Annotated in this window: 209 protein-coding genes, 1 tRNA gene and 1 other RNA gene (2 of these 211 only partly in view); 108 read left to right on the top strand and 103 right to left on the bottom strand. The window is 66.5% G+C overall.

Features of this window, described 5'->3' with window-relative positions; genetic code table 11:
- Nucleotides 1–705 carry the end of a glycosyltransferase family 39 protein gene (locus CFB24_RS08140; protein ID WP_088520055.1) on the top strand. Its footprint begins 795 nt before the window's first position, so 705 of the gene's 1500 nt are visible here — the last part of the coding sequence; the start codon falls outside the window, past its left edge; its stop codon occupies nucleotides 703–705.
- On the opposite strand, the gene CFB24_RS08135 is transcribed toward CFB24_RS08140, so the two are convergent.
- Nucleotides 689–1759, bottom strand: a complete 1071-nt coding sequence (locus CFB24_RS08135) for a quinone-dependent dihydroorotate dehydrogenase (RefSeq protein WP_088520054.1) — start codon at nucleotides 1757–1759, stop codon at nucleotides 689–691. The two genes, CFB24_RS08140 and CFB24_RS08135, sit on opposite strands and share 17 nt — an antisense overlap.
- Complete coding sequence (locus CFB24_RS08130) at nucleotides 1756–2097, bottom strand: DUF952 domain-containing protein (RefSeq protein WP_088520053.1); 342 nt, start codon at nucleotides 2095–2097, stop codon at nucleotides 1756–1758. The genes CFB24_RS08135 and CFB24_RS08130 overlap by 4 nt, the downstream gene beginning before the upstream one ends.
- Before the next feature lie 136 nt (nucleotides 2098–2233).
- Here CFB24_RS08130 and CFB24_RS08125 point away from each other — a divergent pair, with 136 nt between their 5' ends.
- A complete protein-coding gene (locus CFB24_RS08125) occupies nucleotides 2234–3913 on the top strand; it encodes a lysine--tRNA ligase (protein ID WP_088520052.1) in 1680 nt (559 codons plus the stop codon).
- A gap of 74 nt (nucleotides 3914–3987) precedes the next feature.
- Nucleotides 3988–4215: a methionyl-tRNA formyltransferase gene (locus CFB24_RS08120; RefSeq protein WP_088520142.1), complete on the top strand. Its 228-nt coding sequence runs from the start codon at nucleotides 3988–3990 to the stop codon at nucleotides 4213–4215.
- Nucleotides 4216–4333: 118 nt separating this feature from the next.
- Here the strand turns inward: CFB24_RS08120 and CFB24_RS08115 are convergent, their stop codons facing one another.
- From CFB24_RS08115 to CFB24_RS08090, 6 genes are all read right to left on the bottom strand, one after another.
- Nucleotides 4334–4789, bottom strand: coding sequence for a DMT family transporter (locus CFB24_RS08115; RefSeq protein WP_088520051.1), 456 nt, complete (start codon nucleotides 4787–4789; stop codon nucleotides 4334–4336).
- A gap of 9 nt (nucleotides 4790–4798) precedes the next feature.
- The gene (locus CFB24_RS08110; protein WP_275936886.1) at nucleotides 4799–6037 is read right to left on the bottom strand and encodes an arsenic transporter; all 1239 of its coding nucleotides are present in this window, start codon (nucleotides 6035–6037) and stop codon (nucleotides 4799–4801) included.
- A gap of 13 nt (nucleotides 6038–6050) precedes the next feature.
- Entirely contained in the window at nucleotides 6051–7703 is a 1653-nt protein-coding gene (locus tag CFB24_RS08105; RefSeq protein WP_088520141.1) for a GMC family oxidoreductase, read from the bottom strand.
- A gap of 34 nt (nucleotides 7704–7737) precedes the next feature.
- Nucleotides 7738–8433: a DUF8198 family protein gene (locus tag CFB24_RS08100; protein WP_088520049.1), complete on the bottom strand. Its 696-nt coding sequence runs from the start codon at nucleotides 8431–8433 to the stop codon at nucleotides 7738–7740.
- A gap of 84 nt (nucleotides 8434–8517) precedes the next feature.
- Nucleotides 8518–10161 carry an alpha-D-glucose phosphate-specific phosphoglucomutase gene (locus CFB24_RS08095; protein ID WP_088520048.1) on the bottom strand — a complete coding sequence of 548 codons (1644 nt, stop codon included), beginning with the start codon at nucleotides 10159–10161 and terminating at the stop codon, nucleotides 8518–8520.
- A gap of 28 nt (nucleotides 10162–10189) precedes the next feature.
- Nucleotides 10190–11479: an AmpG family muropeptide MFS transporter gene (locus CFB24_RS08090; protein ID WP_088520047.1), complete on the bottom strand. Its 1290-nt coding sequence runs from the start codon at nucleotides 11477–11479 to the stop codon at nucleotides 10190–10192.
- Between the two features lie 123 nt (nucleotides 11480–11602).
- On the opposite strand from CFB24_RS08090, the gene CFB24_RS08085 reads away from it, so the two are divergent.
- On the top strand, nucleotides 11603–12052 hold the full coding sequence (locus CFB24_RS08085) for an RrF2 family transcriptional regulator (RefSeq protein WP_088520046.1): 450 nt from the start codon (nucleotides 11603–11605) through the stop codon (nucleotides 12050–12052).
- 6 nt (nucleotides 12053–12058) lie between these two features.
- On the opposite strand, the gene CFB24_RS08080 is transcribed toward CFB24_RS08085, so the two are convergent.
- Nucleotides 12059–13081, bottom strand: coding sequence for an enoyl-CoA hydratase/isomerase family protein (locus CFB24_RS08080; protein ID WP_088520045.1), 1023 nt, complete (start codon nucleotides 13079–13081; stop codon nucleotides 12059–12061).
- 104 nt (nucleotides 13082–13185) lie between these two features.
- Here CFB24_RS08080 and CFB24_RS08075 point away from each other — a divergent pair, with 104 nt between their 5' ends.
- Together CFB24_RS08075 and CFB24_RS08070 are read left to right on the top strand one after the other, a co-directional pair.
- Nucleotides 13186–14085 carry a LysR family transcriptional regulator gene (locus tag CFB24_RS08075; RefSeq protein ID WP_088520044.1) on the top strand — a complete coding sequence of 300 codons (900 nt, stop codon included), beginning with the start codon at nucleotides 13186–13188 and terminating at the stop codon, nucleotides 14083–14085.
- Nucleotides 14082–14429 (top strand): cupin domain-containing protein, encoded by a 348-nt coding sequence (locus tag CFB24_RS08070; RefSeq protein ID WP_088520043.1) that lies wholly within the window; start codon nucleotides 14082–14084, stop codon nucleotides 14427–14429. The genes CFB24_RS08075 and CFB24_RS08070 overlap by 4 nt, the downstream gene beginning before the upstream one ends.
- 9 nt (nucleotides 14430–14438) lie before the next feature.
- Here the strand turns inward: CFB24_RS08070 and CFB24_RS08065 are convergent, their stop codons facing one another.
- On the bottom strand, nucleotides 14439–15314 hold the full coding sequence (locus CFB24_RS08065; protein ID WP_244593291.1) for a LysR family transcriptional regulator: 876 nt from the start codon (nucleotides 15312–15314) through the stop codon (nucleotides 14439–14441).
- Nucleotides 15315–15731: 417 nt separating this feature from the next.
- Nucleotides 15732–17228 (bottom strand): CoA-acylating methylmalonate-semialdehyde dehydrogenase, encoded by a 1497-nt coding sequence (locus tag CFB24_RS08060; RefSeq protein ID WP_088520041.1) that lies wholly within the window; start codon nucleotides 17226–17228, stop codon nucleotides 15732–15734.
- A 372-nt stretch (nucleotides 17229–17600) separates the two neighbouring features.
- Between CFB24_RS08060 and CFB24_RS08055 the strand changes: the two genes are divergently transcribed.
- The 5 genes from CFB24_RS08055 to CFB24_RS08035 all read left to right on the top strand — a co-directional run bounded on the left by CFB24_RS08055 (nucleotide 17601) and on the right by CFB24_RS08035 (nucleotide 22572).
- On the top strand, nucleotides 17601–18752 hold the full coding sequence (locus tag CFB24_RS08055; RefSeq protein WP_088520040.1) for an isobutyryl-CoA dehydrogenase: 1152 nt from the start codon (nucleotides 17601–17603) through the stop codon (nucleotides 18750–18752).
- A 10-nt stretch (nucleotides 18753–18762) separates the two neighbouring features.
- Nucleotides 18763–19656, top strand: coding sequence for a 3-hydroxyisobutyrate dehydrogenase (mmsB, locus tag CFB24_RS08050; RefSeq protein ID WP_088520039.1), 894 nt, complete (start codon nucleotides 18763–18765; stop codon nucleotides 19654–19656).
- 1 nt (nucleotide 19657) lies between these two features.
- Nucleotides 19658–20431 (top strand): enoyl-CoA hydratase, encoded by a 774-nt coding sequence (locus tag CFB24_RS08045; RefSeq protein ID WP_088520038.1) that lies wholly within the window; start codon nucleotides 19658–19660, stop codon nucleotides 20429–20431.
- Nucleotides 20424–21521, top strand: coding sequence for an NAD(P)/FAD-dependent oxidoreductase (locus CFB24_RS08040; RefSeq protein WP_088520037.1), 1098 nt, complete (start codon nucleotides 20424–20426; stop codon nucleotides 21519–21521). Before CFB24_RS08045 ends, CFB24_RS08040 begins: the two co-directional genes overlap by 8 nt.
- Before the next feature lie 241 nt (nucleotides 21522–21762).
- Complete coding sequence (locus CFB24_RS08035) at nucleotides 21763–22572, top strand: hypothetical protein (RefSeq protein WP_088520036.1); 810 nt, start codon at nucleotides 21763–21765, stop codon at nucleotides 22570–22572.
- On the opposite strand, the gene CFB24_RS08030 is transcribed toward CFB24_RS08035, so the two are convergent.
- From CFB24_RS08030 to CFB24_RS08015, 4 genes are all read right to left on the bottom strand, one after another.
- Complete coding sequence (locus tag CFB24_RS08030; protein WP_088520035.1) at nucleotides 22525–23073, bottom strand: phosphate-starvation-inducible PsiE family protein; 549 nt, start codon at nucleotides 23071–23073, stop codon at nucleotides 22525–22527. The two genes, CFB24_RS08035 and CFB24_RS08030, sit on opposite strands and share 48 nt — an antisense overlap.
- A gap of 51 nt (nucleotides 23074–23124) precedes the next feature.
- A complete protein-coding gene (locus CFB24_RS08025) occupies nucleotides 23125–24159 on the bottom strand; it encodes an aspartate-semialdehyde dehydrogenase (protein WP_088520034.1) in 1035 nt (344 codons plus the stop codon).
- An 80-nt stretch (nucleotides 24160–24239) separates the two neighbouring features.
- On the bottom strand, nucleotides 24240–25310 hold the full coding sequence (locus tag CFB24_RS08020; protein ID WP_088520033.1) for an AI-2E family transporter: 1071 nt from the start codon (nucleotides 25308–25310) through the stop codon (nucleotides 24240–24242).
- Nucleotides 25311–25441: 131 nt separating this feature from the next.
- Entirely contained in the window at nucleotides 25442–26194 is a 753-nt protein-coding gene (locus CFB24_RS08015; protein WP_088520032.1) for an RluA family pseudouridine synthase, read from the bottom strand.
- Nucleotides 26195–26286: 92 nt separating this feature from the next.
- Between CFB24_RS08015 and ftsY the strand changes: the two genes are divergently transcribed.
- Nucleotides 26287–27528 (top strand): signal recognition particle-docking protein FtsY, encoded by a 1242-nt coding sequence (gene ftsY / locus CFB24_RS08010; protein WP_088520031.1) that lies wholly within the window; start codon nucleotides 26287–26289, stop codon nucleotides 27526–27528.
- Nucleotides 27529–27533: 5 nt separating this feature from the next.
- Nucleotides 27534–28178 carry a septation protein A gene (locus CFB24_RS08005; protein ID WP_088520030.1) on the top strand — a complete coding sequence of 215 codons (645 nt, stop codon included), beginning with the start codon at nucleotides 27534–27536 and terminating at the stop codon, nucleotides 28176–28178.
- A 19-nt stretch (nucleotides 28179–28197) separates the two neighbouring features.
- On the opposite strand, the gene CFB24_RS08000 is transcribed toward CFB24_RS08005, so the two are convergent.
- Complete coding sequence (locus CFB24_RS08000) at nucleotides 28198–28554, bottom strand: DUF2794 domain-containing protein (RefSeq protein WP_088520029.1); 357 nt, start codon at nucleotides 28552–28554, stop codon at nucleotides 28198–28200.
- Between the two features lie 127 nt (nucleotides 28555–28681).
- Between CFB24_RS08000 and htpG the strand changes: the two genes are divergently transcribed.
- The 4 genes from htpG (at nucleotide 28682) to clpB (ending at nucleotide 35783) form a co-directional block, all read left to right on the top strand.
- Entirely contained in the window at nucleotides 28682–30580 is a 1899-nt protein-coding gene (htpG, locus tag CFB24_RS07995; protein ID WP_088520028.1) for a molecular chaperone HtpG, read from the top strand.
- Nucleotides 30466–31449, top strand: coding sequence for a peptide chain release factor N(5)-glutamine methyltransferase (gene prmC, locus CFB24_RS07990; RefSeq protein WP_338066164.1), 984 nt, complete (start codon nucleotides 30466–30468; stop codon nucleotides 31447–31449). Before htpG ends, prmC begins: the two co-directional genes overlap by 115 nt.
- Before the next feature lie 505 nt (nucleotides 31450–31954).
- Complete coding sequence (locus CFB24_RS07980; protein ID WP_088520025.1) at nucleotides 31955–32980, top strand: DUF4167 domain-containing protein; 1026 nt, start codon at nucleotides 31955–31957, stop codon at nucleotides 32978–32980.
- Between the two features lie 172 nt (nucleotides 32981–33152).
- Nucleotides 33153–35783: an ATP-dependent chaperone ClpB gene (clpB, locus tag CFB24_RS07975; protein ID WP_088520024.1), complete on the top strand. Its 2631-nt coding sequence runs from the start codon at nucleotides 33153–33155 to the stop codon at nucleotides 35781–35783.
- A gap of 75 nt (nucleotides 35784–35858) precedes the next feature.
- On the opposite strand, the gene CFB24_RS07970 is transcribed toward clpB, so the two are convergent.
- The gene (locus CFB24_RS07970) at nucleotides 35859–36227 is read right to left on the bottom strand and encodes a TIGR02300 family protein (protein WP_088520023.1); all 369 of its coding nucleotides are present in this window, start codon (nucleotides 36225–36227) and stop codon (nucleotides 35859–35861) included.
- Between the two features lie 175 nt (nucleotides 36228–36402).
- On the opposite strand from CFB24_RS07970, the gene CFB24_RS07965 reads away from it, so the two are divergent.
- The 5 genes from CFB24_RS07965 (at nucleotide 36403) to CFB24_RS07940 (ending at nucleotide 42103) form a co-directional block, all read left to right on the top strand.
- Complete coding sequence (locus CFB24_RS07965; RefSeq protein ID WP_088520022.1) at nucleotides 36403–38085, top strand: tetratricopeptide repeat protein; 1683 nt, start codon at nucleotides 36403–36405, stop codon at nucleotides 38083–38085.
- Between the two features lie 147 nt (nucleotides 38086–38232).
- On the top strand, nucleotides 38233–39423 hold the full coding sequence (locus CFB24_RS07960) for a cell wall hydrolase (protein ID WP_244593060.1): 1191 nt from the start codon (nucleotides 38233–38235) through the stop codon (nucleotides 39421–39423).
- A 116-nt stretch (nucleotides 39424–39539) separates the two neighbouring features.
- Nucleotides 39540–40094 (top strand): SPFH domain-containing protein, encoded by a 555-nt coding sequence (locus CFB24_RS07955; RefSeq protein WP_088520021.1) that lies wholly within the window; start codon nucleotides 39540–39542, stop codon nucleotides 40092–40094.
- Nucleotides 40095–40394: 300 nt separating this feature from the next.
- The gene (locus CFB24_RS23585) at nucleotides 40395–41615 is read left to right on the top strand and encodes a TerC family protein (protein WP_104469605.1); all 1221 of its coding nucleotides are present in this window, start codon (nucleotides 40395–40397) and stop codon (nucleotides 41613–41615) included.
- Between the two features lie 14 nt (nucleotides 41616–41629).
- Complete coding sequence (locus CFB24_RS07940) at nucleotides 41630–42103, top strand: TerC family protein (protein ID WP_088520019.1); 474 nt, start codon at nucleotides 41630–41632, stop codon at nucleotides 42101–42103.
- Nucleotides 42104–42113: 10 nt separating this feature from the next.
- Here the strand turns inward: CFB24_RS07940 and CFB24_RS07935 are convergent, their stop codons facing one another.
- From CFB24_RS07935 to CFB24_RS07890, 10 genes are all read right to left on the bottom strand, one after another.
- Nucleotides 42114–42923 (bottom strand): L,D-transpeptidase, encoded by an 810-nt coding sequence (locus CFB24_RS07935; protein WP_088520018.1) that lies wholly within the window; start codon nucleotides 42921–42923, stop codon nucleotides 42114–42116.
- 87 nt (nucleotides 42924–43010) lie between these two features.
- On the bottom strand, nucleotides 43011–43790 hold the full coding sequence (locus tag CFB24_RS07930; RefSeq protein ID WP_088520139.1) for a lytic transglycosylase domain-containing protein: 780 nt from the start codon (nucleotides 43788–43790) through the stop codon (nucleotides 43011–43013).
- Nucleotides 43791–43949: 159 nt separating this feature from the next.
- Nucleotides 43950–45320: an MBL fold metallo-hydrolase gene (locus tag CFB24_RS07925; RefSeq protein WP_088520017.1), complete on the bottom strand. Its 1371-nt coding sequence runs from the start codon at nucleotides 45318–45320 to the stop codon at nucleotides 43950–43952.
- The gene (locus CFB24_RS07920) at nucleotides 45317–46246 is read right to left on the bottom strand and encodes an LOG family protein (protein WP_088520016.1); all 930 of its coding nucleotides are present in this window, start codon (nucleotides 46244–46246) and stop codon (nucleotides 45317–45319) included. Before CFB24_RS07920 ends, CFB24_RS07925 begins: the two co-directional genes overlap by 4 nt.
- Before the next feature lie 34 nt (nucleotides 46247–46280).
- Entirely contained in the window at nucleotides 46281–46895 is a 615-nt protein-coding gene (gene pth, locus CFB24_RS07915) for an aminoacyl-tRNA hydrolase (RefSeq protein WP_088520015.1), read from the bottom strand.
- A gap of 71 nt (nucleotides 46896–46966) precedes the next feature.
- Entirely contained in the window at nucleotides 46967–47623 is a 657-nt protein-coding gene (locus CFB24_RS07910; protein ID WP_088520014.1) for a 50S ribosomal protein L25/general stress protein Ctc, read from the bottom strand.
- A gap of 181 nt (nucleotides 47624–47804) precedes the next feature.
- The gene (locus CFB24_RS07905; protein ID WP_088520013.1) at nucleotides 47805–48686 is read right to left on the bottom strand and encodes an S-methyl-5'-thioadenosine phosphorylase; all 882 of its coding nucleotides are present in this window, start codon (nucleotides 48684–48686) and stop codon (nucleotides 47805–47807) included.
- A 298-nt stretch (nucleotides 48687–48984) separates the two neighbouring features.
- Complete coding sequence (locus CFB24_RS07900; protein WP_244593061.1) at nucleotides 48985–49335, bottom strand: DUF6460 domain-containing protein; 351 nt, start codon at nucleotides 49333–49335, stop codon at nucleotides 48985–48987.
- Between the two features lie 19 nt (nucleotides 49336–49354).
- Complete coding sequence (locus CFB24_RS07895; RefSeq protein WP_244593062.1) at nucleotides 49355–49789, bottom strand: hypothetical protein; 435 nt, start codon at nucleotides 49787–49789, stop codon at nucleotides 49355–49357.
- Between the two features lie 142 nt (nucleotides 49790–49931).
- On the bottom strand, nucleotides 49932–50624 hold the full coding sequence (locus tag CFB24_RS07890; RefSeq protein ID WP_088520011.1) for a LuxR C-terminal-related transcriptional regulator: 693 nt from the start codon (nucleotides 50622–50624) through the stop codon (nucleotides 49932–49934).
- 678 nt (nucleotides 50625–51302) lie between these two features.
- On the opposite strand from CFB24_RS07890, the gene hemA reads away from it, so the two are divergent.
- Together hemA and CFB24_RS07875 are read left to right on the top strand one after the other, a co-directional pair.
- Nucleotides 51303–52613, top strand: a complete 1311-nt coding sequence (gene hemA / locus CFB24_RS07880) for a 5-aminolevulinate synthase (protein WP_088520009.1) — start codon at nucleotides 51303–51305, stop codon at nucleotides 52611–52613.
- A gap of 212 nt (nucleotides 52614–52825) precedes the next feature.
- On the top strand, nucleotides 52826–56311 hold the full coding sequence (locus CFB24_RS07875; protein ID WP_088520008.1) for a PAS domain-containing hybrid sensor histidine kinase/response regulator: 3486 nt from the start codon (nucleotides 52826–52828) through the stop codon (nucleotides 56309–56311).
- Nucleotides 56312–56317: 6 nt separating this feature from the next.
- Here the strand turns inward: CFB24_RS07875 and CFB24_RS07870 are convergent, their stop codons facing one another.
- A complete protein-coding gene (locus tag CFB24_RS07870; protein ID WP_088520007.1) occupies nucleotides 56318–58171 on the bottom strand; it encodes a glycosyltransferase in 1854 nt (617 codons plus the stop codon).
- Nucleotides 58172–58708: 537 nt separating this feature from the next.
- On the opposite strand from CFB24_RS07870, the gene CFB24_RS22500 reads away from it, so the two are divergent.
- Nucleotides 58709–59338 (top strand): C40 family peptidase, encoded by a 630-nt coding sequence (locus CFB24_RS22500; RefSeq protein ID WP_141098388.1) that lies wholly within the window; start codon nucleotides 58709–58711, stop codon nucleotides 59336–59338.
- On the opposite strand, the gene CFB24_RS07860 is transcribed toward CFB24_RS22500, so the two are convergent.
- A complete protein-coding gene (locus tag CFB24_RS07860) occupies nucleotides 59339–60607 on the bottom strand; it encodes a polyhydroxyalkanoate depolymerase (protein ID WP_088520005.1) in 1269 nt (422 codons plus the stop codon).
- A gap of 265 nt (nucleotides 60608–60872) precedes the next feature.
- On the opposite strand from CFB24_RS07860, the gene CFB24_RS07855 reads away from it, so the two are divergent.
- On the top strand, nucleotides 60873–61535 hold the full coding sequence (locus tag CFB24_RS07855; RefSeq protein WP_088520004.1) for an MBL fold metallo-hydrolase: 663 nt from the start codon (nucleotides 60873–60875) through the stop codon (nucleotides 61533–61535).
- Nucleotides 61536–61539: 4 nt separating this feature from the next.
- Nucleotides 61540–62361 carry a universal stress protein gene (locus CFB24_RS07850; RefSeq protein WP_088520003.1) on the top strand — a complete coding sequence of 274 codons (822 nt, stop codon included), beginning with the start codon at nucleotides 61540–61542 and terminating at the stop codon, nucleotides 62359–62361.
- Nucleotides 62362–62370: 9 nt separating this feature from the next.
- Here CFB24_RS07850 and CFB24_RS07845 read toward each other — a convergent pair whose 3' ends face one another.
- Complete coding sequence (locus CFB24_RS07845) at nucleotides 62371–63162, bottom strand: response regulator (protein WP_088520002.1); 792 nt, start codon at nucleotides 63160–63162, stop codon at nucleotides 62371–62373.
- Between the two features lie 162 nt (nucleotides 63163–63324).
- On the opposite strand from CFB24_RS07845, the gene CFB24_RS07840 reads away from it, so the two are divergent.
- From CFB24_RS07840 to CFB24_RS07795, 10 genes are all read left to right on the top strand, one after another.
- Entirely contained in the window at nucleotides 63325–63543 is a 219-nt protein-coding gene (locus CFB24_RS07840; protein ID WP_141098387.1) for a NepR family anti-sigma factor, read from the top strand.
- Nucleotides 63540–64088, top strand: coding sequence for a sigma-70 family RNA polymerase sigma factor (locus CFB24_RS07835; RefSeq protein WP_176440418.1), 549 nt, complete (start codon nucleotides 63540–63542; stop codon nucleotides 64086–64088). The genes CFB24_RS07840 and CFB24_RS07835 overlap by 4 nt, the downstream gene beginning before the upstream one ends.
- Before the next feature lie 79 nt (nucleotides 64089–64167).
- Nucleotides 64168–69426 carry an alpha-2-macroglobulin gene (locus tag CFB24_RS07830; protein ID WP_088520000.1) on the top strand — a complete coding sequence of 1753 codons (5259 nt, stop codon included), beginning with the start codon at nucleotides 64168–64170 and terminating at the stop codon, nucleotides 69424–69426.
- The gene (pbpC, locus tag CFB24_RS07825; RefSeq protein ID WP_088519999.1) at nucleotides 69423–71501 is read left to right on the top strand and encodes a penicillin-binding protein 1C; all 2079 of its coding nucleotides are present in this window, start codon (nucleotides 69423–69425) and stop codon (nucleotides 71499–71501) included. The genes CFB24_RS07830 and pbpC overlap by 4 nt, the downstream gene beginning before the upstream one ends.
- 103 nt (nucleotides 71502–71604) lie before the next feature.
- Nucleotides 71605–74106 (top strand): glycogen/starch/alpha-glucan phosphorylase, encoded by a 2502-nt coding sequence (locus CFB24_RS07820; RefSeq protein WP_088519998.1) that lies wholly within the window; start codon nucleotides 71605–71607, stop codon nucleotides 74104–74106.
- 4 nt (nucleotides 74107–74110) lie between these two features.
- The gene (gene glgB / locus CFB24_RS07815; RefSeq protein WP_088519997.1) at nucleotides 74111–76315 is read left to right on the top strand and encodes a 1,4-alpha-glucan branching protein GlgB; all 2205 of its coding nucleotides are present in this window, start codon (nucleotides 74111–74113) and stop codon (nucleotides 76313–76315) included.
- Nucleotides 76316–76379: 64 nt separating this feature from the next.
- On the top strand, nucleotides 76380–77642 hold the full coding sequence (glgC, locus tag CFB24_RS07810) for a glucose-1-phosphate adenylyltransferase (protein ID WP_088519996.1): 1263 nt from the start codon (nucleotides 76380–76382) through the stop codon (nucleotides 77640–77642).
- A gap of 1 nt (nucleotide 77643) precedes the next feature.
- On the top strand, nucleotides 77644–79098 hold the full coding sequence (glgA, locus tag CFB24_RS07805) for a glycogen synthase GlgA (RefSeq protein WP_088519995.1): 1455 nt from the start codon (nucleotides 77644–77646) through the stop codon (nucleotides 79096–79098).
- Nucleotides 79095–81134 (top strand): glycogen debranching protein GlgX, encoded by a 2040-nt coding sequence (gene glgX / locus CFB24_RS07800; RefSeq protein ID WP_088519994.1) that lies wholly within the window; start codon nucleotides 79095–79097, stop codon nucleotides 81132–81134. Before glgA ends, glgX begins: the two co-directional genes overlap by 4 nt.
- Before the next feature lie 132 nt (nucleotides 81135–81266).
- Nucleotides 81267–81776 carry a hypothetical protein gene (locus tag CFB24_RS07795; RefSeq protein WP_088519993.1) on the top strand — a complete coding sequence of 170 codons (510 nt, stop codon included), beginning with the start codon at nucleotides 81267–81269 and terminating at the stop codon, nucleotides 81774–81776.
- A 103-nt stretch (nucleotides 81777–81879) separates the two neighbouring features.
- Here the strand turns inward: CFB24_RS07795 and CFB24_RS22495 are convergent, their stop codons facing one another.
- The gene (locus tag CFB24_RS22495; protein ID WP_141098386.1) at nucleotides 81880–82113 is read right to left on the bottom strand and encodes a hypothetical protein; all 234 of its coding nucleotides are present in this window, start codon (nucleotides 82111–82113) and stop codon (nucleotides 81880–81882) included.
- Between the two features lie 102 nt (nucleotides 82114–82215).
- Here CFB24_RS22495 and CFB24_RS07790 point away from each other — a divergent pair, with 102 nt between their 5' ends.
- The 3 genes from CFB24_RS07790 (at nucleotide 82216) to CFB24_RS07780 (ending at nucleotide 86112) form a co-directional block, all read left to right on the top strand.
- On the top strand, nucleotides 82216–82590 hold the full coding sequence (locus CFB24_RS07790; protein WP_141098385.1) for a hypothetical protein: 375 nt from the start codon (nucleotides 82216–82218) through the stop codon (nucleotides 82588–82590).
- A 110-nt stretch (nucleotides 82591–82700) separates the two neighbouring features.
- Entirely contained in the window at nucleotides 82701–83795 is a 1095-nt protein-coding gene (ribA, locus tag CFB24_RS07785; RefSeq protein ID WP_088519991.1) for a GTP cyclohydrolase II RibA, read from the top strand.
- A complete protein-coding gene (locus CFB24_RS07780) occupies nucleotides 83767–86112 on the top strand; it encodes a glycosyltransferase family protein (protein WP_244593063.1) in 2346 nt (781 codons plus the stop codon). Before ribA ends, CFB24_RS07780 begins: the two co-directional genes overlap by 29 nt.
- On the opposite strand, the gene panB (CFB24_RS07775) is transcribed toward CFB24_RS07780, so the two are convergent.
- Entirely contained in the window at nucleotides 86109–86918 is an 810-nt protein-coding gene (panB, locus tag CFB24_RS07775; RefSeq protein ID WP_088519989.1) for a 3-methyl-2-oxobutanoate hydroxymethyltransferase, read from the bottom strand. The two genes, CFB24_RS07780 and panB (CFB24_RS07775), sit on opposite strands and share 4 nt — an antisense overlap.
- 285 nt (nucleotides 86919–87203) lie before the next feature.
- On the opposite strand from panB (CFB24_RS07775), the gene dnaG reads away from it, so the two are divergent.
- The 6 genes from dnaG to CFB24_RS07745 all read left to right on the top strand — a co-directional run bounded on the left by dnaG (nucleotide 87204) and on the right by CFB24_RS07745 (nucleotide 93924).
- The gene (gene dnaG / locus CFB24_RS07770; RefSeq protein ID WP_088519988.1) at nucleotides 87204–89099 is read left to right on the top strand and encodes a DNA primase; all 1896 of its coding nucleotides are present in this window, start codon (nucleotides 87204–87206) and stop codon (nucleotides 89097–89099) included.
- Nucleotides 89100–89343: 244 nt separating this feature from the next.
- Nucleotides 89344–91353 (top strand): RNA polymerase sigma factor RpoD, encoded by a 2010-nt coding sequence (rpoD, locus tag CFB24_RS07765; RefSeq protein WP_088520136.1) that lies wholly within the window; start codon nucleotides 89344–89346, stop codon nucleotides 91351–91353.
- Nucleotides 91354–91461: 108 nt separating this feature from the next.
- Nucleotides 91462–91609: non-coding RNA, 6S RNA (ssrS, locus tag CFB24_RS07760), on the top strand.
- Complete coding sequence (locus tag CFB24_RS07755; RefSeq protein WP_088520135.1) at nucleotides 91598–92296, top strand: 5-formyltetrahydrofolate cyclo-ligase; 699 nt, start codon at nucleotides 91598–91600, stop codon at nucleotides 92294–92296. The genes ssrS and CFB24_RS07755 overlap by 12 nt, the downstream gene beginning before the upstream one ends.
- Nucleotides 92269–93078 carry a TIGR00282 family metallophosphoesterase gene (locus CFB24_RS07750; protein ID WP_088519987.1) on the top strand — a complete coding sequence of 270 codons (810 nt, stop codon included), beginning with the start codon at nucleotides 92269–92271 and terminating at the stop codon, nucleotides 93076–93078. Before CFB24_RS07755 ends, CFB24_RS07750 begins: the two co-directional genes overlap by 28 nt.
- Nucleotides 93079–93177: 99 nt before the next feature.
- Nucleotides 93178–93924 carry a YebC/PmpR family DNA-binding transcriptional regulator gene (locus CFB24_RS07745; RefSeq protein ID WP_088519986.1) on the top strand — a complete coding sequence of 249 codons (747 nt, stop codon included), beginning with the start codon at nucleotides 93178–93180 and terminating at the stop codon, nucleotides 93922–93924.
- A gap of 49 nt (nucleotides 93925–93973) precedes the next feature.
- Here the strand turns inward: CFB24_RS07745 and CFB24_RS22490 are convergent, their stop codons facing one another.
- Together CFB24_RS22490 and CFB24_RS07740 are read right to left on the bottom strand one after the other, a co-directional pair.
- Nucleotides 93974–94186: a hypothetical protein gene (locus CFB24_RS22490; RefSeq protein ID WP_111390719.1), complete on the bottom strand. Its 213-nt coding sequence runs from the start codon at nucleotides 94184–94186 to the stop codon at nucleotides 93974–93976.
- A 51-nt stretch (nucleotides 94187–94237) separates the two neighbouring features.
- Nucleotides 94238–95620 (bottom strand): cation diffusion facilitator family transporter, encoded by a 1383-nt coding sequence (locus CFB24_RS07740; protein ID WP_244593064.1) that lies wholly within the window; start codon nucleotides 95618–95620, stop codon nucleotides 94238–94240.
- A gap of 168 nt (nucleotides 95621–95788) precedes the next feature.
- On the opposite strand from CFB24_RS07740, the gene CFB24_RS07735 reads away from it, so the two are divergent.
- From CFB24_RS07735 to CFB24_RS07715, 5 genes are all read left to right on the top strand, one after another.
- Nucleotides 95789–96226 (top strand): VOC family protein, encoded by a 438-nt coding sequence (locus tag CFB24_RS07735; protein WP_088519985.1) that lies wholly within the window; start codon nucleotides 95789–95791, stop codon nucleotides 96224–96226.
- Entirely contained in the window at nucleotides 96226–96885 is a 660-nt protein-coding gene (locus CFB24_RS07730) for a class II aldolase/adducin family protein (protein WP_088519984.1), read from the top strand. Before CFB24_RS07735 ends, CFB24_RS07730 begins: the two co-directional genes overlap by 1 nt.
- A gap of 146 nt (nucleotides 96886–97031) precedes the next feature.
- Nucleotides 97032–97421 (top strand): hypothetical protein, encoded by a 390-nt coding sequence (locus CFB24_RS07725; RefSeq protein WP_088519983.1) that lies wholly within the window; start codon nucleotides 97032–97034, stop codon nucleotides 97419–97421.
- A 68-nt stretch (nucleotides 97422–97489) separates the two neighbouring features.
- Complete coding sequence (locus tag CFB24_RS07720; RefSeq protein WP_244593065.1) at nucleotides 97490–98143, top strand: DedA family protein; 654 nt, start codon at nucleotides 97490–97492, stop codon at nucleotides 98141–98143.
- An 80-nt stretch (nucleotides 98144–98223) separates the two neighbouring features.
- Nucleotides 98224–98877, top strand: coding sequence for a DedA family protein (locus CFB24_RS07715; protein WP_088519982.1), 654 nt, complete (start codon nucleotides 98224–98226; stop codon nucleotides 98875–98877).
- Nucleotides 98878–98882: 5 nt separating this feature from the next.
- Here CFB24_RS07715 and CFB24_RS07710 read toward each other — a convergent pair whose 3' ends face one another.
- Genes CFB24_RS07710 through CFB24_RS07695 form a run of 5 tightly spaced genes read right to left on the bottom strand, consistent with a single transcriptional unit; the run spans nucleotide 98883 to nucleotide 104944 of the window.
- Nucleotides 98883–99506 (bottom strand): SCO family protein, encoded by a 624-nt coding sequence (locus CFB24_RS07710; protein WP_088519981.1) that lies wholly within the window; start codon nucleotides 99504–99506, stop codon nucleotides 98883–98885.
- Complete coding sequence (locus CFB24_RS23910) at nucleotides 99506–99634, bottom strand: hypothetical protein (RefSeq protein WP_275936862.1); 129 nt, start codon at nucleotides 99632–99634, stop codon at nucleotides 99506–99508. The genes CFB24_RS07710 and CFB24_RS23910 overlap by 1 nt, the downstream gene beginning before the upstream one ends.
- Nucleotides 99635–99672: 38 nt before the next feature.
- Nucleotides 99673–102783 (bottom strand): efflux RND transporter permease subunit, encoded by a 3111-nt coding sequence (locus CFB24_RS07705; RefSeq protein ID WP_088519980.1) that lies wholly within the window; start codon nucleotides 102781–102783, stop codon nucleotides 99673–99675.
- Nucleotides 102780–103850: an efflux RND transporter periplasmic adaptor subunit gene (locus tag CFB24_RS07700; protein WP_088519979.1), complete on the bottom strand. Its 1071-nt coding sequence runs from the start codon at nucleotides 103848–103850 to the stop codon at nucleotides 102780–102782. The genes CFB24_RS07705 and CFB24_RS07700 overlap by 4 nt, the downstream gene beginning before the upstream one ends.
- Entirely contained in the window at nucleotides 103847–104944 is a 1098-nt protein-coding gene (locus CFB24_RS07695; RefSeq protein ID WP_088519978.1) for an efflux RND transporter periplasmic adaptor subunit, read from the bottom strand. Before CFB24_RS07695 ends, CFB24_RS07700 begins: the two co-directional genes overlap by 4 nt.
- 91 nt (nucleotides 104945–105035) lie before the next feature.
- Between CFB24_RS07695 and CFB24_RS07690 the strand changes: the two genes are divergently transcribed.
- Nucleotides 105036–105665, top strand: coding sequence for a TetR/AcrR family transcriptional regulator (locus CFB24_RS07690; RefSeq protein ID WP_088519977.1), 630 nt, complete (start codon nucleotides 105036–105038; stop codon nucleotides 105663–105665).
- 4 nt (nucleotides 105666–105669) lie between these two features.
- On the opposite strand, the gene CFB24_RS07685 is transcribed toward CFB24_RS07690, so the two are convergent.
- Nucleotides 105670–106002: a copper-binding protein gene (locus CFB24_RS07685; protein WP_158255108.1), complete on the bottom strand. Its 333-nt coding sequence runs from the start codon at nucleotides 106000–106002 to the stop codon at nucleotides 105670–105672.
- Between the two features lie 147 nt (nucleotides 106003–106149).
- Here CFB24_RS07685 and CFB24_RS07680 point away from each other — a divergent pair, with 147 nt between their 5' ends.
- Together CFB24_RS07680 and CFB24_RS07675 are read left to right on the top strand one after the other, a co-directional pair.
- Nucleotides 106150–106443, top strand: coding sequence for a hypothetical protein (locus CFB24_RS07680; RefSeq protein WP_146090237.1), 294 nt, complete (start codon nucleotides 106150–106152; stop codon nucleotides 106441–106443).
- A gap of 154 nt (nucleotides 106444–106597) precedes the next feature.
- Nucleotides 106598–107938, top strand: a complete 1341-nt coding sequence (locus CFB24_RS07675) for a class I adenylate-forming enzyme family protein (RefSeq protein ID WP_158255109.1) — start codon at nucleotides 106598–106600, stop codon at nucleotides 107936–107938.
- On the opposite strand, the gene menC is transcribed toward CFB24_RS07675, so the two are convergent.
- Genes menC through CFB24_RS07655 form a run of 4 tightly spaced genes read right to left on the bottom strand, consistent with a single transcriptional unit; the run spans nucleotide 107861 to nucleotide 112794 of the window.
- On the bottom strand, nucleotides 107861–108916 hold the full coding sequence (menC, locus tag CFB24_RS07670) for an o-succinylbenzoate synthase (RefSeq protein ID WP_088519973.1): 1056 nt from the start codon (nucleotides 108914–108916) through the stop codon (nucleotides 107861–107863). The genes CFB24_RS07675 and menC overlap by 78 nt on opposite strands.
- On the bottom strand, nucleotides 108913–109749 hold the full coding sequence (gene menB / locus CFB24_RS07665; protein WP_088519972.1) for a 1,4-dihydroxy-2-naphthoyl-CoA synthase: 837 nt from the start codon (nucleotides 109747–109749) through the stop codon (nucleotides 108913–108915). The genes menC and menB overlap by 4 nt, the downstream gene beginning before the upstream one ends.
- Entirely contained in the window at nucleotides 109746–111416 is a 1671-nt protein-coding gene (gene menD, locus CFB24_RS07660) for a 2-succinyl-5-enolpyruvyl-6-hydroxy-3-cyclohexene-1-carboxylic-acid synthase (RefSeq protein WP_088519971.1), read from the bottom strand. The genes menB and menD overlap by 4 nt, the downstream gene beginning before the upstream one ends.
- A complete protein-coding gene (locus CFB24_RS07655; protein WP_088519970.1) occupies nucleotides 111409–112794 on the bottom strand; it encodes an isochorismate synthase in 1386 nt (461 codons plus the stop codon). Before CFB24_RS07655 ends, menD begins: the two co-directional genes overlap by 8 nt.
- A gap of 149 nt (nucleotides 112795–112943) precedes the next feature.
- On the opposite strand from CFB24_RS07655, the gene CFB24_RS07650 reads away from it, so the two are divergent.
- Together CFB24_RS07650 and CFB24_RS07645 are read left to right on the top strand one after the other, a co-directional pair.
- On the top strand, nucleotides 112944–113666 hold the full coding sequence (locus CFB24_RS07650; RefSeq protein WP_088519969.1) for a class I SAM-dependent methyltransferase: 723 nt from the start codon (nucleotides 112944–112946) through the stop codon (nucleotides 113664–113666).
- Nucleotides 113667–113688: 22 nt separating this feature from the next.
- Nucleotides 113689–114747, top strand: a complete 1059-nt coding sequence (locus CFB24_RS07645; protein WP_088519968.1) for a DMT family transporter — start codon at nucleotides 113689–113691, stop codon at nucleotides 114745–114747.
- On the opposite strand, the gene CFB24_RS07640 is transcribed toward CFB24_RS07645, so the two are convergent.
- The 4 genes from CFB24_RS07640 to chpT form a co-directional block, all read right to left on the bottom strand.
- Nucleotides 114744–115646 (bottom strand): 1,4-dihydroxy-2-naphthoate polyprenyltransferase, encoded by a 903-nt coding sequence (locus CFB24_RS07640; RefSeq protein ID WP_088519967.1) that lies wholly within the window; start codon nucleotides 115644–115646, stop codon nucleotides 114744–114746. The genes CFB24_RS07645 and CFB24_RS07640 overlap by 4 nt on opposite strands.
- 25 nt (nucleotides 115647–115671) lie before the next feature.
- Nucleotides 115672–116109 (bottom strand): type II toxin-antitoxin system RatA family toxin, encoded by a 438-nt coding sequence (locus tag CFB24_RS07635; protein WP_088519966.1) that lies wholly within the window; start codon nucleotides 116107–116109, stop codon nucleotides 115672–115674.
- 46 nt (nucleotides 116110–116155) lie between these two features.
- Nucleotides 116156–116245, bottom strand: a tRNA-Ser gene (locus tag CFB24_RS07630).
- An 86-nt stretch (nucleotides 116246–116331) separates the two neighbouring features.
- A complete protein-coding gene (chpT, locus tag CFB24_RS07625) occupies nucleotides 116332–117009 on the bottom strand; it encodes a histidine phosphotransferase ChpT (protein ID WP_088519965.1) in 678 nt (225 codons plus the stop codon).
- A gap of 133 nt (nucleotides 117010–117142) precedes the next feature.
- Here chpT and CFB24_RS07620 point away from each other — a divergent pair, with 133 nt between their 5' ends.
- Together CFB24_RS07620 and CFB24_RS07615 are read left to right on the top strand one after the other, a co-directional pair.
- The gene (locus CFB24_RS07620; protein WP_244593066.1) at nucleotides 117143–117733 is read left to right on the top strand and encodes a DUF1134 domain-containing protein; all 591 of its coding nucleotides are present in this window, start codon (nucleotides 117143–117145) and stop codon (nucleotides 117731–117733) included.
- Between the two features lie 102 nt (nucleotides 117734–117835).
- Nucleotides 117836–118630 (top strand): coiled-coil domain-containing protein, encoded by a 795-nt coding sequence (locus CFB24_RS07615; protein WP_088519964.1) that lies wholly within the window; start codon nucleotides 117836–117838, stop codon nucleotides 118628–118630.
- A gap of 46 nt (nucleotides 118631–118676) precedes the next feature.
- Here CFB24_RS07615 and CFB24_RS07610 read toward each other — a convergent pair whose 3' ends face one another.
- A complete protein-coding gene (locus tag CFB24_RS07610; protein WP_244593067.1) occupies nucleotides 118677–118955 on the bottom strand; it encodes a hypothetical protein in 279 nt (92 codons plus the stop codon).
- A 190-nt stretch (nucleotides 118956–119145) separates the two neighbouring features.
- Here CFB24_RS07610 and CFB24_RS07605 point away from each other — a divergent pair, with 190 nt between their 5' ends.
- The 5 genes from CFB24_RS07605 to CFB24_RS07585 all read left to right on the top strand — a co-directional run bounded on the left by CFB24_RS07605 (nucleotide 119146) and on the right by CFB24_RS07585 (nucleotide 123563).
- On the top strand, nucleotides 119146–120030 hold the full coding sequence (locus tag CFB24_RS07605; protein ID WP_244593068.1) for a class I SAM-dependent DNA methyltransferase: 885 nt from the start codon (nucleotides 119146–119148) through the stop codon (nucleotides 120028–120030).
- Nucleotides 120031–120113: 83 nt separating this feature from the next.
- Nucleotides 120114–120845: a CoA transferase subunit A gene (locus tag CFB24_RS07600; protein WP_088519962.1), complete on the top strand. Its 732-nt coding sequence runs from the start codon at nucleotides 120114–120116 to the stop codon at nucleotides 120843–120845.
- On the top strand, nucleotides 120845–121486 hold the full coding sequence (locus CFB24_RS07595; protein ID WP_088519961.1) for a CoA transferase subunit B: 642 nt from the start codon (nucleotides 120845–120847) through the stop codon (nucleotides 121484–121486). Before CFB24_RS07600 ends, CFB24_RS07595 begins: the two co-directional genes overlap by 1 nt.
- Nucleotides 121487–121547: 61 nt before the next feature.
- On the top strand, nucleotides 121548–122177 hold the full coding sequence (locus tag CFB24_RS07590; protein ID WP_088519960.1) for a hypothetical protein: 630 nt from the start codon (nucleotides 121548–121550) through the stop codon (nucleotides 122175–122177).
- A 90-nt stretch (nucleotides 122178–122267) separates the two neighbouring features.
- A complete protein-coding gene (locus CFB24_RS07585; RefSeq protein ID WP_088519959.1) occupies nucleotides 122268–123563 on the top strand; it encodes an O-acetylhomoserine aminocarboxypropyltransferase/cysteine synthase family protein in 1296 nt (431 codons plus the stop codon).
- Nucleotides 123564–123758: 195 nt separating this feature from the next.
- On the opposite strand, the gene CFB24_RS07580 is transcribed toward CFB24_RS07585, so the two are convergent.
- On the bottom strand, nucleotides 123759–124232 hold the full coding sequence (locus CFB24_RS07580; RefSeq protein WP_088520130.1) for an Lrp/AsnC family transcriptional regulator: 474 nt from the start codon (nucleotides 124230–124232) through the stop codon (nucleotides 123759–123761).
- Nucleotides 124233–124520: 288 nt separating this feature from the next.
- On the opposite strand from CFB24_RS07580, the gene CFB24_RS07575 reads away from it, so the two are divergent.
- From CFB24_RS07575 to panB (CFB24_RS07565), 3 genes are read left to right on the top strand one after another with little or no spacing between them, the layout of a single operon-like run.
- Nucleotides 124521–125132, top strand: coding sequence for a LysE family translocator (locus CFB24_RS07575; protein WP_088519958.1), 612 nt, complete (start codon nucleotides 124521–124523; stop codon nucleotides 125130–125132).
- Nucleotides 125133–125148: 16 nt separating this feature from the next.
- Nucleotides 125149–125592, top strand: a complete 444-nt coding sequence (locus CFB24_RS07570) for a PaaI family thioesterase (protein ID WP_088519957.1) — start codon at nucleotides 125149–125151, stop codon at nucleotides 125590–125592.
- A 2-nt stretch (nucleotides 125593–125594) separates the two neighbouring features.
- Complete coding sequence (gene panB / locus CFB24_RS07565; RefSeq protein ID WP_088519956.1) at nucleotides 125595–126422, top strand: 3-methyl-2-oxobutanoate hydroxymethyltransferase; 828 nt, start codon at nucleotides 125595–125597, stop codon at nucleotides 126420–126422.
- A 445-nt stretch (nucleotides 126423–126867) separates the two neighbouring features.
- Here panB (CFB24_RS07565) and CFB24_RS07560 read toward each other — a convergent pair whose 3' ends face one another.
- From CFB24_RS07560 to CFB24_RS07510, 11 genes are all read right to left on the bottom strand, one after another.
- Nucleotides 126868–128052 carry an efflux RND transporter periplasmic adaptor subunit gene (locus CFB24_RS07560; RefSeq protein WP_088519955.1) on the bottom strand — a complete coding sequence of 395 codons (1185 nt, stop codon included), beginning with the start codon at nucleotides 128050–128052 and terminating at the stop codon, nucleotides 126868–126870.
- Nucleotides 128049–131195: an efflux RND transporter permease subunit gene (locus tag CFB24_RS07555; RefSeq protein ID WP_088519954.1), complete on the bottom strand. Its 3147-nt coding sequence runs from the start codon at nucleotides 131193–131195 to the stop codon at nucleotides 128049–128051. Before CFB24_RS07555 ends, CFB24_RS07560 begins: the two co-directional genes overlap by 4 nt.
- 81 nt (nucleotides 131196–131276) lie before the next feature.
- Nucleotides 131277–132695 carry a coniferyl aldehyde dehydrogenase gene (locus CFB24_RS07550; protein WP_088519953.1) on the bottom strand — a complete coding sequence of 473 codons (1419 nt, stop codon included), beginning with the start codon at nucleotides 132693–132695 and terminating at the stop codon, nucleotides 131277–131279.
- Nucleotides 132696–132759: 64 nt separating this feature from the next.
- Nucleotides 132760–133059: a ferredoxin family protein gene (locus CFB24_RS07545; protein ID WP_088519952.1), complete on the bottom strand. Its 300-nt coding sequence runs from the start codon at nucleotides 133057–133059 to the stop codon at nucleotides 132760–132762.
- Nucleotides 133060–133163: 104 nt separating this feature from the next.
- Complete coding sequence (locus tag CFB24_RS07540) at nucleotides 133164–134471, bottom strand: FAD-dependent oxidoreductase (protein WP_088519951.1); 1308 nt, start codon at nucleotides 134469–134471, stop codon at nucleotides 133164–133166.
- A gap of 13 nt (nucleotides 134472–134484) precedes the next feature.
- A complete protein-coding gene (locus CFB24_RS07535; RefSeq protein ID WP_088519950.1) occupies nucleotides 134485–135594 on the bottom strand; it encodes an electron transfer flavoprotein subunit alpha/FixB family protein in 1110 nt (369 codons plus the stop codon).
- Nucleotides 135595–135711: 117 nt separating this feature from the next.
- Nucleotides 135712–136563 carry an electron transfer flavoprotein subunit beta/FixA family protein gene (locus CFB24_RS07530; protein ID WP_088519949.1) on the bottom strand — a complete coding sequence of 284 codons (852 nt, stop codon included), beginning with the start codon at nucleotides 136561–136563 and terminating at the stop codon, nucleotides 135712–135714.
- A 387-nt stretch (nucleotides 136564–136950) separates the two neighbouring features.
- On the bottom strand, nucleotides 136951–137703 hold the full coding sequence (locus tag CFB24_RS07525; protein ID WP_088519948.1) for a 4Fe4S-binding leucine-rich repeat protein: 753 nt from the start codon (nucleotides 137701–137703) through the stop codon (nucleotides 136951–136953).
- 156 nt (nucleotides 137704–137859) lie between these two features.
- Nucleotides 137860–139668 carry a nif-specific transcriptional activator NifA gene (gene nifA / locus CFB24_RS07520; RefSeq protein ID WP_088519947.1) on the bottom strand — a complete coding sequence of 603 codons (1809 nt, stop codon included), beginning with the start codon at nucleotides 139666–139668 and terminating at the stop codon, nucleotides 137860–137862.
- A gap of 246 nt (nucleotides 139669–139914) precedes the next feature.
- Nucleotides 139915–140781: a ModD protein gene (gene modD / locus CFB24_RS07515; RefSeq protein WP_088519946.1), complete on the bottom strand. Its 867-nt coding sequence runs from the start codon at nucleotides 140779–140781 to the stop codon at nucleotides 139915–139917.
- A gap of 7 nt (nucleotides 140782–140788) precedes the next feature.
- The gene (locus CFB24_RS07510) at nucleotides 140789–141616 is read right to left on the bottom strand and encodes a xanthine dehydrogenase (protein ID WP_088519945.1); all 828 of its coding nucleotides are present in this window, start codon (nucleotides 141614–141616) and stop codon (nucleotides 140789–140791) included.
- A gap of 248 nt (nucleotides 141617–141864) precedes the next feature.
- On the opposite strand from CFB24_RS07510, the gene CFB24_RS07505 reads away from it, so the two are divergent.
- Nucleotides 141865–143724, top strand: a complete 1860-nt coding sequence (locus CFB24_RS07505) for a sensor histidine kinase (RefSeq protein ID WP_141098384.1) — start codon at nucleotides 141865–141867, stop codon at nucleotides 143722–143724.
- Between the two features lie 283 nt (nucleotides 143725–144007).
- On the opposite strand, the gene hmuQ is transcribed toward CFB24_RS07505, so the two are convergent.
- The 9 genes from hmuQ to CFB24_RS07460 form a co-directional block, all read right to left on the bottom strand.
- The gene (gene hmuQ / locus CFB24_RS07500; protein ID WP_088519943.1) at nucleotides 144008–144328 is read right to left on the bottom strand and encodes a heme-degrading protein HmuQ; all 321 of its coding nucleotides are present in this window, start codon (nucleotides 144326–144328) and stop codon (nucleotides 144008–144010) included.
- Nucleotides 144329–144340: 12 nt separating this feature from the next.
- The gene (locus CFB24_RS07495) at nucleotides 144341–145093 is read right to left on the bottom strand and encodes a hypothetical protein (protein ID WP_088519942.1); all 753 of its coding nucleotides are present in this window, start codon (nucleotides 145091–145093) and stop codon (nucleotides 144341–144343) included.
- Between the two features lie 98 nt (nucleotides 145094–145191).
- Entirely contained in the window at nucleotides 145192–145620 is a 429-nt protein-coding gene (locus tag CFB24_RS07490) for a Rieske (2Fe-2S) protein (RefSeq protein WP_088519941.1), read from the bottom strand.
- A 38-nt stretch (nucleotides 145621–145658) separates the two neighbouring features.
- Nucleotides 145659–146015: an iron-sulfur cluster assembly protein gene (locus CFB24_RS07485; RefSeq protein WP_088519940.1), complete on the bottom strand. Its 357-nt coding sequence runs from the start codon at nucleotides 146013–146015 to the stop codon at nucleotides 145659–145661.
- Nucleotides 146012–147259, bottom strand: coding sequence for a SufS family cysteine desulfurase (locus CFB24_RS07480; RefSeq protein ID WP_088520129.1), 1248 nt, complete (start codon nucleotides 147257–147259; stop codon nucleotides 146012–146014). The genes CFB24_RS07485 and CFB24_RS07480 overlap by 4 nt, the downstream gene beginning before the upstream one ends.
- Nucleotides 147249–148523 carry a Fe-S cluster assembly protein SufD gene (gene sufD, locus CFB24_RS07475; RefSeq protein ID WP_088519939.1) on the bottom strand — a complete coding sequence of 425 codons (1275 nt, stop codon included), beginning with the start codon at nucleotides 148521–148523 and terminating at the stop codon, nucleotides 147249–147251. The genes CFB24_RS07480 and sufD overlap by 11 nt, the downstream gene beginning before the upstream one ends.
- Nucleotides 148524–148530: 7 nt before the next feature.
- Nucleotides 148531–149280: a Fe-S cluster assembly ATPase SufC gene (gene sufC / locus CFB24_RS07470; protein WP_088519938.1), complete on the bottom strand. Its 750-nt coding sequence runs from the start codon at nucleotides 149278–149280 to the stop codon at nucleotides 148531–148533.
- Complete coding sequence (gene sufB / locus CFB24_RS07465) at nucleotides 149280–150740, bottom strand: Fe-S cluster assembly protein SufB (RefSeq protein WP_088519937.1); 1461 nt, start codon at nucleotides 150738–150740, stop codon at nucleotides 149280–149282. The genes sufC and sufB overlap by 1 nt, the downstream gene beginning before the upstream one ends.
- 70 nt (nucleotides 150741–150810) lie before the next feature.
- On the bottom strand, nucleotides 150811–151293 hold the full coding sequence (locus tag CFB24_RS07460; protein WP_088519936.1) for a hypothetical protein: 483 nt from the start codon (nucleotides 151291–151293) through the stop codon (nucleotides 150811–150813).
- 226 nt (nucleotides 151294–151519) lie between these two features.
- Between CFB24_RS07460 and grxD the strand changes: the two genes are divergently transcribed.
- Nucleotides 151520–151855, top strand: coding sequence for a Grx4 family monothiol glutaredoxin (gene grxD / locus CFB24_RS07455; RefSeq protein ID WP_088520128.1), 336 nt, complete (start codon nucleotides 151520–151522; stop codon nucleotides 151853–151855).
- The gene (locus CFB24_RS07450) at nucleotides 151852–152205 is read left to right on the top strand and encodes a (2Fe-2S) ferredoxin domain-containing protein (RefSeq protein ID WP_088519935.1); all 354 of its coding nucleotides are present in this window, start codon (nucleotides 151852–151854) and stop codon (nucleotides 152203–152205) included. The genes grxD and CFB24_RS07450 overlap by 4 nt, the downstream gene beginning before the upstream one ends.
- On the opposite strand, the gene CFB24_RS07445 is transcribed toward CFB24_RS07450, so the two are convergent.
- Genes CFB24_RS07445 through gltB form a run of 4 tightly spaced genes read right to left on the bottom strand, consistent with a single transcriptional unit; the run spans nucleotide 152206 to nucleotide 160346 of the window.
- Nucleotides 152206–152649: an ankyrin repeat domain-containing protein gene (locus CFB24_RS07445; protein ID WP_088519934.1), complete on the bottom strand. Its 444-nt coding sequence runs from the start codon at nucleotides 152647–152649 to the stop codon at nucleotides 152206–152208.
- Nucleotides 152646–154169, bottom strand: coding sequence for a nitroreductase family protein (locus CFB24_RS07440; protein WP_088519933.1), 1524 nt, complete (start codon nucleotides 154167–154169; stop codon nucleotides 152646–152648). Before CFB24_RS07440 ends, CFB24_RS07445 begins: the two co-directional genes overlap by 4 nt.
- Nucleotides 154166–155578, bottom strand: coding sequence for a glutamate synthase subunit beta (locus CFB24_RS07435; protein ID WP_088519932.1), 1413 nt, complete (start codon nucleotides 155576–155578; stop codon nucleotides 154166–154168). Before CFB24_RS07435 ends, CFB24_RS07440 begins: the two co-directional genes overlap by 4 nt.
- A 1-nt stretch (nucleotide 155579) precedes the next feature.
- Nucleotides 155580–160346: a glutamate synthase large subunit gene (gene gltB / locus CFB24_RS07430; protein WP_170068137.1), complete on the bottom strand. Its 4767-nt coding sequence runs from the start codon at nucleotides 160344–160346 to the stop codon at nucleotides 155580–155582.
- Nucleotides 160347–160648: 302 nt separating this feature from the next.
- Here gltB and CFB24_RS07425 point away from each other — a divergent pair, with 302 nt between their 5' ends.
- Entirely contained in the window at nucleotides 160649–161299 is a 651-nt protein-coding gene (locus tag CFB24_RS07425; RefSeq protein ID WP_141098383.1) for a hypothetical protein, read from the top strand.
- A gap of 89 nt (nucleotides 161300–161388) precedes the next feature.
- Here the strand turns inward: CFB24_RS07425 and CFB24_RS07420 are convergent, their stop codons facing one another.
- Nucleotides 161389–161850: an Hsp20 family protein gene (locus CFB24_RS07420; protein WP_088520126.1), complete on the bottom strand. Its 462-nt coding sequence runs from the start codon at nucleotides 161848–161850 to the stop codon at nucleotides 161389–161391.
- A gap of 170 nt (nucleotides 161851–162020) precedes the next feature.
- On the opposite strand from CFB24_RS07420, the gene CFB24_RS07415 reads away from it, so the two are divergent.
- The 4 genes from CFB24_RS07415 to CFB24_RS07400 all read left to right on the top strand — a co-directional run bounded on the left by CFB24_RS07415 (nucleotide 162021) and on the right by CFB24_RS07400 (nucleotide 167915).
- Nucleotides 162021–162977 carry an alpha/beta fold hydrolase gene (locus tag CFB24_RS07415; RefSeq protein ID WP_088519930.1) on the top strand — a complete coding sequence of 319 codons (957 nt, stop codon included), beginning with the start codon at nucleotides 162021–162023 and terminating at the stop codon, nucleotides 162975–162977.
- A 41-nt stretch (nucleotides 162978–163018) separates the two neighbouring features.
- Nucleotides 163019–164788, top strand: coding sequence for a glucan ABC transporter ATP-binding protein/ permease (locus CFB24_RS07410; protein ID WP_088520125.1), 1770 nt, complete (start codon nucleotides 163019–163021; stop codon nucleotides 164786–164788).
- Between the two features lie 71 nt (nucleotides 164789–164859).
- On the top strand, nucleotides 164860–166416 hold the full coding sequence (locus CFB24_RS07405; RefSeq protein ID WP_088519929.1) for a hypothetical protein: 1557 nt from the start codon (nucleotides 164860–164862) through the stop codon (nucleotides 166414–166416).
- Nucleotides 166413–167915, top strand: coding sequence for a hypothetical protein (locus CFB24_RS07400; RefSeq protein ID WP_088519928.1), 1503 nt, complete (start codon nucleotides 166413–166415; stop codon nucleotides 167913–167915). The genes CFB24_RS07405 and CFB24_RS07400 overlap by 4 nt, the downstream gene beginning before the upstream one ends.
- 1 nt (nucleotide 167916) lies before the next feature.
- Here CFB24_RS07400 and CFB24_RS07395 read toward each other — a convergent pair whose 3' ends face one another.
- From CFB24_RS07395 to aroB, 3 genes are read right to left on the bottom strand one after another with little or no spacing between them, the layout of a single operon-like run.
- The gene (locus CFB24_RS07395; RefSeq protein WP_088519927.1) at nucleotides 167917–168447 is read right to left on the bottom strand and encodes an isochorismatase family protein; all 531 of its coding nucleotides are present in this window, start codon (nucleotides 168445–168447) and stop codon (nucleotides 167917–167919) included.
- Nucleotides 168448–168483: 36 nt separating this feature from the next.
- A complete protein-coding gene (locus tag CFB24_RS07390) occupies nucleotides 168484–169788 on the bottom strand; it encodes an HlyC/CorC family transporter (protein ID WP_088519926.1) in 1305 nt (434 codons plus the stop codon).
- A gap of 6 nt (nucleotides 169789–169794) precedes the next feature.
- Nucleotides 169795–171549: a 3-dehydroquinate synthase gene (aroB, locus tag CFB24_RS07385; protein ID WP_088519925.1), complete on the bottom strand. Its 1755-nt coding sequence runs from the start codon at nucleotides 171547–171549 to the stop codon at nucleotides 169795–169797.
- A gap of 78 nt (nucleotides 171550–171627) precedes the next feature.
- Between aroB and CFB24_RS07380 the strand changes: the two genes are divergently transcribed.
- From CFB24_RS07380 to CFB24_RS07370, 3 genes are all read left to right on the top strand, one after another.
- Nucleotides 171628–171771, top strand: a complete 144-nt coding sequence (locus CFB24_RS07380; protein WP_088520124.1) for a histidine kinase — start codon at nucleotides 171628–171630, stop codon at nucleotides 171769–171771.
- The gene (locus CFB24_RS07375) at nucleotides 171768–172757 is read left to right on the top strand and encodes a tyrosine recombinase (RefSeq protein WP_088519924.1); all 990 of its coding nucleotides are present in this window, start codon (nucleotides 171768–171770) and stop codon (nucleotides 172755–172757) included. The genes CFB24_RS07380 and CFB24_RS07375 overlap by 4 nt, the downstream gene beginning before the upstream one ends.
- 273 nt (nucleotides 172758–173030) lie before the next feature.
- On the top strand, nucleotides 173031–174728 hold the full coding sequence (locus tag CFB24_RS07370; protein ID WP_088519923.1) for a methyl-accepting chemotaxis protein: 1698 nt from the start codon (nucleotides 173031–173033) through the stop codon (nucleotides 174726–174728).
- A 14-nt stretch (nucleotides 174729–174742) separates the two neighbouring features.
- On the opposite strand, the gene metW is transcribed toward CFB24_RS07370, so the two are convergent.
- Together metW and metX are read right to left on the bottom strand one after the other, a co-directional pair.
- Nucleotides 174743–175366 carry a methionine biosynthesis protein MetW gene (metW, locus tag CFB24_RS07365; RefSeq protein ID WP_088519922.1) on the bottom strand — a complete coding sequence of 208 codons (624 nt, stop codon included), beginning with the start codon at nucleotides 175364–175366 and terminating at the stop codon, nucleotides 174743–174745.
- Nucleotides 175363–176532 carry a homoserine O-acetyltransferase MetX gene (metX, locus tag CFB24_RS07360; RefSeq protein WP_244593069.1) on the bottom strand — a complete coding sequence of 390 codons (1170 nt, stop codon included), beginning with the start codon at nucleotides 176530–176532 and terminating at the stop codon, nucleotides 175363–175365. Before metX ends, metW begins: the two co-directional genes overlap by 4 nt.
- Before the next feature lie 166 nt (nucleotides 176533–176698).
- Between metX and CFB24_RS07355 the strand changes: the two genes are divergently transcribed.
- A complete protein-coding gene (locus CFB24_RS07355) occupies nucleotides 176699–177541 on the top strand; it encodes a chorismate mutase (protein WP_088519921.1) in 843 nt (280 codons plus the stop codon).
- On the opposite strand, the gene CFB24_RS07350 is transcribed toward CFB24_RS07355, so the two are convergent.
- From CFB24_RS07350 to ftsE, 5 genes are read right to left on the bottom strand one after another with little or no spacing between them, the layout of a single operon-like run.
- Nucleotides 177535–178557, bottom strand: a complete 1023-nt coding sequence (locus CFB24_RS07350) for a DUF2125 domain-containing protein (RefSeq protein WP_088519920.1) — start codon at nucleotides 178555–178557, stop codon at nucleotides 177535–177537. The genes CFB24_RS07355 and CFB24_RS07350 overlap by 7 nt on opposite strands.
- Nucleotides 178558–178617: 60 nt before the next feature.
- Nucleotides 178618–178983: a hypothetical protein gene (locus tag CFB24_RS07345; protein WP_088519919.1), complete on the bottom strand. Its 366-nt coding sequence runs from the start codon at nucleotides 178981–178983 to the stop codon at nucleotides 178618–178620.
- A 57-nt stretch (nucleotides 178984–179040) separates the two neighbouring features.
- On the bottom strand, nucleotides 179041–179817 hold the full coding sequence (locus CFB24_RS07340; protein WP_088519918.1) for a lysophospholipid acyltransferase family protein: 777 nt from the start codon (nucleotides 179815–179817) through the stop codon (nucleotides 179041–179043).
- Nucleotides 179818–179855: 38 nt separating this feature from the next.
- Entirely contained in the window at nucleotides 179856–180818 is a 963-nt protein-coding gene (locus tag CFB24_RS07335; RefSeq protein WP_088519917.1) for a cell division protein FtsX, read from the bottom strand.
- An 8-nt stretch (nucleotides 180819–180826) separates the two neighbouring features.
- Nucleotides 180827–181489, bottom strand: coding sequence for a cell division ATP-binding protein FtsE (gene ftsE / locus CFB24_RS07330; protein WP_088519916.1), 663 nt, complete (start codon nucleotides 181487–181489; stop codon nucleotides 180827–180829).
- Nucleotides 181490–181610: 121 nt separating this feature from the next.
- Between ftsE and CFB24_RS07325 the strand changes: the two genes are divergently transcribed.
- The 4 genes from CFB24_RS07325 to CFB24_RS22480 all read left to right on the top strand — a co-directional run bounded on the left by CFB24_RS07325 (nucleotide 181611) and on the right by CFB24_RS22480 (nucleotide 184353).
- A complete protein-coding gene (locus tag CFB24_RS07325; protein ID WP_088519915.1) occupies nucleotides 181611–182138 on the top strand; it encodes a DUF3426 domain-containing protein in 528 nt (175 codons plus the stop codon).
- Entirely contained in the window at nucleotides 182135–182659 is a 525-nt protein-coding gene (hpt, locus tag CFB24_RS07320; protein ID WP_088519914.1) for a hypoxanthine phosphoribosyltransferase, read from the top strand. The genes CFB24_RS07325 and hpt overlap by 4 nt, the downstream gene beginning before the upstream one ends.
- A 275-nt stretch (nucleotides 182660–182934) precedes the next feature.
- Complete coding sequence (locus tag CFB24_RS22485) at nucleotides 182935–184032, top strand: polymorphic toxin type 37 domain-containing protein (RefSeq protein ID WP_206605430.1); 1098 nt, start codon at nucleotides 182935–182937, stop codon at nucleotides 184030–184032.
- Between the two features lie 12 nt (nucleotides 184033–184044).
- Nucleotides 184045–184353, top strand: coding sequence for a hypothetical protein (locus CFB24_RS22480; RefSeq protein ID WP_141098382.1), 309 nt, complete (start codon nucleotides 184045–184047; stop codon nucleotides 184351–184353).
- Between the two features lie 203 nt (nucleotides 184354–184556).
- Here CFB24_RS22480 and thpR read toward each other — a convergent pair whose 3' ends face one another.
- Nucleotides 184557–185105: an RNA 2',3'-cyclic phosphodiesterase gene (thpR, locus tag CFB24_RS07315; protein WP_088519913.1), complete on the bottom strand. Its 549-nt coding sequence runs from the start codon at nucleotides 185103–185105 to the stop codon at nucleotides 184557–184559.
- 18 nt (nucleotides 185106–185123) lie between these two features.
- Nucleotides 185124–185696: an arylesterase gene (locus CFB24_RS07310; protein ID WP_088520122.1), complete on the bottom strand. Its 573-nt coding sequence runs from the start codon at nucleotides 185694–185696 to the stop codon at nucleotides 185124–185126.
- 117 nt (nucleotides 185697–185813) lie between these two features.
- Between CFB24_RS07310 and CFB24_RS07305 the strand changes: the two genes are divergently transcribed.
- The 6 genes from CFB24_RS07305 to CFB24_RS07280 all read left to right on the top strand — a co-directional run bounded on the left by CFB24_RS07305 (nucleotide 185814) and on the right by CFB24_RS07280 (nucleotide 192667).
- The gene (locus tag CFB24_RS07305; protein WP_088519912.1) at nucleotides 185814–186545 is read left to right on the top strand and encodes an ABC transporter ATP-binding protein; all 732 of its coding nucleotides are present in this window, start codon (nucleotides 185814–185816) and stop codon (nucleotides 186543–186545) included.
- Nucleotides 186546–186578: 33 nt separating this feature from the next.
- Nucleotides 186579–189113 carry an ABC transporter permease gene (locus tag CFB24_RS07300; RefSeq protein WP_088519911.1) on the top strand — a complete coding sequence of 845 codons (2535 nt, stop codon included), beginning with the start codon at nucleotides 186579–186581 and terminating at the stop codon, nucleotides 189111–189113.
- Between the two features lie 146 nt (nucleotides 189114–189259).
- On the top strand, nucleotides 189260–190033 hold the full coding sequence (locus CFB24_RS07295; protein ID WP_088519910.1) for a Bax inhibitor-1/YccA family protein: 774 nt from the start codon (nucleotides 189260–189262) through the stop codon (nucleotides 190031–190033).
- 259 nt (nucleotides 190034–190292) lie between these two features.
- Nucleotides 190293–190838, top strand: coding sequence for an iron transporter (locus CFB24_RS07290; protein ID WP_088519909.1), 546 nt, complete (start codon nucleotides 190293–190295; stop codon nucleotides 190836–190838).
- Between the two features lie 52 nt (nucleotides 190839–190890).
- A complete protein-coding gene (locus CFB24_RS07285; RefSeq protein WP_088519908.1) occupies nucleotides 190891–191226 on the top strand; it encodes a cupredoxin domain-containing protein in 336 nt (111 codons plus the stop codon).
- 16 nt (nucleotides 191227–191242) lie between these two features.
- Entirely contained in the window at nucleotides 191243–192667 is a 1425-nt protein-coding gene (locus CFB24_RS07280) for a 4Fe-4S binding protein (RefSeq protein WP_244593102.1), read from the top strand.
- Nucleotide 192668: 1 nt separating this feature from the next.
- Here CFB24_RS07280 and CFB24_RS07275 read toward each other — a convergent pair whose 3' ends face one another.
- The 5 genes from CFB24_RS07275 to ffh all read right to left on the bottom strand — a co-directional run bounded on the left by CFB24_RS07275 (nucleotide 192669) and on the right by ffh (nucleotide 197124).
- Nucleotides 192669–193787, bottom strand: a complete 1119-nt coding sequence (locus CFB24_RS07275) for a glycosyltransferase family 2 protein (protein ID WP_088519907.1) — start codon at nucleotides 193785–193787, stop codon at nucleotides 192669–192671.
- 33 nt (nucleotides 193788–193820) lie between these two features.
- On the bottom strand, nucleotides 193821–194513 hold the full coding sequence (trmD, locus tag CFB24_RS07270; protein ID WP_088519906.1) for a tRNA (guanosine(37)-N1)-methyltransferase TrmD: 693 nt from the start codon (nucleotides 194511–194513) through the stop codon (nucleotides 193821–193823).
- The gene (gene rimM / locus CFB24_RS07265; RefSeq protein ID WP_088519905.1) at nucleotides 194513–195013 is read right to left on the bottom strand and encodes a ribosome maturation factor RimM; all 501 of its coding nucleotides are present in this window, start codon (nucleotides 195011–195013) and stop codon (nucleotides 194513–194515) included. The genes trmD and rimM overlap by 1 nt, the downstream gene beginning before the upstream one ends.
- 87 nt (nucleotides 195014–195100) lie before the next feature.
- Complete coding sequence (rpsP, locus tag CFB24_RS07260) at nucleotides 195101–195457, bottom strand: 30S ribosomal protein S16 (RefSeq protein ID WP_088519904.1); 357 nt, start codon at nucleotides 195455–195457, stop codon at nucleotides 195101–195103.
- A gap of 113 nt (nucleotides 195458–195570) precedes the next feature.
- A complete protein-coding gene (gene ffh / locus CFB24_RS07255; RefSeq protein WP_088520120.1) occupies nucleotides 195571–197124 on the bottom strand; it encodes a signal recognition particle protein in 1554 nt (517 codons plus the stop codon).
- 402 nt (nucleotides 197125–197526) lie between these two features.
- Between ffh and CFB24_RS07250 the strand changes: the two genes are divergently transcribed.
- The 5 genes from CFB24_RS07250 to CFB24_RS07230 are packed head-to-tail and all read left to right on the top strand — an operon-like array spanning nucleotide 197527 to nucleotide 201183.
- The gene (locus tag CFB24_RS07250; protein WP_088519903.1) at nucleotides 197527–199080 is read left to right on the top strand and encodes an acyl-CoA carboxylase subunit beta; all 1554 of its coding nucleotides are present in this window, start codon (nucleotides 197527–197529) and stop codon (nucleotides 199078–199080) included.
- Nucleotides 199081–199098: 18 nt separating this feature from the next.
- A complete protein-coding gene (locus CFB24_RS23375) occupies nucleotides 199099–199452 on the top strand; it encodes a hypothetical protein (RefSeq protein ID WP_088519902.1) in 354 nt (117 codons plus the stop codon).
- Nucleotides 199453–199464: 12 nt separating this feature from the next.
- Nucleotides 199465–199848 carry a biotin/lipoyl-containing protein gene (locus CFB24_RS07240; protein WP_088519901.1) on the top strand — a complete coding sequence of 128 codons (384 nt, stop codon included), beginning with the start codon at nucleotides 199465–199467 and terminating at the stop codon, nucleotides 199846–199848.
- A 13-nt stretch (nucleotides 199849–199861) separates the two neighbouring features.
- Complete coding sequence (locus CFB24_RS23015; RefSeq protein WP_088519900.1) at nucleotides 199862–200026, top strand: hypothetical protein; 165 nt, start codon at nucleotides 199862–199864, stop codon at nucleotides 200024–200026.
- 26 nt (nucleotides 200027–200052) lie between these two features.
- Nucleotides 200053–201183: a sodium ion-translocating decarboxylase subunit beta gene (locus CFB24_RS07230; protein ID WP_088519899.1), complete on the top strand. Its 1131-nt coding sequence runs from the start codon at nucleotides 200053–200055 to the stop codon at nucleotides 201181–201183.
- Between the two features lie 7 nt (nucleotides 201184–201190).
- Here CFB24_RS07230 and CFB24_RS07225 read toward each other — a convergent pair whose 3' ends face one another.
- The gene (locus CFB24_RS07225; protein WP_088519898.1) at nucleotides 201191–201586 is read right to left on the bottom strand and encodes an MAPEG family protein; all 396 of its coding nucleotides are present in this window, start codon (nucleotides 201584–201586) and stop codon (nucleotides 201191–201193) included.
- Between the two features lie 175 nt (nucleotides 201587–201761).
- Between CFB24_RS07225 and CFB24_RS07220 the strand changes: the two genes are divergently transcribed.
- Genes CFB24_RS07220 through CFB24_RS07210 form a run of 3 tightly spaced genes read left to right on the top strand, consistent with a single transcriptional unit; the run spans nucleotide 201762 to nucleotide 205300 of the window.
- Nucleotides 201762–203444, top strand: coding sequence for an AMP-binding protein (locus CFB24_RS07220; RefSeq protein ID WP_088519897.1), 1683 nt, complete (start codon nucleotides 201762–201764; stop codon nucleotides 203442–203444).
- Nucleotides 203441–204094 (top strand): class I SAM-dependent methyltransferase, encoded by a 654-nt coding sequence (locus CFB24_RS07215; RefSeq protein ID WP_088519896.1) that lies wholly within the window; start codon nucleotides 203441–203443, stop codon nucleotides 204092–204094. The genes CFB24_RS07220 and CFB24_RS07215 overlap by 4 nt, the downstream gene beginning before the upstream one ends.
- Before the next feature lie 60 nt (nucleotides 204095–204154).
- Nucleotides 204155–205300 (top strand): acyltransferase family protein, encoded by a 1146-nt coding sequence (locus CFB24_RS07210; RefSeq protein ID WP_088519895.1) that lies wholly within the window; start codon nucleotides 204155–204157, stop codon nucleotides 205298–205300.
- Here the strand turns inward: CFB24_RS07210 and CFB24_RS07205 are convergent.
- The 9 genes from CFB24_RS07205 to CFB24_RS07165 all read right to left on the bottom strand — a co-directional run bounded on the left by CFB24_RS07205 (nucleotide 205285) and on the right by CFB24_RS07165 (nucleotide 213763).
- Nucleotides 205285–206352, bottom strand: coding sequence for a lipocalin-like domain-containing protein (locus CFB24_RS07205; protein WP_088519894.1), 1068 nt, complete (start codon nucleotides 206350–206352; stop codon nucleotides 205285–205287). The genes CFB24_RS07210 and CFB24_RS07205 overlap by 16 nt on opposite strands.
- On the bottom strand, nucleotides 206342–208822 hold the full coding sequence (locus CFB24_RS07200) for an ABC transporter permease (protein WP_088519893.1): 2481 nt from the start codon (nucleotides 208820–208822) through the stop codon (nucleotides 206342–206344). Before CFB24_RS07200 ends, CFB24_RS07205 begins: the two co-directional genes overlap by 11 nt.
- Nucleotides 208819–209535 (bottom strand): ABC transporter ATP-binding protein, encoded by a 717-nt coding sequence (locus CFB24_RS07195; RefSeq protein WP_088519892.1) that lies wholly within the window; start codon nucleotides 209533–209535, stop codon nucleotides 208819–208821. Before CFB24_RS07195 ends, CFB24_RS07200 begins: the two co-directional genes overlap by 4 nt.
- A 74-nt stretch (nucleotides 209536–209609) precedes the next feature.
- Nucleotides 209610–210785, bottom strand: coding sequence for an acetylornithine deacetylase (gene argE, locus CFB24_RS07190; RefSeq protein ID WP_088519891.1), 1176 nt, complete (start codon nucleotides 210783–210785; stop codon nucleotides 209610–209612).
- 96 nt (nucleotides 210786–210881) lie between these two features.
- On the bottom strand, nucleotides 210882–211274 hold the full coding sequence (gene apaG, locus CFB24_RS07185) for a Co2+/Mg2+ efflux protein ApaG (RefSeq protein ID WP_088519890.1): 393 nt from the start codon (nucleotides 211272–211274) through the stop codon (nucleotides 210882–210884).
- Between the two features lie 52 nt (nucleotides 211275–211326).
- Nucleotides 211327–211548: a hypothetical protein gene (locus tag CFB24_RS07180; protein WP_088519889.1), complete on the bottom strand. Its 222-nt coding sequence runs from the start codon at nucleotides 211546–211548 to the stop codon at nucleotides 211327–211329.
- A 177-nt stretch (nucleotides 211549–211725) separates the two neighbouring features.
- Nucleotides 211726–212505 carry a TadE/TadG family type IV pilus assembly protein gene (locus CFB24_RS07175; protein WP_158255110.1) on the bottom strand — a complete coding sequence of 260 codons (780 nt, stop codon included), beginning with the start codon at nucleotides 212503–212505 and terminating at the stop codon, nucleotides 211726–211728.
- Entirely contained in the window at nucleotides 212502–213149 is a 648-nt protein-coding gene (locus CFB24_RS07170) for a TadE/TadG family type IV pilus assembly protein (protein WP_088519887.1), read from the bottom strand. Before CFB24_RS07170 ends, CFB24_RS07175 begins: the two co-directional genes overlap by 4 nt.
- A 128-nt stretch (nucleotides 213150–213277) precedes the next feature.
- Nucleotides 213278–213763: a pilus assembly protein N-terminal domain-containing protein gene (locus tag CFB24_RS07165; protein WP_244593070.1), complete on the bottom strand. Its 486-nt coding sequence runs from the start codon at nucleotides 213761–213763 to the stop codon at nucleotides 213278–213280.
- 330 nt (nucleotides 213764–214093) lie between these two features.
- Here CFB24_RS07165 and CFB24_RS07160 point away from each other — a divergent pair, with 330 nt between their 5' ends.
- From CFB24_RS07160 to CFB24_RS07115, 10 genes are all read left to right on the top strand, one after another.
- Nucleotides 214094–214258: a Flp family type IVb pilin gene (locus CFB24_RS07160; RefSeq protein WP_088519886.1), complete on the top strand. Its 165-nt coding sequence runs from the start codon at nucleotides 214094–214096 to the stop codon at nucleotides 214256–214258.
- Between the two features lie 290 nt (nucleotides 214259–214548).
- On the top strand, nucleotides 214549–214713 hold the full coding sequence (locus CFB24_RS07155; protein WP_088519885.1) for a Flp family type IVb pilin: 165 nt from the start codon (nucleotides 214549–214551) through the stop codon (nucleotides 214711–214713).
- 112 nt (nucleotides 214714–214825) lie between these two features.
- Nucleotides 214826–215332, top strand: a complete 507-nt coding sequence (locus CFB24_RS07150; RefSeq protein WP_088519884.1) for an A24 family peptidase — start codon at nucleotides 214826–214828, stop codon at nucleotides 215330–215332.
- A gap of 344 nt (nucleotides 215333–215676) precedes the next feature.
- Nucleotides 215677–216492, top strand: coding sequence for a Flp pilus assembly protein CpaB (cpaB, locus tag CFB24_RS07145; protein WP_088519883.1), 816 nt, complete (start codon nucleotides 215677–215679; stop codon nucleotides 216490–216492).
- 52 nt (nucleotides 216493–216544) lie between these two features.
- A complete protein-coding gene (locus CFB24_RS07140) occupies nucleotides 216545–217999 on the top strand; it encodes a type II and III secretion system protein family protein (protein WP_088519882.1) in 1455 nt (484 codons plus the stop codon).
- 36 nt (nucleotides 218000–218035) lie between these two features.
- Complete coding sequence (locus CFB24_RS07135; protein ID WP_158255112.1) at nucleotides 218036–218785, top strand: CpaD family pilus assembly protein; 750 nt, start codon at nucleotides 218036–218038, stop codon at nucleotides 218783–218785.
- A 3-nt stretch (nucleotides 218786–218788) separates the two neighbouring features.
- Nucleotides 218789–220036 (top strand): cellulose synthase operon protein YhjQ/BcsQ, encoded by a 1248-nt coding sequence (locus tag CFB24_RS07130; protein WP_088519880.1) that lies wholly within the window; start codon nucleotides 218789–218791, stop codon nucleotides 220034–220036.
- Nucleotides 220037–220106: 70 nt separating this feature from the next.
- A complete protein-coding gene (locus CFB24_RS07125) occupies nucleotides 220107–221534 on the top strand; it encodes a TadA family conjugal transfer-associated ATPase (protein WP_088519879.1) in 1428 nt (475 codons plus the stop codon).
- Between the two features lie 12 nt (nucleotides 221535–221546).
- Complete coding sequence (locus tag CFB24_RS07120) at nucleotides 221547–222521, top strand: type II secretion system F family protein (protein WP_088519878.1); 975 nt, start codon at nucleotides 221547–221549, stop codon at nucleotides 222519–222521.
- A gap of 60 nt (nucleotides 222522–222581) precedes the next feature.
- Entirely contained in the window at nucleotides 222582–223562 is a 981-nt protein-coding gene (locus tag CFB24_RS07115) for a type II secretion system F family protein (RefSeq protein WP_088519877.1), read from the top strand.
- An 81-nt stretch (nucleotides 223563–223643) separates the two neighbouring features.
- On the opposite strand, the gene CFB24_RS07110 is transcribed toward CFB24_RS07115, so the two are convergent.
- Complete coding sequence (locus CFB24_RS07110; protein WP_244593071.1) at nucleotides 223644–224462, bottom strand: tetratricopeptide repeat protein; 819 nt, start codon at nucleotides 224460–224462, stop codon at nucleotides 223644–223646.
- 128 nt (nucleotides 224463–224590) lie between these two features.
- Between CFB24_RS07110 and CFB24_RS07105 the strand changes: the two genes are divergently transcribed.
- A complete protein-coding gene (locus CFB24_RS07105; RefSeq protein WP_088519875.1) occupies nucleotides 224591–225982 on the top strand; it encodes a leucyl aminopeptidase family protein in 1392 nt (463 codons plus the stop codon).
- A 42-nt stretch (nucleotides 225983–226024) separates the two neighbouring features.
- Nucleotides 226025–226280: the start of a C40 family peptidase gene (locus tag CFB24_RS07100; protein ID WP_088519874.1), read on the top strand. The gene runs 593 nt beyond the window's last position; only the first 256 of its 849 coding nucleotides appear in the window; its start codon is at nucleotides 226025–226027; its stop codon lies off the right edge, out of view.

Genomic DNA, 226280 nt, shown 5'->3' with positions numbered 1-226280 from the left:
GTTTATGGCGTCGCGCTGCATCGGATCGCTTGGCGCGACGAGACGGCGGTCATCGCAGCGATCCTCGCCTTTGGCCCTTCCGTGACCATGGCGGCGGCGGTCATCGCCACGCATCAGGTCGCGCAACCGCTGTGGGCCTTGCCGTTGGCCTCATCCTGCGCGGTTGGGTTGAGCCTGCTGTTTCCCGGCGCGCCCGCCGCCCCGCGTGGGGAAAGCCTGATCGCCGGCAAGATCGTGCTGTTCTCCGGCGTCGCGGCCGCCGCCTTCGTGGCCTATCTCTATATCGCCGACGCCGTCGGGGCCGCGATCGGCCGTCCGCTGACGTTTTACGCCGCCGACTCGCGCCGGCTGGCCGCCGCCGTCACGGAGTTTTGGGACTCGCACGCGCGCGGGCCGGTCAAGTGCGTGGTGATTGCGGAGGCCGCGCTGGGGGCTTCGACCGTTTTGTGGCTCCGCAGCCGTCCGCGTTACGTCGATTTCGACCACGCGGAATGGTCGAGGCCAGTGGATGTCAGCCAATGCGCGGGGACGGGCGGGGTGGCGATCTTGACCCACACCCGACGCGACGAGCTGATTTTCAAAGCTTATCCCGCGCTGCGAACGGCGCCGCGGCGCGCGTTCGCAGCGCCCGGCGTGTTCGGCTTCAGCCATTATCAATGGCGCGCGGATCTGCTGTTGCTTCCGCCGGTCACAGCCAGTCGCTGACGGCCGAGCCCACAGCCGGACCGACGCCGTCGAGCTTGCGGGCGCGCAGCCGTTCGATCAGGCCCTGCTTGATCCGCCCGACCAGCCCCAACCCCTCGAACACCAGCGCCGAATAGAGCTGGATCAGGCTGGCGCCGGCCTCGATCTTGGCCCAGGCCGCCTCCGGCGAGTCTACGCCGCCGACGCCGATCAGCGGAAACTGCCCCTCGACGCGCGTAAAAGTCTGGGCCAGCATCCGGGTGGCCAGCGTGAACAGCGGCGCGCCGGACAGACCGCCGGTTTCGCCCTGCGCCTCGCCGCGCAGCGAATCCGGCCGGGCCAAAGTGGTGTTGGAGACGATCATGCCATCGACGCCTCTTTCGCGCGCGACGCGCACCACGTCGTCGAGATCGTGCAGGGTCAGGTCCGGCGCGATTTTCAGCAAGACCGGGCGGCGCGGCAGATCGTCCGCCGCCTCGTCGCGCGCCGCGATCACCCGGGCCAACAGGTCGTCGAGCGCGCCGGCCTGTTGCAGGTCGCGCAGGCCCGGCGTGTTGGGCGAGGAAATGTTGACGGTGAAATAGCTGGCCAGATCCGCGAAAGTTTTCACGCCCGCCACATAATCGGCGGCGCGGTCGGTCGAATCCTTGTTGGCGCCGATATTGACGCCGACCACGCCGCCCCGCGCCGCCCGTCTCAGCAAACGCTCTCTCGCGCGTAAATGGCCGGCGTTGTTGAAGCCGAAGCGGTTGATGACGCCGCGATCCTCGGGCAGGCGGAACAGGCGCGGCTTGGCGTTGCCCGGCTGCGGGCGCGGCGTGAGCGTGCCGACTTCCGTGAAGCCGAAGCCGAGCTTGAGCAGCGCGTCCGGGACCTTGGCTTCCTTGTCGAAGCCGGCGGCCATGCCGACCGGATTGGGAAAATCCAGGCCGAACACGTTTTGCGCGAGCAGCGGATCGTCCTCCAGGGCCGGCGGCAGCGGCAGGTTCGCCAGGCCGAAGATGGTGAGATTATGCGCGCGCTCAGGGTCCAGGCCCCGCAGCAGCGGCAGGAGGGAATCGAACATAGCCGTCATGCCAGCAATCCGCAAAAGTCGTGGGCGCCATCGCGCAGGGGGAGGGGGTGGACCGAACGCGCCAGCGCGGTCTTGAGCGGCGCGTAGAGATGCGGGAACAAAGCGCCCCCGCGCGAGGGCTCGAAGATCAGCTTGTCCCCGAGCTCGGCCTCGTCGAAGGCGATCAGCAGCAGGCCCGTTTGGCCGGCGAAATGTTTGGCGGCGGTTTCCTCGACCTGCCCGGCGGTGGAGAAATGGATGAATCCGTCCTGCAGATCGACCGGCGATCCCGCGAAGACGCCGGTCTGTTCGGCGGCGGCCCAGTCGGAGGCCGGAATGATTTTGTAGATGAGGGCCAAATCCGCTCCCCACGGCTGAGATTGAGGTGTTTTTTCGACGATCTTGCGGCGCGGCGCAAGATGCGGGTTTTCACGGGCGCGTCGCCGTTCTAAGAAGCGGGCTTCACTTTCAGTCTGCGTGCGGAAAATCTTGCAAATGACCGATCCTGCGTCCGAACTCGCCCAGTTCGCCAAAACCTCGAACGCCTGGCCGTTCGAGGAGGCGAAGAAACTCGTGGCCCGGGTCGAGCGCACCGGTCAGAAACAGGTGTTGTTCGAGACGGGCTACGGCCCGTCGGGACTTCCGCACATCGGCACGTTCGGCGAGGTCGCGCGCACGACCATGGTGCGCCACGCGTTTGAAACCTTGACCGGCGGCCAGATCGCCACCCGCCTGCTGGCGTTTTCCGACGATCTCGACGGCCTGCGCAAAGTGCCGGACAATATTCCCAACAAGGAGCTGGTGGCGGCGCATCTCGGCAAGCCCTTGACGGAAGTGCCGGACCCGTTCGGCAAATATCCAAGCTTTGGCGAGCATAATAACGCGCGCCTGCGCTCGTTCCTCGACCATTTCGGGTTTAAATACGAGTTCGGCTCCTCGACCGAATATTACACCTCCGGCCGGTTCGACGCGACGTTGTTGAAAATGTTGGCGCGCTACGACGCCGTGCAGAAGATCATGCTGCCGTCGCTGCGCGCCGAGCGCGCCTCGACCTATTCGCCGTTCCTGCCGATCCATCCGCGCACCCGCATCGTGATGCAGGTGGCGCTCGACGAAGTGGATGTGGCGCGCGGACTGATCGCCTGGCGCGATCCCGACACCGGCGAGCGGTTCGAAACCCCGGTCACCGGCGGCGCCTGCAAGCTGCAATGGAAGCCCGACTGGGCGATGCGCTGGTGCGCGCTCGGCGTCGATTACGAGATGGCCGGCAAGGATTTGATCGATTCCGTCAAGCTTTCCGGCGCAATCGTCCGCGCGCTCGACGGCGCGCCGCCGGAAGGTTTCAATTACGAGCTGTTCCTCGACGAGAACAGCCAGAAGATTTCGAAATCCAAGGGCAATGGCATCACCATCGAGCAATGGCTGACCTACGCCAGCCCGGAAAGCCTCGCCTTTTTCATGTATTGGAAGCCGCGCGAGGCCAAAAAGCTCTATTTCGACGTGATCCCGCGCGCGGTGGACGAATATCTGGCGTTTCTCGACGCCTATCCGCGCCAGGACGCCAAGAACCGGCTCGGCAACGCCGTGTGGCACATTCATTCCGGCGAGCCGCCGGCGCCGGAATTCATCGCGCATGAGGCGGGCGGCAAGGGAACGGCGATCAGCTTCGCCATGCTGCTCAATCTCGCGGCGGTGGCCAACAGCGAAGACCCGGCGGTGCTGTGGGGCTTCGTGCGCCGCTACGCGCCCGCCGCCAGCCCGGAAAAATATCCGCGCCTCGACAAGATGATCGGCTATGCGGTGCTGTATTTCCGCGATTTCGTGAAGCCGAAGAAGGTTTATCGGGCCGCCGACGAGGTCGAGCGCGCGGCGCTGGAGCAGCTTTCCGACGCTTTGGCCGCGCTGCCGGCGGAGGCCAGCGCCGAAGACATCCAGACGCTGCTGTACGACATCGCCCGCCCGATCCCGCGTTACCAGAATTTTTCGGCCAAGGGGGCGACGCCCGAGCGTCCCGGCGTGTCGAACGACTGGTTCAACATGCTGTATCAGGTGCTGCTGGGCGAGGATCGCGGCCCGCGCTTCGGCTCGTTCGCCGCGCTCTACGGCCTCGACAACACGCGGGCGCTGATAGCGGACGCGCTGGCGGGGAAATTTTTGAAGACCGACGCCGCCTAAACTGGAGTTCAAGAATCCCATTGTTCCGTCCCGCGCCAAACGATTAAGATCGTTTGGCGTTGCGGGAGACGAAAATGGTTTTGATTAAGACATTCGTACGCGAGGATTTGACGACCAGGGCTCAAGACGCCGTTGACGCCAGCTACACGGTGTTTGATCGAGATGGCGCAATGTTTGTTCAGTTCAACACATGTGGGAGTCTGTCGCGCAAAATTCCTGGAAAGACAAGCCAGACGTTTCAGCTGGATGAAAGCTCTGCGCGCGAACTGTTCGACATTTTGAAGAACACGTTCAAACTTTAAGTGTTCGCTGCGAGCGGAGCGACACACCCAGTTCTGTACAAGCGGGCCATTGGCGTGTCGTCCATCCGCCGCGGGCTGACAATGGCGAGCGGCGGTCCGTCCCGGCGGGCCGCCGCGTTCAAGACCGCGTGATCAGCGCGATGCCGCCGACCATCAGCGCCGCGCCGAGCACGCGTCCGCCGGTCAGTTCATGCACGGGCATGCCGAACCAGCCGAAGCGGTCGATGGCCAGCGACATCAGGAAGTTGGCGGTGATCAGCAGGCCCGCGAAGGCGCCGGCGCCGACCTTGTCCACGAACATCAGGCCGGCGACCACCGCGAAAGCGCCGATCACCCCGCCGAGCGGCGCCCACCAGGGCATGGCGGCGATGTCTTTTCCGCCGGGCAGCGGGTGCGGCAGGCAGATGAAGACACAGGCGAGCAGCGCGACGATGGGCAGGAACGACACCAGGCTGGCGAGCCAGGGATTGACCAGCGCGACGCGCAGCGCGCCGTTCATCGGCGGCCCCCAGGCCTGCAACAGGCCGGAAACGATGATCAGCGCGTAAATCCAGATCGCGTTGTCGTTCTGCATGGAAACTCCCTAAATCAGCGCCGCCGCCAGCGCCGCGATCAGGGCCGGGGGCATGGCCGCAAGCCCCAGCAGAAAGAAATCCCGGTCGCGCACGCTTTGGTTCTCCCGCCGCAACACCGCGAGCCAGAGAATGGTTGCGAGCGATCCCGTGACCGAAAGATTCGGTCCGAGATCGACGCCGATCAGCAGCGCGGCGGTGACGTCCGGCGGGCTGGCGGCCTGCTGCGCCGCGCTCGCCGCGACCAGCCCGGCCGGCAGGTTGTTGACGAGGTTCGCGGCCAGCGCGAGCGTCGCGCCGCTGGCCCAGTCTGGCGCCTGCCGCAGCGCGCGCGACAGGGCGGCGGTCACGCCGGTGCGGTCGAGCGCCTCGACCAGCACGAACAGGCCGGCCACCAGCGGCAGCACGCCCCATTGAATATCGCGCAGCATCGGCAGCGGGTTGGCGCGGCGCGCCAGCAGCACCAGCAGGGTGGTGGCGGCGCCCGCGCCAAGGGTGGGCGCGCCGAGGTCGGCCCCGCGCGCCGAGGCGGCGAGCAGGACCAGGGCGGTCGCCGCGACGCCGCAGGCGGCGAGTTTGCCGCAGCCGGTCAGCTCCGGCGAGGCGGCGGGCGCGGCGATGGGCGTCCTGAGTTCATGGCGCAGGGCGAAGCGCAAGGCGGCGTAGGTGACCGCGATGGCGGCCAGCGAGGGCAGGCCGAACATGCGCAGCCAGTCGAGCAACGGCGGCAGGCCGCCGCCATAGACCACCAGATTGGCCGGGTTGGAGATTGGCAGCACGAAGCTCGCCGCATTGGCCACGAAGGCGCAGAGATAGAGATAGGGCAGGGGCTTTTCGATCCGCGCCGCCTGCGTCGCCGCGAACACAGCCGGGGTCAGGACCACGGCGGTCGCATCGTTGGAGAGAAAGACGGTGACGAGGACCCCGACCAGATAGACCAGCAGGAACAGTTTTTTGGCCGATCCGTTGGCGAGCTTGGCCGCTTCGGCGGCGAGGAAGTCGAACAGACCCTCGCGCCGCGCGACTTCCGACAGCAGCATCATGCCGGTCAGGAACATGGCGACATCGGCGCTTTTGGAAATTCCGCTCCAGGCCGCCGCCACCGGCAGCAGGCCGGCGAGCACCAGCACAGCGGCTCCCGCCACAGCCCAGATCGCCTCGTTCCAGCGGAACGGCCGCAAGATGACGCCGGCGGTCGCGACCCCGGCTATGCTCCAGATTGCCCAATTCATGTCGCCAAATTCGCGGATTCGCGCGGGGCGATCAACCGTCCGCCAAGGCGTAATGCGCGGCGCCGGACGACGTTCCGCTGGCGCTTTGGCGGATCATGTCCGCCGCCTTTTCCGCGATCATGATCGTCGGCGCGTTGGTGTTGCCGCCGATCAGCGTCGGCATGATCGAGGCGTCCACCACGCGCAGGGCCTCGACGCCGCGCACGCGCAGTTCGGGATCGACCACGGCTTCGGCGTCCGCGCCCATGCGGCAGGTTCCGACGGGGTGATAAATGGTGTCGGCGCGGGCGCGGATGTGGGTTTCCCATTCGTCGTCGGTCATGCCGCCGCGCACCCCGAACAGTTCTTCGCCGCAAAAAAGCTGTAGCGGCGGGGTCATCACGATGTCGCGCGCCATTTTCGCGCCGCGAATGAGCGTTTCGAGGTCGCGCCGGTCGGAGAGAAAGGCCGGGTCGATGCCGGGCGCGGCGAGCGGGTTGGCGTTTTTGGGAAACACCCGCCCGCGCGAAAACGGGTGCAGCGCGCAAACGTGCAGGCAGAAGCCATGGCCGAGATGCAGGCGCCGGGCGTGATTGTCGACGATGCCGATCACGAAATGCAGTTGCGCGTCGGGACGGTCGAGGTCGGGGCGCGTCTTGAGGAAGCCGGCGCCCTCGGAGAAGGGCGTGGCGAGCATGCCGCCGCGCTCGCGCCGCCAGCTTTTTATATGGCCGACGAGATTGCGCGCGGCGGCGAGGCTGATGCCGAAATTGTTGGCGTCGGCGGTCGTCCAGGACAGGATGAAATCGAGATGGTCCTGCAGGTTCTGGCCGACGCCGGGCGATTCGTGGACCATGGCGAGGCCGTGCGGGCGAATGTCCTCGGAGCGGCCGACGCCGGACAATTGCAGCAGATGGGGCGAGCCGAAGGCGCCGGCGCTGAGGATGACTTCGCGGCTCGCCATCACCTGCCGCTCGACCCCGCCCTGCACGCAGGCGACGCCGACGGCCCGCTTGCCCTCGAACAGGATTTTGGTGGCGCGCGTTTCGGTCAGCACCGCCAGATTGGGGCGGTTTTTCAGGGGATGGAGATAGGCGGCGGCGGCCGAACAACGCTCGCCCCGCCGCTGCGCGTCGTGGAATTGGGTGACCTGATAGAGGCCGACGCCTTCGGTCTCGCCCCGGTTGAAATCGTCGCGGACGCGGTGGCCGCAGGCCGCGGCGGCGGCGACGAAAGCCTTGGAGATCGGGCGGGGCGCGCGCTGGTCGGACACATGCAGCGGGCCGGCGCCGCCGTGCAGCGCGTCCGGGCGGATGTTTTTTTCGGCCTTGAGGAAATAGGGCAGCACGTCGTCCCAGCCCCAGCCGGGGCAGCCGTTGCGCGCCCAGCCGTCGTAATCGGCGCGGTGGCCGCGAATGTACAGCATGGCGTTGATCGCCGAGGAGCCGCCCAGCGCCTTGCCGCGCGGCTGAAAACCTTTGCGCCGGTTGAGGCCGGCTTGCCGCGTGGTCCACAGCGCCCAGTTGTTGAGCTTCGGGCGTCCCGAAATCATGGCCACGGTGGCGGCGGGCAGGCGCACCAGCAGACTGTCGCCGCGCCCGCCCGCCTCCAGCAGGCAGACGGAGACGTCGGGGTCCTCGCTCAATCGCGCCGCCAGCGCCGCGCCCGCCGAGCCGCCGCCGACGATGCAATAGTCGAAATTCATGGCCGCGTCCTTTCGCGCCAAGGGCCGTGTCTGGTCACGCCATCAGAGGGCTGTCGTCGCCGGAAAACAAGCCCGAACTGATCTCTTCTTCGCGCCTTGCGACGATTTCAACAAAGGCGCGGGCGTCGCCCGCCTGCCGGAAGGCGGAATAGCCGCGCTCCAGAAAATCGTGCATGTCGCCGAAGCCGCCGACCTGCGCGGGCGTGCGCAGCGCCTTGAGCGCGAGGCCGATCAGCGGCGCCTTGGTGAGCGCGTGCAGCTTGACGCCGAGATGGCGCATCAGTTCGATCTGCCGGAGGCGGTCGTCGCGCCGGCCGGTCTGGCGGTACGCCTCGCCATAGGGCGCGCCGCCCTCCACCCGCAGGGCCATGTCGGCGTCGAGCGATTCCGAAAGCGCGTCGAGTTCGATGGCGTCGGCGATGGAGTCGAGGCCCGAGGCCGGAAGGCCTTTTTTCATCAAAGGCAGCACGCGCAGGATCGCCTCCTCGTTCATGACGTGATCCTGCGGGCCATAGAGATCGACGAGAAAGAAGCGGGCGGCGGCGGCGTATTTCGGGTCCGCTAGCAAATCCGCATGGGTGCGCGCCAACCGCGCCGCCTGCCATGTGCGCAGCCGCAGCCGCGCCCCTCGCGCCGCGCCGGTGCGCGAGCGCTTGCGAATGTCGGCGGCGCGCGCCAGCTGCGTTTCCAGGCGCTGCGCCGCCAGGTTCTTGGCCAGTTCCGTATCCATTGCGACCTCCCGGGATGCGGGTGCAGGCATAACGCAAGGATAGCAGAAACGGCGAAAGCCGGCGCGGGGTTTACCCCCGCGCGCTCAGGTGATCACGCTCGGCTTGTCGCGCCCGGTGTGCTGGTTGATGCCGGCGAGCTGTTCCGCCAGCGCGATCAGATCCGCCAGCGCCGCCTGGGTTTCCAGATCGTGGCGGGCCGGATCGGGCTCGAACCGTTCGATATAGACGCGCAGGGTCGCCCCGGACGTGCCGGTGCCGGACAGGCGATAGACGATGCGCGAGCCGTCGGCGAACAGCACGCGCACGCCCTGCTGTTTGGACATCGAACCGTCGATCGGGTCGTGATAGGCGAAATCGTCGGCGGCCTCGACTTTTAGCGCGCCAAAACTCTGGCCCGGCAGGCTCGTCAGTTTTGCGCGCAAACCCGCCACCAGGGCGTTGGCGCCTTCGGTCGCCACCTCCTCGTAATCGTGGCGGGAATAATAATGCCGGCCGAATTCGGCCCAATGGGCGCGAACGATCTCCTTCACGCTCTGCTGGCGCGCCGCCAGAATGTTGAGCCACATCAGAATGGCCCACAGGCCGTCCTTCTCGCGGACGTGGTTGGAGCCGGCGCCGGCGCTTTCCTCGCCGCACACCGTCACCTTGCCGGCGTCGAGCAGATTGCCGAAGAATTTCCAGCCGGTGGGGGTTTCGTACATGCCGACGCCGAGCTTGGCCGCCACCCGGTCTGCGGCGCGGCTGGTCGGCATGGAGCGGGCCACCCCGGCGATTCCCTGCCGATAGCCCGGCGCCAGATGGGCGTTGGCGGCGATGATCGCCAGCGAGTCAGAGGGCGTGACGAACTGGCCGCGCCCGATCACCAGATTGCGGTCGCCGTCGCCGTCCGAAGCCGCGCACATGTCCGGCGCCGCGTCCGACATCGCCAGGTCATAGAGATGTCTGGCGTGGACCAGATTGGGGTCGGGATGGTGATGGCCGAAATCCGGCAGCGGCTCGCCATTGAGCACGCTTCCCGGCGCGGCGCCGAGATCGCCTTCCAGAATCGCCTTGGCGTAGGGGCCGGTGACCGCGCTCATCGCGTCGAACTTCATGGTGAAGCCCGAGGCGAACAGTTTCTTGATCGCGTCGAAATCGAACAGGCTGGCCATCAGGTCGCGATAGATCGCCACGGGATCGATCACCCGCACCTTTGTCCCGACGAGCCAGGAATGGCCGATTTCGTCAATATTGACGTCGGGGCCTTCGAGGGTGCGATAGCTCTCGATGACCTTGCTATGGGCGAAAATCGCCTCGGTGATCTTTTCGGGGGCGGGGCCGCCGTTGGAAATATTGTATTTGATGCCGAAATCGGCGTCGGGGCCGCCGGGATTGTGGCTGGCCGACAGCACGATGCCGCCGAACGCCTGTTCATGACGGATCACGGCGGAGGCGGCGGGCGTGGACAGGATGCCGCCGCGCCCGACGATGATTTCGCCAAAGCCGGCGGCGGCGGCCATTTTCAGGATGATCTGGATGGCTTCGCGGTTGAAGAAGCGGCCGTCGCCGCCCAGCACCAGCGCCTTGCCTTCAAACCCCTCCAGCGACGCGAAAATCGACTGGACGAAATTGGCGAGATAGTGCGGCTGCTGAAACATCCTGGTTTTTTTGCGCAGGCCCGACGTGCCCGGGCGCTGGTCGGCGAAAGGTTTGGTTGCAACGGTCTTGATCGGCAGCGGCGCGGTCATCGGCTCACCTGTTTTTCCAAATGTCATTTCATGCCAGAGAGTTTTCCTCGGCGCCAGCGCCTTGGGCCGCATGGGCGCGCCACACGGCGACGCACAGCGCCACGACCGGCACTCCGATGCAGCTGGTGCCGACGAAAAAGGCGGAATAGCCGAATTTGGCGGCGGCGAAGCCCGAGAAGCCGCCGAGAATCTTGCCCGGCAGCGCGTAAAGCGACGACAGCAGCGCATATTGCGCGGCGGCGTGCAGCGGCGACACCAGCGACGACATGAAGGCGACCAGCGCGGTTCCGGCGAAGCCGCCGGCGAAATTCTCGACGCAGATCGCCACGGTCAGCATGTGCAGGTTCTGCCCGATATGCGCCAGCAGGGCGAGGCTCAGATGCGAGGCCGAGGCCGCGATCCCGCCGACCAGCAGCGTCGGCATCAGGCCGAAGCGCGACGCGCTCCAGCCGCCGACGAATATGCCGGCCAGCCCCACGCCAAACCCGAAAATCTTGGTGATGTTGGCGATGTCGGTCTTGGAAAAGCCGAGGTCGATGTAAAGCGGGTTGGCCATCACGCCCGAGACGAAATCCGGCAGCCGGTAAAGCGCCAGCAGCAGCAGGAACAGCAGGGTGGACCGCCCATTTCGCGCGAAAAACTCTTTTAATGGCTCGGCGTAGGTCTCGATCAGCGATTTGCGCGCGCCGGGCGCGGTCTCGATGTGGGCGTTTGGTTCGGGCGCGAACAGATTGGCGATAAAGCCCACGACCATCAGGCAGGCCATCGCCAGATAGGCCGCCCGCCACGATTGATATTGCGCGATATAGAGCGCCCCGGCGCCGGCGCAGAGCAGCGCGATCTTGTAGCCGACCTGGCTGGCGGCGGACAGCGCGCCCTGCCGCTCGGGCGGGGCCACGGCGATGCGCCAGCCGTCGATGGTGATGTCCTGGGTCGAGCCGCAGAACCCCAGCAGGAAGCTGAAACAGATGGTCCAGAGCAGCCCCTCGCCGGGATGGCCGAAGGACAGGCCCGCCAGACACAGCGCCACGCCGATCTGGATCAGCGCCATCCAGCCGCGCCGCCGCCCCAGCGCTTTGCCGAAGATCGGCGCGTCAAACCGGTCGAGCAGCGGCGCCCATAAAAATTTCAGCGAATAGGCCAGCGCCACCCAGGAGATCATGCCGATGGCCTCCTTGGAGACCCCGACTTCGCGCAGCCAGGTCGATTGGGTGGAGAACACCAGCAGGAACGGCAGGCCCGAGGAAAAGCCCAGGGCGAGCATCAGCGGCAGGGTTCGGTCGGCGAAAATCTTGCCGCGCGGCGATTCGGTCGTCATGGGAGACGACTATCGCATGAAACGCATGAAAGTTAGACAAACACGCTGTTCTCAGCTTTTCCATTCATTTACTGGATTGTTCCGGCCCAATGCTGATAGGATCGCCGGCGAAGGAAGTGCGGAATGCTCACCAACAAGGGAAAATACGGCCTCAAGGCCATGGTCCATCTCGCCGGGGTCGAGCCGGGCGCGCTCGCCCAGGTGCAGGACATCGCGGACCGCAACGCAATTCCGAAGAAATTTCTCGACCAGATCCTGTCGGAATTGCGCAACGCCGGTCTGGTGTTTTCCAAAAAGGGCAAGGGCGGCGGCTACGCCCTGGCGCAGCCGGCGCACAAGATCAGCGTCGGCCAGATCGTGCGCGTGCTCGACGGCCCGCTGGCGCCGATCCAATGCGCCAGCGTCACCGCCTATCGCCCCTGCGACGATTGCGGCGACGAGAAAGGCTGCGCCGTCCGGCTGATGATGGTCAAGGCGCGCAACGCCATCGCCGAGGTGCTCGACAGCCACACGCTCGCCGACATGCGGGCGCTGAGCGATCCGCCGGAACTGGCGATGAGCTACCATATCTAGCCGGGGTCAGGCGAAATAGCGGGCCACCTGGTCCTCGCCGACGTCTTCCAGCCGCGCCGGCGCCCATTTCGGCGCGCGATCCTTGTCGATGACCGCCGCGCGGATGCCTTCGGGAAAATCATGCCCGCCGAGGCAGGCCGTCGCCGCCTTCAGCTCCATGGCGAGGCAGGGCGCCAGCGCGCCGAGGGCGCGCGCCTTGCGCAACGCGCGCAACGTGACTTTCAGCGAAATCGGCGAATGTCGCCGCAACAGCTCCAGCGCCGCTTGCGCTGAGAGATCGGGCAGGCCGTCGAGCCGCGCCGCGATGGCCTCCACGCTGTCGGCGGCGTAAGCCGCGTCGATCCAGCCGCGGGCGTCCGCCAGCGGCGCCGGCCCCGCCGGGGCGGACAGCGCCGCAAGCACGGCGCGGGCCTGATCGTGCGAGCCGCAGTCGCGCAAATCGTCGGGGAGCCGCGACAGCCGGTCCTGCGGGATGAAGAGGTCGGCGAGGCCGAGCAGCAGGCAATCCGCCGGCCCGGCGCGCCCGGCGGTCAGCGCCAGATGGGTCCCCAGTTCGCCCGGCGCGCGCGACAGCAAATAGGTGCCGCCGACATCGGGAATGAAGCCGATGCCGACCTCGGGCATGGCGACGCTCGACCCTTCCGTGACCACGCGATGCGCCGCATGGGCCGAAATCCCGACGCCGCCGCCCATCACCACGCCATGCATCACCGCTACGATGGGCTTGGAATAATCCGCGATCATCAGGTTGAGCGCATATTCCTCGCGCCAGAACGCCACGGGCGCGGGATCGCCGGATTTGGCGGCGTTGTAGATCGCCACAATGTCGCCGCCGGCGCATAGCCCGCGCTCGCCCGCGCCGCGAATCAGCACGGCGCCGACGTGGTCGTCCGCCGCCCAGTCGGTCAGGGCGCGCGTCATGATGCGCACCATGTTCAGGGTCAACGCATTGATCGCCTTGGGGCGATTGAGCGTGATCAGGCCGAGACGGCCGTGGCGGGCGAGCAGGATTTCGGCTTCATCGGTCATCTCGCACCTATAGGCGGAGCCGCCGCCGCGCGAAACTTGGCAAAAGTGCGCAATGGATTTGCGCGCTGGCCGGAACCTTTGCAGAATGGGGCCGCGAGGTTTCGATGCCGCTCGACTGGAACGATCTGCAATTTTGCCTGGCGGTCGCGCGCGACGGCACGGTTTCGGCCGCCGCGAAAAAGCTCGGCGTCGATCACGCCACCATCATCCGCCGCATCGACCGGCTCGAGCGCGACCTCGGCGCCAAATTGTTCGCCCGCCGCAAGACCGGCTACGAACTCACGGACGCCGGCCGCCGCGCCGCCAGCATGGCTGAGCTGATCGAATCGCAAATTCGCGGCGGCCACGCCGAAATCTCCGGCGACGCGGCGCGGCTCGCCGGAACGGTGCGCGTCGGCGCTCCCGACGGCTTCGGCTCGTTCTTCCTCGCGCCCCGCCTCGCCCCGCTCGCCGACCGGCATCCCGAATTGCAGCTCGAACTGGTGGCGACGGCGCGGCTGTTTTCGCTGTCGAAACGCGAGGCCGACATCGCCATCAGCCTCGCCTTGCCGCGCGAGGGGCGCATTTTCGGGCGCAAGCTGGTGGATTACCATCTCTACCTCTACGCCTCGCGCGACTATCTCGCCCGCCACGGCGCCATCGCAACCCGCGACGATCTGAAAACCGCCCGGCTGATCGGCTATATCCCGGAATTGCTGTTCACGCCGGAACTGGACTATCTGCCGAAAATCCTGCCGGGCCTGCCGGCGCAATTCCGCAGCGCCAATCTGATCGCGCAATTGAATGCGGTGCTGGCGGGCCTGGGCGTCGCCGTGCTGCCGCGTTTCATGGCGAAGGCCCAGGAAACGCTGGTTCCGATTCTGCCCGACGACATCGCCGTCACCCGCAGCTTCTATCTGCTGATGCACGCCGACGGCCGGGATTTCCCCCAAGTCCGCGCCGTCGCCGATCATATCTATGCGGCGGTGGAGGCGGAAAAAGCCCTGTTCCTGGACCCGCCATGACCCCGACGCCCAATCTGTTCGAAGACCTGCCCCTCGCCTCGATCGAAGAGGACATTTGCGTTCTGTTCGAGCGGCCCGGCGTGATGATCGAACGCATCGTCTCGACCGGGCAGGCCAGCCCGCCCGGCTTCTGGTACGACCAGAACTGGACGGAATGGGTGGTCTTGCTTTCCGGCGCCGCGCGGCTGCGGTTTGAGGACGAGACGGAAGACCGCTTGTTCGCCCCCGGCGACCACATTCTGATCGCGCCGCGCCGCCGCCACCGCGTCGAATGGACGCAGCAGGACCCGCCGACGCTGTGGCTGGCGGTGCATATCAGGGAGGAGGAGGCGCCGCCCGCCTGATCCGGCGCGTCACTCCGGCAGCGCGGCCTGATCGAGAAACAGCTCGCAAAACGCGCGCGCCGCCAGCGGCAGGCGCTTGTCCGCCCGATGCAGCAGATACCAGTGGCGCAGGATCGGGAATTCCTCCACCGGCAGCACGGCCAGCCGGCGCGTCTCCAGTTCGAGTTCGATGGTCTGCAGCGGCGCGATGCCCAGGCCGAGCCCCGCCGCCACCGCCTGCTTGACCGCCTCATTGGTGTTGACTTCGCAGTTGGAGCGGTATTCCAGCCCGCGTTCCGCGAAAAACCGCTCCGCCGCCGCCCGCGTGTCCGACCCCTGCTCGCGCGCGATCAGCGTTTCCTCGCAGAGCAGGTCGAGCGACACCCGCTCCATGCCGGCGAAGCGGTGATCGGGCCGCGCGATCGCCACCAGCGGATTGTCCATGAACCGATGCGCCACGCAGCTGGCGTCCTCGGGCGGACGGCCTGTGATGGCGATATCCGTGCGCTTGTCCATCAGCGCGGCCAGCACGGCGTCGCGATTGTCGACCTGCAGGCTGATGCGCACGGAAGGGTGACGCTTGACATAGGCGCTGACAAAGCGCGGCAGGAAGAAGCTGACGGTCGAAACCAGGGCGATGCGCAGGATGCCGCATTCCAGGCTCACATGCTGGCGCATGGCGGATTTGAGGTCGGCCAGCCGGGCGATCACGTCTCGCGCATGGCCGATCAGCTCGTCGCCGGCTTCCGTAAGGACGAGCTTTTTCCCGACATGGTCGATCAGCGGCAGCCCGACCTGCTCCTCGAGCTGCTTCACCTGCATGGAAACAGCGGGTTGCGTGAGGTTGAGTTCGGCCGCCGCCCGCGAAATCGAGTTCAGGCGTCCAACGGCTTCGAAAATGATCAATTGCCGATGAGTAATATGAATTCGAACACCTGCTTCCCAAGCGGCGAGCCGCCAAAGACGCGCTTATAGTCGTATAAGCCGTTCTGAATTGCAAATCCCGTTCGAAAACATAACTTTGTAACAGATGTGAGGGAATGAGTTCCTCACCGGAATACACATGGAGGTCCGACTATGCCGCGTATCACCCCGTCCGAATGGGCTGCGATCGCTCTGGCCACCGTCATGACCCTCGGCCCGCTCGTTCCTTACGCGCTTTCCTGATTTCGCCGGCGCCGCGCGGCTTGATTTTGACGCGGCGCCTCTTTTTTCATGTGATGGAGGCGCGGCTCATTCGGGAGGACGGGCCGGCCTCCCCGGACCGCAGTCCGAACCGCCCCCGTCCCCCCGCCGCTCGCCGGCGTCGGGCTGGAAGTCGCGCTAATGCATCGTGGGAATCACGAAGCTCGCGCCCTCCTTGACGCCGGAAGGCCAACGTGACGTGACCGTCTTGGTTTTGGTGTAAAAGCGCACGGCGTCGGGACCGTGCTGGTTGAGATCGCCGAACGAGGACCGCTTCCAGCCGCCGAACGTGTAATACGCCAGCGGCACGGGGATCGGCACGTTCACCCCGACCATGCCGACATTGACGCGCGCGGAAAAATCGCGCGCCGTGTCGCCGTCGCGGGTGTAGATGGCGACGCCATTGCCATATTCATGGTCGTTGCACAGCCGCAGCGCGGTCTCGAAATTTTCGGCGCGCGCCACCGACAGCACCGGGCCGAAAATCTCCTCCTTGTAGATGCGCATGTCCGGCGTGACCCGGTCGAACAGGCAGCCGCCCATATAGAAGCCGTTCTCATAGCCCTGCAGCGAGAAGCCACGGCCATCGACCAGCAGCTTGGCCCCCTCGCTGACGCCAATGTCGACATAGGACCTGATTTTCTCCAGATGCGCCTGGGTCACCACCGGCCCGTAATCGGCGGAAGGGTCGGTGGACGGCCCGACCCGCAGCGACTCGACGCGCGGAATCAGCTTTTCGATCAGCGCATTGGCGGTGGCTTCGCCGACCGGCACCGCCACCGAAATCGCCATGCAGCGCTCGCCCGCCGAGCCATAGCCGGCGCCGATCAGCGCGTCGGTCGCCTGATCGAGATCGGCGTCGGGCATGATCACCATATGGTTTTTCGCCCCGCCGAAGCACTGCACGCGCTTACCGTGTGCGCAGCCTCTCGCGTAAATATATTCGGCGATCGGGGTCGAGCCGACAAAGCCGACGGCGCGAATGTCGGGATCGTCCAGAAGCGCGTCCACCGCCTCCTTGTCGCCATTGACGACGTTGAGCACGCCGGCCGGCAGCCCCGCCTCGATCATCAGCTCCGCCAGTCGCAGCGGCACGCCGGGATCGCGCTCGGACGGCTTGAGAATGAAGGCGTTCCCGCAGGCGATGGCCGGGCAGAACTTCCACATCGGGATCATCGCCGGGAAATTGAACGGTGTGATGCCCGCCACGACGCCCAAGGGCTGGCGCAGCGAATAGAGGTCGATGCCCGGCCCGGCGTCGGTGGTGTATTCCCCCTTCAGCAGATGCGGCACGCCGATGCAGAATTCCGCCACTTCCAACCCGCGCTGGATGTCGCCGCGCGCGTCGGGCACGGTCTTGCCATGCTCGCGCGCCAAAAGGTTGGCGAGCGCGTCCATGTCGCGGTTCAGCAGTTCGACGAATTTCATCATCACCCGCGCCCGGCGCTGCGGATTGACCGCCGCCCAGGCTGGCTGCGCCTCGCGGGCGTTCTCCACCGCCGCCCGAACCTCGGCCGCGGACGCCAGCGGCACGCGCGAGATCGTCTCGCCGGTCATGGGCAGAAACCCTTCCGCAAAACGGCCCGACGTCCCTTTGACGTGCCGGCCCCCGATAAAATGCGTCAATTCGCGCAATTGCGCCTCCCTTTTTGTTGATTTTTGGGAGAGTCCGGCTTTTCGAGCAAGGGACGCCGTTGCGGAACCAATGTGCGAAAATCCATGATTGCACGGCTATTAGACCAAAGTCTTGCCGTAAATGCGCAGATCGAACGTGTATGGGCGGGCGTTTTCCAAGCGGAAAATGTTGGTAAGTTCAGCCTCGATCCGTCCCCTCTCCCCGTACACGGGGAGAGGGTTAGGGTGAGGGGCAGGGGCATGATCCTCGGCGTCGTCAGGAAAGCCCGCCCGAATGCTTTCCTGACGGCATTGAAGCCAACGCCCCGGCCCCTCACCCCCCGCCCTCTCCCCGTAAACGGGGAGAGGGAGCCAGCGCCGTCACGAAAGATCATGTTGTCCCAATTCTTTGCCCTCAACGACGACCACCGCGCCATCGCCGACATGGCGCAAACCTTCGCCCGGGAAAAAATCGCGCCGCACGCGCTCGACTGGGACGAGCGCAAGCATTTCCCCGTGGATGTGCTGCGCGAAGCCGCCGCCCTGGGGATGGGCGGCATTTACACCGGCGAGGACATCGGCGGCTCCGGCCTGACGCGGCTCGACGCCGTCCTGATCTTCGAGGCTTTGGCGGGCGGCTGTCCGGCCGTGGCCGCCTATCTCTCGATCCACAATATGGCGACCTGGATGATCGACCGCTTCGGCGACGCGGCCCAGCGCGGCAAATGGGGGCCGGGCCTGACCTGCATGGACCTGCTGGCCTCCTATTGCCTGACCGAACCTTCGGCCGGCTCCGACGCCGCCGCCATCAAGATGAAGGCGCGCCGCGACGGCGATTTTTATGTCCTCAACGGCGTCAAACAGTTCATCTCCGGCGCCGGCGCTTCCGACGTCTATATCGTGATGGCCCGCACCTCGGACGACGGCGCGCGCGGAATGACCGCCTTTGTGGTGGAGAAGGACGCGCCCGGCCTGAGTTTCGGCGCTAACGAGCGGAAAATGGGCTGGAACGCCCAGCCGACGCGGCAGGTGATCTGCGACGACTGCCGCATTCCCGCCGCCAACCGCCTCGGCGAGGAAGGCCAGGGTTTTAAGATCGCCATGGCCGGGCTCGACGGCGGCCGGCTCAACATCGCCGCCTGCTCGCTCGGCGGGGCGGCGGCGGCGCTCGACAAGACCTTGGCCTATATGGGCGAGCGTCAGGCGTTCGGCAAAAAGCTGAACGATTTCCAGGCGCTGCAATTCCGTCTGGCCGATATGGCGATTGACCTTGAGGCGGCCCGCACCTTTCTGTGGCGCGCCGCCAGCGCGCTCGACGCCAAGACGCCGGATGCGACCCAGCTCTGCGCCATGGCGAAGAAATTCGTCACCGACGCCGGATTCGCCGTCGCCAATGACGCGCTGCAATTGCACGGCGGCTACGGCTATCTCGCCGATTACGGCGTCGAAAAAATCGTGCGCGACCTGCGCGTGCACCAGATTCTCGAAGGGTCCAACGAAATCATGCGGCTGATCGTCGCCCGCCGTCTGATCGAACAAAAATGAGGGAGGAGACATGACCACCATCGCTTTTATCGGCCTTGGCAATATGGGCGGGCCGATGGCCGTGAATCTGGCCAAGGCGGACAAACGCGTGCTCGGCTTCGATTTTTCGGCCGCCGCGCTGGACAAGGCGCGCGAGGGCGGGGTGGAGCCCGCGCCGAGCGGGGCGGCCGCCGCAGAGCAAGCCGATGTGATCGTGACCATGCTGCCGGCGGGCAAGCATTTGCTCGCCGCCCTCGACGGCGACGACGGCCTGCTGCGCAGCGCCAGAAAAGGCGCGCTGCTGATCGACTGCTCGACCGTGGATATGGACAGCGCCCGCGCAGCGCATGACCTCGCCGCGAAACGGGGGCTGAAATCGGTGGACGCCCCAGTGTCTGGCGGGGTCGGCGGCGCGACCGCCGCGACCCTCACTTTTATGGTCGGCGGCGCCGACGACGCCGTGGCGCTGGCGCGACCGATCCTCGAAGCCATGGGCAAGAAAATCGTGCATTGCGGCGGCCCCGGCGCCGGGCAGGCCGCGAAAATCTGCAACAACATGATCCTCGGCGTCTCGATGATCGCGGTGTCCGAAGCCTTTGTTTTGGGGGAGAAGCTCGGCCTCAGCCATCAGGCCCTGTTCGACGTGGCCTCCACGGCCTCGGGCCAATGCTGGTCGCTCACCAGCTATTGCCCGGTGCCCGGCCCGGTGCCGGCCAGCCCCGCCAACCGCGATTACGCGCCCGGCTTCGCGACCGCGCTCATGCTGAAGGATCTCAATCTGTCGCAGGCGGCGGCGCAAGGGTCGGGCGCCTCCACGCCGCTCGGCCGCCGCGCGGCGGAAATTTTCGCCGCCTTCGCCAATGGCGGAGGCGCGGAAAAAGATTTTTCAGGTATCATCGAATTCCTGAGGGGGGCGGAGGGGTGAAGTGAGTTACGAAACCATTCTGGTCGAGCGCCGCGACCGCGTCGCCGTGATCACGCTCAACCGTCCCAAGCAGCTCAATGCGCTCAACGTGCAAATGGCCCGCGACCTCACCGACGCCGCGCGCGAACTGGACGCGGACGAGAGCGTCGGCTGCATGGTCGTGACCGGCTCCGCCAAGGCGTTCGCGGCGGGCGCCGACATCAAGGAAATGACCGGCCTGTCGTATATGGACGCGCACAGGCTCGACTGGTTTCACCTCTGGGATTTGCTCGGCGCCGTGCGAAAACCGATCATCGCCGCCGTCTCCGGCTATGCGCTCGGCGGCGGCTGCGAACTGGCGATGATCTGCGATTTCATCATCGCCGCTGACACCGCCAAATTCGGCCAGCCCGAGATCAAGCTGGGCGTGATGCCGGGAATCGGCGGCTCGCAGCGCCTGACCCGCGCCGTGGGCAAGGCCAAGGCCATGGATATGGTGCTGACGGGACGCATGATGGACGCCGCCGAGGCCGAACGCTCCGGCCTCGTCTCGCGGGTGGTGGCGCCGGACCGCCTGATGGACGAGGCGCTGGAGGCCGCGAAAACCATCGCCGCGATGTCGCTGCCCTCGACCCGCATGAACAAGGAGGCGGTCAATGTCGCCTTCGAAACCGGCCTTGCGCAGGGCGTGCGGTTCGAGCGCCGGCTGTTCCAGGCGACTTTCGCGATGAACGACCAGAAGGAGGGCATGGCGGCTTTCGTGGAAAAGCGCCCGGCGCAGTTCAGCCATGACTGATGTCGACGCCCTCGTGGTCGGGGCCGGCGTCATCGGCCTCGCCGTCGCCCGCGCGTTGGCCCTCACCGGGCGCAGCGTGGTCGTGCTGGAGGCGGCCGACCGCATCGGCTCGGAAACGTCCTCGCGCAACAGCGAGGTGATCCACGCCGGCCTGTATTATCCGACCGGCAGCCTGAAAGCCCGTCTATGCGTCGCCGGGCGCCACGCGCTTTACGATTATTGCGCCGCGCACGGCGTCACGCACAAAAAATGCGGCAAGCTGGTGGTCGCCGCCGACGAGAGCGAAATGCCCGGCCTGCGCGCGCTTGCGGACAAAGGCGCCGCCAATGGCGTGGACGATTTAAAACTGATCTCGGCGGAGGAGGCGGGGGCGCTGGAGCCGGCCGTGGCCTGCGTCGGCGCGATCCTGTCGCCGTCCACCGGCATTTTCGACAGCGCCGCCTATTTTCTTGCTTTGCGCGGCGACGCCGAGGCGGCGGGCGCGTCGTTCGCGCTCAAGACCCCGTTCGTCTCCGCCCGGATCGATGATGACGGCGTCGAGGTCGAGGCTGGCGGCGCGGAGCCGATGCGGTTGAAAACCGGCCTGCTGGTCAATTGCGCAGGCCTGTCGGCCTCCCGCGTCGCACAGGCCATTGCGGGGCTGGACCCCAGCCATATCCCGGAAACCCGCTACGCCAAGGGCAATTATTTCACCCTGCCGGGCCGCGCCCCGTTCTCGCGGCTGATCTATCCCATGCCCACGCCCCATGGCGTCGGCTTGCATCTCACCTTCGACGTCGGCGGGCAGGCGCGATTCGGCCCGGACGTCGAATGGGTGGAGACCATCGACTACGCGGTCGATCCCGCCCGCGCCGAGCTTTTTGGCGCCGCGATTCGCCGCTACTGGCCGGGGGCGAAAGGCGCGCTCACCCCGTCCTATTGCGGAATACGGCCGAAAATCGCTGGACCGGACCAGCCGTCGGCGGATTTCCGCATCGACGGGCCGAACATTCATGGCGTTCCCGGCCTGATCAACCTTTTTGGCATCGAAAGCCCGGGCTTGACGTCCTCGCTGGCGATCGCGGCGCATGTTGTCGCGCTGCTGCGGTGAGATTGGTTAAAAAACCCTTAAAAAACAAATGTCAGGCAAGTATGCGCCGGTTCTGCGACGGCGAGGCCATGGTTAGGCGCCGGGCCGGCCCCGCGTTCAACTGCATCGCATCAGGCCTGCAATGGCGCCGTTCTGCAAAAGGCCGCATGAATTTTTTGTGAATTCATGCGGCGCCCGCAGATTTCCGCATGACCACGGCCAAGCTTAGGGTTACGTTGCGGCAGCCGTCGGGATTTGGCCCATGTTGCGCCGTATTTTCTTTTTCATGTTTTTTTGGGCGCTATCGGTCGCCGCCGGGTCCGCCTCGGATTTCATCGTCGGCTCCAAGGGCGGCCTGTATTGCGCGTCGATCGACGATCTCAAGGCTTTGCTGGTGGAGGCGTTCGTCGGGTCCTCCGACCTGATCGCCGGCTGCGGCGTCTTGCCGCCGCTGGCGGCGATTCAATCGGCGACCGTGTTCAGGAACGGCCCGTTCGAGGGCGGGGTCGGCATGATCGCCAACAGGACCGATCTGGGCGTGGTGGCGTTCATGACCGTGCCGCCCGACGACGCCCAGCCGGCGCCGCCCGAGAGCGGCGACAAGGTCAAGTTCGATCTGCTGGCGCAGCGCGGCGGCGTGGTGCGGTTGTCCGGCGCCGACCTGCGCGCCGAAACGCATAAATGGATCGGCAAGATCGTCGAGACGCGCGCCCGCTGCTTCTACGCCGACCTGCACCGGTTCCAGTGTTCGTCCGGGCATTTCCGGGTGGAGCTGACGGAGGTCGAGCCGGCGTCGGCGCGCGCGACGATCGAGCGCGAATGCGACACGGCCACGAAAGCCGCGCGGCCGGTCTGCACCATGCCGATCCGGTTCAAATACGCCGAATTTGCGCGCATGGACCTCGGCGGCGCCGACGGCCGCCTGACCCTGGTGAAAGCGGTGGCCGATGTCGGCTATGCGCCCGCGCAGCGCATCGCGCAGAAACGGCCGGACGCCCGCGCGTCGCGGAGGCGAAACGAGGCGTTAACGGCCGGATCGGCGGTCGCCAAGGCCCCCACGCTCGGCGAGTGAGGCGGCGGGCGGCTGGGCGGCCGGTTCGTCGACGCTGATCGTCTGGGCGTAGCGGACGACGAGATACATCAGGCCGAGCAAGAGCGCCGCCGCGACCCAGAGCAGGAATTCCTGCGGGCTCGGCAGGGTCGATTGCACGGGCATGGTGATGAGCTTGCGCACCAGCACCACGATGGCGACCTCGACGAACGTGTCCACCGTCAGCTGGTGGCCGCGCATGTAGCGGATTTCGGCGGTGATCAGCGCCGAGACCGTCCACAGCAGCATCAACGTGCCGAGGCCGTGCAGGAAGCCCTGGGCGAGATTGTCCGCCCCCAGCGCCGTCATGATGTCCTGGATGAACAGCCAAGTGAACAGGAGAACCGCGGCGCCGAGCGCCAGGCCCAGCACGAGATGGGCGACGCCGTTGAGCCAGGACATGGCGTCCAGCACGGCGTTGTTGAAGGGCCGCAAGCCCTCCGGCAGTCTGATTTCATTAATGGTGTCGACTTTCGGCTCCATTCTGCCTCCCAACGAAAAACCGGCGCTTGCGGCGCCGGTTCGTTTGACTGCTCAGGCCGCCTTTTTCTTTGGCGTGAGCAGCTTTCGGTTGATCAGCGCCTCGGCGATCTGCACCGCGTTGAGGGCCGCGCCCTTGCGCAGATTGTCCGACACGCACCAGAAGGCGAGGCCGTTCTCCACGGTCGCGTCCTCGCGGATGCGCGAAATATAGGTGGCGTCCTCGCCCGCCGCTTCATGCGGGGTGATGTAGCCGCCGGTCTCGCGCTTGTCGATCACCAGTACGCCCGGCGCCTCGCGCAGGATATTGCGCGCCTCGTCCGCCGTTACCGGCTTCTCGAATTCGACGTTCACCGATTCCGAATGGGAGATGAACACGGGCACGCGCACGCAGGTGGCGGTGAGCTTGATCTTGGGGTCGAGAATCTTCTTGGTCTCGGCCATCATCTTCCACTCTTCCTTGGTGAAGCCGTCCTCCATGAAGACGTCGATCTGCGGAATGAGGTTGAAGGCGATGCGCTTGGGGAATTTCTTGCTCTCGACCTGATCGGACACGAACACCGCGCGGGTCTGGGCGAACAGTTCGTCCATGGCGTCCTTGCCGGCGCCGGACACCGACTGGTAGGTCGAGACCACCACGCGCTTGACGATAAACGCGTCATGCAGCGGCTTGAGCGCCACCACCAGCTGCGCCGTGGAGCAGTTGGGATTGGCGATGATGTTCTTGCGCCCGAAATCCTTGAGCGCGTCGGCGTTGACTTCCGGCACGACCAGCGGCACGTCGGCGTCGTAGCGCCAGGCCGAGGAATTGTCGATCACGACGCACTTCTGCGCGCCGATCTTCGGCGACCAGGCCTTGGAGACGTCGCCGCCCGCCGACATCAGGGCGATGTCCACATCGGAGAAGTCATAAGTGTCGAGATGCTTGCACTTCAGGGTTTTGTCGCCATAGGAGACTTCCGTGCCGATGGAGCGCGAGGAGGCGAGCGCCACCACTTCATCCGCCGGGAACTGGCGTTCGGCCAGAATATCCAGCATTTCGCGGCCCACATTGCCCGTGGCGCCGACGACAGCGACCTTGTAACCCATGATCCACTCCGAATTTCAGGCCGATTGCCTACAGCATTGGGCGATCAAGGGCAATGCGCCTTGTGACCCGCCGCCCGGCCTCACTTTTGCGTCGCCCATCCGGGGTCGTCGCTGAACAGCGACCAGGCCGAGAAGAACATGGTCGCGATCAACGGGCCGATCACCAGCCCGTTGACCCCGAACGACGCCAACCCGCCGATGGTCGCGACCAGCACGACATAATCGGGCAGGCGAATGCCCTTGCCCACCAGCAGCGGGCGCAAAAAATTGTCCACCGCCGTATTGGCGATTCCGAGCGTCACGGCGAGGATCAGGCCTTTGGCGGCGGCGCCCGTCGCGACGAGATAGATCGCCGCCGGCGCCCAGATCAGCGCGGCGCCGATGGCCGGCAGCAGCGACAGCAGCGTCATCAGCGCCGACCAGATCAGCACCGAGGGAATGCCGACCACCCAGAACATCACGCCGCTGATCGCGCCCTGCACGACCGCGACGATGATGCTGCCCATCACCGTCGATTTCGCCACGGCGGAAAACCGCCCGAAGAAATGTTCGGTGTGGCGGCTCTCGAACGGGCTGGCCTTCTTGATCGTCTCGATGAGACTGGCGCCGTCGCGGACGAAGAAGAACAGCAGATAGAGCATCAGCAGGATATTGACGAGCAGCATGGCCGTGCCCTGGCCGACGCTGAGCGCGCCGGTGGCGACGGACTGGCTCAATTGCCCGACCAGCGCGTTGATGCTCGCCTTGAAGTCGCCGATGTCGATGAAACTGTTGTTGGCGACGAAATCGCGCAGCGAGGCGGGAATCGCCGACCAGATCTGGTCGAGCGTTTTCGCCGGATCGAATTCGCGGTCGCGGGTGGCGACATAGAGCGCCGTCGCTTCCCGCGTCAGCGAGGCGAAAACCAGCGCGGCCGGCAGCACGATGATGCAGACGCAGGTCAGCACGGACAGCGCGGCGGCGGCGGTCTTCCGGCCGTTCAACATCGCGACGAACCGCTTGTTGGCGGCGTCCACCACAATGGCGAGAATGGCCGCCCACAGGATCGCGCCATAGAACGGCAGCAGCAGCCAGGCGAAGGCGACTGTGGCGAAAACGACGACGAAGGAAAAGGACAGTCTTGCGCTCAGCGATGACGGTGTCGTGCCCATGCCCTGCCCATTATTAAAGTCCTGCCCATGTCAAACCCGTCAATCGAGACTTGGGCGTTTCCGCCCCAAACCCATGGATGATCCCGACTATGCGCCAGATCGCGGCGCCGGTCATCCGTCCAATGCCGAAATCAGGCTTCGGTTTCGGCCCTCGCCAGCTGCGCCGCCTCCCGCGCCTTGCGCGCGGCCAAGACCGCCGCGTCGAGCGCCGGGGTCCAGCCGCAGGCCGCGAGCAGGGTTTTCATATGGTCCGGCGCGCAGGCCTCGACCTCGACTGGCGGCTTGGCGTTGGCCAAGGGAATGGAAATGGCGCGCGCGTGCAGATGCAGGCGTTCGTCCGGCGCCGCGCCGGGGCCGTAGATCGGATCGCCGAAAATGGCGAAGCCCAATTCGGCGCAATGCACGCGCAATTGGTGAGTGCGGCCGGTCAGCGGCTTCAGCTCCAGCCAGCACAGATCGCCGCCGCGCCCCAACACCCGCCAGCGCGTCTGCGCCGGCTGGCCCTGCGGGTCCACCTTCATCCACCAGCCCCTGGTGGCGTCGAGACGGCCGAGCGGCAGATCGATCAACCCCTCGTTCTCGCGCGGCCCGCCGCGCACGAGCGCCCAGTAGGTTTTGGAAATCCGCCCCTGCTTGAACAGCTTCATCAGCTTTTCCAGCGCCTTGCGGTGGCGCCCCAGCACCAGGCAGCCCGACGTGTCCTTGTCGAGACGATGCCCCAAAGCAGGATCGCGCGGCAGGCCGAAGCGAAGATGCTTGAAGGAATCCTCGAACGCCTCGCCGCCCTTGGGGCCGCGATGCACCGGCAAGCCCGCGGGCTTGTCCACCACCAGGATCAGGCCGTCGCGATAAAGCAGGCGGGCGCATATTTCATCCTGCGTCATTTGGCGAAGATTCGGCGTTTAGGGATTGCGCGGGCGATCATGCCCGCTTATCGCAGATCGTCCTTACGCTGAGAAGGGCCTCGGAGGCGCGCATGAGCGAAGTGAAAAAAAGCTCCACTTTCATGGAACGCATGTTCGGCGTGAAGTCGAAGGCGGCCCCCACGCCCGAGCCTTCGCTGGCGCCCGCGCCGGACCCCTCGCCCGAACCTTCGCCCGCCCCGAAGCCCGAGCAGCCGACGCCGGCGCCGGTCCCGCCGGGGCCGACGCCCGAGCCGCAGCCCATTCCCGCGCCGACGCCCGAACCCGCGACGCCCGAGCCGCCGGAAATGCCGCCGGCGATCGACCCGCAGCCGAGCCAGCCGCCGCTCGAAATTCCCCCGTCGCCGGGCGGGCCGTCGTCGCCGCCGGAAATGAAGAAGAGCTGGTGGCGCCGCCTGCGCGACGGCCTGGCGCGGTCGTCCTCGTCGATCACCCAGGGCATCGCCGACATTTTCACCAAGCGGAAATTGTCGGCCGACACGCTGGAGGACTTGGAGGACGTGCTGGTGCGCGCGGATCTGGGCGTCAGCGTCGCCTCGCGCATCGCCAGCGTCGTCGGCAAGGGCCGCTACGACAAGCAGATCGAGCCGGAGGAAGTCCGCGCCATTCTGGCCGAGGAGGTCGAGCGCGTGCTCGACCCCGTCGCGCAGCCGCTGGAGATCGACGCCAGCCACAAGCCGTTCGTCATTCTGGTGGTCGGGGTCAACGGCTCCGGCAAGACCACGACGATCGGCAAGCTGGCCAAGAAATTCAAGGAGGAAGGCAAGACGTTGATGCTCGCCGCCGGCGACACGTTTCGCGCCGCCGCGATTGAACAGCTCAAGGTCTGGGGCGAGCGTCAGAACGTGCCGGTGATCGCCCGCGCGCCCGGCGCCGACGCCGCCGGTCTGGCCTTCGACGCCATCAAGCAGGCGCAGGAGCAGAACATCGACATCGTCCTGATGGACACGGCGGGGCGGCTGCAAAACCGCACCGAACTCATGGCGGAGCTGGACAAGATCGTGCGCGTCATGGGCAAGGTCGATCCGGACGCGCCCCATGCCGTGCTGCTGGTGCTCGACGCCACCGTCGGCCAGAACGCCTTGAATCAGGTCGATATTTTTGGCAAGGTCGCCGGCGTCACCGGTCTGGTGATGACCAAGCTCGACGGCACCGCGCGCGGCGGCATTCTCGTCGCCATCGCCGAAAAATTCCGCCTGCCCGTGCATTTCATCGGCGTGGGCGAACAGGCCGACGATTTGGAGCCTTTCGCCGCCCGCGATTTCGCCCGCGCCATCGCGGGATTTGACGAGTGATTTGAATGACCGTTTCGCCGAAGAAAAAAGTCAATCCGCTGCTGAAATTTGTGCTGGAAATGGGGCCGCTCGGCCTGTTTTTTCTCGCCAATTCCAAACCCGCTTTGTTTACCGGCCTGCTGGCGCCGGCGTTGCCGGCGGGCCTGACGCCGGAAAAGCTGGCGATTCTGACGTCGACCGGCGTGCTGATGGTTTCGGTGTTGGCCGCGCTGATCGCCTCCCGGGCGCTGACGCGGCAATGGCCGGTCATGCCGGTGGTGACGGCGGTGGCCGTGCTGTTTTTCGGCGGGCTGACGTTTATCTTTCAGGACAAGCTGTTCATCCAGTTGAAACCCACCATCGTCAACGGCCTGTTCGGCTGCGCCCTGCTGATCGGGCTGGCGATGAACAAGCTGTTGTTGCCGGCGGCGCTGGACAGCGTGCTGCACCTCGACGAGCAGGGCTGGCGCAAGCTGACGCTGCGCTGGGGGCTGTTCTTCTTCGTGCTGGCGGGGCTGAACGAAGCCGTGCGGCTGACGCAAAGCTGGGATTTCTGGGCCGGCTTCAAAAGTTTTGGCATCATGCCGCTGACGGTGATCTTCGCCCTGTCGCAGACGCCGCTGATCATGAAACACGAAGTGAAGGCGGAGGACGAGAAAGAGCATTTCTGAACGAAATCGCGCCGACGCGCTAAACCACCGCCACCGGCTTCTTCTCCATCACCGCCAGCACGCGCGCCAAATCCGGCCCGCGCTTCAGGATCAGCCCGGTCTGCGCCACCACCGAATACGCCCCTTGCTTGCGCGCGAGCTTCGGTTCTTTCACCACGCGGTAGAACGCCGCCTCGCCCGTCCGCCGGAAAATCGAAAAAATCGCCCGCTGCGGCGAAAAATCCATGGCGTAGTCGCGCCATTCGCCCAGGGCGATCATGCGGCCGTAAATATTGAGGATGGCCTGCAACTCGCGCCGGTCAAACCCGACGGTCGCCGTCTCGGGCGGCGATAGCCGGTAGAGCTGGAAACTGGGTTCGGTCGGTTCCTGATCCAAACGCGCCCCACGCAAGTTGCATGACAAAAGGATGAACCGCTTTCGCCGGCCATGCAAGGGTTGAAATCCGCCATCAAAGCCCGATATGACGGCGCGGAGACCTCCAGTCCAAGCATACGAGGAGAAGATGACGGACGAGACCGCGGCCCCCGCTGAAAAGCACGTTTTCCAGGCTGACGTAGCGCGCCTGCTGCACCTGATGGTGCATTCGATTTATTCGGAACGCGATATTTTCCTGCGCGAACTGATTTCCAACGCCGCCGACGCCTGCGAAAAGCTGCGCTACGAGGCCAATAGCGATTCCGCGTTGACCCAGGACGGCGAAGCCTTCTCGATCAAGGTCGCGCTCGACCCGGAGGCCGGAACCCTCAGCGTGATCGACAATGGCGTCGGCATGAACCGCGACGAGCTGAATTCCGCGCTCGGCACCATCGCCAATTCCGGCACCCGCGCCTTCCTGGAAAAGATGAAGGTCGCCGAAAATTCCCCCAACGCCGCCGAACTGATCGGCCAGTTCGGCATCGGTTTTTACTCCGCCTTCATGGTCGCCGACCGCGTGGTGGTCGAAACCCGCCGCGCCGGCGAGGAAACCGCGTGGCGCTGGACCTCCGACGGCAAGGGCGATTACGAAGTGTCGCCGCTGCCGCTCGGCGAGGCCCCGGCTCGGGGCTCGCGCGTCATCCTTCACCTCAATGAGGAGTCGAAGGAGGCTTACACCAAGCCCTACACCATCGAGCGGCTGATTTCCGAACATTCCAGCGCCGTGGCCACCCCGATCGACCTGGTGGAAAAGCCCGGCGAGGAGCCGCGCCGCATCGGCGAGGGCGCCGCGCTCTGGGCGAAAAACAAGTCCGAGATCACCCCCGAGCAGTACAAGGATTTCTACCAGAACCTGTCGGGCCAGTTCGACGAGCCCGCCCTCACCATCCACTGGAAGGCGGAAGGGCGCGCCGAATATACCGTGCTGGCCTTCGTGCCGGGCTCGCGGCCGTTCGATCTGTTCGACCCCTCGCGCAAAGGCAAGGCCAAGCTCTATTCGCGGCGCGTGCTGATTTCCAAGGACGCCGACCTGCTGCCGGGCTATCTGCGCTTCATGCGGCTGGTGGTGGATTCGCCGGACCTGCCGCTCAATGTGTCGCGCGAACTGGTGCAGCAGAACGCCGTCTATGCCGCGATCAAGAAGGGCGTGGCCAATCGCCTGCTGCAGGAATTGACCAAGCTGGCCGAAAACGAGCCGGATAAATTCGACGAAGTCTGGAAGCATTTCGGCGCCGTGCTCAAGGAAGGCCTGTACGAGGATCCCGAGCGCCGTGACGCCCTGCTCAAGATGGCGCGCTTCGCCACCACGGAAAAACCCGAAGGCGGGCGCTCGCTGACGGATTATGTCGCCAACCTGCGCCCCAACCAGACCGCGATCTATTACATCGCGGGCGACGGGGCCGAGCGCATCGCCGCCAGCCCGCAACTCGAAGGGTTTCGCGCCCGCGGCGTGGAAGTTCTTCTGCTCAGCGATCCCGTCGACGCGTTCTGGGCGTCGAGCGCGACCGGCTTTGACGGCAAGCCGTTCAAGTCGATCACCCAGGGGTCGGCCGACATCAAGGACATCGAAGTCACCGACGAGTCGCAGAAAAAGGACGAAAACCCGGAAGCGTCGGCCAAATTCGTCGCCGCCGCCAAGGGCGTGCTGGAAAGCGTGGTCGAGGACGTGCGCGTGTCCGACCGCCTGTCCACCAGCCCGGCCTGCCTGATCGCGCCGGAATTCGGGCTCGACCTGCGCCTGCAGCAGATTCTGGCCTCGCACGGCCAGGCGCCGGACAAGGCCAAGCCGGTGCTGGAGATCAATCCCGCCCATCCGCTGGTCAAGGCGCTGGAGGCCAGGACCGGCGACCAGGCCCTGTTCGAGGACGCCGTCTGGCTGCTGTTCGACGAGGCCCGGCTGATGGACGGCGAACAGCCCCACGATTCCAGCGCCTTCGCCGCCCGCCTGATCCGCGTGCTCGGCAAGGCGGCGGGAGCGCAGAGCTGACCGAATCCCCCGCCTTCGCCGCCGACGATTCCCTGTCGGCGGCGCGACGGCGTCTGTCCGCCGCCCTGTCCGCCGCCGGCAAGGAGCCGGCGGACCTTGAGGCGCGCATTCTGCTAGGGGCGGCGACCGGGCTGGACGCGCTCGCCCTGCTCACGCGCGACGCGGAGCCGCTTGGCGCCGCCGCCGGGCGGTTGCGGGGCTTCGCGGCGCGGCGTCTGGCGGGCGAGCCGGTCAATCGCATCACCGGATCGACCAATTTTTTCGGCCTGGACCTGCTGGTCGCGCCCAACGTGCTCGATCCCCGCGCCGATACGGAAATTCTGGTCGAAACCGCGCTGAAACTGCTGGCAAAGACGGGCGCGACGAACCCGCGCATTGTCGATCTCGGCGTCGGCTCCGGCGCGATCCTGTGCGCCTTGCTCGATGCGCGTCCCGACGCGTTCGGCGTCGGCGTCGATCTGTCGCCCGACGCTTGCGCGGCCACGCAGGCGAATCTGGCCCAGCTTGGCCTCGCCGGGCGTGGACAAGTGATTCGCGGCGACTGGACCGCCGCGCTGTCCGGCCCGTTCGATCTCGTCGTCTCCAATCCGCCCTATATCAGCCATGCTGAAATCGCAGAGCTGGATTGCGAAGTGCGCAACCATGACCCGCTGCTGGCGCTCGACGGCGGTCCCGACGGCCTTGCGCCCTATCGCCTGCTGGCGGGCGAATTGCGGCGGCTGCTGCGCCCGGGCGGCGTCGTTTGCGTTGAAATCGGCTGGCGGCAGGCGGGCGAGGTGTCGGATTTGCTGCGCGCCGCCGGTTGGGACGCCATCTCCTGTCGCCGCGACCATGGCGGCCGCGACCGCGTCGTCGCCGTGGAAGGGTGAGGGCGCCGCAACCGGAACCATCCTGACGCCCCCGCATTATCGCAGGGAATGGAAGTTGCAGTTTGTGCTTGGCTTGATGAGAAAAAACGTCTAATCTGCAGATAAGCAAATACCAAGTTGCGCTTTCTGCATCGCGATAGCCTAGGCGTCGGTTGAGGGTTGGTTCTCAACCTTCCGGTCGCCTCCAGCAAAAGCCGCGATTTTGAGCAGTTTGGTGTTTTCTGCTGGCTCCCTCATAGGAAAATTCTTGAAGGAAAGCGGCTCGCGGCATCGTCTGCAGCCATTGCCGATCAGGCGGACAAGCTGAATTGCATTCTCGATCCTCCGCCTGGAGCAGCGCGTGACGACGCCGACAGGGCTGTCGTCAAAGCGCTGCAAGATCAAGGAGTCCCGAATCAAGGGCGATTCGCCCGGCGTTCGGTGGGCTCGAGCCCATCCGCCACGGCCATGGCCGGGCTGCGGATTTACTCAGGGACTGTAAATGAGACCTGGTCAAAACAAGCGTATGCGTGGACGCAATAACCGCAAGGGTCCGAATCCGCTCACCCGGACATACGAATCCAACGGCCCCGACGTAAAAATTCGCGGCACCGCCCAGCATATCACCGAGAAATACCTTCAGCTCGCGCGCGATGCGCAAGCGTCCGGCGATACGGTGGTTGCGGAGAATTACCTTCAGCACGCCGAGCATTATTATCGCATCATCGCTTCCGCGCAGGCGGCGCAGGCTCAGGCGCAGATGGGCTTCGGCCGCGTCGGCGAGGAACTGGACGAGGTCGACGAAGATGACGATTTCATCGCCATGCCCGACCGGTTCGCCTCGCCGTTCGAACGCAGCCAGCCCAATGTCCTGCCGGGTCCGGCCGGTCAGGGACAGCCGATCAATCCGATGGGCATGGGCCAGCAGCCCTATCTCGACCGCCCCGCTTTCACCGGCGAATTCATGGATCGCCAGGGCAATGGCGAGCGCGGCGACCGCCCGGAACGGCAGGACCGGCAAGAGCGCCAGGGACAGCAGGATCGGCCCGAACGGCAGGAACGTCCGCCGCAGGAACGTCCGCCGCAGGATCGCCAGGATCGCCAAGACCGTCCCAATCGCAATGACCGCCGCTTCAACGCGCAAGGCGAACGCGGCGAGCGCGCGCCGTCGGGGCGCGGCCGCTTCCGCGATCAGCCGCGGTTCGAGCCGGCGCCGGAAAGCCGCGAGCAGCCCGATGTCGATTTTGGCGCGATGAGCGCGCTGCCGGCTTTCATCACGGCGCCCGTACGGCCCGTGGCGCCGGCCCCCGCCGTCGAGCCTGAGCAGCCCAGCGCCGAGCCGGCCTTCGCGCCGCCGCCCGAGGCGCCGGTCGAGGCGGCCGCCGCGCCGGCCGCGCCCGAGGCCCCCGCCGGGGCCGCGCCGGAGGAGGGGGAGGGCCAGTTCCATCTGCGCCCGCGTCCGCGCCGCCGCCGCACCGCCGCCGTCCGCGCCGAAGAGGCGCCGGCGGAGAGCGGGCCGACCGAGGCCCCCGAGGCCAGTTCGGCCGAATAAACCAGTTCACGGCGCCTCCGGGCGCCGTTTTTTTATGAGATTTCGCGCGCCAAACCTCTTTGCGGCGCCGCTTTCGCCTCCCATATCAGGCCCGAGGACGCCCATAGGGGTCCGAATCTGACGCCGCCTTTCCGCCAGAAGGGGATTTCGCGGCGAGCATGGAGGCCGCATTATGAATTTCGAGAAATTCACCGATCGCGCACGGGGTTTCGTGCAATCGGCCCAATCCCTCGCGGTGCGCGAGGGGCATCAGCAACTTTCCCCCCTGCATGTGCTGAAGGTGCTGCTCGACGACGAGCAGGGGCTTTCGGCCGGTCTGATCGACCGCTCGGGCGGCCGGTCGCGCGAGGCCTTGCAACAGACCGAATTGGCGCTCGCCAAGATTCCGCGCGTCGAAGGCGCCGGCGCTGGCCAGCTTTATCTCGCCCCGCAGACGGCGCGGCTGTTCGACAGCGCCGAGAAAATCGCGCAAAAAGCCGGCGACAGTTTTGTTACGGTCGAGCGGCTGCTGCTGGCGCTGGCGCTGGACGCCGCCAGCGACGCCGGCAAGGTGCTCGCCGCCGCCGGCGTCAACGCCCAGGCGTTGAACAAGGCCATTGAGGATTTGCGCAAGGGCCGCACCGCCGATTCCGCCTCCGCCGAAAACGCCTATGACGCGCTGAAGAAATACGCCCGCGACCTCACCGAAGCCGCGCGCAATGGCAAACTCGACCCGGTGATCGGCCGCGACGAGGAAATTCGCCGCACGATTCAGGTGCTCTCGCGGCGCACCAAGAACAATCCCGTGCTGATCGGCGAGCCCGGCGTCGGCAAGACCGCCATCGTCGAGGGCTTGGCGCTGCGCATCGTCAATGGCGACGTGCCCGAAAGCCTGCGCGACAAAGCCCTGCTGGCGCTGGACATGGGCGCGCTGATCGCCGGCGCCAAATATCGCGGCGAGTTCGAGGAGCGTTTGAAGGCGGTCCTCAACGAGGTGACGGCGGCCGAAGGCGGCATCATCCTGTTCATCGACGAAATGCACACGCTGGTCGGCGCGGGCAAGGCCGATGGCGCGATGGACGCCTCCAACCTGCTGAAACCCGCGCTGGCGCGCGGCGAGCTGCATTGCGTCGGCGCCACCACGCTCGACGAATATCGCAAGCATGTCGAAAAGGATGCGGCGCTGGCGCGGCGCTTCCAGCCGGTGTTCGTCAGCGAGCCGACCGTCGAGGACACCGTGTCGATCCTGCGCGGCCTGAAGGAGAAATACGAGGTTCATCACGGCGTTCGCATCGGCGACGCCGCGCTGGTGGCCGCCGCCACTTTGTCGAACCGCTACATCGCCGACCGCTTCCTGCCGGACAAGGCCATCGACCTCGTGGACGAGGCGGCGTCGCGGCTGCGGATGCAGGTGGACAGCAAGCCGGAGGAACTCGACGAACTCGACCGTCGCATCATCCAGCTCAAGATCGAGCAGGAGGCGCTGAAGAAAGAGACCGACCAGGCCTCGCACGACCGCCTCGCCAAGCTCGAAACGGAATTGGCGGATCTCGGCGAAAAATCCTCCGCCCTGACCGCCCGCTGGAGGGCGGAAAAAGACAAGCTCGGCGCGGCGCAGAAGCTGAAGGAGCAGCTCGACGCCGCCCGCAACGATCTGGCCAATGCGCAACGGCGCGGCGATTACGCCGAGGCCGGGCGCCTGACCTATGGCGTGATCCCCGATCTCGAGCGCAAGCTGGCGGAGACCGAGGAAAAGGGCCATGCGGCGCTGGTCACCGAGGCGGTCACGCCGGACCATATCGCGCAGGTGGTGTCGCGCTGGACCGGCGTGCCCGTCGACAAGATGCTGGAAGGCGAACGCGCCAAGCTGCTCAAGATGGAGGATCAACTGGCCAAGCGCGTGGTCGGCCAGCGCGAGGCCGTGGTCGCCGTGGCCACAGCGGTGCGGCGCGCCCGCGCCGGCCTGCAGGACCCCAACCGCCCCATTGGTTCGTTCATGTTCCTGGGGCCGACCGGCGTCGGCAAGACCGAACTGACCAAGGCGTTGGCGAGCTTCCTGTTCGACGACGAGACCGCCATGGTTCGGCTCGACATGTCTGAATATATGGAGAAACACTCGGTCAGCCGGCTGATCGGCGCGCCTCCGGGCTATGTCGGCTATGAGGAGGGCGGCGCCCTCACCGAAGCCGTGCGGCGCCGGCCCTATCAGGTCGTGCTGTTCGACGAGATCGAAAAAGCCCATCCCGACGTGTTCAACGTGCTGTTGCAGGTTCTGGACGACGGACGGCTCACGGACGGCCAGGGCCGCACCGTGGATTTCCGCAATGTCGTGGTGATCATGACCTCCAACCTCGGCGCGGAATTCCTGGTGATGCAGAAGGAGGGCGAAGATTCCGCCGCGGTGCATGACGAGGTCATGTCGGTGGTGCGCGGGCATTTCCGGCCCGAATTCCTCAACCGCGTCGATGAGATCATCCTGTTCCATCGCCTCCGGCGCGAGGACATGGGCGCGATCGTGGACATCCAGTTCGGCCGTCTCGGCCGCTTGCTGGAGGATCGCAAGATCACGCTCAAGCTCGCCGACGCCGGCCGCGGCTGGCTGGCGGACAAGGGTTACGATCCCGCCTATGGCGCGCGTCCGCTCAAGCGCGTCATCCAGAAATACGTGCAGGATCCGCTGGCCGAGAAAATTCTCGCAGGCGAGATCGCCGACGGCGAAACCGTCGAGGTTTCGACGCGCGACGGCCAGTTGACCCTCAGCGGGGAGATCGCGTCTTTCCCGGGCGACGGTCTGGCGCGGCCGCCCTCCGCCGCGCTGAACTGATCGGCGCCGCGTTCTCAGGCATAAAAAAACCCGCCGGCGGCGACGCTGGCGGGTTTCGATTGTCGCTTGCGGAAATCAGCCCTCGTCGTCGGTCTCGATATCGCCGTCGATCAGGTCGCTGACGTCGTCATTGTCTTCTTCTTCCTCTTCGAGGAACGTGTCGTCGGCGTCGTCGTCGCCCAGATCGACATCGTCGTCCACCACGGCGGCGGCCTTTTCATCGGTCGCGTCCGCCTCCTCCAACGGCACCAGTTCGGCTCCCGTCTCCGGGGTCTCCTGCTCCTCGTCCTCGACGGCGGCGGGGCGCGGCGCGGCGCGCGCCGAAACCGGCGGCAGGAAAGTCGCGCCGCATTTCGGGCAAAGGATCGGGTCCCGGTTCAGGTCAAAAAACTTCGCGCCGCAATTCTGGCATTGGCGCTTGCCGCCGAGTTCAGGTTTGGCCACGTGCGAATCCCTTGGGTCTACCGGCTAAAGCCGGAAATCTCTATCGGACGGTGGGGTTATTAGGGCCGCGCGCAACTGTCAATCCGTATAGCGCGGATTGAACGGGCTTCGGCGAAAAGCTTCGGACAAGCCGCCGGATCCAGGATGGGCCGCGCAATTTGGCCAAGGAGTTGACATGAACGCCGCGTCCGCCGCGCCCGCCCAACCGGCGCCGAACCAGGAGGCGCCCGCGAAGCAGGCGCTTATGCGGGAGGCGCGCGCGCATTACGCCCTCGGCCTGAGCGAACAGTCCGCCGGGCGCATGGACGCCGCCATCGCCCATCTCGACGCCGCCTTGCGGCTCGCGCCTGACTTTCCCGAAGCCTTGTCCACCGGCGGCTATATTTTGCAAAGTCGCGGCCATATCGCTGGCGCCCTTGCATTCTACGGCCGCGCCGTGGAGCTGAAGCCGGACGATTTCACCTCCTTGTTCAATATGGGCGGGCTGCTGCTGGGGCAAGGCGAGCGCGGCCTGGCGCTCGACTGCCTGTCGCGCGCCTGCGCCCTGCAGCCGCGCCACGCCGGCGCGGCGGCCAATTACGGCGCCGCCCTGGCCGAAATCGGCCGCCTGGAGGACGCCGTCGAACATCTGCGCCGCGCCCTGGCGCTGGACCCCAATCTCGGTCCGGCCGCGCTCAACCTCGGCAACGCCCTGATGCGGCTCGGCCGCTACGAGGAGGCCCATCGGGCCTATGCTCTGGCTCTGGCGCTGCGGCCCGATTATCTGCTCGCCTGGGTGGGGCTCGGCATCGTCGCCAAGGAAATGGGCCGCTTCGACGAAGCCATGGCGGCCTATGACCGCGCGCTGGCGATCGATCCCAATTCCATCGAAACGCGCGGCAATCGCGGCTGCCTGCAGCTCCTGCTGGGCGATTTCGCGGAAGGCTGGGAGGGCTATGAGGACCGCTGGTTCGAAGGCTGCCGCCCCTTGCCCGCCAGTTCGGCGCGTTTCGACCTTGCGGCGCCGGAAACGATCCGGGGCCGCCGCATCCTCGTCGTCAACGATCATGGCCTGGGCGACAGCATCCAGTTCTTCCGCTACGTTCTGCTGCTTGCTCAGGCCGGGGCCGATGTGACCTTCGCCGCGCCCGAAAAACTGCGGCGGCTGCTGGGCGGTTCGGGCGCCGCCCTCGCCTGGCGCGACGAGAGCGATCTGTCCGGGGCGTTCGACGCGGCGCTGGCGATCAGTTCGCTGCCGCGCGCCTTTGCGACCCGCGTGGACACTGTGCCGGCGCCGATCCCCTATTTGCGGGCGGACCCCGCGCTACAGGCGCGCTGGCGCGAAAAGCTGGCCGGGCCGGGGCCGAAGATCGGCCTGTGCTGGCGCGGCAGCCAGGATTTCCGCGTCGATCCGCGCCGCTCGATCCCGCCGGAGGCCCTGGTCCCGCTGGCCGCAGCCGGCGCCCGCTTCTTCGCCCTGCAAAAGGATGCGACGCCCGAGGAGCTGCCGGAGCCGTTGCGGCCGCATGTGCAATTTTTTGGCGCGGGCTATGACGACGGCCCCGACGCGTTTGTCGATACGGCCGCGATCATGGCCGAGCTGGATCTCGTCATCAGCTGCGACACCTCGACGGCGCATCTGGCCGGCGCGCTGGGCCGTCCGGTCTGGCTGGCGCTGCGCCATGTGGCGGAATGGCGCTGGATGACCGAACGCCTGGACAGCCCGTGGTATCCGACCATGCGTCTGTTCCGCTGCGGCGCGGGCGACGATTGGCGCGGCCTGTTCGAGACCATCGCCGGCGAAATCGCCCGCGGTTTTCCGCAGGCGATTCGCGGTGAACCCGCTCCTGTTGTCCCAATCTGGCACATCGGGGAATAGCCCTTGGTAACGCGCCCTCAAGCCTAACAGACGATAACCATTGGACGCGGGACGCCTTTCAGGCCCGCAGCCTTGGTCGCGGCCTGGCCGCTCGCATCGTTCGACGGGTTGCTTATGCGTGTTGCGGGTTTGAGTTGGGCCGTCAGCGTGGCGGCGCCCTGGTTGGGAGCCGCCGGCTTGCTGGTCTCCTTCACCGCCGACGCCAATCAGGAATTGCCTTCCGGCGCCTCGCGGCGCGGCGCCTCGCTGCACGCCGCCGTCATGCCGGAAGACTTCGGCCGGCTTCCCGGCGTGTTCGGCGAGGCCGGCCCCACCTCGGGGCGCGGCCTGTTACGCGAGGCCCGGCTCTATTCGGGCGCGCCCGCCGCTTATCCCGATACGCCCGACGAAATGCAGCCGCGCGCCGATCTCAAGAAAAACGCCCGGAACTTCCCGGAAATCGACCGCAGCCACAAGGGCGATCCGCTGGTCGGCCTGCGTCCGTCGTTCAGCGGCCGGTTGCGGCAGGAGAACGGCCTCGCGCGCGCCCGCTCGGAACTGCTGGCCTTCGTGCCCGATCGTTCCGGCATGGCGTCGAGCTTCGTCGCCACCGACGGCCCCGCGCCCGGCCCGGAGTCCGTCGCCGGTTTCGAGCCGTGGGGCGCCGGCGAAAGTCCGGTCACGCCCGGCGAGGGCCAGGACGGCACGTCCACCATGCGTCCCGCCGCCATCGCCGAACGCGATGCGCAAGGCGCGACCCCCGCGCCGAGCCGCGCCGAATCGCTGTCCTCGGCCACGCCCTATGATGTCGAGGACACCCCGGTCGAGGTGCTGGCCGACGCCATCAATGCCGGGCGCGATCCCCGCATCGTCGGGTCCGCCCTGGCGAGCCCGAGCCTGGCTGCGCCCGAAAACGCCCGCAACATCCTGGCGATGATCGCCCCGGCCAAACTGGATTCGGAAAAGCGCTGCCTGGCCCAGGCGATTTATTTCGAGGCGCGCGGCGAGCCGGAAGCCGGGCAGGCGGCGGTGGCGCAGGTGGTGCTCAACCGCATGACCTCCGGGCTTTATCCCAGCTCGATCTGCGGCGTGGTGTTCCAGAACCGCAGCCATTACAAGGCGTGCCAGTTCTCCTTCGCCTGCGAGGGCCGCAGCCTGCGCATTCACGACACGGACTCCTGGGCGCAGGCGCAGCGCATCGCCGAGGACGCGCTCGCCGGCCGCACCTGGGTCGCGGAAGTCGGCAATTCCACCCATTACCACGCCAATTACGTGCGTCCCCGCTGGGCGCGCACGCTGAAAAAAATGGACGTGATCGGCAAGCATATTTTCTATCGGCTGCGGTCGGGACAAAGCTGAGGCCTTGCCTTGCGGGCGCGGCGCGGGCAGAACATTTTCTTGACATAAATCAAGTCTAACGGCCCGGCTCGGCTGAGCCCGTTCGAACTTCTTCCCTTGCCCGAGGACATGCCGTGATGGATCCGCCGGTCACCGTGATCGACGCCTTCAACGACGTCCAGCGCGCCCGCGCCGACGACGAGCGCGATAAGGTGATCGCCAAAGTCCAGCGCGAGGTGAGCGAGAAGTTCCGGCCCTATGGCGTCGAGGTGACGGAGGTGCGGCTGCATCGCGCCGACCTGCCGCCCGAAACCAGCCAGGCCATCTACGACCGCATGAAGTCCGAGCGCCAGCGCGAAGCCAAGGAGCTGCGCGCCCAAGGCTTTAAATGGGCGCAGCAAATTCAGGCCCGCGCCGACCGCGACCGCACCGTGATCCTCTCGGAAGCGCAGCGCGCCGCCCGCATCGCCCATGGCGAGGCCGACGCCGCCGTCAACAAGCTGATCGGCGACGCCGCGTCGCGGGACGCCGGCTTCTATGCCTATTATCGGTCGCTGCAGACCTATCGCCAGTCGCTGGCGGAGTCCGCCCCGACGCTGGTGCTGTCGCCCGATGCGGAATTCCTGAAGACCTTCCGGCAGGGCCCGCAGGCGGCGCAGGCGGCGCCCGCCCCGGCGCAGGCGGCGCATTGAGCGCAGTCCCCGCCGCCGCGCCCTCGGACGCGAAGCCGCGCGCGCGTTGGCGCGCCGGTTTCGCCGCGCTGGGGCCGGGGCTGGTGGCGATGCTGGCCGACACCGACGCCGGCAGCATCCTCACGGCGGCGCAGACCGGCGTCGAGACCGGCGCGGCGCTGATTCCGTTGCAGCTTGCGGCGATCCCGCTGCTTTATCTGGCGCAGGAGCTGGCGGTGCGGCTGGCGCTGGGAACCGGGCGCGGCATGGTCGAACTGATCGGCGCGCTGCGGGCGGGTCGCCGGCGTCGCGGTCGCCGCCGTGCTGGGCCTCACCTGTTTTGGCGCGCTCGTCACCCAGCTCAGCGGCATGGCGGCGGCGGTGCTCGGCCTATCCGTGATGATCCTGACCGGCTCCTATCGCTCGGTCGAGCGCGTCGCTTTGGCGTTCGGCGCGGCGGAGCTGGTGTTTCTTTACGCCGGCTGGAAGGCCCACCCGGATTTTTCGCGCTTCGCGGCCGATGCGGCGGCGGCGCACGGGCCGCGCTTTCACTATCTCGTCGCCGCCAATCTCGGCGCGACCCTGATGCCCTGGGCGATTTTCTACCAGCAATCCGCCGCCTGCGACAAAGGTTTGTCCCGCGCCGATCTCGGGCCGGCGCGGCTCGACACGCTGCTCGGCGCGATTTTCTGCCAGCTGGTCACCTGCGGCGTGCAAGCGGTGGCGGCGACCCATGCGGCGGCGGTCGAAGGGGCGGGCCGGCGCCATTCGCTGGAGCAGCATCCGCGCGAAGCGCCGTGGTTCTACGGCAGTTTCGTCGCCCTGCTGGCCGGGGCCGGCCTCCTCGTCGCCGGCGGCGTCGATCCGGTGCGGCTGTCGATGGCGGTGGGCGTGCTCAATGCTCTGCTGCTGTGCTGCTGCCGCTGGCGCTGCTCGCCCTGTTCTGGCTGGCGCGCCGGGAGCTTGACTCGGAGTTGCGGCCCTCGGGCGCGCGCGGCGCGCTCGCCGGGCTGGTTTTTGTTGTGGCGTCGGGGCTGGGGCTTTACGCCGGCCTGGTCGGCGTCATGGGTTGACCCCTCGCGCGGGGGTTCGGAGAAATGCAATGGACGGTCAGGCCGCCTCGTGGCTCATCACCCTGCTGCAGATCCTGTTCCTGGATCTGGTTCTGAGCGGCGACAATGCGGCGGTGATCGCCATGGCCTGCCGCACCCTGCCCAACCGCGACGCCAGGCGATCGTTCTGGGCGCCGCCGGCGCCATCGTGTTCCGCCTGCTGCTGACCGGCGTCGCCGGCGTGCTGATCGGCATTCCCCTGCTCAAACTGGTCAGCGCCTTTCTGCTGATCGTCATCGCCGTCAATTTGTCGGCGGCCGAACCCGGCGACGAGGCCCCGCCGCAAACCGGCGAGGCGGCGCGCGAAAATATCGTGGGGGCGGCGCTGGTGATCGTGATGGCCGACGCCATCATGAGCCTTGATAATGTGGTGGCGCTGGCGGCGATCACGGCGGGCGATTTCTGGCTGTTGCGCTGGGCCTCGCCCTGAGCATTCCGCTGCTGGTGTTCGGCAGCGCCGCCATGGCGCTGCTGCTCGACCGATTTCCGGCGCTGGTCGCGTTCGGCGGCCTGCTGCTGGGCTGGACGGCGGGCGATCTGGCCGCCAGCGACGCGGCCTATGCCGACTGGATCGCGCGGCAGGCGCCGGCGCTGGCCTATGTCCTGCCGTTTTCGGGCGCGGTGTTCGTGTGGTTTCAGTCGCGTTGGGTGGTCTCGGAGCGGAAGGCGGCGCCGGGCGGAGCGCGACCTGCGCCCGAGTTGCTCAAGCCGGTCGCCGCGCCGAAGCCGAAAGCCAAGCCGATCGAGAGGCCGGCGAAACCGGCCGTCACGCCCGCCATTCCGCGCGTCGCATCCGTCGCGCCTGCGGCAGCCGAAAACGCCACGCCCCAGGACGATCTGGTGATGTTCCTGGGGCTGATCGGCCTGTTCGCCACCTTTGGCGCGGTGATGGGCTATTTCGTGTTTTTCACCGATTGAGCCGGCGCGTTCACATCACCACGACCTTGGTCCCGGCGGCCACCCGGCCGTAGAGGTCGATCACGTCGGCGTTGTGCATGCGGATGCAGCCCGACGACGAGGCCGTGCCGATGCTTTTCGGCTCATTGGTGCCGTGGATGCGGAACAGCGTGTCGGTCTTGCCCTGGAACAGATAGAGCGCGCGGGCGCCCAGCGGATTGTTGAGCGCGCCCTCCATATGCTCGGGCAGGTCGGGATGACGCTGCAGCATTTCCTTCGGCGGCGTCCAGCCCGGCCAAAACGCTTTGCGGCCGATGGTGGCCGCGCCCTTCCAGGCGAATCCCGCCTTGCCGACGGCGATGGAATATTGCACCGCCTGCCCGCCGCCGAGCGAATAGTAAAGCTTGCGCTGGCGGGTGTTGACGGTGACCGTGCCCGCGGCTTCGCCGGTCGGATCGGAGACGGTTTTCTGCGTCGTCAGCTTGAAATTGACCTGGCCGTCGAAATCGACCGGGGTCGAGTAATTCGGATCGGCGTCCGGCGGCAAGGCGGCGTAATTGGTTCCGCGCGCGCCGCGCGGCGGCGCGTCGACGCCCGGCTCGCGATAGATCGCGCCGCCGCTCTGGAGATCGACGACCACGCCGGGATCGTCGTCGTCGTCACGCCGGACAACCCTGGGTTGACGACGCGGCGGGGGGGCCATGCGCGGCTCCGGCGCCATGCGCGGTTCGGGCGCGGGCGGCGGCGGGTCGAAAAAGAAGAATTGGGCGTTGGCGGGGGCCGCGAAAGCGCCAAGGCCCGCCAATATCAGCAGAGATTGCAGAAGTTTCGATCTGGACATGAAAGTTCCCGCCTGCGCCCGCCGTGGGGCGCGCCAAAGGTTTGTTAATGTCTTGTTCCCAATTGCGGCTTTTGTAAAGCGACGCTCTCAGGTTTTCAGCACCGCGCAAGCTCCACCCGCACCGTGAATCTTGGCGCACAGCGCCTCCGCCGCGCCCCGGCTCTGCGCCGGCGCCCGTATGGCCCAGAAACGCGCGAAACCGCGTCCGGGCGCCCGCCGGCCGATAATCATCGGCTCCCCGGTCAGGAGGGAGCTGAAGCTGCGCCGCGCTCGCGCGTAAGCCGCCAGCGCCGCGCCCCGGTTGAAGGCGCCGGAGATTTGCACGCCCCAGGGCGCCATCAGCGCCGAGCGGGCGAACTGGCCGGGTTCGTCGCGCACCATGCGTCCGGCCACTTCGAGGCAGGACCCTTCCGGCATCTTGATCGCCTCCGCCGCCTTGGCCTCCTGCCAGTCTTCCGGCGGATGCCGCGTCACCAGTTCGACATAGGCGCGCGTTTCAAACGGCAGGCCGCCGGTTCCGGCCAGCCAGGCCGCGACGCGATTGGGGCCGCCGTTATAGGCCGCCGCGGCGAGGCCGAGATTGCCGAAGCGCGTCCGCAATTCCGACAGCAGTTCCGCCGCCTTGGGAATGGCCTGTTCCGGGTCGAACGGATCGGCGAGGCCGCGCTCGGCCGCCGTGCCCGGCATGAATTGCGCGATGCCCTGCGCGCCCTTGGGCGAAACGGCGTTGGAGCGAAACGCGCTTTCCTGCCAGATCAGACGGGTGAGAAATGAAACCGGCAGGTTGTGGGCCGAGGCGGCGCGTTCGATCATGCCGCAGACCTGCTCGCGCAGCCCGCCCTCGGCCTGGGCCGGGGCGCCCAGCATGAACGCGCACAGCGCGGACGCGCAAAGGCGACGCGGAAAAACAACGGAAATGCGTTTTGGCAAAATCAAGCTCCCGAGATCGGCGCCTGCGGCCCTCTGGATAAGCATTTGCGCCGGCGGCATCAAGACCGGGCCGGCGCGGATATTTTTCGCGCGCCGCTACAGCAGATAACCCTGGCCGAGCTCCGGTTGATCCACCGGGCCGGTCAGATGCGCGGCGAGCGCCGCCATCGCCTGTTCCTCGCCGTGAACGAGGAAGGTGCGCTTCGGCGCCGCCGCTTTTTGCCACGCGATCAATTCGGTCTGGCCGGCGTGGGCGGAAAAGCCGTTGATCGTGCAAATATGCGCGCGCACCGCGATGTCCTCGCCAAACAGCGAGACTTTTCGCGCGCCGTCGATGATCTGGCGGGCCAGCGTGCCATGGGCGGCGTAGCCGACGAAGATCACGCTGGCGCCGGGGCGGGCCAGATTGTGGCGCAGATGGTGGCGCACCCGCCCGCCATTGCACATGCCCGCGCCCGCCATGATCACCGCGCCGCTGCGAATCGTGTTCAACGCCATGGATTCCGCCGCCTCGCGGCAGAAATGCAGGCGGGGCGGGGCGAAGGGATCGCGCCCCCGCGCCAGCAGCGCGGAGGTCTCCCCGTCATAACATTCGGGATGGGCGCGAAAAATCTCCGTGGCCGAAATCGCCATGGGCGAATCGAGGAACACCGGCAGCGATTCCGGCAGCTTGTTGGCCTCGACGCCCTCGCGGATATAGAACAACAGCTCCTGCGCCCGCTCCAGCGCGAAAGTCGGGATCACCACATTGCCGCCGCGCTGAAAACTCTCGTTGAGGGCCTGATAGAATTCCTCCAGCGTCGGCGCGAGTTCGCGATGGTCGCGGTCGCCGTACGTGCTTTCCATCACCGCGACATCGACGCCAGGGGGAACGACGGGATCGCGCAGGATGGCGCGGCCGGTGTTGCCGATATCGCCGGAGAACAGGACCTTTTTACCTTCCGCTTCGACCAGCACGCTGGCGGAGCCGAGGATGTGGCCGGCGTCGTAGAAGGTGACGGCCACGCCCGGCGCCAGTTCGATGCGCTTCTCGTAAGCCGCCGCGCGGCCGAACCGGTCGAACACGTTGAGCGCGTCGATCAGGCCGTAGAGCGGCGCCGGCGCGTTGGTCTCGCCGCGACGCTCGGCGCGGCGCGCATGGGCGCGGGCTTCCTCCTCCTGCAAATGCGCGGCGTCGAGCAGCACCAGCCGCGCGAGATCGCGCGTGGCGGCGGTGGTGACGATCTCGCCGCGAAAGCCGCGCTTGTTGAGCAGGGGCAGGCGTCCGCAATGGTCGAGATGGGCGTGGGTGAGCAGGACGAAGTCGATCTCGCGCGGCGCAAAGCCGAAATCGCCGGCGTTCTCCTCCACAGCGTCGCGTCCGCCCTGATACAGGCCGCAATCCACCAGAATCGTCTTGCCCGCCGCCTCCAGCAGGTGACAGGAGCCGGTCACGCCGCGATCGGCGCCGTGGAACGAGAGTTTCATGGTTTTCCGTGCTCCCATTGCATGATCGCGTCAAAAATCTCCTGGCCGGTTTCGGCGAACCAGAACAATTCGCGGTCCTCGGGGTCGATCACGCCCTGCTCGGCCAGGAAATCGAAATTCACCGCGCCGCGCCAGAACGCCTCGCCGACGAGCACGATGGGGATGGGCTTGATCTTGCGCGTCTGCGCCAGGGTGAGAACTTCGAACAATTCGTCGAACGTGCCATAGCCGCCGGGAAAAGCCACCAGCGCCGCCGCGCGTTGCAGGAAATGCAGCTTGCGCATGGCGAAATAGTGAAACTGGTAGCACAGCCCCGGCGTGATGTAGGGGTTGGGATATTGCTCGTGCGGCAGGTGGATGTTGAGGCCCACGCTCTGGCCGCCGGCGTCGAAGGCGCCGCGATTGGCCGCCTCCATGATCCCGGGGCCGCCGCCGGTCATGATCCGCAGCTTGCCGGCGCCGCCAGGCTCCGTCAGCGAAACGAGGCGGCCGAACTCGCGCGCGACATCGTAATAGCGGCTCAACGCCAGCACGTTTTCCGCCGCCTTCAGCGTGAATTGGGCGGCGCGCTTGTCCGCGCTCGCCGCGACAGCGCGGCGCGCCGCCTCGGCCCGGCGTTTCGCCGCCGCCGGCTCGCACAGGCGGGTCGAGCCGAACACGACGACGCACCGGTCGATTCCCGCGGCGCGCAGGCCGCCTTCGGCCTTGATATAGTCAAGCTCCAGCCGGGCGCCGCGCGCGGCGGCGCTTTCGAGAAAATCCTTGTCCTCCACGGCCATGCGGTAGGAGGGGCTGGCCATGATGGCGTCGAGCCGCGCGCGGGCGGCGGGATCGTCGGCGGCCGGCTTGGGATTGCGCCAGGGCAGCGGTTCGCGCCGTTCCGGCTCAGGCGGCGGGGGCGGAGACTTGGTGTTGCGATCGGTCATGCCCGATCCGGTTTACGCCGATCGCCGTCCGCGCTCAAGCGGACGGGGCTTTGGTCACCGGCGCGACGGCGCCGAAACCGGCGGCTTCCAGCGCCAGATGCGCCTTGCTCTGAAAGTGCGAATCCTCGCCCTTGGCCAGCAGCCCGATATTGCGCGCCAGCGCGTCGCACAGGGCCTCGACCCAACCCTGCTCGGATTTGGCGAAATCGCCCAGCACATAGGAATGGACGCGGGCCTTGTCGCCGGGATGGCCGATGCCGAGCCGGATGCGGCGGTAGTTCGCCCCCATATGGGCGGTGATCGAGCGCAAGCCGTTGTGGCCGGCGTCGCCGCCGCCGGTCTTCACCCGCATTTTCCCGGGCGCGAGGTCGAGTTCGTCGTGAAAGACGAAAATTTCGGACAGGTCGATCTTGTGGAACCGGGCGGCCTCGGCGACGGCGCGGCCGCTTTCGTTCATGTAGGTCTCGGGCTTGAGCAGCAGCGCGCGTTCGCCGCCGATGCGGGCTTCGGCCGCTTCGCCCTGGAATTTCTTGCGGAACGGCCCGGCGTCGCAGGCGCGCGCGATCGCGTCCACGGCCATGAAGCCGATATTGTGCCGGTTGCCGGCATATTCCCGTCCGGGATTGCCCAAACCAACGAATAGCAGCATCGCCCCTCTCCGGTCGTCGCCAACAAAAAGCCGCCCGCTTTTTCAAGCGGGCGGCTTCAAAACGCAGAGCGTTACTTCTTGCCCTTGGCCGGAGCCGCGGCCGCAGCGGCCGGGGCCGCAGCGGCGGCCGCAGCAGCCGCTTCTTCCGCGGCGGCGGCGGCGCCGCCCGGCGGCGGGGCGATCGTCACGATCGTGAAGTTCGACTTGTCGACCGGCGTGCAATTGGGCGCCAGTTCGATCGACTTGATGTGGACGGTGTCGTTGAAGTCCAGGGTGGACAGGTCGATGGTGATCGCCTCCGGGATGTTGTCGGCGGGAACCAGCATGTCCACCGCGTGCAGAACGATGTTCACCGTGCCGCCGCGCTTGATGCCCGGGGCCACATCCTGGTTGAGGAAGTGAACCGGCACGGCCACCTTGATGCGCGAACCGGCCTTCAGGCGCAGGAAATCGACGTGCATCGGGGTGTCGCGCACGACATCGAGCTGATAGTCGCGCGGAATGGCGCGCTCTTTCTTGCCGTCGATGTCGAGTTCGAAAATCGTCGTCAGGAAGTGACCGGCGTAGATCAGCTTGTTGATCTCGCGGTAGTTGAGGGTGATCGGGGTCGGCGCTTCGCCGCCGCCATAAATCACACCGGGAATATTGCCTTCACGACGAACGCTGCGGGCGGCCCCCTTGCCGGTCCCGCTGCGAACCGTGGCGGCGAGGGTCTTGATCTCGGCCATGGGTTCATCCTTTTCGGAAAATTTTTCGCGCCCACGCCTCCAGGGGTGTCGGAAACGAGCGCGAAGCCGGGTCTTTACGCGCCCGTCGCCTAAAACGCAAGCGCCGCCCGGCAGGGCGGCGTTATCCCTGTGAAGTATCGCCGCCCGGAAGGGCGGCGCTGTCGCGTCGGATTATTGGCGCTCACGCGCCTTTCGCGTTGACCCGCGCCAAAATGGCGTCGAGCTTCTTCAGCAATTCGGGATCGCGCGCCTCGCGCGCGGTGACCAGCGCGTAATCCAGCGCGCGGTCCGAGCCGATCGGGCAGGTCTGGTGTTCGGCCGGGAAATCCGCCAGCAGCCGCGCCACCAGCCGCGCCGCCTTTTCGGCGTTGGACTTGGCGATGGCCAGAATGTCGGAGACCTCGACCGCCGCGATCTCGTCGTGCCAGCAGTCGAAATCCGTCACCATGGCCAGCGTCGCGTAGGACATTTCCGCCTCGCGGGCGAGCTTGGCCTCGGGCAGGGCGGTCATGCCGATCACCGAAAAGCCGGCGGCCTTGTAGCCGAGCGATTCCGCCTTGGAGGAGAATTGCGGCCCCTCCATGCAGACATAGGTTCCGCCCTTCACAATGTCGATCTTCTCGGCATGGGCGGCGGCGATGATGCGATGCTGCAGCAGCGGCGCCACGGGATGCGCCATCGAGACATGGGCGACGCAGCCGTTGCCGAAGAACGAGCTTTGCCGCCCGAAGGTGCGATCGACGAACTGATCGACCGCGACGAACATGCCGGGGGGCAATTCCCCGCGGAACGAGCCGCAGGCGGAGACGGAAATCACGTCGGTGACGCCGGCCCGCTTCAGCGCGTCGATATTGGCGCGATAGTTGATGCCGTCGGGCGACAGGCAGTGGCCGCGGCCGTGACGGGGCAGGAACACGGCTTCCGTCGCGCCGATGCGGCCAAAACGCAGCACGTCGGACGGCTCGCCCCAGGGCGAAACAACCTTCTCCTCCCTGATGTCCGTAAGCCCCGGCAGGTCATAAACGCCGGAGCCGCCGATAATGCCGAGAAGCGCCTTGGTCATTCGCCAATCCTTTACAGGTGAATCTTCGGTTTCGATAAGTGGCGCAAGCGTCGCGGCGCGGCAAGGAGTCAAATCAAAAAAGCCCGGCGCGCGTAAAGACGAAAAAACCCGGCAGAACAAAAAAAAACCGGATGCTTTCGCATCCGGTTGGCCAAAAAGGCTTGTAGTTGGCGCCACTGGAGCGAAGTGGGGAGGACACTCGCCCGTGCGTGGTGTGCGTTCTTCTATGGCTTAACCGTTCAACCCTCACAATTTTTTATACCGCAACGCAGCCATGCGCGAAACGCAAAGCCTATGGTCAGTTCTTCTGACCGCGCGGTTTCAGGCTGAGCAAACGCAAGACGAGCCAGACGGGAACGACGATAGCCGCGCCCGCCGCCAGATAAGCGGCGATTTCCCTGACGGCGTCGAACCCGGCGGCCCAAAACCGCTCGACGATGCGCTGCAGTCCGGCCAGCACCTCTCCTGGCCGGATGTCGAGCCAGACCAGGAAAAAACCGACGATCAGCGAAAGCACGACCAGTCGCGCCAGCACCGCGCCGGGGGAGCCGCCGAGAAAGCGTTCGAGGTCGCTTTCCGGGCGCTGCGCGGGGAAATCGGCGGGCCGGGGCGCGAACGGATGCTGCGGGTTGGTCGGGTTCTCGCTCATGCGTGTCATCCTGCTCGATCTATAGGGAGGGCGACGTCGGCTTGTCCGGCTTCTCGGTTTCCCGGAACAGGCGCAACATGCGCCGCATAAAAGTTTCGGCGCGGTCCATGGCGCGATTGAAGCGCCGGTCCTCCTCCTCCTGCGCCGCCGGGGCGGGCGGCGCGGCGGCCGCAGCCTTGAGCGCGGCGTTCTCCTTGGCGAGACGCGCGATCTCGGCTTCCAGCGCCGCGCGTTCGTCGGCGCCGGCGCGGCATTGCAGCTGGTCGGCGCTGGTCGTGCACAGGGAGGTCTGGCCGGTTCGGGTGTCCAGACGAAGAAAACCGTTGGCGGCGGGCGTCATGGCGAAGCGGCCGTTGTCGCTCTCGGGCGGCGTCGGCGGCTCGGCGCGCGCCGGCATCGCCAGCGCGGAAAACAGCCCCACGGCGTAAAAGAACGAGGTGTGTCGCGCGGACATGGCCAGCCGCCTCTCCATTCGGACGGCCCGCGCCGAGGCGCCTATCCGCCTCCGCAAACCGGCGCCGTTTCTGGCGGACATAAGCCAAGACATAAGGGCGGACCGGCGCGGCGCCAGAGCGCGCGTGCGACCTTGCCGAAATTTAATGGGGCCCGTCGGCGGCCAACCCGTTGACAGTGTTGACGGCGCCGGAAAACGCCTCGATGCGCGCGGCGGCGATCACCGCCTGGGTGCGGCTCTCGACGCCAAGCTTCTGCAGGATGGCGGAGACATGGGCCTTGACGGTCGCTTCGGAAACCGAGAGTTCATAAGCGATCTGCTTGTTGAGCAGGCCCTCGGACAACATCATCAGCACCCGCACCTGCTGCGGCGTCAGCGAGGCCAGACGGCGGACGCTGTCGGCCATGTCGCGGTCGCCGGGGCTTGCGAGATCGACGTCGGCGGGCGCCCAGACGTCGCCGGCCAGGATGGCGCGAATCGCGGTCTGCATCGTCTCCATATCCGTGCTTTTCGGAATGAAGCCGGAAGCGCCGAAATCAATGCACATGCGAATGACGCCGCGCTCTTCATTGCCCGACACAACCACCACCGGCGTGCCCGGATATTGCGCGCGCAGCACCAGCAGCCCGGAGAAACCGCGCACGCCGGGCATGGCGAGATCGAGCAGGATAAGGTCGGCGTCGCCTTCGGCGTCGAGAGACTTCGTCACCTCCCCCAGGCTGCCGCATTCCACCAGTTCGGCGCCGGGCACAGCCGTCGCGACCGCCTGTTTCAGAGCGCCGCGCACAAGCGGGTGGTCGTCGGCGATCAGAATGCGCGTCTTTTGCTGGTCCACACTGCCTCCGGGGCTCCGCAGCCCAAGTCAGTCGCTCAAATCACGGGCGCTCTCATCCATTGAAGCTTTCCCTTTGAGTCTCATACTAAAGACTGTCAAGCCGATTTTGTCCATATGCGACGCAAGTTTTATCTTCAAGATTTTCCGGGCGGGCATTTGGCGTATCTCTCAGCTTAGGAGACGGGCGTCCGCCAAGAGTCTCGCTTGCGCTTCAGCAATGACGAAGTTTTTCTCCGGCGACGAGAAGGACGGCGTGAGATGAAAAAAATATTTTACTGATATCTGTTTTCCTTGCAAGAATTTTGACTTGCTTTAATGAGGCCCCGGGCGGCGACAGAGGGCGTGGCGTCGCCTCTGTCAATGGGGGCGGACGTCAAGTAATCTTGACAGAAAGCGGGACGTCGCCTGGGGCCGCTCTTGCCAAGCCTGTGAATTCAGCCAAGAATGATCTGGCGCAAAGAATGTGGGCGCCGGACGTGTTTGTCTGACGTCAAGTTAAGCAGACTGCCTACGATAGCTTCGTCCTGTGACGCATCGAAATGGCAGTCGCTTGTGCGCGCAAGACCCTGTAAAGGGGGCGTGGGAAGCTGGGCTTGGCCGGAGACGACTGAGCCATGGAAATCAGCTCAGATCAACCGCGGCGTTTTTGAGCCGGTGCGGACCAGAAGGTTGAAGACGATGCAGTATCGCGAAATTTTCGAAAATGCGATCGGCAAACTGAAGTCGGAACAGCGCTATCGCGTGTTTGCGAATCTGGAGCGCGACACCGAGCGTTTCCCGAACGCGATCTGGCGTCCTGACAATGGTCCCGCCCGCGATGTCACCATCTGGTGCTCCAACGATTATCTTGGCATGGGCGTCAATCCCGAAGTGACCAAGGCCATGGCCGCGGCCGCGAAGAAGCACGGCGCTGGCGCCGGCGGCACCCGCAACATTTCCGGCACCAGCTATCCGCTGGTCACGCTGGAAGACGAACTGGCCGACCTTCACCAGAAGGAAAAGGCCCTCGTCTTCAATTCCGGCTGGATCTCCAATCTCGGCGCGATTTCGACCATCGCCGACCTGCTGCCGAACTGCCTGATCCTGTCCGACGCGCTCAACCACAATTCCATGATCGAAGGCGTGCGCCGCTCGGGCGCCGAGCGCCAGATCTGGCGGCACAACGACGTCGCCCACCTGGAAGAACTGCTCGCCGCCCAGCCGCATGAGCGCGCCAAGCTGATCGTGTTCGAGAGCCTGTATTCGATGGACGGCGATATTTCGCCGATCAAGGAAATCTGCGATCTCGCCGAAAAATACAACGCCATGACCTATATCGACGAGGTTCATGCCGTCGCGATGTATGGCGAGCGCGGCGCGGGCGTCGCCGAGCGCGATGGTCAGATGCACCGCATCGACGTGATCGAGGCCACCCTGGCCAAGGGCTTTGGCGTGGTCGGCGGCTATATCGCCTCCACCGCGGCCATTTGCGACGCCGTGCGCTCCTTCGCGCCGAGCTTCATCTTCTCGACCGCGCTGCCGCCGGCCGTTTGCGCCGCCGCCACCGCCTCGGTGCGCATCGCCAAGGGCCGTCCCGAACTGCGCATGGCGCACCAGCGCCAGTCCTGGCTCACCAAGCACGCGCTGATGCGCGCGGGCCTGCCGGTGATGGCCAACATGTCGCATATCGTGCCGGTGATGGTCGGCAACGCCGAACTGTGCAAGGCCGCCAGCGACATGCTGCTGGAGCGCCACAACATCTACATCCAGCCGATCAACTATCCGACCGTGCCGCGCGGCACCGAGCGCCTGCGCATCACCCCGACCCCGCTGCACGGCGACGCCCACATCACCCATCTCGTCGAAGCCATGGTCGACGTGTGGAACACGCTGGGCATCCCCTTCGCGGAAGCGAGCGACATCGAATCGCCCTTCGCCAACGATGCGGATTGCACCTATCCGCAGAAGAAGGACTGCAGCTTTCCGCAAATGAAGCGCGCGGCCGAATAAGCCCGCCGCGACAAAGCTTTAAAGAGCCGGCCTAGCGCCGGCTCTTTTGCTTTGCCGCGCAGGATCGCGCGCGCCAGACGAAACGCCGGCTTGCGGAGTTCGGCGGGGCGATTATGCTGAACGTGCTGAATGAAATGCGCATGAAGGAGACGTGGTGCGCCAGTTGTCGCCTGTCGCCGGCGCGGGACGCTTGATCCGGAGGGGGCGGCCCGATGCCTGATCGTCTGGTAGGCGTCGCCGTCATCGCGCTCTATCTGCTCGCGCTGCTCGGCCTGGCGATCTACGGCGACCGCAGGAGCGAGGCGCTGGCGCGCGACCCCGCCCGCAAGATCATTTACGCGCTCGGCCTTGGCGTCTATTGCACCTCCTGGACGTTTTTCGGCTCCGTCGGCGTCGCCTCGTCCAACGGACTGGATTTCCTGCCGATCTACATCGGGCCGATGCTGGTGTTCGGCTTCGGCTGGCCTCTGGTGGCGCGGGTGGCCCGCCTCGCCCATGCCCAGAACATCACCTCGATCGCCGATTTCCTCGCGGCCCGCTATGGCAAGTCGCAGGCGGTGGCCGCCGTCACCGCCGCCATCTCGGTGCTGGGCGTCACCCCCTATATCGCGCTGCAAATTCGCGCCATCGCCACCACGCTCGCCATCGGCCTTGGCCTGTCCGAGCCTTTTTCCCCGCCGCCCGCCGAAATCGCCGATCCCCTGTCCATCGGCAGCGTCGTGCTGCTCGCGCTGTTCGCCATGGCGTTCGGCACGCGCCGAATCGCCGCTGGCGAGCGCCAGACCGGGCTGATGTTGACCATCGCCGCGGAATCGACGGTCAAGCTGTTCGCCTTTCTCGCGGTCGGCGGCTTCGTGGTCTGGACCATGTACGACGGGCTGGGCGACCTGTTCCGCCGCGCCGCCGCCGATCCGAAAATTCACGGCGTGGTGTCGTCGTCGGCGGACCCCTGGGTCTGGGCCACGCTGATTCTGCTGTCGAGCGGCGCGATGTTCTTCCTGCCGCGCCAGTTCCACGTCGCCATTGTCGAAAACCACGATGAAGGCGACATTCACGCTGCGGCTTTCCCGTTTCCTTTCTATCTCGTCGCGATCAATCTGTTCGTCATTCCGCTGGCCATCGCCGGCCTGCTGACTTTTCCCGACGCCCTCAACCGCGACCTGTCGGTGATCGCCTTGCCGATGTCGGCCGGGCAGGGCTGGGTCACGCTGCTCGCGATGATCGGCGGTCTCTCCGCCGCCACGGCCATGGTCGTGGTCGAATCGGTGGCGTTGTCGGTGATGGTGACCAACGACCTGATCCTGCCGGTGCTGCTGCGATTCGGCCGCTCGCGCGCGCCGGATCTCGGCGGGGCCGGCGCGCAGCTTTTGTTGGCGCGGCGGCTGGCGATCGTCGCCATTCTCGTCCTGGCCTATTTCTATTATCGCGCCGCCGGCGAGGTGCTGCTGGCGTCGCTCGGCGTGCTGTCGTTCGCCTGCGTCGCGCAACTCGGCCCCTCTTTCATCGGCGCCCTGTTCTGGCGGCGCGGCACCGCGCTGGGCGCCATCGCCGGACTCACCACCGGCGTGGCGATCTGGGCCTACGCCCTGCTTGCGCCCTCGCTCGACGCGGCCTTCGCCCCCTCGGCCGAACTCTACCAATTGCAATTGTCCACGCTGGCGCATGGCGCCTTGTGGAGCCTCGCCGGCAACGCCCTGGCCTATGTGGTGTTTTCGCTGGCGCGGCGTCCCGATCCGATCGAGCGGCTGCAGGCCGATCTGTTCGTCGGCAAGACCCAGGCGCCGATGGCCCAGGCGTTCCGGCTGTGGCGCTCCTCGGTGCCGGCCTCCGAAGTTGAAGCGGCGGTCGCGCGTTATCTCGGCGACGAGCGCACCCGCGAAGCGTTCGAGAGCTTTTTCGCCGCGCGCGGCCAGAGCTACGATCCTGACAGCGAGGCCGACATTCACCTGCTCCGCATCGCCGAACATATGCTGGCCTCGGCCATTGGCGCGGCCTCCTCGCGGCTGGTGCTGTCGCTGCTGCTGCGCCGCCGCAACCTGTCGAGCACCGCCGCGCTGAAGCTGGTCGACGAGGCCTCGGCGGCTTTGCTCAACAACCGCGACATGCTGCAATATGCGCTGGATTTCGCGCGCCAAGGCATTTCCGTGTTCGACGCCGACCTGCGTCTCACCTGCTGGAACCGCGAGTTCCGCGAAATGTTCGAGCTGACGCCCGAACTGACCCATTTCGGCGTCGCGCTCGACGAGATCCTGCGCAACAACGCCGAACGCGGTCTGTACGGGCCGGGGCCGGTGGACGAGCAGGTGGCGACGCGGCTGGAGCGGCTCACCGCCGCCGAACCGTTCCGCGTCGCGCTGGCCTCGTCGGGGCGGGTGATCGAGACCCGCGCCGCCCGCATGCCCGATGGCGGGCTGGTCGTCACCTATACCGACGTCACGGCGCAGCATGCCGCCGAACAGGGGCTGGAAGCCGCCAACGAGACGCTGGAGCGCCGCGTGCGCGAGCGCACCGAGCAATTGACCCGCGTGAACGACGAACTGGCGCGCGCCAAGGCGGAAGCGGACGAGGCCAATATCTCCAAGACGCGCTTCCTCGCCGCCGCCGGCCACGACATTCTCCAGCCGCTCAACGCCGCCCGGCTCTACGCCGCCGCGCTGCAGCAGCGCGCCGACGCCGGCGCCCCGTCCGAGGAAATCCTCAGCCTCGCCAAGAATGTCGATTCGGCGCTGGAGGCGGTGGAGGATATTTTCTCGGCCCTGTTGGAAATGTCGCGTCTCGACGCCGGCGCCATGAAGATCGAGCCGGCCAATGTGCTGCTCGACGATCTGTTCCGCCAGCTCAAGATCGAATTCGCGCCGCTGGCGCGGAAAAAAGGGCTGGATCTGATCTTCGCGCCCTGTTCGCTGGCGGTGCGGTCGGACCGCAAGCTGCTGCGGCGCCTGTTGCAGAATCTGATCTCCAATGCGTTGAAATATACCCGCAAGGGCCGCGTGCTGGTGGGCGCGCGGCGCGTGCGCGGCCGGATGCGGATCGAGGTCTGGGACACCGGCATCGGCATTCCCCCCGACAAGCAAAAGAGCGTGTTTCAGGAGTTCCAGCGGCTGGACGCGGGCGCGGGCGTCGCCCCGGGCCTCGGCCTTGGCCTGTCCATTGTCGAACGTCTCGCGCGCGTGCTCGGGCACAAGGTGGCGCTGCGTTCGCGCCCCGGCCGGGGCTCGGTGTTTTCCGTGACGGCGCTGCGGGCGCCGGCGCCGCCGCGCGCGCCGTCCGTCGCCGACAAAGCCGCGCCGGCGCCCTCGGGGCACGGGCCGCTGGCGGATATGGTGGTGGTCGCCATCGACAACGATCCCCAGATTGTCGATGGCATGAAGGCGCTGCTGTCGGGCTGGGGCTGCCGGGTGATCGCCGCCGGCAACCAGCGCGACGCCATCGCGCAACTGGCGCAATTGCGCCGCGCGCCCGACGCCGTCTTCGCCGATTATCACCTCGACGAGGGCGACGGCGTCGACGCCATTGTGGCGCTGCGCTGGAAATTCGGGCCGCAACTGCCCGCCGCCCTGATCACCGCCGACCGTTCCGCGGACATGCGGCAGCGCGCCGCCGACAAGGACGTGGCCGTGTTGAGCAAGCCGCTCAAGCCGGCGGCGTTGCGCGCTCTGCTGGCGCAATGGCGCGGCCGGGCGAAGGCGGGCGCCTGACGGGCGTCAGAACCGGAATTTTTCCCATGTCTCCAGCGCCCGCAGCGCCGGCGCGCTGGCGCGCCATTGGCCCGCCACATCGCGGAATTTCTTGGCGAAACCCCATTCGGCGCGCAGCATGGCGCCCATGCACGCGCGGAACAGCCCCCGGTCCAGCGCGAACAGCAGCACCCGGTCCGACCCGGCTTCGCGATGGCCCCAGCGCGCGAACCGATGCAGCGCGTTGCGATGCACGGCGCTGCGGTTTTCGAACAGGGCGATGTCGGAGAGCAGCAGGCCGCGCGGCAGCAGATGGCCGTTGAAGGTGAGGCGCCCGATCAGCCGCCCGAGGCCGCGCAGGCGGCGCGCCGGACGCCACGGCCCGCACTCCGCCAGCGGGACCGCGCTGGCGTTGCCGTTGTGGCGCTTGTAGACCTCCATCACTTCGCGATGCAGGCGTTCGGGATCGTCATCGAGCAACACGGCCGGCCCGCGCAAAAAATGCTGCATCGCCAGGGTCAGCAACGCCGCCGCGCCATATTGCTGGGTCAGGACGAAGCCGCGATGGCGCCGGCGCAGGCGGCGCAGCACGCGCCGGGGATTCACGCCGGTTTCGGTCTGCAGGCAATAGCGGATCAGCTCGTTACGGATGTTGTAATAGGCGAACCAGCCTTCGAGCTTGGCGTAATAAGGCTCGTGCCAGATGGCGACGCCGGGCGGCGCGACGATCTTGCCGCCCATCTGGGCGACGCGCACGCCATATTCGACATCGTCGAGATGCACGAAACAGGGCAGCGGCATGCCAAAGCGCCGGAACGAGTCGATCGCGCCGCCGAAAAACCACCAGCCGTTGAAATTGATCGCGCTGGGCGCCGCGAGCGCCTGTTTCGCCGCGTCGCTGGCGAGGTCGCAGGGCGGCAGGCGCGGATCGACCTTTTCGAAGTCGGAGGGGCGCCAATAGGCGCCGGCGTCGGCGAGCGTTTGCGGCTCGAACACGTCGAGCTGCGCGCCGCCGTAAAACACGTCGATGCGCGGATCGAGGCGGAACAGGTTGATCATGCGCAGCACGGAGACGCAGTCGATCTCGGCGTCGTCATCCATCAGCAGGACATGGCTGGCGCGGCCCGCCCGCATGGCTTCAAGAATGCCGCGTGCAAAACCGCCGGCGCCGCCGACATTGCGCTGGGCGATCAATGTGACCCGTTGGCTCCAATGCGGCGCGCGGATCAGCGTTCCCGCATTATCGACCACGGTGACGCCCCAATCGACGGCTTTGGCGTCGAGAAAGGCCTGTAATTGCGAGACGTTGCGCGCGACCTGCGTCTCGCGCCTAAAAGTGCAGATCACGATTTCCGGCCGCACGGCCCGCAGGACGCGGGTCCGCACGGTCCAGGCCGCCGCCCGGAGCGTCAGGCCGTCGCCGTCCGCCTTGAGGGCGAACCACCAGCGTCCCCGCGCGGAATCGTCCGGCTCCAGCGCGAACGGCAGGCGCGTCACTGCGAAAGCGTTTTTCGCGTCGACTTCCTCCGACGCCGCGAGGCGCGCGGGTCCGTCGCTGGGGCGGCGCCACAGTTCGACGCGGCCGGCGCCTTGCAACTCCAGCCGCAGTTCGAGCGGGCGGTCGCCCAGCGCCTCGGCGAGGTCGCGCTCATAGAGCGCGCTGAAATAGCCGTCGAACGCCAGCGCGCCGCCCGCCTCAAGCCGGAGGGCGCCGGAGGCGTCGCGGGAAAAACCGCCGGACTCGACGTAAAGGCCGTCGAGTTCTGCTGGAAAGTCGAGATTGATCGGGAAAAATTCGAAGCCCTCGACGGCTTCCGGATCAATGGCGTCACGAAGAGGCGATCGAGCCGCGCCTTCATGCGAAAGGGTCGGGGTGGACATCCTGTTTCATCCCTGGCGCAGGAAAGTCCGACATAGGCGCATGCGCGCGGAATGACAACGGTTGAGCCACGCATCGTCGCTGCCGTTGCGGCCGGGAGGGAAAGCGGGGAACGAAGCGCGCACAAAGCGCGGCATCAAGACTACGGAGTTCGTTAGGCTTTTGTGAAATAGTCGCAAGACGCAAAAATGTATTTCATTGCGCAATCTTTAATAAAGACTAGGCAAAATAACTGATATTTTTCGTTAAATTCCTCATTTTTGTCACATATGCGGCATGAACACTGTCTTATTTTTTGCTTAGAACGGAACTGTTACGTTTGACATCAGCACGCAAACGACCTTCCCTTGCGCGTGTCCGCAGGCCTGAGCTTGTCGATGCGCGGGGGCGGCTCCTCGCGCGTCGCCCTGACACTGGGCGAGGACCTGCGGCAGGCACAATCCCAGGGACGATCGGCGGCGGCCGAACCGTGTCCGTAACGTCCCGCACCGTGAGCCGCGGAGGCCGCGCCGGGCTCGCCAGTAACAGGCGGAGTTGACATGCTGAAGAAAATCGCTCGGGGCGCGACGGTGGCGCTCGCACTGCTTTTCGGACTGCACGCCCCCGGTTCAGACGCTTTCGCCCGTCCTCGCCACGCGGGCGCGTCTCACGGCGCCAGAGTTCATCACGTCCATCACGGGCATTTCAGCCATCACGGCCGCCGTTTCGCCCATCATGGCGGCCGCCATCGCTGGGGGCGGCATGGGCATGGACGGCGTCACGCCCACGTTTGGAGCCGTCCGTCCGCCTTCATGGCGCTGGCGACGCCCGCGGCTTTGGGCGGGACGTCCGAACATCACCCGCTGCTGGATGTCGCCAGCCGCTATCTCGGCCATGGCCGGGTATCGCGCCGGGGCGGCCCGTGGTGCCGCGATTTCGTCAACACGGTCGCGCGCCAGGCCGGGTATCGGCTGGCCAACACCTCGCGGCGCGCCATCGACGCGCTCTCGCTCGGCCATCGCGTCTCCCACCCGCAGCCCGGCGATCTCGTGGTCATGCGCCACCATGTCACGATCTTCGCCGGCTACGGCGGGCGCGGCCTGATCGGGCTTGGCGGCAACCAGGGGCGCGGCGGCGTCACCTATTCCAGCTACAGCCCCCGCCGCGTTCTCGCCTATGTCAGGATGTGATCAGGAGGGGAACAGCCCCGCCTCCTCCACCTTCTTGTGGAAGGCGCAGACCCTCGGCGCGATATGCTTGCGGAAGCGCGAGCCGTTGAACACGCCGTAATGGCCGACATCCGCCTGCAGGTGATGCAGGCGGATGGATTCGGGGATGCTGGAGCACAGTTCCTGCGCGGCATGGGTCTGGCCGACGCCGGAAATATCGTCCTTCTCGCCCTCGACCGTCAGCAGGCCGACGCGGCGGATCGCCGTGAGATCCACCTTCTCGCCCTTGTGGGTCATCTGGCCCTTGGGCAAGGCGTGATGCACGAACACCGTGTCAATGGTTTGCAGGTAGAATTCGGCGGTCAGATCCATCACCGCCAGATATTCGTCGTAGAATTCCCGGTGCTTTTCCGCTGAATCGCCGTCGTTTTCGACGAGATGGTTGAACATTTCGAGATGGGCGTTGACATGGCGGTCGAAATTCATCGCCATGAAGCCGGACAGCTGCAGAAAGCCGGGATAAACGTAACGGCCCGCGCCCGGATAGGGAAACGGCAGCAGGTGGATGCAGTTCTGCCGGAACCAGGCCGAGCCGCGCTTTTCCGCCAGCTTGTTCACGGCGGTCGGGCTGCGCCTTGTGTCGATCGGGCCGCCCTTGAGCGTCATCGAGACCGGCACATGCGGGCTGTCCTCCGCCTCCATGCGCGCCACCGCCGCCAGAACCGGCACGGAGGGCTGGCACACCGCGAGAACGTGGAACGGCGTTCCGCCCGCAAGGCTCAGGAATTCGCAGATGTCCACCACATAGTCGACGTAGTCGTCGAGATCGAATTTGCCCAGGGTGAGCGGCACCACGCGCGCGTCCACCCAATCGGTGATGTAAACGTCATGGGTTTGCAGGAAGGCTTCCACCGTGCCGCGCAACAGCGTCGCGTAATGGCCCGACATGGGCGCGACGATCAGCAGGCGCGACTGCGGCGCCGAGCCGGGGGGAAGGTCGCGCGCGAAATGCACGAGATGGCAGAACGGCTTGACCAGCACGGTCTCCTCGGAAACGGCGACCTCCTGGCCGTTCACAAACACCGTTTCGATGTCGAAGGCCGGCTTGCCATAGCGCCGCGTCACCCGCTCGAACAGTTCCGCCGAGGCCGCGATATTGCGGCCCATCGAGGTGTAGGCCAGGGGATTGGCCGGGTTCTTGAAGGTCATCCGAGTGAGGTCGGACACGGCGCGCGCCGGCGCCATGGCCATTTGGGCCATTTCATAGATCTGATAAGCAAAACGGTTCATTTTCGCGCTCCGACACACAGGTCTTGTCTGAAGACAGGACCTTCCTCCCGCCGGCGGGGGCTGCTTGTTTTTTTGCGCCGGGTCGAACCTGCAAAAGGTATCAACAGCAAGGACTGGCGTCCATCAAAGCCGCCTGAGACCAAAGGCGCAGGCGGCCCGCTTCGGTATATGCCGTTAAATTTACCTTTTCGCCGGGCCAGAAGCGCCGTTATGATCAGATCGGGCGCGAGGAGGTCGGGCCGGCGGCGGGGGAGAAATTCGTTACATGACGCAGATCAAGGTCGTCCTCATTCCCGTAACGCCGTTTCAGCAAAATTGCTCCCTGCTCATCTGCGAAAACAGCAAGAAGGCCGCCGTGGTCGATCCGGGCGGCGACGTGCCGAAAATCCTGCGCGCCATCGAGCAGACCGGGGCGCAGGTCGAGAAAATCCTGCTGACCCACGGCCATGCCGACCATGCCGGCGGCGCCGCCGAATTGCGCGAAAGGTTGGGCGTGACCATCGAGGGGCCGCAGATCGGCGACAAGTTTCTGCTCGACAGCCAGGCGCAATCCTCGGCGCTGTTCGGCTTCGCCTGCCGCGACGTGACGCCCGACCGCTGGCTGGAGCATGGCGATGTCGTGACCTTCGGCGACGCCGCCTTCGACGTCCGCCATTGTCCGGGACACACGCCCGGCAGCGTGCTGTTCATCAATGCGCCGATGAATTTTTGCCTCGTGGGCGACGTGCTGTTCCAGGGCTCGATCGGCCGCACCGATCTCCCCGGCGGCGATCACGCGTTGTTCCTGCGCTCCATCGCCGCGCAGGCGCTGACGCTCGATGACGACATGACGTTTATTTCCGGCCATGGGCCGATGAGCACGATCGGCGAGGAACGTCGCCAAAATCCCTTCCTGCAAAACCTGCCCTTCCCGCAAAACACGGTTTGATCCCATGACTTTGCGCTCGATCCTGGTTCATCTCACCGCCAGCCCCCGCTGCGAGGCCCGTCTCAACCTCGCCGTCGATCTCGCGCGCCGCAATGGCGCGCGCCTCACCGGCCTGTTTTCCCAGATCGCCCCGCCGCATCGGGTCGGCATGGCGGCGGAATGGCCGTCGCAGGAGTACCGCGACGCCGCGGAAATCGCCCGCGCGGCGTTTGCGCGGGCGACGGACGGGGTCGACGCGCATTACCAGGACCTCAACCGCGGCTCCGAGGAGGATCTGGCGCCGCAATTCGTCGATTACAGCCGGCATTTCGACCTCGTCGTGCTCGGCCAGCGCAAGCCCGACAATTCGTTGATCCCGCCCGATCTGCCGGAGCAGATCATCGTGCAATCGGGGCGCCCCGTGCTCGCCGTGCCCTATGTCGGCGGCTTCTCCAGCGTCGGCGCGCGCCCGGTGTTCGCCTGGTCGGACTCGCGCGCCAGCGCCCGCGCCCTTTCGGACGCGACGCCGCTGACGGGGCCGCAATCGGCGGCGCTGGTCGTCAGTCTGGCCAAGCCGGGCGACGAACAGGCGCTGGCCTACCGCCACAAGTCGCTGGCGCTCGCGGCCGAGCATCTCGCCCACCACGGCGTCAAGGCGCAGACGGAGCAGATTGTTCTGGGCGAGATCGGCCTGATGGACGCGCTGCTCAACCGCGCCGCCGACCACGGCGCCGACCTGCTGGTGATGGGCGCGTTCGGCGGCGGCGGCTATCCGCTGTTCTCGCGCGGCAGCGGGTCGCGCTACCTGCTCAAGCACATGACGCTGCCGGTGTTGTTCTCGCACTGAGCGGGGCGGTTACGCCGTCCGCCGCTGCGCCGGGCGCGCCTGCTCGTCGAAAAACAAGGCCTGGCTCACCAGCGCCTTGACCGTTTCGGCGCGGAACGGCTTCGAGATCAGGAACGTCGGCTCCGGCCGTTCGCCGGTCAGCAGGCTCTCGGGATAGGCGGTGATGAAAATCACCGGCGCCGCGCAATTTTCGAGAATTTCATTGACCGCCTCCAGCCCCGAACTGCCGTCGGCGAGGCGAATATCGGCCAGCACCAGGCCGGGATGTTCGGCCTGGGCCAGCGCCACCGCCTCGCTATGGGTGCGGGCCGGCCCCACCACCTGATGGCCGAGGCTGGACACGATCGATTCGAGATCCATGGCGATCATCGGCTCGTCCTCGATGATCGCCACTTTCGAGGCGACCTGGGCGGAAATGGCCCGCCCGGCCTCCTCGATCAATTGCGCGATTTTTTCCTTCGACAGGTCGAGAATGCGCGCGGTCTGGCCGGGGGTGAAGCCTTCGACCGCCGTCAGCAGGAAAACCTGGCGGGCCACCGGCCCGATGGCCTCGACGCGCAGGTCGGGCAGCAAGGCCGGGCGCATCGCCGCCGGCGGCGCGCCAGCGTTCCAGACCTGGGCGAACACCCGGAAACTCTCCTCGCGGGCGTCGGCGCCCGGATCGAACAGGGTCGGCTCCGCCAGCAAGCGTTGGAGCAGGCCTTCCACCGCGGCGTCGCCCGTCGCCTGCGAGCCGCTCACGGCTCGGGCGTAGCGTCGCAGCTGCGGCATGTGCTCGGCAATCACTTTCGCAACCGACATACCGATTCCTTTGCCTCCGGAGGAGGCGATACACCAACACGGAAATCAGATATAGGTTGCGCTGCTTCATTGCGCCAGCGCGGCCGCGGGAACGAAATTCCATCGGGCGCGTTCTCCACGAGTCCTTTCGCGACGCTCAAGTCGCAAACCTGAATCATGGCCATGACGGACGACAGCAAAGACAACAGCGAAAAATCCAGCGCCGACATCGGCCTTGAGCCTTTGCTGCAGGCCCATATCGGCAGAAAGCTGCGCGAATTCTACGATTCCGCGGTGCGCGAGCCTGTGCCGGATCGTTTCAAGCTGCTGCTGGATCAGCTTGAGAATGACGAACTTGAAAGCGTTGGAGATAAAGCCGAGGGCAAGGCCGAACAGGCATGAGTCATAACAAGGCGCCTGGCCTGAAAGAGCAGCTGCTGGCGGAGATCCCGTCGCTGCGCGCCTTCGCCTTGTCGCTGGCCGGCATCGCCGACCGCGCCGACGACCTCGTTCAGGATACGCTGGTCAAGGCCTGGGCCAACGCCGATTCGTTCACCCATGGCACCAATATGCGCGCCTGGCTGTTCACCATCATGCGCAACACGTTCTTCAGCCAATATCGCAAGGCGCGGCGCGAGGTGCAGGATGTCGATGGCGAGGCGGCGTCGCGGCTGGTGGCCATGCCCGACCAGATGTCGCATCTGGATTTCATCGACTTCCGGGCCGAGCTGGATCTGTTGCCCGCCGACCAGCGCGAAGCCCTGGTGCTGATCGGCGCCTCCGGCTTTTCTTATGAGGAGGCGGCGGAAATCTGCGGCGTGGCGGTCGGCACGATCAAGAGCCGGGTCAATCGCGCGCGCCGCCGGCTGATCGAGCGTCTGGCGCTTCAGACCGAAGACGTCGCCGAAACCGTCGAGGCGCCGCAGCCCGAGCAAAGCAAGAGCTGATCGCAGCCCGCATTAATTGCTTGCTCCGGTTGCGGAGCGAGGGAATACTATCGCGCTTTGCCTTGAAGGGGGACGCCTCATGCGCCCGTTTTTCAGCCTTCGTCTCGCGCTTGTTGGTTTATTTCTCGCCGTAACTCCCCTTTCCGCCGCGCCGCAGCCGCAAAAGGCGCCAGCCGCCCGACCGGCGCCCAAGGCCTATGTCAACGACGATCTCGCCGCCCAGGGCGAGCAGCTCGCGCAAAAGGCGCGGGAGGACACCAAGGATCTGCGGGCGCAGACCCCGGCCCCGGACTTGCGCAAGCAACTCGACGACGCCGAGAAGCGCCGCGACGTCGCGCAACAGCTGACCCTGCTCGAAGCTTTGGCAGCCTCCGCGCCGGACGATCCGTTCGGCTGGCTGGCGCTGGCCCGCGTCGAGCTTGCGGCCTCCACCGCCAAGGACGCCGAGGAGAGCCAGCTGAAGGATCTCGCGCTGGCGGCGTCCTGGCTGTCGTATCAGAAGGCGCGGGCGCCCGGCGACGAAGCCGCCGCCCTGACCCTGATCGGCCAGATCTACGCCAATCGCGAAGCCTGGCGCGACGCGCTGAACGCCACCGCCATCGCGTTGAAGACGCAGGACAATCCCGACCTGCGCAAGAGCTATGAGGACATGCGCGAAAAGCACGGGTTCCGCGTGCTGAAATATACGGTCGACAATGAATCGGCCAATCCGCGCGCCTGTTTCCAGTTTTCCGAAGACCTTTCGCGCAGCCGCACCGATTTCTCGCCCTTCGTCACCGTCGCCGGCCAGGACAGGCCCGCCATCTCGCAGGACAGCCAGCAGATTTGCGTCGAAAATCTGCGGCACGGCGAACATTATGCGGTGACGCTGCGCGCCGGCCTGCCTTCGCAAGTCGGCGAAGATCTGTTGCGGCCGCAGAATTACGATCTCTACATCCGCGACCGCAGCCCCAGCGCGCATTTCACCGGCCGCAATTACGTGCTGCCGCGCGTCGGTCCCGAGGGCCTGCCGATCGTCTCGGTCAACACCCGCAAGATTAAGGTGGAAATCTATCGCGTCGGCGACCGCAACCTGCTGCCGACCGTGCGGTCCGAGGATTTTCTCAACCAGCTCACCGGCTATCGCCTAAAACAGTTCGCGGACAGCGACGGCGAGAAAATTTTTACAGGAACGCTCGACGCGCAGCAGGAGCAGAACAAGGACGTCGTCACCGATTTCCCGGTGCTGGAGGTTTTGAAGACGCCGCAGCCCGGCGTTTACGTGATGAGCGCGCAGGCCGCCGACGATCTCTCGGCCGGCGACGAATCTTACGACACAAGGGCGACGCAATGGTTCGTGGTGTCCGACCTCGGCCTCACCGCTCTGAGCGCGCCCGACGGGCTCACCGTTCTCGTGCGTTCGCTGGCCGACGCCACGCCGAAGGAGGGCGTGGAGGTGCGCCTTCTCGCCCGAAATAACGAGCCGCTGGCGACGGCCAAAACCGATGCGCAGGGCGCTGTGCATTTCGCGCCCGGCCTGTCGCGCGGCGAGGGTGGGCTGGCGCCCGGCCTGATCGTCGCCAATGACGGCAAGGCCGACGCGAATTTCCTCGATTTGCAGCAAAGCGCCTTCGATCTCGCCGACCGTGGCGTGAAGGGCCGCGCCGCGCCGCAAAAACTCGACGCGTTCGTTTACGCCGAGCGCGGGGTCTATCGCTCCAACGAAACCGTTTTCCTCACCGCCTTGCTGCGCGACGCGCAAGGATTGGCGGCGGCGCAAACGCCGCTGACTCTCATCGTCAAGCGCCCGGACGGCGTGGAATTTTCCCGCACGACGCTGGCGGACCAGGGGCAGGGCGGGCGCAGCCTGTCGCTGAAATTGCCGGGGGACGCCGCGCCCGGCGGCTGGACCGTCGAGGCCTTCGTCGATCCGAAAAGTCCGGCTTTGGGCGAAACCTCGTTCCTGGTCGAGGACTACGTTCCCGAGCGCATGGACATGACGCTGGCGGCCAAGGCGGCGAGCGCCAAAATGGGCGAGACCGTCACGGTCGACGCCGCCGTGCGCTATCTCTATGGCGCTCCCGGCGCCGGTCTGAACCTGTCGGGCGACGTCGAAATCAGTCAGGCGAGAGATCATGGCCTGCCCGCGCTGGCGGGTTTCGAGGCCGGCATGGCCGATGAAGATTTCCCGGCCGTCAAGAACGACATCGAAACCGACGCCGCCACCGACGACAAGGGCAAGGCCAGCGTCGAGGTCGTCCTGCCCGAAGCCGAGGCCAGCCGGCCGCTGGAGGCGAAAATCACCCTGCGCGCCGGGGAAGTGGGCGGCCACGCCATCGAGCGGCAGGTTTTCCTGCCGCTGCTGCCGAAAACCGGCCTGATCGGCGTGAAAAAGACTTTTGGGACGCTGAGCGACGGCGCGCAGGCGACGTTCGACGTCATTGCGGTCGGGCCGGATGGCCGCCGCAAGGCGCAGCCGCATGTGCAATGGACGCTGGTGCGCGTCAATAGCGACTACCAGTGGTACAAGCAGGACGGGCGCTGGACTTTCGAGCAGGTCAATTCCACCACCAAAATCGCCTCGGGCGCGCTCGATCTCGCCAAGGACCAGCCCGGAAAAATCGCGGCCCTGGTCGGCCTTGGTCATTATCGTCTCGACCTGCGCGGCGACGATCCGAAGGACGCGCAGACCTCCGTGAGTTTTGATTCCGGCTGGTCGAGCGAGGCCAAGGCGCCGACCCCCGACCTGCTCGACCTCACCCTGGACAAGAAGGATTACGCCAGCGGCGCCACACTGACGGCGAAGATCACGGCGCGCGCCGACAGCAAGGCGACCGTCGCCATCATCGGCGACAAGGTCCACGCGACCGTGCTCGCCGATCTGAAAAAGGGCGAGAACGAGATCAAAATTCCGGTCGGCGCCGACTGGGGCGCCGGCGCCTATGCGGTGGCGCTGGCCCATCGCCCGCTCGACAAGGCGGCGCAGCGCAATCCCGGCCGCGCCATCGGCGTCGCCTGGTTCGGAATCGACCAGCCGGCGCACAGCCTCGACGTGGCGCTTCATGCGCCGCAAAAAGCCAGCCCGCGCGAAAAATTGACGGTCCCGCTGCAAATCAAGGGGGGCGGGGAGGAGGCCTATGTCACCGTGTCCGCCGTCGATCTCGGCATCCTCAATCTCACGCGCTACCAGACGCCCGACCCGCGCGGCTATTTTTATGGTCAGAAACTGTTGTCGGCGGAGGTGCGCGACCTCTACGGCCTGCTGATCGACGGCTTGCAGGGGACGCGCGGCGCCATTCATAGCGGCGGCGATTCCGGCGGGCCGGAAGCCGGGGTGGAAAAGCCGACGCAGGAGCCGCTGGCGCTTTATTCGGGTCTGGTGAAGGTCGGGCCGGACGGCAAGGCGCAGGTCTCCTTCGACATGCCCGCGTTCAACGGAACCGTGCGGCTGACCGCCGTCGCCTGGACCAAAAAGGCGGCGGGCTCGGCCTCGGCCGATGTCGTCGTGCGCGATCCCGTGGTGATCCAGGCCAGCCTGCCGCGTTTCCTCGCGCTCAACGACCAGTCGCGCCTCAACCTGCGCATCGACAATGTCGAGGGCGCGGGCGGCGACTACCGCATCGACATCCGCCCGCAAGGCGGCGTGGCGGGCGATGAGGGGGCGCTGCATCGCACGGTCAAACTGGCGGCCAAGGCTTCGGCCGTGGTCGATATTCCCCTTCGCGCGGCAAAGCTCGGAGATGGCGCCGTGCAGGTGGCTCTGACCGGCCCGAATTTCTCGACCACGCAAACCCTGCCGCTCCCGGTGCAGCCGGGGACCTCGCCTTTGGTGCGGCGCGACCTGCGCGAATTGGCGCCTGGCGAGAGCCTGACGCTGAACGCGGCTCTGCTCGCCGATTTCCTGCCCGGAACCGGCGCGCTGGCGGTGAGCGCGTCGCCGCTCGCCGGGATCGACGCGGCGGCGCTGCTGCACAATCTCGACGTCTATCCCTATTCCTGTTCCGAACAGACGGTGAGCCGCGCCCTGCCGCTGCTCTATGTCAACAAGCTCGCCGAAGCGCGCCATGGCGCGTGGGCGCAGGACGTTCCGGGCCGGGTCAACGCCGCCATCAAGACGCTGCTGGCGCGGCAGGATTCCTCCGGCGCCTTCGGCCTGTGGTCGGCGAGCGGCGCCGAGGACATGTGGCTGAACAGCTATGTCGGCGACTTCCTGACGCGGGCGCGCGAGAACGGCTATGACGTGCCGCAGAAGGCGATGGATCTCGCGCTCGACCGTCTCCGCAATTATGTCGTCAACGCCACCGAGGTCGACGCCGACAAGAGCGCGCCGCTCGCCTATTCCATCTATGTGCTGGCGCGCAACGGCCGTCCGGTGAGCGGCGATTTGCACTATCTCGCCGACGCCAAGCTCGACGTGTTCACGACGCCGCTGGCCCGGGCGCAACTGGCCGGCGCCGCCGCGCTTTTGGGCGACAAGGCGCGGGCGTCGACAATCTTCGCCGCCGCGGCCGAGGCGCTGCGCTGGGCCAAACCGTCGCAATATTCGCGGCCCGATTTCGGTTCGTCGCTGCGCGACGGCGCGGGACTGCTGGCTTTGGGCGCGGAAGGCGGCGCCGATCCGGCGGTCCTGGTCAAGGCGGCGCGGTTTGTCGAGGGCGAGAGCGTCAACCTGCGCAAGAGTTCGACTCAGGAGCAAAGCTGGCTGGTTCTGGCGGCGCAGGCCAGCGCCGCGCAGGCGCAATCGCAAAAGATCGTGGTGAACGGCGTCGAAAAGCAGGGCGCCTTCAGCGCGCGGTTCGAAGACGCGGTGTTGCGGGCGAAGCCCGTGACCATCGCCAACGCCGGCGACAAGCCGATCCGCATCGGCCTTGACGTATCCGGCCGTCCGAGCGCGCCGGAGCCGGCGGAAATGCATGGCTATTCGTTGGAGCGCGGGCTGTTCCACATGGACGGCTCGCCCGCCGATCCGCTGCATCTCGCCCAGAACGAGCGGCTGGTGGTCACGCTGAAAGTGGTGGAGTCCGAGGCCGCCTTCGCGCGCCTCGTGCTGGAGGACCGGCTGCCGGCCGGTCTCGAGATCGACAATCCCGCGCTTTACGACGGCGGGTCGAGCGAGGGGCTGGATTGGGTCAAGGCCGAGGTCGAGCCGAGCCATGCCGAATATCGCGACGACCGTTTCGTCGCCTCGTTCGAACGCTCCGGCGCCGACAAGGCGACGTTCTCTATCGCCTATATCGTGCGGGCGGTTAGCCCCGGCCGCTACGCGCAGCCGCCGGCGCTGATCGAGGACATGTACCGGCCCGAGCGGTTCGGCCGCACCGGTTTTGGCGAGGTGGCGGTCGAGGCGGCGAAGAAGTGAAGGTTCAACGCGACCCGCGCTTCCTCAAGGCGTTCGTCGCAGTGCTGGTCGGCGGTTTGGCCCTGCCGTGGAGCGTGGGGGAAATCGCGCGCCGGCTGGGGCCGCCCGATCTGTCGGCGCTTCAGACCGCTTCGACCTTCGCGCTCGACCGCAATGGCGCGCTGCTGCGCGCCTTCGCCGCGCCGGACGGGCGCTGGCGGCTGCCTGTGAAAGCCGATGACGTCGATCCCAAATTTTTCGTCCTGCTCAAAGCTTACGAAGACAAGAGATTCGAGCGCCATCCCGGCGTCGATGCGCTCGCGCTGGCGCGCGCGCTCTGGCAATACGCCACGCATGGCCGCGCGTTGTCCGGCGGCTCGACCCTGACCATGCAGGCGGCGCGGCTGCTGGAGCCGCGCGGGCCGCACACATTCGCCGCCAAGCTGAAACAAATCTATCGCGCCGCGCAACTGGAGGCGCGGTTCTCCAAAAAAGAGATTCTGGAAATCTACCTCGCGCTCGCGCCTTACGGCGGCAATGTCGAGGGGCTGCGCGCCGCCAGTCTCGCCTGGTTCGGCAAGGAGCCGCGCCGCCTCACCACGGGCGAGGCGGCGTTGCTGGTGGCGCTGCCGCAGGCGCCGGAAGCGCGCCGTCCCGACCACGCGCCGGCCCGCGCCCGCGCCGCGCGCGACCGGGTGATCGACCGCGCGCTGGCCGCTCATGCGCTCGGCGCCGAGGAGGCCCGCCGCGCCAGGGCCGAACCGATTCCGCTGCGCCAGAGTTTTCCCAATCTCGCCGCGCAGGTCACCGACCAACTTGTCAAAACGCATCCGGAGCGGCGCGTCTGGCGCCTCGCCTATGACGCGCGGCTGCAAAGCAGCCTGGAGGAACTGGCGCGGCGCAAATGCGCGCGGCTTGGCGAAAAACTCGCCGCCGCGATCATCGTCATCGACAATGCCAACGGCCATGTGCTCGCCCATGTCGGCGGCGCCGATTATTTCGCCAAAGAGCGCGCCGGCGCCCTCGATATGGCCCGCGCCCTGCGTTCGCCCGGCTCGACATTAAAACCGTTCATTTACGCGGCCGCTTTTTCCGACGGGCTGGCGCATCCCGAAACCCTGCTCGACGATTCCCCGGCGCGCTACGGCCTATGGCGCCCGGTCAATTTCGACGATGCGTTCCATGGCGCGGTCACGGCGCGCAAGGCGCTGCAAACGTCGCTCAACCTGCCGGCGGCGCAATTGCTGAACGAGGTCGGCCCGGCGCGGCTGCTGGCCCGCCTGCGCAGCGCCGGTCTCGACCTCAAACTGCCCAAAGACTCCGACGTCGGCCTCGCCATCGGTCTCGGCGGCGTCGGCGCGCGGCTGATCGACCTGACCCGCGCCTATGCCGCTTTTCCGCGTGAAGGCGTCGCGCCCGATCTGGTCGAGAGCCTCGACGATCCGCCGAAACCGGAAAACCGCCGCCTCACCGAGCCGGCCAGCGCCTGGCAGATCGCCGACATCCTGCGCGGCGCGCCCCCGCCCGACAATGGCGCCGCCGGTCGAATCGCCTTCAAGACCGGCACCTCCTATGGCTATCGCGATGCGCTGGCGATCGGCTTCGACCGCGCCCACACGATCGGGGTCTGGGTCGGCCGCCCCGACAATGCGCCGGTCCCCGGCCTGATCGGCCGGCAGGTCGCCGCGCCCATCCTGTTCGACGCGTTCGCCCGCGTCGGCGGCGCCAACGATCCCGTCCCGCGCCCCGCGAATGTGCTGGAGGCGCGCAACAGCGCCGACCTGCCCCCGCCCTTGCGCCACCTGCGCCGCGGTCCCAAAACCATCGCCGCGACCTTCGGCCATCCGATCAGGATCTTCTATCCGCCCGAGGGCGCCCGCATCGATCTCGGGTTGAGCCATGGCGAAACGACCGAACTGAGCCTGAAGGCGCAAGGGGGCGCGCCGCCCTTCGTCTGGACGGTGAACGGCGCGCCGATCGACGGCGCCAGCCCGCGCCATGAGGCGCGCTGGAAGCCGGACGGCGCGGGCTTCGCGCGGGTCTCGGTGATCGACGCCAATGGCGCCAGCGACAGCGTCAACGTGCGTCTGGAGTAAGCGGAAGCGAAAGGGCGACATAAAAACGCCCTGCAAAGCTGGAAATGCGCGGACGGTCGCCTTACCATGGCGTCAAATCGCAATTCGTGATCCAGGACGCCCCATGACCGAAACCATCGCCGCCGCCTCCGACCGTCCCGACGACGCCCCGGAGGCCGGGGCCGCGAACGGCGCAGCCGTCGCGGCGAAACTGCGCGAGGCCGTGCTGGAAAAGCTCGCCTATTCCGTAGGCAAGGACAGAAACGCCGCCAGCGAACGCGACTGGTTCATCGCCGTGGCGCTCGCCGCGCGCGACCGCATGGTCGACAATTGGATGACCACGGTGCGCGCCAATTACCGCGAGAGCCGGCGCCGGGTTTACTATTTGTCGCTGGAATTCCTGGTCGGGCGCCTGCTGTTCGATTCGCTCACCAACCTCGATCTGGTCGAGCCGATGCGCGAGGCGCTGGCCGGCCTCGACGTCGATCTCGACAGATTGCGCGACCTCGAACCCGATGCGGCGCTGGGCAACGGCGGCCTCGGCCGTCTCGCCGCCTGCTTCATGGAGAGCATGGCGACGCTCGGCATCGCCGCGCATGGCTATGGCATCCGCTACGACCATGGCCTGTTTCGCCAGACCATCGCCGACGGCTGGCAGCATGAATATCCCGAGGATTGGCTCGAATTCGGCAATCCCTGGGAGTTCCCCCGGCCGGAGGTGCATTACGAGATCGGCTTCGGCGGCTCGGTCGAGAGCGTCGCGCGCAACGAGCAGACCGCGCAGGTCTGGCGCCCCGCCGAAATCGTCGCGGCCGTCGCCTTCGACACGCCGGTGGTGGGCTGGCGCGGCCAGCACGTCAACACGCTGCGGCTGTGGTCGGCGCGCGCGCCCGATCCGCTGCGGCTCGACAAGTTCAACCAGGGCGATTATTTCGGCGCGCAGGCCGATCAGGTCCGCGCCGAATCGATTTCCAAGGTTCTCTATCCCAGCGATTCCACGCCCGCCGGCCAGGAACTCCGGCTGCGGCAGGAATATTTCTTCGCCTCGGCCTCGCTGCAGGATCTGATGCGCCGCCATCTCGAACAGAACGGCGACATCAACACGCTCGCCGACAAGGCCGCGATCCAGCTCAACGACACCCATCCGGCCATCGGCGTCGCCGAACTGATGCGGCTGCTGGTCGATGTTCACGGCGTCGCGTGGGACCGCGCCTGGGAGATCACCGTCGCCACTTTCTCCTACACCAACCACACCCTGCTGCCGGAGGCGCTGGAGACCTGGCCGGCGCCGCTGATGGAGCGGCTGCTGCCGCGCCACATGCAGATCATCTATCTGATCAACGCCAAGCATCTCGACGCCTTGCGCGCCAAGGGCCTGGACGATCCGCAAAAGCTCGCGGCGGTCTCGCTGATCGACGAGCACCGCGGCCGCCATGTCCGCATGGGGCCGCTGGCCTTCCTCGGCTCGCACAAGGTCAACGGCGTCTCCGCGCTGCATTCGGAACTGGTGAAGGAAACCGTGTTCCGCGAGTTGCACGAGCTCTTTCCCGACCGCATCTGCAACAAGACCAATGGCGTGACGTTCCGGCGCTGGCTGTTCGAGGCCAATCCGCATCTGACCCGGCTGCTGGTGGAGACGCTGGGCAAGGAGGTGCTCGACGATCCCTCCCTGCTGATCAAGCTCGAACCCTATGCCGACGATCTGAATTTCCAGGCGCGCTGGGCGGCGGCCAAGCAGGCCAACAAGGAAAACCTCGCCCGCGTCATCGCCGACCGAACGATGATCAAGGTGAACCCCGCTGCATTGTTCGACGTGCAGATCAAGCGCATCCACGAATACAAGCGCCAGCTGCTGAACATTCTCGACACGATCGCGCTCTACAACGAGATCCGCGCGCAGCCGATGCGCGACATGGCGCCGCGCGTGAAAATCTTCGCCGGCAAGGCGGCGGCGAGCTACCAGCAGGCCAAGCTGATCATCAAGCTGGCCAATGACGTGGCGCGCGTGGTCAACAACGACCCGACCGTGCGCGATCAGCTCAAAGTGGTGTTCCTGCCCAATTACAATGTCAGCCTCGCCGAGGCGATCATTCCCGCCGCCGACCTGTCCGAGCAGATCTCCACCGCCGGCATGGAGGCGTCCGGCACCGGCAACATGAAAATGGCGCTCAATGGCGCGCTCACCATCGGCACGCTCGACGGGGCCAATGTCGAGATCAAGGAGCGCGTCGGCGACGACAATATTTTCATTTTCGGCCTCAAGGCCGACGAGGTCGCCAAGCGCCGGGCGCAGGGCATCGACATGCGCGACACCATCGCGGCGGCGCCCGAATTGCGCGAGGTGCTGGAGAGCATCGCCGAAGGCGCGTTCTCGCATGACGACCGCCATCGCTACCAGGGGCTGGTCGATTCCATCACCTACCACGACTATTTCCTGGTGGCGGCGGATTTCGTCGCCTATCGCGCCGCCCAGGCGGCCGTGACGCGGCGCTGGCGCGACCGGAAGGCGTGGCAGCGCGCGGCGATCCTGAACACCGCGCGCACCGCCTGGTTCTCGTCGGACCGCACCATTCAAGAATATGCCGAGGACATCTGGAAAGTCCCGACGCTCCGGCCGCGGGCCTGAGCCGATGACGAACGCTCTGCAACGCGTCGATGACGCCGAGATCGCCGCGCTCGCCAGCGGACGCCACGGCGACCCTTTCGCCGTGCTCGGTCCCCATGCGGTTCCCGGCGGAACCATCATTCGCGCGCTCGTCCCCGGCGCGTCGAACGTGACCGCGCTGATCGAGGGCGGCGAAACCATTGACCTGTCGCCGCGCGGCGACGACTTCTTCGAGGGCGTGACCGAGAAGACGCCGCCCTTCGCCTATCGCCTGCGCGCCGAAAAGGCCGGCGATGTCTGGGAATGGGACGATCCCTATCGTTTTGGCCCGCTGCTCGGCCCGCTCGACGACCATCTGCTGGTCGAGGGCGCGCATCTGAAACTTTATGAGCGGCTTGGCGCGCATGTCCTGACCCACGAGGGCGTCGAGGGCGTGCATTTCTCGGTCTGGGCGCCGCAGGCGCAGCGCGTCTCCGTCGTCGGCGACTTCAACCTGTGGGACGGCCGGCGCCATGCGATGCGCAAGCGCGTCGATTCCGGCCTGTGGGAGATTTTCGTTCCCGGCCTCGCGGCGGGCGTCTTCTACAAATATGAAATTCTCGGCGTCCATGGCGAGATCGTCCCGCTCAAGGCCGACCCCTTCGGCCAGCACTCGCAACTGCGGCCTTTGACTGCCAGCCTCGTGCCCGACGAAAAGCCTTTCGCCTGGGGCGACGCCGACTGGCTCGAACGGCGCGCGCGCACCGACGCCCGTCGCGCGCCCATGGCGATCTACGAGGTTCATCTCGGCTCGTGGCGGCGCGAATATGATCCCGACGAGCCGGACGGCCGCTTTCTCAGCTATGACGAGCTGGCTGAAACCCTGATTCCCTACGCGAAAAATCTCGGCTTCACCCATCTCGAACTGATGCCGGTTTCCGAGCATCCGCTCGACGCCTCCTGGGGCTATCAGCCGATCGGCCTCTACGCCCCGACCTCGCGCTTCGGCGATCCCGACGGCTTCCGGCGTTTCGTCGATCGCGCCCATCGCGAGGGCCTCGGCGTGATCCTTGATTGGGTGCCGGCGCATTTCCCGGTGGACGCGCATGGCCTCGCCTGGTTCGACGGCGCCGCGCTCTACGAGCATCCCGATCCGCGCCGGGGATTTCACCCGGACTGGAACACCGCGATCTACGATTTCGGCCGCCGCGAGGTCGCCAATTTCCTCACGGTCAATGCGCTGTTCTGGTTCGAGCAGTTCCACATCGACGGGCTGCGCGTCGACGCCGTCGCCTCGATGCTCTACCTCGATTATTCGCGCAAGGCCGGCGAATGGCTGCCCAACGAGCGCGGCGGCAACGAGAATTTCGACGCCGTCGCCTTCCTGCAGCGGGTCAACACGCTGGTTTACGAGCGTTATCCCGGCGCGATGATGATCGCGGAGGAATCCACGGCGTGGCCGGGCGTGTCGCAGCCGGTCTACGCCGGCGGCCTCGGCTTCGGCTTCAAATGGAACATGGGCTGGATGAACGACACCTTGCGCTATGTGAGCAAGGACCCGGTTCACCGGCGCTGGAGCCACCAATGGCTGACCTTCGGCCTGCTCTACGCCTTTTCCGAAAACTTCATCCTGCCGATCTCCCATGACGAAGTGGTTCACGGCAAGGGGCCGCTGATCGGCAAGATGCCCGGCGACGAATGGCGGCGTTTCGCCAATGGCCGCGCCTATCTCGCGTTCATGTGGGCGCATCCCGGCAAAAAACTGCTGTTCATGGGCCAGGAGTTCGGCCAGACCAGCGAATGGAGCGAAAAGCGCGCGCTCGACTGGCATTTGTTGCAATACGCGCCGCATAAGGGCCTGTCGCGGCTGGTCGGCGACCTCAATCAGGTCTACCGCGCGCATCCCGCGCTGCATGGCCGCGACTGCGAGGGCGAGGGCTTCGAATGGATCGACGCCGACGACGCCGAAAATTCGGTGCTGTCCTGGGTGCGGCGCAGTCCGGGCGCGCCGACCGTCGCCTTCGTCGTCAATTTCACGCCGGTGCCGCGCGGCGATTACCTGATCGGCCTGCCGCAGGCCGGGCGCTGGAAGGAAATCCTCAACACCGATTCCGAAATTTACGGCGGCTCCGGCCAGGGCAATCTCGGCGGCGTGCTCGCCGAGCCGAAGCCCTTCAAGCAATATCCCGCCTCGGCGCGGATCAATGCGCCGCCGCTCGCCGCGTTAATGTTGATTCTCGACCCCGCGTGAACCGGATTCACGCGGGTGTAACAGCAAAACCCCAATTTCCGGCCCGAACCGCAAGGACAATAATATGCCGGCTCATTCCCACGCCCCGCTCGCCCGTCAGACCATGGCTTATGTGCTCGCAGGCGGGCGCGGCTCCCGCTTGCTGGAATTGACCGACCGCCGGGCCAAGCCGGCGGTCTATTTCGGCGGCAAGACGCGCATCATCGATTTCGCGCTGTCCAACGCGCTCAATTCCGGCATCCGCCGCATCGCCGTCGCCACCCAGTACAAGGCGCACAGCCTGATCCGCCACCTGCAGCGCGGCTGGACTTTTTTGCGCGCGGAACGCAATGAGAGCTTTGATATTCTGCCGGCCTCGCAGCGCGTCTCCGAGGACAAATGGTATGTCGGCACCGCCGACGCCGTGCACCAGAACGCCGACATCGTGCTGGACTATGGGCCGGAATATATCGTCATCCTCGCCGGCGACCATATTTACAAGATGGACTACGAGCTCATGCTGCAACAGCATGTGGATGCGCGGGCCGACGTCACCGTCGGCTGCCTCGAAGTCCCCAAGGCCGACGCCATCGGCTTCGGCGTGATGGGCATCGACAAGAACCGGCGCATCACCAGTTTCGTCGAAAAGTCCAAGGACCCGCCGACCATTCCCGGTTCGGACGACATTTGCCTCGCCAGCATGGGCATTTACGTCTTCAACACCAAATTCCTGTTCGACCAGCTGGCGCGGGACGCCGCCGACCCGAATTCCAGCCATGACTTCGGCAAGGACGTGATTCCCTATATCGTCAAGAACGGCAAGGCGGTGGCCCATCGCTTCGCCGATTCCTGCGTGCGCTCGGAGAACGAGACGCGGGCCTATTGGCGCGACGTCGGCACGCTCGACGCCTATTGGGAGGCCAATATCGACCTGACCGGCGTTACGCCCGAACTCGATATTTACGACCGCGACTGGCCGATCTGGACCTATTCCGAACTGACCGCCCCGGCCAAATTCGTCCACGATCTCGAAGGGCGGCGCGGCCAGGCGATTTCCTCGCTGGTGTCGGGCGGCTGCATCGTCTCGGGCGCCTCGTTGCGCGAGACCCTGCTGTTCAGCAACGTGCGGCTCAATTCCTTCGCCAGCGCCAACGGATGCGTGCTGCTGCCCGACGTCAATGTGGCGCGGCACGCCCGTCTCACCAAGGTCGTGGTCGACGCCGGCGTGCGCATCCCCGAGGGCCTCGTGGTGGGCGAAGATCCCGAACTGGACGCCCAGCGTTTCCGCGTCAGCGAAGGCGGCGTCTGCCTCATCACCCAGCCGATGCTCGACCGATTGAAAGTCTGAAATGAAAGTCCTCTCCGTCGCTTCCGAACTTTACCCTTTGATAAAGACCGGCGGTCTCGCCGATGTGGCGGGGGCGCTGCCCGGCGCGCTGGCGCCCGAGGGCGTCGAGATTCGCAGTCTCATCCCCGGCTATCGGCCGGTGATGGCGGCGCTGAAGAAGGCCGAATCGGCGGCGGAATTCGAGGATCTGTTCGGCGGCCCGGCCCGATTGCTGGCGGCCCGGGTCGGCGCGCTCGATCTGTTCGTGCTCGACGCGCCGCATCTTTTCGTGCGCGACGGCGGGCCTTACGGCGGGGTCGACGGCCGCGATTTCCCCGACAACGCCCTGCGTTTCGCCGCGCTCGGCAAGGTCGGCGCGCTGATTGGCCAGGGCGCCGTTCCCGGCTTCGTCCCGCAGGTGGTCCACGCCCATGACTGGCAGGCCGGCCTCACCGCCGCCTATCTGCATTACAGCGAGGCGCCGCGCCCCGGCAGCGTCATCACCGTCCACAATCTCGCCTTCCAGGGCCAGTTCCCGGCGGCGACCTTCGGCCAGCTCGGCCTGCCGCCGCAGGCGTTCTCCATCGAAGGCGTCGAATATTACGGCGGCGTCGGCTTCCTGAAGGCCGGCTTGCAGCTGTCCGACCACATCACCACGGTCTCGCCGACCTATGCGCTGGAAATCCAGACGTCGCACGCGGGCATGGGGCTCGACGGCCTGCTGCGCGCCCGCGCGGGCGAATTGTCCGGCATTCTCAACGGTATCGACACGCAGGTGTGGAATCCCGAGACCGACAAGCTCGTCGCGGCGAGGTATTCGGCGAAAAGCCTGGCCGGCCGCGCCGTCAACAAGAAGGCGCTGCAGGACCGGTTCGGGCTGGAGCGCGACGACAAGAAATTTTTGGTCGGCGTGGTCAGCCGCCTGTCCTGGCAGAAGGGGCTCGATCTGCTGCTGCAATGCCTGCCGACCTTCGAGGCCTGCGACGCCCAACTGGCGATGCTGGTCTCCGGCGATCCCGGCCTGGAGGCCGCCTTCCAGGAGGCGACCCAGACTTACGCCGGGCGCGTCGGCGCCTATTTCGGCTATGAAGAGAAGCTGGCTCATCTCGTCCAGGCCGGCGCCGACGCCATTCTGGTGCCCTCGCGCTTCGAGCCCTGCGGCCTGACCCAGCTGTGCGCGCTGCGCTATGGCGCGCCGCCGATCGTGGCGCGGGTCGGCGGCCTCGCCGACACCGTCGTGGACGCCAATGAAATGGCGGTGCAGGCGGGCTGCGCCACCGGCCTGCAATTCTCGCCGGTGTCTTCGGAGGCTTTGTCCGGCGCGGTGCGGCGCGGCGCGCATCTGTTCCAGCAAAAGAAAATCTGGAAGAAGATCCAGGCCAACGGCATGAAGGCGGATGTGAGCTGGACGTTTCCGGCCAAGCATTACGCCGAGATTTACGCCGCCGTGGCCGCCGCGCAGCGGACGGCGGCATGATCGTCACGGCCGGCGCGCCGGAGCCGCTCGGCCTGAGACTTGGGGAAGGCGGCGCCAATATCGCCGTCTTCTCGGAAACGGCCGAGCGGATCGACCTGTGCCTGTTCGACGCCGCCGGGGCGCGCGAAATCGCGCGCCTGACGCTGCCCGGCCGCACCGGCCCGGTGTTCCACGGCTTTGTTCCCGGCCTGCAAGCCGGCGCGCTCTACGGTCTGCGCGCCTACGGCCCCTACGCGCCGGAGCGCGGGCTGTATTTCAATCCGCGCAAGCTGCTGCTCGATCCGTTCGCGCTGGAGCTGGACGCGCCGGCGCGCCTGCATCCGTCCTTTTTTCCCGATTCGTCCGAGGACAGCGCCGCCTTCGCCCCCAAGGCGAAAGCCTGCGATCCCCAGCCGGCGCCGGCGCGGCGCAACGGGATTCCCTGGCGCGACACAATCATCTACGAAGCGCATGTGCGCGGCTTCACCAAGCTGCTGCAAGACGTTCCCGAAAAACTGCGCGGGACTTTCGCCGGCCTCGCTCATCCCGCCGCGATCGCCCATCTGCAAAAACTCGGCGTCACCGCGCTCGAACTGCTGCCCTGCGCCGCCGGGCTCGACGAGCGCCATTTGCACGAGCTCGGCCTGAGCAATTACTGGGGCTACAATCCCGTCGCGCCGCTCGCGCCCGACCCGCGCCTCGCGCCGGGCGGCTGGGCGGAGGTGCGCGAGGCGGTGGCCGCCCTGCACGCGGCGGGCCTGGAAGTGCTGATCGACGTCGTGTTCAACCACACCGCCGAGGGCGACGGACACGGCCCGCTGATCTCGCTGCGCGGCCTCGACAATCCCGCCTATTACCGGCTGTACCGGCAGAATCCCGCCGCCTATATCAACGACGCCGGCTGCGGCAATATTTTGCGCGCCGACCATCCCGCCGTCATCAGGCTGACGATGGACGCCCTGCGCGCCTGGGCGATTTACGGCGGCGTCGATGGCTTCCGCTTCGACCTGATGACCACGCTGGGCCGGCGCGCCGACGGTTTTGATCCTCATGCGCCGCTGTTCGCAGCGCTGGCGCAGGACCCGGCGCTGCGCGGGCTGAAACTGATCGCGGAGCCGTGGGATCTCGGTCCCGGCGGCTATCAGATCGGCGCCTTTCCGGCCAATTGGGGCGAGTGGAACGACCGCTACCGCGACGCCGCGCGAAAATTCTGGCGCGGCGATTCCGGCATGATCGGCGATCTGGCGACGCGGTTGGCCGGATCGGCCGATCTGTTCGCCGGGAAAAAGCCGCCCTCGCGCTCGATCAATTTCGTCACGGCGCATGACGGCTTCACGCTGGCCGATCTGGTTTCCTACGCCCACAAGCACAACGAGGCCAATGGCGAGGCCAACCGCGACGGAACCGACGCCAATTACTCCTGGAACAACGGGGTCGAAGGCGAAACCGCCGACGCGACGATTTTGGCGGCGCGCCGCCGCGACCAGCGCGCGCTGCTGGCGACGCTGATCTTTTCGCGCGGCACGCCCATGCTGTCGATGGGCGCGGAATTCGGGCAGAGCCAGCGCGGCAACAACAACGCCTATGCGCAGGACAATGAAATCTCCTGGCTCGACTGGGCGGGGGGCGATCCGCGCCTGCTCGCCTTCGCCATGCGCGCGCTGGCGCTGCGCCGCGCCATCCCGGCCTTCACCGACGAACATTTTCTGACCGGCGCGGCGCGGGACGACGGCCCCGCCGACGTGGAATGGTGGGGCGTCGACGGCCCCCTGCGCGCGCCCGAGCAATGGCAGGGCGCGCGGCATTTTCTCGGCGCCGTTTTCACGGTCGGCGACTCCCGCGCCGCCTTGCTGCTGAACGCCGGTTCCGCCCCCGTCGCCCGCGCCCTGCCGCATCGCGCCGGAAAACGCTGGCGCCTGGCGCTCGACAGCCAGACCGAGGATGGCGCGCCGATCCCGACGTCCCGCATCGTCGTCGCGGCGCGCTCGGCGGCGGTTTTCGTTGAAGACGTCGCGAGGCCGCCCCGCAAGACCGGCGCGAAACGCGCGCGGTCTTGAGGCTGGGCCGGACTTTGTCCGCTCAAGCGCGCATGCGTCAAATGCAAGGGATTCAACTGGCTGTTCTTTAAGGGCTGATCGCCGATTTTGGTGATTGCCCGCGCTGTTCGCGCCTCTGCTTCGGATAGGTCCATGAAGAGCACCAAACTGGCTCATTCCAGCCACTTCGACTACGAGAGCGTGATGTCGCGCATCCGCAACGCCAAGGAAAAGCACCGGCCGTCGTCGCCCGCCAAGCCGCATCATGCGCCCGGCGCATGGCGGCGCGCCCGCGCGGTGGCGCAACCGCAACGGGGCCCATCGCTGTGGTCGCGGATCGCAGCGGGGCTGCGCGACGAATCCAAGCAACTGGTGGCGGCGGGCCTGGTCATGCTCGGCTTTGTCGTCTGGTTCGGCTGCTGGGCCCAGGGCGTTTTCGAGCGCCGCACCGAGGAGGCGCGCGCCGTTGCGTGCCAGAACAACCAATTGTCGCACGCCGCCTCGACCTATTGCTTCGACGACCGCCGCGTCGTCCATACGCTGAAGGACGACGGAAGCACGACGCGGCCGGGCCTCGACTGGCGCGTGAACGAATCCGCCCTGCGCAAGGCCGAGTCTTCGGCCGTGCGTGAGGCGAAGGGGCTAGCGCCGTCGCAATTCTGACCCCCGGCGGGGCCGCGGGTCGATCGCTTTCAATCGCTGGAATAAACGGCCGGCGCGTCCCGCGCGCCGGCCGTTTTGCGTCAGGGCGGGCGTTCGCCCCGCGTCAGAAAGAAACGCAAAACAATTTCGCGGATTTGTCTGAGCTATATTTCTGTATTGCCTTTATTTTTTCAAATATACGCCCGAGGCGCCGGCGTTTATTTAAAATGCCGCCTTCAAGGGTGAGGATTGTTTGGCGGTTGGCCGGCATTTTCGCTCTGTCGGCGCGCGGGGCGCTTTGCAACGGACAGTCCGCATGAGCAAGAATCTGACCAATTCGATTGATTTCGATTATCACAGCATTGTCCAACGAATGCGTCAGAAGAACCAGAATGGGGGTCGGCCGCAGCCGGCGGCGTGGACGCCGAGGCGGCGCGCCGCCGTTCCGCGGCCGCGGCCCATGCCCGAACCCAGGCGCGGCTTCTGGACCTCGCTGAAGGATTCGGCCGAGGACGGAACGAACCATGCGGTGATGGCGGGGCTGGCGGCGCTCGGCCTGATCTGCTGGCTCGTCTCCCAGGCCCAGGCGCTTCATGCCGAGAACGTCGAGGCGACGTTGGCCAGCGCCTGCGAGCAAAACCGGCTCAATCACGCCGTCGCCACCACCTGTTTCGACAACCAGCGCATCGTCCATGTGCTGCAGCCGGACGGCACGACGACGAAACCGGGCCTCGACTGGCGCGTCAACGAACGGGCGCTGCGCAAGGCGGAAAAAGACGCCGAGCGCGAAGAGCGTCTCGCGCGCGCCGCCGCCGCCGCCGCCATCGAGCCGTGACGCGGGCGTGCGGGCGTCGCCCGCACCGTAAGGCATGAGGCTGGCTTCGCGCGGCCGAAAGCACTATGTAGGCTATGTCGCCGCCGCGCTTTCGGAGTCACAAGAGGCCCATGCACGATATATCCGGTCTGTTTCCGGCGCACGAAAGTCTTGGGGCTGTCTCGGTGGAGCGCGCCATCGCCGAATTGCGCGCGGGTCGGCCGGTCATGCTCACGGAGACGGCGGTCCGGCTGCTGGTCTATCCGGCCGAACAGCTCGACAGCCACGCGGCGGACTCGCTGGCGCGCATCGGCGGGGCGCGGCTGATCCTCAGCGAGCAAAGGCTCGGACGTCTCGGCGTCGAGCGCGACGGGCCCGGCCTGATCGCGCTGCCGGACGTCAATCTCGATCGCATTTCCGCACTGATCCTCGACGAGGACGCCCGCATCGACTCGCCCGTCGTCCCTCCCATTCCGGCGGAGGAGGCGGCGCTTGACCTGCTGCGTCTCGCGCATTTGCTGCCCGCCGCGCTTCTCATCCGGCTGGACGCGCCGGTCGCCGGCCTCAACGAGGTCGCCGGCTGCGACATAAGGGCGTTTCGCGCGCGAAAAATTACGTCGCTGCGGCTGATCGGCCGCGCGCCCGTGCCGCTCGAAGGCGCGCCCCATTCGGAGATCGCCGTGTTTCGCGGCGGCGAGGGCCTGCGCGACCAGGCCGCGGTGATCGTCGGCGAACCCGACCTGTCCGGCCCGGTGCATGTGCGGCTCCATTCGGCCTGCCTCACCGGCGATCTGTTTGGTTCGCTGAAATGCGATTGCGGCGACCAGTTGCGCCATACCGTCAAATTCATGGCGGAGAACGGCGGCGGCGTGATCCTCTATCTCGACCAGGAGGGGCGCGGCAACGGCCTCGCCACCAAGATCCGCGCCTATGGCCTGCAGGCCAAGGGTTACGACACCTATGACGCCGACGAGATTCTCGGGTTCGGCCTCGACCAGCGCCGTTTCGGCTATGCCGCGCGGATGCTGGATCTGCTCGGCGTGACCCGCGTGCGGCTGATGACCAACAATCCCAAGAAGATCGAAGCTTTGCGCGCCGCCGGCCTCGAGGTCAGCGACCAGCGCATCCAGGGGCGGCCGACGCCGCACAATATTCATTACCTCGCCACCAAGCGCGACAGGGCAGGTCATTTGCTCGATGTTGATGTCCCCACCGCCGAAGACTGAGCCGTTCCGGGTTTTTCTCGCCTCCGTTCTGATTTTTTTCGCCGCCAGCCTGTATTTGTGCTGGCCGTGGGTGTCGGGACAGGTGACGATTCCCTGGGACGCCAAGGCGCATTTCCAGCCGCAGCTGTCCTTCCTCGCCCATGCGCTGCATCGCGGCGCCGCGCCCTGGTGGACGCCCAATGTGTTTGCGGGCATGCCGCAAATCGCCGATCCGCAGAGCCTGATCTTTTCCCCGCTCTATCTGGCGCTGGCGGCTTTGGTCCCCGAGCCGAATTTCCAGCAGGCCGATGGCGTCGCCTTCCTGATGCTGACGCTCGGCGGCCTCGGCTGGATGCTGTATTTCCGCGACCGGGGCTGGCGCGCCGCCGGCGGGCTGGTCGCGGCTTTGGCGTTCGCTTATGGCGGGTCGGCGGCGTGGCGCATCCAGCACACCGGGCAGATCCTCAGCTTTTCCTGGTTCCCGCTGGCGTTCTGGGCGCTGAATCGGGCGCTCGACCGCGGCTCGTTCCGATGGGGCATGGCGGCGGGCCTGTTCGCCGCCTTCATGGTGCTGGGGCGCGACCAGATCGCCTGGCTGTTCTGCCTCGTGCTGGCGGCTTTCGTCGTCTATCGCGTCTTCGCGCCGCCGGCGCCCGACGGTTTGGGCGCCGGCAAGCGTTTCGCGCGGATGCTCAAGCCTTTGGCCGGCGGGACGCTGGTCGGATTGATCGTCGCGGGTCCCGCGCTGTTGTGGACCCTCGCGCTGGCGGAGCAGTCCAACCGCTCGGAGATCACGCTGGAAGGGGCGATGCGCGGCTCGCTGCATCCGGCCTCCGTGCTGACCGCCTTCGTCGCCGACCTGTTCGGCGTGCAGGGGCCGTTGTCCGGGTTCTGGGGGCCGCCCTCGCCGGGCTGGGGCGAGACCGGCCTCTATATCGCCCGCAACATGGGCGAACTGTATTTCGGCGCGCTGCCGGTCGCCGCGCTGCTCGTGTTCGGGATCGGGCGCGGCTGGGCGTTGCGCCGCCCCGCCGTGTTTTTCTTCGGCGCGCTGCTGGCGATGTATGTTTACGCCATCGGCAAATATACGCCGGTGTTTCCGGCTTTGTTCGACGTGCCCGGCGCCAATCTGTTCCGCCGCCCGGCCGACGCCACGTTCCAGATCGGCGCTTTCGCCGCCGTGCTCGGCGGTTTCTGCGTTTCGAGCTTTCTCAGCGCCGCCGCCGCCGACCGCCGCGCGCCGCTCGGCTATGGCCTGCTCGGCGCCGTGCTGATCGCCTGCGTCGGGGTCGCGCTGGCCAAGGGCCATGCCGACGCCTTGCCGGCCATCGGCTTCGCGCTGGCCTGTTTCGGCCTGTCCTTCGCCGGCCTGTTCGCCGCGCGGCGGTTTGAGCGCCGGCCGGCGCTGGCGCTGCTGCTGGTCGCGCTGCCGCTCACCTTCGACCTTTCGCTCAACAACCGGCCGAATCAGTCGACCGCGCTGCCGCCGGAAACTTTTGACGTCCTGCGCGAGCAGACCGGCAACGAGACCATTGGTTTCCTCAAGCAGAAGCTGGCGGAAAACGCCGCGCCGGACCGCCGCGACCGCGTCGAGCTGGCGGGGATCGACTTCCATTGGCCCAACGCCGGGCTGACCCATGGCCTCGACATGGATCTCGGCTATAATCCGATCCGCCTGCAATTGTTCGTGGACGTCACCCACGCCATCGACCATGTCGCGCTGCCGGAGCAGCGGGAATTTTCGCCGGCGTTTCCGTCCTACAAATCGCCGATGGCCAATCTGATGGGCCTGCGCTGGATCGCCACCGGCGTTCCCGCCGAGCAGATCGACAAGACGCTGAAACCGGGCGACCTGCCGCTGGCGAAGCAGACCGCCGACGCCTTTATCTACGAGAACAAGGACGCTTTGCCGCGCGTGCTGGCGCCGGCGCGCGCCATCGCGGCGGATTTCGCGGCGCTGGAACGCGACGGCGGCGTGCCCGACCTGGATTATCGCCGCAATGTGCTGTTCGACCGCGCCGATTGCGCGCGGCTGGCGCTGTCATGCCAGGAGGCGCCGCAAGACGTGTCTGGGGGCGAGGCCGGCGAAGCCCGGATCGCCGCCTACGAAAACACGTTGGTCGAGGTCGAGGCGACGGCGCCCGCCTCTGGCGGTTTTCTCGTCCTCAACGACGTCTGGCAGAACTGGCAGGCGGTTTATGTCGATGGCGTCGAGGCGGAACTGCTCAAGGCGAACCTGATGTTCCGCGCGGTCAGGCTCGCGCCGGGGCCGCACAAGGTGCGGTTCCAGTTCGAGCCTGTCCGGGCGTTCAAGCGGTTTTGGCCGGCGGGCCGTTAGCCCGCCTTCTTGCAAAGCTGCTCCAAAACGTCGGCCGGCATGGCCGCGCAATTGGACAAAGTCGGGAACGCGCCGCTCTTGACCTCGGCCACATAGGCGGCGGAGGCGGTCTGCATCGCCGCGCCGACCTCGGCGAAACGCTTGTTGTGGCGGAAGTTCTTTTCCGTATAGCCGAGCACGTCCGGGAAAACCAAAACCTGGCCGTCGGTGGCGGGGCCGGCGCCGATTCCGATGGTCGCCGCCTTGATCTCCTTGGTGACGATCCCCGCCAGTTCGGCCGGCACCAGCTCCAGCACCAGCATGAACACGCCGGCCGCGTCGAGCTGTTTCGCCTCCTCGCGCAGGCGCTGGGCCTCCTCGAACGTCTTGCCGTGCACGCGGCGCTCGCCGGTTTGCGGCTCGTAGCCGATATGGCCGCAGACCGGCACGCCGGCGCTGGTCAGGGCGTGAACGATGTCGGGGTGCGCGCCCTCGAACTTGACGGCGTTGGCGCCGGCTTTTTGCAGCGCGAGGCCGCTCGCCACCGCCTGCTCCGGCGTGTCGTAGGTGGCGAAGGGCAGGTCGGCGTAAATGAACGTGTCCGGCGCGCCGCGCCGCACGGCGGCGGTGTGATGCGCCATGTCCGCGAGCGTCACCTCGCGCTCGCTGGCGTAGCCGAGAATGTTCACGCCGACGCTGTCGCCGACGAGAATGGCGTCGACGCCCGCCGCAGCCTGCGCCCGCGCCTGCGGCGCGTCATAGGCGGTCATGGTGGCGATTTTCTCGCCCTGGGTTTTCATCTCGGCGAATTTGGCAATCAGACGCATGGTCTCTCACGGTGTTTGTCGCCCCGACCCGACAGGAATCACGCCGGACATTTTTGCAATCTGGGCAGGAATTGTGTCCGAAAAACGGGGCAGGTCTTCCGGCGTTCCATCCAGGGCGCGAGTCTCTAGTCAAAGCCTCGGAGAAGGTCCATATGGCCAAGGGTCGACCTTGGCGTCGACCTTCGCCCTGTGGATAGCGGCGACAAGTCGGCGACTCGTCGCGGTCGGGCTTGCATCGGAGCGGCCGCGACGTCATGGCAAATAGGCGAGCATTCTGACCGGACGATGAAATTCACGCCCTCCTTTCTCGACGAGATTCGGGCGCGGCTTCCCATGTCGGAGGTCGCGGGCCAGCGCGTGCGCCTGAAAAAACAGGGGCGCGAATGGCGGGGACTGTCGCCGTTCACCGCCGAGAAGACGCCGTCGTTCTACGTCAACGACCAGAAGGGCCAGTTCTTCGATTTTTCCGCCGGCAAGAACGGCGACATCTTCGAATTTGTCATGGAGACGCAAGGCCTGCCCTTTCCCGAGGCGGTCGAGCAGCTCGCCGGCCTCGCCGGCCTCTCCCTGCCGGTCGAGACGCCGGAAAGCGCCGCTTTCGAGAAGAAACGCGCGACTCACCTCGAAGCGCTTGAACTCGCCGCCGATTTTTTCGAGCGGACCCTGAAGGGCGCCGCCGGGGGCAAGGCGCGCGCCTATCTGGCCGAGCGCGGAATCACCGCCGAGGCGCAACGGAGGTTCCGGCTCGGCTATGCGCCGGGCGAACGCTTCGCGTTGCGCGATTATCTGGCGGGCAAAGGCTGCGACGCCGAAGTGATGAAGGAGGCCGGGCTGCTGACTCACGGCGAGGGCATCGCCGTGCCCTATGATTTCTTCCGCGACCGCGTGATGTTCCCGATCTGCGACCGCGCCGGAAAAGTCATCGCCTTCGGCGGCCGCGCCATGAGCCAGGAGGTTCAGCCCAAATACAAGAATTCGGCGGAAACCCCGCTGTTTCACAAGGGCTCGAACCTCTACAACCTGCATGTCGCCCGCAAGGCGGCGCATGAGCGCGGAACGGTGATCGCGGTCGAAGGTTATGTCGACGTCATCGCGATGAGCATGGCCGGGTTCGATCACGCCGTGGCCGGACTCGGCACGGCGCTCACGCCCGATCAATGCGAACTGCTGTGGAAAATGGCGGAGGAGCCTATTCTGTGCTTCGATGGCGACCGGGCCGGGCGCAAGGCGGCGTTTCGCGCCGTCGAGACCGCGCTGCCGCTGATCGGGGCGGGCAAGAGCCTGCGCTTCGCGCTGCTGCCCGAGGGCCAGGATCCTGACGACCTCGCCCGCTCCGGCGGCGCGCCCGCGCTGCAAGCCGTGCTCGACGCCGCCAAGCCGATGGCGGAGATGATTTTCGCGCGCGAGGTCGAGGCGCATCCGCTCGACACGCCCGAGCGCCGCGCCGCCTTCGAGCGCCGGCTGCGCGATTGCGCCGGCCAGATTCGCGACGAGGTGTTGCGCCGGCATTATCTCGACGATTTCCGCGAACGGCAGTTCCAGCTGTTCGGGCGCGGGCGGCGCGAGGCGCGCGAGCCGTTCGTTCCGCGCGGGAGGGGCGCGCCGCGTCCGGGGTCGCGCGGGCCGATGACCGCGAGTTCGGCTCTGCTGCGATCGAGTCTGTTTTCGGCGCCCAAACAGGCGTCGGCGCCGCGCGAAACGCTGATTCTGGCTTTGCTCGTCAACCACCCCAACCTGATCTCGCGGCACGCCGAGGATCTCGCCCGTCTCGAATTTTCCGGCGGCCAGGGCGAGAAATTGCGTGACGCCCTGCTGGGGCTGGCGGAACCCGATATGACCGCCGAAACGCTGCGGGAAAAGCTAAGCTCAAGGGGTTTCGGCTTATTTTTTGAGGAAATCGCCGGCAACGCCACAATTTCGACACTTTGGTGCGTAAGGCCCGAGGCTCACGAAAACGACGCAGACGTGGCTTTGCGACAGGCTCTGGCCTTGCATCGCAAGCAGCGGGCGCTACATAGGGAACTAAGGCAGGCGGAGGCGGCTCTTGGCGCCGGGCAAAACGATGAGGCCAGTTTCGCGGCCCTGACGGATATAAGAGCGCAGCTTTCTGCGCTTGAAGGCGTGGAGGCGACAATTGAGGGCTTCGGCGCATCGTCGGGGCGCGAAGACAGAAATGTCTGACCTTCCGCTGCGACGCGCGGTCGCGGGGGGGAAATCCGCCGGAAAACACATGGTTAAGCGGGTCTTAAATCTTTCCGCGCAACTTGGGTGTGAGGGCGATTCGCAGTTCGCGCGCCGCCGATGAGGAATTCTTGAGCTTGTCCGCGTTTCCCAGGGGGGAGCGCGCGCAGGCTCGATTGGCGCTTCGGCGCCCGCCTGCGGCATTCGCCGTCGGGCCAGCATGGAAATGTTCTGGAGTCGCCATATGGCCAAGAAAGACGACGCGAAACCCGAGGGCGAGGCTGCTGCGGACGTCGCCGACAGCCCCTTGCTGGATCTGTCGGACGCCGCCGTCAAGCGCATGATCAAGACCGCCAAGAAACGCGGTTTCGTCACCTATGCCGAATTGAACGCCGTTCTGCCGTCCGAGGAAGTGTCGTCGGACCAGATCGAGGACGTGTACGCCATGCTCAATGAAATGAGCATCAACGTCATCGAGGGCGACGACGCCGAGGAGACCGAGGAAGAGGCTCCCGCCGAGGAGGAGGAGGCCGAGGGCGGCGAGCTGACCGAAGCCGCGCCGGCGCGCGCCGTCGCGACCCGCACGTCCGAACCGGCCGACCGCACCGACGATCCCGTGCGCATGTATCTGCGCGAGATGGGCTCGGTGGAGCTGTTGTCGCGCGAGGGCGAAATCGCCATCGCCAAGCGCATCGAGGCCGGGCGCGAGGCGATGATCGCCGGCCTGTGCGAAAGCCCGCTGACCTTCCAGGCCATCATCATCTGGCGCGACGAACTGGTCGAGAGCCGGGTGCTGCTGCGCGAGATCATCGACCTTGAAGCCACCTACGCCGGACCCGAGGGCAAGGGCGGCGTCCGCGGCGAGGAGGAGGAGGACGAGGAGGGCGAAGCCCCCTCGACCGCCCCGCGCAACCCGCCGGCGGGCCTGGAGGACGAGGCGCCGATCCCGCCCGAGAATTTCGACGAAGAGGACGACATGGAGAATTCCGTGTCGCTCTCCGCCATGGAAACCGAGCTGAAGCCCAAGGTTCTCGAAACTTTTGATCGCGTCGCCGATGCTTATAAAAAGCTGCGGCGTCTGCAGGACCAGAATGTCGAGAACAAGCTCAAGAACGAGCAGCTGACCCCGGCCCAGGAGCGCAAATACAAGACGCTCAAGAAGGAGATCGTCACCGACGTCAAGTCGCTGTCGCTCAACCAGAACCGCATCGACGCGCTGGTCGAGCAGCTCTATGACATCAACCGCCGCCTGATCGGGCTGGAGACCAAGCTGCTGCGTCTGGCCGAAAGCTTCGGCGTGGCGCGCGAGGACTTCTTCCGCAACTATCATGGCGCGGAACTCGATCCGAAATGGGTGCTGCGCATTTCCAAGCTGGGCGCGCGCGGCTGGCGCGATCTGGTGGCGACCTCCAAGGACGAGATTCACGATCTGCGCAGCGAAATCCATGCGCTGGCGACGGAAACCGGCCTGGAAATCCAGGAATTCCGCAAGATCGTCCATATGGTGCAGAAGGGCGAGCGCGAAGCCCGTCAGGCCAAGAAGGAAATGGTCGAGGCCAACCTGCGCCTCGTCATCTCCATCGCCAAGAAATACACCAATCGCGGCCTGCAATTCCTCGATCTGATCCAGGAGGGCAACATCGGCCTGATGAAGGCGGTGGACAAGTTCGAGTACCGGCGCGGCTACAAATTCTCGACCTATGCGACCTGGTGGATTCGGCAGGCGATCACGCGCAGCATCGCGGATCAGGCCCGCACCATCCGCATCCCAGTGCACATGATCGAGACGATCAACAAGATCGTGCGCACGTCGCGGCAGATGCTGCATGAGATCGGCCGCGAGCCGACGCCGGAGGAACTGGCGGAAAAGCTCGCCATGCCCTTGGAAAAAGTGCGCAAGGTGCTGAAGATCGCCAAGGAGCCGATCTCGCTGGAAACCCCGATCGGCGACGAGGAGGATTCGCACCTCGGCGATTTCATCGAGGACAAGAACGCGATCCTGCCGATCGACGCGGCGATCCAGTCCAACCTGCGCGAGACCACCACGCGCGTGCTGGCCTCGCTCACGCCGCGCGAGGAACGCGTGCTGCGCATGCGCTTCGGCATCGGCATGAACACCGACCACACGCTGGAAGAAGTCGGCCAGCAGTTCTCGGTGACGCGCGAACGCATCCGTCAGATCGAGGCCAAGGCGCTGCGCAAGCTCAAGCACCCCAGCCGTTCGCGCAAGCTGCGGTCGTTCCTGGACAATTGATCCGCCGCGACGACACATGCGCAAGCCCGCGAGTCCCTCGCGGGCTTTTTTGTTTTTACATCACATTTTGTCATGGCGCCGGCGGCCGAACGCCCCTAAATTAAGCGGGCGGCGCTGCGGGGTGCGTGTGGATATTTCCCCGGGGCCTTACGATCCCTTAGGGAGCTGTCCCTGCCCTCGTCCGTGGACTTTGGCACACGGCGCCCACCTACTATGTAGGTACCCGGGATCCGTCCCACGGCTTTTGTGGCCCGCACCTGTTTTCGACGCGCCGGAGCGGGCGCCGCTCGGCGAGGACTGCGCTCTGGATAGAACTGCGGATTTCAAGGCTGAATTGCGGGCGCGCTTCAAGGTTTTGCGCGCCGCCATTCCTGCCGCCGAGGCCGAAGCCGCCGCGCGCGCCGTCGCGCAAACCGCGCCGTCTTTCCTCAATCGTCTCGCGCAAAACGCCGGGCTCGCGCCGCAACAGGCGCCGGTGGCGCTCTATTGCGCCTTGCCGGGCGAATTCGACGCGGCGCCGTTGCTCGGCGCGCTGGCCGCGCTGGGGTTCCTGACGCTGCTGCCCTGCGCCGCCGCCAAGGCCACGCCGTTGGTCTTTCGGCGCTGGCGTCCGGGCGAACCGCTGGCGTCCGGCCGGTTCGGCCTGAGCGAGCCGCCGCCGGAGGCGCCGGCGCTCACGCCGAAAATCCTGCTGGCGCCGCTGCTCGCCTTCGACGGCGAGGGCGGGCGCCTCGGTTTTGGCGGCGGCTATTACGACGCGACGCTGGCGGCGCTGCGGGCCGGCGGCGCGCTCCTGGCGGCGGGCGGACTCGCCTTCGCTGTGCAAAGGGCGCGCGACCTGCCGGTGGAAAAACACGACGCGCCGTTGGATTTCGTGATAACCGAACATCAAATCCTGGATTTCATGGGAGACTCATGCGCCTGCTCTTCATCGGCGATGTGATCGGCCGCGCCGGCCGCGCCGCCATCGCGGAACATGTTCCGGTCTTGCGGCAAAAACTCGGGCTGGATTTCGTGGTCGCCAATGGCGAGAACGCCGCCGGGGGCTTCGGCCTCACGGAAAATATCGCGCAGGATTTTCTCAACGCCGGGGTCGATTGCGTCACGCTCGGCAATCATTCCTTCGACCAGCGCGAAGCCCTGGTGTTCATCGAGCGCGCGCCGCATGTGCTGCGCCCCGTCAATTATCCGCCGGGCACGCCGGGGCGCGGCTCCTGGCTTTACGAGACCAAGGCCGGCGCGCGCGTGCTGGTGGTCAGCGTGCTCGGCCGCGTGTTCATGGATGCGATGGACGATCCCTTCGCGGCGGTCGAGCGCGAACTGTCCGCGTGTCCGCTGGGGCAGGCGGCCGACGCCATCATCCTCGACCTCCACGCCGAAGCCTCCAGCGAGAAGCAGGCGCTCGCCAATTTGGCCGACGGCCGCGTCTCCATGGCGGTGGGCACGCACACCCATGTGCCGACGGCCGACTGGCGCATCCTTCCGCATGGCACGGCGTTTCAGAGCGACGCCGGCATGACCGGCGATTACGATTCGGTGATCGGCATGGATAAGGACGAACCGATCCGGCGTTTCATCCGCAAGACGCCGGGATCGCGGTTCGAGCCGGCCGACGGGCCGGCGACCCTGTGCGGCCTGTTCGTCGAGACGGGGGCGGATGGTTTGGCGAAACGGGTCGAGCCGGTGCGGGTGGGCGGATTGCTGGCGCAGGCGCTGCCGGCCTGATCCGGCCCGTTTGCGGCGGTGTGAGGCTTTTCAGAGGCGTTTCGCGCGTTTATAAGGCGCGGTCGAATTTGCGCTCTAGCGAGAACAGCAGGGATACCCATGGCCGGGCATAGTCAGTTCAAGAATATCATGCACAAGAAGGGGAAGCAGGACGCGATCCGCTCCAAAATCTTCTCCAAGCTGGCCCGCGAAATCACCGTCGCCGCGAAAATGGGCATGCCCGATCCGGCGATGAATCCGCGCCTGCGCCTTGCGGTTCTCGCCGCGCGCGCGGAAAACATGCCCAAGGACAATATCGAGCGCGCCATCAAGAAGGCCGCCGGCGGCGATTCCGAGAATTACGACGAGGTGCGTTACGAGGGCTACGCGCCGGGCGGCGTCGCCGTGATCATCGAGGCGCTGACCGACAACCGCAACCGCACCGCGGGCGAAGTGCGCTCCTATTTCACCAAGGCGGGCGGGGCGCTGGCGGAAACCGGCGCGGTGTCCTTCATGTTCGACCGCGTCGGCGTGATCGAGTTCCCCGCCAAGGCGGCGAGCGAGGACGCCATGATGGAGGCGGCGATCGAGGCCGGGGCCGACGACGTCTCCAGCGACGAGGAAGGCCACGAGATCACCACGTCGCTGGAAGGCCTCGCGGAAGTGACCAAGGCGCTGGAAGCCAGGTTCGGGGAGCCCAAATCGTCCAAGCTGATCTGGCGTCCCCAGAACAATATTCTGGTCGATGACGAGGCTGGCGAAAAGATCCTGAAGCTGATCAACGCGCTCGAAGATAATGACGACGTGCAGAACGTCTACGCCAATTTCGAGATTTCCGACGCGCTGATGGCCAAGCTCGGCGGCTAATCCCGCGACGCGCGCCGGGGCGGCTCATCGCCGCGCTGGCGGCGCGTCTTCACTCGTCGTTGGCGGCGTTGAGCTGATCGGGCGTGAGGGTCTCCACCTGCCCGAATTCCTCCAGCGCCATGCCGGCGAGCCGCCGCAGCGCGGCGGGCCTGTCCGGCCGGTCCGGCTGCGCGCCGCGCCAAAGGTCGAGACGCGCGAGATCCTCGGCCGACAGGACCACGGAGATTTCAGCGCCGGCGGCGCCTGAATGTGTATCAGTCATGAGCTTTGCGTCCTCTACCGACACGACGTGAGCGGCGGCGAAAAGTTCCTGTCACGCCTCGCCGGCCGGTTCGGCATGGCCGACCACGCGCAGCAGATGCGGCATTTTTTCCCGCAGGGCGCGCTCGATCTCCTCCATCGCCTCATGGGTGGCGGCGACCGAAAGGGTCGGCCAGACATGGGCGTGAAAGTTCACCACCAACCCCTCGACCGTCACGCGGACGCGGACGTCATGCACGTCGGCGATCGCCTCATGGCCGGCGGCGGCCCGTTTCAGCGCCTGCGCGATGGTGGCGAGCGTGGCGGCGTCGGACTCGTGGCCGATCAGCTTGTCCGCATGCAGCGGCTCGATATGGCTCTCGACCTCGATTTCCGCGCCGATTTCCGCGCGTATGTCGTTTTCCAGCGCGGTGGCGATGCCGTGGGCCTCGCCGGTGGAGAGGGCGCCATCCACTTCGAGATCGAAGGCGATGCAGTCGCGGACGCCGAGATGGTGGACGAAAATGTGATGCACGGCGAGCTTTTTGCGCGCGGCGATCATCACGATGCGCTCGGCCAGGGTCTCGTCGTCGAGCGCGCGCGGCGAGGCCGACACATTGGCCTCGGTCTCCGGCGAAACCTCGCCGATGCGGGCGCGCACGGCGGCCTCGATTTCCGCGACCCGCTCCAGCGGCAGCGAGCGCGCCACGTCGATGAACACCTCGCCCAGGATCTTCGGACCGTTGGGGCGCAGCTTGATGGCGTGCACGGCGACCACGCCGGGCACATGCGCGATCTCCTCGCGCAGCCGGTCGGCGAGGCCTTCCGGCGCGCGATCCAGCAGCACGCCCAGGGTTTCCCCGCCCAGGCGATAGCCGGCGAAGCCGATGAACACGGCGACGCCGACGGCGGCCAGCGCGTCGCCCTGCCTGAAACCGTAAGCATTGGCGACCAGCCCCATCAGCACCAGCGCGGAGCCGACGAGATCGCTGGCGAAATGCAGCGCGTCGGCGGCGAGCGCATGGCTTCCGGTCTTTTTCGCCACGGCGCTGAGGGTCAGGAAACGCGCGCTGTCCACGACGATCGACACGATGAGCACGCCAAACGCCCATCCTGAGACGTCCACGGCTTCGACGCCCTCGCGCAAATGCTGCACGGCGGTGAACAGCACATAGAGCGCGAGGCCGGCGAGCAGCCCGGTCTCGAACAAAGCCGACAGCGATTCATATTTGCCGTGGCCGTAATGGTGCTTGTCGTCGGCGGGCTTGTTGGCCTGGCGCACGGCGAAATAGGTGAGGATGGTCGCGCCGGTGTCGATGGCGTTGTGGGCGGCCTCGGACAACAGCGCCAGGGAACCCGACGTCAGGCCCGCCGCCGCCTTGCCGACCGTGAGCAGCGCGCTGGCGAAAACCGAGCTGAGCGCGACCTTTTCCTTGAGCGCGGCGTGTTCGGTCACGTGTCCCCCCAATTGGTCTCTCAGATAGCAGACCCTCTGCGGCGGCGGCAAGGCGCGCGCCTTCGTCCGTCGGTGCAGCCAAACGCGCCGCCGGATGCTACAACAACGGCGCCAAGGCTCAATGACAGGCCGGCGCGTTTTTTTCGCGTCGCGCAAAAGGAGTTCGTCATGCGCTATCTTCACACCATGATCCGCGTCGCGGATCTCGACGCGTCGCTCGATTTCTTCCTCGGCAAGCTGGGCATGGTGGAAATCCGCCGCTTCGACAGCGAACAGGGCCGGTTCACCCTGGTCTATCTCGCCGCCGAAGAAGACGTGCGCAGCGCCGACGCCGGCGCGCCCCTGCTCGAACTGACGTATAACTGGGACCCCGAGGCCTATACGGGCGGCCGCAATTTCGGCCATCTCGCCTATGAGGTCGAGGATATTTACGCCAGCTGCGAGCGGCTGCAAAAGGCGGGCGTGGTCATCAACCGTCCGCCGCGCGACGGCCGCATGGCGTTTATCCGCACGCCCGACGGCATTTCCATCGAATTGCTGCAGCGCGGGAAGGCGCTGGCGCCGCAGGAGCCCTGGGCCAGCGCGCAGAACGTGGGAACCTGGTGATGGACGAGGCTTTCGCGCGCAAGAAACTGGTCGAGGCCTGCCGGGCGTTGAACGCCAAGGGCGTCAACCAGGGCGCGGCCGGCAACATTTCCGTCCGCTGCGGCGCGGACATGCTGATCACGCCGAGCGGCGTCGATTATGACGAACTGGCGCCGGAGATGATCCTGCGCCAGTCGCTCGACGCCGAGGCGGCGGCGCGCGACCCCGTCGCGGGCGTCAAGGCGTCGAGCGAATGGCGCTTTCACCGCGACATTTTTCGGGCGCGACCGGAAGTGAACGCGGTGGTGCATACGCATGCGCCCTACGCCACGGTCATGTCCATGCTGCGGCGGCCGATTCCCGCCAGCCATTACATGGTCGCCGCTTTCGGCGGCGACAGCATTCCCTGCGCCGATTACGCGCCGTTCGGCACGCAGGAATTGTCGGATCTGGCGGTGGAGGGGCTGAAGGGGCGATTGGGCGTGCTGCTCGGCAGCCACGGCATGATCGCGATCGGCCCCGACCTTCAACGCGCGCTGTGGCTCGCCGGCGAACTGGAGACGCTGGCCAAGCTGCATTATCTCGCCAGCCTCGCGGGCGGCCCGGCGCTGCTCGACAGCGGCCATGTCGCGGGTCTCGTCGAGAAATTCGCCGGCTACGGGCCGGGCGCCAAAGAATAAGTCTAAGTAAAAGCTGGCGATTCACATGAATGTGATTGGGGGCTGAGGAAAGCGCGCGTTATGATTGTCGCGAAATCCGAAATGTTCGCGACTGCTTTGCGTCCGGCTCCAGCCGGACCATTCCAATCCCCCGAACGGAGACATTCATGGACGCCACTGAATTGTTCCGCTCCTGCGCCAACGAACATGTCGCCGCCGCGGCCCTGCTCTGCGTCGGCGGCGGGCTGGTGAGCCGGATTGACAAGGCCGCGCGCCCGGCCGGGCTGACGCGCGGCGCTCTGGTCGCGACGCTGGTCGCCGATTACGAGCGCAAGGCGTCGCCCGAATTGCGCCGGCAGCTCGCCTATGGCATGCGCCGCGCCGAGATGCCGATTTTGGCCGGCCTGCGCCATGTGCTCGATGTCGCGCTCAATGGCGCGCTCGACCTCGCGCCCCGGCGCCTGCGCCGTCCCGAATGGCGCGCGCCGCCGCTGACCTGGGCGGCGGAGGCCGGCCCCTTCAACACGGGCGAGGCGCGTCACGCGCTGCATTCCTGATCTGTTGATCGCTCGCTCGAAGCGCCGCGCGAACTGCTGTACGCTGGCCTTTTCGCAAGGAGAGGCAAGTGCCTGATTTTTCAGAGCTGTTGATCCAGTTCGGCCCTTGGGCGGTGTTTTTCCTGGTCGCGCTGGAGAGTTCGGGCATTCCGCTGCCTGGCGAAACCAGCTTGGTCGCCGCCGCCGTGCTGGCGGGCCACAGCCACCACGGCTCCATCGCGCAAATCGTGACCCTGGCCGCCGCCGGCGCCATTGTCGGCGACAACATCGGGTTCTGGGTGGGGCGCGAATATGGGCTGAAATTGCTGCTGGCCCATGGAAGCAAGATCGGGCTCGACGAGGACCGGCTCAGGCTGGGGCAATATCTGTTCCGGCGCTATGGCGGAACCATCGTGTTTTTCGGCCGGTTCGTCGCGGTGCTGCGCGCCTTCGCCGCCGTGCTCGCCGGCGCCAACAAAGTGCCGCCGTTGCGATTTTTCCTGTTCAATGCGGCGGGCGGGATCGTCTGGGCTTGCATCTTCGGCTTCGGGGGCTATTTTCTCGGCGCTGATTTCCACCGGATCGCCGGACCCTTCGGTCTGGCGGCGCTCGTGCTGGCGCTGGCGGGCTTGGCGTTTCTCCGCCGCTATGTGCGCACGCATGAGGCGAGGATGATCGCGGAGGCCAGGGCGGCCTTGCCCGGACCTCTGGGCCTGAACCCAAAGGCAGGTTCTGTTGGTTAGACCGTTGTCCCCCCAGCGATATCCGGCTTTCCGCCGGACGTTGCGCGACAACGGGCCGCCGACAGGGAGTTTGACCCATCGTGTTGATTGAAACCATCAAGCCGCTGATCGCGCAGCACGCCTATCTGGCCGTTTTCTGCATCGTCGCCCTGGAAAGCTCCGGCATTCCCCTGCCGGGCGAGACCGCGCTGGTGCTCGCCGCCATGTTCGCCGGGGCCACCGGCCTGATCGACATCAAGATCGTCATCCTGCTGGCGGCGGCCGGCGCGATTTTCGGCGACAATCTCGGCTTTCTGGCCGGCCGGCGCTTCGGCCTGCCGCTGCTGCTGAACCACGGCCACCGGCTCGGCCTCACCGACGACCGCATCAAGCTCGGCCAATATCTGTTCGCCCATCACGGCGCGAAGATCGTGTTTTTCGGCCGGTTCATCGCCCTGCTGCGCATTTTCGCGGCGTTCCTGGCCGGCGTGAACCGCTATGGCTGGGGGCAGTTTCTGGTTTACAACGCCAGCGGCGGCGCGATCTGGGCGCTGATCTTCGGGCTGGGCGGCTATGCGTTCGGAGACGCCTTCGAGCGCGTGTCCGGCCCGCTCGGCAAGATCACGCTGGCTTGCGTCGCAATCGGGATCGCCGTGGGATGGTGGCTGATCCAAACGCAGGAACACAAACTGATCGCGCGGGCGGTCAAGGCTTATCCCGGGCCGTTGCGCGGCGAGGGCGCCGCGGCCGAATAGGCCGGCTACAACGCCGCCTGCAAATCGCGCGCGGCGTCCTCGGGCGGGCGGTCGAGATTGACGCTGCGCAAAAATTTGCCGTCGCGGTCCATCAGATAGGTGACCGCGCTGTGATCCATCGTGTAATCGCCCGCGGCGGTCGGCACTTTGCGCGCATAAACCCTGTAGGCCGCGAGCATGGCGTTCACTTCGGCGCGGTCGCCCGACAGGCCGATGATGCGCGGATCGAAACTGCCGGCGTAGTCGGCCATCTGGTCGGGCGTGTCGCGGTCGGGATCGACGGTGACGAACAGCGCCTTGATGCGCGCGTCCGGCCCGAGCTGCTTGAGAACCTGCGCCATTTTCGCCAGGGTCAGCGGGCAGACGTCGGGGCAATGGGTGTAGCCGAAGAAGACGAGAAAGGGCGCGCCGCGCAGGTCGGCCTCGGTGACGACCTTGCCGCCGCCGGTGTGCAGCCGGAACGGGCCGCCGATGGCGGTGGCGGCGGTCGCGCCGGGCGGCCGGCCCATCATCGTCACCCCCACCGCCGACAGGCCCATCAGCGCGGAGACGCCGGCCAGCATGATCCAGAGGGCGCGTGTGTTGGCGGGCTTTGGCGTCTGGGGCTTGGGGGGCTTGGGTTCGGCCATCAGAAACAGGTCCAGGCGGCGTTGAGCGCGTTGACGAAGACGAGCGGCCCATAGGCCGCCCAGAGAGCGGCGGCGAAAACGACGGCCGTCAGGCCCGCGCCCCAGATCAGAAGAGGAATCCGCGCCATCCCTGCTAGATGGCGCGGATCGCCGCGCATGTCCAGAGTCAGGCCTCCACCGGGTCGAGCCGGGCTTTTTCATGCGTCGCCGCCGCGGCGGGCGCGCCCGTCCCGGCCTTGGGCGCGGGAATGCGGAACCAGGCGAGATAGAGCGCCGGCAGGAACAGCAGCGTCAGCACCGTGCCGACGATGATGCCGCCCATCATGGCGTAAGCCATCGGCCCCCAGAAGATTTCGCGCGAGATCGGGATCAGCGCCAGGGTGGCGGCCGCCGCCGTGAGCATGATCGGCCGCATCCGGTGCTGGGTGGCCTCGCGCACCGCGTCCCAGGCCGCGGCCCCCTGTTTCAGCAGGGTCTCGATCTGGATGATCAGGATCACCGAATTGCGGATGAGAATGCCGATCAGCGCGAGAATGCCGAGCGTGGCGACAAAACCCATCGGCTTGTGGCTGAGCAGCAGGGCGGCGGAGACGCCGATCACCGCCAGCGGCGCCACCGCGAACACCAGGAACAGCCGGTTGAAGCTCTGCAACTGGATCATCAGGATGGTCGCCATGGCGAACAGCATGACGGGAAAGACCGCGTTGATCGGTCCCTGCGCCTTGCCGCTTTCCTCCACCGCGCCGCCGATCTCGACCTTGTAGCCGGCCGGCAGCGTTTCGGTGAACTTCTGCACGTCCGCCGTGAGTTGCTGCACCACCGTCGCCGGCTGGATGTCGCCGTTGACGGCGATTTTCAGCGTGACCGTGGGCAGGCGCGCGCGCCGCCAGATGGTCGGCTGCTCCAGCGCGAAATCGACGCCGGCCACCGCCGCGAGCGGCACGGCCTGTCCGTTGGCGCCCGGCAATTGCAGGTTCTGCAGCGTATCCACCGAGGCGCGTTCGCCGCCGCGGGCGCGGGCGATCACGTCGACCAGATAGATGTCGTCGCGGATCTGCGTCACCGCCGAGCCGTTGACCACGCTGTTGAGCGCGGAGGCGATGTCCTGCGACGACACGCCGAGCGCGCGCGCCTTGTCCTGCAGCACGTTGATCTTGACCACGCGCGCCGGTTCGCCCCAATCGAAGGTGACGTAGCCGAGATTGGGATTCTTCGCGACGACATTGGCGAGTTCGCGCGATTTTTCGCGCACGAGCTGAATGTCCGGGCCGCTGACGCGATATTGCACGGGGCGGCCGACCGGCGGGCCGATGTCGAGCAGATGGATGAATGCGTCGGTGCCGGGATACGTCTGCCGCAGCCAGTCGCGATATTTGCCGATCAGGCGGTCGCGCGCCTCGATGTTTTTCGTCAGGATCACGGTCTGGCCGAAGGCGGCGTTGGCGGGCTGCACGTCGAACGACAGCACGAAGCGTTTGGCGCCTTCGCCGACATAGCTCGAATAGAGCGTGATGTCCGGCTCGCCGTCGAGCATCTCCTTCTCGAAGCGCTTCATCTGCGCGTCGGTTTCGGCGATCGAGCTGTTCTGCGGCAGGTTCCAGTCCACGATCAGTTCGGGCCGGTCGGAGGAGGGGAAGAATTGCTGCTGCACGAAGCCCATGCCGATCACGGCCAGGGCGAAGGCGCCGAGCGTCACGCCGATGGTCAGCCAGCGCCGGCGCATGCAGAAGTCCAGCGTGCTGTCGAACGCGCGGACGAACCGCCCCTTGCCGGTTTCGTGATGGCCCTTCATCGTCTTGGGCAGCAGCGTGACGCCGAGCAGCGGCGTGAACAGCACCGCCACCAGCCACGACACGATCAGCGCCACGGCGATGACGACGAACAGGGTGAAGGTGAATTCGCCCGCCGCGCTGTCGTTCAGGCCGACCGGAATGAAGCCCGCCGCCGTGACCAGCGTGCCCGTGAGCATGGGGAAGGCGGTGCTGGTGTAGACATAGGTGGCGGCCTTGCGCAGGTTGTCGCCGACCTCCAGCCGCGCCACCATCATCTCCACCGCGATCATGGCGTCGTCGACCAGCAGGCCCAGGGCGATGATCAGCGCGCCCAGCGAAATGCGCTGGAGGGAAATGTGGGTCTCGCGCATGAACAGGAACGTGATCGCCAGCACCAGCGGAATGGCGATGGCCACCACCAGCCCCGCGCGCCAGCCCAGGCTGATGAAGGAAATGCCCAGCACGATGACGACGGCTTCAAACAGGCCGCGGGTGAAACCCGACACGGCCTCCTCGACCACCGCCGGCTGGTCGGACACGCGGAACACGTCGGCGCCGATGGGCAGGTCGGCCTTGATCTTGTCCAGCTCGGCGTCGAGCGCCTTGCCGAATTCGAGCAGATTGGCGCCCGCCTTCATGCCGATGGCCAAGCCGATGGCGGCCTGACCATTGTAGCGGAACAGGTTCTGCGGCGGATCGACATAGCCGCGCCGGATGGTGGCGATGTCGGACAGGCGGAAGAAGCGGTCGTTGACGCGCAGGTTGATGCCGCGAAGGTCATCCTCCGACGTGAATTGCCCGCTGACGCGCACGAAGATCTGTTCCGGGCCGGCCTGGACCGCGCCGGAGGGCGTCACGGCGTTCTGCGCCGCGAGCGTGTTCATGATCTGCTGCATGTCGACGCCGAGGGCGGCGATCTGGCGGGTGGAGAATTCGAGATAGACCACCTCGTCCTGCGCGCCGATCAGATCGACGCGGCCGACATTGGGCGTCGTCAGGATTTTCATCCGGGCGTCCTCGACCTGATCGCGCAATTGGCGATGGGTCAGCCCGTCGGCGGTGAAGGCGAAGATATTGCCGTAGACGTCGCCGAACCGGTCGTTGAAGAACGGCCCCTGCACGCCGGAGGGGAAATCCTTCTTGATGTCGGCCACCATGTTGCGCACGCGCACCCAGGTCGGCTCGACATCCTTCGCCTTGGTTGTGTCCAGCAGGTTGACGAAGACGATGGTGTTGCCGGCGGTGGTGATCGAGCGGGTGAAGTCGAGCGATTCCAGCTCTTCCATCTTGCGCTCGATGCGCTCGGTGACCTGATGGGTCACGTCATCGGCCGTGGCGCCGGGCCAGTTGGCCTGGATCACCATGGTCTTGATGGTGAAATTGGGATCTTCCTCGCGCCCCAGGCCGAGATAGGCGAACACGCCCGCGACCAGGAAGACGATCATGAAGTACCAGATCAGCGAGCGCCGGTTGAGCGCCCAGTCGGACAGATTGAAACCGTTCACGGCGCGCTCCCGAAGAGTCTGACTTGCTGGCCGTCTTTCAGCCGGTGAACCCCGGCGACGACCACCCTTTCGTCCCCGCGCAATCCGCCGCGCACCAGAAAGCGGCCGTCGCGGTCGGGCGCGACGTCGATGGCGCGCAGCGCCACTTTCATGGTCTGCGGATCGACGATGAAGACGCTGGTCTTGTCGCCCTCGTGCAGCACGGCGGAGACCGGCAGCCGGATCAGCGGATCCTCGCCCGAGGCGACACGGGCGGAAATGGTCGAGCCGAGGCGAAACTCCCGGTTGGGATTTTCCAGCGCGATCTTCAGGCGGCGCGACCGGGTGGCGGCGTCGGATTCCGGCGAGATCTCGCGCAACGAGCCGGAGGCGACGATCTCCGGATTGATCTGCAGCGCGACGGTGAATTTCTCGCCCAGAAAAAACGAGTCGATCGCCGCTTCGGGCGCGTCGATCACCGCGTCGCGCCGCGTCGGTTCGGCCACGTTCGCCACCGCCTGTCCCGGCGACACCGTCTGGCCGATTTCGGCGGAGGTCGTCGTGACGATGCCGGAATATTCGGCTCTGAGCACAGTGTAGGACAATTGCTCCCTGGCCTTGACCAGCGAGGCTTCGGCCTGCTGCATGGAGGCCTGCGCCGAGGCGCGGGCCTGTTCGGCGCTGTCGAAAGCCGCCTGCGAGGCGGTTTTCTTGGCGAGCAGCGCGCTTTGCCGCGCTTCGGTGGAGGCGGCGTTTTCGAACTGGGCGCGCGCGCTGGCGAGCGTCGCGGCGGCGGCGCGGGCGGCGGCCTCATAGGAGGTGGGGTCGATGGCGGCGACGATCTGGCCGGCTTCGACGCGGTCGCCGGCCTTGATCGGCCGCGAGATGATGCGGCCAAGCACGCGGAAACTGAGCGCGCTCTGGGTCTGCGGCTGGATCGTGCCGGAAAAGGCCGTGTCGAAGGCGGGGGCGGGCGCCGCGATCACGGTCAGGGCGGGGCGCGGCGGCTCCGCCTTGGGCTGTTCCTTGCCGCAGCCGGCGAGCAGGGCGAGGCCGGCCAGGGCGGCGGCGGCGGACAATCGTCTCATTGCAGCGCCTCCTGGTTCTGGACCCGCACGATCTGGTTCTCGCGCAGGAATTTGCCGCCCTGGGCGACCACCAGTTCGCCCGGCTTCAGCCCGTCCTTCACCACGATATATTCGCTTTCATAGCTGGCGACGGTCACGGGGCGCAGCCCGATGCGGCTGCTGGCGGGATCGACCGTCCACACCGCCGGTTTGCCGGACGCGCTGGCGAGGGCGCTCCAGGGCAGCACGACCACGTCGGCCATGCGCCAGATGACGCGGCCGATGACGGCGGCGCCCAGCGGAAACTTGTTCTGGTCGGCGTCGATCTGCACCTTGGCCTGGATGGTGCCGGTGCGCGGATCGATCACGGGCGAGATTTCCCGGATGTGGCCGCGCGCGGTCACTTGCGGGTCGGCGATCAGGGCGAGTTCGACGTCGTTGCTGTCGGGCGGATGGGAAAACGGGGTTTCGTACATGGCGAAAACCGCGTCGCGCGGGCCGTCCTCGGCGAAACTGAACGCGGCCTGCGCGGCCTGCGCCACCTGGCCGACTTCGATGTTGCGCGCCGTGATCACCCCGTCGTGCCCGGCGAGCAGTTTCGTATAGGACAGGGCGTCCTGGGCGGAGGCGACCTGCGCTTTGGCGGCGTCGAGCGAGCCGACGGCGCCGCGCAGCGCCTGATCGGCCTGCTCATAGGAGGCCTGGGTGGTGAAGCCGCTGGCCAGCAGGCTTTTTTGCCGGTCGTAGGTGGCCTTGGCCTGGCGCCAGCTCGCCTCGGCGCCGGCCAGCCCGGCGTTGGCGGAGCGCAAATCGGCCTCCTGCTCGGAGGGATCGAGTTCGGCCAGCACGGCGTCGGCCTGGACGCGTTGGCCGACGTCGCCTTTGCGGGCGATCACCCGGCCCGACACCCGGAACGACAATTCGGCCTGCACCCGCGCCCGCACCGCGCCGCTGAGGACCAGCTCACGTTCGCGGCTTTCCAGCGAGATCTTTTGCGCCACCACGTTCAGCGGCGGGTTGGCGTGGGATTTCGCGTCGTCCCCGCATCCCGACAACGCCAGGCACAAGGCGGCGGCGCAGGCGTAGGGTCCGCTGTTCGAACCGAAAATTGGCATCGGCCCCCCGTCGAATGAATTGGAATTTCGATCCTCAATGTATTATTGATGACTGACTGGAAAGTCAATAAAGCCTGAGAGGCCCCCGACAGTGTTCAAGTGTGACGGGTTCCGCCGCAGACGCAAGGCGGAGCGTCCGGCCGAAATTCTTGAGGCGGCGTTCGACGCCTTCGCCGCGCGCGGCTATGCGGCGACGCGGCTGGAGGATGTGGCGGCCCGCGCCGGCGTGACCAAGGGCACGATCTATCTGTATTTCTCGACCAAGGAGAAATTGTTCGAGGAGATGGTGCGCAGCCATTCGGCCGGCCTGCTCGCGGACGCCGACGCCATTCTCGGCCGGATCGAGGGGGCGAGCGCCAACCGGCTGCGCGGCTTCCTGCGTTTTCTCTACGGGCGCTGCGTGACGGACCGGCGCGGCCGGGAAATCCTGCGTTTCATGATCGCGGACGGCAAAAGCTTTCCGCATCTGGTGGCGGAGCATTATCGCGATTTCGTCCTGCCCCTGCTCGGCATGGTCTCGGGCCTTGTGGACCAGGGCGTGGCCGCCGGCGAGTTTCGCGCGGATCTGCCGCGCGAAACGGTGCGGGTGGTGATCGCGCCGACGCTGTTTCTCAGCGTCATCAGGCTGATTTTCGGCGACGCGCCGCCCGTCGACGAGGAAGCCTATGTCGACGCCCATATCGAACTGGCGATGACCGGCCTGCTCGCCGCCCCGACATAAACGGTCACTTGCCGGGCGCCGCGTGCAAAATTTCGAGCAGCTTGTAGCCCTTGCCTTCGAGCGTGAAGGTCACGGCGTCGCCAGCCTTGAAACCTTCGAGAATTTTCGCCGGCTTGGCCTCGAACTGCATTTCCATCGCGTCCATCAGGCCGGGAATCGCCTCATGGGCGATGGCGACGAGGCCGGCCGCCGCATTGACGCCGGTGATCTTGCCCTTGCCGTGGAAAATCTTCGCGCCGGCTTCGGCCTGGGCGATCGGGACGGGCCGCTCGGCCGCCGCGGCGCCGCCGCAGATCAGCAGGGCGGACAGGGCGGCGGCGAACAGGGATGTTTGCATAAAAGAGCGCCTTTCGGGAACAATGTGCATTCAAGACGTTTCGCTGGGCGTCGTCCTCGGCGGTGATGGACCCCGCGCAAAGAGCGCGGACGCCCGCGCCGGCATGATCGCGGTTCGGGACCGTCATCATAATCATGAAGGGGAAACGTGACCATGACAGAGCCGCCGCGCCTCGCCGGGCTGCGCTTCCGGCGCGGCGAAAGCGTGAGGATCGAGGCGATCCTGCTGGAGCGCCTCGACGACGCCCGCTGGCGCGCGCGCATCCGCCCCGCCGTCGCGACCGGCGACCGGCTGCGCTTTGGCGAAAGCCGGGAAAGCATGGCCTGCCTGCTCGGCTTTGTTGACGCCGACGTCGCCGCGCAGAGCGGCGAGGAGGCGGCGCTGGCGTTTCATTTCGCCGGCGCCGCCCTCGACGAGGCGCTGGAGCGGCTGCGGCGCTGAAAGGCGGCGTTCGTCATGGGCGCCTCCATTGGCTCGGCCGCTGTTTTGGCCCGGGAGCCGCACGGCTTCGTTGCGCCTCCGCAACCTGTCGCGCGGCGCCTTGCTCGACGCCGGTCGCGGCGGCATGATACGGGTCGTCATGGAATTTCGCCCGATGCAGACAGCGAGCATGGACGGCTCGACTCGCCGCGCCGCCGCGCTCGCGACGATCCTGCGCGACGCCGGCGCAAGGCCCGGCCGGCCCGTGGTCGCCCGCATGGCCTCGGCGGACGCGCTGGCGACGGCGGCCTGCGCGGCTTTCGCGTTGGACCGCCCGTTCTTTCCGCTCGATCCCAACCTGCCGGATGGCGTAACGCGAAACTTGCTCGACCAGATCGGCGATCACCTGAAGGTGGATCTGTCGCCGGAGGAGATTCTCGCCCTTCCGCCCGGCGCGGCGCCGCCCTTCCTTCCGCCGCGCGGCCCCGCGCTGCTGATCGCCACCAGCGGCTCGTCGGGGCGCCCCAAAGCCGTCGTGCTCACCGGCGAGGCGCTGGCCGCCTCGGCCCGGGCGTCGGCGCAGGCCACGCCGTTGCGGCCGGGCGACCGCTGGCTGGCCTGCCTGCCGCTGTTTCACATCGGCGGCTTTTCCATCCTCACCCGCTGCGCCCTGGCCGGCGCCGACCCTGTATTGCATCAAGGTTTTGACGCCGCGCGCATCCACGACGCGCTGGTTGAGGGCGGGATCAGCCATGTCTCGCTGACCCCGACCATGCTGGCGCAATTGCTGGCGCTGGATCGGCCGGCGCCGCCAACGCTGCGTCATGCGCTGGTCGGCGGGGCGGCGCTGCCGGCCGAACTGGCGCGGCGGGCGGCGCGCGCAGGCTGGCCGATCCAGCCGACCTATGGCATGAGCGAGACTTGCGCGCAGATCGCCACTTTGCCGAATTTGCCGCCCGACTGGCGCTCGGGATGCGTCGGCCGGTCGCTCCCGGGCGTCGAAATCGCGCGCGACGACGAAGGCCGTCTAAAAATTCGCGGTCCCATGCTGATGCGCGGCTACGCCAATCCCGATCTTGCGCCGGGCGAGGGCGTCGCCGACGGCTGGTTCGTCGCCAACGATCTCGCGGAGATCGCGCCGGACGGGTCGCTGACCATCCTCGGCCGCGCCGACGAAACCATCGTCACCGGCGGCAAGAAGGTTCACCCCGCCGCCGTCGAAAACCTGCTGGCGCAATGTCCGGGCGTCACCTTCGTCGCCGTCGCCGGGCGGCCCGATCCGGTCTGGGGCGCGATCGTCACGGCGCTCTATTGCGGGCCGATGCTCCCCGACGACTTATTGAACTGGTGCCGCGGCGCCATGTCCGGCGCGTGGCGCCCGCGCGCGGCGGTGCGGCTGGAGGCCCCGCCGCTGCTGGCCAATGGCAAGCCCGACCGGCTAAAACTCCGCGAACTCGCCCGAGGGGACGAGGCCAAGGCCGGGACCATCCGGCAGAACGAGGGCGCCGTTTCTTAGAGGCAGGGGCGGCGCGACATCGCGCGCCAGCCAGGGACCGGTGGCCAGCCCATGCGCCCGCGCCGGATCGAGCGCGGCGGCGAGCTGCGCGGCGGCGGCGACGCCGATGGCCGAATCCACCACCGAGGTGATCACGACTTCCATGCCGGCGGCGGCCGCCTGTCGCGCCAGACGCAGCGTGGCGGCGAGTCCGCCGATGCGCGCGGGTTTCAGCACGAGACGGCGCGTGGCGCGCGCGGCGAAAATTTTTTCGGGGCCAAGCTCGAACAGCGATTCGTCAATGGCCAGCGCGAACGGGCAACGCTCCTGCAAGCGCCGCAGGTTTTCCAGCGTGGGCTGCGCCAGGGGCTCCTCCACGCCGTCGATGGGCAGGTCGGCGACGGCGTCGAGAAAGCGGCGCGCCTCCGCCTCGCTCCAGGCGCGGTTGGCGTCGAGGCGAAAGCGGATGGCGGTTTCGGACGCGAGGGCGCGCAGCCGCCGCGCTTCTTCGTCCGCATCGGCGAGGCCGACCTTGATCTTGACGATGTCAAAACCGTTTTGGCGCGCGGCGGCGACGCGGGACGCGCAGGATTCGTCGAGCGGTCCCGCCGCCGCATTGACCGCAACCTGGCTGGCGGCGGCGGCCCCCAGCGCCCGATGCAGCGGCAGGCCATCACGCCGCGCCGACAGATCGCGCAAGGCGGTTTCGACCGCCCAGCGCGCCTGCGCATTGTCGATCGCCGCAAGCCCCGCCAGGCCCTCGTCCAGCGCCGCGCCGCGCAAGGACTGAGCCGCTCGTTCGAGCGCGGCGAACGTATCTGCGCGGTCTTGCGCGCCCGAAAAGCTGGGCAGCGGCGCGCAATCGCCCCAGCCCGCAAGTCCCTGCGAAAACAAGCCGATCAACACGCCCCGACGCTCGCCGAGCGTGGCGTGCGCCGCGCGCCACGGCTGCTTCAGCGGCAGCGCATAAGGTCGCAGGACGACCTGTTCGAGCTTCACGGACGGCGCGTGAACTTGGAAAAATCCGGCGGGCGTTTTTCGACGAAGGCGTCGCGGCCTTCCTGTCCCTCTTGCGTCATGTAGAACAAAGCGGTGGCGTTGCCCGCCAGCTCCTGCACGCCGGCGAGGCCGTCGCTGTCGGCGTTGAAGCCGGCTTTCAGCACCCGCAGGGCGGTGGGCGAATGGCGCAGCATTTCGCGGCACCATTGCATCGTCTCCTCCTCAAGCCGCTCCAGCGGCACGACGGTGTTGACGAGGCCCATCTCAAGCGCTTCCTTCGCGTCGTACTGCCGGCACAGGAACCAGATTTCCTTGGCCTTTTTCAGCCCGACCGCCCGCGACATCAGCCCGGCGCCATAGCCCGCGTCGAAACTGCCAACCTTCGGGCCGGTCTGGCCGAAGCGGGCGTTTTCGGCGGCGATGGTCAGGTCGCAGACCAGATGCAGCACATGGCCGCCGCCGATGGCCCAGCCCGCCACCATCGCCACCACCGGCTTGGGCAGGGTGCGGATCATCCGCTGCAAATCAAGCGCGTTCAAATGGTTGACGCCGTGGGAATCGCGATAGCCGCCGTCCTCGCCGCGAATCTTCTGGTCGCCGCCCGAGCAGAACGCCTTGTCGCCCGCGCCGGTCAGGATGATCGCGCCGACCTCCGGGTCGAGCCGCGCGAGATGCAGCGCCGTCATCATTTCATCGAGCGTCTCCGGGCGAAACGCATTGTGCCGCTCCGGGCGATTGATGGTGATGCGGGCGACGCCTTCAGCCTTGTCGAACAGAATATCCTGAAATTTTTGATCGGACGCCGGCTTCCAGGCGATGGGCGAAGTGGTCACGAACAGGTCTCCAGTTGGGACGAAGCGAAAAATTTTCTGGCGCGCGCAAGACTGTGGGCGCGGTCGATGGCGACGTGGACGATGGCCCTGCCTTCCGCCAGATTTTCCAGCACGGCGGCGACGGCCTCGGCATTGGTTTCGGCCGCGGAATAACGCAGGCCGAACGCCTTGGCGAGCGCGGCGGGGTCGTAAACCTGCGCCGCGATCCACGCCGCCTCGAATTCCGGCAGCGCGGCTTGCGCCAGATGGTCGAAAATGCCGCCGCCGCGATTGTCGAGCAGCAGCACCGTCAGCTTTTTCGCCCGCATCAGCGCGAGGGCGTTGAGATCGTGCAAAAAGGCGAGATCGCCGAGCACGGCGACCGTCGGTCCCAGCGCCGCCGACAGGCCGAGCGCGGTGGAGAGATTGCCATCAATGCCGCTCAAGCCGCGATTGCCGAAGATTTTGAGCGCCCGGGCGCGGCGGCCGGCGAACCATTCGGCGGAGCGGATGGTGAGGGAATTGGCCAGGAAAACCGGGGTGTTTTCGGGCAAACCGGCGAGCAGGCGGCGCAGCAGCGCGCCCTCGAACGGGGCGTCTTCGGCGCAGGCCGTTTCGGCGGCGTCCGCCGCCGCGTCGTCGAGCCGCGCGAGCTGTCTCGCCCAATCCGCCGGGGCGGGGCGCCCGCGCAGGCCGGCGCAGAACAGCGCGACATCGGCCTGAACCAGATGGGTGGCGATCCGGTCGGGATCGCCAAAACGCGCGCAATCCGACACCACGATCTGCGCCGCGCCTTTTCGCGCCCGCAAAAACTCGGCGGTCGCGCGGCAAACCGGCGTTCCGCCAAAACGCAGCGCCCAATCGAACGCCGGTTTCTGGCGCGCCACCGCGTCGGGATGGGCGAGAACCGCCGCATCGTCCGGCGCGGAAAAACGCAGGCCCGAGAGAACGTCGGCGAAAACCGGCGCGTTCAGCCGCGCAGACAGGTCGAGAATGGCGGCGCGGGCGTCTTCGCCCAGGGTTTCAGGGCCGCAGACGATCACGCCTTTGCCGGTCAGCCGCGCATCAACGCTAGAGATCAGCGCGGCGTCGGGCGCCGTCCGCCCCTTGGAAACCAGCGGAACCGGCCGCGTCTCCGGCGCGGACGTTGGCCCTGCGGGCGTCAGCGGCTCGCGCAGGGGAATGTTGAGATGGACCGGGCCGGGCAGGGGAAAGCGCGCGGCGTGAAACACCCGCGCCGCGAAATCGGCCAGCCAGTCCGTGCGCGTGTCCGGCGGCGGCAGCGCATGAAAAGCGCGGACGTGGACGCCGAACAGCGCGGTCTGCTCCATGGTTTGATTGGCGCCGCATGCGTGCAGTTCGGGCGGGCGGTCGGCCGACAGCAGCAGCAGCGGAACGCGCGCGGCGTCGGCTTCGACCACGGCCGGGGCCCAATTGGCGATGGCCGAGCCGGACGTGGCGATCAGCGCCGTCGGCTCATGGTCGGCCTTGGCGAGGCCCAGCGCGAAAAAGCCGGCGGACCGCTCGTCCACGATCATCTGCACCGCGAGATCGGGATGGCGCAGCGCGGCCAGCGTCAGCGGGGTCGAGCGCGAACCCGGCGAGGCCACCACGCGCCGCAGGCCGGCGCGCGCGAGACCGTCGAGCAGGGTCCACGCCCACGCAAAGCCCAGCCGCGCCTCATCCATGCCGCGATTGCTCGCGCGCGCGCGGTTCAGCGGAGGGCGCGCCGCCGAGAATGTCGAGGAATGTGGTGAGTTTCAGTTCTGTCTCGGCCCATTCGGCGTCGGGGTCGGATTCGGCCATAATGCCGGCGCCGGCCCACAGCCGGGCCTCGCGGCCCTGGATTTCGGCGCAACGCAGCACCACGGCGGCCTCGCCGTCGCCCTCGGCGTCGATCCAGCCGGCCAGACCGGTGTAAAGCCCGTCGCGGCGCTCCTCGTTCTCGCGCAGAAAGGCGCGGGCGGGCGCTTTGGGCCAGCCGAGCACGGCGGGGGTGGGGTGCAGCGCCGCTATGGCGTCGAGCAGGTCCAGGCCCTCGCGCATGTGTCCGCTCACGGGCGTCCACAAATGCTGCAGGCGCGGCAGTTTCACCAGCCCGGGTTCGGGCGGGTGGCTCAGCTCGTCGCAGATTTCGCGCATCGATTCGGCGATGGACTGGACCACCAGCGCGTGTTCGCGCCTTTCCTTGGCGCAGCCGCGCAAGGTTCTGGCCGTTTCATCATCCTGCGCCGTCGTGGGAAAACGCGGCGCCGTTCCCGCCAGCGCGTGGCTGACCAGCGCGCGCCCGCGCTTGACCGCCAGCAATTCCGGCGTCGCGGCCAGCGTGCAGCCGTTGGCGCTGGGGAATTTCAGCACGCGCCCTTCCACGCAGCCCTGCGCCATGCGGCGCGCCAGCGCGTCCGCGTCGATCGGCGCGCGCAGCGTGACCACGCGCTTGCGCGCCAGCACCACCTTGTCGAAGCGTTTCGCCCGGATCGCCTGGGTGGCGGCGCGCACGCGGGCGCGCCATTCGGCGCGGTCGGGCCGATCCTCCTGCCGCTCGACCGGGCTATGCGTCTCCTTGGCGGCCGGCGCGGTCATGGCGCGAAACCGCTCGGCCCATTCGCGCGTCAAGGCCGCCGCCGGCCGGAAATCGCGATAACCGGTGAGGACGAGGCTGCAGCGGCCTTCGCTGCGGCGCAACAGCAATTCGGGCAGGCTGAGGTGGGCGCCGCCGCCGAGCGGGGCCGGGGGCGCGGTCAGAAAGGCGATGGGCGCCGGGCCGTCGCCGAACCGGGTCCAGCGCCGGCAGGCCACGCGCCAGCGGTCCACGCTCATGTCGGCGAAGCCGGCCACCGCGCCGACGCTGAACATTTCTTCGTCCGGCGCGATCCACACCCGGTCGGCGCGGCCGTTGCGGACGAGGTCGAACAGGGCGTCCGGCAGGTCGAGGGCGAGGCTCAGCAGGTTTTCGCCCGGCGCCGCGCCGATCTGCGCCATCCACGGCGCCAGCGCGGCCTCGAGCCAGTCGCCGGGCGCGGCGTTATGTTGACGCGGTTTCGAGGGGAGGGCGACGATACCCAAACTTGCGCTCCAGCCGGAAAGTCATTTCGATAGCCCAATTCTGCGCTATTTTCGACTCTTCGTTCTTGATTCGGCACAAAGACGCCATTGGCATTCTCGCATAGCTGCCTTGGCGCCGCCTCCGACGCGGCGATGGAAAAGAGGGCCCTATGACCGGCACGCCCGACAACAGCTTTGGCTTTCGCGCCGTGGCGCCGGACGAGCGCCGCGCCCGCATCCGCCGCGTCTTCACCGGCGTCGCCCCGCGCTACGACCTGATGAACGACCTGATGTCGTTCGGCCTGCACCGGCTCTGGAAGCGCTGGCTGATCGCCGCCGTCGCGCCGCAGCCGGGCGAAAGAATCGTCGATCTCGCGGGGGGCACCGGCGACGTCGGGGCGGGTCTGGCGGGGCCGGATCGCTGCGTCGCCATCTGCGATCCCAGCGTCGCCATGATGGAGGCGGGCCGCAAGCGCGCCCTGCCGCATGTCCAGTGGATCGCCGGCGAGGCGGAAGCCCTGCCTTTCGCCGACAACGCGCTCGACGCTTTGACGATTTCCTTCGGCATCCGCAATGTCACCCGCTTGCGCGACGCGCTGGCCGAAATGCACCGCGTGCTGAAGCCGGGCGGACGCGCCTTCTGCCTGGAGTTCTCCAAGCCGGCGTTCTGGCTGGCGCCGTTCTACAACCTGTTCTCTTTTCAGGTGATTCCGCGCCTGGGAGCGTTGGTCGCCAACCAGCCCGAAGCCTACGCCTATCTGGTCGAATCGATTCGCCGCTTCCCCGACCAGGAGGAACTCGCCGCTTTGTTCCGCGACGCCGGTTTCGCGCAGGTGAAATATCGCAATTTCAGTTTCGGCATCGTCTGCCTGCATATCGGCTACAAGGGCTGACGGATCGCGCTATATCCGGCGCATGAAAGTCTCGTCGCATCTCTGGCCCGGCGTCCCCTTGGCGCTCGGCTCCGCCGCGCTGTTCGGCGCGCTCGCCCCGCTGTGCAAGCTGCTGCTCGACCGGTTCGAGCCGCAAATGCTGGCCGGCGCGCTCTATCTCGGCGCGGGAATTGGGCTTGGGCTGATCGCGCTGGCGCGGCGCGTGGCGGGCGCCCCGGCGGCGGAGGCTCCGTTGCGGCGCGGCGACGCGCCCTGGCTCGCCGCCATCGTCCTGTTCGGCGGCGTGCTCGGGCCGCTGGCGCTCATGCTGGGGCTGAACGCGACCGACGCCGCCAACGCCGCGCTGCTGCTCAATCTGGAGGGGCTGGCGACCATGGCGATCGCCTGGCTGGTCTTCCGCGAGAATGTGGATCGCCGCCTGCTGTTGGGCGCGGCGGCGATCCTGCTCGGCGCCGTCGCGCTGTCGTGGCAGGGGCGGGGCGTTTCGCTCGACACGGGCGCGGTTCTCGTGGCCGTCGCCTGCCTGTGCTGGGGCGTGGACAATAATCTGACGCGCAAATTGTCCTCGGCCGATCCAGCGACGCTCGCCATGATCAAGGGATTTTTCGCCGGCGGGGTCAATCTCGCCGCCGCGCTCCTTCTTGGCGCGCGCCTGCCGGGCGCCGCCGATCTGGCGGCGGCGGCGGTTTTGGGCTTCGTCTGCGTCGGCGCCAGTCTCGTCCTGTTCATCCGGGCGCTGCGGCATTTGGGAACGGCGCGCACGGGCGCCTATTTCTCGCTCGCGCCCTTCATCGGCGCAGCGACGGCGCTGGCGGCGTTCAACGAGGCGCCGTCGCTCCAGCTGCTGGTCGCAGGCGGCCTGATGGGCGTCGGCGTCTGGCTGCACCTGTCGGAACGGCACGAGCATGTTCACGAACACGCGCCGCTGGAGCACGAACACAGCCACGTTCACGACGCGCATCACCAGCACGCGCATGAGCACGGCGGCGACGGCGAACCGCACTCACATTGGCACAGCCACGCAAGTCTCGTGCATTCGCATCCGCATTACCCCGACCTGCATCACCGCCATCGCCATTAAAAAACGGCGCCGAGGCACAGCAGCACGGAAAACAGCGCCTGGGTCTGCGCCGTCTGCGCCAGCAGCCCGTTGAGGCCGGGACCGGGGCGTTCGACGAACAGGCGGCGCGCCTGCATCGCCGCCAGCGGCAGCGCGCCGAGCGCCACGACCATGTGATTGGGCGGCGCGGCGCCCGCCAGCGGCGCCAGCAGCGCGAAGGGCGCCAGCATCATGGCGGCGAACAGCCAGCGCGCCCGCGCCGGGCCGGCGACGATCGCCAGCGTGCGGCGCCCGACCCGCGCATCCGCCGCCGCGTCGCGGAAATTGTTGACCATCAGCACGCCCGCGGCGAACAGGCCGACCGCGCAGCCGGCGAGGACCGGCGCGAGCGCCAGCTCCCCGGCGCACAGCCAATAGGTTCCGCACACCGCCGCCAGGCCGAAAAAGGCGATGACGAAGATTTCGCCGAACGGCGAATAGGAAATCGGCCAGGGGCCGCCCGTATACGCCCAGCCGGACACGATCGAGGCGAGGCCGAGCAGCAGGATCGGCCAGCCGCCCACGGCGATCAGATAGACGCCGCCGCACGCGGCCAGGGCGAAGGCGCCGACGGCGGCGCGCTTGATCGCCGCCGGCTCCAGCAGGCCGCTGGCGGCGGCGCGCACGGGGCCGAGGCGATCAGGCCCATCGCCGCCGCGCTCGAAATCCTTGGCGTCGTTGAACAGGTTTGTGGCGATCTGGATGCAACCGGCCGACAGCATGGCGACCAGCGTCGCGGCCAGATGGGTCTTGCCGGCGACCAGCCAGGCCAGCGCCGCGCCCACCAGAACGGGGGCGAGCGCCATGGTCAGCGTGCGCGGGCGCATGGCGCCGATCCAGGTTGAAAAAAGCGGCGCGGTTTCGGAATTGGTGATCGTCATGGCGGCACTCTATCCTGAGCTTGGGTCAGGGGCCAAACAGCTTTTCGGCGCGCCGCTGGAAGGCGGCGAGAACCTTGGTTTCGACCTCGGCGGCCGCCAGCGAGGCCACAAGGTTCAACATGGGCGACCGGAAATCCAGCACCGCCTCGCACACCAGCCGGCAACCGTCCTGTTCCCGCGCGAACCGGAACGTCATCGAGAAGCGCCGCCACGGCCCGTCCTGCGAGACGATGGCCAGTTCGCGCGGCGGCTTCAATTCGGCGCGGGTTTTGAAGGGGTGGCGCAACGGCCCGAAGCCGAAGACATTTTCGACCTGCAGCGCATCGCCCTCGCGCGCGAGGATTCGCGCGCTGCGGCAGCCCGGCACGAACAGCGGATAGGATTCGATGTCGGCGGCGAGGGCGAACAGGTTTTCGGGAGAATAGCGCGGATAGAAACGCGACAACCGGCGCGTCACGGCCATCGGGCGGGACTCGCGGGGCGCAAAGATGATGGGGGACGGTTGGCTATGGCGGAGGGAGCGGGATTCGAACCCGCGATACGGTTTCCCGTATACACACTTTCCAGGCGTGCGCCTTCAACCACTCGGCCACCCCTCCTGACGCCGCGCTTGTTTGCGGAGTCGGCGCCTTTATAGCGGCATCGCGCGCCAGCGCAAGGGCGCGGCCGCGCAAAATCTTGCAAATCAGGCCGGGACCGCTTCCGACGCCGCCGCCGCCTTCGGCTCGGCCTTCAGATGAACCTCCTCCGGCGTCGCATTCACCTCCACCGCCATGCCGCAGTCGCGCGCCACAAGGCCGGTGAAATAGGGCTGGATGCCGTGGGCGTCGACCGCGCCGCTTTCCGAAACCCCGTCGAGCAGGCCCGAGACGTGATTCGCCAGCTTGAGATTCGGGCCTTTCACCGCCACCGACAGCCTGATCTCGTCGCCCTCGCCTTCGATCTTCACATTCATCACCCCGCCGCGCGGGATGCAGGCGCTGGCGATCAGGCACAGGTTGAGCAGCAGCTTCACCTTGTTCTTGGCGACGAAGGCGCGCGGGCCTTCCCAGTTCAGCGTGGTGCGCTCGTCGGCGCCGAACAGGCCGCGCGCCACTTTTTCCGCATCGCCCGTGTCGATGGAGGCGCCCGCCGAGCCCGCCGCGCCAAACGCCAGACGGCAGAATTGCAGCCGCGCCGACGCCGATTTGGCGCTCTTGCGAATCAGGTCCAGCGCGAATTCGCGCATGCCCTCGTCCTTGTCCTCCTCCAGCACCTCCAACCCGTTGACGATGGCGCCGACGGGGCTGATCACGTCATGGCAGACGCGCGAACACAGCAGGGCGGCCAGGTCGAGCGGTTCCAGAGAAAGCGGGGTGGTCATGGGGCTTTTCCATTCTTGAACATTGCGGCGGACTATGGGGGCAATTGGTTAGCGACGGGTTATAACAGATCGTTAAGCAATCGTTCACTTGCCGCAGAGATACTCTTGCGCCATCGAGCGGGATGAGGCCCTGATGATGCGACCTTACACGATTTCCCGACGCGACGCCCTGCGCGGTCTGACCGGCGTCGCCCTGACGCCGGCGTCGGCTCTGGCCGGTCAGGCCGCCCCGCAGGACCGCAGCGTCTATTCGGACAATGAGCTGGTCGACAACGGCCACCGCTTCTTCGGCAGCCTTTCGCGCGGGCTCGCCGAGGCGATCCAGTCCGCCACCAGGCGCTGGGGCCACCCCAACGCCTATATTCTCGGGCAGGAGGCGGGCGGCGCTTTCGTCGGCGGCCTGCGCTATGGCGAAGGCGCGATGCACACCCGCAACGCCGGTTCGCAGCGCATCTACTGGCAGGGGCCTTCGCTCGGCTTCGACGCCGGCGCCGACGGCGACCGCACCATGATGCTGGTCTATAACCTGCCCGCGACCGACGCGATTTACGAGCGTTTCGTCGGCATCGACGGCTCGGCCTATCTGGTCGGCGGCTTCGGCGTCACCGCGCTCGGGGCCAATGGCGTGACGGTGGTGCCGATCCGCACCGGCGTCGGCGCGCGGCTGGGCGTCAATCTCGGCTATCTCAAATTCACGCGCGATTCGACTTGGAATCCCTTCTGATCTTGTTCTAATGCAGGGCGAGTCCATTCCGGGCTCCCCGGCGTTTTCACGCGAGGCGCTGCCGATTCGCGCGCGAACGACGCATCCAGACAGGATTCTTCCTTGGTCGAGCAACTCGTCGCCTTCGCCCTGGGCTTTTCCATTTGCGGCCTGATCGGGCTCGCGTTCCTGCCGCTGGTCTCCGCCCGCGCGCGGCGTTTGACCCTCAAGAGCATTGAAGAACGCCTGCCCATGACGTTCGACGAGATCGAGGCGGACCGCGACCTTTTGCGCGCCCGGTTCGCTGTGGAGAAGCGCGATCTGGAAATCGCGGTCGAGCGCGAGCGCCGGTCGCGCGCCGGCGAGGCCGCCGAACTCGGCCGCCGCACCGCCGCGCTGGTTCAGGCAGAAGAAAGAATCCGCGCCGCCGAGACCGAACTGGCGGCGCGCGACGCGCTGCTCACGCAAGCCTTGCAGCACGGCGAATCGTTGCGGACGGAACTGGCGGAAACCGGGGCGCGACTGGCGACTCGCGAGCAGGAACTGATGGCGAAGACCGGACAGATCGACACTTTGACCGAAGCACATCGCGCGCTAAAAGCCGAACTGGAGAGTTTTCGCGCGCAATTGCAGCAGGCGGAAGCGCGCAACCACGCCTTCGACGCCCGGCGCGAGCGGCTGATCGCCAAGATCAAGGCGGAGGGCAAGCGCGTGGAGCAGGCCGAAGCTGAGATCAAGGCGTTGCGCGATTTGTCCGATCAACCCGGCGGCGTGGCCATCGCCGAATTGCGCAGCGCCATTCTCGACCTCGGACGACAGGTCGTGGCGCAAGATCAAGCGCGTCAGGATCAGGCGGTTCAAGATCAACAGGCTCAAGACCAGGTTGACCCGAATCAGGCCTGCCCCACCCAGCCGTGAGCGGACGCGCCCGTTTTTCTTTTCGCGCGCGTCCCTTGACGGATTGTTAGCGGCAGACGCGCACGCGGCGGCGGCCGACGAACTCGCCGTCCTCGTCATAGATCGGGCGGCGCTCCATCCAGCAGGTCGGGCCGTCGTCGTAATAGACCGGGCCGCGATCGGCGTTGGCGGCGGCGGCGCCGAGCATGGCGCCGCCCAGAATGCCCGCGGCGATGCCCGCGCCGACGGCGGCGCCGTCATGAGCGGAAGCCGGCGCGCACAGGCTGGCGGCCAGCGTGACGGCGGTCAAGCCGGCGAGCGCGGCTTTCTTGATGGAAACTGACATGGCGTCCTCCGTGAAATCCTGTTCCAAATGGGCGCGCGCGGCGCCCGAAGTTCGGTGGCCCAAAAGCGAAAACCGCATTGAAGTTTAGTGTAGTCGTCGCATATGAACCAGAGTTGAATGAACTGGGCGTAAAATACGGCGAAATTTCAGTCGGAACAATGGCGTGATTTCAATTGGTTCTTCCGGAGACTTGTCGGCCGACCGACGTTACGAATGGGGCCGGGGCGCGCTGGCGGCCGGCGATGCGGAAGGGGCGCGCGATTTGTTCGCGCAGGCGCTCGATTGCGCGCCCGACTGGCCGGCGGCCTGGTTCGGGCTGGCGCAGGCGCTGGAGCGGTTGCAGCGCGGCGAGGAGGCGCGGCAGGCTTACGCCAAAACCCTGGCGCTCGATCCCGACGACGCGCAGGGCGCGGCGCTGGCCCTGGCGCGGCTGGGCGCGCCGCCGCCCGCCGCCGCGCCGCGCGCCTATGTCCAAACCCTGTTCGATCAATATGCGGCGCGGTTCGACACGCATCTCGTGCAAAAACTGGCCTATCGCGGCCCCGAGATTCTCTGCGACGCGCTGGCGCGGGTCGAGGCCGACAGGCGATTCGGCCATGTGCTCGATCTCGGCTGCGGCGCCGGCCTGTTCGCCGCCGCCATTTCCGCACGCGCCGACGCGATCACGGGCGTCGATCTTTCGCCGGCCATGATCGAGCAGGCGCGGGCCAAGCGGCTGTATGCCCGGCTGGCCGCGGCGGAGCTGACCGAGTTTCTGGCGGGCGAGCCGGCGGACAGCGCCGACCTCGCCGCCGCCGCCGACGTCTTCGTCTATATGGGCGATCTCGCGCCCGTGTTCGCACAGGTCGCGCGGGTGCTGCGCGCGAACAGCCTGTTCGCCTTCACCTGCCAGAGCGGGCCGGCGCAAGGGTTCATCGTCGGCGAGGATCTGCGGTTTTCCCACAGCGACAATTACTTGCGCGAAACGGCCCGCGCCCATGGCTTCGTCGTGGCCGAACTCGCCGCCGCCTCGACGCGGCGGGATCGCGGCGTTGACGTTCCCGGCTGGGCGGCGGTGCTGCGCAAGGCCGGCTGACGCGGCAAAAAGGCGGACTGGACCGGCGTCGGGCCGCGCCCTATTGTCGCAGTCGCAGCCTATTCCAGCAGCGAGCTTCGCGCATGAAAAAAGTTTATCCCGACGCCGGGACCGCCATGGCCGGACTGGTCAAGGACGGCATGACGCTCATGGCCGGGGGCTTCGGCCTCTGCGGCATTCCCGAAGCGCTGATCGAGGCGGTGAGGGCCTCTGGCGCGAAAAACCTCACCTTCATTTCCAACAACGCCGGGGTGGACGGCATCGGCCTGGGCGTCCTGCTGGAGACGCGGCAGGTGAAGAAGATGATCTCGTCCTATGTCGGCGAGAACAAGCTTTTCGCGCAACAGTACTTGGGGGGAGAGCTGGAGATCGAGTTCAACCCGCAGGGCACTCTGGCCGAGCGCATCCGCGCCGGCGGCGCCGGAATCCCCGCCTTCTACACCAAGACCGGCTTTGGCACGCTGGTGGCCGAGGGCAAGGAAACCCGCGTGTTCCACGGCGAAAACTATGTAATGGAGACCGGCCTTGTCGCTGATGTGTCCATCGTCCACGCCTGGATGGGCGACACCGAGGGCAATCTGGTGTTCCGCAAGACCGCGCGCAATTTCAACCCGATGATGGCCACCGCCGGCAAGATCACCGTGGCCGAGGTCGAGCATCTCGTGCCGGCCGGCCAGATCAACCCCGATCATATCCACACGTCCGGCATTTACGTGCAGCGCATCGTCCATGTGCCGGACGCCGCCAAGCATATCGAGCAGCGCACCACCCGCAAGCACACCAGCGCGCCCGCCGCGACCGGAGGAGAAGTCTAATGGCTTGGACCCGCGACCAGATGGCGGCGCGCGCCGCCAAGGAGCTGAGAGACGGTTATTACGTCAATCTCGGCATTGGCATTCCCACGCTCGTCTCGAATTATATTCCCGAGGGCGTGCATGTGCAGTTGCAGAGCGAAAACGGCATGTTGGGCATGGGCCCCTTCCCCTATGAGGGCGAGGAGGACGCGGATCTGATCAACGCCGGCAAGCAGACCATCACCGAACTGCCGACCACCAGCTATTTTTCCTCCGCCGATTCGTTTGCGATGATTCGCGGCGGCCATATCGATCTGTCGATCCTCGGCGCCATGCAGGTGGCGGAGAACGGGGATCTGGCCAACTGGATGATTCCCGGCAAAATGGTGAAGGGCATGGGCGGCGCCATGGATTTGGTCGCCGGCGTGAAGAAAGTCGTGGTGGTGATGGAGCATGTCGCCAAGGACGGCCCCAAATTCCTGAAAACATGCAGCCTGCCGCTGACGGGCTCGCGCGTGGTCGATCTGCTGATCACCGATCTCGGCGTGTTCGCGCTCGACAAGCATGGCGACGGCGGGGTCAAGCTGATCGAACTGGCCGATGGCGTGACCGTCGAGGAGATCAAGGCCAAGACCGAAGCGGACTTTTCCGTCGCTTTGTGATCTTTTGGCGAGGACCGGGCGGCGCTGAACGGGCGCCGTCCGGAGCGCCGAAAGGAAAACTATGCGCCTGTTCTGGCTGATCTTCGCCGCCTGCGCCTGCGCGCCGGCGCACGCCGAACCCCTCTGGCCCAACAGCGCCGTCAATCGCTGGCAGGCCGAGGCGCTGGCGCAGGGGCTTAACGCCGAAATCCTCGCCGCGCGCAGCGCCACCGCCGTGCTGGAAAACTGGTGCGGCGTCCACCGCCTCGCCTCCGAAGCCCGGATCGTCGCCGAACAGGTCGCCGCCGCCCCGGCCAAGGCGCCGACCGCCGAACAGCGCCAGCGCCTCGGCGTCGGGCCGGACGAGCCGGTCAAATACCGGCGCGTCCGCCTGCGCTGCGGCGCGCATGTGCTGTCGGAAGCCGACAATTTCTACGTGCCCGCCCGGCTCACGCCCGAGATGAACCGGATTCTGGAAACCACCGACGCGCCGTTCGGCAAAGTGGTCAAACCGCTGGAGCCGTATCGCCGCACGTTTTTCGCGCAAACCCTGTGGTCGCCGGTCCAGACGCCGGGCGAGGCGCCGACCCTGACGATCCCCGTCAACCTGTTCGAGCATCGCGCTGTGCTGTATTCGCGGGATAATCTGCCATTTTCGGAGGTGGATGAGGTCTATCAGCGCGACCTCCTCGACTTTCCGCCGCAGCCTTGACCGCTCACGAGAAAAAATAGTCTATCAAAATGGTATAATTATGCGCTATGAAGGAGGCGCGCCGAAACGCCGAACCCCAAGAGGACCAAAATGGCGGTGAACAGCAAGAAACCCGAAACCCTCGTTCTTCATGCCGGGTGGCGCGCCGATCCGGCCACCGGTTCGGTGGCGCCGCCGATCTTCCAGACCACCAGCTACCAGTTCCGCGACACCGAGCACGCCGCCAATCTGTTCGGGCTGAAGGAGCTGGGCAATATCTACACCCGCCTCGGCAACCCCACGACCGACATTCTGGAGCAGCGGCTCGCCGCGCTCGAAGGCGGCGTGGCGGCGCTGGTGGTGGCTTCTGGCCAGGCGGCTTCCGCCTTCTCGGTGCAGAATCTCGCCAAGGCCGGCGATAACGTCGTGTCCTCGACCGACCTTTATGGCGGCACCTGGAACCTGTTCGCCAATACGCTGAAGGATCAGGGCATCGAGGTCCGCTTCGTCGATCCGACCGATCCCGAAAATTTCCGCCGCGCCACCGATGACCGGACCCGCGCCTATTATGCGGAAACCCTGCCCAATCCCAAGCTCGCGGTGTTCCCGATCGCGGAAGTCGCGGCGATCGGCCGCGAATTCGGCATTCCCCTGATCATGGACAATACGGCGGCGCCGATCCTGTGCCGTCCGCTGGAGCATGGCGCGGCGATTGTCGTTTACTCCACCACGAAATTCATCGGCGGCCATGGCGCGGCCATCGGCGGCGCGCTGGTCGACGGCGGCAATTTCGACTGGGAGAAATGGGCCGAGCGCCAGCCGGCGCTCAACACGCCCGATCCGTCCTATCACGGCGCGGTGTGGACGCAGGCGGTCAAGCCGATCGGCCCGGTGGCTTATATCATCAAGGCGCGCACGACTTTGCTGCGCGATCTCGGCGCCGCCGCCTCGCCGTTCAATTCGTTCCTGACGCTGCAAGGGCTTGAAACGCTGCCGCTGCGCATGGAGCGGCATTGTTCGAACGCCAATGCGGTGGCCGCGTGGCTGTCACAGCGGCCGGAGATCACCAAGGTGATCCACCCGTCGGTGCAAACCGGCGAGGCCCGCGCCCGCGCCGACAAATATTTGCGCGGCGGCTATGGCGCTTTGCTTGGGTTTGAGCTGGCCAAGGGCGCCGAGGCCGGGCGCAAATTCATCGATGCGCTCAAATTATTCTATCACGTCGCCAATATTGGCGACGCCCGCAGCCTCGCCATCCATCCGGCCTCGACGACCCATTCGCAGCTCGACGAAGCCGCGCAGCTCGCCACCGGCGTGTCGCCGGGCTATGTCCGGCTGTCGGTCGGGCTGGAGCATATCGACGACATTTTGGCCGATCTGGAGCAGGCGTTGAACGCGGCTAGGTGAGTTTTGTCAGGCGGGCGGCGGTTGGTTTCAAGCGCCGCCCGCAGGCCGGGCGTCGAGGATGTCCGGCGTCGGCTCGAAGCGGTCCTGCGACATGGGGGGGGCGGTTGGCGTCAATCTTGTAACAAGCGGACGATCAACGAGACACCAATTGTGGCGCCGTTGGCTACGGCGGCAATCCGGCCAAGGATTGCAGCTTCAACGGCCATCGGGCGCCAACGGCACCTCCCAGGACTGTTTGACCATCTGCATGGGTATGTCGGTCTTGATGCTTTGCACGCCTTTGATGCGCGCCAGACGTTCGCCTTGGAAGCGCCTGTATCCGACAAGGTCTTCGGCGACGATACGAAGCAAGAAATCGCAGTCGCCCGCCATGAGATGGCACTCGACCACCTGAGAAAGTTTGCCGATCTCCTCGATGAAGTGATTGACCTGATCTTCTCCTTGCCCGGTCAGGTAGACGCGCGCGAACACGGTTAGGCCCATTCCGACCAGACCGGGGTCAAGAATCGCCGCATATCGCGCGATCACGCCCTTGTCCTCAAGCACCCGCACTCTGCGCAAGCATGGCGACGGCGAAAGGCCGACCAACGCCGCAAGTTCGTTGTTGGGAATGCGGCCTTGCCGTTGCAACACGCGGAGAATTTTCTTGTCGATCGCGTCGAGAATCATCAGCAATCCAATGCTGCTCTTTGGATATTTCAGGGCGTGTTATGCCAGAAATAATCCATATCGCCCCTCAATTCGCAAGCAACTGCCAGACGGGTCGCGCTAGAAATTGTTTCGTTGATTTGCGGGGCTGTTGAGGCCCGCTCCAGTCACAAAGGGGCATTCGATGCGGCTAGCCGGAGAAATGCGCGAGGCGCCTCCGCCGGCGCGATCGCGCGGGCCAGCGCGCCTTGGCTTTTTCGAAAACAGACCGCAATCCGCCAATTACGCGGCGTCGCAAGCGGGCCGGGCATGACCATCAGCGCACTCGCCTCATTCTGGGCTTTGTCCATGCTCTTCGTCATCATACCGGGAGCGGACTGGGCTTACGCCATCTCCTGTGGAATGCGCCGAGCGGTGATTCCCGCAGTTTCCGGACTGCTTCTGGGGCATTTCGCTGCGACGGTCGTGGTCGCCGCAGGCGTTGGCGCCCTGCTCACCGGCGCGCCCGGAGCCATGAACGTCTTCAGCATCGTTGGCGCCGCATATCTGGCGTGGCTTGGCGGCCAACTGCTCATCGCCCCTCCGACGCCGGGCGCCATAGATGCGCAATGGGCTGTGACGTGGGTGGATTGGGTCGCGAAGGGGTTTTGCGTCAGTGGCTTGAATCCCAAGGTCTTCCTGTTGTTTCTGGCCCTCCTTCCGCAGTTCGCCGAGACGTCCGCGAACTGGCCTGTCCCCGCGCAGATCCTCGCTCTGGGCGCCGTCCACATCATCAACTGTGGTGTGGTCTATCTCCTCGTGGGCTATGGCTCTCAAGCGGTGTTGCGCTCGCGTCCACGGGCGGCCCGTCTCATCGGGCGTCTTTCGGGCGGGGCGATGATTGCAATCGCCATCGTTCTCGTCGCGGAGCGCTTCGCATGAACAGAAGGGCACAACCATGAGCCTCATTTTCGATCCGCAGATCGCCGAACGCGTTCGCGCCAGTTTCGAACGGCAACACGCCATGCGCCTCATTCGCGCCACTTTTCCGGTGGTGGAGCAGGGCCGAACCGAAATTCATTTGCCGCACTGGCAAGGCGTCGAACAGCAACATGGTTTTGTGCATGGCGGCGTTGTCGGCATGATCGCGGATTCCGCCGCAGGCTACGCGGCCATGACGATGGTCCCGGCTACGGACTCCGTCTTGACGGTCGAATTCAAGCTGAACCTGATGGCGCCGGCCGATGGAGAAAAGCTCATCGCCCGTGGTCAGGTCGTCCGCCCCGGCCGCACGCTGATCGTCACCAAGGCGGACGTGTTCGCCATCAAGGATGGCAAGGAAACCCTCTGCGGGCTCATGCAGCAAACAATCATGGTCATGCACGGCAAGGTGGAAAAATAGAAATGGCTGAATATCTGGGCGAACGCGCAGGCGTCGCGCGCAAGGCTGTCACCGCGCCGTCCCTTCTGGCGATGAAACGCGGAGGCGAAAAGATCGCGGTGCTGACCTGCTACGACGCCAGCTTTGCCTCATTGATGGATCGTTGCGGCATCGACGTGTTGCTCGTCGGCGATTCCCTCGGCAACGTTTTGCAAGGACATGCCAGCACCTTGCCCGTCACAATTGCCGATATCGCCTATCACACGGCTTGCGCCGCGCGCGGAAACGAGACGGCCCTGCTGGTCGCGGACATGCCGTTCGGCTCCTACGGCACGCCGGAGTCCGCGTTCGACAATGCGGTGAGATTGATGCGGGCCGGCGCGCAGATGGTCAAACTCGAAGGCGGCGCCTGGCTGGTCGAGACGGTGAAGTTTCTGACCGAGCGCGGCATTCCCGTATTCGCCCATCTCGGCCTGACGCCGCAGGCCGTTCATCAATTGGGCGGTTTCAAGGTGCAGGGAAAAACGCCAGAGAGCGCGGAGCGATTGAAGGCCGACGCCTTGGCGCTTCAGGCGGCGGGCGCAACGCTGCTGCTTCTTGAGGCCATTCCGGCCCCGCTCGGCAAAGAAGTTACGGACAGTCTGGACATTCCGACGATCGGCATTGGCGCCGGCCCGGATTGTTCGGGACAGGTGCTTGTGATGCACGACATGCTGGGCGTCTTTCCCGGAAAAAAGGCTCGCTTTGTCCGCAACTTCATGGAGGGGCGGTCGAGCATCGACGGCGCGATCCGCGCCTACATCGATGCAGTCAAGGCCAAGTCGTTTCCTGCTCCGGAGAACTGTTTCTAATCCGTGCGTCCCAAGACCTTGGACGGCTTGCCGAGACATTTCTGCCCTTCATCGGCAAAACTTGGACTTCCGCAATCCGCCGGGAAGGGCCGTGTGGGAATAATTCGTTATTGGAACATTAGGGGTGGGGTTTTCTGCGAAGAAATTCGACCGTAGGCTGTGACGCGCGCGTTCAAAAACGCCTAAAAACAGTAAAATTCCGCGAATTTCCTGCAAACTCCTGCAAAAAACGTGCGATTTTTGGCTGTGCAATCGACCGGTTGCGTACGAAATCCAGCGCCTTTCGCAGTGGCGGGCAGGTTCGGCGCCCTTGGCGCGGTCGTGCAATTTCCGCTGTAAAACAAGCCGTTATGCGTAGAGCCGCCGTTCGCCTCGTTTCACGTGGAACATAAGACGAACAAGATGTTGCGCTGTCCGCGTTTTCACTTTTAACCGAGCCGCGCCGCTACTGCACGCTGACCTTCTCGCCGTCGGCGATGGAATCCGGCGGATTGATCACAATCCTTTCCTCCGGCGTCAGCCCGCCGGCGATTTCCAGCGTGGCGCCGAGGTCGTTGACGATGTTGATCGGGCGCAGATGCGCCACGCCTTCGGCGTCCACCACCGCTACATTCGGCCCTTCCGAGCGGAACAGCAGCGTGTTGGCGGGGATCGACAGCGGACCCTTGGGCGGCAGCGGCAGCGACACCTGCACATAGGCGCCCGGCGTCAGCGCGCCTTGCGCGTTGGGCAGCGCCAGTTCGATGGTTTGCGAGCGCGTGGCGACATTGATCGCGCCGGCGATGCGGGTGACGTCGGCGGCGAAGGTCTGGCCCGACAATTCCGGCTGCGTCACCTTGACCTTGTCGCCGACCTTGATGCCGCCAGCGTAAGCCTGCGGCGCGTCGATGAACACGCGCAGCGGATCGGGGCGGGCCATCGAGAACAGGGCCGAGCCGGAGCTGCCGGCGGTGATGAGATTGCCGAGATCGACATTGCGCGCGGTGATCACGCCGTCGAACGGCGCCTGCACATGTTTGAAATCGGTGGTTTCCTGCAATTGCCGCAGATAGGCTTCCGCCGAATTCTGCAGCGCCACCGAGGTGTCATACGCGTTCTGCTTGGTGTCGAGATCCTGACGCGCCACCGAATTCTGCGAAAACAGCGTTTTCCAGCGTTTCAGCGCCACTTCGGCCAGGGCGACGTTCGCCTTGGCTTGCTCCAGTTGCGCCTTGGCCTGCGCCACCTGCTGGTCGAGTTCGGGCGTCTCCAGCTCGGCCAAAATCTGGCCTTTGCGTACCTTGGCGCCGATATCCACCGCGAAGGCGCGGACATAGCCGCTGACGCGAGCGTAAATGGCGGTTTCGTTGTCGCCGCGCAGGGTGGCGGGCAGGGTGAGCGCGTTGGCGCTCTTGCTCGGCGTGGGCGCGATGGTTCTCACGAAGATTTTCCGGCCCTGCGCCGATTGTTCCTCCAGCGCCGCATGAGCCGCGCCGCGTCCGAGCAGCACCCTCCCCGCGCCCACCGCGAGGATGACGAGAAACAGCAGGGCGAACGCCTTGGCGGTGCGCGCGACGCCGCCGCGTTTCGGCAGATGTATCTGGCCGTCCGGGCTTTGCAGCCCCATGGATTGATGATTCTTTTTCGTCACGGCGCGGGCGTCCTGCGGCGGAAGGAATGGGCGCCGGCGAACACCAGCGGCACGAAAAGCAAAGTGGAGAAAGTCGCGAAGATCAGCCCGCCGATCACGGCGCGGCCGAGCGGCGCGTTCTGCTCGGCGCCTTCGCCCAGGCCCAGGGCCATGGGAATCATGCCGACGATCATGGCGAAGGCGGTCATCAGCACCGGGCGGATGCGGGTCGCCCCGGCCTCAAGCGCCGCCGACAGCGGCGTCAGCCCCTGCGACAGCCGTTCGCGCGCGAACGACACCAGAAGGATCGAGTTGGCGGTGGCGACGCCGGTGGTCATGATGGCGCCGGTCAGCGCCGGCACCGATAGCGGCGTGCCCGTGATGAACAGCATCCAGCCGATGCCGGCCAGCGCCGCGGGCAGCGCGCTGACGATGATCAGCGGATCGAGCAGCGACTGGAAATTGACGACGATCAGCAGATAGACCAGCACGATGGCGACGAGCACGCCGACGCCCAGGCCGAGATAGGAGCTTTTCATGGTCGGCGCCTGGCCGCGCAGGAACACGTCATAGCCGCGCGGCAGTTTTGCGCGCGCCTGCGCCACGATTTTTTCGACGTCGGAGCTGACGCCGCCGAGGTCGCGGCCCTCGATGCTGACATAAATGTCGATGGCGGGACGCAGATTGTAGCGCGACATCAGCGCCGCCTCGACGCCCGGCTGGATGGTGGCGAGATTGCCCAGCAATTGCGGCGCGACGCCGGCCGACGCCCCCGCCGAAATCGGCGTCGCCAGCAGGTCGTCCACATTGGTCAGCCGATATTGCGGCGTCTGCGCCGTGACATTGTAGGTGATGGCGTTGCGCGGATCGAGCCAGAAGGTCGGCGTGGTCTGGTTGCTGCCCGACAGTGAGATCAGCACGTTCTGGGCGACGCTGTTGGCGTTCAGGCTGACCTGCTGGGCGCGGGTGCGATCCATGGCGATGCGCAGGCTCGGCGCATCCAGCCTTTGCAGGATATGCACGTCCACCGCTCCGGGAATCGCGCGGATCTGCTCGGCGATCTCCGCTGCGTGCGCAAAACTCTGGCGCATGTCGGCGCCGAGGATTTGCACGTCGATGGCGGCCGGCTGGCCGAAATTGAGGATTTGCGACACGATGTCGGCCGGCTGGAAGAAGAATTCCACGCCGGGGAATTTTTCGGGCAGGCTCTTGCGCAAAAGCCGGACATATTCGCCGGAGGGGCGGTGCTCGCTCTTGAGCGCGATCATGATTTCGCCGTCGAGCGTGCCGATGGTTCCGGCGTTGCTGTAGGACAGGTTGATGCCGGAATAGGGCAGTCCGAGATTGTCGAGAATAGAGTCGAGTTCGTTCGCCGGAATTTGCGTGCGGATGAAGGCGTCGACCTCGTCGGCGATGCGCGCCGTCTCCTCGATGCGCGTTCCCGTCGGCGCGCGCATGTGCAGGCGAATGCTCGGCGCGTCCACCGCCGGAAAGAAATCCTGGCCCAGCGTGGCGTAGAGGCTGAGCGAGGCGGTCCAGAACAGGATGAAGCCGCCGCCGATCAGCTTGCGGCGGGTCAGCAGCGTGCTGAGCAGCACGATGTAGAAGCCGCGCACTTTCTCGAAAAAAGCTTCGAATTTCTTTTGCGCCCGCGCGAACAGGTTGCGGCGGCCGGCCTGGGCGGCGGGGGCGCGCAGCAGCAGCAAAGCGAGGGTCGGCACCAGCGTGCGCGACAGCAGATAGGACGCGAGCATGGCGAAGACGACGGCCTCGGCCAGCGGTACGAACAGGAATTTCGACACGCCCGCCAGGAAGAACATCGGCGTGAACACGATGCAGATGCACAGGGTCGAGACCAGCGCCGGCAGGGCGATTTCGCCCGCGCCCTCGTAGATCGACTCGTAAAGTCCGGTCCCCAGATGCATGTGGCGCTCGATGTTCTCGATCGTCACCGTGGCGTCGTCGACGAGAATGCCGACCGCCAGCGCCAGGCCGCCCAGCGTCATGATGTTGATGGTTTCGCCGAGCGCGTCGAGCACCAGCAGCGACGACAGGATCGACAGCGGGATCGAAATGGCGATGATGACGGTGGCGCGCCAGTTGCCGAGGAACAGCAGGATCAGCGCCGCGGTGAGGCCGGCGGCGATCAGCGCCTCCTTCACCACGCCGGAAATGGCCGCGCGCACATAGACCGACTGGTCGAACAGGCTGCGCACGGTGATGTCCGCCGGCAGCAGCTTGGTGGCGCGCTCCAAGGTGGTTTTTAGATTGTCGACGATGCGCAGGGTGGAGGCCGAGCCGGTTTTGAGCACCGACTGCAGCACGCCGCGCACGCCGTCGAGCCGCACCACATTGGTTTGCGGCGAAAAGCCGTCGCGCACATGGGCGACTTCGCGCAGATAGGTGACGGCGCCGCTCACCGTGCGCACCGGCAGATTGTTCAGGCCGTCCACCGTCGTCGGCGAGCCGTTGACGCCGACGATGAATTCCGTCGGCCCCATTTTGGCCGTGCCCGACGGCAGGATCAGGTTCTGCGCGTTGACGGCGTTGACGACGTCGATCGGCGCCAGGCCCTTGGCCAGCAGGGCGGAATTGTCGAGATCGACCGAAATGACGCGCGGCTTGCCGCCGAACGGCCAGGGGCTGGCGACGCCGGGAATGGTGATGATCTGCGGGCGCAGCACGTTGGTGGCGTTGTCGAACACGGCCTGTTCCGGCAGCGTCGCGCTGGACAGGGCGAGTTGCGTCACCGGAATTGCCGAGGCCGAATAGGTCAGGATCAGCGGCGGCGTGGTGCCGGTCGGCAAGGTGCGGACCATCACCGCCTCGCTCGCGGAGGTCTGCGCGATGGCCGAGCCGATATTGGCGCCGGGCTGGAAGAAGATTTTTATGACGGAGACGCCGTTATACGATTGCGACTCGACATGCTCGATGTCGCTCACCGTGGTCGTGAGGATGCGTTCGGCCGGCCCGGTGATCCGGTTGCCCATCTCCTGGGCGGAGAAGCCGGTGTAGTTCCAGATCACGCTGATGACGGGAATGTTTATGTCCGGCAGGATGTCCGTCGCCATCGTCAACAGCATGTAGGGCGTGGCGAGGATAATCGTCAGCGCCATCACAATGAACGTGTAGGGGCGCTGCAGCGCGATTCGGACGATCCACATGGCTGAGGCAAATCCCCGCGCGCCGGCCCGCGTCCGGCAAGGCGCTTGATTCTGACTGGCTAGTCGATTCAGCCGGGGCGATCAACCCCGCAGCATGAATCGCAGTAGCATTTCAGTTACTTTGCCATAGGGCGGGCGCAACAGGATACGGCTGTTGAGGCGGCTTTGCAGCAAGACCGGTTTTGCATGCGAGAAAGCGCGGAAGCCGGCCTCGCCGTGATAGGCGCCCATGCCGGAAGGGCCGACGCCGCCGAACGGCAGGTTTTCGGCGATGAAATGGCTGATGGTCTCGTTGACGGTGACGCCGCCGGCCCGGGTCCGAGCCAGCAGCTTGCGCAAATTGAGGTCTTCCGGCCCGAAATAATACAGCGCCAGCGGCCGGGGGCGGGCGTTGATGAAATCGAGCGCGGCGTCAAAGCTCTGGTAGTCGAGCACGGGCAGGATCGGGCCGAAAACCTCCTCCTGCATCGACCGCAGATGGTCGCCGGGATTGAGGATCAGCGTCGGCGCCAGCTTGCGGCTGGTCGGGGGCGGCTGTTCCCGTGCGGGGTCGATGACGACAATCTCGGCGCCGCCCTGCCGGGCGTCCTCGATCAGGCCGGCGAGACGCGCATAATGGGCGTCGCTGACGATCGAGGTGTAGTCGGGATTGGCGAGCAGGGACGGGTAGAGCGCCGTCGCCGCCTCGGTGAAATGGCGTACGAAGTCCTGGGTTTTTCCGGCGGGCAGCAGCACGTAATCCGGGGCGATGCAGGTCTGGCCGGCGTTCAGCAGCTTGCCGATGGCGATGCGCGCGGCGGCTTGCGTGAGATCGGCGTCCGGTGCGATCACGCAGGGCGACTTGCCGCCCAGCTCCAGCGTGACCGGCGTGAGATTTTGCGCCGTGGCGGCCAGAACCTTGCGTCCGACCTCGGTCGAGCCGGTGAACAGCAGATGGTCGAACGGCAGTTCGCAAAAGGCGGCGCCGATGTCCGCGCCGCCGAGGACGACGGCGACCTCCTCCTCCGGGAACAGACCGCCGAGCATCTCCGCCAGCGTCTCCGCTGTGCGCGGCGTGAGTTCGGACGGTTTGATCATCGCGCGGTTTCCCGCCGCCAGGGCCGCGACCAGCGGCGCCAGCGCCAGATTGATCGGGTAATTCCAGGGACTGACGATGCCGACGACGCCGAGCGGCTGCGGCAGCAATCTGGCGCGGCTGGGCGCCAGCTCAAGTCCCGGCCAGACGCGCTGCGGCCGCATCCAGCGCCAGAGATGGAAACGGGCGTGGCGGGCGGCGGCGATGACCGGGAAAATGTCGGCCATCAGCGTTTCATGCCGCGACCGCTGGCCGAAATCGGCGGAGACGGCCTGGACGAGTTGGTCGGCGCACGCTTTGACCGCGTGGGCCAGCCTTTTCAGATTATCCCGCCGCTGCGTAAAGCTAGGCGGGCCGTCCCGAAGGAAAGCCCGCTGTTGCAGCGCTAGCCGGGACGCCAGCGACTCCGCTGTTTCGACCGCCATGAGTCCACGTCCTCCCGCCCAGGAGGCAGATTATCTCAAGCGAATCGACGCGTCGAAATCCGTATCAGCCGAACTTGAACAGGATGCCGTAGCCGCCGCGCGGATAGTTCCAGCTGATTTCGCCCGACGGCTCGCACAAGACGCGGCAGGTGCCGCATTCCAGGCAGCCGTCCGCCGCGATCTCGACCTGTCCGGTCTCCGCTTCGCTGTAGCAACCGGCCGGGCACAGATGCGTCATGGCCAGCAGGTTCTTCGACGGCTTTTCATGCGGCGCGATCTTGATATGCGGCTGGCCCGCATCGACCAGATAGCGGTTCTGGTAGAGTTTTTCTTCGACCTTCTGGAATTGCGCCTCAATGCCCATGTGAGACTCCTCCGACCCGGTTGGGCGGGGCTGTCGGATTTCTCCCTAGCCGCCGCCGAATAAAGGGAATTACGCAAGTTCGGCGCCAGCAGGCGCCGGACCGATCACCGCCAGGCGCGAGCGAAGCGCACGGCGTCGCCGAGCAGGCCGAGGGCGCCGCGCGCCTTGCGGAAGCTCGAGAACGTGTGCTTTTCCTTCTCGATCTTCGGCGTGCCGTCGACCCGGACGAAATTCTCCATCGCCTTGGTGACAAGCTGCGGATAGGTGAGGAACAGGTTGGAGGCCTGCGTGTGCAGCAGGTCCGGCATGTCCTTGTACTTCTTCAGATCCTTGATGACGAAGGACTCGTCGAGCATCTGCTTGTACAGCGCCAGATTGTCGGCGGTGAACGGGTCGCGGCGCGACTTGATCTGGAAGATCGCCTCGCCGGCGATGCGGCCCGAGGTCATGGCGAGGTTGGAGCCCTCGCGATGCACGGCGTTGTTGAGCTGGGCGGCGTCGCCGCAGATCACATAGCCATTGCCGAACAGTTTGGGGATGGCCTTGTAGCCGCCCTCCGGGATCAGATGCGCGGCATATTCCTTGACCTCGGAGCCGGCGATCAGCGGCGCCACCGACGGGTGCTTCTTGAACAGTTCGAGCAGATGCGCCGGCGATGTCTGGTTTTCGGCGAAATCCGACACCAGGCAGCCCAGGCCGACCGAAACGCTCTCCTTGTTGGTGTAGACGAAGCCCATGCCGGCCATTCCCTTGGAAATGGTTCCGGCGGCTTCGATCACCACGCCTTCGTCGCCCTTGATGTTGAAGCGCTGCTCGATCACCTCGGCCGGCAGGAAGTGCATTTCCTTCACCGCCAGCGCCACCTGCGACGGTTGCGGCCGCGGCCGCAGTTCGGAGCGGGTGCCGAGCAGGCCGTTCACGCCTTCCGCCAGCACCACGACATCCGCGTGGATCGGGCCGCCGGAACGGTCGGTGCGCACGCCGATCACCTTGCCGTAGGGATCCTGGATCAGCTCCACCGCCGTGGTCTCGCACAGCAGCAGCACGCCTTTTGCCTGGCCCTGCTTGGCGAACCAGCGGTCGAACTGCGAGCGGATGATGGTGTAGCGGTTGCCCTTTTCCTCGTTAAAATCGTCGTTGCGATAGTGCATGCCCGTATGCGCGTTGTCGGACATGAACCAGAAGCGCTGTTCGATCAGACGACGCTCCAGCGGGGCCTCGTTGCGGAACTCGGGGATGATCTTCTCGACCATGTCCGCGTAGAGAATGCCGCCCTGCACGTTCTTGGAGCCGGGGTATTCGCCGCGCTCCAGTTGCAACACCTTCAGGCCGCGCGAGGCCATGGTGTAGGCCGCCGCGTTGCCGGCCATGCCGGCGCCGATCACGATGGCGTCAAACTTTTCCTGGATCATCGTGCTCTCCTGATCAGCCGGCCATCCGGTCGCGCGTATGGGGGGACAGGCGCTTGCGGAAGGCTTCGGTGAGCGCCGGAAGGAACCGGACCGCGTCGGTGACGATGCCGAGATGGGCGAAATCGTAAATCGGCGCGTTCTTGTCGGTGTTGATGGCCACGATCAAATCGGCGCCCTCGACGCCGACGCGATGCTGGATCGCGCCGGAAATGCCGGCGGCGATGTAGAGTTTCGGACGGATGGTCTTGCCGGTCTGGCCGATCTGGCGATCCGAGGGAACCCAGCCCTTCTGCACCAGCGGGCGCGAACAGCCGTATTCGGCGCCGAGCACGGCGGCGAGATTCTTCACCAGCTGGAAGTTTTCCGGGCCTTGCAGACCCATGCCGCCGGCCACCACCACATCGGCGAAGGCCAGATTCGTCTTGTTGGAATCGCGGTCCGGGATGAACGACAGGATTTTCGTGATGATGTCCTGTTCGTGCAGATCGACGGCGAAAGGCACGATGCGGCCCTCGCGGCCTTCCTTGCGCTCCGGCATCGGCATGGCGCGCGGACGCGCCGTGGCCATTTGCGGGCGGAAGTTCAGCGTATAGATGGTGCAGAGCAGCGAGCCGCCAAAAGTCGGGCGCGTCGCGGCCAGCGACTTGTCGTCATCGACGTTCAGTTCGGTGCAGTCGGCTGTCAGGCCGGTCAGCAGCGTGGTGGCGACGGAGCCGGCGAGGTCGCGGCCGAGCGTGGTGGCGCCGAGCAGCAGGATTTCCGGCTTGTGCGCCTCGACCACCGCGGTCAGCGCCTTGGAATAGGGCTCGTTGCGATAGTCGGCGAGAACGGGATTCTCGATGGTGTAGCAGAGGTCCGCCCCGTAAGCGAAAGACTCCTGGCAGGCGTGGAGAATGTCTGGTCCCGGCGCGCCCATCACCACGCCGGCCAACTCGACGCCGAGCTTGTCGGCGAGCTTGCGGCCCTGGCCCAGCAGTTCGAACGAGACGGGGTGCACCACCCCGCGCTCCATTTCGATGAACACCCAGACGTGCTTGTGGTTGCGGAATCTTTCCGGCAACTCCTTTTTCATGGAAGCGCGGCCGGCGCCGGCGGCGGGGGCTGCGGGTTTCGCGTCGCTCATGGTCAGCTCCTAAATCTTGCGGCTCAAGGCAACGTGCGAAAAAGGGATGGCCGGTTTTTCGCGCCAACGTTGCGTTCAACTAGGGACTCTGGACGGGATCGCGGCATGCGATCCTATTCAGAAGCCGGAGGCGAGTTTGATCAGATCGTCCTCGATCTTCGGGGACTTGGCGAGAACGGCCTCGATCAGCGCTTCGGCGGAGGCGGCCGGCGTGGCGCCCACTTCGACCAGCGCGGCCTTTTCGGCGCGCGGCGAGGGGGCGAACACCTTCTTCACCACAGTCGGGGAGCCGCGCAGGCCGCACATGGTGACGTCCTCGATGCCGGCTTCCTTCGCATTCCAGCTGACGATCTCGGCGCGGGCCGCGCGAAGCGCGTCGTCGATGCGGCCGCGCCGCACCGTGTTGGAGCCTTCCAGCATGGTGATCATGGCCGGCAGGTTGGTCTTGAGCACCTGCACGCCGCCTTCGGAGCGGCGCTCCAGCGTGACCGTGCCGTCTTCGCCGTTCACCTCGTTGATGGCGGAGACATAAGTGATCTGTTCGAGGCTGAGGCGCTTGGCGACGCCGGGGCCGACCTGGGCGGTGTCGCCGTCGATGGTCTGCTTGCCGCAGAACACGATGTCGATCTTGCCGAAGGTTTCGCCGATCTTCTTCAGCGCCGCCGACAGCGCGAAGGAGGTGGCCAGCGTGTCGGAGCCGGCGAAGAAACGGTCGGTAAGCAGCACGGCGCGGTCGGCGCCGATGGTCAGCGCCTTGCGCAGGGAATCGCTGGCCATGGGCGGACCCATGGTGAGGACGGTGACCTCGCCGCCGACCTTGTCGCGCCAGCGCAGGGCCTCTTCCAGCGAGAACAGGTCGTAGGGATTGATGATCGTCGGCACGCCCTGCCGCATGATCGTGTTGGTGACCGGATGGACGCGGATCTGCGCCGAGTCCGGCACCTGTTTGATACAGACGACAAAATGCATATTCGCCTCCGGCGGATCGGCCCGTGAGCACGACGGGACCAAGCTTCGCGCAATAGTTCGCGGCCTTCATCGCAAGCTCCGTACCAACCGGCGGAAATTTCGGAATCCTTGGGAAATGGGCTGAAACAGCCGGTCTCGATCTTCGCCGCGCGAACGAGAGGCAACCAGGCTGTCACACTTGCGACAGGCGTGTTGGGCAAGCTCCGGGCGTGGCGGACGAAGCGGACGGCGCGCATGCTGGCGATGGCGACGACCGTTGCGGCCCGTCCTGTCGGCGACGAAACGCAAGGCCGCGCCCCCGGCGACAGTCGCGTCGAGGACGTCACGCATCCATTCGGATTGACGCAAGGCGCGCGGGTGGAGGCGAGGGGCGCTCAGCGCGAGCGTTCACGCCTCGTCGCGCCGCTCCCGTGCGCGCCGCGCCACTTCCTCGTCGGGGTCGTTGACGAGGCGGATCGCCACCTCGCGCGGGGCGCGGTCGGCCACCACGTAGCGCAGGCGCAGGTCGGGATCCTTCGCCAGCATGGCCAGCGAATCCGGAGCGGCGCGTTCGGCGGCGGCGCGGCGCACCAGCGCGTCGTCGTCCTTCAGCAGCGGATAAAGCCGATTGACGGGAATGCGCGCGGCGACCTCGCGGCGCACAGCCGGCGAGGAATCGTCCAGCAGCATGGGCAACAGCGTCGGGTCGAGACGGCGCGCCACGGCGAGGCGGACTGGCTCCTCGTCATCGCCGGCCAGCGCGACGAGATCCGCGCCTTCCAGCCGAAGCGCGCAGGCTTGCCGGACCGCGCTGCTCTTGTCGTTGCGCATGTCGCGGACGCGGGCCAGCGGCAGCTTGAGCGCCGCCACGGCGCGGACCTCCGCCTCCGGGTCCTTCATCAGCCGGGCGACCTGGAACGGGTTGGCGTATTTGGCCGCCAGCGCCCGCACCTCGAAATAGAGATGGTCGATATAGTCTCCGGCGTATTCCGGGTTCTTGGCGAAGAAATTGTCGATGCGCCGCGTCCGCTTGTCGCGCACGCAAATGCGGCCGAGCACGCAGCGCCCGCCCTCGCGCAATTTCTGGTGCAGGCAATCCTGACAGGAAAATTTTTGCCCGGTCCAATCTTCGGCGGCTTCGCCATCGTCGGTCAAAGTCATCGAAACCTCATTCGAGCCAAGACTCAAGCAAGGCGCGCGCCAGCGGCCCCCTTTTCCCGCGCGGGACCGCAGTCCGTGAGGACTCCGGCCCCGCGACGATCTATGTGGGAAGGGGAAATGGCGCCGTCACGTACGAACTTCGCCAAAAATGTACGTTTAGAACTTTTTGATGTCGATATTCTGCTTGCGCAGCGCGTAACCGATCTGGCGCGGGGTCAGGCCTAGCAGGCGGGCCGCCTTGGCCTGCACCCAGCCGGTCTTTTCCAGCGCCTCGATCAGCCGTTCGCGCTCGCTTTTTCCCGGATGGACCACCGGGCAATGGTCGGGCGAGGGGCAGTCGATGGGCAGGCCGCGTTCGGCCGCCTCGGCCGCATGGTCGGCGCAGGGGCCGGACAGGACCGGCTCCAGAGGCGGTTCGGGCGCGGGCGGTTCGGGCGCGGGCCGGTGCGGCTCGACCGGCGGCCGGAACGGTTCCGCCGGTTTGGCGGTGATCGGCGGCAGGGTCGGCTGGGGCGTCGGCTGGGCGTGCAGTCCCGTCAGGGCGTTATGCCCCTTCCACAGCGTCGCCGACAGACAGCAGCCCTGGGCGCAGGCGAGATCGGCCTCGATGATTTCCGCCCCGCCGGCGAGCGTCGCGGTGCGCCGCACGCAATTTTCCAGCTCGCGCACATTGCCTGGGAAGGCGCAATGTGACAGGCGCTCGAGCGCGGGGGACGAAAAGCTTTTCTCCAGACCGTTTTCGCGGGTGAATTGTTCGAGGAACCGCTTGGCCAGCAGTTTGATGTCGCCGGGGCGTTCGCGCAGCGGCGGGATCAGCAGCGTCACGACATTGATGCGGTAATAAAGGTCGGCGCGGAAATCGCCGCGCGCCACCGCCTCCTCGAGGTTGCGGTTGGTGGCGCAGACGATGCGCACGTCCACTTTCAGCGTCTTGGCGCCGCCCACCCGTTCAAACTCGCCCTCCTGCAGCACGCGCAAAAGCTTGGCCTGGAACGAGGCGGAGATTTCGCCGATCTCGTCGAGGAACAGCGTGCCGCCGTCGGCGAGTTCGAACCGGCCGGCGCGTTGGCCGACCGCGCCGGTGAACGAGCCTTTTTCGTGGCCGAACAATTCGGATTCGATCACGCTTTCCGGCAGCGCCGCGCAATTGACCTTGACGAACGGCCCTTTGGCACGCGGCGAATTTTCATGCACCGCTCGCGCGAACAGCTCCTTGCCGGCGCCGGTTTCGCCGCGCAGCAGCACGGTGGCGTTGGAGCGCGCCGCCACTTCGATCTTTTGCAGCAGCGTCTTGATCCCCGGGCTTTCGCCGACGATGAAGTCGAATTTGCCGCGCGGCGTCGCAGCGGGTTTGGAGCCGCCGACCTCGACCAGCGCCTTTTCGAGGCGATGCTGCTCCTTGATCAGTCGGTCGCGGTCCCGGGCGATCAGCGCGTGCATCCGCATGGCCTGGCCGATCAGATTGGCCACCATGGTGAGCAGGCGCACGTCGTCTTCCAGCCGGAAGTCGAGCTTGTTATTCCATTCGCGATCGACCGTCAGCGTGCCCTTGGCCACGCCGTCCACCTTGATCGGCACGCCGAGGAAGCTGACCTTGGTCATGGGCGGCAGCAGGTGGCGATAGGCGGTGCCGGTGAAATACTGGTGGGAGGAAATATCCTCGATCACCAGCGGCACGCCGGTGGCGACGATATGGTCGATCACCTTTTGCGGCAGCAGGGTTTTCGCGCCGCCGCCCTTGGCGGAGGCGTCGGACGAAGCGGTGATTTCCGGCTCGCCGTCCTCGTCGAGCGCGAGGATGAAGCCGCGCCGCATCTGCATGAACGAGGCGAGCACCGCGATCACCGCGCCGAGCGTGCGGTCGAGCGACTGCGCGCCGGTCAGGATTTTCGAAATCTCATAGACGCCGGCGAGGGCGACGTCCTTATAAGCCGGTTCGAAGACTACTTTTTCAGCTGAACCCATGGTTCGGCTCCCGATGACAGGTCAGGCCCATATCACCGTCTTCTGGTCCCAAAGGACGTCGGGCGCATGGACGGAAGGCGTCACATCCACGGCCTTTCAAGGTTCGCCCAGAGGGTTTCCCCACAGGTTTCCCAGGGACGTCCGACATGCGACAACGATACGCTCAGGCGGTGACGTGGGAAACGCCAAAAAACAGGCGCCTTGCCCTCTCCGCGCCCAAATTTGTCGCATATTGTACAAACAGGGCTAAAGCTTGGGCGTGGAAGCCTGACAATCCACGACAAAGCTGACTGCCACATCCTTGGGCGCCGCGGAATATGGCGCCGATGTGACAAGGATGTCGGCTCCGGCTTCGGCATAGGCGCGCGCATTGTCGCGTTTGACGCCGCCCGCCGCGGCGAGCAACGGCCGGCCATGCAGGCCGCGCAGCGCCCCGGCCAGCCGCGCGATTTCGGCGGGCGAAAATTTTTCGGCCTGGATCAGATGGAAACCGGCGCGGGCGGCGGCGAGCGCCTGGTCATGGCTTTTCACCTCGATCGCCAGTTTCTTCTCCGGCGATTGGCGCCGCAGTTTTGTCGCGATCTCTTCAAGCGACGCGCCGGGCAGGAAGGCCAAATGTTCGGGAAACACCAGGATGGTTTCCGACAAACCGAGCCGATGCATCACCGCGCCGCCGCTTTCGACGGCGGCCGCCGCGAATTTCTTGGTCCCCGGGGTGTTCTTGCGGGTGCCGGCGACGCAAATGTCGGGCGACGCGGCGCGGGCCTCCTCGACAATGTCGCGCGTGGCGCTGGCGACGCCCGACCAGATTTCAATCAGGGTCTGCGCCACCTTCCAGCCGCGCAACAGGGCGGGGGCCGGACCTTGCGCCGACAGGATCGGCGCGCCCGCCGCCAGCGCGTCGCCGCTCCGGGCGGAAAGCGCGACTTTGGCGCCGGCGAGCTCCAGCAGGCGCGCGGCCGCCTCCACCAAGGCCGGAACCATCGCGCCGCGTGCGGAAAAATCCATGCGGCCGGCGGCGCCGGCGAGTCCGAGCTGGTCGGTGGTGAGGTCGCCAAAGGGGACATCGTCCGCCAGCAGGCGTTCAAGCTCGGAATCGAAAAAGCAAATCATGGCGGCGTCATTTCAGCGGGTGGCGTTTCACCGTGCCTTTTATCGCGGTCAGCGCGGACTTGGCCAGGAGTTTGGCGCTGGGGTCGACGCCGCGGGTCGTGGCGGTCCCGTCGGCGATTTCGGCCAGCGGCGAGCCTTCCGGCAGCGCCAGCCCGTCGCGGGCGAGGCCAACCAGCGCGCCGTCGCGGCGCGCGCGCACCGAGGACGCGCCGATCCTGCCGATCAGATCGCCGCTGCGCACGGCCGCGCCGATCTCCAGCGGGGTATGCCAGGCCCCGCGCGCCGGCGCGAAGGCGAAGGCGGGATCGTCGACCGCCACCACGCGTTCGCACGGGCGCCGGGCGCGGCAATCGTCGAGCGCGAAGCAATGGGTGGGCGCGGCCTTGAACGCCAGGTCGCAATTCTCGCCAATGGCGAAATGGTCGCCCAGCCCGACCGACAGGCCGACATAGCGGCGGTAATCGGGGGTGGCGCTCGACGGCTTGAGCCGGGCGTCGATCAGCACCTGGATGCGGCGCAGCGCCAGCAGGTCGCTCAATTGCAGCGGCGTCACCGCGACGCAGGCGGGCTCGGCGGCGATATTGGCGAGTTGCACGGCGTCTTCGGCGCGGCGGGCCCGCACGCCGTCGAGTTCGCAGGGGTCGTCGTAAAGGGCGTCGTCGAAGGCCATGCCGCGGCGCAGCACCGGCGGGCAGGGCTCGTGGCTGAGAATGACGTGGTAGCCGTTCTTGCGCAAGGTCACGGCGAGCGCCGAGGCGAATTCATTGGTTCCCAGGATCACCGCGACGTCGGCGTCCACGGCGGAAACGAAATAAGAAAAGGAAGTCGCGTTCATGGCCGCTCCTTGAAACCCACCCGCGACGTCCGGCTTCGTTCTGTCCGGGTGCTTGGCCCATGCATGGGCCGCGCCATTCGCCCGAATGGACGGCGGGCGGAATCCCCGGCGAAAACGTCGGGTTTGCCTCGTAAAATGTCGTGATTTTGACGCTCCGGTCGCGTTTGGCGGCGTGACGTTGGCTCCCTCTTTTGCTGACGACGATTTCCCGCTACAAAGAGGCTGAAAAAGCGGAGCGCGCGAGGCGCATGAAGGAACCGGGTCGGGACAGCGCGGAATTCGCGCGACGCGCCGCCGAAGCTCAATGTCGTCGCGGCTTTGAGGCGCTCCCGGCTCATGTCGCCGTGCTCGATGAAACCGGCGCCATCATGCTCGTCAACCGCGCCTGGACCGATTTCGCCAGGGATAATGGCGCGGGCTCGCGCGCGTTCGGCGTCGCCGTCGGCGTCAATTATCTCGACGTCTGCCGCCGCGCCTCGGGCGCCGACGCCACGGCCCGGCAGGCGCTGGTGGGGCTGGAGGCGGTGCTTTGCGGCGCCGTCGCTCATTTCGAGATGGAATATCCGTGCGACGCGCCGAACGAGCGGCGTTGGTTCCTGATGACCGCCGATGCGCTTGACCCCCAGTTGCCCATGGGCGCCATCGTGTCGCATCTGGATATTTCCGGGCGCAAGCTGGCGGAACTGGCGCTGGCGGAAAGCGAGCAGCGTTATCGCGCTGTGTTCGACGGCGCGGCGGTCGGCATGGCGGAACTGGCCGCGGACGGCCGCTGGCAGCGCGCCAACGCCGCGCTGCTGCGCATCGTCGGGCGTTCGGCCGAGGAACTGCTGGCGAACGCGCCCCTTGGCGCCCTGACGCATCCGGACGACATCGACGCCGCCTCGGCCTGCCTGGAGATGTTGCGCGCCGGCGTTGTCGATCGCTGCACGATGGAGACGCGGCTGGTTCGGTCGGACGGCGTGGCGGTGTGGACGGAAACCGCGCTGTCATGCCTGCGCGCCGACGATGGCGCGCTCGCCGGCCTGATCGCCGTGATCGCCGACATTTCCGACCGCAAGCGCGCGGAGGAGCGGCAATGGGCGATGATGCGGGAACTGGAGCATCGCGGCAAGAACCTGCTGGCGGTGGTTCAATCCATCGCGCAGCGCAGCCTCGCCGACGGGCGCTCGCTGGCGGAGGCGCGCGCGGCGTTTCTCGGGCGGCTGCAGGCGCTCGCCGCCACTTACGGAGCCCTGATCGACGAGGGCTTCGGCGGGGCGCGGCTGGACCGGTTGGTGAACACGGCCTTGGCGGCTTTTCCGCACGCCGAGGTCGAGGGGCCGTCGTTCGTGCTCACCGTCAAGGCGGCCCAGACGTTTGGGCTGATCGTGCACGAACTGACCACCAACGCCGCCAAATTCGGCGCGCTGTCGCGCCCGGACGGCGCCCTGCGCGTGACATGGGACGTTAGGAAGACGGCGGAGGGCGCCAAATTCGCGTTCGACTGGCGCGAACGCTATGAGTCCCCCGCGCCGCCCGGCGAAACGGGCTTCGGCGCGACCATCCTTTCGCGCATCGCCGCCGCCGAATTCGCCTGTGAGCCGGAATTGGTCCATGCGCCCGACGGCTTTCATTACCGGTTCGAGGCGCCTCTCGACCGCCTCGGCGGGCTGGTCCCGGTCGCGCCGCTGCGCCGCGCGCTGGCGAGCGAGGCGCTCGGCGCCTTTTACGACCAGTGGGCGCGGCTGCGCGGCCCGCGTGGCGAATTGCCGCAATTGTCGCAGTTCGACTGGAGCCGGTTTGTCGCCGTGGGCGCGCTGACGCTGGCGTCGGTCCAGCCGAAGGGGGGCTTGAGTCTTGCGCAGATCGGCCGCGCCGCGCCGCCGGAATTGCAGGGGGAGGATCCCACGGCGTTCCGCTGTTGCGCCGAGGACGCGGCGCCGCGTCACGATCGGCTGCGCTTCGATTTCGGCGACGGCGCCCCGCTCGGAGCCGAACGGCTGCTGCTGCCGTTCAGCGCGACGGGCGCCGCGGCGACGCATGTGCTTGGCCTGTCGATTCTTGGCCTATCGATTCTTGGCGGCGGCGATCGCCTGCCAGAGTCTGAGCGTGGGGGATCGCGGCGGTAAGGCCGCGCGGGCGCGCAATCTCCTGGTCGAGCACGCGGCGCTGGTCGCGCTGAACCTGGCCGAAACCGACCAACGCGACGCCGCCGTGCGCGACGGCGATCTCGCGGGCGCATGGTCTGGCCCCTCGCCGAAATCCCGCGCGCCTGCGGCGTTTTCTTCGCGCCGCGGACCGGTATCCGCAGCGGACTCGAACGGGGTCCGTCCGCCCAGGCGCGCCGCTGCTCGCCAAGCCGCTGCGGCTTGGCGAACTCACGCCGCCGCTGCGGCCGGCGCCGCCGCCGCTCTAGACTTTTTTCGTTTCGGAGACGGCGACGAAGCCCTCGAAGCGCGGCGGTCCGAGATAAAGCCCCTGCGTCTTCGGCGCGCCGGAATGGGCGCGGCGGAACGCCTCGGATTTGGTCCAGGCCTCAAAAGCCTGTTCGCTTTCCCAGATCGTGTGCGAGACGAAGGTGGTCGCCTCCTCATCGGAGGCGCCGCGCAACAGGTGGAACACGACAAAGCCGGGCATGTCCGGGAGGTCGCTCTGGCGGTTGCGCCAGACCTCCTCGAATTCGGCCTCGCGTCCCAGGGCGACGCGGAAACGGTTCATGGCGATGAAGGTCATGGCGGCTCCCGATCAGGCGCGGCGGGCGAGCGAGCGCAGAAACCCCGCCGCTTCGTCCGACAAATCCTGCTCGATCGCGGGCGCCATTTTCAACAGCATGTTGGCGACGAAAGCCTCGTCGTTGCGGGACTCGGCCAGCGCCTCGCGCAGGATGGGGACATTATCCTCGATATGGGCGAGAAAGGCGACGCCTTTTTCCAGCGTCTCCGTCCATTTGGCGCGCGTCCACAACGCCAGCGCATAGAGGATTTCCTGGGCGAAATTGGAGCCGCGCGCCTTTTCGAGAAAGCGCAGGCCGGCGCTCCAGTTTTCCTTGGCGCGCATCGGCGGCGGCGGCGGCGGGCCGTCGAGCAGCTTTTGCGCGGCCTGGCCGACATGGTCTTCCAGGCTGACGGCCTCGGCGATGTCGCCATCGAAACTCCAGAACGCCGGGGCGCCCGGAAAGTCGACGCCGAATTTTTCCAGCAGGCTCGACTTGACCTTTTCCAGCGCGGCGCGGTCGCCCTTGAGCGCCGCCGTCATGGCGAAGGCGGACAGCGCGTCGTTCGCCACCGCGCTGACGCCGCCGCTCTTCAATTGCTGCGGCGTGAGCTTGGGCGTGACGCCATCGGCGGACGTCGTCGCTTCGCCGGCGCGCTGCGCCGAGACGAAGGCGGTGATCTCCAGCCACGGCTCGAAATGGGCGAGGAACAGGTCGGGGTCCGCGAAGACCACGCCCATGTTGATCGCCTTCTTGCGCTTCACCAATTCGGTCGTGTCGAGCATATCGGGGCTCCTGCTGGGTGTGGAGGCGGGCGGACGAGCGCGCGTCATCGTTCGGGCCTTGCGGCCCGGTGCCATGCGTTTGTGCGATTTGGCGAAACTCAGTCGCTGGTGATCATCACGCCCGGTCCCTCGTCCTCGAGGTCCAGGCCGTCTTCCTCGAAAAGTTCGACGCCGGCGATGCAGACGTCGCCGTCATCGACGACGATCTGGATCGTCTTTAAATTCTGGCCCTGACAGGGGCCTGAGAAGCAGGCGCCGCTGTCAAGGTCGAATTGCGCGCCATGGTGGCGGCAGACGATGAAATTGCCGGCCTCGTCCATGAAGTCTTCCAGGCCGGCGTCCAGCTGCTTGCCTTGGTGCGGGCAGGAATTTTCAAAGCCGTAGTAGTTTCTGCCCTTGCGTGAAATCACGATCGGCCAGGGTTCGCCGACCTTTTGCCCGTCCTTTTCAACGGCTTTTTGCAGGACAAAGCCCCGCGCGGAATGGTCCTCGATCTCGAATGTGCTGCAAACGGCGAACAATTCCATTCCTGCCTCCAATAAAGGGAGTCGCTTCGCGATCGAGGCTAGAGCATCCCTAATTCCAGCTTGGCCTCGTCGGACATGTTGGCGGGGCTCCACGGCGGGTCGAACACAAGGTTCATCTTGACCGCCTTGGCGCCCGGCGCGAGCAGCACCGCCCGCTCCACCCGCTTCAACAGTTCGCCCGCCACCGGGCACCCCGGCGCGGTGAGCGTCATGTCGATTTCGATCTGCTCGGGATTGGAGACGTCGAGCCGGTAGATCAGGCCGAGGTCATAGACGTTCACCGGAATTTCCGGGTCGAACACCGTGCGAATCCCGGCGATGGCGTCCTGTTCGAGATCGCCGGTCCATTCGGGAAGCGGAACGGCTTCGTCGCTGAAAACGGGCGTCTCATTCATGCGAACAGCTCCAGCACGCGGCGCAGGCTTTTGACGAAAATCTCGACTTCTTCGTGCGTGTTGTAGAGCGCGAAGGAGGCGCGGGCGCTCGCCGTGAGGCCGAGCTTGGTCATTAACGGCTGCGCGCAATGGGAACCCGCGCGAACCGCGACGCCGGCGCGGTCGAGAATGGTCGAGACGTCCTGCGGATGGGCGCCTTCCACGTCAAAGGTCACCAGCGCGCCCTTGTGCGGCGCGCGGCCAAAAATGCGGATCTTGCCGATCTTGTCGATTTCTTCCGTCGCATGGGCGAGCAGCGCGGCCTCATGCGCCGCCACCGCGCCGCGGTCGAGGCTCATCATGAAATCGAGCGCCACGCCGAGACCGATGGCCTCGACGATCGGCGGCGTGCCCGCCTCGAACCGATGCGGCGGGGCCGCGTAGGTCACCTTGTCCTTGTAAACGTCGGCGATCATCTCGCCGCCGCCCTGATACGGCTGCATCGACGCCAACAGGTCGTATTTGCCGTAGAGAAAGCCGATGCCGGTGGGGCCATAGAGCTTGTGGCCGGTGCAGACATAGAAATCGACGTCGAGCGCCTGCACGTCCACGATCTCGTGGACAGAGCCCTGACAGCCGTCGATCAGCACCTTGGCGCCGACGCCATGGGCGAGTTTTGCAATCTCCGCCACCGGGCTCAGCGTGCCCAGCACGTTGGACATATGGGTGATGGCGACGATTTTGGTTTTCGGCGTCAGCAGGGCGGCGAAACCGTCGAGGTCAAACGACCCGTCGTCCTTGACCGGCGCCCATTTCAGCACCGCGCCCTTGCGCTCGCGCAGAAAATTCCAGGGGACGATGTTGGAGTGATGCTCCATTTCCGAGACGATGATTTCATCGCCTTCGGAGATTTCCGCGCCCAGCGAGGAGGCGACCAGATTGATCGCCTCGGTGCCGCCCTTGGTGAACACGATTTCGTCTGATTTGGCGGCGTTGACGAAGGCGCGGCAGGTTTCGCGCGCCTGTTCGAAGGCGACGGTGGATTCGCCGGAAAGGAAATGCGCGCCGCGGTGAACGTTGGCGTAGATTTCCGAATAACCGCGCATCAGCGCGTCCAGCACCACCTGCGGCTTTTGCGCTGACGCACCGTTATCGAGATAAACCAGCGGTTTGCCATGCACCGTGCGCGAAAGGATCGGAAATTGCTCGCGGATGGCGCGCACGTCGAAATGCGGGATGTCCTTGAGGGCGAGATTACTCGACATGGGCGGCCTCGCCGGCATGGGTGGTGAGCCAGAAGCTCACGTTTTTCGCGACGGCCTCGCGTAAAATTTCGTTTTCGATCTTGTCCAACGCCTCGCCGAAGAAGGCTTCGATCAGCATCGCGCGCGCCTCGGCCTCGGGAATGCCGCGCGCCCGCAGGAAGAACAGCGCGTTGGCGTCCAGTTCGCCGGCGGTGGCCCCGTGGCTGCACTTCACGTCGTCGGCGAAAATTTCCAGCTCCGGTTTGGTGACGATTTCGGCCTTGTGCGACAGCAGCAGCGCCCGGCTCAACTGGCGCGCGTCGGTCTTCTGCGCGACCTGCCCGACCTTGATGCAGCCCTGGTAGACGCCACGCGCCGAACCGGCCAGCACCGAGCGGAACACCTGATTTGACGTCGCGTTGGGCGCGGCGTGCTCGATCACCGTGGTGTTGTCGCAATGGCGGCCGCCGGCCACCATCACGGCGCCGTCGAGTTCGGCATGGGCCTCCTCGCCGGCGAGTTTCAGCAGCGCTTCGTGGCGGGCGAACTGGCCGCCCTGCGAGAAATAGAAGGCGCGATAAGTGGCCTTGTCGGCGATTTCGCCGAGGGTGACCGCCGCCTGCCGCGCGCCGGCCAAAAACGATTCCTGGCGGATGTGAGTGAGTTTTGCGCCCTTGGCCAAAGTGAATTCGGTGACGACGGTCGAGAAGGTCGGCGCGCCGTCATGCGTTTCGTAAATCGTCGCCTCGGCGCCTTCTTCAAGCTGGATCAGCAGGCGAAGGTGACGGCCGTCCGAGCCTGCCCCAGTCCACAGGAAGCGCAGATGCAGCGGCAGGTCGAGTTTGGTCCCAGCGGGCACGCGCAGCGCGAGCCCTTCTTCGAGCAAGGCGGTGTTAAGATTGACGAGGGGATGACCGGCCTGCGGATAGACCTTGCCGATGATCGCGGCCAGCGGCGAGTCTTTTTCGCCCAAGGCCGTGCGCAAATTGACCGCGCCGATCTGGGCGTAGCTCGACGCGTTATCGTCGAGCGCGCCATCGACGAAGGCGGCGAGCGCCGCGCGCTGCAGCGAGGGCGGAACGACCGGCGTCGCATCCGCGACAGGGTCATCGCGCAAAGCCTTGGCGAGATCGGAATAGCGCCAGGCCTCGACGCGGCGGTTCGGAAGCCCCTCGCGCTTGAAGACTTCCGTGGCTTGGCCCTGCAACGCGCCGAGCCAGGGCGCGACGGCGCCGCGCCGTTGCTCCATGGCGCCAAGCAGGGATTCTGAGAGCGAATCGGTCATGGAAACCTCATGCTGCCTTGGCGATCACGGCGTCATAGCCGTTCTGTTCCAGTTGCAGGGCGAGGCTCTTGTCGCCCGAAAGCACGATCTTGCCGCCCGCGAGAATGTGGATCACGTCCGGCACGATATAGTCGAGCAGGCGCTGGTAATGGGTGATGACCAGGAACGAGCGTTCGGGGGAACGCAGCTTGTTGACGCCCTCCGCCACCAGTTTCAGTGCGTCAATGTCGAGGCCGGAGTCCATTTCGTCGAGGATCGCCAGCTTGGGCTTGAGCAGCGCCATTTGCAGGGTCTCGTTGCGCTTCTTCTCGCCGCCGGAAAAGCCGACATTGAGCGGGCGCTTGAGCATGTCTTCCGAAATGTTCAGCTCCTTCGCGGCCGCCCGCACTGCGCGCAAAAATTCGGCGGCGTTGAGTTCCTTTTCGCCGCGAATTTTCGCCTGCGAATTCATCGCGGTTTTGAGGAAATTCATCGTGGAGACGCCCGGGATTTCCAGCGGATACTGGAAGGCCAGGAAGATGCCGCGCGCGGCGCGCTCCTCCGGCGCCAGCGTCGTGACGTCTTCGCCGAAAAAGTCGATCTCGCCCTTGGTCACTTCGTAGCCGGCGCGGCCGGCGAGGGTGTAGGATGTGGTGCTCTTGCCGGCGCCGTTCGGCCCCATGATCGCATGCACTTCGCCCGGGGGAACCTTGAGGCTGAGGCCTTTCAGGATTTCCTTGCCGTGGACGTTCACATGCAGGTCTTTGATCTCGAGCATTAGCCGACGCTCCCTTCGAGGCTGAGTCCGACGAGTTTTTGCGCCTCGACGGCGAATTCCATGGGCAATTGTTGCAAGACTTCACGGCAGAAGCCGTTGACGATCAGCGACACGGCTTCCTCGGTCGGGATTCCGCGCGACAGGCAGTAGAACAGCTGGTCATCGGAGATTTTCGAGGTGGTGGCCTCGTGCTCCAGAATGGCCTTGGGGTTTTTCGACTGGATATACGGCACGGTATGCGCGCCGCACTGGTCGCCGATCAGCAGCGAGTCGCATTGGGTGAAATTGCGGGCGCCGTCGGCGCGGGCGTTGATGCTGACGAGGCCTCTATACGTGTTCTGCGCCTTGCCTGCGGAAATGCCCTTGGAAATGATGCGGCTCGACGTGTTCTTGCCGAGATGGATCATTTTCGTGCCGGTGTCGGCCTGCTGGTAATTGTTGGCGATGGCGATGGAATAGAATTCGCCGACCGAATTCTCGCCGCGCAGGATGCAGGACGGATATTTCCAGGTGATCGCCGATCCCGTCTCGACCTGGGTCCACGACACTTTGGAATTTTTTCCCCGGCAATCCGCGCGCTTGGTGACGAAATTGTAAATGCCGCCCTTGCCGTTCTCGTCGCCCGGGAACCAGTTCTGCACGGTCGAATATTTGATCTCGGCGTCGTCGAGCGCCACCAGTTCGACCACGGCGGCGTGGAGCTGGTTTTCGTCGCGCTGCGGCGCGGTGCAGCCTTCGAGATAGGACACATAGGCGCCGGCGTCGGCGATGATCAGCGTGCGCTCGAACTGGCCGGATTTGGCGGCGTTGATGCGGAAATAGGTGGAAAGCTCCATCGGGCAGCGCACGCCCGGCGGGATATAGACAAATGAGCCTTCCGAAAACACGGCGGCGTTGAGGGTGGCGTAGAAATTATCGGTGTCTGGCACGACGGAGCCGAGATATTTCTTCACCAGTTCGGGATGGCTGTGCACCGCTTCGGAAATCGGGCAGAAGATCACGCCGACCTTGGCCAGTTCGTCCTTGAAGGTCGTGACCACGGAGACGGAGTCGAACACCGCGTCCACCGCGACGCGGCGCTGTTCGACGCCCGCCAGCACTTCCTGCTCGTGCAGGGGGATGCCCAGCTTCTCATAGGTGCGCAGCAGTTCGGGATCGACATCCTCGAGGGTGTGCGGGCCTTCCTTGGCCTTGGGCGCCGCGTAGTAATAGGCGTCCTGGAAGTCGATCTTGGGGTAATGGAGCTTGGCCCATGTGGGCTCCTCCATGTTGACCCAGCGGCGATAGGCCGAGAGGCGGTAGTCGAGCATCCACTCCGGCTCGTTCTTCTTCGTCGAGATGAAGCGGATGACGTCTTCGTTCAGGCCCTTGGGGGCGAATTCGGATTCGATGTCGGAGACGAAACCGTATTTGTATTTTTGCTCGGTCAGTTCCTGCAGGGCAGCTGCTTCTTCGCTCATGTCCGAATCCCGACGGCGGTTTTAATTGATCTAGTCGTAGCTCAAAATGCAAGGGTGGCGCCAGCCCGTCTCAACCGGCCACGCCTTCGCACAGCGCGGCGACGACCGGCCAGCCCACTTCCCCCTGGGGATCGAGCGTCTTGAGGCGGTCGAGGATCTCCCTGGCGGGCGCGACCTCTTCGCGGCGCAGGCGGATGAAGGCCAAGGCTTTCAACGTATAGAGCGCGAAGCGGCCGGCGCCCTCCGGGAACGGGTTTTGCGGCGTCCATCGCCGCCAGTCGTCGGGCCAGCCGGCCTGCGCCGCCGCCTTGCGCAGGCCGGACAACGCCATGTCCAGCGCGACGTCGAGATCGCCATGGTAGGTGTGAATTTTGTAGAGGCAGAAGTAAGTTGCGAGTTCGTCGGGCGCGGCGTCGAGCGCCTGCTTGAAAAAAGTTTCGGCGCGGGAAAAATCGCTGCGATAGGCGACGACGCCCTGTTGCAGCAGCGCGTCGATCTCCGGCTTGATCGCGCCGAAATTGACCTCTTCGCTTCCGGGAAAATTGAGCAGCATGGGCGAACTCCGTGATTTCTCGGGCTGTCGGGTGCAAGTCCGGGGCCGGGGCTCGCGTCGGGTTTCGGACACGGCCCCCTGTCGATGTTGCGACGCAAAATAGCGACGGGGCAGGTTCCCTCTCCCCGCGCACGCGAAGAGGGAACAATGGCGTGGTCCCAAATTTGCTTTGATCCAGATCAAACGCGGCCATCCGCCCGGCCGCGTTCAGCCAAGAGGTCATTTCATGTCGGAAAAAACCAGCGAGCGCATAAAAGCCATTGTCGAAGGCGCCGATATCATCCTGTTCATGAAGGGCGTTCCCGCCGCGCCGCAATGCGGTTTCTCCGCCGCGGTGGTCAAAGTGCTGGATGGGTTCGGCGTGACATACGATTCGGTCAATGTGCTCGCCGACCCCTTCATCCGCGAGGGATTGAAGGAATATTCCAACTGGCCGACCTTCCCGCAGCTTTATGTGAAGGGTGAGTTCGTCGGCGGCTGCGACATCGTGCGCGAAATGGCGGCCAGCGGCGAATTCGCCAAGCTGCTGGCCGACAACGGCATCGAAAAGGTGGGCGCATGAACGTCCACGTCGCCCCGGCCTTCGCCGACGTGCCGCAGGTTTACAAGCGGCATGTGTTCGCCTGCTACACCCAGCGCCCGCCGGGTCATCCGCGCGGCTCCTGCGGATCGCAGGGCGCCCAGCCGCTGTGGGATCGTTTGTCGCGCAAGCTGGAAGCCGAAGGGATCGGCGAGGTCGGGTTCACCGCCGCCGGCTGCCTCGGCTTCTGCCGCGCGGGACCGCTGATGGTGGTCTATCCCGAAGGCGTCTGGTACGCGCCGAAAACCCCGGAGGATGTTGACGAGATCGTCGAGACCCATTTGAAGGGCGGCGAACTGGTCGAGCGGCTCGTCATCGTGCCGCAGCGGTGATCAGCCGCGGCGCGCCTTTTGGCGCGCCGCGCGCAGCATGTGCAAAATTTCGGCGTCGCCCGCCATGTCCAGCGCCGAAAAACCGTCCGGCGTTTCGGCCGCGAGATCGGCGCCGCGCTTCAACAAATGCGCCACCACCGCCGTGCGCGACGACGAGGCCGCGAACATCAGCGCGGTCGCGCCATTGCAATTGGCATGGTTGACGTCGGCGCCCGCCTCGATCAGCAGGTCGAGCAGCGCGAGATTTTCGCCGAAACAGGCCAGCCAAAGGGCGTTGTTGCCGTCGACGTTGAGCGCGGCGATGTCGGCGCCCGCCGCCAAAATCTCTTTCGCCATGGCGAGATCGCCTTTTTGCGCGGCGCGCATCAGCGGCGTCGATTGGTTGGCGTCGCGGGCGGACAGGTTTGCGAAATTTTCGGCGCGCAGCCAGTCTTCGAGCGTCATGCGAAACGCTCCGGGCGCACTTTGTTCGGATAGGCGGGTTCGGTGGCGAGCCGCGCATCGACATAGGGCAGGCCGACCGTGAAATGGTAGAGGCTTTGCAGGTCTGGGCCGCTCAGGCCGAACAGGGCATGGGTCTCGTCGTCGAAATAGCAGCCGATCCCCGTGCCGCGCAGGTTTACGCGCTCGGCTTCGAGATAAAGGGCTTGTCCGATCAGGCCGGCTTCCCAGTGCAATTGCCGGTAGCGCCAGGGATTGGCTTCGACCAGCGGTCCAAACTCGGCCAGCATGGCGACGCCGAACGACGAATCGCCGCCGATCCCCTGGTTGCAGAACAGCCGCCGCGCCAGACCGCGCGCGTCCATCTCCTTCAGCAGGTAGAGCGGCAGCGAGTCGGGCGCGCCCAAAACTTTGCGCCAGACGAAATCGCCGGAAAAATTCTTGCGCAACAAAGCCTCGCCCTCGGCGCTGCGGGGCAGGGCGTAGAGGCCTTGCGGCAGGCCCTCGACGCGGTGGACGAACAGCAGCGGGTGGATGCGCGGCGCGAAGCCCCAGAGGTCGAAGGGAGGGTTTTGCGGCGCCAGCGCGGCGAGAACGTCGAAGAAATCCTGCGGCGTCATCCGATGCTTCGGGTTGAACGCCTGGGCGCTGCGCCGCTGCAGAATCAGGTCGGCGGTGATTTTTTCCGCAGGCGCGCGGGCCTGTGCGATGAAATTTTCGGCGCCTGCGCTGCCGCCGAGCGTCGCCTGTGTGACATCGTCGATGACGGGCCAGCGATACATCGGCTTGGCGTCCAGCATATTGGCGGCGCCGGACCAAACTCCGGTTTTGGCGGCGGGCGCCGACGGCTCGCCCGCGCTGGCGAAAATTTCCACCAGCGCGTCGGCGTCCTCGCGCTCGGCGGCGCCGAAATCCTCTGTGCGATCGAGGCCGAGAAGGCGCGCCAGTTGCGCGCTGTCGACGCCGTCCACGAGCTTCGCGCGAAAACCCAGTGTTTGCGCGGCATAGGACAACGCGCCCAGGGCGTGGCCGAGATCGAGCTGGCAATAGCGGAAGGCGCGCTCGCCATATTTCCAGGCTTCGCGCCAGTGAATGGACGACAGGCCGATCCACAGGCGGGCCGGGCCGGCGTGGGCCGGATCGGCGCGGCGCTTTTCAAGGACGTGGTCGCGGCTGAGATAATGATGCAGCCCGTCGGCGACGCCGGAAAAATTCTCGCTGAGAATATAAGCTTCGGTCGGGTGCAGATTGCCGCTGGAGGGATTGCAGCGCAAAGCCCAGCGATCCGGCCCGAAACTTTTCCAGGCCGAGAGACCGAAGCCCAGATGCAGCAACGCGCCGAGACCGGCGCGCGAAAAAGGGCTGGATTGGCAGTTCAGCGGCGCGAGATCGAGGTCGATCTTTTCCGCGCCCGCAAATTCTCGAAAGGGGTTGGGCTGCGCGTCCCAATCGAGCGTGTCCGGGCTGGCGGCGAAGCCGCCGAACCCGTGCTTGGTGCGTTGGTGATAGGCGAGCGCCTTCAACGGGGCAGGTCGCTGGCGCCCATCAGGAACAGGTCTACCGCGCGGGCGGCCTGCCTGCCCTCGCGGATGGCCCAAACCACCAGCGATTGTCCCCGGCGCATGTCGCCGGCGGCGAACACCTTGTCGACGCTGGTGCGGTAGCCGGTCGTATCGGCCTGCACGTTGCCGCGCCGGTCGAGCGTCACGCCGAGCTGTTCCAGCAGCCCTTCCTTGACCGGGCTGACGAAGCCCATGGCCAGCAGCACCAGATCCGCGCGCAGCTCGAATTCGCTGCCGGGGATTTCCTGGAACTTGCCGTCGACGCGCACGCATTTCAGCGCCTTGACGCCGGTGTCGCCGACAAACGCCTTGGTCATCACGCCGAAATCGCGATCGGCGCCTTCCAGATGCGAGGAGGACGTGCGCAGCTTCAGCGGCCAATACGGCCAGGTCGTCAGCTTGTCTTCCTTGACGGGCGGCTTCGGCATGATTTCGAGCTGGGTCACCGACAGCGCGCCCTGGCGCACGGAGGTGCCGATACAGTCGGAGCCGGTGTCGCCGCCGCCGATCACCACCACATGCTTGCCGGAGGCCAGGATCGGGTCGTTGGCGAGCCGCTCGCGCGACACGCGGCGGTTCTGCTGCGGCAGGAACTCCATGGCGAAATGGACGCCAGCGAGATCGCGGCCGGGAACCGGCAGGTCGCGCGGGTTTTCCGATCCGCCGGACAGGATCACCGCGTCATGGCCGTCCAGGATCTCCTTGGCGGGAATGGAGACGCCGATATGCGCGTCGTAATGGAAGGTCACGCCTTCGGCTTCCATCTGCGCGACGCGGCGGTCGATCAAGCCCTTTTCCAGCTTGAAGTCGGGGATGCCGTAACGCATCAGGCCGCCGGCCTTGGCGTTTTTCTCATAGACATGGACGTCATGGCCGGCGCGGGCGAGCTGTTGCGCCGCCGCCAGACCGGCGGGGCCGGAGCCGATGACGGCGACCTTCTTGCCGGTCTTCGTCTCGGCCGGTTCGGGCTTGATGAAACCGCTTTCCCAGGCGCGGTCGACGATGGCGCATTCCACCGTCTTGATGGTGACCGGCGTGTCCTCGAGATTCAGCGTGCAGGCCGCCTCGCAGGGCGCGGGGCAGATGCGGCCGGTGAACTCGGGGAAATTGTTGGTGGAATGCAGGTTGCGCGCCGCATCTTCCCAATCGCCGCGATAGACCAGATCGTTCCAGTCGGGGATCTGGTTATTCACCGGGCAGCCGTTGTGGCAGAACGGGATGCCGCAGTTCATGCAGCGCGAGGCCTGCTCGCGCGTGCCTTGTTCGGACAGCGGAATCACGAATTCCGAATAATGGCGGATGCGGTCGGCGGCCGGCTTGTAGCCGCGGTCCTGCCGGTCGATTTCCAGAAAACCGGTAACCTTGCCCATCTTATTCTCCGGCGGCGGCGGTCGGCCGCTGTTCGTTCTGCGACATCAGTTCGGCCAGCGCGCGGCGATATTCCACCGGCATGACCTTCCTGAACTTGGGCAGGTTCTCCGCCCAATTGTCCAAAATCTCGCGGGCGCGTGAAGAACCCGCGTAGCGCATGTGGTTGGTGACGAGCTGCTTCAGGCGCTCGGCGTCGAAGCGGGTCATGTCGCTCATCACGTCGACGCGGCCATGCGAGGTGAGATCGCCGCCCTGGTGGTTGAGGCGCTGGTTGAGGTCTTCCTCTTCCTGCACCGGCTCCAGATCGACCATGGCCATGTTGCAGCGCGAGGCGAAGGTTCCGTCCGCGTCGTAAACATAGGCGATGCCGCCCGACATGCCCGCCGCGAAATTGCGGCCGGTCTGCCCCAGCACGACCACCACGCCGCCGGTCATGTATTCGCAGCCGTGGTCGCCCACGCCCTCGACCACCGCCACGGCGCCGGAATTACGCACCGCGAAACGCTCGCCGGCCACGCCGCGGAAATAAACCTCGCCGCCGATCGCGCCGTAAAGCACGGTGTTGCCGACGATGATCGAGTTTTCCGGCGTGATTTTCTTGGCGTCGCGCGACGGATAGATCACGATCCGGCCGCCCGACAGACCCTTGCCGACATAGTCGTTGGCTTCGCCTTCCAGCTCCAGCGTCACGCCATGGGCGAGCCAGGCGCCGAACGACTGTCCGGCGGTGCCGATCGCGCGGATGTGGATGGTGTCGTCGGGCAGGCCGGCATGGCCATAGATGCGCGCGACCTCGCCCGACAGCATGCCGCCGAAGGAGCGGTCCACGTTGCGGATGTGTGTTTCGATCCGCACCGGGGCGCCGCGTTCCAGCGCCGGCGCGGCCGATTCGATCAGGGCGCGGTCGGCGGCCTTTTCGAGGCCGTGATCCTGCTCGGTCGAATGATAGATGGTGTCGCCCGCGACCGGCTCCGGCTTGTGGAACAGGCGCGCGAAGTCGAGACCATTGGCCTTCCAATGCTGGATCGCCTTGTCGCGGTCGAGCATCTGCAACTGGCCAACCATTTCATTGAAGCTGCGATAGCCCAGCTTGGCCATATATTCGCGGACTTCCTCGGCGACGAAGAAGAAATAGTTGATGATGTGCTCGGGCGCGCCCTTGAAGCGCTTGCGCAGAACCGGGTCCTGCGTCGCCACGCCCACCGGGCAGGTGTTGAGGTGGCACTTGCGCATCATGATGCAGCCCGCCGCGATCAGCGGCGCGGTGGCGAAGCCGAACTCGTCGGCGCCGAGCAGCGCGCCCACCACCACGTCGCGGCCGGTGCGCAGACCGCCGTCCACCTGCACCGCGATGCGCGAGCGCAGACGGTTCAGCACCAGGGTCTGGTGGGTTTCGGCGAGGCCGATTTCCCAGGGGCTGCCGGTGTGCTTGATCGAGGTCAGCGGCGAGGCGCCGGTGCCGCCTTCGAAGCCGGAAATGGTGACGTGATCGGCGCGCCCCTTGGATACGCCGGCGGCGACGGTGCCGACGCCCACTTCCGACACCAGCTTGACCGAAATGGCGGCGCGCGGATTGACGTTCTTCAGATCGTAGATCAGCTGCGCCAGATCTTCGATCGAATAGATGTCATGGTGCGGCGGCGGCGAGATCAGGCCGACGCCCTGCGTGGAATGGCGCACCTTGGCGACGACCGCATCGACCTTGTGGCCGGGCAACTGACCGCCTTCGCCGGGCTTCGCGCCCTGCGCCATCTTGATCTGGATCATGTCGGAGTTGACGAGATATTCCGTCGTCACGCCGAACCGGCCCGAGGCCACCTGCTTGATGGCCGAGCGCATCGAATCGCCATTGGCCAGCGGCTTGAAGCGGTCGCTCTCCTCGCCGCCCTCGCCGGTGTTGGACTTGCCGCCGATGCGGTTCATCGCGATGGCCAGCGTGGTGTGGGCTTCACGCGAGATCGAACCGAACGACATGGCGCCGGTGGCGAAACGCTTGACGATCTCGGTGGCCGGCTCGACTTCGCTGATGTCGATGGGCTTGCGGCCGTCTTCGGACGCATCCTTGATGCGGAACAGGCCGCGGATGGTCAGCAGGTTTTCCGCCTGCTCGTTGAGCAGCTTGGCGAAAGCCTTGTACTGGTCCTGGGCGTTGCCGCGCACGGCGTGCTGCAACAGGGCGATGCTATCGGGGGTCCAATTGTGAGCTTCGCCGCGGGTGCGGTAGGCGTATTCGCCGCCGACATCGAGCGCGTTGCGGTAGACCGGCGCGTCGCCGAAAGCGGCCTTGTGGCGCTCGACGGTTTCGCGGGCGATCTCTTCCAGCCCGACGCCGTAGATCGGCGTGGCCGTGCCGGTGAAATAATCCTCGACCAGTTGCTTGGACAGGCCGACGGCGTCGAAGATTTGCGCGCCGCAATAGGATTGGTAGGTCGAAATGCCCATCTTGGACATGACCTTGAGCAGGCCCTTGTCCACCGCCTTGATGTAGCGCTTGACCGCCTCGTAGCCGTCGACTTCCGCCGGGAATTCGTCGGCCATCTCGGCCAGGGTCTCGAAGGCGAGATAGGGGTTGATGGCTTCCGCGCCATAGCCGGCCAGCAGCGCGAAATGATGCACTTCGCGCGCTTCGCCGGTCTCGACCACCAGACCCACGGAGGTGCGCAGGCCCTTGCGGATCAGGTGATGGTGCACGGCGGCCGTCGCCAGCAGCGCCGGGATCGGGATGCGGTCCGGCCCCACCATGCGGTCGGACAGCACGATGATGTTGTAGCCGCCGGTCACCGCCTGTTCGGCGCGGTCGCACAGGCGGTCGAGCATCGGCTTCATGCCGTCGGCGCCCAGCCCGGACTCATAGGTGATGTCGAGCGTCTTGGTGTCGAAGCTGTCCTCGACATGGCCGATCGAGCGGATTTTTTCGAGATCGGCGTTGGTGAGGATCGGCTGGCGCACTTCCAGCCGCTTCTTGTTGGCGGTGCCCTCGTGATCGAGAATGTTGGGGCGCGGGCCGATGAAGGACACCAGCGACATCACCAGCTCCTCGCGGATCGGGTCGATCGGCGGGTTGGTGACCTGGGCGAAGTTCTGCTTGAAGTAAGTATAAAGCAGCTTCGACTTGGAGGAGAGCGGCGAGATCGGCGTGTCCGCGCCCATCGAGCCGACGGCCTCCTGGCCGGTGACGGCCATCGGCGCCATCAGGAAGGTGATGTCTTCCTGCGAATAACCGAACGCCTGCTGGCGGTCGAGCAGCGGCACGTCGGTGCGCGAGGCGCCGGCTTCCACGGGCTTCAGGTCTTCCAGCACGATCTGCGAATTGGTCAGCCAGTGCTTGTAGGGATGATGCTTGGCCAGCGCGCTCTTGATCTCGTCGTCGGCGACGATGCGGCCCTGCTCCAGATCGACCAGCAGCATGCGGCCGGGCTGGAGGCGCCATTTGGTGACGATCTTTTCTTCGGGAATCGGCAGCACGCCCATTTCCGAGGCCATCACCACGAGACCGTCGTCGGTGACGAGATAGCGGGCGGGGCGCAGGCCATTGCGGTCGAGCGTCGCGCCGATCTGGCGGCCGTCGGTGAAGGCGACGGCGGCGGGGCCGTCCCACGGCTCCATCAGCGCGGCGTGATATTCGTAGAAGGCGCGACGGTCTTCATCCATCAGCGGATTGCCGGCCCAGGCTTCGGGCACCAGCATCATCATGGCGTGGGCCATGGAATAGCCGCCCTGCACCAGGAATTCGAGCGCGTTGTCGAAGCAGGCCGTGTCCGACTGCCCCTCGTAGGAAATCGGCCACAGCTTGGAAATCTCGTCGCCGAACAATGGCGAGGAGACCGATGCCTGACGCGCCGCCATCCAGTTCACATTGCCGCGCAGCGTGTTGATCTCGCCGTTATGGGCCACCATGCGATAGGGGTGGGCGAGCTGCCAGGACGGGAACGTGTTGGTGGAGAAACGCTGATGCACCAGCGCGACGGCGGTTTCGACGCGCTCGTCCTGCAGGTCGAGGAAATATTCGCCCAGCGCGGTCGCAACCAGCAGGCCCTTATAGACTATGGTGCGCGAGGACAGCGAAACCGGATACCAGCCCTTGGTCTTGGGATTGCCGAGGGCGCGCAGATCGTTGGAGACGATCTTGCGGATCATGAACAGCTTGCGCTCGAACACGGTCTGGTCCGGCGCATTGTCGCCCTGTGCGATAAACACCTGACGGCAGCACGGTTCGGTCGGGATGACGGATTCGCCGAGCACCGACGGATTGACCGGAACGTCGCGCCAGCCCAGCAGCTTCTGGCCCTGGTCGGCGATGGCGCGCTCGAACACGTCCTGGACGATCTTGCGGCCTTCGGGGTCGCGCGGGAAGAACAGGCTGCCGACGGCGTATTTGCCGGGTTCGGGCAAAGCGAAGCCGAGCCGCTTGGCCTCCTCGGCGAAGAAGCGGTGGGGAATCTGCATCAACATGCCGCAGCCGTCGCCGGCCTTGGGATCGGCGCCGACCGCGCCGCGGTGGTCGAGATTCAGCAGAATCTGCAGGCCCATGCGCACGAGGTCATGCGACTTCTTGTTGTGCATGTTGGCGACGAAGCCGACGCCGCACGCGTCATGCTCGTTGCGCGGATCGTAAAGGCCCTGCGCGGGAGGCAGACCATTCACGGCAGACGTATCCATACCAGCATCCCTCTCGGCGTGAGCGGCGGCGGGGGCTTTTTTCGCCGCAATATCCCCATCATGCGGGGCGACATTGCGCGAAAAATCAGAACCCTGCTGCTTGTTCATGCCCGTTCATCCTGCCCGTTGCTGCGAAAACCATTGCCTGGCGGGGCCAGTCCGCCACCGTCCGCGCCTTGCGGAGCGCTGAATGGTCAGTAAGGCTGTCCTATTTAGCGGCGCGCGACATTGCCAGAATTGGTTCGGCCGCACAACCCGTCTATATACAGGGTTCCCAAGATTTCAATGCGATTTCACGCCACAAGGCGGCGCATTTCGCCACGCAAGGCTCGCGGCAGGATCGGGATCTAGCCTTTGGCGGGCATAGGAAACCGCGGCCGTCTCGGCTCGCGCCTGACGAAAGGGACACGATGTCGCGCCTTGGGTTGACGCAAGCCGGATTTGCGGCCCTGGTCCTGCTGCTGGCCGGGGCGCCGGCGCAGGCCATGGACATCGACACCGGCCCCTACTTTAAATTCTTCTTCAGCCCGCCGGACCCGCCGCCCCCGCAGGTCGTGTTGCCCGCCTATCAGGCTCGCGTCATTCTGCGCCGCGAGGGCGCGCGCATCGTCGGCAAGCCGCGCCTGCGCGGGCGGGAGATCATCGCCTATGGCCGCGACGCCTCGGGCGCCGAGCGCCGGTTCACTTTGGACGCGGCGACCGGGGAAGTGCTGTCGGTGACGCTGGCGCGCGCCGCGCCCGACCGGCCGCGCCCGCGCATCAATGCGGAGGCTCCGCCGCCGCCGCCGTTGGGGCCGCCGGTCCATCCGGCCGGTCCGCTCGACGCCGACCGGCTCGGCGTCGCGCCGCCGATGGCCCCGCCCGAGGAGGTGATGCCGCCGCCGCCGCCCAAGATGGCCGAGGCGCCGCCGCCCCCGCCGCCCGTCGATGAGGAGGCCGTGGTCATCGAGCCGCCGCCGCCGCGGCCGGAAGCCAGGTCCAACGCCGATTCCGCCCTGAGCCCGATCAAGCCGCTGAGGCCGCAGCCGGGCGCGCCGAAGGTGGATAAGCTGCCGCAATAGAAACGGGCGCGAAATTCGCGCCCGTTGAACCCATCGTCCGTCTCGCCCTTCGGGCGCGTCCTTTTCTCCCGCGAGGAGAGAGAAGGAGTTTAAGCCGCCTTGGACGCGTCCACGACCCGGGGGCCGGCTTTGCCGATCGGAATTTGGCGCGGGCGCTGAGCTTCGGGAATCTCGCGCACGAGATCGACGTGGAGCAGCCCGTTTTCAAGCCGCGCGCCTGTGACCTGCACATGGTCGGCGAGCTGGAACCGGCGCTCGAAGGCGCGGGCGGCGATGCCCTGATAAAGCATTTCACGCGCCTCGGCTTCGGGATTGGCGTCCTTGCCGCCCTTGATCGTCAGCGTGTTCTCACGCGATTCGATCGACAGCTCGGTCTCGGCGAAGCCGGCCACCGCGAGGGTCAGGCGATAGGCGTTCTCGCCGGTGCGCTCGATATTATAGGGGGGATAGGCGGCGGGCGCCTCGGCGCCGGCGCTCTGGTCGAGCAGCGAAAACAGCCGGTCGAAACCGATGGTGGAGCGATAAAGGGGAGACAGATCGAAAGTGCGCATGTCATATCCTCCATTGAGCGACATGGTTGAAGCGACGTCATTTCCGGCCGGGCCGGTCTTTCGACCCGATCCGGGGCGCGTCCGTTACGGCCCGCGCAGATTGGATTTGGGAGCGCGAAACCGCTTTTCAAGACGAACCTGCGCGATATGGTGAAAAAAAGAGAGCGCTCATGGAACTGTTCGACACGCCCGCCAATCCCTGCCCGCCCGGCGCCCATATCGTGCGCCTGCGCGCGCGCGACGGCGCCCTTTTGCGCGCCGCTTACTGGCGGCCGGAGGCTAAGCCGCTGGGAACCGTGGTCATCGTGCAGGGGCGCTCGGAATTCATCGAGAAATATTACGAGCTGATCGGCGAACTGCTGGGACGCAATTATTTCGTGGTGGCGTTCGATTGGCGCGGACAGGGGCTGTCGCCGCGCCTGCTGCCCAATCCGGCCAAGGGGCATGTCGTCCATTCCACCGATTACCGCCACGATCTCGACGCTTTGGTCGAGCAGGTTCTGGGACCCGACGCGCCCCGACCCTGGTTCGCGCTGGCCCATTCGATGGGCGCGGCGGCCCTGTTCGATCACGCGGCGGCGCGCGACGGCTCGCCCTTCGCGCGGGTGGCGGCCACCGCGCCCATGCTCGGGCTGTATGGTTTTCCCGGCTCGGATTACGCCCGGCTGCTGGCCAGCGCCTTCGTCGCCGCGGGCCTGTCGCGCGCCTTCATCCCCGGCGGCGGCTCGAAAATGCTGTGCGAGAAACGATTCGAGGGTAATATTCTCAGCGCCGACCGCGCCCGCTTCGAGCGCACGGCGCGGATCGTGGCGGCCTGTCCGCGCCTGCGCATCGGCGAGCCGACCGTGGGCTGGGTTCACGCCGCCTATCAACTGATGGATCGCCTCGCCGAACCGGGCTACGCCGAGCGCATAAAAGTTCCCGTGCTGATGCTGGCGGCGGGCGACGAGCGGCTGGTCTCGACCCCGGCGGTGGAGAATCTGGCCAAACGGCTGAAAAACGCGCTCTGTGTGGTGCTGCCCGGCGCCCGTCATGAGATTTTGATGGAGCGGGCGGAGATTCGCGCCAAATTCTGGGCGGCTTTCGACGCTTTTATCCCCGGCGAGCAATTGTTGCGGCCTTCGTGAGCCGCGGCGAGGCCGCTCTCGAACGCGACGGGTTGAATGTCATGTCGATCCTCAAGGTTTACGCCCGCATCCTGCGCCAGCTCGCGCCGGAGAAAAACCTCGCGATCGTGCTGGTGCTCGCCAATCTGGCGCTGGCCGGGGCGCAATTCGTCGAACCCGTCCTGTTCGGGCGCATCATCGACGCGATGACCCGGCTCGACGCGCATGGCAAGCGCGACACCTGGCTGACCCTGCAGCCGCTGATCGCCGCCTGGGTCGGCTTCGGCCTGTTCTCCATCGTCGCCGCCGTGACGGTGGCGCTGCATTCCGACCGCCTGTCGCATCGCCGCCGCCTCGGCGCGATGGCCGATTATTTCGATCATATTCTCGGCCTGCCGCTGAGTTTCCACACCGCCACCCATTCCGGCCGGCTGTTGAAGGTCATGCTCGACGCCTCCGGCGGCATGTTCATGATCTGGCTGTCGTTCTTTCGCGAGAATTGCGCCTCGCTGGTCGCCCTGTTCGTGCTGTTGCCGACCACGCTGTTTCTCAACTGGCGGCTCGGCCTGATTCTCGTGATCCTGGTGGCGCTGTTCGGCGCGCTCACCACTTTCGTCATTCGCCGCACCCATGGCCTGCAGGCCCATGTCGAGGTCTATAACGCCCAGCTGGCGGAGCGCGCCTCGGACGTGCTCGGCAATCTCCCGGTGATCCAGTCCTTCACCCGCATCGAGAACGAATCGCGCGGGCTGCATGACATCATCCGGCTGATCCTGACCGCGCAAATGCCGGTCCTGTCGTGGTGGGCGCTGGCGGCGGTGGCGACGCGCGCCGCCTCCACCTTGTCGCTGGTGGGCATCTTCCTCGTCGGCGTCTGGCTGCACCTGCACAAGCTCGCCAGCATCGGCGAGATCGTCACCTTCATGAATTTCGCCACCATGCTGATCGCCAAGCTCGAAGGCGTGGTCGGCTTCATCAACAACCTGTTCATGCAGGCGCCGAAGATCCGCGAATTCTTCGAGATCATGGACACCTCGCCCGCCATCGCCGACAAGCCGGGCGCGCTCGACCCCGGCCGGCTGCGCGGCGAGGTGACGTTCGACCATGTCTGCTTCGCCTACGATTCCCGGCGGATGGCCGTCAATGACGTTTCGTTCACGGTCAAGCCGGGCGAGACGGTGGCGCTGGTGGGGTCGACCGGCTCGGGCAAGTCCACCACTCTCAGCCTGCTGCACCGCGCCATGGACCCCAATTCCGGCGCCATCCGCATCGACGGGATCGACATTCGCGACATGAAACTGTCGGCGCTGCGCCGCAACATCGGCGTGGTGTTTCAGGAGCCGATGCTGTTCGCCCGCTCGATCGAGGAAAACCTGCGGGTCGGCAAGCTCGACGCCTCGCCCGAGGAGATCGCGCGGGCGCTGCAACGGGCGCAGGCCAGCGACTTCGTTTCGCGCCAGACGGACGGCGTGAAAACCCTGGTCGGGGAGCGCGGACGGTCGCTGTCGGGGGGCGAGCGCCAGCGCGTCTCCATCGCGCGCGCCTTGCTGAAGGACCCGCCGATCATGGTGTTCGACGAGGCCACCTCCGCGCTCGACGCCGCCACCGAAAAGCAGTTGCAGGCGGCGCTGGAGGCGGCCACCAAGGGGCGCACCACTTTCGTCATCGCGCATCGGCTCGCCACCATTCGCGGCGCGAGCCGCATTCTGGTGTTCGAGCAGGGCCGGATCGTCGAGGCCGGGAGTTTTGACGAGCTGGTGGCGCGCGGCGGGCGCTTCGCGGCGCTGGCGCGGGCGCAGTTCATGGCGGCCGCGCCGGCCCCGGCGCTGTGAGCCGCGCTTAACGGCCTGTTCAAATGTCGTTCCGTAAGCTGCGGCGTCAGCGGCGACATTGGGCGGGCGGAATGGTGTTGTGGAATTCGATGCCGGCGGCCGCGCGGCCGGGCGCGTCTTGGCTGGCGATGCTCTGGCCGGCGCTGTTCGTCCTCGCCTGCGGCCTGACCTTCGGCCTCACTCTGGCCTGCCCGATCGCCCCGCTCGACGATTTTCTCAATCATCTCACCCGGATGCACCTGCTGTTCGACGAAGGGCGCGGCGCGGCCTCGCCCTATTACCGGGCGGCCTGGGCGCTTTATCCCAATCTGGCGATGGACCTGACCGTGCCGGCGCTGGCGCGCTGGACCGGCGTCGATCGGGCGGCGCAGATCTTCCTGCTGACGGCGCAAATGCTGATCGTCGGCGGCGCGGTGGCGCTGGAATGGGCGGTGAAGCGCCGGTTCGACTATGCCGGCTTCATCGCGCTGCTGCTGCTTTATTCCATCCCCTTCGCCTGGGGCTTCGTCAATTTCGAGTTTGGCTGCGGCGTGGCGCTGTGGGGCGTGGCGGCCTGGATCGCCCTGCGCGAAAAGCCTGCCGCGCTGCGTTTCGCGGTCCATGGCCTGTTCGTGGCCGCGCTGTTCGCCTGCCATATGGTCGCGCTTGGGCTTTACGGCTTCACCCTCGGCGTGTGCGAGCTGCATCGCGCCCATGTCCGCCGCGATTCGCCCGCCGCGCTGGCGGGAACGCTGGTCCTGCTGGCGGCGCCGGCGGCGGCGGCCTTGGCGGCGATGGCGCTGAACGGCGCCGCGATCGGCAATTCCGGCAATGACTGGGATTGGCTGCACAAGCCGGTCTGGCCGGTTCTGGCGCTCAACGGTTTTAGTCTGCCGGTTTCGCTGGTCGGCTTCAATCTGCTGGCCTGGATGGCCCTGCGCCTGGGCAAGGCCGGGTTGCGCCCGCAGGGCGCCGGCGGCTGGCTCGCGCCCGGCTTCGGCCTGCTTTATCTCGCGACGCCGATGGTGCTGCGCGACACCGCCTTTGTCGATGTGCGCGTGGTGGTGGGCGGCGCGCTGATCCTGCCCGCCTTCATCTCCGTGCGCTGTCCCGACGACCTCTGGCGCCGCCGCGCCGCCGCCGCCCTCGCGGCGCTGGTGCTGGTCAATCTCGCGGTCACCGGGCGGCTGTGGCTGTCCTATCGCGACGATTACGCCGGCTTGCTCGCCTCGTTCGACAAAATCCCGCTGCAGGCCAAGATCGTGGTCGCCGGGGAGGGCGGCGATTCGCCCTTCGCCAATCTAGAACAGGCGCCGATGACCCACGGGCCGACGCTCGCCGCGCATTATCGGCAGGCGCTGGTGACGACCCTGATGGCCACCGGCGGCAAGCAGCCGCTGGCGATGCGCCCGGGATTCGAGCGGCTGAATTCGGCCGACAGAGGCCCGCTCGGCCTCGATGTGTTGGCGCGCATCAGGGCGGGGGCGCCCGGGCCGGACTATCTCGCCGCCTGGCCCGCCGATTACGACTATCTCTATTATGTCGGGCCGCCGCGCGACAATCTCATGCCCGATCTGCTGCAGGAGATCGACCGGCGGCCGCGCTTCACGCTCTATCGCATCCTCAAGGCGCCGGCGGTCGCGCAATGAGCGGGCGCGCGATCTTTGGCCTGCTGTGCCTTGCGGCGCTGGGCCTGACTTTGGCGACGCCGATTCCGGCGCTGACCGATTATCCCAATCATCTCGCGCGGATGGCGCTGCTCGCCGCCGAGCGCGCCGGCGATCCCTCGCCCTATTACGCCGCGTCCTGGGGTTTTTACCCCAATCTGGCGATGGACCTGATCGTTCCGCCGCTTGGCCGCTTCATGCCTATCGAAACGGCGGCGCGGCTGTTCCTGCTGCTGGCGCAGGTTCTGCTGATTTCCGGCGCGATGGCGCTGGAATATGCCGTGAAGCGGCGGCTGCAGCTCAGCGGTTTTATGGCGCTGCTGGCGCTGAACGCCTTTCCCTTCGCGCGCGGCTTCGTCAATTTCGAGTTTGGCCTGGGCGTCACGCTGTGGGGAGTCGCCGGTTGGATCGCCCTGCGCGAAAAGGGCGTCGTCGCGCGCTTCGCGCTGCATGGCGTCTGCGTGGTCGCGCTTTACCTCTGCCATCTGTTCGCCTTCGCCGCTTATGGCTTCACTTTGGGCGTTTACGAGCTTTGGCGGGGCTGGCGGGCGCGCGCGCCGGGGCCTTTGGCCGGCGAGTTGGCGCTGCTGGCGGCGCCGGTCGCGGCCGGGGCGGCGCTGCTCGGGCGGGGCGGGGCGTCCGGCGCGGCGCAACAGTTCGACTGGGCCTGGGCGGCCAAGCCGCTGTGGCCGGCGGTGGCGCTCAATGGCGGCGATCTGCTGCTCGCGACGCTCTCGCTCGGCGGCTTGATTCTGATGGTTTCGCGGCTGCGCCGCGCCGGCGCGCTGCGGCTCGAATCGGCGGGCGGCTTTCTCGCCGTCGGCTTCGCCGCGCTTTATCTCGTCACGCCCGAAAAAATGCAGGGCGCGATGTACGGCTCTTATATGGATGTGCGCGTGCTGGCGGCGGCGGCCTTGATCCTGCCCGCCTTTATCGCGGTCGATTGGCCGGATGCGCGGGTCCGGCGCGCGCTGCTGGGCGTCATGGCCGGGCTGGTTGCGGCCAATCTGCTGCACACCGCCTGGGTCTGGACCTCGTATCGCGCCGACTACGCCGCCGTGATCGCCTCGTTCTCAAAGCTGGAGCGCGGCAAAAAAGTGCTGGTGGCGAGCGCGGTCGAGGAAAATCCGTTCCGCGACCAGGACATCGCCCCGCTTTATCACGCGCCGGCGCTGGCGGCGCCCTACGCCAAGGCGCTGGTTTCCACGCTGATGGCGGATCCGGGCAAGCAGCCGCTGGTGGCGCGCCCGCCGTTCGCGCGGCTCAATCCGCAGAACGCGCCGCTGGTCAGCCTTGACGATCTCGTCGGGGCGACGCGCGGCGCGGCGCTGGAGGAGGAGGCGTTCCGCTCGTGGCCGCGGGATTACGATTACGTCTATCTGATCGCCGCGCCGGCGCAAAACCCTTTGCCGGACCTGCTGGAGCCGCTGGCCTCCGAGCGCCGCTTCACGCTCTACCGCATCCGCAAGCCCGCCGGCTGATTTACTTGATCAGCGCGATCGCCTGACGGAAGCGCGGGTGCTCGGCGGTTTGCAGCCATTCGAACGCCGCCATTTCACTGGTGACGATTTCGGCGCCGTGGCGCTCCATGCGCCGGATCGCGGCGCTTTTGTCCTCGGGCTTGCGCGAGCCGATGGCGTCCTGCGCGACAAAAACCTTGCGCCCGGCGTCGAGCAGGCCGAGCACGGTTTGCAGCACGCAGACATGCGCCTCGCAGCCCGTGACCACCACCTGCGCGTCGGCGGGGATGCGCTTGATGAACCCCGCCTCGCGGCAGACGTCGAAGGCGAATTTGGCCACCGGCTCGCCCTCGACCGGCAGCGCCTCGACGGTGGCGCCCAGGCGCGTCGGGTTCTGTTCGGTGAACAGGCGGGGAATGTCCAGCATCGCGGCGATGGCGAGCAGCTTCGCGGCCGAGCGGATCGCCGCTTCGCCCTCGGCGATGGCGGGCATCAGCCGGGCCTGGAAATCAATGACGAGCAACAGGGAGCGTGTCGGGTCGATGGCGCGCATGGGGTTTTCTCGAAATTGGGGAACGGGGCGTCTCCGCTATCGGGCGCCCTCCGCCGTCGGGCCGGCGGTGATCCGCAACAGGGTGATGCGGTTCTTCTGCTTGCGCAGCACCTCGAAGCGAAACGTGTGAAACAGGAATTGCTGGCCCTGGTCGGGAATGGTCCGCGCCTCGTGAATCACCAGGCCGGCGATGGTGGTCGCCTCCTCGTCAGGCAATTCCCAGCCCATCACGCGGTTGAGGTCGCGGATCGGCACGGAGCCTTCCACCAGCACGGCGCCGTCGGGCTGGCGGCGCACGCCGATCATGGCGACGTCATGCTCGTCGCGGATGTCGCCGACGATCTCCTCCAGAATGTCTTCGAGCGTCACCAGACCCTGCACGTCGCCATATTCGTCCACGACCAGCGCGAAATGGGTCTTGCGCTTGCGGAACGCCTGCAACTGCTCCTCAAGCGCGGTGGTCTCCGGCACGAACCACGGCTCGGCGATGATGGCGCCGAGCTCGACCTTGTCGATGTCGCAGCCGGAATCCGCCAGCCCCTTGAGGAAATCGCGGGCGTGCAGCACGCCGACGATATTGTCGGGCTTGTCGCGCCACAGCGGAATGCGGGTATAGGGCGAGGCCACGACTTCGCTGAGGATCGACGCCGGCGGCGCGTCGGCGTCGATGGCGGCCATTTTGGTGCGATGGACCATGACGTCGGAAACGGTCAGCTCCTTGAGGTCGAGCAGCCCGCCGAACATGTCGCGGTCGCTTTTGTCGACGCCGCCCTCCTTGTGCATCAGGTCGACGGCGCTCATCAGCTCTTCCTGCGGCGTCAGCAGATGGGAGGCGTGGCCCGGCCGCAGCCCGGCGAGATAGAGCACGCCGCGCACGATGAGTTCGACCGCGAACAGGATGGGGCCGAACGCCGCCACGAAAAAGGCGACGATCCGCACCGCTCCCAGCGAGAACGTGTCGGGATAGTTGATCGCCACCGTCTTCGGCAGGACCTCGGCGAAGATCAGCAGCAGCACGGTCATGGTCGCCGTGGCGTAGATCGCGCCCTCGGCGCCGACCAGGGCCACCAGCACCGTGGTGAGGAAGGCGGAGGCCCCGATATTGACCAGCGTATTGCCCAGCAGCATGGCGCCGATCAGACGGTCGCGCCCGGCGAGCAGGCGCAGCACCATTTTCGCCCTGGCGTCGCCCTGCTTCTCCAGGGCGTGCATGCGGGCGCGCGAGGCGGCCGTCATGGCGGTTTCGGAGGCGGCGAACAACGCCGACAGCAGGATACAGGCCACGAGGATCGCGACGGCGACCCAGATGTTCACCGGCAGGGGTTCGCCCGCGCCATGCATGGGAAATCAGTCTCCGCTTTGCAATTCATCTTCCAGGAAGGCCCTGACAGCCTCGACCTCGACATTTCTCGCGATGAAGCTCTGGCCGATGTCGCGGGCCAGGATGAAGGTGAGCGCGCCGCGCTTGACCTTTTTGTCCTGGGCCATGACGGCGAGAATCTCCTGCGCGTCGCCGGCGCCGCCGAGCGCCTGCGGGATGCGCGTCGGCAAGCCGACCGCGCGCAGATGCGCTTCGACCCGCGCGGCGGCGCCCTCGGGGCAAAGGCCCTGGCGCGCGGAAAAGCGGAAGGCGCAGGCCATGCCCACCGCCACGCCCTCGCCATGGACGAGCCGCGACGAATCGTAGCCGACGATCTTTTCCAGCGCGTGACCGAATGTGTGGCCGAGATTGAGCAGCGCGCGGTCGCCCTGCTCAGTCTCGTCGCGGGCGACCACGGCGGCCTTGGACTCGCAGGACACGGCGATGGCGTACTCCAGCTCGGGGCCGCGTCCGAACACCGCCGGCCAGTGCTTTTCCAGCCAATCGAAGAACTCGGGCCGGTCGATCAGGCCATATTTGACGATTTCGGCATAGCCGGCGGCGAATTCGCGCGGGGGCAGGGTGGCGAGCGCGCCGGTGTCGGCGAGCACCAGCGCCGGCTGGTGGAAGGCGCCGACCAGATTCTTGCCTTGCGCCGTGTTGATCCCGGTCTTGCCGCCCACCGACGAATCGACCTGCGACAGCACGGTGGTGGGGATTTGCACGAAATTCATGCCGCGCCGCAGGCTCGCGGCGGCGAAGCCGGTGAGGTCGCCGATCACGCCGCCGCCGAGGGCGACCAGCAGGTCGCCGCGCTCGATGCGCGCCTCCAGCGCCGCCTCGCAGAGCTGCTGGAAATGCGCGAAATCCTTGGTCGATTCGCCGGGGGGCAGGATGATGCGGCTGAAACGCACGCCGGCCTGTTCGAGGCTGGCCTCCAGCGGCGCCAGCCAGAGCGCGCCGACATGGGCGTCGGTGACGATGAACGCGCCGGCGCCGGGCCGAAGCTGGGCGATGCGCGCGCCGGCGGTGGCGATCAGATCGGGGCCGATGAGAATGTCATAGGAGCGGTCGCCGAGCGCGACGGCGACCCGCGCGGCCGGCGGCGGAAGGACAGACGTGTTCATTTTGGCTGAAAAATCTCCCTGAGCCAGATGCGCGTCCAGCGCCTGGATGATCTCCTCGACAATAGTCTCGTGCGGCACGTCGCGCGAATGGGCGACAAGGTCGGCCTCGGCGTAAACGGGATAGCGCCGCGCGATCAGGTCGCGCATCACCCCCTCCGGGTCGGCGTTCTGCAGCAGGGGCCGGGTCGGCCGCTTGCGCACGCGCCGCATCAGCACGCCGAACTCGGCCTGCAGCCAGATCGAAACGGCGCGTTCGCGAATCAGGCCGCGGGTGCGCGCGTCGATGAAGGCGCCGCCGCCGGTGGCGATGACGCGCTCGCCCTCGCCGATCAGCCGCGCCAGCACGCGGCGCTCGCCGTTGCGAAAATAGGGCTCGCCGTGCGAGGCGAAGATTTCCGCTATGGTCAGGCGGTGCGCCGCCTCGATTTCGTGATCGGAATCGACGAAGGCGAGGCCGAGCCTCTGCGCCAGCCTCTTGCCAATGGACGTCTTGCCGGACCCCATCATGCCGACGAGCACGAGGGGCCGCCCGGCGAGCGCGGCGACGATTTTTTCCGCAAGCAGATCCCTCGCCGGCGGCGCTTCCGGCGTCGGGGCGATGACTTGATCCGACATAGTCGCTATGTACTATCACGCCGCGTCCGCGAAAATAAGCGGCGGCGGCGCGAAATCTTGGATGGGATGCTCGCGGTCATGCCCAGTTTGTTGCGCCTTGTTTTTTTCGTCGGCCTGCTCGCCGGGCTGGTTTTCGTCGGCACGGCGGCGCTGGTGGCTTTCGTCGAGCCGCAACAGCGCGAAATGAGCCAGCCGATCAAGCCAGACCTGCTCAACAAATGAGCGGAGACCCCGCGTCGCGGGGGAAATCTGCGGCGCCCGAGCCGCTGCTGGCGGATTTTCTCAACCTGCTCGCCGCCGAACGCGGCGCGGCGAAAAACACGCTCGACGCCTATCGCCGCGATCTCGCCGACTATCTCGCGCATTTGCGCGCACGGGGGCGCGGGCCGCTCGACGCGGCGATCGACGACATCCGCGATCATCTCGCCGCTTTGGCGCAAGCCGAGCTGAAACCCGCCTCCGCCGCGCGCAAACTGTCGGCCATCCGGCAATTCCACCGCTTTCTCGCGGCCGAGGAGCATCGGGCCGACGACCCCGCCGCCTTGCTCGAAGGCCCGCGCCAGGGGCGGCGCCTGCCGAAAATCCTCACGGTCGAGCAGGTGGACCGGCTGTTGCGGGTCGCGCGCGAGGGCCTCGACGACCCCGCGCGTCCCCGCGACGACGACCTTCTGAGCGCGAAACGCGCCGCCTGCCTGCTGGAGGTGCTTTACGCCTCCGGCCTGCGCGTGTCCGAACTGGTGTCGCTGCCGCTGTCGGCCGCCAGGCTGGCGGAAAAGAGCGTGGCGCAGGGCGGCGGCTTTCTCACCATCAAGGGCAAGGGCGGCCGCGAGCGGTTGGCGCCCCTCACGCCGGCGGCGCGCGCGGCGATTCTGTCGTATCGCGAACTGCTGCTGGAGTTGCATCCCGGCGCGGCGCGGCAAAAATGGCTGTTTCCGTCGGAGGGCGAGAGCGGCCATTTGTCGCGGCAGGTGTTCGCCCGCGAACTCAAGTTTCTCGCGGCGGCGGCGGGGCTGCCGCCGGCCAAGGTCAGCCCGCATGTTCTGCGTCACGCCTTCGCCAGCCATTTGCTGCAAAACGGCGCCGACCTGCGCATCGTTCAGGAGTTGCTGGGCCACGCCGACATCGCCACCACGCAGATTTACACCCATGTGCTCGACGAGCGGCTGAAGGCGATGGTGCGCGATCTGCACCCGCTCAACGACGAGTAGCCGCGCCAAGGCGGCGCAAGCTTCCCTCCAGCCTCGTCCGCTAGCGTCGCAATTGGCTTCTCCTGTTTGAGACGTGCGGCTCGACATGCCTATTTGGCGCGGACGTGAGCATAGGCGCAAAATCAACGCGTCTTCGCCCGCGCTTCTGCTGATCGTCGTCGCCTGATCGCGCCATTTGCGCCGCTCTCGCGCGAAAGCGCGGGCAGCCGGCTCTTCGCCGGGGCGCGCGCTGTGCGCCTTCGAGACTTTTCGGACTGAAACGCGAGTCGCATCATGCTGTTTTGGCGCAATTTAAGCATCGGCAAGAAGATTATCTCGGCGCTCGCCGCCTTGACCCTGATCGTCGCCGGTCTGGGCGGCGTGGCCCTCATCGAGATGGCCGAGATCAACGCCAAGGCCGCGTCGCTGCGCGACGACTGGATGCCGTCTCTGGGGCAGGCGGGCATGTTGCGCCATTCGCTGTCGCGGCTGGCCCGCGCCCAGTCCGAAGCGATGCTGGCGCTGAATTTCAACAAGGAGCCCGAGGCCGCCCTGCAGAAATTCGACAAGGGAATCGACGAGGTCGAACAGGCCTTCGCGGATTACAAACACTTGATCACGCCCAACAGCGAGGAAGAGGCGCTCATGGGCGAGTTCGGCCGGCTTTGGCCGGAGTTCGCCGCCCAATCGCGCCGCGTCATGCAGCGCGCGCGGTCGGGCGACGTCGAAGGCGCCTATTCGGATTACACATCGTCCGCCTCGGCGCAACGCGCCCGCCTGCAGGGGCTTCTCGAAAAGGACATCGCCGTCAACCGGAGCGGCGGCAAGCAGGCGGCGGACGCGGGCGCGGCCACCTACAGCGACGCGCGCTGGCACATGGCCGGCGCGCTGCTGCTCGCCGTTCTCGTGAGCGCCGGCGCCGCGCTGGCGCTGACTAGCGGCGTGGTCCGGCCGCTCGGCCACGCCACCGACGCCGTCCAGACGCTCGCCAGCGGCAAGCTCGAGGTCGACATCGAGGATGACGGCCGCGCCGACGAGATCGGCGGGCTGGTGCGCGCGCTCGCCGTGTTCAAGGCGAACATGCTGCAGACCCGCGAACTCGAGGCCGCCGCCGCCCGGACCCAGATTCGGATCGAGGAGGAGCGCCGCGCCCAGGCGCGCGCTTTGGCCGAGTCGTTCGACCGCAACGTCAACGCCATTGTCGCCGAAGTCGCCCGGGCCGCCGCCGAATTCCAGGGCGCCGCGCGCATCGTCAGCGATTCGGCGGTCGAAACCGCCAGCCAGGCCAAGGCGGTCTCGGAAGCGTCGGAGGAATCCTCCACCAATATCAGTTCGGTGGCCTCGGCCACCGAGCAGCTCACCTATTCGGTGCAGGAGATCAACGATCAGGTCGGCCAGTCCCGGCAAATGGCCAGCGAATCCGCCGCCCAGGCCGACAAGACCGACGCCCAGATGCGCGACCTCGCCGCCGCCGCCGAAAAGATCGGCGGCATCGTCAGCCTGATTTCCGACATCGCCGGGCAGACCAACATGCTGGCGCTCAACGCCACCATCGAGGCGGCGCGGGCGGGGGAGGCCGGCCGCGGCTTCGCCGTGGTGGCGCAGGAGGTGAAGTCGCTGGCCGAGCAGACCAGCCGCGGCGCCGCCGAGATCGCCGGCCAGATCGGCGACATTCAGGCGACGGCGCAGCGCGCGGCGCAGAACATTTCCGGCATCGCCCGCACCACCGAGGAGAGCAACCGGGTGGCGCAGAGCATCGCCGCGGCCGTGTCGCAGCAGGGCGAGGCGACCACCGAAATCGCCCGCAACGTGCAGCAGGCCTCCAAGGGCGCGCAGGCGGTGGCCGAGAACATCGGCGGGGTGCTGAACGCGGCGCAACATTCCTCCGCCGCCTCGACGCAAATGCTGGCCTCGGCGCAGACTTTGGCGCAACATTCGGCCCAGTTGCGGCGCGAGGTCGACGCCTTCCTGGCGTCGGTCCGGGCGGCGTAGCCGAGCGGGCGCGGCTACCCGCGCTTGCGCTCCAGCAGGAACATGGCCTGTTCGCCGAGCAGGTTCCACAGCCACCAGGGCGCCTCGACGCGCATCTGCGCGCCCTCGCTGTCGAGCGCCATCGCCTTGACGATGCGCGCGTCCACCAGTTCCGCCAGGGCGACGAAGTCGCGGATCGAGCAGAAGTGGATGTTGGGCGTCTCGTACCAGGCGTAGGTCAGGTTGGGCGTCACCGGCATGCGCCCGCGCGCGGCGATCTGCCAGCGGATGCGCCAATGGCCGAAATTGGGAAAGGAGACGATGGCGCGGGCGCCGATGCGCAGCATATGCTCCAGCACCTGCCGGGGATTGCGCGTCGCCTGCAGCGTCTGCGACAGGATGACATAGTCGAAACCGTCGGTCGGATAGTCGGCGAGGTCGATGTCGGCGTCGCCCTGCACCACCGAAAGCCCCTTGGCGACGCAATCGTTGACGCCCTTTTGCGAAATCTCCATGCCGCGGGCGTCCACGCCCTTTGTGTCCGCGAGCAGGCGCAACAGGTCGCCGTCGCCGCAGCCGACGTCGAGCACGCGCGCGCCCTTCTCGACCATGTCGGCGACCAGCAGCAGGTCGATGCGGGTTGCGGGTTTGGCGTTCATGCCCGCAGCCCCCGCGCCCGCGCCGCGCCGGCGAGGAACCCGCGCGTGGTCGCGGTGAAATCGGGCTCGTCGAGCAAAAATGCGTCATGGCCCTTGTCGGTCTCGATCTCGACGAAGGAGACCGAGGCGGCGGCGGCGTTGAGCGCATGGACGATCACGCGCGATTCCGCCGTCGTATAAAGCCAGTCCGAGGTGAAGGAGACCACGCAGAACCGCGTCGGCGCATTTTTGAACGCGGCGGCGAGGCTGCCGCCATAGTCCTGCGCCAGATCGAAATAGTCGCAGGCGCGGGTGACATAGAGATAGGAATTGGCGTCGAAGCGATCGACGAAGGTCGAGCCCTGGTGGCGCAAATAGTTCTCCACCTGGAAATCGGCGTCGAAGGAAAAGGTCTTTTCGGCGCGATCCTGTAATTTGCGGCCGAACTTGCGCTGCAGCGCCTCCTCCGAGAGATAGGTGATGTGCGCCGCCATGCGCGCCACCGCCAGGCCCTTGCCCGGGCGCATGCCCTCGTCGAGATAGCGGCCGCCGCGCCAGTCGGGATCGGCCATCACCGCCTGACGCCCGACTTCGTGAAAGGCGATGTTTTGCGCGGAATGGCGCGCCGCGCTGGCGATGATCATCGCGGAAAACACTTTTTCCGGGAACAGCGCCGCCCATTGCAGCGCCTGCATGCCGCCCATCGAGCCGCCGGCGACGCAAAACAGCGTCTCGATGCCCAATCGCTCCACCAGCATGGCCTGGGCGCGCACCATGTCGGCGATGGTCACCACCGGCAGGTCGAGGCCATAGGCCCGCCCGGTCGCCGGATTGATCGAGGCCGGCCCGGTCGTGCCCATGCAGCCGCCGAGCACGTTGGTGCAGATGATGAAATATTTCTCGGTGTCGAACGGCTTGCCCGGCCCGACCAGCGCCGACCACCAGCCGGGCTTGCCGGTGATCGGATGCACGTTGGCGACGTGCTGGTCGCCGGTCAGCGCGTGACAGAGCAGAATGGCGTTGGAGCGGTCCGCGTTGAGCCGCCCGTAAATCTGGTAGGCGATGCTGAAGGGGGAGAGCATGACGCCGGCGGACATGGCGAGCGGCTGGTCCGCGCCGAAATGCGCCACGGGGCTGCGCGGGTGGTCCACTTCGCAATGGTTGGGAAAGGGAAAGGTCTCGGTCAAGTCCGCCAGATGTCCTCGTTCGCTTTGCCGAACAAACCGTTTTTTATATAGGATATTGACGTGACCGCGGTCAAGCGAGCGGACGCGGCCATTTGCCAGAATGGCTTGACCGCCTATAGAGGGAGCGCGCGCAAGTACAAGTAAGAGAATCGGGGACGCCCCTGTCATGAGCGAGACAAAAGTCGAAGGCCTGTCCGATCTCCGGGGCGAAATCGACCGGATCGACAGCGAAATGCATGAACTGCTGATGCGGCGCGGCGACATCATCGACCGTCTCATCGCGGTCAAGGCCCGGCAAGGCGGCGGTTCGGCGTTCCGGCCGGGCCGCGAGGCCGACATGATGCGGGAGATCGCCTCGCGCCATCATGGGCGTCTGCCGCTCGATACGGTGGAGAGCATCTGGCGCGTCATCATCTCCACCTTCACCTATGTGCAGTCGAACTATTCGGTTCATGCGGATCTGTCGGGCGGCGATTCGGCCATGCGCGATTCCGCGCGCTTTCATTTCGGCTTCACCGTGCCGCTGGTCGGCCACCCCACGCCGGGCGCCGTCATTACGGCGGTCGGCGCGTCCGGGCGAAAGGGAGCCGAAAACGGCGGCGGCGATCTCGGCATGATCCGCGCCGGCTTCCACGCCGAGGATGCGCGCTGGTGGGAGCGGCTCGCCGCCGCCGACGCGCCGAAGATCATCGCCCGCCTGCCTTTTGTCGAACGGCCCGACCATCCCGCGGGCACGCCGGTTTTCATCATTTCCAACCCGCTGGCGGAAGCCGCCGCCAAGGATGTCGCGGTGTTTTCGGCGCAGGGCGCCGGGCCGGCGCCCGATGTGAGCGGCTGGACGGCGCTGGGCTGCGATACGCTCGGCCAGAGCGAGGGCGAGGAGTTCTCGCTGCTGCTCTCGGCGCCCGGCGACTGGGACGCCGAACGCCTGCGGCGGCTGCCGGGCGGCGGCGCGTTGGAGCGGATCGCCTGGATCGGCAGCCACGCCAAGCGGTTCGAGATTCAATAAAGCGGCGCCAGCGCCCCGACCTGCAGCGGCCCGAGATAAGCGCCGCCCTGGGCGAGCCGCAGGGTGAGCGCGAGGCTGTCGTCCTGCGGCTGGTTTTGCGCCGGCGGCTTGCCGCCAAGCAGCGCCCCGAGCAGGGCGTTGGCGGCGCCGGGGGCCAGCGGTAGGCCGAGCCGCGCGGCGAGCGGACCGGCGCCGCGGGCGCGAATGTTCAGCGTTCCCGCCAGCCGCCGCGCGTCGTCGAGCGCGAGCGTTCCGTCAAATTGCGCGGCGAGCGCGCCCCAGCGCCATTCGCCCTTGTCGATGCGCGCCGTTCCCTGCGCCAGCCGCCAATCCTCCAGCGCCCGCCGCCAGTCGTTGCGCGGCGCCAGCAGCGGCGTCAGGTCGCCGGAGACGGCGAAGGCGCTGGGCGCGGGGTCGCGCAGCAGGCTCTGCAACAGCGGCGAGGACAGCCCGTCGATCTTGGCTTCGACGCGCAGCGACGGCTGGCCGTCGCGCAGGGCGGGCCGCGCCTGAAAATGCAGCGCCTGCGCATTGAAGGCGGGGCCGGCCTCGATCGCTTCGGGGCGCCAGTCGAGCGCGCGCGCGTCCACCGTCGCCTCGGTCAGTCCGCCGAGCCCCCAGGCGAAATCCAGGGTCGCGCCGTCGTGGCGCAGTTTGGCGAAGCCGCCGTCGCGGCCGCGCAAGGCCGCGGGGCTGGAAAAGCTCAAGACGACATGGTTCGGCGCCCACAGGCTGGCGGCGCCCTTGACCTCGTCGGCGGTGAACAGCAGATCGGCGTCGCCGACCCGCACCGGCGCCCGCATCCGGCTGCAGGTCAGTTTCAGGCGGAAGGGAAAGCCGCCGATCTCGCTGCCGCCGCAGAAATCGGCGAAAGCCGCGCCGTTGAACGCGGGCCGATGCAGGTAATCGCCGAGTTTTTGCGCCGCGAACAGCCAGACGAGGCTCAGGCCCAGCGCCAGCGCCGCGACGACGCCAAGCAGGACGCGGGATGAAAAGCGGGACAAAACGGCGGCCATGATTCCCTCGCGACGACAACGCCCCTTTTTGCCAAGTTCCGAGGCGGAAGTCTGCCCCCTTTAAATCGCAAGCGGCGCGGGGCGCAGGTCTGCGGCGGCGTCGGCGCGCGCCTCCGGCGTTTCGGCGAGCAAATGGACATGCAGCGCGCTCGCCCCACAGCGCCGCGCGCGCTGCGCCCAGGGCGCGAACTCCCCGTCGTCCGGCTGAAACACGCAGGCGATCTCCGTCCCGGCGGGCGCCTCGCGCACCGCGGCGACCACGGCGCGGCCGCAGTCGAACACGGGCGCGCCGTCCAGAGGATGGACCGAACAGATGTAGCGCCGGCCCGAGCGGCCGCGCCACGCATGGAACTGGTTTTCGAGGCTGGTCGCGCGCAAGGCGGCGAGCGGGCGGCTGCAGGCGGCGGCGAGCGGAGCGGCGGTCATTGGCGTCCCCATTAACGGTACGTCACGGGAACAAAAAAGAACAAAATAGGAATAAAGTCAAGCGGCCTTCGGCGCGTCCTCATTCCCTTGCGCGAGATTGACCGCGAGCCCCGGATTTCCGGCGATCGCCTCGGCGATCAACCGGTCGCTGGCCTGTTCGATCTCCTGTTGCAGCCGCGCCAGAAACGCGCCGTTCGGCAGGCCCGGCGCAATGGCGGGCAGAAATTCGATGACGAGGGTTCCGGGATGGCGCAGGAATTTGCGGCGCGGCCAGAACAGGCCGGAATTGAGGGCGACGGGCACGCAGGGGGCGCCAGCGGCGGCGTAGAGATGGGCCACCCCGGCCTTGTAGCGCGGCGGCGCGCCGGCGGGGCGGCGGGTGCCTTCCGGGAAGATGAAAATCGCGCGCCGCTCGGCGATGGCCTCGCCCGCCTTCTCGACCAATTGCTTCAACGCCGCCGACCGGCTCTTGCGGTCGATGGCGATCTGATCGGCGCGCAGCAGATATTGGCCGAATAGCGGCAGCCAGGTCAGTTCGCGCTTCAGGATGTAAGTAAAGTCGGGCAATTGCGTGCAGAGCGCGAAGGTTTCCCATGCCGACTGGTGCTTGGCTGCGATGATGCAGCCTTCAGTCAAAAGGTTTTCCTTGCCGCGAAACACGACTTTCGTGCCGCAAATCTTCTCCATCAGCCAGATCGACGACCAGCCCCAGTAGTGCGCCAGCTTGATGATGGCGCGCCGGCCGAACAACATTGTCGGCAGGCCCACGATCATCAGGACCGTGATGTTGACGTAGAATAGGACGTTGAAGGCGAGGGAGCGCAGGAAAAGCATGCGTTCTGTTTTGCGGCGCCGGCGGCGGATTGCAAGCGTTAATTCAGCGCGCGCAGGCTGCGATGCACAATGACGCGCGAGGCCAGCCCGGTCAGGCCGGCGACGCCGAGCGACAAGGCGACGATGGCGGCGAGGCCGTCCCAGCCCAGCGCGAAGGCGCCGAACATGGCTTCGGCCTGCTCGCCGCCCGCGCTGGTCGTCCATTGGCGCGACAAGGCGCCGAGCGCGAAAAACAACAGCGCCGCCGCGCCGCCGCCAATGGCTCCGCCGCGTAGCCCCAGCCGCAGGAAATGCCGCTGGAACTCGTTGGCGATAAAGGAATCGGCGGCGCCGACATAATGCAGCGACTGGATGATCTCGCGCGCTCCGGCCATGGCGCCGCGCGTGGCGAAGCCCACCGCCAGCCCCATGGCGGTCAGCACCAGCGCGAACACGCCGAGCGCGGAGGCGACCACGACATCGGCCATCGTGGTCAGGCGCTGCATCCAGGCGCCGTGATTGTCGAGATTGGCGTTGGGCAGCGCGGCGGCGAGCGCGCTGCGCAGGCCGATCTCATCCAGGGGTTTGGAGCCGTCGCGCCGGACCTCGATCAGGCGCGGCACCGGCAGTTGGCCGAGGTCGAGGCCGGCGCCGAGCCAGGGCGCGAGCAGCTCCTCCGACTGGCCTTTGCTCAGCGCGCGGGCGTCGCGCAGGCCGGGGAAGCTCGCGACGATCTCCACCGCCTTGCGCGAATCGGCGTCGAGATCGCGGCCGGGGCGCGGCATGACCTGGATCGTCATTTCGGCGCCGACCTGGCCGCGCCAGTCGTGCGAAGCCTGGGTCAGCAGCAGGGCGAAACTGGCGGTCAGCGCCGCCAGGAAGGTCATGATGGCGATGACCACGGAAAGGGCCGCCCCGGCGACCGAGGCGGCCGGCACCAGCGGCGTCTCCGCCCAGTTTTCGCGCCAGCTCTGTTGCGAATCGTCGTCAGCCTCGGGCCTGCGCGCCGGAAAACCAAGCATGTCCGCCCTCAATCGTAAATGTGCAGGCGGCCGTCGCCGAGCACGAGCCGGCGCGCGCCCTCGAACTGGTCCATCAGGTTGAGATCGTGGGTGGCGATCACCACGGACGTGCCGGACTTGTGCAATTCCTGGAACAGCCGCAGCAGCCGCCGCGCCATTTGCGGATCGACATTGCCAGTCGGCTCGTCGGCCAGCAGCAGTTCCGGCCGCATGATCAGGGCGCGGGCGATGGCGGCGCGCTGCTTCTCTCCGCCCGACAGCACGGGCGGATAGACGTGCAGGCGCTGGCCGAGGCCGACCCAGTCCAGCAGCTCCAGCACCTCGGCGCGGTAGGACGGCTCGTCCTTGCCCTGCACCCGCAGCGGCAGCGCCACGTTCTGGTAGGTGGTGAGATGGTCGAGCAGGCGAAAGTCCTGAAACACCACGCCCACCTTGCGCCGCAGCGCCATCAGGGCGTTTTTGTCGAGCGTGGCGGAATCCGCGCCGAACAAACTGATCAGACCGCGCGTTGGACGCAGCGCCAGCAGGATCAGCCGCAGCAGCGTGGTCTTGCCCGCGCCCGACGGCCCCGTGAGAAACTGAAAGGATTGCGGCGCAATGTCGAAGGTCAGGTCGCGCAGGATTTCCGCGCCCATGCCGTAGCGAAGGCCGACATTTTCGAACCGGACCAAACCTTTCCTCCACGGTCGCGCCGAGCGCGCGGAACGAATCACCGCCTTAACCTGCCATTAACCATAGCAGCACAGGAATGGCGGTGGAGGATTCCCCACAAAAATTCTGAACGGACGGACCATGACCTCAATAAAGCTTGCGCCCATGGTCGATGTCGACCGTTCGCCGGCGGCGCCTCGGCGTGCGCCGCCCACGCGCCCGACGCCGGGCGAAAAACGTCGGTCCGGCGCGCTGGCCATCGGCGCGGGCCTCGTGGCGGCGTGGATCGCGCTGATCGCCGGGCGCGTGGCGATTGTGAAGCTGTTGCCGGCGGCCGCGCCCGTCTATGCGGCGTTGGGCATGAAGGTCAATTTGCGCCAGATGGATCTGCTCGGCGTCACCGCCAAGCTGGTCGAGGAGGACGGGCGCAAGATCCTGCTGGTGCAGGGCCAGATCAAGAATATCGACGCGAGCCCGCGCACGCCGCCGCGCATGCGGCTGGCGGTCGAGGACGGGCAGGGCCGCGAAATCTATTTCTGGACCGCCGCCCCGCCGAAATCGCGGCTCAACCCCGGCGAGAACGCGTATTTCCGCGCCCGTCTCGCCGCGCCGCCGGAGGAGGGGGCGGAAGTGCGGGTGCGCTTCGCGCCGGAGGCGAGCGCGACATGAGCCTCGACATCCTGTTCAGCGAGGCCGAGATCGCCGCCCGCGTCGAAGCCATGGGCTATGAGATCGCCGAGGCCGTCCCCCAGCGCCTGCTCGCCGTTCCCATCATGACCGGGGCGTTCATCTTCGCCGCCGACCTTTTGCGCGCGCTTTACCGCGCCGGAGTCGAGCCGGAGGTCGATTTCCTTCAGGTCGGCTCTTACGGCAATGGAACGACGTCGTCGGGGACTGTGCAATTGTTGCGCGAGATTCAGGCCGATGTGACCGGGCGCGACGTGCTGCTGATCGACGACATTTTGGAATCCGGGCGCACGTTGACCTATGCGCGTAACGTGCTGATCGACCGGGGCGCCCGCCGCGTGCTGATCGCCGTGGCGCTTGAGAAGCCGAACAAGCTGGCGGTGGAGATCGCCGCCGATTACGTCGGCTTTCAGTGTCCCGACCGGTTCGTGCTCGGCTATGGCATGGATTACGCCGGAAAATACCGGGAGCTGCCGTTTATCGGCGCGCTGGATCAGATCTAGCGGGTGAAATCTAGCGCTTGGCGAAGGCGGTTTGCGGCTCGTTTGGGACCTTCCCGGCGTCGCCGGCAAGAAGCTCTTTCCGACCCGGAGAGAGGCCTTCGACACCGGATATTAACGTCCGAATTTAGACGCATTGTAGCCATTCACGGCGCAATAGCCCGACGGGTGAGCCATCGTCGTCCGCCTAATCGTCTGTGGCGCGCGATGCCCCGCGTTGACAAGCTGTTATGTTCTTGTTATGTTCTAGCCATAATTTGGTGATGGACCGCACACGGATGAATAAGAGCTTCGGCCAAAACTTTAGCCTCGCGGGCGCTGATGGCGACGATTACAACCCTTATCTCAACGAGACCGGCGCCTTTCATGGACGCAACATTGCGCTTTTGCAAAAGGACGCTATCGGTTTTTGGCGCCCACGACCACAACACGAACTCGAAGCGATTTTTTCGGCCGGCTACGGTTTTTCTATCGACCTATCCTTGCGAATGCAGGGTTTTGAGACCGTCGCTAAAGCGCTGAACGACAACAATCTCTGCCGAGCGGCTATCGCGTTGGTTCAGACGCGCATCCCTCCTCTCCCCGACGCTTCGGCGGCGGAACGGATGGCGGCGACCGAACAGTTGGCGAAGGCCGGTTCGGGTTATCTCACTCAGCCGCGCGTTCCCGCTGGCCAACCCGGCGCGGGGCAATGGACTGATGGTCTCGGCGAAGTGATATCGGGGCTCGCAGAACGCGGTCTGCCTTGGCTCTTGCGGGCAAGCTCCCGGCTTGTCGCGCCTCTTGCAATTGCGGCGGGCGTCTTGTTTCCCGACAACGAGCATCTTGAATCTCATGGCGCCATTCCCGGTTTTTCGCGCCTCAGCTACGGTTTCAGCGAGGGCCGGCTAACACTGTTTCAGAATGACGAACAAGGCGGCGTGAACCGCTTGTATTCTGGGTTGCCCGACAAAGATGGACTCTACCGCACCGAAGACGGAACCGTGGTCGGGCGCGCCGTCGGCAATAGTTTCATGCTCGACGGCGCCGGCGTCGCCGCGATAAGCACCTCGAATGCGAGGTCAAGTGACGTCACTGATGGCTTTACCAACGGTCCAAGCGCAACATTTATCAAGCCGCCGCCGAACGCTTGGGACAGCACTGGCCCAAAGGCGCCCGGACATCCAGGCGGCGTAGGTGACTACGCTGATCCTAAGGAAGGACCGAACTGGGCGCCCAATCCGAACGGCTTGGGCTGGGGCTGGGAATCTAAGGACGGAAAAGTATGGGTTCCAACCGGTCAAGGCGGCGCTGCGCATGGCGGCCCACATTGGGACGTTCAGGATCCGCGAACACGTGATCATGAAAACGTGCGCCCACCAAAATCGTTAGATTAAGGCAAAACTCCGATGTCCAACCCAGACAACATTGTCGTTAAAGAACCGCGTTTCTTCTCGTCGCTGGATGAAACAGCTTTTTTCGAATGGCTTCAAAGAATTCCAGGGATTACGTCCATAATAGGATCGAGCGCCGGCTTGTCGGCGGATATCGAAAAAACATCCTTTGATGACAATTCGTTGCGTGAATTAATTGCATTATATCATCGATATGATCTTGACTTTAATGACATTGAAGTTCTCGTGACGCAGGGAAACAAAGATTGGGTCTACGACCCCGAAACATATTGGGCGGTCCACTTTAAGAAAAGACAGGCTTGAGTGCGAGGGCAGTCCGGAAGTGTCCGGGAGTCGTTTTTTGCGCGCAGCGAAGCTCGCTTCGAAGCCCGCTTTCAGGCCCGTCTCTTCCATTCGGCTTTAGACCGCTCCCCGCCCAGCCCATCCGTTGTCGGCGACTTAGGGAAACGACCGGAATTTGCGGCGAGCCATCACGCCACTGGGCGCCAATTGCGTGATTTTTACGACTAACCGCCGAACGGATAATCCGCCTCGACTCGATACGGGCCGCCGCCGACCGAATCGCGCGACGAAAACAGCACGAATTTGTCCGCCTCGAATTTCAGCGCCAGCGGAAACGCGCGTTCGCTCAGCCACATCCCGACGTCGCGAGCGGAAACGCCGCGCAGGCGGGCGAGAGTCACGTGTGGGGCGAATTTGCGCGTTTCCGGCTTCAGCCCGTTGCGCCGCGCCAGCGATTCGTGCGCGTTGGCCAGCCGCGCCAGCAGCCCGTCGGCCTTGACGCGGGCGAACAGGGCGCGCGGCGCGTCGCCGCCGAACACGCCGAGTTCGTCCAGCTCCAGCGCCAGCGGCAGGCCCCCGGCCAGCCGCTCCGTGTCGGCGAGATCTTCCGCAAGGACCTGCGCCACATGCCGGTCGACGTCGCCGAAAAAGCGCAGGGTGATGTGGTAGTCGGCCGGCTCGATCCAGCGCGCGCCGGCGAGCCCGCCGCGATAAAACGCCAGTTGACCGGCGATGGCGGCCGGGATTTCCAGTCCGCTGAACAAACGGGGCATGTCGGTCGTTCTTGCGAATCAGTTGCTTTTGGACAGCTGCTTCAGCCAGTCCTCGGTCAGCGGCAGGATGCCCGCCACGATGCGCTCGACGCCCGCCTTGCTCGGGTGCAGGCCGTCGGGCAGTTGCAACGCCTTTTCGCCCACGACGCCGTCGAGAAAGAACGGATAGAGCGGCGCCTGGTATTTGCGCGCCAGCGTCGGGTAGATCGGCTCGAACTGCGCGGCATAAGCGCCGCCGAGATTGGGCGCGGCGCGCATGCCGGCGATCAGGAACGGGATTTTTCGCTCGCGCAAATGGTCGAGAATCTCGTCGATGTTTTTTCGGGTGTCGGAGGGGTCGAAGCCGCGCAGCATGTCGTTGGCGCCGATTTCGACAATGGCGGCGTCGGCGCCGTCGCCCAGCATCCAGTCGAGCCGCGCCAGCAGTCCGGCCGAGGTGTCGCCGGACACCCCGCCATTGACGATCTCCACATCCATGCCCTTTTCGCGCAAGGCTTTTTGCAGCACGACCGGGAAGGCGGCGTCGGCGGGCAGGCCATAGCCGGCGGTGAGGCTGTCGCCGAGCGCGACGATCCTGGTGGGCTTCGCCATCACGGGTTGGGCCAGCGCGATCAAGGCCGCCAAAGCCAGAACTGGCGCGGCCAGAACTGGACGGATCGCCCGGCAACGCCCATATGCGCCAAAACCCCTCTCCAGAAATCGCCCTGCATGAAACATTCTCAATCCTTTCCGGACCCGTCAACGTCTCAACGCGCCATCAGCCTTGTCGATGTCAATTTAACGCTCGGCGAGGGCGAGGCCAGAGCTCATATTCTGAAAAACGTCTCGCTCGACGTCGCGCGCGGCGAAACCCTGGCTCTGCTCGGGCCATCCGGCTCGGGCAAATCCTCGCTGCTGATGGTGATGGCGGGGTTGGAGGGCGTCGATTCCGGCGTGGTGGAGGTCGCCGGGCGCCGGATCGACCGCATGGGCGAGGACGAACTGGCGCGGTTTCGCGGCGCCCATGTCGGCGTGGTGTTCCAGGCGTTCCATCTGGTGCAGACCCTGACCGCGCTGGAAAATGTCGCGCTGCCGCTCGAACTCGCCGGCGTGTCCGACGCGTTCGCCCGCGCCCGCGGCGCCCTTGCGCAGGTGGGGCTGAGCCACCGCGAAAAACATTATCCGGCGCAAATGTCCGGCGGCGAGCAGCAGCGCGTGGCCCTGGCCCGCGCCCTGGTGGTGCATCCCGACATCCTGTTCGCCGACGAGCCTACCGGCAATCTCGATTCCACCGTCGGCGCCGAGATCGTCGAGCTGATGTTCGCGCTCAACCGCGAGCGCGGCTCGACTCTCGTCCTGGTGACCCATGACGAGGTTTTGGCGCGGCGTTGCCGGCGCATCGTCCGTTTGCGCAATGGCGCGGTCGAATCCGACGCCGCCCCTGAATTGCAGGACGCCTAGCGTCGTCGGGGCGGGGTCTATCGGGGCAAGGTCATGCGCAATCAAAGAGTTTTCTTCCGCTTCGCTCTGCGCGACCTGCGCGGCGGCCTCAAATCCTTCGGCGTGTTCATCGCCTGCCTGACGCTCGGCGTGATGGCGCTGGCGGCGGTCGCCGCCACCTCGCGGGCGATGCGCGACGGGCTGGCGCAACAGGGCGCGGCGCTGATCGGCGGCGACCTGAGTTTCGCGCGGGCGCAGGGCGCGCCCGCCGGCGAACACCGCGCCTTCCTTGCGGAAAAAGGCAAGGTGAGCGAAATCGTCACGCTGCGCTCGATGGCGCGGCGCGAGGATTCCAGCCAGGCCACGCTGGTCGAACTCAAGAGCGTGGACGCCGCCTATCCGCTCACCGGCGAACTGCGCACGGACCCGCAGGCGCCGCTGGCGGACCTGCTGGCGCCGCGCAAGGACGGTTTTGGCGTCGCGATCGACCCGCAGCTCGGGGCGCGGCTTGCGCTTGGCCTCGGCGATTCCTTCTTCATCGGCGACGCCAAATTCGTGATCGCCAGCTGGATACGCCGCGAGCCGGACGCCATGGGCGCCTTCACGCTGGCGCCGCATGTGCTGCTGTCGCCGCAGGCGCTGGCCGGCAGCGGGCTGATCAAGCCGGGCTCGCTGTCGCGCGCCTCGCTGCGCCTGCTGCTGCCGGGCGCGGGCGACGCCGAGGTCGAAGCCGCGAAACAAGCGTTTTTGGCGCGTTTCCCCGATTCCGGCTACGAGATCCGCACCCGCGCCGACCCTTCGCCGCAAGTGTCGCGCAATATCGAACGCTTCGCGCAGTTCATCACGCTGATCGGCCTGTCGGCGCTGGTGTGCGGCGGCATTGGCGTGGCCAATTCCGTGCGCGCGCTGATCGACCGCAAGCGCAAGACGCTGGCCATTCTCAAGGCGCTCGGCGCCAGCGGCGGCGAAGCCGCCAATTTCGTGCTGATCCAGGCCATGATCGTGGCGCTCGGCGCCGCGATCCTCGGCGCGGCGCTGGGGCTGGCGCTGCCGCGCGTGTTATTGACCGTGTTCGCGGACGCCCTGCCGTTCCCGGTCGCTCCGGCGCTGCATCCCGGCGACGCCGCCTATGCGCTGGGGTTCGGCCTGCTGATCGCGCTGACCTTCGCCGCGCCGCCGCTCGAACAGGCGCGCGTTCTGCCGGTGACGCGCCTGTTGCGCGAAAACGCCATGCAGACGCGCGGCCGCAGCGGGCGCGGCCTCGCTTTGGCGGCGCTGGGCGGCGCCGCTCTGTTCGGCCTGGCGCTGCTGACCTCCGGCGACCAGAAACTCACGCTGCAGTTCGGCCTGGGCGTGCTGGCGAGTTTCGCCTTGCTCTACGCCGTCGCCCGGATGGTGATGGCGCTGGCGCGGCGCGCGCCGCATTTCGGCGGGCTGAGCCTGCGGCTCGCCATCGCCAACCTGCACCGGCCCGGCGCGCTCACGCCCTCTTTTCTGCTGTCGCTGGGCCTCGGCGTCACGCTGCTGACGGCGCTCACCGGCGTCGAATACAATCTGCGCGCCGAAATCGGCGAGTCGCTGCCGGCGAACACGCCGAGCTATTTCTTCGTGGACGTGCAGAAGGCCGAGGCGCCGGAGTTCGAGCGTTTTTTGCTGGCGGAGACGCCGGGGGCGAAAATCGTCAGCGCGCCGATGCTGCGCGGCCGCATCACCCGCATCAAGGGCGTGCCGGCCGAGCAGGTCACGCCCGGCGAAAAGGCGCGCTGGGCGCTGGAGGGCGATCGCGGCGTGACGTTCGCGCGCACGCTGCCCGAGGGGTCGCGGATTGTCGACGGCGCGTTCTGGCCGCCCGATTACAATGGCCCGCCGCTGGTCTCGATGGAGACGGAGGTGGCGCGCGGCCTGGGGCTGAGCGTTGGCGACGACATCGCCGTCAATGTGCTCGGGCGCAATGTGACCGCCAAGGTCGCCAATCTGCGCAAGGTCAACTGGCGCTCGTTCGGCATTAATTTCGTGCTGGTGTTTTCGCCCAACGTGTTCGAGGGCGCGCCCTTCACGCAATTGATGACGCTGACGCCGCCGGACAAGCCGGTCGCCGCGCGCGAGGCGGCGCTGCTGGGCGCGGCGGCGCAAAAATTTCCCTCGGTGGTGGGCGTCTCGCTGCGCGAAACCCTGGCGACGCTCGACGATCTGTTGGGCAAGCTCGCCCTCGCCACGCGCGCCGCCGCTTCGCTGGCCTTCGCCGTGTCTGCGCTGGTGCTGGCGGGCGCGCTCGCGGCGGGCCAGCGCGCCCGGCTTTACGAGGCGGTGGTGTTGAAGACCCTGGGCGCGACGCGGCGCAAGCTGCTGACGGCGCTGACGCTGGAGTTCACGCTGCTCGGCGCCGTCACCGCCGTGTTCGGCCTGCTCGCGGGCGGGCTGGCGGCGTGGCTGGTCACGGTCAAGCTGCTCGACGCGCCGTTCGCGCTCTATCCGGGGCCGGTGGCGCTGGTCGCCGGCGGGGCCACCCTGTTCGCCATTGTCGCCGGCCTGCTGGGCACGGCGCGCGCGCTCGGCGAGAAGCCGGCGCGCTGGCTGCGGCAGGAGTGAGCGGAGATCGCCGCATGAACAAAATGTAATGCGGCGAAACGGTCGGGGCGGCTTGTCTTTCAAACGCCCCCCGGCCATATTTTTAGGTGAGCCGCGCCGCGTCCGGATTGTCCCGATGCGGATGGGCGGCGGGTAACGAGGATTTCATGTCCAACTTTGACCGCAACGCCGCTCCGTGGAGCCGGAGCTATGCTCGGACGGGCGCCGAGGTCGATCAAGGTCTGCGCGCCTTCATGCTGGGCGTCTACAACAATATGTCGATCGGTCTCGCGCTCACCGGCCTGGTGGCGCTTGGCGCCAACATGCTGACCGTTTCGGAGACCGCGACCGCCTATCGCGTCGGCCACATGTACCTGACCGATATCGGCGCCGCGCTGTATCTTTCGCCGTTGCGCTGGGTGGTGATGTTCGCCCCGCTCGCCTTCGTGCTGTTCTTTTCCTTCAAGATCGGCTCGATGGCCGCAAATTCGGCCCGCACCCTGTTCTTCGCCTTCGCGGCGGTGATGGGTCTGTCGCTGTCGTCGATCCTGCTGGTCTATACCGGCGCTTCGGTGGCGCGCGCCTTCTTCATCACCGCGGCGGCCTTCGGCGGTCTGAGCCTCTACGGCTACACCACCAAGCGCGACCTCGGCCCGATGGCCTCCTTCATGATCATGGGCCTGATCGGCGTGATCATCGCTGGCCTGGTCAACCTGTTCGTGCAGAGCGCGGCCTTCCAGTTCGGCTTGTCGATCCTGTCGGTTCTGATCTTCGCCGGTCTGACCGCCTATGACACCCAGTCGATCAAGTCCATGTATTACGAGAGCGACGGCTATGAAGTCGCCACCAAGAAGTCGATCAATGGCGCTCTGATGCTCTATCTCGACTTCATCAACATCTTCACTTCGCTGATCCAGCTCACGGGCCAGCGGAACGACTGAAGCAGCCAAGATACCCAACGACGAGAACGAAAGCCCCGCCTCCCCCGGCGGGGCTTTTTCTCTGTCCCGACAAACCCGGCGCGCCGCGTCCGTGCGCGAAAATGCGCGGTTTTCCAAATCGCGCGACATGAATTAGAAAAACTCTAAACAATGCGATTTATTTTGCGCCATGAGGCCGATCGCGGAAACATGGCTGGAGAGCGCGCGAGACGCGCCCGACTTTGCCCGGCAAGCTTTTTTCCGGACCTGAGGAGCCAGAATGCGCAAGACAATTCTTTCCACCGCCCTTTTCGCCAGCGTGGCCCTGGCTGGCTTCAGCGCCGCCGCCAAGGAATATCCGGTCGGCCAGAAGCAGACGCAAGCCGGCATGGAAGTCGGCGCCGTCTATCTTCAGCCGATCGAAATGGATCCGCCCGGCATGATGCGCGCCGCCAAGGAATCCGACGTGCATCTGGAAGCCGACATTCACGCCGCCAAGGGCAACACAAACGGGTTTGCGGAGGGCGACTGGGTTCCGTACCTCGCCATCTCGTTCGAACTCACCAAGCTCGACGACGGCCAGGTGCTGAAGGGCGAGTTCATGCCGATGGTCGCCAATGACGGCCCGCATTATGGCGACAATGTCAAAATGTTCGGCCCCGGCAAATACAAGCTGAAGCTGACGATCTCGCCGCCGAATTCGTCGATGCACAACCATTTCGGCCGCCATACCGACAAGGAAACCGGCGTCGGCGAATGGTTCAAGCCGTTCACGACGGAATATGACTTCACCTATGCCGGCATCGGCAAGAAGGGCGGCTATTGATTGGCCCGCATCCTGCTTGGGGTTGGGACGTAAAACGGAGGGCGACATGAGGATGGGACTGCGGCTGGCGACAATGTGCGGTGTTTTGCTGGCGCTTGCGGTCCCGCCCGCCCTCGCCGGAGACGATCCGACCTTCCGCCTCGAGTTCAACGACGGCGTCATCACGCCGTCGCGGCTCGAGGTGCCCGCCAATGCGCGCTTCCGGCTCGAACTGAAGAATTCCGGCAAGACCCCGGCGGAATTTGAAAGCAAGGAGTTGAAGAAGGAGAAGGTTTTAGCTGCCGAAAGCGAATCGGTGCTGGTGTTCCGCACGCTCGATCCCGGCGAATATCCCTTCTTCGACGATTTCCACCCCGACGCGCCGCCGGCGGTGCTGGTCGCCAAATAGGCTTGAAGACATGACCATGGCGATGCGCGATTTTCTGGTCTCGGCCGCTTCGACCTCCCGGCGCCGCGGCTGGGCCGCGCGGGCGCTCGCCGCCTTCGGCGACGCGCTGATGCGCAACCAGCGCGTGATCCGCCGGCTGCAATGGGTCGTTGTGGGCTTCTACCTGCTGCTGGTCGGCGTTCCCGCCTTCCTGCCGCTGCCCGAAACCACCGCGCATATGTGGAACAATCTGACCCTGTTCGCGCAATTCGCGTTCTGGGGCGTGTGGTGGCCGTTCGTGCTGCTGTCGATGGTGGTGGTCGGGCGCGCCTGGTGCGGGCTGTTCTGCCCCGAAGGCGCCTTGACCGAAATGGCCAGCGCGCGCGGGCGCGGCGGCTCGCTGCCGCGCTGGGTGTCGTGGAGGGGCTGGCCCTTCGCCGCCTTCGTCGCCACCACCGTCTATGGCCAGATGGTCAGCGTCTATCAATATGCCGCGCCGGCGCTGCTGGTGCTCGGCGGCTCGACCGTCGCCGCCATCGTCGCCGGCTATCTCTGGGGCCGCAACAAGCGGGTGTGGTGCCGCTATCTCTGCCCGGTGTCCGGCGTGTTCGGCCTGCTGTCCAAGCTGGCGCCGGTGCATTTCCGGGTCGATCGCGACGACTGGCGCGCGCATGACGCCAGCGGCGCGCCGACGCAGAAGCTCAATTGCGCGCCGCTGGTGCCGGTCAAGATCATGCAGGGCGGCAGCGCCTGCCACATGTGCGGCCGCTGCTCCGGCTACAAGGACGCGATCAGCCTGTCGTACCGCGCGCCGGGGTCCGAGATCGTCCATGTCGCGGGCCAGACGCCCCGGCCCTGGGAAACCGCGCTGATCGTGTTCGGCCTGATGGGCGTGGCCGTCGGCGCCTTCCACTGGACGGCGAGCCCCTGGTATATCGACCTCAAACAGCTCGCCGCCGAAAAGCTGGTCGATCTCGGCGCGGTCTGGATGCTCAAGCCGCTGGCCCCCTGGTGGATTCTCACCAATTATCCCGATCAGAACGACGCGATGTCGCTGCTCGACGGCGCCATGCTGCTCAGCTATATCGCCGGCACCGCCACTGTGATGGGCGGCTTCCTGATGGCCTGCCTCGCGCTGGCGACGCGCGCGCTCGGGCCGTTCGCCTCGGCGCGGCTGCACCATCTGGCGCAATGCCTGATCCCCATCGCCGGCTGCGGCGTGTTCCTCGGTCTGTCCGCCCTGACCGTCACCCTGTTCAAGCAGGAGGGTTTTCCGCTGCCATTCGTCGCGGAAACGCGCGCGCTGCTGCTGACGGGGGCTGGCCTGTGGGCGGCGAGCCTCGCCTGGCGGGTCTGCGGCCTTTACGCCCGAGGGGCGCGCCGTGCGGCCGCCATGCTGCCGATGCTGGCGGCGGTCGGCGCCGGCGTCGGCGCCTGGGTGCTGATGTTCTGGATCTGGTAAGTCAGTTGGCGCGTCGTCGGGCCTTGCGGGCCTTCCGCGTCTCGAGCCGCCACAGCCAGCCGACCAGCTTCCAGGCCAGCGACGTCTTGATGGAAGCCAGTTCTTGCGCCGCCGGCGTTTCATCCGGGGCGGCGCGCGGCTCCAGCCGCGCCCGCATATCCCGCAATTCGCGCAACGCCCCCGGCAGCGGTTCCCACAACAGCGGGTCCGACTGGCCGCTCAAAACCTTCATCTCCTGCTGCAGCGCGCCGGTGGCGATCAGCCGGAGCTGCTCGGCCTCGCCGCGCCGGTCGGCGAGCAGATAAAGCGTCGGCAGCAGGGGAAAACCCCAGTTGGCGGCCAGACTGGTCAGGTAATCCTCGGGCGCGGCGCCCACGTCGATCTTTTCCGCGCGCAACGCCGAGGCCCAGACGAATGCGTCTTCGACGCGATGCGCCCAGGGGTCGCTTTCCAGAATCGTATTGCCGCCGTGGATGCGATAGTTCAGCAGCGGTTCGTCGAGGCGGAGCACGTTGAACCGCGCCGAGGCTCGCAGCGCCCAGTCCCAGTCATGGGCGTAGCGCAGGTCGCGGAACGGGCCGAGCGCGTCGAGCGCCGAACGCGAGAAAAAGAAATTCGAGGTGGTCATGGCGATATTGCCGCACCAGAACCCGAACAGGTCGGGTTTGCCGGCCGCGAGGCGGCAGACCATGTCATAATATTCGTTATAGCCGCTGGAGGGATCGAACGGGGTTCCGCTCTCATCGACCAGCCGCAGGCCGGTGATTGCGAAAAACGGGCCGTCCCGCCGCTCCGCCGCCTCGACCAGCCGCGCCAGCCGGGTCGGCTCGTAGAAATCGTCGGAATTGAGGATGGACAGATAGGCGCCGCGCGCCGTCGCCATGGCTTCGTTGAGGGTCTGGTGGGCGCCCCGGTTATCGCGCCGGGTCGCTTTTACGCGGGGATCCTGGCCGTAACGCTGTTTCACGAACTCATGCGAGCCGTCGTGGGAGCCGTCGTCGATCACCACGACTTCGACATGCGGCCAGCTCTGGCCGAGCGCGCTGTCGATGGCGCGCCCGATATATTTGACGTGATTGTAGGAGGGGATGACGACGCTGACGAGAGGGCGATCTTGCATCACGAGTCCTGTCCGGCGTCCATCGCGCCGGGGTTATTCCGTTTCGCGCGCGGCCCACAAGTCAGGACGGCGCGCGCGCGTCAAGTCTTCGGCCTGCGCACGGCGCCATTTGGCGATTTTCGCGTGATCGCCGGACAGCAGGACGTCGGGGATGCTGCGGCCCTCCCACTCGCGGGGGCGGGTGTAGTGCGGATATTCCAGCAGGCCGTTCTCAAAACTCTCGTCCTCGCCGGATTCGAGCTTGCCCATCACGCCGGGCAGCAGGCGCACGCAGGCGTCGAGCAGGGTGAGCGCGGCGATCTCCCCGCCCGAGAGGATGTAGTCGCCAATGGAGATTTCGGTCAGGCCCCGGCCTTCGATCACGCGCTCGTCCACGCCCTCGAACCGGCCGCACACCAGGACGATTCCGGGGCCGTCGGCCCATCGCCGGGCGAGTTTTTGGGTGAGGGTTTCGCCGCGAGGGGAGAGCAGCAGCCGGGGGCGGGGGTCGTCGGCGGCGAGCCGGGCGTCAAGACTGTTGGCGAGAACATCTGCGCGTAAAACCATGCCGGGGCCGCCGCCGGCGGGCGTGTCGTCCACGGCGCGGTGACGGCCGAGGCCGTGGTCGCGGATGTCGATCGCCTCAAGCGACCACAGGCCGTTGCCGAGCGCCGTTCCCGACATCGACTGGCCCAGCGGCCCCGGAAACATGTCGGGATAGAGCGTGAAGACGCTGGCGCTCCACATTACTCCGTCTCGGCGGGCGGAATGACAATGACGCGGCCGCCCTTGACGTCCACGGTCGGGACCACGGCGCGGGTGAAGGGATAGAGCAGGGTTTCGCCGGCGGGCGGGGCGACTTCGAGAATGTCGCCGGCGCCGTAATTGGGCACGGCCACGATGGTTCCGAGCACGGCGCCGTCTTCCGTCTCGGCGCGCAGGCCGATCAGGTCGCGCGTGTAAAACTCGTCTTCCTCGGTGGGCGGGAGTTTTTCGCGGGGGACGTAGAGTTTGGTGTGGGTGAGGGCTTGCGCGGCGTCGCGGTCGTTGACGTTTTTCACCCGCACGACCAGCAGGTCGTCCTTGAGCGGGCGGGCGGAAACGATCTCGAAGGCGCGGCCGGCGCCGTCATGCAGGCCGTCGTAATCGGCGAGGCTGAGCGGGTCCTGGGTGTAGGATTTCACGCGGATTTCGCCGCGCACGCCATGCGGCGCGCCGAACACGCCGACCAGGATTTCGTCGCTCAAGGGGGACTCCAGACAAATAAGGAGAAACGCCCGTCCGGAGGGACGGGCGATGATCGTTGCAACGCCCACAGATGCGGGCGGGTCGGATTACTCCGCGGCGGCGGCCTTTTCAGCGGCGGCGGCGGCCGCGGCGGCGCGCTCCTGCGCCTTCTTCTTCGGCTGGGCCTTCTGCGGGTTGTTGCGCGGCTCGCGCTTCAGCGCGCCGGCGCCATCGAGCAGGCGGGCGACGCGATCGGTCGCCTGGGCGCCCTTGGCCAGCCATTCCTTGGCCTTCTCGACGTCGAGAACGAGGCGGGCGGCGGAATCCTTGGGGGCCAGCGGGTCGAACGTGCCGAGCTTCTCGATGAAGCGGCCGTCGCGCGGCGAACGGGAATCGGCGACCACCACGCGATAGAACGGGCGCTTCTTGGCGCCGCCGCGCGACAAGCGAATCTTCAACGACATAGTCTGTTCCTTATACTCTTGGTTTCGCCGAGGGGCTGGCGATTTCCATTTTGTGCAAACCGCCGGCCCCTCTCCCGGCAGTTCCGGCCCGCGCGAAAAGACGCGCGGAAATTCTACTTTTTCTTGAACGGGTTGAGGCTGCTCAGGCCGCCAAGCCCAGGCAGCATCGGCTTGCTGGCGCCCAGGCCGGGCAGGCCCGGTTTCGCCGGCGGCGGCGCCGTCAGCTCCGCCGGCGGCTCCTTGGGCAGTCCGCCCATGCCGCCGCCCACCCCGAGCTTCTTCTGCATTTCCGCCATTTGCTCCGGCGAGGGCATGCCCTGTCCCATGCCGAGCATCTGCGCCATTTGCGCCATCGGCCCGCGCTTGGGGCCGCCGCCCATCGCCTTCATCATGTCGGCGGTCTGGCGGTGCTGCTTGAGCAGGCGGTTGACCAGTTCGACGGTCGTGCCGGCGCCGGCCGCGATGCGCTTCTTTCGCGAGGCCTTGAGAATGTCAGGGGTGCGGCGCTCCTCCGGGGTCATCGACAGGATGATGGCGCGCTGGCGCTTGATCATGTTGTCGTCGATCTTGGCGTTGGCCATGGCGTCCTTGAGCTTGGCCACGCCGGGCAGCAGGCCCATGATGCCGCCGAGTCCGCCCATCTTTTCGGCCATGGCGAGCTGGTCGGCCATGTCCTGCAGGTCGAACTTGCCCTTGCGCATCTTCTCGGCGACTTTCGCCGCCTGTTCGGCGTCGATGTTTTCCGCCGCCTTCTCGACCAGCGCGACGATGTCGCCCATGCCGAGGATGCGATTGGCGATGCGCTGCGGATGGAAATCATCCAGCGCGTCCATCTTTTCGCCGAGGCCGATCAGCTTGATCGGCTTGCCCGTGACGGCGCGCATCGACAGAGCCGCGCCGCCGCGGCCGTCGCCGTCCACGCGGGTGAGCACGATGCCGGTGACGCCCACGCGCTCGTCGAAACTTTTTGCGAGATTGACCGCGTCCTGGCCTGTCAGCGCGTCGGCGACCAGCAGGATTTCATGCGGCTTGGCGGCGGCCTTGATCTCGGCCATTTCCGCCATCAGCGGCTCGTCGATATGGGTGCGGCCGGCCGTGTCGAACATCACGACGTCGTAGCCTTGCAGGCGCGCGGCCTCCTCGGCGCGGCGGGCGATCTGCACCGGGGTCTGTCCGGCGATGATCGGCAGCGTGTCGACGTTGACCTGGCGGCCGAGCACGGCGAGCTGCTCCTGCGCCGCCGGACGCTTGACGTCGAGCGAGGCCATCAGCACGCGTTTCTTGAAACGCTCGGTGAGGCGCTTGGCGATTTTCGCCGTCGTCGTGGTTTTGCCGGCGCCCTGCAGGCCGACCATCATGATGGCGACGGGCGGGGCGGCGTTGAGGTCGATCGGATCGGCGTCGGAGCCGAGCGTCTCGATCAGGACGTCGTTGACGATCTTGACGACCATCTGGCCGGGCTTGATGCTTTTCAGCACTTCCGCGCCGATGGCGCGTTCCTTGGCCTTGTCGATGAAGGTGCGGGCGACGTCGAGCGCCACGTCGGCTTCGAGCAGCGCGCGGCGGACCTCGCGCATGGCGGCGTTGACGTCGTCCTCGGAGAGGGCGCCGCGCCGCGTCAGTTGATCGAATATGCCCGAGAGCTTTTCCGACAGGCCTTCAAACATGGTGTTTTCCCTATGGGGCTCGCGCGCGACGACGCTGCAAAGCAAAACGCGCCCGGGGGCGCATGGCGCTGCCGGACGGGGACCTCCCGCGTCGGGCGCGGGGCGGCTTGGCTCTCAATGTCATCTCTTGCGAGGTCGGCTTCAATAACTGTGGCGGGGGGAAAAGTCAATTTCGCGCGACGGCCGCCGGTCTCCCGGCGGGCGCGGGCGGGCGAATACGTATTGCAAGACGCTGCGAAGACGGTATCTTGGCGTTATCTGACGCGATTGCTTGAACATAGGCCTCCTGAAATTTCATGGAAGCGACAGGATTGGCCGCTAATCTGACGCCGACTCACACAAAGCCCGATGCCCGCGCGATTCGCGGCGCCGAGGGCGTGCGGGCGCATGCAAGGTGACCGAATGACCGAGTTCTCCGAGTTGCTTGAGGACATGCGACGGCGTCAGCAGGCGATCGCCAATGGCGGCGGCGCCGACAAGCTGGCCCAGCGCCGCGCCAAGGGGCTGATGACCGCCCGCGACCGGCTCGACTCCCTGTTCGACGACGCCACCTTTCAGGAAATGGGCGGCCATGTCCGCCACCAGGCCCGCGCCTTCGGCATGGAAACCCGGGAGCTTCCCGCCGACGGCGTGGTGGTCGGCACCGGCTATGTCGACGGGCGCATGGTCTCGGCTTTCGCCCAGGATTTCACCGTGCTCGGCGGCACGCTGGGCAAGATGCACGCCAAGAAAATCGTCACCCTGATGGAGGAGGCGGCCAAATTCGGCTCGCCGGTGGTCGCGTTCAAGGATTCCGCCGGCGCGCGCATCCAGGAGGGGGTGGACGCGCTGTCGGGCTATGGCTGCGTGTTCTACCAGAACGTGCTGCTGTCCGGGGTGGTGCCGCAAATCGCCGTGGTCTGCGGCCCCTGCGCGGGCGGCGCCTCCTATTCGCCGGCGCTGATGGACTTCATCATCATGACCCGGGCCAACGCCTATATGTTCATCACCGGTCCCGAGGTGATCAAGGCGGTGACGGGCCGGACGGTGGCGCTGAACGACGTCGGCGGCGCCGACATGCACGCCGCCGTGTCGGGCAATGTGCATTTCCTGGCGCAGGACGATTCCGACGCGGTCCGCATCGTCCGCAAGCTGCTGTCCTATCTGCCGCAGAACAATTCCGAGGAGCCGCCGCATCGGCCGAGCCCGGATATTTCGCTGGCGGAGGACGACGGCGTTCGCGCGCTGATTCCCGACGATCCGCAAAGCCCGATGGATGTGCGCCGCATCATCGAGCGCATCGTCGATCCCGGCGAATTCCTCGAGGTTCACCGCTCCTTCGCGGAAAACATCATCGTCGGCTTCGGCCGGATCGAGGGCATGGTGGTCGGCCTCGTCGCCAACGAGCCGACGGTGCGGGCCGGGGCGCTGGACATGGACGCGGCCGACAAGGCGGCGCGGTTCATCCGCTTCTGCAATTGCTTCAACATTCCCGTGGTCACGCTGGTGGACGTGCCCGGCTTCCTGCCCGGCGTCGAGCAGGAGCGCGGCGGCATCATCCGCCATGGCGCGAAAATGCTGTTCGCCTACGCCTCCTGCACCACGCCCAAGGTCACGGTGATCCTGCGCAAGGCCTATGGCGGCTCCTATCTGGCGATGTGCAGCCGCGAAATGGGCGCCGATTTCGTGTTCGCCTGGCCGACCGCCGAAATCGCCGTGATGGGCGCCGATGGCGCGGTCGCCGTGCTCTACGCCAAGGACATCAAGGCGGCGGAAGACCCCAAGGCCAAGGCCAAGGAATTGGCGGCGGCCTATCGCGCCGAATTCGCCTCGCCCTATCTGGCGGCGTCGCACGGCTATATCACCGATGTCATCGACCCCGCGCGCACCCGCTCGACCATCGCCCTGGCCTTGCGCAAGGCGCTGTCCAAGCGCGAGCTTCGGCCGCCGAAGAAGCACGGCAACATTCCCCTTTGACGCGCAAGCGAGGCCGCGATGGACCTTGAGACCCTGAAATTGTCGCTCGGAGCGGTGGCCGCGCTGCTCGTGCTGTCGTTCGCCGGCGCGCGCCTCATCCGCTTTCTGCGCTGGGTGGAGACGTCGGAGATCGCCCGGCAGCAGGCCGAGGCGGCGGAGCGCGGCAAAGCCGCCCGCGCCGCCGCGCCGGCCCCGGCGCCCGCCGCCCCGCGCGTTGAGGCGCCCGGCGTTCCCGCGCATCATGTCGCCGCCATCGCCGCCGCCGTGGCGGCCTGCGGCTATCGCGTCGTTCACATCGCCGACGCCGGCGCCGGCCACGCCTGGGCCGCCGAAGGCCGCTGGCTGCACCAGACGTCGCATCACACGCATTGACCGGAGTTCGCAATGCATCGCAAGTTCAGGATCACGGTCGACGGCCACGCCTATGACGTCGAGGTCGAGGAGATCGCCGGCGAAGCCGGAGTTGGGGCCGCGCCGACAGCCTGGCCCGCCTCGCTCGCGGCGGCCTCGGCCGCTGTGGCCTCCGCGCCGGCCGCGCCCGCTGTGGCGGCGGCCGCCGGCGACGAGGTCGCGCCGCTGGCTGGAACCGTCCAGTCGATTGACGTGACAATAGGACAAGTGGTGCAGGCCGGCGACAAGATCGCCACCATCGAAGCGATGAAGATGAAGACCGAGGTCCACGCCAAGGGCGGCGGCAAGGTCGCGGCCATCGCCGTCAAGCCCGGCGAGTCCGTCGACACCGGCGCCGTCCTTCTCACACTCGTTTAAGGGAGTCCGCGCCATGACCATGCCCGATTCGCTCTACGGCGCGGTAATGCTCAGCCTGATCGACTTCTTCGCCTCCCTGGTGATGATTACGGGAATCGGGGTGGTGCTGGCGCTGTTCCCGCTGCTCAACCGCATCGGCAAGGTGGACGAAGACGCGTTGCGCAAGAGCCAGCATTGAACAGCCAGCATTGACGGGGGCGTCGCGTGATTGAACAGTTTTTGGCCTTTTTCGGCGCCCTGATGGATCAGACCGGCCTCGCCCATTTCTGGTGGGGCAATGCGGTGATGATCGCCGTCGGCGGCGTCATGATCTATCTGGCTGTGGCCAAGGGTTACGAGCCGCTGCTGCTGGTGGGCATCGGATTTTCCTGCATCATCGCCAACGTGCCGGGGTCCGATCTGATCCAACCCGGCGGCCTGTTCCATTACGCCTATCAGGGCGTGCAATTGCTGGTGGTGCCGCCGCTGATCTTCTTCGGCGTCGGCGCCATGACCGATTTCTCGCCGATGATCGCCAATCCCAAGCTGGTGATCCTCGGCGCCGCCGCCCATCTCGGCATTTTCGTCGCCCTGATCGGCGCCAAGCTGCTGGGCTTCACCCTGAACGAGGCCGGAGCCATCGGCATTATCGGCGGCGCCGACGGGCCCATGGCGATCTTCATGACGATCAAGCTCGCGCCGCATCTGCTGCCGCAGATTTCGGTCGCCGCTTATTCCTATATGGCGCTGATGCCGCTGATCCAGCCGCCGGTGATGAAGCTTCTGACCACGGAAGACGAGCGGCGCATCCGTATGAAGCAGTCGCGGCAGGTGACGCGGCTGGAGAAGATCGCCTTTCCCATCGTGATCGGCATTATCGTCAACCTGTTCTTCCCGCCGGTGGCGCCGCTGATCACCATGCTGATGCTCGGCAACCTGTTCCGCGAGGTTCTGGTGGTCAACCGGCTCGCCAAGACCGCCGCCAACGAGCTGATGAACGTGATCATCATTGTTCTGACGGTGGCGATCGGCTCGACCATGCAGGCCGACCGCTTCCTCACCGTCGATACGATCGAGATCGTCGGCCTTGGCCTGGTCGCCTTCGTGTTCGGCACGGGCTCGGGCGTGGTCGGCGCCAAGATCATGAACCTGTTCCTGAAAGAGAAGATCAACCCGCTGCTGGGATCGGCGGGCATCGCCTCGGTGCCGATCGCGGCGCGGGTCAGCCATAATGTCGCGCTGGAATATGACAAGGAAAACTACCTGATCTATCACGCCATGGGGCCGAACCTCGCCGGCGTGTTCGGCACGGCGATCTCCGGCGCCATCATGCTGGCCTTGCTCGGCGTGAAGTGAGGCCGGCTCAATCGCCCAGCGCGAGGCGCATGCAGATATCGCCGATCGCGCCGACGCAGAGCAGCACCGTCGCCGCCGAGGAAATCACGAAACCGGCGGTGCGGCGCTTGGGATCCTCCACATAGGCGCGGGCGTAAAGCGCGCGCCCGACCAGCCAGACCAGTCCGAGCCCCGCCGCGCCGATGTCGCTGACATAAAGCGCGAACATCCACAGGCCCGCGAGATAGATCGGCAGGTTCTCCAGCGTGTTCATCTGGACGCGATAGAGCCGCTCGAACATCGGGTGGCCGGAAACCGCCGGGGCCGCGATCCCATAAGCGCCCCGCGCCGCGCCGACCCGATAGCCGAGCCAGCCGTAAAACAGCACGGAGATCAGTGTGGTCAGGGCGGTGAAATAGAACATCTCTCGACCTCGCTCGACGAGAATCCTATCATGAAGCCGCCAATTTGCGGCCCGAGCCGAACCTTCGCCTTTCGCCCGCGCCGCGTCAAGTTTCGCCGCACGCGCCGGGGAGCCCTTGTCAAGCGGCTCGTAATTGTTCATCTATAAACTAATTACAACGACAGGGGGGAAGAACATGAATGCGACCGCAGAGCTGATCGCCGCGCGTCCCTGGCTGGCGCATTATCCGCCAGGGCGTCCGCTGGAAATGTCCGAGCCGCCTTACCCCACGCTGGCCGATCTCTGGCGCGGCGCCCGCCAGAAATTCGGCGGCCGCGTCGTCGCCGAAAGTTTTGGCGCACGCCTCACCTACGAGCAGATGGGCGTGGCCGCCGACAAGGTCGCGGCCTGGCTGCAGTCCAAGGGTTTTAAAAAGGGCGAGCGCGCCGCCATCATGGCCCCCAATGTGATGGCCTATCCGGCGGTGATGCTCGGCGTCCTGCTGGCCGGCGGCGTGGTGGTGAACGTCAACCCGCTCTACACCTCGCGCGAGCTGGAGTTTCAGCTGGTCGATTCCACGCCGCGCTTTCTGTTCGTGCTGGAGAATTTCGGCCCGACCGTCGCCGCCGTGCGCGACCGGCTGCCGGTCGAGCAGGTCATCCTGATGGCGGCGGGCGACCTGATCGGCCTCAAGGGCCATCTGGTCAATTTCGTCTCGCGCCGGGTCAAGAAACTGGTGCCCGAGGCGCCGATGGCCGGGGCGATCTCCTTCGCCCAGGTGCTGGCGGAGGCGCCCCGGCTTCCCGCGCCGGCGCCCTTGTCGGGCGACGATCTCGCCGTGCTGCAATATACCGGCGGCACCACCGGCACAGCCAAGGGCGCGATGCTGCTGCATCGCAATCTCGTCGCCAATGTGCAGCAGGGCGCCGACTGGTTCGGCGACGAATTGCCGACGGACACCCCCACCGTGATGGTCACGGCGCTGCCGCTCTATCACATCTTCGCTTTGACCGCCTGTTTCTGGTTCCAGATCCTCAAGGGCGGCGCCTGCCTGCTGATCGCCAATCCCCGCGACATCGCCGGCTTCGTCAAAACGCTGCGCAAGAGCCGTTTCCACATTTTCGCCGGGGTCAACACGCTCTATAACGCGCTGGCCGATCACCCGGACATCAAAAAAGTCGATTTCAGCGCCATGCGCCTGTGCATCGCCGGCGGCATGGCCATGCAGGCGGCGGTGGCGCGCAAATGGCGCGACCTCACCGGCAAGCCGGTGCTGGAAGGCTACGGCCTGTCCGAGACCTCGCCGGTCCTGTGCTGCAACCGGCCGGACATCGAGTCGTTCACCGGCACGGTCGGCTATCCCGTGCCCTCCACGGAAATTTCCATCCGCGACGCCGAGGGGCGCCCGGTGGCGCAGGGCGAAACCGGGGAAATCTGCGCGCGCGGGCCGCAGGTGATGGCCGGCTATTGGGACCGGCCGCTGGCGACCCAGGCGGTGACGACCGCCGACGGCTTCTTCCGCACCGGCGACGGCGGCGTGCTGCTGGCCGACGGCCAGATCAAGATCGTCGATCGCCTCAAGGATCTCATCATCGTCTCCGGCTTCAACGTCTATCCCAACGAGGTCGAGGACGTTCTGGTCGAGCACCCGGACGTGCGCGAGGCCGCCGTCGTCGGCCGCCCCAGCGCCGCGAGCGGCGAGGAGGTGGTGGCCTTCGTCGTGCCGCGCGACGACGGGCTGACCGAGGAAAGCCTGCGCGCGTTTTGCCGCGAGCGGCTGACCGGCTACAAGACGCCGCGCGCCTTCATCTTCCGCGAGGATCTGCCCAAGTCGAATGTCGGCAAGGTGTTGCGGCGCCAGTTGAAGGAGATGCTTTGACCGTCATCGCCGACCGCGCCGCCTTCATCCGCGCGGAAACCCGCCTCAAGCCGACGCCGCACGCGCCGGAAATCGTGCTGCATGTCGCGGACGAGGCGACCGAACTGTGGCAAAAGACCGAGGACGAACTCGGCGAGATCGGCCTGCCGCCGCCGTTCTGGGCCTTCGCCTGGGCGGGCGGGCAGGCGCTGGCGCGCTATATTCTCGATCATCCCGAGACCGTGGCCGGCAAGCGCGTGCTGGATTTCGCCTCGGGGTCCGGCCTTGTCGCCATGGCCGCGGCCAAGGCCGGCGCCGCCCGGGTCGAGGCCTGCGATATCGACGCTTTCGCGCTGGAGGCGATGCGGCTCAACGCCGAAGCCAATGATGTGACGATCGTTCCGCGCGACGTCGCCATCGGCGCCGACGACGGCTGGGACGTCGCCCTCGCCGGCGACGTCTCCTATGAGCGCGACATGGCCCGCGCCATTACGGACTGGCTTGAAACCCTCTCCCGACGCGGCGCCCTGGTCCTGATCGGCGATCCCGGCCGCACCTATCTCGCCCGCGACCGGCTGGAGGAGATCGCGCATTATCGCGTCCCCGTCACCCGCGCGCTGGAGGACAGCGAGGTCAAGCGCGCCGGCGTCTGGCGTTTCCGCCCGGGCTGAACCGTTTACGCGGGATTCATTCCGTAACGCTACGCTCGGGGTCTCATCGGGGCCTTCTCCATGACCTATGACACCTCGGTCGTCCCGGGCGCCGCGGATTTCGCCGAGGCGCCCGCGCGGGCCGCGCCCAAAACCTCGGACATTCGCATTCCCGCGCTCGACGGGTTGCGCGGACTGATGACGCTGTTCGTCATCGTCTCGCATTATTACGGCGAAGTGCCTTCGGGGATCGGCGTGCTCTGCGTCGGCTGGACGGCCGTTCTGGTGTTTTTCGTCCTCAGCGGCTATCTGGTGGGGCGCTTGATCGTCGAGAAAATGCACGCCGGCAATTTTTTGCGCGTGTTCTATCTGCGCCGGGTTTGCCGCACCTTTCCCACCTATTTCACCGCCACGCTGGCCATTCTCGGGCTGGGCTGGCTGCTCGGAGACCGATGGCCCGACGGCGCCGCGCCGCTGCCTTTGTGGTCCTATCTGGTGTTCTTGCAGAATTACTTCCTGATTCATGTGCAAAGCGTCGGCGCGCATTGGCTGTCGCCGACCTGGACGCTGGCGCTGGAGGAGCAGTTCTATCTGGTCGCGCCCTTCCTGCTGATGCTGACGCCGCGCCGCGCCTGGCTGGCGCTGATGATCGGCCTGAGCCTGGTCGGCCTCGCCCTGCGCGGCCATGGCGTGCTGCACGGCGACCTTGCCATCGCCCCCGTCGCCCTGCTGCCGACCTCCGCCGATGTGCTGCTGGCCGGCATGATCCTGGCGGTTCTGGTCAAGAACGACGCCATCGACTGGGCGAAATATCAGCTGCATGTGCGGCTGACGCCGATCCTGTGCATGGTCCTGACCTTCGTGCTGCAGAAGTGGGACGGCTCGGTGGTCGGGCCGCGCTTCGAGATTTTCGGCCCCTTCCTGATGTCGATCGGCGCCGGCGCCTTCATTCTCATGCTGGTCAAGGGCGCGCCGGAGGCGCCGCGCTTCGAGGGGCGCGTGCTGCGGTTCTTCGGCAATATCTCCTACAGCGTCTATCTCACCCATCTCGCCGTGCTCGGCCTGATGCACGGGCTGATCCTCGGGGGACTGCCGGACATCGGCACGCCGGCGCAGGTCGCCGTCACCACCGCCGCCTTTCCGGTGACGGTGCTGCTGGCCTGGGTGATGACGAAAATTCTGGAAGAGCCGATCACCGAATGGGGCCGGCGTCACCGCTGGGCTTGAGGGGCGTAGCCGGTCATTTCGAGATAGCCTTCGCCGCGTTGCGAGCCGTCGAAGGCGATCGGGCCTTCCCAATAGGGGAAGCTGGTCGCCATGAAGCTGGCGGGATTGACCGGTTTGGTCTCGACGTCGAGGCCCCGGCTTTTCACCTGCACCCGCCAGCGCGCCGGCAGCGTCCGGCCCGCGATCTCGTTTTGCGCCAAGGGCGTCAGCACGATGTCGTCGCGGTCGAGTTTTTGCGGCGCGCCGCCGGCTGAAATCCAGGTTCCCGCCTGAAAATCGCGGCCGGTTTCGTCGCGCAGCCGGAACAGCATGACTTTTTCGCCGCTGGCGAGATGCAGCGAAAACCAGTCCCAGCCCTTCTGCGTCTTGCCGAGCGGCTGGCTGCTCCACTCCCGGTCCATCCAGGCGAGGCCCTTCAGCTTGACCTCCTTGCCGCGCAGCGTGACGACGCCGGAGATTTTGTAGAACGGCTGGCTGAAATAATAGGAGGCGCCGCCCTCGTCGGATTTCAGGCTGAAGCCGCCGTCGCCCTGGGGCGCCAGCGGCCCGTCGGCGGCGAGATCGAAGGCGTAGCGGAACGCGTCGCCGCTGGCGGAAATTTTGGCGCGCGCCAGCCCGTCGCCCTCGCTGGAAAAACTCCAGTCGTCGATCCAGGCGTGGAACGGCTGCGCGAGGGCGCCCGCCTGCCCAACCCCGCCGCGTGCGAAAGTCTCGGCGAAGACGTGGTCGGTTGCGGTGGTCACGGCGGCATGGCCCATCCAGACGTTCTGGTTGGCCCAGCCCGACCGCTCCTCGCCCGGCGTTCCGGCCTGACGGAACAAGGTCCATTGCACGCCATAGGGCGCGCCGGTTTCGTCGGTGAGATTGGCGGTGAGATACCACCATTCCGTTCGGAACGTCGGATGCGCGCCGAAATCCTGCGGGAAGACCAGCGGCTTGCCGGGAACCACCTGCTCGAAACCGGCGGCCTCGCCGCCAAGCCCGGCGAAACCCTGGGCGGCGGCGGGCGAGCCGAGCGCGAGCAGAACGAAAGCCAGCGCCTTAGCGTTCATTGGCAAAAATCCTCGCCAGTTGCGCCGGGGTGGTGCGGACGAAACGCAGGATCGGCGCGATCGCCGCCACCGCCGCCGTCAGCAGCGCCAAAGCCAGCACGCTCGCCCATTGCGCCGGGAACATTTCATAGGGCAGACGCCAGCCGAACGCCTGCACGTTCACCACCGCCACGAGGCACCAGGCCAGCGCCAGCCCGAGCGGCACGGCCACGATGGCGGTGGCGGCGGTGAGCGCGACAATGCGCAGGAATTCGAGTTGCGCCAGCCGCCGCCGCGACACGCCGCTGGCCCAGACCGGCGCGACCTGGGCGAGACGCATGTCGGCGAGGGTCGTCAGGCTGGCGAGCAAGGCGATGGCCGACACCACCAGGGTCAGCGTGTTGAGCGCCGTCGTCACCGCGAATGTGTGCTCGAAAATCCGCGTGGAGATTTTGCGGATCGCCGCCTGATCGGCGATGCGGGCGATATCCTGGCCGAACCGCGCCTGCAGGGCCGCGATCAGGCGCGGCGCCTCCGCCGGCGCGACCCGCACGCCATAGGACACGCGCGGCGCCTCCGGCCAATGCGCCGACAGCGCGTCAATGTCGACCCGCACCTGCCCCTTGGGATTGCCGTAATCGGGAAACACGCCGACGACCTGCACGCGCCACATCCCGCGCGCGGTCGGAAGATCGAGCGACGATCCCAGCCCGAGCTTGAGGCGGCGCCACAATTGTTCGCTGATCAGGGCGCTGTCGCCGCGCTTCATCGCGTCCCAGGCGTCGGGCGTCTGGTCGAGCATGGGGAAATGGTCGCGATAGGTGGCGTCCGCGGCCATGCCGATCACCCCGGTCGGCCATCCCGACAGCCGCACCGACGCGCTCGCCCCCGGCAGCAGCGCCTGAACCTCGGGTTGGCGTTTGAGCCAATCTTCGATGCGCCGGGCCTGCGGCTCCCCCGCCGCCTCGAAATAGACTTCCGCCGCCAGCCGCTCGTCCAGCCAATGCGCAAACGTCTGGCGGAATCCCTCGACCATGCCGCCGACGCCGACATTGGTGGCGAAGGCCAGCAGCAGCGCGGTGAGGGCGAGGGAAAGGCCGGGCAATTGCTGGCGGCTGTCGGCCCAGAACCAGTTCGGCAAAGGCGCGTGCGCGAAACGCTCGCCAAGACGCAAGGCGGCGGACAGCAAAACCGGCAGCAGCAGGGCCGCGCCGATCAGCAGGCCGGCGAGCACCGCGAAACCCGAATAGAGCGAGTCGCCGAACCCATAGGCGGCGAGCGCCGCGCCAAACGCCAACAGCGCCAGAATGGCGCGCCGCCGCAGGAAGCGCCGCTGCGCCTCGCGCCACGCGAACGGCTGCGCCGCCGCGAGTATGGGCAGCCGCAAGGTCTTGACGAGGCCGCCCGCCGCCGCCGCCAGGGCGCCGGCGAGGGCGATGCCGAGCCCCGACAGCAGCCAGACCGGGTCGAGCGCCAGCCGTCCGGCCACCCGCGCGCCATAGAGCGCGTCGAGGCTGGCGGCGACATTGGGCAGCAGCGCGGACGCCAGTTCGAAACCGCCGATCACGCCGCAACCGCCGGCGACCAGCGCCAGCAGCGCCACTTCGGCGAACAGGGCGGCGCCCAGCGTGCGGGTGGAGGCGCCGACCGCGCGCAGGGTCCGCACCATCGGCAGCCTTTGCTCGAACGCCAGCCCGAACGCCGCGTGGACGATGAACAGGCCGACGAGAAAGGCCAGCAGGCCGAAGGCGGTGAGGTTGAGGTGAAAACTTTCGGTCAGCCGCTTCAGGTCGGCCTCCTCCTCGCCCGGCGGCGGCAGGCGCAGGGCCTCGCCGACGACGGAGGCGAGCGGCGGCGTTCCGGCGTCCGGCTTTTTCAGCAGCATCAGCCGCGAGACCTGCCCGGGACGGTCGAGCAGGGTTTGCGCCACGCCGATATCGACCGTCAGCGCGCCGGGCGGCGCCAGGGCGCTCGACCGCAACGGCGGCAGGATCTTGCCCGTGTCGAGCGCGACGCGGTCGCCCTCTTTGGCGCCGAGGTCGCGCAACGTGTCGGGCGCCGCGATGGTCTGTCCGGGCGGCGCGAGAAAAGCGGCGAAATCCCCGCCCTCGGCCCGGGCGGCGATCTGGCCGCCGAGTTGGCCGCCGCGCGGCAGGGTGAGCGGCTCGACGCCGATCAGCTGATAGGGCGCGCCATGGATCAGCACGGCGGCTTCCAGCGCCGGCGACACCTTCCAGCCGGCGCGGCGCAGTTTTATATAGGCGTCCTGCGGAACGGTGGCGCCGCTGGCCGGCGTCAGGCTCTGCGCGCCGCCGCTGGAGAAAACGGACGCCGCCTGATCGTAGCTCTTGCGCGCCTGCGCGTTAAGCGCCTGCACGCCGCTCCACAGCGCCGTGGCGATCGCCAGCCCGACGAACAGCGCCGCGAAATTGCCGGGGCGGCGGCGCCAATGGCTGAGCAGCGTGGAGAGCGTCCAGAAAACCTGTCTCACGGCCGGTCGATCACTCCCGCGCTGAGGCGGACTTGCCGCTGGAGCTTCGCCGCCAGCCGCTCGCTATGGGTCACCATCAGGAAGCCGCAGCCGGTGGCGGCGACGACGTCGAGCGCCAGCGCCATGAATTCGTCGGCCGTGGCCTCGTCGAGATTGCCGGTGGGCTCGTCGGCCAGCAGCAGGCGCGGGCGCACGGCCAGCGCCCGGCCGATGGCGGCGCGCTGCTGCTGCCCGCCGGACAGCTGCTCGGGATAGCGCTCCAGCAGGTTTTCAAGCTTCAGCCGGCGGATCAGCTCATCGGTCCAGGCGGGATCGAAGCGCCCGGCGAGCCGCGCCTGAAACGCGACATTGGCGCGCACGGTCAGGCTGGGGATCAGGTTGAACTGCTGGAACACGACCGCCAGCGTCTCCCGCCGCAGCGCCGCGCGCCCGGCGTCGGAAAGCCGCGTCGCGTCGGCGCCGTCGATCAGAATCTCACCGGCCTCGGCGGTGTCCAGCCCGCCGATGAGATGCAGCAGCGTGCTCTTGCCGCTGCCGGATTCGCCCATCAGCGCCATGCTTTCGCCGGACTCCAGCGTAAGATCGACCCCTCTCAGCACGGCGACCGGGCCTTGCGGCGTCGCATAGCTCTTGCGGAGGCGGGACACGCGCAGCAGCTGCGCCTTGGCTTTCGCGGGCGTGCGCGCGTCTTCGATTGTGGCGCCGTAGGTCATGCGTCAGATGGAACTCGCAATGTCGTGAAACCTGCATATGTGGGTGCGACGCGGCGTTCGCCAGTCTTTGCGGCTCACCGCGACAGCTGGTCGGCGAGACGGCGCAAAAAGGCGAGGCCCGCTTCGAGCTGGGAAATTTCGATATATTCGTCGGGCTGGTGCGCCTGGTCGATGCTGCCGGGCCCGCAGATGACGGCGGGCAGGCCGCCGCGCTGAAACTGCCCGGCCTCGGTGGCGTAGGGCACGGCGATGGTGTGGTTGGCCTGCGCCAGGGCCAGCGCCAGCGTGGCGGCGGCGGAGTCCGCTTCGGCGCGCAGCCCCGGCGCGACCGTGTCGGCGAAGGTTTCGATTTTCGCGCCGGGAAATCCGCTCATCCGCCGCGCCTTCACCTCGTCGCAGACGGTCTCGAACCTCTTCAGCGCCTGGTCGAACGGCGCTTCGGGCAGGCCGCGAAACTCCCAGGCGAACTCGCATTGGCGGGCCATGATGTTGCGCGCGGTGCCGCCCGAAATCATCCCGACATGGACGGTGGACCATGCCGGCTCGAACCGGCCGAGCGGATCGGATTCGGCGCGCAGCTCGACGCCGATCGTCTCCAGCGCGGCCACCAGTTCGCAGGCGACATGCACCGCGCTGACGCCCAGCCAGGGTTTCGAGGAATGGGCCTCGTGGCCGGTGACGACGGTGCGATAGGTCGTGACGCTCTTGTGGGCGTCGGCCACCTGCATCAGCGTGGGCTCGCCGATGATGGCGAGGGCGGGGCGGGGCAGGTCCTGGCCGAACCGGGCGATCGAATCCAGGCAGCCGGCGCAGGTGGTCTCCTCGTCATAGCTCAGCAGGATATGGATCGGCTGCTTCAGCGCGGCGCGGGAAAATTCCGGCGCCATCGCGAGGCAGAGCGCGTCAAACCCCTTCATGTCGCAGGTTCCCCGTCCATAAAGACGCCCGCCGTCGCGGCGCAGCGAGAAGGGCGGCGAGGACCAGGGCTGGTCTTTCACGGGAACCACGTCGGTGTGGCCGGAGAGCAGCACCCCGCCATCGCCCTCGGGGCCGAAGCTGACGAACAGCGCCGCCTTGTCCCCCTCGGCGCTGGGAATGCGCGTGAAGCGGGCGCCGAGGCCAAGCAGGTAATCCTCGACGAAGTCGATCAGCGCCAGATTGCTCCGCGCGCTTTCGGTGTCGAAGCCGACGAGGCGGTCGAGCAGGGCGATGGCGCGGTCGAGCGTGGGGTCGGCGGAGCGGGTGTTCATGGTTGCGTCCCTGGTGCGCGCGAACACACAGTTTAGGCGCCAGGTTTTGTAAGGCAACCTTGGAGATCGGCGGAGTCGCCAGCCGCCGCCGCGGCGTCAGTTCAGAACGCGCCGCTCGACCGGGCTGTCGAGAGAAAAGGCGGGAATTTCCGCGTCAAAGGCGCAGCCATTGGAGTCGACCATCCGATAGGAGCCCGACATGATGCCGGACGCCGTGGTCAGGGCGCAACCGGACGTATAGCGGAAACTGCCGCCGGGTTCGAGAATCGGCGTCTCGCCGACCACGCCGGGGCCGCGCACCATTTCGACGCGGCCGGAGGCGTCGGTGATCTTCCAGGTGCGGGACACCAGCTGCACCTGGACGGGACCGTGGTTCACGATCTCGATCGTGTAGGTCCAGAAATAGCGCCCCTCCTCCGGCGCGCTGCGTTCGGGCGCGTACAGGGGGAGCGCGATGATTTCGATATTCTGGGTCACGGCGCGGTACATGTGCAAAATCTGCCTCAGGATCGGCGCGCCGTCGAGCCTGTTTTTGCGAAATTCACGCGGCCCGCAGCTTTTGCAGGCGGCGGGCGGTGCAGACGCCGACCAGCACGACGATGCCGCCGGCCTCGTTGGTCACGCGGATCTGCCGCCCCTCGGCGTCGCGCGCCGAAGCGATCGAGGCGATCCGCTCCCAGACGGCGTCGAGGTTGGGTAAACGCAAGGACTCGACGTCGCGGCGGACGCCCTCGGAATCGAGGATTTGAAAATGGTAGAGCATCGGTAAAATCTCTCACCCGTGAAGTGGTGCGGTCGCCGGGGTGATAACAGACGAATGTGACAAATCCATACCAGCCAAGCTGAGAAAAAGGAACACGTATTCACGGCAATATTGATGCGATCCTTGTGAAGATCAAGTTTTTCGCGCCGCCGGGATAAAATTTGGCAAGGTTCAAGCTTACGGTGCGTAATAGTCGACGCCCGAGACGCAGCTTCTATAATTGGCGCTGGAAATCACGCCGCCCGGCGTCCATTTGATCGGCTTGGTCGCGCTGTAGCGCGGGATCATGTAGGTGGTCTGGCTGATGGTGTAGCCGGCGCCGCCATGGGCGTCGGAGCCCCAGTTGAACAGCTTGAAATCGTAGCCGGGCTTGAACTGGTAGGTGACGTCGGCGACGATCACATAATAGGCGGTGCTGTTGGCCGTTCCCGCCGCCACGGCCGCGCCTTGGGCGCCGCCCGGATAATTGCCCACCGGCATGACGCCGGCGCCGTTGACGCCGTTGGCGACCGCCGTCAATCCGGCGACGCCGCAGGCGCGCAGCGTCGGGCTGGCGCCGAAGCCGACGCTCCACATCACCCGCGCCTTGCAGCAGCCGCTGGTGGCGCTGGAGGTGGCGTTGTAGAAAATCACCTCGCTCAGGGTGGCGCTCAGGGTCGTGGCCGCGAAAGGCGTCAGCACCAGTTGCGCGCCGGCGTAGAAATCGGTGAGGTCGGCGTCGACGACGCAAGGGGTGCAATTCGCGGTCGACGGCAATTGCTGCGAGGTGAGATCCGCCAGCGTGCGCGAGGCCGACTGCACCTTGCGGCCGACCTCAAGGCCCTGGCCGAGCACGGCCAAGCCGAAATAGAGCACGAGCATCAGCGGCAGGATGAAGGCGAATTCCACCGCCGCGACGCCGGCGCGGGCGCGCGCGAAAGCGCCAAGGCGCCTGAGCTCGCCAAATCCTTTGGTCATGACGGCTCGTTCCTGAACACGACGACAGAATAGACCTTGTGGACCAGCCCGGAGCCGATTGGATTGTTGATCACCATGCGCGACGGCCGGGCGTAGAGATTGGCGGCCTGGTTGCCGTTGCTTCCGCTGGCCAGCAGAACCGACAGATAGATCGGCATGGCGTAGAACGCCTGGAACACCACGATCGACCCGGGCGCGCCAAGATTGACGTTGGCGGAGGGGTGGGCGATGAAATCGTCGGTGATCGCGCCGGCGAGCGAGGAGAACGCGCCGCCCGCCGCGGTGGCCGAGACGTTGACGCGGATGTTGGCGCATTGGAAATAGCTGGGCAGCGAGCCGCACAGGCTATAGCCGTTGGCGCCCGTCGCCGACCCCGCGCTGAGGAAATCCGCCGTCGTCGGCGTCGTCGAGGCATATTGGTTGACGAGGATCTGCCGCGCCACATTGGCGACGGTCGTGTCGAACACTTCATGGGTGTAAAACACGAAGGCCGTTTCGAAAATCGCGCACAAAAGCCCGAGAAACGGGATCGACACCATGGCGAATTCCAGCGCGGCGACGCCGCGACGGTCGCGGGCCAGGCGCGCCAGCGCCCCGCGACGCTTCGGTTGGGCTTCGGCCGCGGCGTTCCCCTGTGTTGTCAACCGCCGATCCTCGCTACGCGATCACCGGGGAAACGTCGTCAAGCATTCGCCCCGTTTTCAAGAAAAGAGCTTGGCGGAACAACGTTTCCGTTTGGTTACTCAAGCAGATCGAACGCGGCGCGCCGGCGTCATTTGCCGGCGGAAAAGATCGAATGCGCCGAGACGGCGCCGGCGCGGTCGGAGGCCACCGCCTTGCTGTCGGACAATTCGACCGTGGGCAGGCAGTTCGGCGCGCAAATGTAGCTTTCGCGGTTAAGCCCGTTCTGCACCAGCAAATCGGCTTTTTCGGCGCCGACCCGGATGGTCCATTCCCCCAGCATGTTGCCGTCGCCGTCGAGCGCGATCAGATTGGTTTCGCCGAAGCTTTTGCCGGTGATCACGCCCATGCCGCTGTTCTTGAGCATGGTGACGTCGGCGATGCCCGGCTGGCCGATCACCAGCGTCTGCGTCTTGTCGGGGATGCGGGCGATGCGGGCGCGGTCGACCGTGACCGTCACCAGATCGCGCGCGCCGGCGGCGGCCGGCGTGGGAGCCAGCGCGACAAGAGCGGGCGCGGCGAGGCCCATAAGGACGATCGCCCGTCCGACCACCCGCGCGGCTGCGTCAAAAGGCATGTCTGTCTCCAACCCGATAACCTGTTTGGCGTCGATTAAAGCCGAATTTGGTGAATGAAGACTAAATGACCGCTGAGCCTCGTTTTTGCAGGCGAAGCGCGGCGTGTTTGCGAGTTCCGTTCTTGAATTCAACGGCTTCGACGCGCGCTATGACAAATCGTCCTGGATTTGTTAACTGCGCAAATCATCTGTGGGCCTAGTTGACGCAGCGTCATGGCCAATTCCCCAGTCTTGTTAACTCAACGGCAACAGCTTCAACTGTAGCTTCGCCTTGTCAGCACCGGTCCCGAGCAGTTCCTGGGGCTGATACCTTCGAATCAGGAGTAAGTCATGAAGTCGCTTTTCGCTCGTTTCGTGAAGGATGAGTCCGGCGCCACCGCCATCGAATATGGCCTGATCGCCGCCCTCATCTCCGTCGTTGCGATCGCCACCCTGACCACCGTCGGCACCAAGCTGAACGGCAAGTTCGTCGCCATCTCCAACGGCCTGAACTGATCCCCGCTGGCCGCTCTGGCGGCTGGAATTCACGGCCTCCGGCTCTCGCCGGAGGCCTTTTTTGCGTCTGCGCGGGCGCGGTCGACGGCGAAGGCGGGCGGCGCGCGAATTGCGCTGACGTATAGTCATAGAATTGACCAGCGTAATCCAGAGCAAATCTCTACGTAGAGATACGGAAGTGCAAGAAAAATCCGCTCCTTAACTTGGGTGAAATGGGTGGGGGATATGTTGCGCTGGCTGCTGGGTCTCGAAGACCTGACGCCGATCCCGTTCCTACGCAGGAGCCTGTCATGAAGTCGCTGCTCATCCGTTTCCTCAAGGATCAGTCCGGCGCAACGGCCATCGAATATGGTTTGATCGCCGCGTTGATCTCGGTCGCCGCCATCACCACGCTCTCGGCGGTCGGCTCGAAGCTCAACGCCAAATTTCTGGCCATTTCCAACGGCCTCAACTGAGCGCCGTCTCGTCGGCTGTTGCGGGGCGCCGTTGCGGAAATCCGCGCGGGGGTAACGAATGGTTCACTGGCGCCGGCGATGATGCCTGCGCCGACTCGACTCCGGATGCCCCATGCTCGATTCTCTTATCCTCGTCGTCTTCCCCGTCCTGATGGCCTATGCGGCCTTTTCGGATCTGTTCACGATGACGATCGCGAACTGGATCTCGGTCGTCCTGGTCGTCGCCTTCCTGGCGCTTGCGGCGCTGCTCGGCTTGCCGCTGCAGACCATTCTGCTGCATCTGGCCTGCGGCCTGTGCGTGCTCGCGATCACCTTCGCCTTGTTCGCCCTCGGCCAGATCGGCGGGGGCGACGCCAAATTCGCCGCGACCACCGCCGTCTGGCTCGGCTTCGAGCATCTCGCCGAATATGGTCTGATCGCCTCGCTGATCGGCGGCGCGCTCACCCTGGGCATCCTCGCCTTTCGTAAATTGCCGTTGCCGGTCTGGGCGCGCGGCCGCGCCTGGATCGACCGCCTCCATGACGCAAAGGTTGGCGCGCCCTATGGCATCGCGCTGGCGATCACCGGCATCCTGCTTTATCCGGAATCGCAGCTGTTCTTGCGCACGCTCGGCGCCTGATCCAACGCCTGATCTGAGTGAAGGGCCGGTCGGTTTGACCGGCTCTTTTGCGTTGCGGGGGCGCCCATTTGAGGGGAATGCAAACTTTCCTCTAGGGAAGTCGGCCAGGGCTCGCGCACGCGGCGCCCGGCGCCGCGCCAAAGACTTCGCAAGCGTGAACAGGGCCTTGTGAGAGGGGAACTGCGCGCCGCCCGCGCGCGCCGCCCGGTTTGGCGGCGTCGCAGCGGGCCGCTCTTTTACGATGCGTAAGATTGCTCACGATCCATTAACCTTAATTTGACCTTTCGCTGCTTGAATTCATCAAGGCGCTCCAACCGGGGCACATGCTGGATCACTGAAAAGCCATGAAAAAAGCCCGGCTGATTTCTTTGGGATTTGTAGCGGTTTGCGGGTTGACCGCCATTTACCTGGTTTTGGACAAGCCGGAGCCGGCCCCGGCGCCCGCGCCGATCGCGGTCGCGCCGCCGCCGGTCGCCAAGGAACAGATTCTGGTCGCGGCGCATGAGTTGAATTTCGGCTCGGTGATCCAGCCCACCGATGTGGCCTGGCAGGACTGGCCGAAGGATTCGCCGATTCAGGGCGTGATCCGCAAGGCCGAACGCCCCAATGCGGTGGACGAGATCAAGGACTCCGTCGTGCGCGGGTCGTTCCTTACCGGCGAGCCCATGCGCGCCGAACGGCTGTTCAAGGGCGCGTCCTCGGGCTTCCTGTCCGCCGTGCTGGCGCCCGGTTACCGCGCCGTCGCCATCAATATCGAGGGCAGCGGCGCCACCACCGCCGGCAATTTCGTTCTGCCCAACGACCGCGTCGATGTGGTGCACATCTATCGCGACGACGACGCCGCCAAGAGCGGGGCGGGCGACGCCTTCGTCTCGGAAACGCTCGTCACCAATGTGCGCGTGCTCGCGATCGGCCAGAACGCCAACGACAAGGGCGGCCCCCCCACCGCCGGCGGATCGACGGCGACGCTCGAACTCGATCCCCGCCAGGCCGAAACGGTCATTCTCGCGCAGCGCATCGGCCAGTTGTCGCTGATCCTGCGCTCGATGCAGGACAGCGCCAAACAGGCCGGCGGATCGGTTTCCTCCGCCCAGCAGATCCGTGATCGCGGCGTGACCATCGTGCGCGCCGGAATCGCCACCCAGTCTCGCGGCAAATGAGCCGCCCGCTCGCCTTGAGTCTCGCGAGCGCCGCCCCTTGGAGTTGAAGCAAATGCACATGACGCGTCCCTGGCTGATCGCCGGACTGTCGGTTCTGCTCGGCCTGTCCAGCCCTGCGCTCGCGCCGGTGCGCGCCGCGAACATCGGCGATGGCGAGATCGTCAGGTTCACCAGCGATCGCGGCGCGCGCCACGTCAACATGGGCGTCGGCAAGTCGGTCATTCTGGAACTGCCCGTCGAGGCGGGCGAAATTTTCGTCGGCAACCCGGCCGTCGCCAATGCGGTGGTCCGTTCCGCCAAAAAGATTTACGTGATCGGACAATCCGCCGGCCAGACCACGATCTACGCCATGGACAAGCAGGGCCGGCGCATCGCCTCGCTCGAACTGTCGATCGGCCGCGACATCGCCGAATTGCAGGATATTTTGCGCGCCGCCATGCCCAGCAGCAAGGTGGTGGCGCGGACGGTGAACGATTCGATCATCCTGACCGGCGAGGTCGATTCCGCCGCCGACATGCAGACCGCGATGGATGTCGCCAAGGGCTTCGTGCAGAGCGCCAACGGCGGCGGCGGGGCGGGCGGCCAGCAGCTCGGCCAGACCATCAACGCCATGACCATCCGCGGCCGCGACCAGGTGATGATCAAGGTCACCATCGCCGAGGTCCAGCGCACGGTCACCAAGCAGCTCGGCGTCACCGCCTCCACCCTCGCCGGCAACTGGGGCAAGTTCGTGCAGGACAATCCGTTCGCGCTGAACGGCCAGTCCTATAGTTCGGGCGCGCTGACCACCAAGAGCAATTTCGGCGGCGGCAATTCGCTGTCCCAGACGCTGCAGGCGTTCGAGCGCAACGGCGTCGCCCGCGTGCTGGCGGAGCCGACGGTCACCGCCGTCTCCGGCGAAAGCGCGAAATTCACCGTCGGCGGCGAGGTGCCGATCTCCTCGGGCACGACCTGCTCGGGCCAGGGCCAGACCAGCAACTGCCTTGTGAGCGTCACCTACAAGACTTATGGCGTCACGCTCAACTTCACGCCCATCGTCCTGTCCGCCGGCCGCATCTCGCTGCGCCTCGCCACCGAGGTCGCCGAAATCGATCCGTCCACCACGGTCTCGACCGGCACGGTGTCCGCGCCCGGTTTCCGCACCCGCCGGCATGAGACCACGGTGGAATTGCCCACCGGCGGCTCCATCGCCACCGCCGGCCTGATCCAGTCCAACACCAACCAGTCGATCAATGGCGTGCCCGGCGTGATGAACCTGCCGATCCTCGGCTCGCTGTTCCGCTCGCGCGACTACCAGCGCCAGGAAACCGAGCTGATGATCATCGTCACGCCCTATATCGCCAAATCGGTGGGGCCGAACGCCCTGGCCCGGCCGGACGACAATTACGCCGACTCCAACGACCCGCAGGCCTGGCTGCTCGGCCGCGTCAACAAGCTCTATTCGACCACCGACAATCCCGAAGCCGCCAAGCATTTCAGCGGCCGCGTCGGCTTCATCCACGACTGACGCCGCGGGCAAGACATGAAAGCAACGGACCAGACCATGCCGCATTCCCGCTTGATCAAGATCGCGAACTTCTCCCGCGTGAAAACCGCGCTGAGAGCCGCCGCGCTGCTGGCGCTGGCGCCGCTCGCCGCCTGCTCCACCGGCGCCGATCGCGTGGTCGCCGGCTCCGTCCAGAACCAGGACTATCGCGCCCGCCACCCGATCGAGCTGGCCAACAGCCGCGCCACGCTCGATGTGCTGCCGCAAATGCGCGGCGGCGCGCTCGACGAGCGCTCCCGCGCGCAAATCCGCGAATTCGCCCGCGACTACAGCCAGGCCGGCTCCGGCGACATCGCCGTGGCCGTGCCGCAGGGCGGCCCCGGCGCCGCGCAGGCGCGCGCGGCCATTCCCGGCGTGCGCAAGGCGCTGGCCGCCGGCGGCGCGCGCGGCTATGTGGCGGTCTCCTCCTATCCGATCGCCGATCCGAGCGTCGCCGCGCCGCTGCGGCTGTCCTATGCGACCGTGGTGGCGCGCACCCGCACCCGCTGCGGCCAATGGCCCAACGACCTCGCCTCGGGCAGTTCGACCGAAACCTGGGAGAACAAGCCTTATTGGAATTTCGGCTGCGCCAGTCAGCAGATGCTCGCCGCCCAGACGGCGGATCCGCGCGATCTGCTGGGGCCGTCGGCCACCAATCCGCCGGATTCGGCCATGCGCTCGCGCGGCATCGTCGCCATTCGCGACGGCAAGGATCCCGGCACCAACTGGAAAGTCCAGAACAGCAATATCGGCGGCGTAGGGGACTGATCCATGACGGATTCGATTCATCCACACCTGGAGAGCGCGCAATATGCGCAGATCGCGCCCGCGCCGCGCATTTCGCTGCAGGCGTTTTGCGAGACGCATGAGCTGGCGCAGCTGATCGCCGAGGCGGCGATCGACCGGCGGATGGAAAAGGCGCATGTCAAGGTCAACATGGGCGGCGCCAGCGCCGCCGTCGAGGCCTATCGCACCTCTCCGACGCCCAACGTCATCGTGCTCGAAACCAGCGCCTCCCGCGCCGAACTGACCGAGCAGCTCGACGCCCTGGCGGAATTCTGCGACGCCGGCACCAAGGTCATCGTGATCGGCAAGCTCAACGACATCACGCTCTATCGCGAGCTGATCGCGCGCGGGGTGTCCGATTATCTGGTCAAGCCGTTCGGCGTGATGGACTTCATCGCGGCGCTGTCGGCGCAATACCAGCAGGATTCCGACACGCCGCTCGGCCGCGTCATCGCGGTCACCGGCTGCAAGGGCGGCGTCGGCGCCTCCAGCCTCGCCCATAACGTCGCCTGGGCCATTTCGCGCGATCTCGACGCCTCCACGGTGATCGTCGATCTCGACCTGCCGTTCGGCACCGCCGGCCTCGATTTCAACCAGGACCCGCCGCAGGGCGTCGCCGAGGCGGTGTTCGCCCCCGACCGTCTCGACGCCAATCTGGTCGACCGCCTGCTGTCGAAATGCAGCGACAAGCTGTCGATCCTGGCCGCGCCGGCCACGGTCGAGCGCTGCTACGACTTCCAGGAAACCGCCTTCGACGCGCTGCTGGAGATCCTGCGGGCCACCACGCCCTATGTCGTGCTCGATGTGCCGCATCTCTGGACGGCGTGGTCGCGGCGGATGCTGGTTTCGGCCGACGAGGCGCTGCTGGTGGCGGCGCCCGATCTCGCCGGCCTGCGCAACGCCAAGAGCCTGCTCGACACCCTGCGCGCCGCGCGCAAGAACGACCCGGCGCCGCGGCTGGTGCTCAATGGCGTGGGCATGCCCAAGCGCCCGGAAATCGCCATCGCCGATTTCTCCAAGGCGGTGGAGGCCGAGCCGCTGGCGCTGGTGCCATTCGACGCCAAGCTGTTCGGCGCCGCCTCCAACAACGGCCAGATGATCGAGGAACTCGACGAGGGCGAGAAGACCGCCCAGATCTTCAGCGACATCGCCCGCGCGGTCACCGGGCGCGCGCCGATCAAGCGCGAGCGCAAGGGCTTTTTGGAGCCGTTGCTGGCCGCTCTGAAAGGGTGAGAGCGGGGCGTGGTCCCCGCAACGACGTCCTTCGGCATGACGCCGGATTTGAGAGGGAATGTAGACGGAAATGTTTGGAAAGCGTTCCGCCAGCGCCGCCGCGCCACAGGCGAGCCAAGGTCCGTCCTCCACCGTGGTGGAGGCGATCGCCTCGCCTGTCGCGATCACGCCGCAGCCGACTCTCGCGCCCGCGCCCCCGGTTCCCGAAGTCCGCCGCTCCGACGAATATTACATCACCAAGAGCACGATTTTCGGCGCGCTGATCGAAGCCATCGACCTGTCGCAGCTCGCCAAGCTCGACGCCGAGAGCGCGCGCGAGGAAATCCGCGACATCGTCAACGAAATCATCGCCATCAAGAATGTCGTGCTGTCGATCGCCGAGCAGGAGGACCTGCTCGAGGACATCTGCAACGACGTGCTCGGCTATGGCCCGCTGGAGCCGCTGTTGGCGCGCGACGACATCGCCGACATCATGGTCAACGGCGCCAACAAGACGTATATCGAAGTGCAGGGCAAGATTCAGCTGACCAGCGTCCGCTTCCGCGACAATGCGCAATTGATGAACATCTGCCAGCGCATCGTCAGCCAGGTCGGCCGCCGCGTCGACGAGTCCTCGCCGATCTGCGACGCCCGCCTGCTCGACGGCTCCCGCGTCAACGTGATCGGTCCGCCGCTGGCCATCGACGGCCCCGCGCTCACCATTCGTAAATTCAAGAAGGACAAGCTGACGCTCGACCAGCTGATCCGGTTCGGCTCGATTTCGCCGGAGGGCGGCGAGATCCTGAAGATCATCGGCCGCGTCCGCTGCAACGTGCTGATCTCCGGCGGCACCGGCTCCGGCAAGACCACCTTGCTGAACTGCCTGACCAATTACATCGACCATGACGAGCGCGTCATCACCTGCGAGGACGCGGCGGAACTGCAATTGCAGCAGCCCCATGTGGTGCGGCTCGAAACGCGTCCGCCCAATCTGGAGGGGCAGGGCGCCATCACCATGCGCGACCTCGTGAAAAACTGCCTGCGCATGCGTCCCGAACGCATCATCGTCGGCGAAGTGCGCGGACCCGAGGCCTTCGACCTGCTGCAGGCGATGAACACGGGTCACGACGGCTCGATGGGCACGCTGCACGCCAACTCGCCGCGCGAGGCGCTGTCGCGTCTCGAATCCATGATCACCATGGGCGGCTTCGCGCTGCCGGCGCGCACCATCCGCGAGATGATCGTCTCGTCGGTGGACGTGATCGTGCAGGCGGCGCGCCTGCGCGACGGTTCGCGCCGCATCACCCACATCACCGAAGTGATGGGCCTCGAAGGCGAGACCGTCATCACCCAGGACCTGTTCCTCTACGACATCATCGGCGAGGACGCCAACGGCAAGCTCAAGGGGCGGCACCGCTCGACCGGCATCGGGCGCCCGCGCTTCTGGGAGCGCGCCCGCTATTTCAACGAGGAAGCGCGCCTCGCCGCGGCGCTCGACGCGTCCGAATTGCGCGAATAGGAGGCTTGAGACTTGGACTCCAGATCGCTGCTCATCATCGGGCTTTCGCTCGCCGCCGCCTCCGGCGCGGCCTATCTGATCTTTCCCTATCTCAGCGGCGACGTGCGCGGCGAGAAGCGGCAGGCGCATTTGCTGACCCGCGGCCCGGTCGCGCGCGGCGACCGGCAGGTGGACGCCACGGCGCGGCGCAAGCAGGTGGCCGACAGCCTGAAGGAGCTGGAGCAGCGCAACGCCAAGCAGAAGAAACGCTCGCTGGAGACCCGCATCGCCCAGGCCGGCCTGTCGCTGTCGAAACAGGGCTATCTGATCGCCTCGTGCTTCGCCGGCGGCCTCACCGCCTTGCTGATCTTCCTGCTGAGCGGCAACCCGATCTTCGGCGGGGCCGGCCTGGTCATCGGCGGCTTCGGGCTGCCGAGCGTCTGGCTGTCCACCATGACCAAGCGGCGTCTGAAGAAATTCACGCTCGAATTTCCCAACGCCGTCGATGTGATCATTCGCGGCGTCAAGGCGGGCCTGCCGCTGGCCGATTGCCTGCGCATCATCGCTTCCGAGGCGGCCGAGCCGGTGCGCGGCGAGTTCCGCCAGATCATCGAGGCGCAAACCCTGGGCCTGTCGATCTCCGAGGCGGTCGAACGCATGCCCGAGCGCATTCCCACGCCCGAGGCCAATTTCTTCGCCATCGTCATCACCATCCAGCAGAAGGCGGGCGGCAATCTCGGCGAGGCCCTGAGCAATCTGTCGCGCGTGCTGCGCGAGCGCAAGAAGATGGCCGACAAGGTCAAGGCCATGTCGTCGGAAGCGCGCGCCTCGGCCTATATCATCGGCTCCCTGCCGATCGCGGTGGCCTTGCTGGTCTATATCACCAGCCCCGCCTATATCGAGCAGCTCTGGCTCAAGGAGACCGGGCGCGTGGTGCTGTTCGCCTGTTTCTGCATGATGGCCTTCGGCACGTTCGTCATGAACAAGATGATCAGCTTCGACATTTGAGTTTTCGCCGCCGGAAAACCTCGCGCGTTTTTCGGGACTCCGCTCTGAACCGGGACCGTCATGCTCAGCCTGCTCTTTGAAAAACTCGCTGACCCCCGCTCCGTGGTGGCGCTGTTCATCGGCGTCGTCACCGTGGCCAGTCTGCTGGTCATCGCCATGCCCTATCTCGAGGGCGACAATCTCGATGAGCGCATGAAGTCGGTGGCGGTCGAGCGCGAGCGCATCCGGGCGCGCGAGCGCGAGAAGATGATGGCCAAGACTCCAGGCAAGCAGGGGCTGCGCCATTCCTCCAAGACCTATATGAAAGACATTGTCGAGCGCTTCAGCCTGTCGAAATGGCTGGCCACGGAGGAGGCCAAGGCCAGCCTGGCCCGGGCGGGCTTTCGCGGCCCGCAGGCGGAGATCGGCTTCCTGTTCTTCCGCCTGGTGACGCCGATCGGCCTGACGCTGGTCGGCTCGCTCTACGCCTTCGTGGTGCTGCAACTCGACATGGCCTTTCTGCAGAAATTCGCGGTGGTGGTGGGCCTGCTCTATGTGGGCCTGAAGGCGCCGGAAATCTATCTGAGCAACACCATCCAGAAGCGCCAGCATGAAATGCGCCGCGCCTTCCCCGACGCGCTCGACCTGCTGCTGATCTGCGTGGAATCCGGCATGTCGGTCGAACATGGATTTCGCCGGGTCAGCCAGGAAATCGGCGTGCGCTCGATCGCGCTGGCGGAGGAATTCACCCTGACCACGGCGGAATTGTCCTATCTGCCCGACCGCCGCACGGCTTACGACAATTTCTACCAGCGCACCGGCCTCGACGACGTCAAGAACGTCGTGACCTCGCTGGTGCAGGCGGAAAAATACGGCACGCCGCTCGGCGCCGCGCTGCGCACGGTCTCGCAGGAAGCGCGCGACAACCGCATGATGGAGGCCGAGAAAAAGGCCGCGTCGCTGCCGCCCAAGCTGACCGTGCCGATGATCCTGTGCTTCCTGCCGGTGCTGTTCGCCGTGATCATGACGCCCGCCGTGATGCAGGTCACCGGCGCGCAATAGCGGCGCCGGGGTTTTGCGCCCGCAAGAAAAAAGGCGCCGCAGCCCGGGGGCTCGGCGCCTTTTTTTTGTTTTCGCGGCGGCTTACCGCCCGGCGTCGAGGCTGACGCGCTTGGGCCGCGCGCCGGCGCGCGGCGCCTGCAGGTCGCGCCAGCGGTCGCTCGTCGAAATCATCTGGCGGATCGAGGCGACGTTTTCGCGCGCCTGTTGCGGCGACAGGTCGCGCTCCGACACCTGCTCGGCCTCGGCGAACTTGCCCTGCAACGCCAGCACCAGCGCCAGATTCTGGCGCACGCGCATGTCGGCGCGGGGACTGGCCGCCGCCTCGCGCAACACCTGCTCGGCGCGGCGCAGATCGTGCGCCAGCGCATAGGACAGGCCCAGATTCGACAGCACGGAGGGTTCGCCGGGCGAGAGTTTCAGCGCCGTTTCATACTGCGCCTGCGCCTCCTGATGATCGCCCATCTGGTCGGCGATCGAGCCGCGCGTCGAAATCACCGACCAACTGGGATCGTCGGGGGTGTCGGCGTATTCCAGCGCGTTTTTGGCTTCCTGCAGCCGTCCGGCGTCGGCCAGCGCCTTGCCATAGGCGCTGAGCACCTCGCGGTCGCGCGGATATTTGATCGCGGCGTTCTGCAGCACCGCCGCCGCCTGATCGGTCAGGTCGCGGGCGCGCAGCACGCGGGCATAGGCCAGCGCGACCTGCTTGTCGTCGGGATGGGCCTCGTAGCGTTCGCGCAGCCGGTCGGAATAGCGGCGCAGATCTTCGGGCGAATTCGAGGCCGGAGCGGAGGGCGCGCCGATCGAGCCGGTGACGTCGTCCATGCTCACGGTCTTGCAGCCGCCAAGTCCGATCAGGGCGCAGAGCGCGGCGCTTGCGAGAAGGCGCTTACGTATTGGCACGGATCGATCCCTTCAAATTCGGACTTTGATCGTAACGAATAATTCGTTAACCCTAACGCAATGTTAACGGCGGTTCGCCGCGGCGTTCAGCCAACGCGGACGCCGCCGCCCCCCTCAGGAATTCACCGATGCCCGATCTGCCCGAACTGAAATTCGCCGACGACGGCGAAGCCATCCCCGTCTGGTGCGCGCCCGTCGCCGCGATCAAGGCGGCGCTGGACGGCGCGGCGCACGCGCTGCCGGCGGAGGCGCTGTCTCTGGCCAAGGCCAGCGGGTTCGCGCCGGGCGCCGGCAAATCTTTGGCCTTCGTCCAGGCGGGCGGGGCGCCGGGCGTGCTGTTCTGCCTCGACGAGGACGGCGACGTCTTCCAGTTCGGCGCGCTCGCCGGCCTGCCCGAGGGCGTCTATCGTCTGGCGGAGGCGCCGGAACATCCCGATGTCGCCGGCCTGGGCTTCCTGCTCGGCGCCTATCGCTTCACCCGCTACAAGGCCGCCAAGCCCGGCGCGCGGCTGATCGCGCCGCAGGGCGCCGACCGCGCCGAGGTCGAGACTGTGGCCTCGGCGGTCGCGCTCGCCCGCGATCTCATCAACACGCCCGCCAACGATCTCGGCCCTGACGAGCTGGAAGGATTCGCGCGCGCCCTGGCGGAAAAGTTCGGCGCGGCGGTGCGGGTGATTCAGGGCGCGGAACTGGAGCGCGAGTGCCCGCTGATTCACGCGGTCGGCAAAGGTTCGCCGCGCGTGCCGCGTCTGGTCGAACTGCGCTGGAAGCCGGAGCGGGCTAAAAAACTCGCGCTGGTCGGCAAGGGCGTGTGCTTCGATTCCGGCGGCCTCAACATCAAGCCCGACAGCGCCATGGCGCTGATGAAGAAGGACATGGGCGGCGCGGCGGCGGCGCTGGCGGCCAGCGCCATGATCATGGCCGGAGATCTCGATCTGAGCTTGCGGCTGCTGCTGCCGATTGTGGAAAATTCCGTGTCGGGCGAGGCGTTCCGGCCGGGCGACGTCTATCGCAGCCGCAAGGGGCTGACGGTGGAGATTGGCAACACCGACGCCGAGGGGCGGTTGATCCTCGCCGACGCCTTGGCGCTGGCGGATGAGGAGGCGCCCGACCTGCTGGTGGATTTCGCCACGCTGACCGGGGCGGCGCGCGTCGCGCTGGGGCCGGATTTGCCGCCGTTCTACACCGATGACGACAAACTGGCCGAGATGATTGCGCGAAATGGTTTCGCCTGCAACGATCCGGTCTGGCGGCTGCCGCTGTGGAAGGCCTATGAGCCGAAACTCGACAGCAAGATCGCCGATCTCAACAACGCCCCGGCGGGCGGCATGGCCGGCTCGATCATGGCGGCGCTGTTTCTCAAACGCTTCGTCACGCCGGGACGGGCCTGGGCGCATTTCGACATTTACGGCTGGACGCCCGCGGCCAAACCCGGACGTCCCGAGGGCGGGGAGGCGCAGGCGGCGCGGCTCATCTACAATCTCGCGCGCGAAAAATTCAACGTCGCAAAGCTTTCGTAACCTCGCTTCCCTAATATAGGGAAAGGAAACAAGAGCAAAAAATTGAATTACGACCCGCGACTGACGCCCGCGCGCCCCGATCTGGCCGCCGAACATCTCAAGGACGTGGTACAGGCGGACGCCTATGCGCCGGGCCGGCGCATGCAGGTGATCAGCGCCTTCGCCGACGTGAAGCGCGCGCCGGACGAGAATGCGCCGACCGACACCCAGGCCTTGTTCGGCGAAACGCTGATCGTCTATGAGGAGAAGAACGGCTGGTGCTGGGCGCAGCTCGATCGCGACCGCTATGTCGGCTATA

Origin of the sequence: Rhodoblastus acidophilus (assembly GCF_900187365.1) — a bacterium.
GTDB classification, from domain to species: Bacteria; Pseudomonadota; Alphaproteobacteria; order Rhizobiales; family Beijerinckiaceae; genus Rhodoblastus; species Rhodoblastus acidophilus.
The sequence above is the reverse complement of the archived record's forward strand: the minus strand, read 5'-3'. Positions and strand labels throughout refer to the sequence as shown.

Excerpts from the sequence above, each read along its gene's own strand:
- CFB24_RS08085 (WP_088520046.1), top strand. The coding sequence starts at position 11,603 with ATGCTCACCAACAAGGGAAAATACGGCCTCAAGGCCATGGTCCATCTC.
- CFB24_RS07735 (WP_088519985.1), top strand. The coding sequence starts at position 95,789 with ATGCGCTATCTTCACACCATGATCCGCGTCGCGGATCTCGACGCGTCG.
- CFB24_RS07925 (WP_088520017.1), bottom strand. The coding sequence starts at position 45,320 with ATGAAACTCTCGTTCCACGGCGCCGATCGCGGCGTGACCGGCTCCTGT.
- CFB24_RS07600 (WP_088519962.1), top strand. The coding sequence starts at position 120,114 with ATGAAAAAAGTTTATCCCGACGCCGGGACCGCCATGGCCGGACTGGTC.
- CFB24_RS07510 (WP_088519945.1), bottom strand. The coding sequence starts at position 141,616 with ATGAACGCGACTTCCTTTTCTTATTTCGTTTCCGCCGTGGACGCCGAC.
- glgB (WP_088519997.1), top strand. The coding sequence starts at position 74,111 with ATGACGAACGCTCTGCAACGCGTCGATGACGCCGAGATCGCCGCGCTC.
- CFB24_RS07135 (WP_158255112.1), top strand. The coding sequence starts at position 218,036 with ATGCCGCATTCCCGCTTGATCAAGATCGCGAACTTCTCCCGCGTGAAA.
- CFB24_RS08005 (WP_088520030.1), top strand. The coding sequence starts at position 27,534 with ATGACCGTTTCGCCGAAGAAAAAAGTCAATCCGCTGCTGAAATTTGTG.
- CFB24_RS07335 (WP_088519917.1), bottom strand. The coding sequence starts at position 180,818 with ATGCTTGGTTTTCCGGCGCGCAGGCCCGAGGCTGACGACGATTCGCAA.
- glgC (WP_088519996.1), top strand. The coding sequence starts at position 76,380 with ATGCCGGCTCATTCCCACGCCCCGCTCGCCCGTCAGACCATGGCTTAT.
- glgA (WP_088519995.1), top strand. The coding sequence starts at position 77,644 with ATGAAAGTCCTCTCCGTCGCTTCCGAACTTTACCCTTTGATAAAGACC.
- dnaG (WP_088519988.1), top strand. The coding sequence starts at position 87,204 with ATGAAATTCACGCCCTCCTTTCTCGACGAGATTCGGGCGCGGCTTCCC.
- apaG (WP_088519890.1), bottom strand. The coding sequence starts at position 211,274 with ATGTACCGCGCCGTGACCCAGAATATCGAAATCATCGCGCTCCCCCTG.
- CFB24_RS07180 (WP_088519889.1), bottom strand. The coding sequence starts at position 211,548 with ATGCTCTACCATTTTCAAATCCTCGATTCCGAGGGCGTCCGCCGCGAC.
- CFB24_RS07780 (WP_244593063.1), top strand. The coding sequence starts at position 83,767 with ATGTTGATGTCCCCACCGCCGAAGACTGAGCCGTTCCGGGTTTTTCTC.
- CFB24_RS07850 (WP_088520003.1), top strand. The coding sequence starts at position 61,540 with ATGACTTTGCGCTCGATCCTGGTTCATCTCACCGCCAGCCCCCGCTGC.
- CFB24_RS08020 (WP_088520033.1), bottom strand. The coding sequence starts at position 25,310 with ATGGGCACGACACCGTCATCGCTGAGCGCAAGACTGTCCTTTTCCTTC.
- CFB24_RS07525 (WP_088519948.1), bottom strand. The coding sequence starts at position 137,703 with ATGACTTTGACCGACGATGGCGAAGCCGCCGAAGATTGGACCGGGCAA.
- CFB24_RS07550 (WP_088519953.1), bottom strand. The coding sequence starts at position 132,695 with ATGGCGGTCGAAACAGCGGAGTCGCTGGCGTCCCGGCTAGCGCTGCAA.
- CFB24_RS07435 (WP_088519932.1), bottom strand. The coding sequence starts at position 155,578 with ATGGGCAAGGTTACCGGTTTTCTGGAAATCGACCGGCAGGACCGCGGC.
- CFB24_RS07310 (WP_088520122.1), bottom strand. The coding sequence starts at position 185,696 with ATGGCGAAGCCCACCAGGATCGTCGCGCTCGGCGACAGCCTCACCGCC.
- aroB (WP_088519925.1), bottom strand. The coding sequence starts at position 171,549 with ATGTCGGATCAAGTCATCGCCCCGACGCCGGAAGCGCCGCCGGCGAGG.
- CFB24_RS07900 (WP_244593061.1), bottom strand. The coding sequence starts at position 49,335 with ATGAGCGAGAACCCGACCAACCCGCAGCATCCGTTCGCGCCCCGGCCC.
- CFB24_RS08135 (WP_088520054.1), bottom strand. The coding sequence starts at position 1,759 with ATGACGGCTATGTTCGATTCCCTCCTGCCGCTGCTGCGGGGCCTGGAC.
- CFB24_RS07105 (WP_088519875.1), top strand. The coding sequence starts at position 224,591 with ATGCCCGATCTGCCCGAACTGAAATTCGCCGACGACGGCGAAGCCATC.
- CFB24_RS07685 (WP_158255108.1), bottom strand. The coding sequence starts at position 106,002 with ATGCAAACATCCCTGTTCGCCGCCGCCCTGTCCGCCCTGCTGATCTGC.
- CFB24_RS07140 (WP_088519882.1), top strand. The coding sequence starts at position 216,545 with ATGCACATGACGCGTCCCTGGCTGATCGCCGGACTGTCGGTTCTGCTC.
- CFB24_RS07635 (WP_088519966.1), bottom strand. The coding sequence starts at position 116,109 with ATGGCCGTGACGCGCCGGTTGTCGCGTTTCTATCCGCGCTATTCTCCC.
- chpT (WP_088519965.1), bottom strand. The coding sequence starts at position 117,009 with ATGACCACCCCGCTTTCTCTGGAACCGCTCGACCTGGCCGCCCTGCTG.
- CFB24_RS07445 (WP_088519934.1), bottom strand. The coding sequence starts at position 152,649 with ATGACGCTCGAAGACTGGCTGCGCGCCGAAAATTTCGCAAACCTGTCC.
- CFB24_RS07175 (WP_158255110.1), bottom strand. The coding sequence starts at position 212,505 with ATGACCAAAGGATTTGGCGAGCTCAGGCGCCTTGGCGCTTTCGCGCGC.
- CFB24_RS08105 (WP_088520141.1), bottom strand. The coding sequence starts at position 7,703 with ATGAATTTCGACTATTGCATCGTCGGCGGCGGCTCGGCGGGCGCGGCG.
- CFB24_RS07410 (WP_088520125.1), top strand. The coding sequence starts at position 163,019 with ATGTCGATCCTCAAGGTTTACGCCCGCATCCTGCGCCAGCTCGCGCCG.
- CFB24_RS22490 (WP_111390719.1), bottom strand. The coding sequence starts at position 94,186 with ATGACTGATACACATTCAGGCGCCGCCGGCGCTGAAATCTCCGTGGTC.
- CFB24_RS23910 (WP_275936862.1), bottom strand. The coding sequence starts at position 99,634 with ATGGCGCGGATTCCTCTTCTGATCTGGGGCGCGGGCCTGACGGCCGTC.
- CFB24_RS07965 (WP_088520022.1), top strand. The coding sequence starts at position 36,403 with ATGAACGCCGCGTCCGCCGCGCCCGCCCAACCGGCGCCGAACCAGGAG.
- CFB24_RS07225 (WP_088519898.1), bottom strand. The coding sequence starts at position 201,586 with ATGTTCTATTTCACCGCCCTGACCACACTGATCTCCGTGCTGTTTTAC.
- CFB24_RS07845 (WP_088520002.1), bottom strand. The coding sequence starts at position 63,162 with ATGTCGGTTGCGAAAGTGATTGCCGAGCACATGCCGCAGCTGCGACGC.
- CFB24_RS07710 (WP_088519981.1), bottom strand. The coding sequence starts at position 99,506 with ATGGCCGAACCCAAGCCCCCCAAGCCCCAGACGCCAAAGCCCGCCAAC.
- CFB24_RS08120 (WP_088520142.1), top strand. The coding sequence starts at position 3,988 with ATGGTTTTGATTAAGACATTCGTACGCGAGGATTTGACGACCAGGGCT.
- ffh (WP_088520120.1), bottom strand. The coding sequence starts at position 197,124 with ATGTTTGAAGGCCTGTCGGAAAAGCTCTCGGGCATATTCGATCAACTG.
- CFB24_RS07860 (WP_088520005.1), bottom strand. The coding sequence starts at position 60,607 with ATGAACCGTTTTGCTTATCAGATCTATGAAATGGCCCAAATGGCCATG.
- CFB24_RS07275 (WP_088519907.1), bottom strand. The coding sequence starts at position 193,787 with ATGCAAGATCGCCCTCTCGTCAGCGTCGTCATCCCCTCCTACAATCAC.
- CFB24_RS07820 (WP_088519998.1), top strand. The coding sequence starts at position 71,605 with ATGACCGAAACCATCGCCGCCGCCTCCGACCGTCCCGACGACGCCCCG.
- CFB24_RS07750 (WP_088519987.1), top strand. The coding sequence starts at position 92,269 with ATGCGCCTGCTCTTCATCGGCGATGTGATCGGCCGCGCCGGCCGCGCC.
- CFB24_RS07695 (WP_088519978.1), bottom strand. The coding sequence starts at position 104,944 with ATGCCAATTTTCGGTTCGAACAGCGGACCCTACGCCTGCGCCGCCGCC.
- CFB24_RS07650 (WP_088519969.1), top strand. The coding sequence starts at position 112,944 with ATGACCGGCACGCCCGACAACAGCTTTGGCTTTCGCGCCGTGGCGCCG.
- CFB24_RS07920 (WP_088520016.1), bottom strand. The coding sequence starts at position 46,246 with ATGACCGATCGCAACACCAAGTCTCCGCCCCCGCCGCCTGAGCCGGAA.
- CFB24_RS07480 (WP_088520129.1), bottom strand. The coding sequence starts at position 147,259 with ATGTCGAGTAATCTCGCCCTCAAGGACATCCCGCATTTCGACGTGCGC.
- CFB24_RS07130 (WP_088519880.1), top strand. The coding sequence starts at position 218,789 with ATGACGGATTCGATTCATCCACACCTGGAGAGCGCGCAATATGCGCAG.
- CFB24_RS07575 (WP_088519958.1), top strand. The coding sequence starts at position 124,521 with ATGACCATCAGCGCACTCGCCTCATTCTGGGCTTTGTCCATGCTCTTC.
- CFB24_RS08055 (WP_088520040.1), top strand. The coding sequence starts at position 17,601 with ATGTTGTCCCAATTCTTTGCCCTCAACGACGACCACCGCGCCATCGCC.
- CFB24_RS07160 (WP_088519886.1), top strand. The coding sequence starts at position 214,094 with ATGAAGTCGCTTTTCGCTCGTTTCGTGAAGGATGAGTCCGGCGCCACC.
- mmsB (WP_088520039.1), top strand. The coding sequence starts at position 18,763 with ATGACCACCATCGCTTTTATCGGCCTTGGCAATATGGGCGGGCCGATG.
- CFB24_RS07460 (WP_088519936.1), bottom strand. The coding sequence starts at position 151,293 with ATGCTGCTCAATTTTCCCGGAAGCGAAGAGGTCAATTTCGGCGCGATC.
- metW (WP_088519922.1), bottom strand. The coding sequence starts at position 175,366 with ATGAACGCCAAACCCGCAACCCGCATCGACCTGCTGCTGGTCGCCGAC.
- CFB24_RS07835 (WP_176440418.1), top strand. The coding sequence starts at position 63,540 with ATGAGTCATAACAAGGCGCCTGGCCTGAAAGAGCAGCTGCTGGCGGAG.
- CFB24_RS07285 (WP_088519908.1), top strand. The coding sequence starts at position 190,891 with ATGGGACTGCGGCTGGCGACAATGTGCGGTGTTTTGCTGGCGCTTGCG.
- trmD (WP_088519906.1), bottom strand. The coding sequence starts at position 194,513 with ATGTGGAGCGCCAGCGTCTTCACGCTCTATCCCGACATGTTTCCGGGG.
- CFB24_RS07870 (WP_088520007.1), bottom strand. The coding sequence starts at position 58,171 with ATGTCCACCCCGACCCTTTCGCATGAAGGCGCGGCTCGATCGCCTCTT.
- CFB24_RS07490 (WP_088519941.1), bottom strand. The coding sequence starts at position 145,620 with ATGGAATTGTTCGCCGTTTGCAGCACATTCGAGATCGAGGACCATTCC.
- CFB24_RS07530 (WP_088519949.1), bottom strand. The coding sequence starts at position 136,563 with ATGCATTTTGTCGTCTGTATCAAACAGGTGCCGGACTCGGCGCAGATC.
- CFB24_RS07350 (WP_088519920.1), bottom strand. The coding sequence starts at position 178,557 with ATGGCCGCCGTTTTGTCCCGCTTTTCATCCCGCGTCCTGCTTGGCGTC.
- CFB24_RS07300 (WP_088519911.1), top strand. The coding sequence starts at position 186,579 with ATGCGCAATCAAAGAGTTTTCTTCCGCTTCGCTCTGCGCGACCTGCGC.
- rpoD (WP_088520136.1), top strand. The coding sequence starts at position 89,344 with ATGGCCAAGAAAGACGACGCGAAACCCGAGGGCGAGGCTGCTGCGGAC.
- CFB24_RS07240 (WP_088519901.1), top strand. The coding sequence starts at position 199,465 with ATGCATCGCAAGTTCAGGATCACGGTCGACGGCCACGCCTATGACGTC.
- sufD (WP_088519939.1), bottom strand. The coding sequence starts at position 148,523 with ATGACCGATTCGCTCTCAGAATCCCTGCTTGGCGCCATGGAGCAACGG.
- CFB24_RS08095 (WP_088520048.1), bottom strand. The coding sequence starts at position 10,161 with ATGACCGCGCCGCTGCCGATCAAGACCGTTGCAACCAAACCTTTCGCC.
- CFB24_RS07290 (WP_088519909.1), top strand. The coding sequence starts at position 190,293 with ATGCGCAAGACAATTCTTTCCACCGCCCTTTTCGCCAGCGTGGCCCTG.
- CFB24_RS22500 (WP_141098388.1), top strand. The coding sequence starts at position 58,709 with ATGCTGAAGAAAATCGCTCGGGGCGCGACGGTGGCGCTCGCACTGCTT.
- CFB24_RS07620 (WP_244593066.1), top strand. The coding sequence starts at position 117,143 with ATGATGCGACCTTACACGATTTCCCGACGCGACGCCCTGCGCGGTCTG.
- panB (WP_088519956.1), top strand. The coding sequence starts at position 125,595 with ATGGCTGAATATCTGGGCGAACGCGCAGGCGTCGCGCGCAAGGCTGTC.
- CFB24_RS07955 (WP_088520021.1), top strand. The coding sequence starts at position 39,540 with ATGGATCCGCCGGTCACCGTGATCGACGCCTTCAACGACGTCCAGCGC.
- CFB24_RS07640 (WP_088519967.1), bottom strand. The coding sequence starts at position 115,646 with ATGACGATCACCAATTCCGAAACCGCGCCGCTTTTTTCAACCTGGATC.
- CFB24_RS07210 (WP_088519895.1), top strand. The coding sequence starts at position 204,155 with ATGACCTATGACACCTCGGTCGTCCCGGGCGCCGCGGATTTCGCCGAG.
- CFB24_RS07205 (WP_088519894.1), bottom strand. The coding sequence starts at position 206,352 with ATGAACGCTAAGGCGCTGGCTTTCGTTCTGCTCGCGCTCGGCTCGCCC.
- hmuQ (WP_088519943.1), bottom strand. The coding sequence starts at position 144,328 with ATGACCTTCATCGCCATGAACCGTTTCCGCGTCGCCCTGGGACGCGAG.
- gltB (WP_170068137.1), bottom strand. The coding sequence starts at position 160,346 with ATGAACAAGCAGCAGGGTTCTGATTTTTCGCGCAATGTCGCCCCGCAT.
- glgX (WP_088519994.1), top strand. The coding sequence starts at position 79,095 with ATGATCGTCACGGCCGGCGCGCCGGAGCCGCTCGGCCTGAGACTTGGG.
- CFB24_RS07250 (WP_088519903.1), top strand. The coding sequence starts at position 197,527 with ATGACCGAGTTCTCCGAGTTGCTTGAGGACATGCGACGGCGTCAGCAG.
- CFB24_RS07590 (WP_088519960.1), top strand. The coding sequence starts at position 121,548 with ATGCGCCTGTTCTGGCTGATCTTCGCCGCCTGCGCCTGCGCGCCGGCG.
- ftsY (WP_088520031.1), top strand. The coding sequence starts at position 26,287 with ATGAGCGAAGTGAAAAAAAGCTCCACTTTCATGGAACGCATGTTCGGC.
- CFB24_RS07345 (WP_088519919.1), bottom strand. The coding sequence starts at position 178,983 with ATGACCGCCGCTCCGCTCGCCGCCGCCTGCAGCCGCCCGCTCGCCGCC.
- menD (WP_088519971.1), bottom strand. The coding sequence starts at position 111,416 with ATGGATGAGGCGCGGCTGGGCTTTGCGTGGGCGTGGACCCTGCTCGAC.
- CFB24_RS07645 (WP_088519968.1), top strand. The coding sequence starts at position 113,689 with ATGAAAGTCTCGTCGCATCTCTGGCCCGGCGTCCCCTTGGCGCTCGGC.
- CFB24_RS07555 (WP_088519954.1), bottom strand. The coding sequence starts at position 131,195 with ATGTGGATCGTCCGAATCGCGCTGCAGCGCCCCTACACGTTCATTGTG.
- thpR (WP_088519913.1), bottom strand. The coding sequence starts at position 185,105 with ATGCCCCGTTTGTTCAGCGGACTGGAAATCCCGGCCGCCATCGCCGGT.
- panB (WP_088519989.1), bottom strand. The coding sequence starts at position 86,918 with ATGCGTCTGATTGCCAAATTCGCCGAGATGAAAACCCAGGGCGAGAAA.
- CFB24_RS07675 (WP_158255109.1), top strand. The coding sequence starts at position 106,598 with ATGCAGACAGCGAGCATGGACGGCTCGACTCGCCGCGCCGCCGCGCTC.
- CFB24_RS07125 (WP_088519879.1), top strand. The coding sequence starts at position 220,107 with ATGTTTGGAAAGCGTTCCGCCAGCGCCGCCGCGCCACAGGCGAGCCAA.
- rpsP (WP_088519904.1), bottom strand. The coding sequence starts at position 195,457 with ATGTCGTTGAAGATTCGCTTGTCGCGCGGCGGCGCCAAGAAGCGCCCG.
- CFB24_RS23015 (WP_088519900.1), top strand. The coding sequence starts at position 199,862 with ATGACCATGCCCGATTCGCTCTACGGCGCGGTAATGCTCAGCCTGATC.
- CFB24_RS07495 (WP_088519942.1), bottom strand. The coding sequence starts at position 145,093 with ATGCTCGACACGACCGAATTGGTGAAGCGCAAGAAGGCGATCAACATG.
- CFB24_RS07910 (WP_088520014.1), bottom strand. The coding sequence starts at position 47,623 with ATGGCCGAGATCAAGACCCTCGCCGCCACGGTTCGCAGCGGGACCGGC.
- CFB24_RS07895 (WP_244593062.1), bottom strand. The coding sequence starts at position 49,789 with ATGTCCGCGCGACACACCTCGTTCTTTTACGCCGTGGGGCTGTTTTCC.
- CFB24_RS07370 (WP_088519923.1), top strand. The coding sequence starts at position 173,031 with ATGCTGTTTTGGCGCAATTTAAGCATCGGCAAGAAGATTATCTCGGCG.
- CFB24_RS07390 (WP_088519926.1), bottom strand. The coding sequence starts at position 169,788 with ATGCATGGCGCGGGCGAACCCCTGCCGGTGAACATCTGGGTCGCCGTC.
- CFB24_RS07400 (WP_088519928.1), top strand. The coding sequence starts at position 166,413 with ATGAGCGGGCGCGCGATCTTTGGCCTGCTGTGCCTTGCGGCGCTGGGC.
- CFB24_RS07930 (WP_088520139.1), bottom strand. The coding sequence starts at position 43,790 with ATGCTGGGCGCCCCGGCCCAGGCCGAGGGCGGGCTGCGCGAGCAGGTC.
- clpB (WP_088520024.1), top strand. The coding sequence starts at position 33,153 with ATGAATTTCGAGAAATTCACCGATCGCGCACGGGGTTTCGTGCAATCG.
- CFB24_RS07610 (WP_244593067.1), bottom strand. The coding sequence starts at position 118,955 with ATGTCAGTTTCCATCAAGAAAGCCGCGCTCGCCGGCTTGACCGCCGTC.
- CFB24_RS07280 (WP_244593102.1), top strand. The coding sequence starts at position 191,243 with ATGGCGATGCGCGATTTTCTGGTCTCGGCCGCTTCGACCTCCCGGCGC.
- CFB24_RS08030 (WP_088520035.1), bottom strand. The coding sequence starts at position 23,073 with ATGGAGCCGAAAGTCGACACCATTAATGAAATCAGACTGCCGGAGGGC.
- CFB24_RS08080 (WP_088520045.1), bottom strand. The coding sequence starts at position 13,081 with ATGACCGATGAAGCCGAAATCCTGCTCGCCCGCCACGGCCGTCTCGGC.
- CFB24_RS08035 (WP_088520036.1), top strand. The coding sequence starts at position 21,763 with ATGTTGCGCCGTATTTTCTTTTTCATGTTTTTTTGGGCGCTATCGGTC.
- CFB24_RS08025 (WP_088520034.1), bottom strand. The coding sequence starts at position 24,159 with ATGGGTTACAAGGTCGCTGTCGTCGGCGCCACGGGCAATGTGGGCCGC.
- CFB24_RS07855 (WP_088520004.1), top strand. The coding sequence starts at position 60,873 with ATGACGCAGATCAAGGTCGTCCTCATTCCCGTAACGCCGTTTCAGCAA.
- CFB24_RS07790 (WP_141098385.1), top strand. The coding sequence starts at position 82,216 with ATGCCCGAACCCAGGCGCGGCTTCTGGACCTCGCTGAAGGATTCGGCC.
- CFB24_RS08075 (WP_088520044.1), top strand. The coding sequence starts at position 13,186 with ATGCCGCTCGACTGGAACGATCTGCAATTTTGCCTGGCGGTCGCGCGC.
- CFB24_RS07980 (WP_088520025.1), top strand. The coding sequence starts at position 31,955 with ATGCGTGGACGCAATAACCGCAAGGGTCCGAATCCGCTCACCCGGACA.
- CFB24_RS08100 (WP_088520049.1), bottom strand. The coding sequence starts at position 8,433 with ATGGATACGGAACTGGCCAAGAACCTGGCGGCGCAGCGCCTGGAAACG.
- CFB24_RS07150 (WP_088519884.1), top strand. The coding sequence starts at position 214,826 with ATGCTCGATTCTCTTATCCTCGTCGTCTTCCCCGTCCTGATGGCCTAT.
- modD (WP_088519946.1), bottom strand. The coding sequence starts at position 140,781 with ATGATTTGCTTTTTCGATTCCGAGCTTGAACGCCTGCTGGCGGACGAT.
- cpaB (WP_088519883.1), top strand. The coding sequence starts at position 215,677 with ATGAAAAAAGCCCGGCTGATTTCTTTGGGATTTGTAGCGGTTTGCGGG.
- CFB24_RS07905 (WP_088520013.1), bottom strand. The coding sequence starts at position 48,686 with ATGACCAAGGCGCTTCTCGGCATTATCGGCGGCTCCGGCGTTTATGAC.
- CFB24_RS07415 (WP_088519930.1), top strand. The coding sequence starts at position 162,021 with ATGGAACTGTTCGACACGCCCGCCAATCCCTGCCCGCCCGGCGCCCAT.
- CFB24_RS08040 (WP_088520037.1), top strand. The coding sequence starts at position 20,424 with ATGACTGATGTCGACGCCCTCGTGGTCGGGGCCGGCGTCATCGGCCTC.
- CFB24_RS07730 (WP_088519984.1), top strand. The coding sequence starts at position 96,226 with ATGGACGAGGCTTTCGCGCGCAAGAAACTGGTCGAGGCCTGCCGGGCG.
- ribA (WP_088519991.1), top strand. The coding sequence starts at position 82,701 with ATGCACGATATATCCGGTCTGTTTCCGGCGCACGAAAGTCTTGGGGCT.
- CFB24_RS07570 (WP_088519957.1), top strand. The coding sequence starts at position 125,149 with ATGAGCCTCATTTTCGATCCGCAGATCGCCGAACGCGTTCGCGCCAGT.
- CFB24_RS07745 (WP_088519986.1), top strand. The coding sequence starts at position 93,178 with ATGGCCGGGCATAGTCAGTTCAAGAATATCATGCACAAGAAGGGGAAG.
- CFB24_RS07830 (WP_088520000.1), top strand. The coding sequence starts at position 64,168 with ATGCGCCCGTTTTTCAGCCTTCGTCTCGCGCTTGTTGGTTTATTTCTC.
- CFB24_RS07795 (WP_088519993.1), top strand. The coding sequence starts at position 81,267 with ATGAAGAGCACCAAACTGGCTCATTCCAGCCACTTCGACTACGAGAGC.
- argE (WP_088519891.1), bottom strand. The coding sequence starts at position 210,785 with ATGAACACCCGCTCCGCCGACCCCACGCTCGACCGCGCCATCGCCCTG.
- sufB (WP_088519937.1), bottom strand. The coding sequence starts at position 150,740 with ATGAGCGAAGAAGCAGCTGCCCTGCAGGAACTGACCGAGCAAAAATAC.
- CFB24_RS22485 (WP_206605430.1), top strand. The coding sequence starts at position 182,935 with ATGAATAAGAGCTTCGGCCAAAACTTTAGCCTCGCGGGCGCTGATGGC.
- CFB24_RS23375 (WP_088519902.1), top strand. The coding sequence starts at position 199,099 with ATGGACCTTGAGACCCTGAAATTGTCGCTCGGAGCGGTGGCCGCGCTG.
- CFB24_RS22480 (WP_141098382.1), top strand. The coding sequence starts at position 184,045 with ATGTCCAACCCAGACAACATTGTCGTTAAAGAACCGCGTTTCTTCTCG.
- CFB24_RS08090 (WP_088520047.1), bottom strand. The coding sequence starts at position 11,479 with ATGACGACCGAATCGCCGCGCGGCAAGATTTTCGCCGACCGAACCCTG.
- CFB24_RS07115 (WP_088519877.1), top strand. The coding sequence starts at position 222,582 with ATGCTCAGCCTGCTCTTTGAAAAACTCGCTGACCCCCGCTCCGTGGTG.
- CFB24_RS07450 (WP_088519935.1), top strand. The coding sequence starts at position 151,852 with ATGAACGTCCACGTCGCCCCGGCCTTCGCCGACGTGCCGCAGGTTTAC.
- CFB24_RS08115 (WP_088520051.1), bottom strand. The coding sequence starts at position 4,789 with ATGCAGAACGACAACGCGATCTGGATTTACGCGCTGATCATCGTTTCC.
- hemA (WP_088520009.1), top strand. The coding sequence starts at position 51,303 with ATGCAGTATCGCGAAATTTTCGAAAATGCGATCGGCAAACTGAAGTCG.
- CFB24_RS07935 (WP_088520018.1), bottom strand. The coding sequence starts at position 42,923 with ATGTCCAGATCGAAACTTCTGCAATCTCTGCTGATATTGGCGGGCCTT.
- CFB24_RS07165 (WP_244593070.1), bottom strand. The coding sequence starts at position 213,763 with ATGCCTTTTGACGCAGCCGCGCGGGTGGTCGGACGGGCGATCGTCCTT.
- CFB24_RS07585 (WP_088519959.1), top strand. The coding sequence starts at position 122,268 with ATGGCGGTGAACAGCAAGAAACCCGAAACCCTCGTTCTTCATGCCGGG.
- CFB24_RS07580 (WP_088520130.1), bottom strand. The coding sequence starts at position 124,232 with ATGATTCTCGACGCGATCGACAAGAAAATTCTCCGCGTGTTGCAACGG.
- CFB24_RS07195 (WP_088519892.1), bottom strand. The coding sequence starts at position 209,535 with ATGACCTACGGCGCCACAATCGAAGACGCGCGCACGCCCGCGAAAGCC.
- CFB24_RS07700 (WP_088519979.1), bottom strand. The coding sequence starts at position 103,850 with ATGAGACGATTGTCCGCCGCCGCCGCCCTGGCCGGCCTCGCCCTGCTC.
- CFB24_RS08015 (WP_088520032.1), bottom strand. The coding sequence starts at position 26,194 with ATGACGCAGGATGAAATATGCGCCCGCCTGCTTTATCGCGACGGCCTG.
- CFB24_RS07380 (WP_088520124.1), top strand. The coding sequence starts at position 171,628 with ATGCCCAGTTTGTTGCGCCTTGTTTTTTTCGTCGGCCTGCTCGCCGGG.
- CFB24_RS07295 (WP_088519910.1), top strand. The coding sequence starts at position 189,260 with ATGTCCAACTTTGACCGCAACGCCGCTCCGTGGAGCCGGAGCTATGCT.
- CFB24_RS07485 (WP_088519940.1), bottom strand. The coding sequence starts at position 146,015 with ATGAATGAGACGCCCGTTTTCAGCGACGAAGCCGTTCCGCTTCCCGAA.
- CFB24_RS07425 (WP_141098383.1), top strand. The coding sequence starts at position 160,649 with ATGTCGCGCCTTGGGTTGACGCAAGCCGGATTTGCGGCCCTGGTCCTG.
- CFB24_RS07340 (WP_088519918.1), bottom strand. The coding sequence starts at position 179,817 with ATGCTTTTCCTGCGCTCCCTCGCCTTCAACGTCCTATTCTACGTCAAC.
- hpt (WP_088519914.1), top strand. The coding sequence starts at position 182,135 with ATGAGCCTCGACATCCTGTTCAGCGAGGCCGAGATCGCCGCCCGCGTC.
- CFB24_RS07840 (WP_141098387.1), top strand. The coding sequence starts at position 63,325 with ATGACGGACGACAGCAAAGACAACAGCGAAAAATCCAGCGCCGACATC.
- CFB24_RS07355 (WP_088519921.1), top strand. The coding sequence starts at position 176,699 with ATGAGCGAGACAAAAGTCGAAGGCCTGTCCGATCTCCGGGGCGAAATC.
- CFB24_RS07420 (WP_088520126.1), bottom strand. The coding sequence starts at position 161,850 with ATGCGCACTTTCGATCTGTCTCCCCTTTATCGCTCCACCATCGGTTTC.
- pth (WP_088520015.1), bottom strand. The coding sequence starts at position 46,895 with ATGCTGCTATTCGTTGGTTTGGGCAATCCCGGACGGGAATATGCCGGC.
- CFB24_RS08070 (WP_088520043.1), top strand. The coding sequence starts at position 14,082 with ATGACCCCGACGCCCAATCTGTTCGAAGACCTGCCCCTCGCCTCGATC.
- CFB24_RS07155 (WP_088519885.1), top strand. The coding sequence starts at position 214,549 with ATGAAGTCGCTGCTCATCCGTTTCCTCAAGGATCAGTCCGGCGCAACG.
- CFB24_RS07535 (WP_088519950.1), bottom strand. The coding sequence starts at position 135,594 with ATGAGCGACGCGAAACCCGCAGCCCCCGCCGCCGGCGCCGGCCGCGCT.
- CFB24_RS07325 (WP_088519915.1), top strand. The coding sequence starts at position 181,611 with ATGACCTCAATAAAGCTTGCGCCCATGGTCGATGTCGACCGTTCGCCG.
- CFB24_RS07305 (WP_088519912.1), top strand. The coding sequence starts at position 185,814 with ATGAAACATTCTCAATCCTTTCCGGACCCGTCAACGTCTCAACGCGCC.
- CFB24_RS07375 (WP_088519924.1), top strand. The coding sequence starts at position 171,768 with ATGAGCGGAGACCCCGCGTCGCGGGGGAAATCTGCGGCGCCCGAGCCG.
- CFB24_RS07540 (WP_088519951.1), bottom strand. The coding sequence starts at position 134,471 with ATGATCCAGGAAAAGTTTGACGCCATCGTGATCGGCGCCGGCATGGCC.
- CFB24_RS07875 (WP_088520008.1), top strand. The coding sequence starts at position 52,826 with ATGCCTGATCGTCTGGTAGGCGTCGCCGTCATCGCGCTCTATCTGCTC.
- CFB24_RS07725 (WP_088519983.1), top strand. The coding sequence starts at position 97,032 with ATGGACGCCACTGAATTGTTCCGCTCCTGCGCCAACGAACATGTCGCC.
- CFB24_RS07405 (WP_088519929.1), top strand. The coding sequence starts at position 164,860 with ATGGTGTTGTGGAATTCGATGCCGGCGGCCGCGCGGCCGGGCGCGTCT.
- sufC (WP_088519938.1), bottom strand. The coding sequence starts at position 149,280 with ATGCTCGAGATCAAAGACCTGCATGTGAACGTCCACGGCAAGGAAATC.
- CFB24_RS07220 (WP_088519897.1), top strand. The coding sequence starts at position 201,762 with ATGAATGCGACCGCAGAGCTGATCGCCGCGCGTCCCTGGCTGGCGCAT.
- CFB24_RS07545 (WP_088519952.1), bottom strand. The coding sequence starts at position 133,059 with ATGGGCATTGAGGCGCAATTCCAGAAGGTCGAAGAAAAACTCTACCAG.
- CFB24_RS08125 (WP_088520052.1), top strand. The coding sequence starts at position 2,234 with ATGACCGATCCTGCGTCCGAACTCGCCCAGTTCGCCAAAACCTCGAAC.
- CFB24_RS07595 (WP_088519961.1), top strand. The coding sequence starts at position 120,845 with ATGGCTTGGACCCGCGACCAGATGGCGGCGCGCGCCGCCAAGGAGCTG.
- CFB24_RS07505 (WP_141098384.1), top strand. The coding sequence starts at position 141,865 with ATGAAGGAACCGGGTCGGGACAGCGCGGAATTCGCGCGACGCGCCGCC.
- htpG (WP_088520028.1), top strand. The coding sequence starts at position 28,682 with ATGACGGACGAGACCGCGGCCCCCGCTGAAAAGCACGTTTTCCAGGCT.
- CFB24_RS07395 (WP_088519927.1), bottom strand. The coding sequence starts at position 168,447 with ATGCGCGCCATCGACCCGACACGCTCCCTGTTGCTCGTCATTGATTTC.
- nifA (WP_088519947.1), bottom strand. The coding sequence starts at position 139,668 with ATGGGTTCAGCTGAAAAAGTAGTCTTCGAACCGGCTTATAAGGACGTC.
- grxD (WP_088520128.1), top strand. The coding sequence starts at position 151,520 with ATGTCGGAAAAAACCAGCGAGCGCATAAAAGCCATTGTCGAAGGCGCC.